186 protein-coding genes, 3 tRNA genes and 2 pseudogenes (2 of these 191 running past the window's edge) are annotated in these 230,686 nt (G+C 70.8%); 104 read left to right on the top strand and 87 right to left on the bottom strand.

Annotation, left to right across the window (positions count from 1 at the left end):
• The 8 genes from VD659_RS04275 to VD659_RS04240 form a co-directional block, all read right to left on the bottom strand.
• Positions 1-2,205, bottom strand: partial view of a cell wall-binding repeat-containing protein gene (locus tag VD659_RS04275; RefSeq protein ID WP_423259877.1) — the 5' portion only. 36 nt of this gene lie to the left of the window's left edge; the window shows 2,205 of its 2,241 coding nt (coding positions 1-2,205); it begins with the start codon at positions 2,203-2,205; its stop codon lies beyond the left edge, outside the window.
• A 113-nt stretch (positions 2,206-2,318) separates the two neighbouring features.
• On the bottom strand, positions 2,319-5,411 hold the full coding sequence (locus VD659_RS04270) for a fibronectin type III domain-containing protein (protein ID WP_423259876.1): 3,093 nt from the start codon (positions 5,409-5,411) through the stop codon (positions 2,319-2,321).
• A gap of 67 nt (positions 5,412-5,478) precedes the next feature.
• The gene (locus tag VD659_RS04265; protein WP_423259875.1) at positions 5,479-6,426 is read right to left on the bottom strand and encodes a hypothetical protein; all 948 of its coding nucleotides are present in this window, start codon (positions 6,424-6,426) and stop codon (positions 5,479-5,481) included.
• Positions 6,423-7,370 carry a heme ABC transporter ATP-binding protein gene (locus VD659_RS04260; protein WP_423259874.1) on the bottom strand — a complete coding sequence of 316 codons (948 nt, stop codon included), beginning with the start codon at positions 7,368-7,370 and terminating at the stop codon, positions 6,423-6,425. Before VD659_RS04260 ends, VD659_RS04265 begins: the two co-directional genes overlap by 4 nt.
• On the bottom strand, positions 7,367-8,362 hold the full coding sequence (locus VD659_RS04255; protein WP_423259873.1) for a FecCD family ABC transporter permease: 996 nt from the start codon (positions 8,360-8,362) through the stop codon (positions 7,367-7,369). Before VD659_RS04255 ends, VD659_RS04260 begins: the two co-directional genes overlap by 4 nt.
• A 218-nt stretch (positions 8,363-8,580) precedes the next feature.
• Complete coding sequence (locus VD659_RS04250) at positions 8,581-9,759, bottom strand: heme/hemin ABC transporter substrate-binding protein (RefSeq protein ID WP_423259872.1); 1,179 nt, start codon at positions 9,757-9,759, stop codon at positions 8,581-8,583.
• 127 nt (positions 9,760-9,886) lie between these two features.
• Entirely contained in the window at positions 9,887-10,807 is a 921-nt protein-coding gene (locus VD659_RS04245) for a DsbA family protein (RefSeq protein WP_423259871.1), read from the bottom strand.
• A gap of 132 nt (positions 10,808-10,939) precedes the next feature.
• Positions 10,940-11,800 carry a class I SAM-dependent methyltransferase gene (locus VD659_RS04240; protein ID WP_423259870.1) on the bottom strand — a complete coding sequence of 287 codons (861 nt, stop codon included), beginning with the start codon at positions 11,798-11,800 and terminating at the stop codon, positions 10,940-10,942.
• A gap of 125 nt (positions 11,801-11,925) precedes the next feature.
• Here VD659_RS04240 and lipB point away from each other — a divergent pair.
• From lipB to VD659_RS04225, 3 genes and pseudogenes are all read left to right on the top strand, one after another.
• Positions 11,926-12,570 (top strand): annotated as a pseudogene (lipB, locus tag VD659_RS04235) (lipoyl(octanoyl) transferase LipB); the annotation flags it as partial.
• A 164-nt stretch (positions 12,571-12,734) separates the two neighbouring features.
• Positions 12,735-13,949, top strand: a complete 1,215-nt coding sequence (lipA, locus tag VD659_RS04230) for a lipoyl synthase (RefSeq protein WP_423259869.1) — start codon at positions 12,735-12,737, stop codon at positions 13,947-13,949.
• 101 nt (positions 13,950-14,050) lie between these two features.
• Entirely contained in the window at positions 14,051-14,494 is a 444-nt protein-coding gene (locus VD659_RS04225; protein ID WP_423259868.1) for a VOC family protein, read from the top strand.
• 204 nt (positions 14,495-14,698) lie between these two features.
• Here VD659_RS04225 and VD659_RS04220 read toward each other — a convergent pair whose 3' ends face one another.
• A complete protein-coding gene (locus VD659_RS04220; protein WP_423259867.1) occupies positions 14,699-15,121 on the bottom strand; it encodes a DUF1622 domain-containing protein in 423 nt (140 codons plus the stop codon).
• Between the two features lie 103 nt (positions 15,122-15,224).
• On the opposite strand from VD659_RS04220, the gene VD659_RS04215 reads away from it, so the two are divergent.
• The 4 genes from VD659_RS04215 (at position 15,225) to VD659_RS04200 (ending at position 20,256) form a co-directional block, all read left to right on the top strand.
• Positions 15,225-16,097 (top strand): aldo/keto reductase, encoded by an 873-nt coding sequence (locus tag VD659_RS04215; RefSeq protein WP_423259866.1) that lies wholly within the window; start codon positions 15,225-15,227, stop codon positions 16,095-16,097.
• A 105-nt stretch (positions 16,098-16,202) separates the two neighbouring features.
• On the top strand, positions 16,203-17,684 hold the full coding sequence (locus VD659_RS04210) for a glutathionylspermidine synthase family protein (RefSeq protein ID WP_423259865.1): 1,482 nt from the start codon (positions 16,203-16,205) through the stop codon (positions 17,682-17,684).
• Positions 17,681-18,262 carry a hypothetical protein gene (locus VD659_RS04205; RefSeq protein WP_423259864.1) on the top strand — a complete coding sequence of 194 codons (582 nt, stop codon included), beginning with the start codon at positions 17,681-17,683 and terminating at the stop codon, positions 18,260-18,262. Before VD659_RS04210 ends, VD659_RS04205 begins: the two co-directional genes overlap by 4 nt.
• A 98-nt stretch (positions 18,263-18,360) precedes the next feature.
• Positions 18,361-20,256 carry a cell wall-binding repeat-containing protein gene (locus tag VD659_RS04200; protein WP_423259863.1) on the top strand — a complete coding sequence of 632 codons (1,896 nt, stop codon included), beginning with the start codon at positions 18,361-18,363 and terminating at the stop codon, positions 20,254-20,256.
• Positions 20,257-20,380: 124 nt separating this feature from the next.
• On the opposite strand, the gene VD659_RS04195 is transcribed toward VD659_RS04200, so the two are convergent.
• Positions 20,381-24,931 carry a glycoside hydrolase family 97 N-terminal domain-containing protein gene (locus VD659_RS04195; RefSeq protein WP_423259862.1) on the bottom strand — a complete coding sequence of 1,517 codons (4,551 nt, stop codon included), beginning with the start codon at positions 24,929-24,931 and terminating at the stop codon, positions 20,381-20,383.
• Positions 24,932-25,195: 264 nt separating this feature from the next.
• On the opposite strand from VD659_RS04195, the gene VD659_RS04190 reads away from it, so the two are divergent.
• From VD659_RS04190 to VD659_RS04170, 5 genes are all read left to right on the top strand, one after another.
• Positions 25,196-25,771 carry a DNA-3-methyladenine glycosylase I gene (locus tag VD659_RS04190; protein WP_423259861.1) on the top strand — a complete coding sequence of 192 codons (576 nt, stop codon included), beginning with the start codon at positions 25,196-25,198 and terminating at the stop codon, positions 25,769-25,771.
• Positions 25,772-25,817: 46 nt separating this feature from the next.
• Entirely contained in the window at positions 25,818-26,846 is a 1,029-nt protein-coding gene (locus VD659_RS04185; protein ID WP_423259860.1) for a cell wall-binding repeat-containing protein, read from the top strand.
• Between the two features lie 52 nt (positions 26,847-26,898).
• Complete coding sequence (locus VD659_RS04180; RefSeq protein WP_137836563.1) at positions 26,899-28,284, top strand: aminotransferase class III-fold pyridoxal phosphate-dependent enzyme; 1,386 nt, start codon at positions 26,899-26,901, stop codon at positions 28,282-28,284.
• Entirely contained in the window at positions 28,281-29,384 is a 1,104-nt protein-coding gene (locus VD659_RS04175) for an SMP-30/gluconolactonase/LRE family protein (RefSeq protein ID WP_423259859.1), read from the top strand. Before VD659_RS04180 ends, VD659_RS04175 begins: the two co-directional genes overlap by 4 nt.
• A gap of 99 nt (positions 29,385-29,483) precedes the next feature.
• Positions 29,484-30,164: a hypothetical protein gene (locus tag VD659_RS04170; protein ID WP_423259858.1), complete on the top strand. Its 681-nt coding sequence runs from the start codon at positions 29,484-29,486 to the stop codon at positions 30,162-30,164.
• Positions 30,165-30,217: 53 nt separating this feature from the next.
• Here the strand turns inward: VD659_RS04170 and VD659_RS04165 are convergent, their stop codons facing one another.
• Positions 30,218-32,563: a transglycosylase domain-containing protein gene (locus VD659_RS04165; protein WP_423259857.1), complete on the bottom strand. Its 2,346-nt coding sequence runs from the start codon at positions 32,561-32,563 to the stop codon at positions 30,218-30,220.
• Positions 32,564-32,666: 103 nt separating this feature from the next.
• On the opposite strand from VD659_RS04165, the gene VD659_RS04160 reads away from it, so the two are divergent.
• Both VD659_RS04160 and VD659_RS04155 read left to right on the top strand, forming a co-directional pair.
• The gene (locus VD659_RS04160; RefSeq protein ID WP_423259856.1) at positions 32,667-33,740 is read left to right on the top strand and encodes a cell wall-binding repeat-containing protein; all 1,074 of its coding nucleotides are present in this window, start codon (positions 32,667-32,669) and stop codon (positions 33,738-33,740) included.
• 53 nt (positions 33,741-33,793) lie between these two features.
• Entirely contained in the window at positions 33,794-34,315 is a 522-nt protein-coding gene (locus tag VD659_RS04155; RefSeq protein WP_423259855.1) for a mycothiol transferase, read from the top strand.
• 11 nt (positions 34,316-34,326) lie between these two features.
• Here VD659_RS04155 and VD659_RS04150 read toward each other — a convergent pair whose 3' ends face one another.
• Both VD659_RS04150 and purF read right to left on the bottom strand, forming a co-directional pair.
• Positions 34,327-34,794 (bottom strand): NUDIX hydrolase, encoded by a 468-nt coding sequence (locus tag VD659_RS04150; protein WP_423259854.1) that lies wholly within the window; start codon positions 34,792-34,794, stop codon positions 34,327-34,329.
• 16 nt (positions 34,795-34,810) lie between these two features.
• Positions 34,811-36,271 carry an amidophosphoribosyltransferase gene (gene purF / locus VD659_RS04145; RefSeq protein WP_137836570.1) on the bottom strand — a complete coding sequence of 487 codons (1,461 nt, stop codon included), beginning with the start codon at positions 36,269-36,271 and terminating at the stop codon, positions 34,811-34,813.
• Positions 36,272-36,450: 179 nt separating this feature from the next.
• On the opposite strand from purF, the gene VD659_RS04140 reads away from it, so the two are divergent.
• From VD659_RS04140 to VD659_RS04085, 12 genes are all read left to right on the top strand, one after another.
• A complete protein-coding gene (locus VD659_RS04140; protein WP_423259853.1) occupies positions 36,451-38,850 on the top strand; it encodes a cell wall-binding repeat-containing protein in 2,400 nt (799 codons plus the stop codon).
• 165 nt (positions 38,851-39,015) lie between these two features.
• Entirely contained in the window at positions 39,016-40,317 is a 1,302-nt protein-coding gene (locus tag VD659_RS04135) for an efflux RND transporter periplasmic adaptor subunit (protein ID WP_423259852.1), read from the top strand.
• Between the two features lie 61 nt (positions 40,318-40,378).
• The gene (locus tag VD659_RS04130) at positions 40,379-41,119 is read left to right on the top strand and encodes an ABC transporter ATP-binding protein (protein WP_423260046.1); all 741 of its coding nucleotides are present in this window, start codon (positions 40,379-40,381) and stop codon (positions 41,117-41,119) included.
• Positions 41,116-42,348, top strand: coding sequence for an ABC transporter permease (locus tag VD659_RS04125; protein ID WP_423259851.1), 1,233 nt, complete (start codon positions 41,116-41,118; stop codon positions 42,346-42,348). Before VD659_RS04130 ends, VD659_RS04125 begins: the two co-directional genes overlap by 4 nt.
• Positions 42,349-42,451: 103 nt before the next feature.
• Positions 42,452-43,360: a DUF5666 domain-containing protein gene (locus tag VD659_RS04120; RefSeq protein ID WP_423259850.1), complete on the top strand. Its 909-nt coding sequence runs from the start codon at positions 42,452-42,454 to the stop codon at positions 43,358-43,360.
• 1 nt (position 43,361) lies between these two features.
• Entirely contained in the window at positions 43,362-45,599 is a 2,238-nt protein-coding gene (locus VD659_RS04115) for an HlyD family efflux transporter periplasmic adaptor subunit (RefSeq protein WP_423259849.1), read from the top strand.
• 89 nt (positions 45,600-45,688) lie between these two features.
• On the top strand, positions 45,689-48,220 hold the full coding sequence (locus VD659_RS04110; protein WP_423259848.1) for a cell wall-binding repeat-containing protein: 2,532 nt from the start codon (positions 45,689-45,691) through the stop codon (positions 48,218-48,220).
• A gap of 94 nt (positions 48,221-48,314) precedes the next feature.
• Positions 48,315-49,433 (top strand): phosphoribosylformylglycinamidine cyclo-ligase, encoded by a 1,119-nt coding sequence (gene purM, locus VD659_RS04105; protein WP_423259847.1) that lies wholly within the window; start codon positions 48,315-48,317, stop codon positions 49,431-49,433.
• A gap of 143 nt (positions 49,434-49,576) precedes the next feature.
• The gene (locus VD659_RS04100; RefSeq protein WP_423259846.1) at positions 49,577-51,082 is read left to right on the top strand and encodes an amidase family protein; all 1,506 of its coding nucleotides are present in this window, start codon (positions 49,577-49,579) and stop codon (positions 51,080-51,082) included.
• Between the two features lie 404 nt (positions 51,083-51,486).
• Positions 51,487-51,828: a TfoX/Sxy family protein gene (locus VD659_RS04095; RefSeq protein WP_137836579.1), complete on the top strand. Its 342-nt coding sequence runs from the start codon at positions 51,487-51,489 to the stop codon at positions 51,826-51,828.
• 82 nt (positions 51,829-51,910) lie between these two features.
• Positions 51,911-52,366, top strand: coding sequence for a hypothetical protein (locus VD659_RS04090; protein ID WP_423259845.1), 456 nt, complete (start codon positions 51,911-51,913; stop codon positions 52,364-52,366).
• A complete protein-coding gene (locus VD659_RS04085; RefSeq protein ID WP_423259844.1) occupies positions 52,363-52,830 on the top strand; it encodes a winged helix-turn-helix domain-containing protein in 468 nt (155 codons plus the stop codon). The genes VD659_RS04090 and VD659_RS04085 overlap by 4 nt, the downstream gene beginning before the upstream one ends.
• Positions 52,831-53,122: 292 nt before the next feature.
• On the opposite strand, the gene VD659_RS04080 is transcribed toward VD659_RS04085, so the two are convergent.
• On the bottom strand, positions 53,123-54,127 hold the full coding sequence (locus VD659_RS04080) for a DNA-3-methyladenine glycosylase 2 (RefSeq protein WP_423259843.1): 1,005 nt from the start codon (positions 54,125-54,127) through the stop codon (positions 53,123-53,125).
• 184 nt (positions 54,128-54,311) lie between these two features.
• Between VD659_RS04080 and VD659_RS04075 the strand changes: the two genes are divergently transcribed.
• Entirely contained in the window at positions 54,312-54,536 is a 225-nt protein-coding gene (locus VD659_RS04075; RefSeq protein WP_137836583.1) for a response regulator, read from the top strand.
• An 84-nt stretch (positions 54,537-54,620) separates the two neighbouring features.
• Here the strand turns inward: VD659_RS04075 and VD659_RS04070 are convergent, their stop codons facing one another.
• Complete coding sequence (locus tag VD659_RS04070; protein ID WP_423259842.1) at positions 54,621-55,469, bottom strand: helix-turn-helix domain-containing protein; 849 nt, start codon at positions 55,467-55,469, stop codon at positions 54,621-54,623.
• Positions 55,470-55,544: 75 nt separating this feature from the next.
• On the opposite strand from VD659_RS04070, the gene VD659_RS04065 reads away from it, so the two are divergent.
• Entirely contained in the window at positions 55,545-56,102 is a 558-nt protein-coding gene (locus VD659_RS04065; protein ID WP_423259841.1) for a VOC family protein, read from the top strand.
• 60 nt (positions 56,103-56,162) lie between these two features.
• A complete protein-coding gene (locus VD659_RS04060) occupies positions 56,163-57,041 on the top strand; it encodes an alpha/beta fold hydrolase (RefSeq protein ID WP_423259840.1) in 879 nt (292 codons plus the stop codon).
• 36 nt (positions 57,042-57,077) lie between these two features.
• Here VD659_RS04060 and VD659_RS04055 read toward each other — a convergent pair whose 3' ends face one another.
• The gene (locus VD659_RS04055) at positions 57,078-60,761 is read right to left on the bottom strand and encodes a glycoside hydrolase family 2 TIM barrel-domain containing protein (protein WP_423259839.1); all 3,684 of its coding nucleotides are present in this window, start codon (positions 60,759-60,761) and stop codon (positions 57,078-57,080) included.
• 114 nt (positions 60,762-60,875) lie between these two features.
• Between VD659_RS04055 and VD659_RS04050 the strand changes: the two genes are divergently transcribed.
• Entirely contained in the window at positions 60,876-61,511 is a 636-nt protein-coding gene (locus VD659_RS04050; protein WP_423259838.1) for a TetR/AcrR family transcriptional regulator, read from the top strand.
• On the opposite strand, the gene VD659_RS04045 is transcribed toward VD659_RS04050, so the two are convergent.
• The 3 genes from VD659_RS04045 to purD form a co-directional block, all read right to left on the bottom strand.
• Complete coding sequence (locus VD659_RS04045) at positions 61,491-62,756, bottom strand: MFS transporter (protein WP_423259837.1); 1,266 nt, start codon at positions 62,754-62,756, stop codon at positions 61,491-61,493. The two genes, VD659_RS04050 and VD659_RS04045, sit on opposite strands and share 21 nt — an antisense overlap.
• 74 nt (positions 62,757-62,830) lie before the next feature.
• The gene (locus VD659_RS04040) at positions 62,831-63,484 is read right to left on the bottom strand and encodes an ArsR/SmtB family transcription factor (protein ID WP_423259836.1); all 654 of its coding nucleotides are present in this window, start codon (positions 63,482-63,484) and stop codon (positions 62,831-62,833) included.
• Between the two features lie 52 nt (positions 63,485-63,536).
• A complete protein-coding gene (gene purD, locus VD659_RS04035) occupies positions 63,537-65,750 on the bottom strand; it encodes a phosphoribosylamine--glycine ligase (RefSeq protein ID WP_423259835.1) in 2,214 nt (737 codons plus the stop codon).
• A 72-nt stretch (positions 65,751-65,822) separates the two neighbouring features.
• On the opposite strand from purD, the gene VD659_RS04030 reads away from it, so the two are divergent.
• Positions 65,823-66,185: a sterol carrier family protein gene (locus VD659_RS04030; protein WP_423259834.1), complete on the top strand. Its 363-nt coding sequence runs from the start codon at positions 65,823-65,825 to the stop codon at positions 66,183-66,185.
• Between the two features lie 95 nt (positions 66,186-66,280).
• On the top strand, positions 66,281-66,688 hold the full coding sequence (locus tag VD659_RS04025; RefSeq protein ID WP_423259833.1) for a hypothetical protein: 408 nt from the start codon (positions 66,281-66,283) through the stop codon (positions 66,686-66,688).
• Positions 66,689-66,718: 30 nt separating this feature from the next.
• Here the strand turns inward: VD659_RS04025 and VD659_RS04020 are convergent, their stop codons facing one another.
• From VD659_RS04020 to VD659_RS04005, 4 genes are all read right to left on the bottom strand, one after another.
• Entirely contained in the window at positions 66,719-66,913 is a 195-nt protein-coding gene (locus VD659_RS04020) for a DUF3073 domain-containing protein (protein ID WP_137836591.1), read from the bottom strand.
• A 156-nt stretch (positions 66,914-67,069) separates the two neighbouring features.
• Positions 67,070-69,103 carry an APC family permease gene (locus VD659_RS04015; RefSeq protein WP_423259832.1) on the bottom strand — a complete coding sequence of 678 codons (2,034 nt, stop codon included), beginning with the start codon at positions 69,101-69,103 and terminating at the stop codon, positions 67,070-67,072.
• 174 nt (positions 69,104-69,277) lie between these two features.
• Positions 69,278-69,403 (bottom strand): hypothetical protein, encoded by a 126-nt coding sequence (locus tag VD659_RS04010; RefSeq protein WP_423259831.1) that lies wholly within the window; start codon positions 69,401-69,403, stop codon positions 69,278-69,280.
• A 104-nt stretch (positions 69,404-69,507) separates the two neighbouring features.
• Positions 69,508-72,132: an ATP-dependent DNA ligase gene (locus tag VD659_RS04005; RefSeq protein WP_423259830.1), complete on the bottom strand. Its 2,625-nt coding sequence runs from the start codon at positions 72,130-72,132 to the stop codon at positions 69,508-69,510.
• 66 nt (positions 72,133-72,198) lie between these two features.
• Between VD659_RS04005 and VD659_RS04000 the strand changes: the two genes are divergently transcribed.
• Entirely contained in the window at positions 72,199-73,062 is an 864-nt protein-coding gene (locus tag VD659_RS04000; RefSeq protein ID WP_423259829.1) for a Ku protein, read from the top strand.
• A gap of 133 nt (positions 73,063-73,195) precedes the next feature.
• Here the strand turns inward: VD659_RS04000 and VD659_RS03995 are convergent, their stop codons facing one another.
• Complete coding sequence (locus VD659_RS03995) at positions 73,196-74,143, bottom strand: multidrug DMT transporter permease (RefSeq protein WP_423259828.1); 948 nt, start codon at positions 74,141-74,143, stop codon at positions 73,196-73,198.
• A gap of 179 nt (positions 74,144-74,322) precedes the next feature.
• Between VD659_RS03995 and VD659_RS03990 the strand changes: the two genes are divergently transcribed.
• A complete protein-coding gene (locus tag VD659_RS03990) occupies positions 74,323-75,705 on the top strand; it encodes a glycine--tRNA ligase (RefSeq protein WP_423259827.1) in 1,383 nt (460 codons plus the stop codon).
• 103 nt (positions 75,706-75,808) lie between these two features.
• On the opposite strand, the gene VD659_RS03985 is transcribed toward VD659_RS03990, so the two are convergent.
• Complete coding sequence (locus tag VD659_RS03985; RefSeq protein ID WP_423259826.1) at positions 75,809-76,792, bottom strand: NAD-dependent epimerase/dehydratase family protein; 984 nt, start codon at positions 76,790-76,792, stop codon at positions 75,809-75,811.
• 91 nt (positions 76,793-76,883) lie between these two features.
• A complete protein-coding gene (locus tag VD659_RS03980) occupies positions 76,884-78,404 on the bottom strand; it encodes a fibronectin type III domain-containing protein (protein ID WP_423259825.1) in 1,521 nt (506 codons plus the stop codon).
• A gap of 212 nt (positions 78,405-78,616) precedes the next feature.
• Between VD659_RS03980 and VD659_RS03975 the strand changes: the two genes are divergently transcribed.
• The 5 genes from VD659_RS03975 (at position 78,617) to VD659_RS03955 (ending at position 83,678) form a co-directional block, all read left to right on the top strand.
• Positions 78,617-79,432: an ATP-binding cassette domain-containing protein gene (locus VD659_RS03975; protein ID WP_423259824.1), complete on the top strand. Its 816-nt coding sequence runs from the start codon at positions 78,617-78,619 to the stop codon at positions 79,430-79,432.
• Between the two features lie 90 nt (positions 79,433-79,522).
• Complete coding sequence (locus VD659_RS03970) at positions 79,523-80,611, top strand: sugar ABC transporter substrate-binding protein (protein ID WP_423259823.1); 1,089 nt, start codon at positions 79,523-79,525, stop codon at positions 80,609-80,611.
• 78 nt (positions 80,612-80,689) lie between these two features.
• The gene (locus tag VD659_RS03965) at positions 80,690-81,712 is read left to right on the top strand and encodes an ABC transporter permease (RefSeq protein ID WP_423259822.1); all 1,023 of its coding nucleotides are present in this window, start codon (positions 80,690-80,692) and stop codon (positions 81,710-81,712) included.
• Positions 81,709-82,710: an ABC transporter permease gene (locus VD659_RS03960; RefSeq protein ID WP_423259821.1), complete on the top strand. Its 1,002-nt coding sequence runs from the start codon at positions 81,709-81,711 to the stop codon at positions 82,708-82,710. Before VD659_RS03965 ends, VD659_RS03960 begins: the two co-directional genes overlap by 4 nt.
• A complete protein-coding gene (locus VD659_RS03955; RefSeq protein ID WP_423259820.1) occupies positions 82,707-83,678 on the top strand; it encodes an aldo/keto reductase in 972 nt (323 codons plus the stop codon). Before VD659_RS03960 ends, VD659_RS03955 begins: the two co-directional genes overlap by 4 nt.
• Positions 83,679-83,756: 78 nt before the next feature.
• Here VD659_RS03955 and VD659_RS03950 read toward each other — a convergent pair whose 3' ends face one another.
• Positions 83,757-84,515 (bottom strand): ThuA domain-containing protein, encoded by a 759-nt coding sequence (locus VD659_RS03950; protein ID WP_423259819.1) that lies wholly within the window; start codon positions 84,513-84,515, stop codon positions 83,757-83,759.
• 87 nt (positions 84,516-84,602) lie between these two features.
• Here VD659_RS03950 and VD659_RS03945 point away from each other — a divergent pair, with 87 nt between their 5' ends.
• The 5 genes from VD659_RS03945 to VD659_RS03925 all read left to right on the top strand — a co-directional run bounded on the left by VD659_RS03945 (position 84,603) and on the right by VD659_RS03925 (position 90,632).
• The gene (locus VD659_RS03945; RefSeq protein WP_423259818.1) at positions 84,603-85,130 is read left to right on the top strand and encodes a hypothetical protein; all 528 of its coding nucleotides are present in this window, start codon (positions 84,603-84,605) and stop codon (positions 85,128-85,130) included.
• Positions 85,123-86,124: a LacI family DNA-binding transcriptional regulator gene (locus tag VD659_RS03940; protein WP_137836606.1), complete on the top strand. Its 1,002-nt coding sequence runs from the start codon at positions 85,123-85,125 to the stop codon at positions 86,122-86,124. Before VD659_RS03945 ends, VD659_RS03940 begins: the two co-directional genes overlap by 8 nt.
• Positions 86,125-86,235: 111 nt before the next feature.
• A complete protein-coding gene (locus VD659_RS03935; protein ID WP_423259817.1) occupies positions 86,236-88,389 on the top strand; it encodes a beta-galactosidase in 2,154 nt (717 codons plus the stop codon).
• Positions 88,386-89,354, top strand: a complete 969-nt coding sequence (locus VD659_RS03930; RefSeq protein WP_423259816.1) for an aldo/keto reductase — start codon at positions 88,386-88,388, stop codon at positions 89,352-89,354. Before VD659_RS03935 ends, VD659_RS03930 begins: the two co-directional genes overlap by 4 nt.
• A gap of 33 nt (positions 89,355-89,387) precedes the next feature.
• Positions 89,388-90,632: a multidrug effflux MFS transporter gene (locus tag VD659_RS03925; RefSeq protein WP_423259815.1), complete on the top strand. Its 1,245-nt coding sequence runs from the start codon at positions 89,388-89,390 to the stop codon at positions 90,630-90,632.
• A gap of 108 nt (positions 90,633-90,740) precedes the next feature.
• On the opposite strand, the gene VD659_RS03920 is transcribed toward VD659_RS03925, so the two are convergent.
• Complete coding sequence (locus VD659_RS03920) at positions 90,741-91,694, bottom strand: aldo/keto reductase (protein WP_423259814.1); 954 nt, start codon at positions 91,692-91,694, stop codon at positions 90,741-90,743.
• Positions 91,695-91,824: 130 nt separating this feature from the next.
• Here VD659_RS03920 and VD659_RS03915 point away from each other — a divergent pair, with 130 nt between their 5' ends.
• The 3 genes from VD659_RS03915 to VD659_RS03905 all read left to right on the top strand — a co-directional run bounded on the left by VD659_RS03915 (position 91,825) and on the right by VD659_RS03905 (position 94,036).
• Positions 91,825-92,583 (top strand): MerR family transcriptional regulator, encoded by a 759-nt coding sequence (locus VD659_RS03915; RefSeq protein WP_423259813.1) that lies wholly within the window; start codon positions 91,825-91,827, stop codon positions 92,581-92,583.
• Positions 92,584-92,621: 38 nt separating this feature from the next.
• Entirely contained in the window at positions 92,622-93,521 is a 900-nt protein-coding gene (locus VD659_RS03910) for a MarR family winged helix-turn-helix transcriptional regulator (RefSeq protein WP_423259812.1), read from the top strand.
• 92 nt (positions 93,522-93,613) lie between these two features.
• Positions 93,614-94,036, top strand: coding sequence for an organic hydroperoxide resistance protein (locus tag VD659_RS03905; protein WP_423259811.1), 423 nt, complete (start codon positions 93,614-93,616; stop codon positions 94,034-94,036).
• 70 nt (positions 94,037-94,106) lie between these two features.
• Here VD659_RS03905 and VD659_RS03900 read toward each other — a convergent pair whose 3' ends face one another.
• The 4 genes from VD659_RS03900 to VD659_RS03885 form a co-directional block, all read right to left on the bottom strand.
• On the bottom strand, positions 94,107-94,634 hold the full coding sequence (locus tag VD659_RS03900; protein ID WP_423259810.1) for a GNAT family N-acetyltransferase: 528 nt from the start codon (positions 94,632-94,634) through the stop codon (positions 94,107-94,109).
• Between the two features lie 103 nt (positions 94,635-94,737).
• On the bottom strand, positions 94,738-95,517 hold the full coding sequence (locus VD659_RS03895) for a nucleoside/nucleotide kinase family protein (RefSeq protein ID WP_423259809.1): 780 nt from the start codon (positions 95,515-95,517) through the stop codon (positions 94,738-94,740).
• A 101-nt stretch (positions 95,518-95,618) separates the two neighbouring features.
• Positions 95,619-97,232, bottom strand: a complete 1,614-nt coding sequence (locus VD659_RS03890; protein ID WP_423259808.1) for an RNA polymerase sigma factor — start codon at positions 97,230-97,232, stop codon at positions 95,619-95,621.
• Entirely contained in the window at positions 97,229-97,606 is a 378-nt protein-coding gene (locus VD659_RS03885) for a YciI family protein (RefSeq protein ID WP_423259807.1), read from the bottom strand. The genes VD659_RS03890 and VD659_RS03885 overlap by 4 nt, the downstream gene beginning before the upstream one ends.
• A gap of 116 nt (positions 97,607-97,722) precedes the next feature.
• Here VD659_RS03885 and VD659_RS03880 point away from each other — a divergent pair, with 116 nt between their 5' ends.
• On the top strand, positions 97,723-98,304 hold the full coding sequence (locus VD659_RS03880; protein ID WP_423259806.1) for an HhH-GPD-type base excision DNA repair protein: 582 nt from the start codon (positions 97,723-97,725) through the stop codon (positions 98,302-98,304).
• Positions 98,305-98,322: 18 nt separating this feature from the next.
• Here VD659_RS03880 and VD659_RS03875 read toward each other — a convergent pair whose 3' ends face one another.
• Positions 98,323-98,991 carry a YczE/YyaS/YitT family protein gene (locus VD659_RS03875; RefSeq protein WP_423260045.1) on the bottom strand — a complete coding sequence of 223 codons (669 nt, stop codon included), beginning with the start codon at positions 98,989-98,991 and terminating at the stop codon, positions 98,323-98,325.
• Positions 98,992-99,145: 154 nt separating this feature from the next.
• Between VD659_RS03875 and VD659_RS03870 the strand changes: the two genes are divergently transcribed.
• The 4 genes from VD659_RS03870 to VD659_RS03855 all read left to right on the top strand — a co-directional run bounded on the left by VD659_RS03870 (position 99,146) and on the right by VD659_RS03855 (position 102,785).
• On the top strand, positions 99,146-100,615 hold the full coding sequence (locus VD659_RS03870) for a PLP-dependent aminotransferase family protein (RefSeq protein WP_423259805.1): 1,470 nt from the start codon (positions 99,146-99,148) through the stop codon (positions 100,613-100,615).
• 111 nt (positions 100,616-100,726) lie between these two features.
• The gene (locus VD659_RS03865) at positions 100,727-101,425 is read left to right on the top strand and encodes a hotdog fold thioesterase (RefSeq protein ID WP_423259804.1); all 699 of its coding nucleotides are present in this window, start codon (positions 100,727-100,729) and stop codon (positions 101,423-101,425) included.
• A 263-nt stretch (positions 101,426-101,688) separates the two neighbouring features.
• Entirely contained in the window at positions 101,689-101,901 is a 213-nt protein-coding gene (locus VD659_RS03860; protein ID WP_423259803.1) for a helix-turn-helix domain-containing protein, read from the top strand.
• Between the two features lie 296 nt (positions 101,902-102,197).
• On the top strand, positions 102,198-102,785 hold the full coding sequence (locus VD659_RS03855) for a hypothetical protein (protein ID WP_423259802.1): 588 nt from the start codon (positions 102,198-102,200) through the stop codon (positions 102,783-102,785).
• Positions 102,786-103,051: 266 nt separating this feature from the next.
• On the opposite strand, the gene VD659_RS03850 is transcribed toward VD659_RS03855, so the two are convergent.
• The 5 genes from VD659_RS03850 to VD659_RS03830 all read right to left on the bottom strand — a co-directional run bounded on the left by VD659_RS03850 (position 103,052) and on the right by VD659_RS03830 (position 116,708).
• Entirely contained in the window at positions 103,052-103,507 is a 456-nt protein-coding gene (locus VD659_RS03850; protein WP_423259801.1) for a hypothetical protein, read from the bottom strand.
• A gap of 1,188 nt (positions 103,508-104,695) precedes the next feature.
• On the bottom strand, positions 104,696-111,328 hold the full coding sequence (locus VD659_RS03845) for an RHS repeat-associated core domain-containing protein (RefSeq protein WP_423259800.1): 6,633 nt from the start codon (positions 111,326-111,328) through the stop codon (positions 104,696-104,698).
• A gap of 75 nt (positions 111,329-111,403) precedes the next feature.
• Positions 111,404-115,120, bottom strand: coding sequence for a LamG-like jellyroll fold domain-containing protein (locus VD659_RS03840; RefSeq protein ID WP_423259799.1), 3,717 nt, complete (start codon positions 115,118-115,120; stop codon positions 111,404-111,406).
• Between the two features lie 546 nt (positions 115,121-115,666).
• A complete protein-coding gene (locus tag VD659_RS03835; protein ID WP_423259798.1) occupies positions 115,667-116,380 on the bottom strand; it encodes an RES domain-containing protein in 714 nt (237 codons plus the stop codon).
• Complete coding sequence (locus VD659_RS03830) at positions 116,331-116,708, bottom strand: hypothetical protein (RefSeq protein ID WP_423259797.1); 378 nt, start codon at positions 116,706-116,708, stop codon at positions 116,331-116,333. The genes VD659_RS03835 and VD659_RS03830 overlap by 50 nt, the downstream gene beginning before the upstream one ends.
• A gap of 64 nt (positions 116,709-116,772) precedes the next feature.
• Here VD659_RS03830 and VD659_RS03825 point away from each other — a divergent pair, with 64 nt between their 5' ends.
• The 3 genes from VD659_RS03825 to VD659_RS03815 all read left to right on the top strand — a co-directional run bounded on the left by VD659_RS03825 (position 116,773) and on the right by VD659_RS03815 (position 118,105).
• Positions 116,773-117,174: a hypothetical protein gene (locus VD659_RS03825; RefSeq protein ID WP_423259796.1), complete on the top strand. Its 402-nt coding sequence runs from the start codon at positions 116,773-116,775 to the stop codon at positions 117,172-117,174.
• Between the two features lie 55 nt (positions 117,175-117,229).
• Positions 117,230-117,448, top strand: a complete 219-nt coding sequence (locus VD659_RS03820) for a hypothetical protein (protein ID WP_423259795.1) — start codon at positions 117,230-117,232, stop codon at positions 117,446-117,448.
• A 75-nt stretch (positions 117,449-117,523) separates the two neighbouring features.
• Positions 117,524-118,105, top strand: coding sequence for a hypothetical protein (locus VD659_RS03815; protein WP_423259794.1), 582 nt, complete (start codon positions 117,524-117,526; stop codon positions 118,103-118,105).
• Between the two features lie 32 nt (positions 118,106-118,137).
• On the opposite strand, the pseudogene VD659_RS03810 reads toward VD659_RS03815, so the two are convergent.
• The 6 genes and pseudogenes from VD659_RS03810 to VD659_RS03785 form a co-directional block, all read right to left on the bottom strand.
• Positions 118,138-119,365, bottom strand: a pseudogene (locus VD659_RS03810) (IS3 family transposase).
• 154 nt (positions 119,366-119,519) lie between these two features.
• Positions 119,520-121,649 carry an alpha-galactosidase gene (locus VD659_RS03805; protein WP_423259793.1) on the bottom strand — a complete coding sequence of 710 codons (2,130 nt, stop codon included), beginning with the start codon at positions 121,647-121,649 and terminating at the stop codon, positions 119,520-119,522.
• 65 nt (positions 121,650-121,714) lie between these two features.
• Positions 121,715-123,046, bottom strand: a complete 1,332-nt coding sequence (locus VD659_RS03800; RefSeq protein WP_423259792.1) for an extracellular solute-binding protein — start codon at positions 123,044-123,046, stop codon at positions 121,715-121,717.
• Between the two features lie 87 nt (positions 123,047-123,133).
• The gene (locus VD659_RS03795; protein WP_423259791.1) at positions 123,134-124,069 is read right to left on the bottom strand and encodes a carbohydrate ABC transporter permease; all 936 of its coding nucleotides are present in this window, start codon (positions 124,067-124,069) and stop codon (positions 123,134-123,136) included.
• Positions 124,066-124,965, bottom strand: coding sequence for a carbohydrate ABC transporter permease (locus VD659_RS03790; protein ID WP_423260044.1), 900 nt, complete (start codon positions 124,963-124,965; stop codon positions 124,066-124,068). The genes VD659_RS03795 and VD659_RS03790 overlap by 4 nt, the downstream gene beginning before the upstream one ends.
• A 32-nt stretch (positions 124,966-124,997) precedes the next feature.
• On the bottom strand, positions 124,998-127,094 hold the full coding sequence (locus tag VD659_RS03785) for a beta-galactosidase (RefSeq protein ID WP_423259790.1): 2,097 nt from the start codon (positions 127,092-127,094) through the stop codon (positions 124,998-125,000).
• A 251-nt stretch (positions 127,095-127,345) separates the two neighbouring features.
• Here VD659_RS03785 and VD659_RS03780 point away from each other — a divergent pair, with 251 nt between their 5' ends.
• Positions 127,346-128,368, top strand: a complete 1,023-nt coding sequence (locus VD659_RS03780; RefSeq protein WP_423259789.1) for a LacI family DNA-binding transcriptional regulator — start codon at positions 127,346-127,348, stop codon at positions 128,366-128,368.
• Between the two features lie 113 nt (positions 128,369-128,481).
• On the opposite strand, the gene VD659_RS03775 is transcribed toward VD659_RS03780, so the two are convergent.
• From VD659_RS03775 to VD659_RS03765, 3 genes are all read right to left on the bottom strand, one after another.
• Positions 128,482-129,084, bottom strand: a complete 603-nt coding sequence (locus VD659_RS03775; RefSeq protein WP_423259788.1) for a cysteine hydrolase family protein — start codon at positions 129,082-129,084, stop codon at positions 128,482-128,484.
• A 135-nt stretch (positions 129,085-129,219) separates the two neighbouring features.
• Positions 129,220-129,711 carry a pyridoxamine 5'-phosphate oxidase family protein gene (locus VD659_RS03770; RefSeq protein ID WP_423259787.1) on the bottom strand — a complete coding sequence of 164 codons (492 nt, stop codon included), beginning with the start codon at positions 129,709-129,711 and terminating at the stop codon, positions 129,220-129,222.
• 77 nt (positions 129,712-129,788) lie between these two features.
• Entirely contained in the window at positions 129,789-130,919 is a 1,131-nt protein-coding gene (locus VD659_RS03765; RefSeq protein ID WP_423259786.1) for an AI-2E family transporter, read from the bottom strand.
• Between the two features lie 74 nt (positions 130,920-130,993).
• Here VD659_RS03765 and VD659_RS03760 point away from each other — a divergent pair, with 74 nt between their 5' ends.
• On the top strand, positions 130,994-131,383 hold the full coding sequence (locus tag VD659_RS03760; RefSeq protein ID WP_423259785.1) for an ATP-dependent DNA ligase: 390 nt from the start codon (positions 130,994-130,996) through the stop codon (positions 131,381-131,383).
• Here the strand turns inward: VD659_RS03760 and VD659_RS03755 are convergent.
• The 8 genes from VD659_RS03755 to VD659_RS03720 all read right to left on the bottom strand — a co-directional run bounded on the left by VD659_RS03755 (position 131,380) and on the right by VD659_RS03720 (position 139,680).
• Positions 131,380-131,592, bottom strand: coding sequence for a hypothetical protein (locus VD659_RS03755; RefSeq protein WP_423259784.1), 213 nt, complete (start codon positions 131,590-131,592; stop codon positions 131,380-131,382). The two genes, VD659_RS03760 and VD659_RS03755, sit on opposite strands and share 4 nt — an antisense overlap.
• A gap of 97 nt (positions 131,593-131,689) precedes the next feature.
• Complete coding sequence (locus VD659_RS03750; RefSeq protein ID WP_423259783.1) at positions 131,690-132,391, bottom strand: response regulator; 702 nt, start codon at positions 132,389-132,391, stop codon at positions 131,690-131,692.
• The gene (locus VD659_RS03745; protein WP_423259782.1) at positions 132,388-134,955 is read right to left on the bottom strand and encodes a DUF4118 domain-containing protein; all 2,568 of its coding nucleotides are present in this window, start codon (positions 134,953-134,955) and stop codon (positions 132,388-132,390) included. Before VD659_RS03745 ends, VD659_RS03750 begins: the two co-directional genes overlap by 4 nt.
• Before the next feature lie 25 nt (positions 134,956-134,980).
• Positions 134,981-135,583: a potassium-transporting ATPase subunit KdpC gene (gene kdpC, locus VD659_RS03740; RefSeq protein ID WP_423259781.1), complete on the bottom strand. Its 603-nt coding sequence runs from the start codon at positions 135,581-135,583 to the stop codon at positions 134,981-134,983.
• 18 nt (positions 135,584-135,601) lie between these two features.
• Entirely contained in the window at positions 135,602-137,761 is a 2,160-nt protein-coding gene (gene kdpB, locus VD659_RS03735; RefSeq protein WP_423259780.1) for a potassium-transporting ATPase subunit KdpB, read from the bottom strand.
• A 17-nt stretch (positions 137,762-137,778) separates the two neighbouring features.
• Complete coding sequence (gene kdpA / locus VD659_RS03730) at positions 137,779-139,452, bottom strand: potassium-transporting ATPase subunit KdpA (RefSeq protein ID WP_423259779.1); 1,674 nt, start codon at positions 139,450-139,452, stop codon at positions 137,779-137,781.
• A gap of 1 nt (position 139,453) precedes the next feature.
• Positions 139,454-139,543 carry a potassium-transporting ATPase subunit F gene (locus VD659_RS03725; RefSeq protein WP_137836632.1) on the bottom strand — a complete coding sequence of 30 codons (90 nt, stop codon included), beginning with the start codon at positions 139,541-139,543 and terminating at the stop codon, positions 139,454-139,456.
• Positions 139,540-139,680 (bottom strand): hypothetical protein, encoded by a 141-nt coding sequence (locus VD659_RS03720; protein ID WP_171010723.1) that lies wholly within the window; start codon positions 139,678-139,680, stop codon positions 139,540-139,542. Before VD659_RS03720 ends, VD659_RS03725 begins: the two co-directional genes overlap by 4 nt.
• A gap of 203 nt (positions 139,681-139,883) precedes the next feature.
• On the opposite strand from VD659_RS03720, the gene VD659_RS03715 reads away from it, so the two are divergent.
• From VD659_RS03715 to VD659_RS03705, 3 genes are read left to right on the top strand one after another with little or no spacing between them, the layout of a single operon-like run.
• Positions 139,884-140,357 carry a hypothetical protein gene (locus tag VD659_RS03715; protein WP_423259778.1) on the top strand — a complete coding sequence of 158 codons (474 nt, stop codon included), beginning with the start codon at positions 139,884-139,886 and terminating at the stop codon, positions 140,355-140,357.
• The gene (locus VD659_RS03710) at positions 140,354-140,872 is read left to right on the top strand and encodes a hypothetical protein (RefSeq protein ID WP_423259777.1); all 519 of its coding nucleotides are present in this window, start codon (positions 140,354-140,356) and stop codon (positions 140,870-140,872) included. The genes VD659_RS03715 and VD659_RS03710 overlap by 4 nt, the downstream gene beginning before the upstream one ends.
• A 17-nt stretch (positions 140,873-140,889) precedes the next feature.
• A complete protein-coding gene (locus VD659_RS03705) occupies positions 140,890-141,906 on the top strand; it encodes a magnesium and cobalt transport protein CorA (protein ID WP_423259776.1) in 1,017 nt (338 codons plus the stop codon).
• Between the two features lie 52 nt (positions 141,907-141,958).
• Here the strand turns inward: VD659_RS03705 and VD659_RS03700 are convergent, their stop codons facing one another.
• Genes VD659_RS03700 through VD659_RS03685 form a run of 4 tightly spaced genes read right to left on the bottom strand, consistent with a single transcriptional unit; the run spans position 141,959 to position 144,308 of the window.
• Positions 141,959-142,723 (bottom strand): ABC transporter permease, encoded by a 765-nt coding sequence (locus VD659_RS03700; RefSeq protein ID WP_423259775.1) that lies wholly within the window; start codon positions 142,721-142,723, stop codon positions 141,959-141,961.
• Positions 142,720-143,556: an ABC transporter ATP-binding protein gene (locus tag VD659_RS03695; RefSeq protein ID WP_423259774.1), complete on the bottom strand. Its 837-nt coding sequence runs from the start codon at positions 143,554-143,556 to the stop codon at positions 142,720-142,722. Before VD659_RS03695 ends, VD659_RS03700 begins: the two co-directional genes overlap by 4 nt.
• A 28-nt stretch (positions 143,557-143,584) precedes the next feature.
• On the bottom strand, positions 143,585-143,947 hold the full coding sequence (locus VD659_RS03690) for a DUF1048 domain-containing protein (protein ID WP_423259773.1): 363 nt from the start codon (positions 143,945-143,947) through the stop codon (positions 143,585-143,587).
• A 1-nt stretch (position 143,948) separates the two neighbouring features.
• Complete coding sequence (locus VD659_RS03685) at positions 143,949-144,308, bottom strand: PadR family transcriptional regulator (RefSeq protein ID WP_137836638.1); 360 nt, start codon at positions 144,306-144,308, stop codon at positions 143,949-143,951.
• A 162-nt stretch (positions 144,309-144,470) separates the two neighbouring features.
• On the opposite strand from VD659_RS03685, the gene VD659_RS03680 reads away from it, so the two are divergent.
• Together VD659_RS03680 and VD659_RS03675 are read left to right on the top strand one after the other, a co-directional pair.
• Complete coding sequence (locus VD659_RS03680) at positions 144,471-147,572, top strand: ATP-binding protein (RefSeq protein WP_423259772.1); 3,102 nt, start codon at positions 144,471-144,473, stop codon at positions 147,570-147,572.
• Positions 147,569-148,264 (top strand): response regulator, encoded by a 696-nt coding sequence (locus VD659_RS03675; protein WP_423259771.1) that lies wholly within the window; start codon positions 147,569-147,571, stop codon positions 148,262-148,264. Before VD659_RS03680 ends, VD659_RS03675 begins: the two co-directional genes overlap by 4 nt.
• A 20-nt stretch (positions 148,265-148,284) precedes the next feature.
• Here the strand turns inward: VD659_RS03675 and VD659_RS03670 are convergent, their stop codons facing one another.
• Together VD659_RS03670 and VD659_RS03665 are read right to left on the bottom strand one after the other, a co-directional pair.
• On the bottom strand, positions 148,285-148,953 hold the full coding sequence (locus tag VD659_RS03670; protein ID WP_423259770.1) for a response regulator: 669 nt from the start codon (positions 148,951-148,953) through the stop codon (positions 148,285-148,287).
• A complete protein-coding gene (locus VD659_RS03665; protein WP_423259769.1) occupies positions 148,950-150,389 on the bottom strand; it encodes a sensor histidine kinase in 1,440 nt (479 codons plus the stop codon). Before VD659_RS03665 ends, VD659_RS03670 begins: the two co-directional genes overlap by 4 nt.
• Positions 150,390-150,743: 354 nt before the next feature.
• Here VD659_RS03665 and VD659_RS03660 point away from each other — a divergent pair, with 354 nt between their 5' ends.
• The 5 genes from VD659_RS03660 to VD659_RS03640 all read left to right on the top strand — a co-directional run bounded on the left by VD659_RS03660 (position 150,744) and on the right by VD659_RS03640 (position 160,427).
• Positions 150,744-151,499, top strand: a complete 756-nt coding sequence (locus VD659_RS03660) for an ABC transporter ATP-binding protein (protein ID WP_423259768.1) — start codon at positions 150,744-150,746, stop codon at positions 151,497-151,499.
• Positions 151,496-152,794 (top strand): ABC transporter permease, encoded by a 1,299-nt coding sequence (locus tag VD659_RS03655; RefSeq protein ID WP_423259767.1) that lies wholly within the window; start codon positions 151,496-151,498, stop codon positions 152,792-152,794. The genes VD659_RS03660 and VD659_RS03655 overlap by 4 nt, the downstream gene beginning before the upstream one ends.
• A 99-nt stretch (positions 152,795-152,893) precedes the next feature.
• The gene (locus VD659_RS03650; RefSeq protein ID WP_423259766.1) at positions 152,894-156,232 is read left to right on the top strand and encodes an efflux RND transporter permease subunit; all 3,339 of its coding nucleotides are present in this window, start codon (positions 152,894-152,896) and stop codon (positions 156,230-156,232) included.
• Between the two features lie 79 nt (positions 156,233-156,311).
• The gene (locus tag VD659_RS03645) at positions 156,312-158,606 is read left to right on the top strand and encodes a cell wall-binding repeat-containing protein (RefSeq protein ID WP_423259765.1); all 2,295 of its coding nucleotides are present in this window, start codon (positions 156,312-156,314) and stop codon (positions 158,604-158,606) included.
• A gap of 48 nt (positions 158,607-158,654) precedes the next feature.
• Positions 158,655-160,427, top strand: a complete 1,773-nt coding sequence (locus VD659_RS03640) for a DUF222 domain-containing protein (protein WP_423259764.1) — start codon at positions 158,655-158,657, stop codon at positions 160,425-160,427.
• 197 nt (positions 160,428-160,624) lie between these two features.
• Here VD659_RS03640 and VD659_RS03635 read toward each other — a convergent pair whose 3' ends face one another.
• Positions 160,625-161,014 carry a DUF1304 domain-containing protein gene (locus VD659_RS03635; RefSeq protein ID WP_423259763.1) on the bottom strand — a complete coding sequence of 130 codons (390 nt, stop codon included), beginning with the start codon at positions 161,012-161,014 and terminating at the stop codon, positions 160,625-160,627.
• 74 nt (positions 161,015-161,088) lie between these two features.
• Here VD659_RS03635 and VD659_RS03630 point away from each other — a divergent pair, with 74 nt between their 5' ends.
• Positions 161,089-162,042 carry an NAD-dependent epimerase/dehydratase family protein gene (locus VD659_RS03630; RefSeq protein WP_423259762.1) on the top strand — a complete coding sequence of 318 codons (954 nt, stop codon included), beginning with the start codon at positions 161,089-161,091 and terminating at the stop codon, positions 162,040-162,042.
• The gene (locus tag VD659_RS03625) at positions 162,039-163,013 is read left to right on the top strand and encodes an aldo/keto reductase (RefSeq protein WP_423259761.1); all 975 of its coding nucleotides are present in this window, start codon (positions 162,039-162,041) and stop codon (positions 163,011-163,013) included. The genes VD659_RS03630 and VD659_RS03625 overlap by 4 nt, the downstream gene beginning before the upstream one ends.
• A gap of 72 nt (positions 163,014-163,085) precedes the next feature.
• Here VD659_RS03625 and VD659_RS03620 read toward each other — a convergent pair whose 3' ends face one another.
• On the bottom strand, positions 163,086-164,354 hold the full coding sequence (locus VD659_RS03620) for an Ig-like domain-containing protein (RefSeq protein WP_423259760.1): 1,269 nt from the start codon (positions 164,352-164,354) through the stop codon (positions 163,086-163,088).
• 347 nt (positions 164,355-164,701) lie between these two features.
• On the bottom strand, positions 164,702-166,201 hold the full coding sequence (locus tag VD659_RS03615) for an amino acid permease (protein ID WP_423260043.1): 1,500 nt from the start codon (positions 166,199-166,201) through the stop codon (positions 164,702-164,704).
• A 194-nt stretch (positions 166,202-166,395) separates the two neighbouring features.
• Between VD659_RS03615 and VD659_RS03610 the strand changes: the two genes are divergently transcribed.
• Genes VD659_RS03610 through VD659_RS03600 form a run of 3 tightly spaced genes read left to right on the top strand, consistent with a single transcriptional unit; the run spans position 166,396 to position 171,997 of the window.
• Positions 166,396-166,980 (top strand): TetR/AcrR family transcriptional regulator, encoded by a 585-nt coding sequence (locus tag VD659_RS03610; RefSeq protein WP_423259759.1) that lies wholly within the window; start codon positions 166,396-166,398, stop codon positions 166,978-166,980.
• Between the two features lie 56 nt (positions 166,981-167,036).
• Entirely contained in the window at positions 167,037-169,991 is a 2,955-nt protein-coding gene (locus tag VD659_RS03605) for an MMPL family transporter (protein ID WP_423259758.1), read from the top strand.
• A complete protein-coding gene (locus VD659_RS03600; protein WP_423259757.1) occupies positions 169,988-171,997 on the top strand; it encodes a YhgE/Pip family protein in 2,010 nt (669 codons plus the stop codon). The genes VD659_RS03605 and VD659_RS03600 overlap by 4 nt, the downstream gene beginning before the upstream one ends.
• 91 nt (positions 171,998-172,088) lie before the next feature.
• On the opposite strand, the gene VD659_RS03595 is transcribed toward VD659_RS03600, so the two are convergent.
• Positions 172,089-173,084: a ketopantoate reductase family protein gene (locus tag VD659_RS03595; protein WP_423259756.1), complete on the bottom strand. Its 996-nt coding sequence runs from the start codon at positions 173,082-173,084 to the stop codon at positions 172,089-172,091.
• A gap of 105 nt (positions 173,085-173,189) precedes the next feature.
• Between VD659_RS03595 and VD659_RS03590 the strand changes: the two genes are divergently transcribed.
• From VD659_RS03590 to VD659_RS03580, 3 genes are all read left to right on the top strand, one after another.
• Positions 173,190-174,431: a CynX/NimT family MFS transporter gene (locus VD659_RS03590; protein ID WP_423259755.1), complete on the top strand. Its 1,242-nt coding sequence runs from the start codon at positions 173,190-173,192 to the stop codon at positions 174,429-174,431.
• A gap of 152 nt (positions 174,432-174,583) precedes the next feature.
• The gene (locus VD659_RS03585) at positions 174,584-175,510 is read left to right on the top strand and encodes an LLM class F420-dependent oxidoreductase (RefSeq protein ID WP_423259754.1); all 927 of its coding nucleotides are present in this window, start codon (positions 174,584-174,586) and stop codon (positions 175,508-175,510) included.
• 29 nt (positions 175,511-175,539) lie between these two features.
• Positions 175,540-175,833 (top strand): putative quinol monooxygenase, encoded by a 294-nt coding sequence (locus tag VD659_RS03580; RefSeq protein WP_423259753.1) that lies wholly within the window; start codon positions 175,540-175,542, stop codon positions 175,831-175,833.
• A 127-nt stretch (positions 175,834-175,960) separates the two neighbouring features.
• Here the strand turns inward: VD659_RS03580 and VD659_RS03575 are convergent, their stop codons facing one another.
• A complete protein-coding gene (locus VD659_RS03575; protein ID WP_423259752.1) occupies positions 175,961-177,436 on the bottom strand; it encodes a helix-turn-helix domain-containing protein in 1,476 nt (491 codons plus the stop codon).
• A gap of 121 nt (positions 177,437-177,557) precedes the next feature.
• Positions 177,558-178,526, bottom strand: coding sequence for an alpha/beta hydrolase (locus VD659_RS03570; protein WP_423259751.1), 969 nt, complete (start codon positions 178,524-178,526; stop codon positions 177,558-177,560).
• 396 nt (positions 178,527-178,922) lie between these two features.
• On the opposite strand from VD659_RS03570, the gene VD659_RS03565 reads away from it, so the two are divergent.
• Positions 178,923-181,427, top strand: coding sequence for a DEAD/DEAH box helicase (locus VD659_RS03565; protein ID WP_423259750.1), 2,505 nt, complete (start codon positions 178,923-178,925; stop codon positions 181,425-181,427).
• A gap of 62 nt (positions 181,428-181,489) precedes the next feature.
• On the opposite strand, the gene VD659_RS03560 is transcribed toward VD659_RS03565, so the two are convergent.
• A complete protein-coding gene (locus VD659_RS03560) occupies positions 181,490-183,700 on the bottom strand; it encodes a cell wall-binding repeat-containing protein (protein ID WP_423259749.1) in 2,211 nt (736 codons plus the stop codon).
• A 102-nt stretch (positions 183,701-183,802) separates the two neighbouring features.
• On the opposite strand from VD659_RS03560, the gene VD659_RS03555 reads away from it, so the two are divergent.
• The gene (locus VD659_RS03555; RefSeq protein WP_423259748.1) at positions 183,803-184,774 is read left to right on the top strand and encodes a DMT family transporter; all 972 of its coding nucleotides are present in this window, start codon (positions 183,803-183,805) and stop codon (positions 184,772-184,774) included.
• Positions 184,775-184,786: 12 nt separating this feature from the next.
• Here the strand turns inward: VD659_RS03555 and VD659_RS03550 are convergent, their stop codons facing one another.
• Both VD659_RS03550 and VD659_RS03545 read right to left on the bottom strand, forming a co-directional pair.
• Positions 184,787-185,623 carry an energy-coupling factor transporter transmembrane component T family protein gene (locus tag VD659_RS03550; RefSeq protein WP_423259747.1) on the bottom strand — a complete coding sequence of 279 codons (837 nt, stop codon included), beginning with the start codon at positions 185,621-185,623 and terminating at the stop codon, positions 184,787-184,789.
• Positions 185,620-187,515, bottom strand: coding sequence for an ABC transporter ATP-binding protein (locus VD659_RS03545; RefSeq protein ID WP_423259746.1), 1,896 nt, complete (start codon positions 187,513-187,515; stop codon positions 185,620-185,622). Before VD659_RS03545 ends, VD659_RS03550 begins: the two co-directional genes overlap by 4 nt.
• A 218-nt stretch (positions 187,516-187,733) precedes the next feature.
• On the opposite strand from VD659_RS03545, the gene VD659_RS03540 reads away from it, so the two are divergent.
• Complete coding sequence (locus VD659_RS03540; protein ID WP_423259745.1) at positions 187,734-189,833, top strand: hypothetical protein; 2,100 nt, start codon at positions 187,734-187,736, stop codon at positions 189,831-189,833.
• A 71-nt stretch (positions 189,834-189,904) separates the two neighbouring features.
• On the opposite strand, the gene VD659_RS03535 is transcribed toward VD659_RS03540, so the two are convergent.
• A complete protein-coding gene (locus VD659_RS03535; protein WP_423259744.1) occupies positions 189,905-190,447 on the bottom strand; it encodes an ECF transporter S component in 543 nt (180 codons plus the stop codon).
• A gap of 91 nt (positions 190,448-190,538) precedes the next feature.
• Positions 190,539-190,712, bottom strand: a complete 174-nt coding sequence (locus VD659_RS03530) for a CsbD family protein (protein ID WP_423259743.1) — start codon at positions 190,710-190,712, stop codon at positions 190,539-190,541.
• A 204-nt stretch (positions 190,713-190,916) separates the two neighbouring features.
• On the opposite strand from VD659_RS03530, the gene VD659_RS03525 reads away from it, so the two are divergent.
• Genes VD659_RS03525 through VD659_RS03510 form a run of 4 tightly spaced genes read left to right on the top strand, consistent with a single transcriptional unit; the run spans position 190,917 to position 193,216 of the window.
• On the top strand, positions 190,917-191,486 hold the full coding sequence (locus VD659_RS03525; protein WP_423259742.1) for an RNA polymerase sigma factor: 570 nt from the start codon (positions 190,917-190,919) through the stop codon (positions 191,484-191,486).
• Entirely contained in the window at positions 191,483-192,154 is a 672-nt protein-coding gene (locus tag VD659_RS03520; protein WP_423259741.1) for an Asp23/Gls24 family envelope stress response protein, read from the top strand. Before VD659_RS03525 ends, VD659_RS03520 begins: the two co-directional genes overlap by 4 nt.
• Positions 192,151-192,540 (top strand): hypothetical protein, encoded by a 390-nt coding sequence (locus VD659_RS03515; protein WP_423259740.1) that lies wholly within the window; start codon positions 192,151-192,153, stop codon positions 192,538-192,540. The genes VD659_RS03520 and VD659_RS03515 overlap by 4 nt, the downstream gene beginning before the upstream one ends.
• 19 nt (positions 192,541-192,559) lie before the next feature.
• Complete coding sequence (locus VD659_RS03510; RefSeq protein WP_423259739.1) at positions 192,560-193,216, top strand: DUF1345 domain-containing protein; 657 nt, start codon at positions 192,560-192,562, stop codon at positions 193,214-193,216.
• Here the strand turns inward: VD659_RS03510 and VD659_RS03505 are convergent.
• Both VD659_RS03505 and VD659_RS03500 read right to left on the bottom strand, forming a co-directional pair.
• A complete protein-coding gene (locus VD659_RS03505) occupies positions 193,206-193,520 on the bottom strand; it encodes a DUF202 domain-containing protein (RefSeq protein WP_423259738.1) in 315 nt (104 codons plus the stop codon). The two genes, VD659_RS03510 and VD659_RS03505, sit on opposite strands and share 11 nt — an antisense overlap.
• The gene (locus VD659_RS03500; protein ID WP_423259737.1) at positions 193,517-193,957 is read right to left on the bottom strand and encodes a YidH family protein; all 441 of its coding nucleotides are present in this window, start codon (positions 193,955-193,957) and stop codon (positions 193,517-193,519) included. Before VD659_RS03500 ends, VD659_RS03505 begins: the two co-directional genes overlap by 4 nt.
• A 94-nt stretch (positions 193,958-194,051) precedes the next feature.
• Here VD659_RS03500 and VD659_RS03495 point away from each other — a divergent pair, with 94 nt between their 5' ends.
• Positions 194,052-194,234 (top strand): LPXTG cell wall anchor domain-containing protein, encoded by a 183-nt coding sequence (locus VD659_RS03495; RefSeq protein ID WP_171010813.1) that lies wholly within the window; start codon positions 194,052-194,054, stop codon positions 194,232-194,234.
• A 40-nt stretch (positions 194,235-194,274) separates the two neighbouring features.
• On the opposite strand, the gene VD659_RS03490 is transcribed toward VD659_RS03495, so the two are convergent.
• Positions 194,275-195,525, bottom strand: coding sequence for an isochorismate synthase (locus VD659_RS03490; protein WP_423259736.1), 1,251 nt, complete (start codon positions 195,523-195,525; stop codon positions 194,275-194,277).
• A 162-nt stretch (positions 195,526-195,687) separates the two neighbouring features.
• Between VD659_RS03490 and VD659_RS03485 the strand changes: the two genes are divergently transcribed.
• From VD659_RS03485 to VD659_RS03470, 4 genes are read left to right on the top strand one after another with little or no spacing between them, the layout of a single operon-like run.
• Complete coding sequence (locus VD659_RS03485; RefSeq protein WP_423260042.1) at positions 195,688-196,371, top strand: class I SAM-dependent methyltransferase; 684 nt, start codon at positions 195,688-195,690, stop codon at positions 196,369-196,371.
• 10 nt (positions 196,372-196,381) lie between these two features.
• Positions 196,382-197,434, top strand: a complete 1,053-nt coding sequence (locus VD659_RS03480) for a polyprenyl synthetase family protein (RefSeq protein WP_423259735.1) — start codon at positions 196,382-196,384, stop codon at positions 197,432-197,434.
• Positions 197,435-197,493: 59 nt separating this feature from the next.
• On the top strand, positions 197,494-198,858 hold the full coding sequence (locus VD659_RS03475) for an FAD-dependent oxidoreductase (RefSeq protein ID WP_137837713.1): 1,365 nt from the start codon (positions 197,494-197,496) through the stop codon (positions 198,856-198,858).
• Between the two features lie 3 nt (positions 198,859-198,861).
• The gene (locus tag VD659_RS03470) at positions 198,862-199,104 is read left to right on the top strand and encodes a DUF1653 domain-containing protein (protein ID WP_423259734.1); all 243 of its coding nucleotides are present in this window, start codon (positions 198,862-198,864) and stop codon (positions 199,102-199,104) included.
• A 33-nt stretch (positions 199,105-199,137) separates the two neighbouring features.
• Here VD659_RS03470 and VD659_RS03465 read toward each other — a convergent pair whose 3' ends face one another.
• Positions 199,138-200,028 carry a DMT family transporter gene (locus VD659_RS03465; RefSeq protein WP_423259733.1) on the bottom strand — a complete coding sequence of 297 codons (891 nt, stop codon included), beginning with the start codon at positions 200,026-200,028 and terminating at the stop codon, positions 199,138-199,140.
• 94 nt (positions 200,029-200,122) lie between these two features.
• On the opposite strand from VD659_RS03465, the gene VD659_RS03460 reads away from it, so the two are divergent.
• The 3 genes from VD659_RS03460 to VD659_RS03450 all read left to right on the top strand — a co-directional run bounded on the left by VD659_RS03460 (position 200,123) and on the right by VD659_RS03450 (position 210,870).
• Positions 200,123-201,526, top strand: coding sequence for a PLP-dependent aminotransferase family protein (locus tag VD659_RS03460; protein WP_423259732.1), 1,404 nt, complete (start codon positions 200,123-200,125; stop codon positions 201,524-201,526).
• Between the two features lie 226 nt (positions 201,527-201,752).
• The gene (locus tag VD659_RS03455) at positions 201,753-209,423 is read left to right on the top strand and encodes a DUF5979 domain-containing protein (protein WP_423259731.1); all 7,671 of its coding nucleotides are present in this window, start codon (positions 201,753-201,755) and stop codon (positions 209,421-209,423) included.
• Positions 209,424-209,490: 67 nt separating this feature from the next.
• On the top strand, positions 209,491-210,870 hold the full coding sequence (locus tag VD659_RS03450) for an FAD-binding oxidoreductase (RefSeq protein WP_423259730.1): 1,380 nt from the start codon (positions 209,491-209,493) through the stop codon (positions 210,868-210,870).
• A gap of 49 nt (positions 210,871-210,919) precedes the next feature.
• Here VD659_RS03450 and VD659_RS03445 read toward each other — a convergent pair whose 3' ends face one another.
• Positions 210,920-211,609: an NUDIX domain-containing protein gene (locus tag VD659_RS03445; RefSeq protein ID WP_423259729.1), complete on the bottom strand. Its 690-nt coding sequence runs from the start codon at positions 211,607-211,609 to the stop codon at positions 210,920-210,922.
• Between the two features lie 2 nt (positions 211,610-211,611).
• Positions 211,612-212,100, bottom strand: a complete 489-nt coding sequence (locus tag VD659_RS03440) for a YajQ family cyclic di-GMP-binding protein (protein ID WP_137838092.1) — start codon at positions 212,098-212,100, stop codon at positions 211,612-211,614.
• A 79-nt stretch (positions 212,101-212,179) separates the two neighbouring features.
• Between VD659_RS03440 and VD659_RS03435 the strand changes: the two genes are divergently transcribed.
• From VD659_RS03435 to VD659_RS03410, 6 genes are all read left to right on the top strand, one after another.
• The gene (locus tag VD659_RS03435; RefSeq protein WP_423259728.1) at positions 212,180-212,434 is read left to right on the top strand and encodes a type II toxin-antitoxin system Phd/YefM family antitoxin; all 255 of its coding nucleotides are present in this window, start codon (positions 212,180-212,182) and stop codon (positions 212,432-212,434) included.
• The gene (locus tag VD659_RS03430) at positions 212,431-212,814 is read left to right on the top strand and encodes a type II toxin-antitoxin system VapC family toxin (protein WP_423259727.1); all 384 of its coding nucleotides are present in this window, start codon (positions 212,431-212,433) and stop codon (positions 212,812-212,814) included. Before VD659_RS03435 ends, VD659_RS03430 begins: the two co-directional genes overlap by 4 nt.
• 43 nt (positions 212,815-212,857) lie before the next feature.
• Complete coding sequence (locus tag VD659_RS03425) at positions 212,858-213,631, top strand: lytic transglycosylase domain-containing protein (protein WP_423259726.1); 774 nt, start codon at positions 212,858-212,860, stop codon at positions 213,629-213,631.
• An 82-nt stretch (positions 213,632-213,713) separates the two neighbouring features.
• Positions 213,714-213,795, top strand: a tRNA-Tyr gene (locus VD659_RS03420).
• 115 nt (positions 213,796-213,910) lie between these two features.
• A complete protein-coding gene (locus VD659_RS03415) occupies positions 213,911-214,726 on the top strand; it encodes an inositol monophosphatase family protein (RefSeq protein WP_423259725.1) in 816 nt (271 codons plus the stop codon).
• A gap of 144 nt (positions 214,727-214,870) precedes the next feature.
• A complete protein-coding gene (locus VD659_RS03410; protein ID WP_423259724.1) occupies positions 214,871-216,631 on the top strand; it encodes a M23 family metallopeptidase in 1,761 nt (586 codons plus the stop codon).
• A gap of 168 nt (positions 216,632-216,799) precedes the next feature.
• Here the strand turns inward: VD659_RS03410 and VD659_RS03405 are convergent, their stop codons facing one another.
• On the bottom strand, positions 216,800-218,587 hold the full coding sequence (locus VD659_RS03405) for an alpha-amylase family glycosyl hydrolase (protein WP_423259723.1): 1,788 nt from the start codon (positions 218,585-218,587) through the stop codon (positions 216,800-216,802).
• A gap of 153 nt (positions 218,588-218,740) precedes the next feature.
• Here VD659_RS03405 and VD659_RS03400 point away from each other — a divergent pair.
• From VD659_RS03400 to VD659_RS03390, 3 genes are all read left to right on the top strand, one after another.
• Positions 218,741-218,812 (top strand) — tRNA-Thr (locus VD659_RS03400).
• Positions 218,813-218,866: 54 nt separating this feature from the next.
• Positions 218,867-218,940 (top strand) — tRNA-Met (locus VD659_RS03395).
• Positions 218,941-219,205: 265 nt separating this feature from the next.
• Positions 219,206-220,114, top strand: coding sequence for an ABC transporter substrate-binding protein (locus VD659_RS03390; protein WP_423259722.1), 909 nt, complete (start codon positions 219,206-219,208; stop codon positions 220,112-220,114).
• Positions 220,115-220,233: 119 nt separating this feature from the next.
• On the opposite strand, the gene VD659_RS03385 is transcribed toward VD659_RS03390, so the two are convergent.
• From VD659_RS03385 to VD659_RS03365, 5 genes are read right to left on the bottom strand one after another with little or no spacing between them, the layout of a single operon-like run.
• A complete protein-coding gene (locus VD659_RS03385) occupies positions 220,234-221,277 on the bottom strand; it encodes a hypothetical protein (RefSeq protein ID WP_423259721.1) in 1,044 nt (347 codons plus the stop codon).
• Positions 221,274-221,681: a nuclear transport factor 2 family protein gene (locus VD659_RS03380; RefSeq protein WP_423259720.1), complete on the bottom strand. Its 408-nt coding sequence runs from the start codon at positions 221,679-221,681 to the stop codon at positions 221,274-221,276. The genes VD659_RS03385 and VD659_RS03380 overlap by 4 nt, the downstream gene beginning before the upstream one ends.
• Complete coding sequence (locus tag VD659_RS03375; protein WP_423259719.1) at positions 221,678-222,532, bottom strand: ABC transporter permease; 855 nt, start codon at positions 222,530-222,532, stop codon at positions 221,678-221,680. The genes VD659_RS03380 and VD659_RS03375 overlap by 4 nt, the downstream gene beginning before the upstream one ends.
• Positions 222,529-223,332 carry an ABC transporter ATP-binding protein gene (locus VD659_RS03370; protein ID WP_423259718.1) on the bottom strand — a complete coding sequence of 268 codons (804 nt, stop codon included), beginning with the start codon at positions 223,330-223,332 and terminating at the stop codon, positions 222,529-222,531. The genes VD659_RS03375 and VD659_RS03370 overlap by 4 nt, the downstream gene beginning before the upstream one ends.
• A gap of 3 nt (positions 223,333-223,335) precedes the next feature.
• The gene (locus VD659_RS03365) at positions 223,336-224,367 is read right to left on the bottom strand and encodes an ABC transporter substrate-binding protein (protein WP_423259717.1); all 1,032 of its coding nucleotides are present in this window, start codon (positions 224,365-224,367) and stop codon (positions 223,336-223,338) included.
• A 188-nt stretch (positions 224,368-224,555) separates the two neighbouring features.
• Here VD659_RS03365 and VD659_RS03360 point away from each other — a divergent pair, with 188 nt between their 5' ends.
• Positions 224,556-225,002, top strand: coding sequence for a MarR family winged helix-turn-helix transcriptional regulator (locus tag VD659_RS03360; protein WP_423259716.1), 447 nt, complete (start codon positions 224,556-224,558; stop codon positions 225,000-225,002).
• Between the two features lie 37 nt (positions 225,003-225,039).
• On the opposite strand, the gene VD659_RS03355 is transcribed toward VD659_RS03360, so the two are convergent.
• On the bottom strand, positions 225,040-225,654 hold the full coding sequence (locus VD659_RS03355) for a TetR/AcrR family transcriptional regulator (RefSeq protein ID WP_423259715.1): 615 nt from the start codon (positions 225,652-225,654) through the stop codon (positions 225,040-225,042).
• Between the two features lie 59 nt (positions 225,655-225,713).
• Between VD659_RS03355 and VD659_RS03350 the strand changes: the two genes are divergently transcribed.
• A complete protein-coding gene (locus VD659_RS03350; RefSeq protein ID WP_423259714.1) occupies positions 225,714-226,217 on the top strand; it encodes a GNAT family N-acetyltransferase in 504 nt (167 codons plus the stop codon).
• 37 nt (positions 226,218-226,254) lie between these two features.
• On the opposite strand, the gene VD659_RS03345 is transcribed toward VD659_RS03350, so the two are convergent.
• Positions 226,255-227,442, bottom strand: a complete 1,188-nt coding sequence (locus VD659_RS03345) for a 4-hydroxybenzoate 3-monooxygenase (protein ID WP_423259713.1) — start codon at positions 227,440-227,442, stop codon at positions 226,255-226,257.
• Positions 227,443-227,544: 102 nt separating this feature from the next.
• The gene (locus VD659_RS03340) at positions 227,545-228,297 is read right to left on the bottom strand and encodes an IclR family transcriptional regulator (RefSeq protein WP_423259712.1); all 753 of its coding nucleotides are present in this window, start codon (positions 228,295-228,297) and stop codon (positions 227,545-227,547) included.
• A 77-nt stretch (positions 228,298-228,374) separates the two neighbouring features.
• On the opposite strand from VD659_RS03340, the gene pcaH reads away from it, so the two are divergent.
• The 3 genes in view from pcaH to VD659_RS03325 are tightly spaced (at most 2 nt apart) and all read left to right on the top strand, a layout consistent with a single transcriptional unit that may run on beyond the window.
• A complete protein-coding gene (gene pcaH, locus VD659_RS03335; RefSeq protein WP_423259711.1) occupies positions 228,375-229,223 on the top strand; it encodes a protocatechuate 3,4-dioxygenase subunit beta in 849 nt (282 codons plus the stop codon).
• Between the two features lie 2 nt (positions 229,224-229,225).
• Positions 229,226-229,786 (top strand): protocatechuate 3,4-dioxygenase subunit alpha, encoded by a 561-nt coding sequence (gene pcaG, locus VD659_RS03330; RefSeq protein ID WP_423259710.1) that lies wholly within the window; start codon positions 229,226-229,228, stop codon positions 229,784-229,786.
• Positions 229,776-230,686, top strand: partial view of a lyase family protein gene (locus VD659_RS03325; protein WP_423259709.1) — the 5' portion only. It continues 466 nt past the right edge of the window; the window shows 911 of its 1,377 coding nt (coding positions 1-911); it begins with the start codon at positions 229,776-229,778; its stop codon lies off the right edge, out of view. The genes pcaG and VD659_RS03325 overlap by 11 nt, the downstream gene beginning before the upstream one ends.

Genomic DNA, 230,686 nt, shown 5'->3' with positions numbered 1-230,686 from the left:
GCTGAGCGAGTTCGGCCCGCCGAGCAGGGTGATGCGGTCGGCGTTGAACGACGCGATGTCGGCGAGCGCGGCCTGCGGCACGCAGTTCGACGGCACCACGTAGAGCGGAGCCTTCGCCCCGGCCGCGAGGGCCGCGCCCGCGAGGGCGTCGGGGAAGTTCAGTCCGGTCGCGATGAACACGTCCTTCGCCCGGGTGAAGGCGTCGGCGTTGATGTTCACCGAGGCCTCGAAGCGGTCGGCGCCGGAGAGGCGCGTGACCGGGGCGACCGTGTTCAGCGCCGCCTCCACGCCGGTCGACACCGAGTTCGGGCCGCCCGCGATCTTCAGCGAGGTCACGTGCAGGCCGGTGAGCGCCGCTTTCGTGGCGTCGTCAGCCGTCGCGGCCGGGCCGTTCACGAGCAGCACGGGGGCGCCGAACGATCCGCCGGCCGCGCTCGCGGAGAGAGCGTCGGGGAAGTTCGTGCCGGTCGCCACGTAGGCCGTGGTGGCACCCTCGCCGAAGGCGTAGTCCACGACGTTGCGCGAGACCTCGTAGCGGTCGGCTCCGGCCAGGCGCACGGTGCTCTCGCTCGCGATGCCCTGCAGCTCCGAGAACACGGCCGGGGAGACCGAGTTCGGTCCGCCCACGACGACGATCTTCTTCGGGGCGAGGCGGGTGATCTCGGCGGAGACGGCCGGCACCAGGCGGTCGGCCGGGGTCAGCAGCAGCGGGGCGTTCTCGCTCGCGGCGGCCGGAGCGGCGCTCAGGGCGTCGGAGAACACCGCGCCGTTCGCCACGTAGACGGTGTCGGAGGTGCCGGTGTGCGAGGTCTGCGAGATCTTCACGGCGACGTCGTAGCGGTCGGCGCCGTCGATGCGGGTGGCGTCGGGGAGCGCGAAGCTGAGGGGGGTGTAGGTCTCGAAGGGGGCGTACTTCGCGCCACTGCCCGAGTAGGTGTAGATGCCATAGTTGCCGTCTGCAAGGCCTGCCGCGGCCTTTGCGACCGGGATGTCCACCGTGAATGATCCGCTGGCATCGATGGCTATCGCGCCGGCGGCCGAACCGCCCACGCTGTTCACGTCTTCAGGCGCGACCGCCCATTTCTGCTGGAGGACCTTCCGCGTAGAACTGGCCGTATTCGCAGAGGGCTGCCACGAGTCCAGGAAGCTCCCGAACACCACGTACGATCCGCCGAACTTGCCGGCCAGCGGCTGGCGCGTGCCCGAGGTCGCCGGAGCGCTCGGCAGGAAGCCGGTTCCGGTCACCGTGACCGTCTCGCCATCCGGGTTCAGGCCCGTGGTCTTCGACACGGTCACCGTCGGCTTCGGGATGGTCACGCCGATCGGCAGAGCCACCTTGCGGGCGTCTGCCGATCCGCCGCTGGAGTACCAGTAGGAGGACTGTCCGGTCAGGCCCTGGAAGTCCACGAAGCTCTGGGGGAAGGAGCCCCAGTAGTCGCCCGTCTTCGCCTGAGGCGTCGCTCCGCCCGGCGCGGTGACCGAGACGCCGAGGTACTCGGGGTCGACGGTGAAGCCGCCGTCGGTGACGTCGACGCCGTTGAGGTCGGCAAGGGTCACGACCGTGTCGGGGAGCGCCACGAACTGGCTCGTGTCCTCCATGCTCGTGCCGTAGCCGCTCAGGGTGGCCGTGATCGAGCCCGAGCCGTTGTCGACGACGAGGTGCGGGTTGCTCACCGAGTACTGGGTCAGGCCGCCGTAGAAGGCGACGGTGAAATCGCCGGTCCAGGAGATGTCGGCGTCTTCTGCTGCCGGGTCGGCCGTTCCGGAGCCCGATCCGATCGACACCCGGTTGTCGCTGTACTTGCCGGCCGGCGCGGTGATCGCGGCGCCGCTCGCGTCGGTCGAGAGGCCGGCCCAGGTGGCGGTGGCGTAGCTGCCGTCGGCCTGCTTCTTCTGGATGGTCACGTTGCCCGAGGTGGCGAGCCAGTCCGAGGCGCTGACGGTGTCGGCGGCGTCGGACTTGGTGACCTTGCCGGCGCTCAGCAGGTTCATCTGGCCGTTGTAGCCCTTGGTTCCCGCCTCGTTGCTGAGCCCCCAGGTGAAGACGGCTCCCGAGACGGTGTTGGGCGTGACGACCGTGGGAACGGTCGCGGCCGGGGCGGCGGCGAAGGCGGGCGCGGCCGCCAGGGTGGACAGGGCGAGGGCGACGGTGATGCCGGTCGCCAGGGCTGCGCTGGCGCGCGCCCGGGTGCGTGTGTTGTTCACAGTGACTCCCAGTCGGGGAACGCGGCCGTCAGGAGTGGCGGCTCGCGGCGGATCCCGCGACGGAATGTGTTCACGGGATAAGGCAAGCCTATCCTTAACTAAGTAAGGGTTACCTAATTAACTCTCGCGGTCTTCCCGAGAGCCACGAGCCCTCCGCCCACGCCGGCGATCACCGTCACCAGCCCGAGCAGCGCCACGAGCGCGAACAGGAGCAGCAGCACCTCGCGGGCCGGCACCTCGGACGCGGGCGACTCGACGATGACGACCGAGGATGCGGCCGACACCGCGACCGGGGCGGCGTCCGCCAGCGCGGGCGCAGCCGGCAGAACAGCGGCGGCGGGAAGCTTCGGCGGGGGCAGCTTGCCCACCGGAACCCGCGCGCTCGCCTTCTCGGCCGTCTCCGCCGGTGCCACGGGCGCAGCGAAGCTCGCGGCGTCGTAGCCGATCGCGAACGGCAGGGCCACTTTCGCCGAGTCGGCCTGGCCGCCGCTGGAGTACCAGTAGGCCGCCTGACCCGACGCCCCATGGAAGTCGATGAAACTCTGCGGGAACGCTCCCCAGTCGGCACCGGATCGCGCCTGCGCGCTCTGGCCGGCGGGCACCGACACGGCGACCCCGCGGTAGTCGGGTGTGACCGTGAAGCCGTCGGCGCCCACCTGCACCCCGCTGAACACCGCGAGCGTCACCGAGCGTTCGGCCAGCGGCACCCAGGTGGAGGCGTCGTCCCGGTCGGAACCGAAGCCGCCGACCGTCGCGGTCAGCGTGCCGGCGCCGTTCTCCACCGTCAGCACCGGGTCGCTGAGGTACCAGAACGACAGGCCACCGTAGTAGACCACGGTGACGTCGGCGTCCCACCGGATGCTCGCGCTTCCCGTGGCGACGTCGACCTGCCCGGTGCCGCCGCTCATCACGAACTGGTTGCCGCCGAACGGCGTGGTCGTTCCCGATCCGAGGGGGGCGCCGGTGCGGTCGAGGCATTTCGTGTCCCAGGATGCGCGCACGTAGCGGCCCGAGGCATCCGGCTTCTCGATCACGACGTTCTGCGCATCGGCCGAGTACTGCGACGGCGCGAAGACGGCGGAGCCGCCCGGGTCGGGGGTGCGACCGGCCGAGAGGTAGTTGCAGCCGCCGAAGTAGGCGCCGTTGTTGGTCTCGTCGTTCAGGCCCCAGCGCAGCACGGCGTCGTCGAGCGTGAGTGTTCCGGCCGTGCTCGGCACGACGCGCACGAGCACGACGGTGGCGCCGCCCCCGGCGATCGCCGGGCCGCCGTTGAGCTCGCTGTCGCTGACGAAGAGCAGCCAGTGCTCGCCCACGGCGAGGCCCTTCGTCGAGACGGTGAGCTGCGGGCGGGCGGATGCGGCGGTGCCGGATGTCGCGGTCCCGGCGAAGACCGCGTCGCCGTACCACCAGGCCTCACCGGTTTGGGCGACGGTCCACGGCACGGTGACCGTCGCATCCTGCCCCTGTTCCACCGTGGTGGAGCCGCCGGGGCCCGCGCTCGCGTCGGCCACGGCGCCGGTGTCGATCGCAGCCTGCAACGCGGCCCGGTCGGCGAAGGCCGGCGCGCGGCTGCCCGGGGTCGAACCCTGGGGTGTCGTCACGAGCGGGCTGAAATCGGAGAACTCGCCCACCCCGGCGGAGTTGACGGCGGCGACGCGCACGGAATACGCGGTGCCGGGTGTGAGGCCGCCGAAGCGGGCCACCGGTGCCGCGGCCGGGTCGGTCACGGCCACGTCGGAACGCGCGACGAGACCGCTGCCCGCCGCGAAGAGCTCGACCCGGTAGCCCGTCACGGCCGCGCCCCCGGTGTAGCGGCCGGTCGTGGCGGGGCCCGTCCAGCTCACCGTGCGGGCGGACTCGGCGGTCGGTGCCGGCGGGATGCTCGACCACTCGCTCGCCGGCGCCCGGGTGCCGAGCGTCTGGGCGGCGAAGTCGCTCGACCACGCGGGCACGGCGCTCGTGGGCGAAGACCCGCGGAACTGCTTCACCCCGCCGACGAGGTCGTAGGCGACGACTCCCGCGAGGTAGCGGCTCGAGCCCTGGAGTCCCGTGACGACAGCGGAGGTGACGCTGCCGACGTCGAGCGTGGTGGCGATGAAGGAGTTGGCGCTCGTCGCCACCTGGTCGTGGCGCCGTTCCAGGATGCGCACGAGGTACCCGGCCGGAGCCGGGTCGCCGGCCGCCGCCTCCCATCGCACCGCGAATCCCTCGGCCGTGGGCGCGCTCAGCACGGGTGTGCCGGCCCGCGCGGTGGAGAGGGCTCCCGCGCTCGCCGCGGGCAGCGGCACGACGTCGCTCACGAGCGGGCCGGGCAGGGCGGAGGCGCCGTCGAGCAGGGTGACCCGGGCGATCACGCTGGTGCTGCCGAAGCCGACGCCCTCGACGCGGTAGCGGGTCGCGGCGGCGTCGAGCTCGACTCGCGCGACGAGGGCGTTGGAATTGGTGACCGAACGGCCGGTGAAGAGCTCCACCCGGTAGCCGAGCGGCGTGACGGCTGTGGGGGGCGCCCAGGAGATGTCGACCCCGAAGTCGACGCCGGCCGGGTCGGCCTGCACGAGCACCTGGCCCGGAGCCGGCGTGGCAGGCGCCACCCAGGTGGACGCGGGCAGCGGGGTGGGGGCCGTCGGGACGACGGCGGGGGCGGCCGCGACCGGGGCCGGGGTCGGGGTGGCGGGGGAGGTGGAGGTGAGGGAGGGGGTGCTTGCGGGGGTGGGAGCCGAAGTCGAGGTGCTCGTGGGTGCGGGGGTCTCGATCGCCGCCGGCTTCGGAGCCGGCAGGCTTGCGGAGTCGGAGGGCGCCGGTGAGGGCTCCGGCGTCGCTGTGGGTGACTCGGAAGGCGCGCTCGCTGGCGTCTCTTCGCCCTCGGAGGGAGCCGGGCTCGGCGTCGTCTCGCTCCCGATCCCGATCCCGCTGCCGGACCCGGCCGCGGTGGGGCTCTCCGGCCCGGACCCCATGGTGCTGTCGTCGGCTGCGGGAGAGCCCGGCGTGTCGCCGGCGCCGAACACCGCCGCGGTGCTCGCCATCGGCGCGGCCTCGGGGGCGGCCGCGAACGCAGCGGCGGGCGACGACGCGACGGTGAGGGCTATGGCGAGGGCGGCGATCGCGCCGACCGTGCGCATCCGGAGTCGCCAGCGGCGCGTGCGTGTCGGATGGCCGGTCGGGGCCGGTGCGGCGGTGCGGTCCGCGGTCGCGTCGGCCGCGTGCATCCGGAGCGGCGCTCTACGCCCACGGCCGGGCCGCTCCCCGGGTGCAGCGTTGACACGCGGACTCATCTCAGGCCCCGGACTTCGTGTCGGCTGCATCCGGGCCGGATTCGGATGCGGGCGGCGCCGCGCCCGCCGTCGCCGAGGCGACCGCGGAGCGCTTGCGCGAGGAGAGCACCGCCCACACCAGGAACCCGATCGCGGCCAGCGCGAGCACCCCGACGCCGCCCACGGCGGCCAGCAGGATCGGAACGAGGTCCGCGTCGTCGGAGGCGTCGGCCGGCGCGGCGATGATGGTGGTGGTGACGGGGGCGGGGGCCTCCGACGCCACCACCGGAGCGGGTGCGGCCGAAGCGGCGGCCGCGGCAGCAGCATCCGCCGCCGCCTTCTCGGCGGCAGCAGCGGCCTGGGCCGCCGCGTCGCCCGAGTAGAGGTCGGTGAACGAGATCGGTGTGAAGCTCTCGTTGCTGGGGTTCACCACGCCATGGGCGCCGATGGTGATGATGCCGCACTGCACCTGCAGGCAGTCGACCGTCGTGACGTCGCCGTTGCGGTCGTACGACTCGAACGACGACCCCGGGATCTTCAGCTGCCCCGACCACGACCCGTCGGCCGACACCTCGCCGCCGTTCGCCGACGACTCGGTCGACGAACCGGGGAACGACACGAAAAGCTGGTAGCCCACCGGGTTCGCCTCGTCGTCGTAGACGTACCGGTAGCTCGATCCGGTCGCGCCGCCCTGGCTGGGCGCCCAGGCGCCGCCCTCGACCCAGCCGAAGAACACGTAGATGCCGCCGAACCCGCTCGGGATCGACTGGAACCCGCGGCCCGTCACCGTGACGTCGGTCAGGTAGTTCGCGTCGGCCACGCCCACGAGCTCGGGCTGGCCGGTGACGGTCACGGTCACCGATCCGGCCGCGTGCGCCGCGGGAGCAGGTCCGGCGAGGGTCGCGGCGCCCGAGAACAGAGCGGTGGCGACGAGCGCGGCGGCGGCCGCGCGGGCGAGGCGGGTTCTCACGATGACTCCTTGGCGAGGTCGGGTTCGGTGGAAGAGGCGGGGGCGTGGGCCGGGGTGCCGGCACTGCGGTGATCCGGGCCGGCCGGGCCGCGCGCGTCCGCATCCCCGCCGGCGGACGCGCGCACCGGCAGGATCAGCGCCGTTCCGGTCACCGGATGCCGCATCACCTCGACCGGCAGCTCGTAGACGGCGCTGAGCAGCGGCGCGGTGAGCACCGCATCCGGGGCTCCGTCGGCCACCACCCGCCCGCCGGCGATCAGCACGATGCGGTCGGCGTACGCCGCCGCGAGGCTCAGGTCGTGCAGCACGACGACCACGCAGTCGCCGGCGCGGGCGCGGTCGCGCGCGATGCGCAGAACGTCTTCCTGGTGCCGCAGGTCGAGGGCGGCGGTGGGCTCGTCGAGCAGCAGGATGCCGGTCTCCTGCGCCAGGATGCGCGCGAGCGACGCCCGCGCCCGCTCCCCGCCCGAGAGCGAGGGCAGCGGTCGCTCGGTGAAGCGCCCGAGCTCGGTGAGCGCGATCGACTCGGCCACCACCCGGTCGTCGTCGGCGTCGCGCGGGGTGCCCTGCCAGGGTGCGCGGCCCATCTCCACGACCTCGCGCACGGTGAAGGGGAAGAACACCCCGTTCTGCTGCAGCAGCACCGCCCGGCGGCGTCCGAGCTCACGCAGGCTCCACTCGCCGAGCGCGCGGCCGGCGATCTCGACGCGCCCGGCCGTGGTGGCCTGGTCGCCGGTCACCACCGAGAGCAGGGTCGACTTGCCGGCGCCGTTCGGCCCGATGAGGGCCACGACCTCGCCGGGCGAGGCTTCGAACGAGACGTCGTCGAGGATGCTCGTCCCCCCGATCGACACACTCGCCCCCTGCACCCGCAGAGCGGGCGCGCCAGACCCGCGCGGCGCCTCCGCCCCCGCGATCGACCGGTCGCGTGAACGCGCGCTCATCCCCAACCTCCGGCCTTCTTGCGGGTGCGGCGGAGCAGCCAGAAGAAGAAGGGGCCGCCGATGAGCGAGGTGAGCAGCCCGATCGGCAGGTCGGCCATCGGCACGGCGGTGCGCGCCACGAGGTCGGCGAGCACGAGCAGCACCGAGCCGCCGAGGGTCGAGGCGATGAGCAGCGAGCGGTGCGCGGGCCCGATGATCATGCGCATGAGGTGCGGGATGACGAGCCCCACGAACGCGATGATGCCGCAGAACGCCACCGCCCCGCCCACGAGCAGCGCCACCAGCACGATGGACAGGATGCGCAGCCCCTCCACGTTCACGCCCAGGTGCCGCGCCGGCTTCTCGCCGAGCGAGAGCAGGTCGTAGCGGCGCGAGAGCAGGAAGGCCACGGCGATGCCGGCGAGCACGACCGGCACGACCACGAGCACGTCCTGCCAGCGCGAGCCGTTGAGGCTGCCGAGCTGCCAGAACACGATGGCCTCCCGCGACTGCTGGTCGGCCAGGAACATGAACAGCGCGAGCCCGGCCCCCGCGAAGGCGTTCACGGCGATGCCGGTGAGCACGAGCGTCACGACCTCGGTCTTGCCGTTCGCGCGCGAGACGCCGTAGACGAGGAAGGTGGCGGCGAGGCCGGCCGCGAAGGCGCAGAGCGCGATGCTCCAGTCGCCCGCGAAGTTCAGGCCGAAGGTGATGGCGGCGGCCGCGCCGAGTGCGGCGCCCGAGCTGACCCCCACCACGCCGGGCTCGGCGAGCGGGTTGCCGAAGATCGCCTGCATGATCATGCCGGCGGCCGCGAGGGCCGCGCCCACGAGCACGGCCATGGCCACGCGCGGGAAGCGGATGGTCCACAGCGCGCTGTCCCCGTTCGGATGCGCGGGCAGCGGCCACAGCTCGATGCCGACGCGGCGCATGATCGAGCCGAGCACCTCGTCGGGGGCGATCGCGAGCTGCCCGGTTCCGGCCGCCACGAGCGACACCGCCACGAGTGCCATGGCCAGGGTCGTGAACAGGATCGCTTTCCGCCCGGGCCGCACGCGCCGGGGTAGCGGGTCGACGCTCGCCTCGAGCCCAGGCTCGGGGAGGGACGGATCGGGGCGGGAAAGCCCGGGGCGGGTGGGCTCAGCGAGGGACGGCTCAGCGAGCGGCCGCCCGGCGAGGGCGGGCTCGACGGAGTCTTGCCCGGCGGGGGTCGGGCGGGTGCGCGGGGCGCTCACCGGGCGAAGCCCGAGGACTCGGGGGCGTAGATGGCGCGGGCCAGGGCATCGAGCACCCCGGCGGTGCGCGGGCCGAAGCTCAGCACCTCGTAGTCGCTCATGTCGACGATGCGCCGGTTCTGGCCGGCGGGCGTCTCGGCCACGGCCGGGATGCGCTCGAGCAGCCCGTCGACGCCACCCACCGACTCGAGGCCCTTCGTCATCATCAGCAGGATGTCGGGCTGCGCCTTCACGAGCGCCTCTGCGGTCATCGGCCGCATGCCCTGCCAGCCGATCTCGCCGGCCACGTCGACGCCCCCGAGCGCCCGGATGAGCGCATCCGCCCCCGATTCCTCGCCGAAGATGTAGTACACCCCGGCGTTGCCGCGCGCGTAGAGGAACAGGATGCGCGGCCGCTCGGCCGGGTCTGCCGGCGCCACCGCGGCGATCTGCGCGATCTCGTCGGCGGTCTCCTGATTCACCCGCTCGGTGAGCACGCGGCCCCGCTCGGGCACGCCCAGGGCCGAGGCCACGAGGTCCACGATCTGCCCCACGTTGTCGAGATTGCGCTCGGGTGTGGTCACGACCACCGGGATGCCCGCCTCGCGCACCTGCAGCACCACGTCCCACGGCCCGATCGAGGAGTCGGTGATGAGCACGCTGGGGTTCAGCGCCAGGATGGCCTCGGCGTTCAGCTCGTGCCCGTTCTGCGTGACCAGCGGCAGATCGGCTGCGCCGGCGAAGCTCGTGGAGGTGTCCCGGCCCACGACGCTGTCGCCGAGCCCGAGGCCGAACACGGTGGCGGCGAGGGTGCCGTAGATGTCGAGGGCGAGGATGCGGCTGGTGTCGGTGACCGTGACGGAGGTGCCCTGGTTGTCGGTGACGGTCGCGGGGAGCGCGGGAGGGGCATCCGTGCCGCTGCCCGTGCCGCCGGCGGAGGCGCTGGTGACCGGTTCGACGCCGGTGTCCTCCAGGCAGGCGGTGGACTCCCCGACGTGGGTCTTGGGGTCGGCCACGAGGGGGAGCTCGGCGAGCGGCGTGCCGCTCGACACGCACTGCGCGACCGCTGCCGAACCGCTGCCGGCGGAACCCGACGCCGAGCCGGAGCAGGCTCCGAGTCCGGCCGCCGTCGCGAGGGCGATCGCGATCGCGAGGGCGGCGCGAGCGCGGCGGTGCAGGGGTGTGGAGGCGGTCATGGATCCGGAATCGTCGATGCTCGGAGAGCGAGGCTCCGGGCGCGGGAAAGACGATCCCGATACTAGTTAGGTAAGGCTTACCTAGTCAAACGGTCCCGACGCTGCGGTCGGGGAGGCGGGGGGCCTCCTACGGCGTGGGCGTCGGGGTCGGCGTCGCCGTGCTGCCGGCGCCGGTCGCCTTGCCGAAGACGTCGGTGATGAAGGTGTTGAGGGCGGTCGTGTCGTCGAGCGCGCCGGTGTAGGCGGTGCCGTCCATGACGATGAGCGGAACGGTGGTGAGCGCCGTCACGTCGGAGTTCGGCACGTTCGCCTTGGCGCGGTCGGTGGCGCCCTTGACCCAGTCGTCGAACTCGTTGCCGGTGATGCACGAGGCGATCTTCGCGTCGGTGGCCCCGGCCGTGTTCACGAGGGAGACCAGCGCGTCGTTCGTGAGGCCGCCCTCCGGAAGCGTCGACTGCGCCTTGATCAGGGCGTTGTGCACGGCGAGCACCGCATCCGGCGTCGTGTTCGCCACGCAGGCCACCGCGTTCGCGGCGCGCGTGGAGTAACTGTTCGACGAGCCGTCGCCGTCGAGCGCCACCGGGTGCAGCTCGATGCTCGCGTAGCCCGGGGTCACGTAGCTCTGCAGGGCGGCCCCGTTGGCGGTCTCGAACTTCGCCGCGTCGGCGCTCGCGTAGTCGATGTACTCGGTGATGCGCAGAACCTTCGACACGTCGAGCGCCTGCGCCACCGGGGTCTCGCCGGGCTGCAGCGCGACGGTGGCGGTGGCCGTGGTGTTGGTGCCGTCGCCGGTGAAGAGGATGCCGTCGCTCAGCATGTTGGCCGGGCCCACGAAGGTCGCCCGGACGGTGTTGTAGATCGTCACGCCCGCCACGGCGAGCGCGGCGACGCCGACGACGATGAGGCTCGAGCGCAGGATGATGCGGTTGCGCCGTCTGCGCCGCCGCTCCTCCTCGCGCTGGATGCGGGCCAGTTCGCGGGCGAGCGCCTGCCGGTCCTTCTTCGGGAGCCCGTCGTAGATGCTCTTGTCGGACTTCGCGGGGCTCATGCCGGGGATTCTCCTGCTCCTGCTCGTGGGCTCGTGGGCTCGTGACGGTGCGGTGCCGCGCAGGGCGGTGCCGTGCAGGGCGACGGTAGGGGCGCCGGCTATGAGCTTGCCATGAGCCGGATGGGAGAACGGTCAGGCCCGCCGGGCCTCGATCAGGGCGCGTTCGCTGTGGCACACGAAGGAGCCGTCGGCGAGGATGCGCTCGTGCAGCGCGAGCAGGCGGTCGCGGTAGCGCTCGACGGTGAAGCCGGGCACGGTCCAGAGCACCTTGCGCAGAAAGTGGACAACCGCACCGATGTCGAAGAACTCCACTCGCGTGGACTCGTGCAGGGCCTCCACCACCCGGAGGCCCGCCGCCTGCGCCCCGCGCACGAGGCTCTCGAGGCTGCGCTCGTGGTTCTCGCCCAGCGGCTGCGGTCCCATCAGGAACTCGTAGAGCCCGCGGTTCGACCCCGCCGCGACCTGCTGAGAGAGGAAGGCGCCCCCGGGCCGCAGCACCCGCGCGACCTCCGGCCAGTCGGTGCGCACCGGATGCCGGCTGGTCACGAGGTCGAAGCGGCCCTCCGCGAACGGCAGCGGCGCATCCGGTGACACCTGCACCACCTCGCCGCGGAACAGCTCGAGCCGCTCGCGGGCGAGCGCGAGGTTCGGCGCCCAGCCCTCGGTGGCCCAGACCGTGCGCGGGATGCGCCCCGCGCGACCCGCCGCCGCGAGGGACACGGCGAACACCTCGCCTCCGCCGGTCTGCAGGTCGAGCACGCTGTCGACCGGATGAGCGGGCGCGGTGCGGTCGTGCGTGGGCGTCACTGCGCCGGTGGCGTCCGCGATGCGCTCCGCCACGAGTTGCGCGTAGCCCCAGCTGGGCCGCTCCTCGGTGGCGCGGATGCGTCCGCCCGGCCCGGTCGCCTCGCCGAACCACGAGAAGTCCCACCCCTCCACGGGAACCGCCTCGCCCTCGGCGATCAGCTCCTCGAACCCGCGCTGCGCATCCATGCCACCATCCTGCCCCGGCTGCAGTTCGGCCAGGTGATGACGGAGGCGATGACTCGCTTGGGAGGCACGGTCGAATCGTGCCGGACTGATTATTGGACTCGGTACAGATAACGTACGATGGCCGCATGACAGACTTCGTCGTCGAAGGCGTGGGGCGGCGGCTCGTCCCCTACGCCGAAGGGCTCGCGCTGCAAGCGGCGCTGCACGACCGCGTTCTCGCGGGGGAGGCGCCCGACACGGTGATCCTGCTCGAGCACGAGGCGGTCTACACCGCCGGCAAGCGCACCGAGCCCTCCGAACGGCCCGTCGACGACACCCCCGTCATCGACGTCGACCGCGGCGGCAAGATCACCTGGCACGGCCCCGGCCAGCTCGTCGGCTACCCGATCGTGCGCCTGCCCGACCCCATCGACGTCGTGGCCTACGTGCGTTCGCTCGAGTCGCTGCTGCTCGACATCGTGCACGAGCTCGGGGTTCCCGCCCACCGCGTCGAGGGCCGCTCCGGCATCTGGCTCACCCGCCCCGACGGCAGCACCGCCAAGCTCGGCGCCATCGGCATCCGAGTGGCCGGGGGCGTAACGACGCACGGCTTCGCGCTCAACTGCAGCAACAGCCTCGAGGCCTACGAGAAGATCGTGGCCTGCGGCATCCGGGATGCCGGGGTCACCACGATCTCCGAGGTGCTCGGCCGCACGGTAGAGCCGGCCGACCTCGTCGCCGCCGTGCAGGCGCGCTTCGAGTCGCCGCGCGAGCAGGCGGAGCGGGTGGCCGCGGATGCCGCCGAGACCGCTCCGGAGCCGTCGCCGGGGGTGCACACGACGTCGGCGTCGCCCGTTCGCGCGTCGTCCGCGGATGCGCCGCTCGAACCCGCGACGGATGCCGCCCGGGCCGCCGTCGCCGAGCCCGCCCTGGTGGCCGCCCGATGAGCGCGAAGATGCTCGGATCCACCGGAGCGCCCGAGCCGGAGCAGCCGTCGTACGAGGGCCTCGGCCTCGGCATGCCCGCCGCCCGCACGGCCGTCGACGCGCACGCCGCGGTGCTGGCGGCGATCTCGAAGAGCGGCGGTGCGGCATCCGGAGCCGGGGCATCCGCCGCCCACGCGCCCGCCGCATCCGCCGCCCACGCCGGCGCGACCCTCGCCCCCGACCCGAACGCGGCCGCCGTGCCCGGCGCCCGCAAGCTGCTGCGCCTCGAGGCGCGCAACGCCGAGACGCCGATCGAGCGCAAGCCCGAGTGGATCAAGACGAAGGCCAAGTTCGGCCCCGAATACCGCACCCTGCAGGCCCTCGTGAAGACGCAGGACCTGCACACGGTGTGCCAGGAGGCCGGCTGCCCCAACATCTTCGAGTGCTGGGAGGACCGCGAGGCCACCTTCCTCATCGGCGGCTCGCAGTGCACCCGCCGCTGCGACTTCTGCCAGATCGACACCGGCAAGCCCGCCGACTACGACCGTGACGAGCCCCGCCGGGTGGCCGAGTCGGTCGTGTCGATGAACCTGCGCTACGCCACCGTCACCGGCGTGGCCCGCGACGACCTGCCCGACGAGGGCGCGTGGCTGCACGCCGAGACGGTGCGCAAGATCCACGAGCTCAACCCGGGCACGGGGGTCGAGATCCTGGCCACCGACTTCTCGGGCAACCCGGATCTCCTCGCCGAGGTCTTCTCGTCGCGGCCCGAAGTGTTCGCCCACAACGTCGAGACGGTGCCGCGCATCTTCAAGCGCATCCGGCCGGCGTTCCGCTACGAGCGCTCGCTCGACGTCATCACGCAGGCGCGGGATGCGCGGCTCATCACCAAGTCGAACCTCATCCTCGGCATGGGCGAGACCCGCGAGGAGATCTCGCAGGCGCTGCAGGATCTGCACGACGCCGGCACCGACATCATTACGGTCACGCAGTACCTGCGGCCCTCGCCCCGGCACCTGCCGGTGGCGTCGTGGGTGCGGCCGGAGGAGTTCGTCGAGATCAAGGAGGAAGCCGAGGAGATCGGCTTCCTCGGTGTGCTCGCCGGCCCGCTCGTGCGTTCCTCCTACCGGGCCGGCCGCCTGTGGGCGCAGTCGATGCGGCACAAGGGCTGGGACATCCCCGCCGCCCTGCAGCCCCTCGCCGACGCCGCCGCCACCCCCACGGGCTTCGCCCAGGCGGTCTAGCGCCCCCACACGCCCCTTCACAGGCATCGACCGGTCACGAATGGCCCCTATTCCCCGTGCAAAGGGGCCATTTGCGACTGCTCGATGGCAGGCTGGGGCGCATGGAGCAGCGAACGGACTTCATCACCCTCGCGACCGGCGATCTCGACGCGGCGCGGGCCTTCTATGTGGAGGGGCTCGGGTGGGAGCCGCTGCTCGACGTGCCGGGCGAGATCCTGTTCTTGCAGGTCGGGCACGGCCTCGTGCTCGGGCTCTTCGACGCGGAGGCCTTCGCGGCCGACCTCGACGCCGAGGCGCCGGGCCCGGCGCCGGTGGTGAGCGGCGTCACCCTCTCCCACAACGTGGGCTCGGCGGCCGAGGTCGACGCGGCGGTCGAGCGGATGCGTGCTGCCGGCGGCAGCATCCGGAAGCCCCCGCAGGCGGCTGCGTTCGGCGGCTACCACGGCCACGTCGCCGACCCGAACGGCGTCGTCTGGGAGGTGGCCTTCAACCCCGGCTGGAGCGTCGACGCCGAGGGCCGCGTGCGGCTGGTGCCGGTGGAGTAGTGGCGGGTGCGGGCTGCCGACTGCGGGCTGCGGGCTGCTTGCCTGCGGGCCGCGCGGCCAGGTCGCACGGGCGCCCGTGGGGCGGCCCGGTCAGCTTCCCCGCGGGGAGGAGCCGGCGACCCCGGACGGCGCTGCGGCCCCGGACGGCGCTGCGACTCCGGACGGCGCTGCGACTCCGGACGGCGCTGCGGCCCCGGATGGCCCTCAGGGATCGGCCGGCGCTGCGGGATCGGCCAGGGATGCGGCATCCGCCTGGCTCGCACCCTCCGCCGGGCCCGCACCATCCGTCGCCGGCGCCTTCTGCCACGGCCAGCGCCCGGTGATCTCGAGCTCGAGCGAGAAGCTGAGGAAGGTGCGGATGAGCACGATCGCGCCCAGCACCGCCACGCTCTCGAGCGTCGGGGTCACGGCGACCGTGCGGATGATGTCGGCGGCCACGAGCAGTTCGAGCCCGAGCAGGATGGCGCGCCCCAGCAGGCGGCGGAACTGGGTGTACACCGGATGCCGGTGCCGCACGGCGCGGGTGAGCGCGTTGACCGCCGCGAAGAGCGCTCCGACGACGATGGCGGCGACGCCCGCCACGTCGAGCACCTTGCCCACGAGCTCGATGACCCCGTTGAAGTCCATGAACGCCTCCGTCTGCGGCGCCGGCCGCCGCTGATGTCAGCGTGGCAGGTGCGGTCATCCGGAGCAACGGAATGGCCGGCACGCGTGGGGCGTTGGCATCTGCATGACCTCCACCGATCTCTCCAAGCCTGCCGCCGCATCCGGAACCTTCGCCATCGGCGGTGATCTCGTCGTCAACCGCCTCGGATTCGGCACCATGCAGCTCACCGGGCCCGGCGTCTGGGGTGAGCCCGCCGACCGCGCCGCCGCGATCGCCGTGCTCCGCCGGGCCGTCGAGCTCGGCGTGACCCTCATCGACACCGCGGATGCCTATGGCCCGTTCGTGACCGACGCCCTCATCCGCGAGGCGCTGTACCCCTACGCCGACGGCGTGGCGATCGCCACGAAGGTGGGCTTCACGCGCCAGGGGCCGAACCAGTGGATCCCGGTCGGCCGCCCCGAGTACCTCCGTCAGCAGACCGAGCTCAACCTGCGCCACCTCGGCGTCGACCGCATCGACCTGCTGCAGCTGCACCGCATCGACCCGAAGGTGCCGCTCGACGACCAGATCGGCGAGCTGGCGGCCCTGCAGAGCGAGGGCAAGGTGCGGCACATCGGGCTCTCCGAGGTGTCGGTGCAGGATGTCGAGGCGGCGCGGGCGATCGCGCCGATCGTCTCGGTGCAGAACCTGTTCAACCTCACGAACCGCTCGGCCGAGCCGCTGCTGGACTACTCCTCGGCGAACGGCATCGCGTTCATCCCGTGGTTCCCGCTCGCGACGGGCAAGCTCTCGGGCAGCGGCTCGCCGCTGGCAGAACTCGCGGCCTCGCACGGGGTGGCGCCGAGCCAGCTCGCGCTCGCCTGGCTGCTGCGCCGCTCGCCGGTGATGCTGCCGATTCCGGGCACCTCCTCGGTGGCGCACCTCGAGGAGAACGTGGCCGCCGCGGCCCTCGAGCTCTCGGCCGAGGAGTACGCGGCGCTCGACGCGCTCCGCTGAGGAGGCTTTCGAGCGACAACGGAGGAAATTCGGGGTGCTCGCGTGCACTACGTCGACGAACCCCCCGAATTTCCTCCGTTATCGCGGCCCCGCGATAATGGGGGCATGCGACGCATCGAGGTCACGCCGCGGCCCGACTGGCGTGAGCGCTGCGACGCGGTGGGCTTCAGCTTCTACGACCTCGAGTCGGAGGGCGGCCGCCCCTACTGGAGCGAAGGCGCCGCCTACGTGTTCACGAGCCCCGAGATCGAGCTGATCGAGGCTGCGACGAAGGAGCTCTTCGACCGCTGCATGGACGCGGTCGAGCACGTCGTGCGCCACCGCCGCTTCGACGAGTTCGGCATCCCGGGGCGGTTCCACGAGCTGGTGCGGGCGTCGTGGGACGACGACGACCCGACTGTCTACGGCCGCTTCGACCTCGCCTACGACGACGGCGCCGGCGCGCCGGGCCTCGCCGGCCGGCCCACGGCCCCGGGCAGTCGGCGCCCGCCGACCGTCAAGCTGCTCGAGTTCAACGCCGACACCCCCACCTCGCTCGTCGAAACGGCGGCCGCCCAGTGGCAGTGGCTCGAGGAGCAGACCGCCGCGGGCGTTCTGCCCGCCGGCGCCGACCAGTTCAACGGCCTGCACGAGCTGCTGATCGAGCAGTGGGAGCACGTGCGCACCGCCCGCTGGGGCCTCGCACCCGGCGCGCGCCTGCACCTCGCGAGCCTGCACGACACCGGCGACCCCGGCGCCGAGCTCATCGTCGAGGACTTCGACACCGTGGCCTACATGGCCGAGACCGCCGCGGCCGCGGGCTTCGATCCGAAGCTGATCTTCATGGAGGAGCTCAGCTTCAGCCTCGAGCGCGGCCTCTTCCTCGACGCCGACGGCGAGCCCGTGCGGCACATCTTCAAGCTCTACCCCTGGGAATGGATGATCGCCGAGCAGTTCGGCGGCTTCCTGCCGAACAGCCGCGGCGTGACGGCGTGGGTGGAGCCGGCCTGGAAGCTGCTGCTCAGCAACAAGCAGCTGCTCGTGGTGCTGTGGGAGCTGTTCCCCGGGCATCCCAACCTGCTGCCGGCGTTCGCGGAGCCGGAGAGTGGTGCGGATGCGACGGGTGCGGGCGCGACCGCCGGTGCGACCGCGGGTGCGACCGCGGGGACCGGCCCGGATGCGCTGTCCGCGCTGGCCGGACGCGCCACCGTGCGCAAGCCCCGCCTCGGCCGCGAGGGCGCGAACGTCACCGTGCTCGACGCCTCCGGAGCGGTGGTGGCCGAAGCCTCGGGCGCCTACGGCGACGAGGGCTTCATCGTGCAGGAGCGCGCCCGCTTCTCCGACATCCCCGGCAAGACCGCCGTGATCGGCAGCTGGATCGTGGGCGAGACCCCCGCGGGCATCGACCTGCGCGAGACGAGCGGCCCGATCACGGGCGACCTCGCCGAGTTCGTTGCGCACTACATCGAGCCGGATGACGGCGGGGCCGGCTCCCTGCAGACCGGCCGCGGTACCGCGCGAGCCGCCTCGGACACGCCGCCTGCCGCTCCGGCGAACCCGGCCGACGGCGGCGCGGGCCCGGGCATCCGGGGCAGGATGGAAGCGTGACCGCCGCCCGCACCTCCGCCCTCGCGCTCTCCGGCATCGCGGCGGCGAAGCGCGCGGCCGTGCGCCGGCCGGCCGTGTCACGCACGGCCGCCGTCGTGTCGATCGCCGGCGCGGTGCTCGCGCTCTCGGGCTGCGCGCCCACCGACGAGGGCATCGTGATCGAGGGCGCCGACGGCCAGAAGTACGTCATCCCCGACAACGCCGAGCGCCCGATGTACGACTCGAAGGAGGCCTGCATCGCCGACGTGACCGCGCAGATCCAGCAGCTCGAGGCCCAGGGCGAGACCATCGCCGACAAGCCCGAAGACCTGTGCGAGTCGTCGGAGGCCTATCCTCAGGCCCACTACGCGCATCCGTGGCTCGGCCCCATCATCTTCGCGGGCTCCCGCTGGAACTCGCCGAACGTGGCCGGCTGGTCGGGCGTGCCGACTGCGGGTTTCGCGGCCCCGGGCGCGAAGCTGCAACCGGATGTCGTCAGCCCGGCCCCCGCGGGCGCCGCGGCGGGCGAGCGGGCGCCCCTCAAGTCGGGCTTCGGCTCCTCGGGCAAGAGCGGCTTCGGGTCGAGCGTCGGCGGCTGAGACGCCGAGCGCCGGCGACGCCGACGAGATGGCTCCCCTTCGGCCGATCATGAGCTAAACTCATCGATGGGCCGGGAACCTGTCGATCGGAAATCAGCATGGTCACGCCATTCGGCACCCCTCGGTCCTCGCGCGCCAAGACGCGTTCGGGGGCCCTCGCAGCGTTCGCAGCGCTCGGTCTGCTCGCCGCGATGTTCTCCCAGCCCACGGCGGCGCAGGCGGCGCCGGCGCCGGTCGCGATCGACGACAACTACTCGGCTCTCCCCGGTGCCACTGTGGAGCCCACGGGCCTGGGTGTGTTCGCGAACGACACCGACGCCGACGGCGCGTCGATGACGATCAAGCTGCTCACGAACCCCACCCGGGGAACGGCCACGGTCACCGGCCCGGGCCTCTTCCGCTACGAGCCCGAAGAGCTCTTCACCGGCACCGACACCTTCACGTACTGCATCGTCTTCCGGGTCGACCCGTTGACCTGCCTCTCGGAGGCAGCCACGGTCACGATCGATTCCGCGTCGCCCACCGCTGTCGACGACGCCTACTCGACGCCGGTGAACACGGCACTGACGGTGTCGGCGCCCGGCGTGCTCGCGAACGACGCCCACGTGCTGGCCCCGATGACGGCGAAGTTCGACCCGGTCGCCTACGGCACTGTCACGGCGGGCAGCGGAGGGGCGTTCGGCTACGCCCCTCCGCCAGGCTTCCGCGGCACGCAGAGCTTCCGCTACTGCGTCGTGGCGAGCGCGGCATCCACCGTCTGCATCTCGGACTTCGCCACCGTGACGGTCCGCGTCGGCCTCGACGGCCTGGTCGCGGTGGGTGACCACTACGAGACCTCGGCGGGCTCGACCCTGACGGTTCCGGCGGCGACGGGGCTGCTGGCGAACGACCAGGGTGTGGTGGCCACCGACCGGATCCTGGCGGCCCAACCGCAGCACGGAACGGTCGAGGTGGGCGGCGATGGTCGTTTCACCTACACGCCGGCTGACGGTTTCGCGGGCAGTGACTCCTTCGACTACTGCATCTCCGCGGTCGCCAATACGAGGCCCTGCCTGTCGCTCCTCGCGACCGTCACGCTCACCGTGCAGCCGGTCGCGTTCCGCGTCGGCGGCGACGACCGCTTCGCCGTCTCCGCCGCGGTGTCCGCCCGCACCTTCGCGCCCGGTGTCGCGGTGGCCTATGTGGCCTCCGGAGCCGTGTTCGCCGACGCCCTCTCCGGTGCCGCCGCGGCCGGTGCCGCCCATGGGCCGGTACTGCTCACCACCCGCGACGCCGTGCCCCCGGTGGTGCTCGACGAGCTCCGCCGACTGAGGCCGGCGAAGATCGTCGTGCTCGGCGGCACCGCGAGCGTCGGCACGGCCGTCGAGGACGCACTGCGCCCGCTCGCCCCCTCGCTCGACCGCTACGCCGGCGCCGATCGCTACGCCGTCTCGGCCGAGGTGTCGAAGCATGCCTTCGCGAGCAACGCCCCCGTCGTCTACGTCGCCTCCGGGCAGAACTTCCCGGATGCGCTCGCCGGCTCTGCGGCGGCCGGTCACCTCGGTGGCCCGGTGCTGCTGGTGACCCGTGACTCCGTCTCGGCCGAGGTCGCCGCTGAACTCGCGCGCCTGAAGCCGGCGCGCATCGTCGTGCTCGGTGGCCCGAACTCGGTGTCCGCGGAGGTGCTCGGAACCCTCGCGGGGATCGCACCGGCCACCCGCATCGGGGGCGCCGACCGCTTCGAGGTCTCCGCGAATGTGTCGGCGAACACCTTCCCGGCGGGCGCACCGACCGTGTACATCGCCTCGGGCGCGGTCTTCCCCGACGCCCTCTCGGGCTCCTCGGCCGCGGTGGTGCACTCGGCTCCGGTGCTGCTCGTGACGGCCACCGGCATCCCGGCTGCCGTGGCTGCGGAGCTCGACCGCCTCAAGCCCGGTCGCATCATCGTGCTCGGCGGCACGAACACGGTCTCGGATGCGGTGCTCGCCGCGCTGCGCGAGCACCTCGTGGGCTGAACCCTTCATCGAGAAGTCGCATTGTGCCCCTATCCGGACGGGATAGCGGCACAATGCGACGTGTCGACGGGCTGAGGCGGTCGGGGGAGGAGCCCGGGGCGCGTGGCCCCGGCCCCTCCGGGCGCTACCCGAGCGCGGTCAGCGTCAGCGTCGCCTGGTAGGTGCCGTCCGACACGCTCACGGGGAAGCGCAGGTCGAGCGCGGCGCCGAGCTTCGCGGAGCCCGCCACGTGACCGGCCGCGCCGCTGCCGAGCGTCGACGCCGTCGAGAGGCCGGTGCCCGACTCGAAGCCCGACAGCACCGGAGCGCCGACGACCGCGCCGCCGCCCGCCTCCACGAGCGTCGGCGTCCACCCGAGGTACGTGCCCGAGAACGAGCGGCTGCCGTCGGCCGAGCGGAAGTCGCTCACCTGCGCCGAGAGCGACCACTGCGGCGCCGGCACCCGGGTGTCGGTGACCCGCACGGGGTTGATGCTGCCCACGGCGGCGAAGTGGTCGCCGCTCTGGGTGGCGGTGCCGAGGTCGACGAGCGTGTTGGTGCCATCGATGTTCCAGACGAACTCGCCGGGCTCGCCGGTGCCCGCCTTCGGAATGGCGACCTGCACCTGCTCGGTGCCCGTCGCATCCGGGTCGGACGGCGACGCGCTCTCCGGCACCGCGGTCAGCACGGGGCGGCCCCGACCGGCGTCGAAGGTCCAGACCGAGCCGAAGTCCCAGCCGATCGCCGCATAGGTCGACTGCAGCGCGAGCTCGGCCGCGGTGCGGTTCGCCCCGTTGAGGTTGGTCGCGGTGCCGGTCGTGATGGCAGCCCCGTTCACCGTTGCGCTGTCGAGCGAGAGGTTGCCGGTGTACGTCGGCGTGCCGTTCTCCCGGGCCAGGATGCGCGCCCGCGGTGAGTTGGCGGTCTGCACCGAGCCGCTCACCACGACGTTGCCCGTCACCTTGGTGCCCGCGTAGCCGTAGCCGGTGAGGATGCCGCCGTTCTGCACCTCGGCCTTCACGGTGGCGTTCACCACGTAGTCGTCCAGCAGCAGGCCGGAGGCCGAGTTCCACGCCGTGAGGCCGCCGGCCTCCCAGTTGGCCGTGACCCGGGCATCCACGGTGTAGCTGTTCTTCACCTGGCCGGTGTTCTCGGCCGCGATCGGCGCGGTGCGCCAACCGCCCGAGACCGTCGAGCCCGACACGAACACCTGGTCGATGAGGCCGTTGTTCGTGACGGCCACCACGGCGACCCGGGTCGACTGCACGTACGCCCCGGTGACCACCGAGGTGGCGTCGAGGAACCCGAGCTGGCGGATGGTGCCGGAGTTGTTCACGATGAACGCCTTCGACTCCGTGCCGGCGACCTCGAGGCCGATGATCTTGTGGCCCGCGCCCTCGAGGGTTCCGTCGAAGGAGGCGACGGGGGTCCAGGGCTTGGTGAGGGTGATGTCCTTCGTGAGGGTGAACGTGGCGGAGGGATGCTGCGCGAGGAGCGCGAGGTCGGCCTCGGTCGCGAGGGCGAACGGCCCGTTCGAGCCGTCGTTCAGCGGGTTGTCGATCGCCTGCGTCGTGATGCGGGCGAGGAAGCCGCCGCCCGACGCCACCGTGGGCGTGAGCACCGTCGACGAGTCCACCGTGGTGGTCGTGCGGTTCATCGTGGTGCCGACCGTTTTGTCGGTGTACACGTCGGCGTTGTAGCGGGTGCCGGCCGGCAGGAAGCCGAGCGGCAGCGAGAGCGTGCCCGGGGCGGTGGTGCCCGCGGTCACGGCGATCCAGTACTCGCCGTCGGATGTCTCGCGCACCACGCCGGCGAGGCCGCCGATGCTGCTCTGCGGCAGCACCCAGCTGCGCTTCCAGGTGGTGGGCAGGTTCTTCACGACGTCCCCGACCAGGGCGTTGTACTGCCCGCCCGGTGCGATGTTCGACGGCCGCTCCGAGAGCTGCAGGTAGGGCATCGAGTAGACCACGGTCGACGCGAGCTGGTGCGACCAGGTGACGTTGCCGCCCGATCCCGAGAGCAGGAACGGCGTGTAGTCGGCCGGCCCGGCCACGAGCCGGGTGAACGGCGCGAGCGTGTTCTGGTTCGCGTCGTAGCCCGACTGCAGGCCCTTGATGGCCTCGCGGCCGAGCTCGTTCGGGTAGGTGCGGTTGAGGCCCGTGGGCTCGAGGGGGTTGTGGTAGATCACCATGAGCTTGCGCGCAGCGGCATCCTTCGCCGTGTCACCGAAGAAGTTGACCTTGGTCTCGGTCTCGTCGAAGGTGTGGTCGATCTTGAGCCCCGCGATGCCGCTGGCCTTCGACAGGTCGAGGTAGGCGGCCCGGAAGTCGGGGTTCTGCAGGCTCTTCTGCGGGTAGCTGCTGCCGCTGCCGTAGCTGATGCCGCTCGTGAAGCTCGTGTCGGCGCCGGCCCCGTTGTCGTAGTCGGTCCACAGCCAGACGTCGACCGGGAAGGCCTTGGCCTTGCCGCGGGCGGCGAGCTCGGCGATCTTCGCGAAGCGCGCCGCCGTGTTCGAGCCCCACGAGGCATCCGTGAGGTTGCCTTCGATGAGCACGCCCGGGATGCCGGCCTCGGAGGCCGAGTCGATGAGCGACTGGATGCCGGTGAAGCTCTGGTCGTTCGTGGAGAGGGTTGACCAGGCGTTCGTGCCGGGGCGGATCCAGCTGGTGTCGCCGCCGGGGAACACCGACTGGTCGATCGGCGCGTTCACCGAGGTGACGATGTCGGAGTTCGTGAGGCCCGTGAGGTCGGCAGCGATCGTCACCACGCGGAACGGCGAGTGCAGCGTGGACGGCTTCACCGCGAAGGTGCCCTGCCCGTTGTCGGTGGCCCAGTAATAGGTCGACACGGAGCCGCCGCTCGTGGTGCGGAGGGCGATGGCGGGCCAGTCGCGCACATCCGCTTCGGTGATGTTGGCGAAGCCGGCGTAGCCGGGCAGCTCCACCGTGGGCAGCACCGTGATGCTCTGCGCACCCGCGTCGGCGAACGACTTGCGGGTGAAGCTGTTCTGCAGGTCGTCGATGGTGCTGGGGGTGGTGACCTGGTAGTCGAGCATCGAGGCCGGGTCGAACGAGAAGGTGGTCTTCTCGCTGTTCACGGTCTTGCCCGCGAGGCTCGGGTCGAGCACGTAGCGCACCGCGATGCCGGAGTCGAAGACGCGCAGCTCGACCGAGACGAGGCTCTGCGTGGCCGCGCCACCGCCGGTTCCGCCGGCGCTGCGCACGAGGGGCAGCACGCTCGCGTTGTGGTGGTCGCGCGCGGTGTCGTGGAAGCCCATCAGCGGATAGGACTCGTCGACGGATGCGGTGCTCGCGGTGCCGAGGGTGACGCCCGTTCCCCAATCGGTGCCGTCGACCACGAGGCCGAGGGCCGAGGGCTTCACCACGGTGACGCCGCGCTGGGTGACGGTGTAGCTGAGGGTGCCGGCGGCATCCGTGGAGACGGTGGCGACGGTCTGGCCGTCGGGGCTCGTGACGGTGCTCGAGGCGCTGAGGTCGGCGGGCGCCGTGGGGGTCGGCGTCGGGGTGGCCGTCGCCGTGGGGGTGGGCGTCGCGGTGGGAGTGGCCGTCGGCACGTCGGGGGTGGTCTTCTCGGTCACCGCGGCGAGCCGGGGGCGCCCGGTGGCGGCATCCATGGTCCAGATGCTCGTGAAGTCCCAGCCGATGGCGGCGAAGGTGGCCTGCTGGCCGAGCTCGGCGGCGGTCTTGTCCAGACCCTGGCGGTTGTCGGCGGCCCCGCCGGTGACGGTGGCCGTGCCGAGCTTGATGGTGTTGAGCGCGAGGTTGTTGGAGTACGTCGCGCCGCGGCCGCCCACGCTCGTGTTGTTCTGGCCGTTGATGCGGCCGATGTTGTTGGCCGACTGGCCCGAGCCCTGGGTCGCGGAGCCGCGGAGGGCCACGGCGCCCGAGATGGTGGCGGTGCTGTAGCTGTAGCCGCTAATCAGGCCGATGTTGCGGGTGTCGCTCGTGGCGGTGACGTCGGCGTAGACGTTCGTGATGCGCTCGGTGCCGACGTTGTCGTTGCGCGCGGTGATGCCGCCGGTCTCCCAGCTGGCGTGCACGGATCCGGCGAAATAGCTGTTCTGGATGGTGCCGCCGGAGAGGTTGTCGGCCACGATGCCGCCGCCACGCCAGCCGCCGTCGATGGAGCCCGTGACGTAGACCTGGTCGAGGAGGCCGTGGTTGTTCACCACGACGGAGGCCTTCTTGGTGGCGGTGACCGAGGTCTCGGCCGCGGCGTTGCCCGTGATGCTGACGCCGCTGAAGCCGATCTTCTGGATGGTGCCGCTGTTGGCGTTGATGAGGGCGGCCGACTTGTCGGCGCCGCTCGAGGCCGTGTAGGCCTTCGAGCCGGAGTAGTCGACGGTGAGCCCGAAGACGGTGTGGCCGGCACCGTCGAGGGTGCCGGAGAAGCTGTCGATCATCGTCACCGGGGCGGTGAGGGCGATGTCGGAGGTGAGCTGGTAGCGGGCCTTGCTGGCGCCCGTTCCGGCGGTGTCGGCGTTGGCCGCCGCGATGAAGGCGCCGAACTCGTCGGGCGTGCCGATGAGGAAGGGGTCGGCGGTGGTGCCGGCGCCCGGGAGGCTCGTTTCGGCGTGGGCGAGGTAGCCGGAGCCCACTCCGGCGGCGACGAGCGTGGCCGCCACGGCTGCAGCGGCGGCGGCGATGCCGAGCTGCAGTCCTCGTTTTCGGGTCATCGGGTGGGTAGTCACGGGGGAGGGTCCTCTCACTGGGCGCACGGGTGCGGTGCAGAACGACATTCGTCGGGCAGGGCGGCGCCCGGTGGTCGCGCGACTGAAGGGATGCTCTCGGGGCGGTGAATTGTGACCGACCGGCGGGCGCACTACAGGTGTCGGGTGCTGGGTGTCGGATGCGGGTGGCCGGATGTCGGACCCTGGGCGTCGGAAGCGGGGAGCCGGATGCCGGGCCCGCGCGTCGGTGGCGGGTGGGAGGATCGGGGCATGACCGATCCCGCCTCCGACGGCACCTGCCCCTGGGCCACCGGTTCGCCCGCGATGCGCGCCTACCACGACGCCGAGTGGGGTGTGCCCTCGCGAGACGACCACTACCTGTTCGAGTTCCTCGTGCTCGAGGGGGCGCAGGCCGGGCTCTCCTGGTCCACCATCCTCAACCGGCGGGCGGGCTACGCGCGGGCCTTCCACGACTTCGACGTGACGGCAGTCGCCACGATGGGCGACGACGAGCTTTCAGCCCTCATGCTCGATCCGGGCATCATCCGCAACCGCCTGAAGATCTTCGGCACCCGCAAGAACGCGCTCGCCTTCATCCGGGTTCAGGAGGAGTTCGGCAGCTTCGCCGACTACGTCTGGGGCTGGGTCGACGGCATGCCCGTGGTGCGGGCCCCGGATATCGCCGGCTTCCCGGCCACCACCGAGCTCTCCGACCGCCTCAGCAAAGACCTCAAGAAGCGCGGCTTCACCTTCGTGGGCTCCACCATCGTCTACGCCTATCTGCAGGCGGTCGGCGTGGTCGACGATCACGTGCCGAGCTGCCCGGCGAAAGCCTTGCAAAGCTGAGCATTACTCGGATATGATGAACGCTCCTCTTCGCGATCGGAGCGTCATGAAGTCCTTCGGTGCACTCGCTACGGCGACGGCTGTCCTCCTGGCCCTGGTGCTCGCTCCGGGAGGTGCGGCCGGAGCGGCGTCGGTGAAGCGCTGCCCACTCATGCAGAGAGTGTCACCCGGCGTCGAGCGCCTCGGCGGCGCGGACCGATACGAGGTCGCTGTTCATGCCTCACAGGCCGCATTCCCCGCCGGCGCCGATGTCGTCTACTTCGCCTCGGGGGCGACCTTCCCCGATGCTCTGTCGGGATCGGCGGTCGCCGGCGCACAGCGTGGCCCGGTCCTCCTCCTACCGAAAGACGAGGTGCCGCCGGCCGTCAAGGCCGAGTTGGCAAGGCTCGCGCCCGCGCGGATCGTCTTCCTCGGCGGCACACAGTCGATTTCGGCCGAGCTCGAGCAATCCCTCCGGTACTTCCCTGCCTCATTCGAGCGCGTGGCGGGCGCCGACCGCTACGAGGTGTCGGTGTCGCTCGCTCGCAAGGCTTTCAACGGTGCCAGCCGCAGGGTGTTCGTCGCGTCGGGGGAGGGCTTCCCGGATGCCCTGTCGGCCAGTGCCGCGGCCGGTGACGCTGGTGGCCCGGTGCTGCTGGTGACGAAGAACGCCGTTCCCGAGGTCGTGCTCGACCTGCTGCGCGAAGAGGTTCAGCTTCAGGACATCGTCGTGGTGGGCGGTCCGGCGACCATCAGCGATGCCGTCGTCGCCCAACTCGCGCCGTTCGCGCGGGTCAACCGCATCGGCGGTGTCGACCGCTTCGCAGCGTCGGCGGCCACGTCGGCCTACGAGTTCTGCGCCGACCGCTCGACCGTCTTCGTCGCGTCGGGAGCGGTCTTCCCCGATGCTCTCGCGGGATCGGCGGCGGCCATCGCGGCGGGTGGGCCGGTTCTCCTCGTGGGTCAGGACTCCGTGCCCGCCGACGTGGCAGCCGAACTGCGGCGATTGAACCCGATGCAGATCAAGGTTCTGGGTGGACCCAACACGGTCTCCGAACGTGTGGTCGCCGACCTGGCGCAGTACTTGCGGCCCTGAGCCGGGGGTGCCCGAAACGGGCGCGAAACACCCCACGGGTTAGGCTCGGGGCATGGCTTCCACGACTGAATTCTCTGTTCCGCAAGAGCGCAAGCTCGTCACCGAGCTGCCCGGCCCGAAGTCGCGAGCCATGCACGAGCGCCGCCGCAAGACCGTGAGCAAGGGCGCGGGAACCCTCGCCGACATCTACATGGACCACGGCGCCGGAGCCATCCTCGTCGACGTCGACGGCAACCAGATCATCGACCTCGGCTGCGGCATCGGCGTCACCACCATCGGCCACGCGCATCCGGAGGTCGCGGCCGCCGCCGCCGCCCAGGCGGGCAAGCTCACCCACACGCTGTTCACCGTCACCCCCTACGAGAACTACCTGCTCGTGGCCGAGAAGCTCGCCGAGATCACGCCCGGCGACTTCGAGAAGCGCTCGATCCTGGTGAACTCCGGCGCCGAAGCCGTCGAGAACGCGGTCAAGATCGCCCGCAAGTACACCGGTCGCCGCGTGATCGCCGCACTCGACCACGCCTTCCACGGCCGCACGAACCTCACCATGGCCATGACCTACCGCCCCTGGCCCGAGCGCGCCGGCATGGGCCCGATGCCGGGCGACATCTACAGCGTGCCGATCAGCTACCCCTTCCGCGACCCCGACGGGATGACGGGCGAAGAGGCTGCCGAGCGCACCATCGACTACATCAACACCCACATCGGCGCCACCGAACTGGCGGCCCTCTTCGTCGAGCCCATCCAGGGCGACGGCGGCATCGTCATCCCGGCCCCCGGCTTCTTCAAGCGGCTCAGCGAGTTCTGCACCGAGAACGGCATCGTGTTCGTGGCCGACGAGATCCAGGCCGGCATCGCGCGCTCCGGCGCCTGGTACTCCATCGAGCACCACGGTGTCGTGCCCGACCTCGTCACCAGCGCCAAGGGCATCGCGGGCGGCTTCCCGCTCGCCGCCGTCACCGGTCGCGCCGAGATCATGGATGCGGTTCAGCCCGGCGGCATCGGCGGCACCTTCGGCGGCAACCCGGTGTCGACCGCGGCGGCGCTCGCCGTGTTCGACATCATCGAGCGCGACGGCCTCATCGCCGAGGCGCAGCGGGTGGAGCGCGCGTTCTTCGCCCGCATCGGCGACTGGGCCGACCGCTTCAGCATCGTCGGCGAGGTACGCGGCAAGGGCGCCATGTTCGGCGTCGAGCTCGTGCATCCCGGCACCAAGAAGCCCAACCCCGAGGCCCTCAAGGCCGTCATCCAGCACGCCGCAGCGAACGGCGTGATCGTGCTGGATGCGGGCAGCTGGGACAGCGTGCTCCGCTTCCTCCCGAGCGTCGTCATCAGCGAGGAGCTCATCGACGACGCCGCCTCGGTGATCGAGGAGAAGCTCGCCGAGCTCTCCGTCTCCGCCGCAGCGGCGGTCGAGCTGGGCGAGCCGGCCGAGTGACGCTCGGCGCGCCGACGAGGTACACCGCGCATCCGCTCTCCGGCGAGGCCACGTGGTCGCTCGCCGAGGGGGTGCTGTGGGATGCGCGGGCCGGCCGGCTGCGCTGGGTCGACATCGAGACGGGCACCGTGCTCTCAGCGCCCTTCGACGGCACGACGCTCGGGCCGGTCGCAGCCGCGCAGGTCTCGCTCGCGGGGGTGCCCACGGCCGGGGCGCAGGCGCACGCGGCACGCGTCGAGGCTGCGCGGACCGCGCTGGAGCCGACGGCGTCCGCGGGCGCGGGCGAGCCCCGGCATCTCGCCGACGCCGCGCTTCCACCCCACAAGATCGGCGCCATCGGCCTCGGCGACGACGGGCGCCTCGTGGCGGCGGTCGACAGCTCTCTGGTGCTGATCGACCCGCCGGAGTCGCTCGATCCGCGCGAGGCGCAGGCGCTCGCATCCGGATTCCTGCTCGCGGCGCCCGGCCGTCGCCTCAATGACGGCGTCTGCGACCCCGCCGGCGGCTTCATCGTGGGCGCGCTGAGCGACGCGAGCGGCACCGGCGCGGCCGAAGAGCTCGTGGTGCGTGTGGTCGCGGACGGCCTGGATGGCGCGGGCGGCCCGGGCTCGGTCACCGTACTGCGCGACGACATCGAACAGTCGAACGGCATGGGCTTCTCGCCCGACGGCCGCACCTTCTACCTCATCGACACCGTGCCCGGCCGCATCTGGGCGGCCGACTTCGACGCCACCGGCGACCGCGGTGCGGCCGGCGACGCCGGCTCGCTGCCCACCACCGACTGGCGCGTCGCCTTCACCCTGCCGGGCGAATACCCCGACGGCATGCGCGTCGACGACGAGGGGATGCTCTGGATCGCCGTCTGGGGAGCCGGCGAGGTGCGCCGCTACCGCCCCGACGGCGAACTGCTCGCCGTGGTCGAGGTCGATGCGCCGTTCACCACCTGCGTGGCCTTCGCGGGCCCCGACCGCCGCAGCCTCGTGATCACCACCTCGAACCGCGACCACACGGCCGCCGAGCGCCTGGCCCGCCCGCACGCCGGTGGGCTCTTCGTCGCCCGGATCGACGTGGCCGGCCCGGAGCCCTACCGCTTCGGCTGAGGGACGCCGTCGCCACGGCACTGGCGCGACGGCCCTGATTTCGCCTACTGTTGTCGATGAACGGCATGGCTGATGAGGAGTCGTCGATCGGGGGACAGGATGCGCACACGGTCAGGAGTGACGGTCGTGGTCGCGATCGCGGTGGCCGCGATCCTCGCCGGGTGCGCATCCGCGCCGGCGGTGCCCGTCGGAGGCGAGGCGCCCGACGCGATTGTGGCGGCCCCTGCACCGACGCCGATCGTCGCCCCCTCGGCGCCCGTGGACCAGGCCGAGTTCGGCACCGGTGACGCGGCCACCGACATGACGCTGCTCAGCAGCGAGGTCGTGAACGGCCTGCTGGCCGTGCGCGACTACGCCCCCACCGCGCATCCGGATGTCTACACCGACATCGGCAGCGGCACACGGGGCGATCCCGACGTGCTGCGCATCTACCTCACCGAGCTCGACCCGGTGGTCGAAGCCGATCTCCTTCGCGTGGCGGGAACGCCGCCGGAGAAGGTGCTCTTCCTGCAGTCGGTGTACTCCGCCGCCGCGGCGAAGCCGGTCGCGGAGAAGGTGACCGCGTTGTCGGAGGATCTGCGCTCGGAGGGAATTCAGCTCACCTCCTGGGGCATGGACACAGACGGGTACGTCGACATCTCCATCGAGGGCCACGATCCGGCGCAGATCGACCGCCTGTTCACTCTCTTCGGCCCGGCGGTGAAGTTCACCACCGACACTCTGCCCGCGGTCGCGTTGGATGGCGGATCCGCCGCAGCGCCCGCGCCAGCAGTGCCCTGACCGGTTCGGTTCTCGCGAGCGACGGTTCCCCGTCGCCTGCCGCCGTGGACGGCTCAGCCGCCCGCGGTCCCCGACCCTCCACCGGTTCCTGAACCGCCGCCGGCGGCTCCGGCGCCGGCGGCCGGGGCCGTCGACGTCGGGGTGGGCACGGGCACGACCGGGTCGGTGGTCTGCGTGGGAACCGGCGCCGGCGCATCCGTCGCGGTCGGGGTGGGTGTCGGCGTGTCGGTCGGCGTCGGCGTCGGCGTCGACTGGTTGTTCAGCGTCGAGCCGTTCACGAGCGCTCGGTCGGGGTCGGGGAAGTCGCCGCCGCCGAGCACGTCGTCGTTGCCGGTCATGACCGACCTCCAGATGCGGTGCCGAACCGAAGCTCCGTCGTAGCCGTTCGAGGTGATGTCCGAGAGCGAGACGTTGCCGGTGACGTTGCCCACCCACACGGCCGTGGTGGCCTTGGTGGAGGAGCCGACCATCCAGGTGGCCTGCTCGTTGTCGGTGGTTCCGGTCTTGCCGATGTGGGTGATGCCGTCGTCGGGGTCGGATGCGGTGGCCGTTCCGCTCTGGATCGGCCCGAGCATCGCATACGCCACGGTCGCCGCGATGTTCGGTTGCAGGGCCTGCTGGCAGTTCGCCGACGGCGGGGTGATCTCGGCGCCGGTGGGGTCGACGATCTTGTCGATCGCGATCGGCGAGCAGTACAGGCCGTTCGCGGCGATGCCGGCGAAGGCCGCCGCCATGGTGACCGGCGCGATCTCGTTGGTGCCGAGGATGGCGGCGGGGTAGGTCTCGAGCGGGGCACCGTCGGCGCGGTGCACGCCGAGCGAGGTGGCGACGTCGCGGATCGCGCAGAGGTCCATCTTCTGCGCCATGGCCACGAAGGCGTTGTTCACCGAGTTGGTGAGCGCGCTCTGCACCGACATGGTGCCGGGGCGTTGGCTGCCGTCGTTCGCCGGGCTGTAGGGGCCGCTCGAAGCGCCGCCGCAGGTGTTGGTGAAGGTCGAGGTGTCCCAGGTCACGGCGTTCCCGCTCACGCGGTCGCTCAGGGTGTGGCCCTGCATCAGCCACTCGGCGAGCGTGAAGACCTTGTAGGTCGACCCCACCTGGAAGCCCGAGGAGCCGCCGTAGTCGATGTCGGTGCTGTAGTTCACCGCGGTGACACCGGGGGAGGTCACGGTGGAGTCCTCGTTGAAGGTGGTGTTCTGCGCCATCGAGAGGATGCGGCCCGTGCCGGGTTCGACGGTCACGATCGACGAGCCCAGGTCGAGCTCCTCGCTCGACGCCGGCACGTACTGCTTCATGGTGGAGTCGGCGTTGGCCTGCAGCTGCATGTTGAGCGTGGTGTAGAGCTTGTAGCCGCCCTGCTTGAAGTTCGACCAGCGCGCATCCGCGGTGTCGCCGAAGGTGGAGTCGTTCTTCACGATCCAGGTCACGTAGTCGCAGAAGTAGGTGGCCCCGATGGCGGCGGCCTGGCATCCGGTGGTCGGCTGCGTGATGTTGGGCGTCACCGGGGTGGCGACGGCTTCGTCGTACTGCGCTTGCGTGATGGCCTTCTGCTTGAGCATCGAGGCGAGCACGTCTTCGTTGCGCCGCGCCTCGTTGTCGGGGATGTTCTCGGCCTGGTCGATGCGCAGCGCGTTCGGGGCGTTGACGGTGGCCGCGAGGGTGGCGGCCTGCGCGAGGGTGAGGTTCGCGGCGCTCACGCCGTAGTAGTAGTTCGCGGCGGCCTCGATGCCGTAGACCGAGCCGCCGAAGTTCGCGATGTTGAGGTAGCCGAGCAGGATGTCCTCTTTGGAGTACTGCTTCTCGAGCGCGATCGCGAGGCGCATCTCGGTGAGCTTGCGGTCGAGCGACTCGGTGGTGGCGGCCGCATAGGCGGCGTCTCGCTCGGCCTGGGTGGGCAGCTGGGTGGCCTGTTGTACCAGGATGTTTCGCACGTACTGCATGGTGATGGTGGAGGCGCCGCTCGACACCCCGCCGGAGGCGACGTTGCCCACGGCCGCGCGCAGGCTCGACGCGATGTCGACGCCCGCGTGCTCGTAGAAGCGCGGGTCCTCGGTGGACACGACGGCGTCCTTGACGTACTGCGAGATCTGGTCCCAACCCACGTCCTGCCGGTTCTGGTCGAACACGGTCGCGAGGAGGGTGGTGCTGCCGTCGGTGTTCGTGCCGTAGATCTCCGATTTCTGCGCCAGCGTGGTGGGACGGATGTAATCGGGCAGCGTGTTGAGCACGTCGACCGAGCGCGAGGCGTAGACGCCGGTCACGGCCATGGCGGGAACGGCCAGCACCGTCACGAGTAGGGCGGCGATCACGCTGAGGAGGAGGATCAGGCCGGCGGGGCGCTGGGTGCCGTCGACGGTGCGCTGGAACGCGGCGACGAGGCGCTGGGGTCTTTCGGGCATATGCACGAGGGTAAGGGCTGCTGTTCCGAAGAACCTGGATGCGCGGCGTGCCGCAGGTGGAAGCCCGCTGAGTCACCCGTTCCAACATGAGATAAGATCAACTATGCCCCGTGCTGGTCTTCGTCTCCGCCTCCTCTCGCTATCTCTCGCCGCCGCGGCCGTCGCCTCGGCGCAGTTCGCTCTCGTCGGGTCGGCCGCCCCGCCGGCCCGGGCATCGAGTGCGGTGGGAGAAGTCGAAGAGGGGTGCCCCGGCCAGGTGCACGACTCGAAGACGGGAGTAGGGCGCATCGGGGGTGCGGATCGATACGACGTGGCCGCCGCCGTGTCGAGGGACGCGTTCGCGGGCGGCGCCGCCGGCGTCTTCATCGCTTCCGGCGAGACCTTCGCCGATGCCCTCTCCGCCTCGGCGGCGGCCGGCTCGATCCGTAAGCCGGTGCTGCTCGTGACCCGTGACGCGATCCCCCCGGTGATCGCCGCCGAGCTCACACGCCTCCACCCGACCGCGATTCAGATCGTCGGCGGCCCGAACTCCGTGAGCGCCGGCGTGGAGGCGGCGCTGAAGGCCTTCGCCCCCACCGTGGGCCGTTACGGTGGGGCCGATCGCTACGAGGTCGCGTCCACGGTCGCCACGCACACCTTCAACCTCGGAGCAGACTCCGTCTATGCCGCATCCGGCGCGGTGTTCGCCGACGCCCTGGCGGGCTCAGCGGCAGCCGCGGCCCGCGTCGGGCCGATGCTTCTCGTGGGGCGCGACCAACTGCCGCCCGGGGCGGCGGTCTATCTGAGCTCCAAGCCGGCCAAGAGCGTCTCGCTCCTCGGCGGCACGGCCACGGTCTCCGATTCGGTCGCGCTGCAGCTGGGCGAGCTGGCGCGCACGAACCGGGTCGCGGGTGCCGACCGGTTCGACGTGGCCGCCGCCGTCTCCAGACGACTGTTCTGCGTGGGAACCCACACCGTCTACGTGGCCTCGGGCATGACCTTTCCCGACGCGCTGTCCGGTGCGGCTGCCGCCGCGACCAACGGCGGGCCGATGCTGCTGGTGACCAGAGACACGATCCCTCCGTCGATCGCCGACGAGCTGCGCCGCCTCCAGCCGACGCGCATCGTCGTGCTGGGAGGCACGGCGAGCATCTCCGATGCCGTCGCGGACCAGCTGACGGGTTTCCTCGCGCCCTGATCGCGCGGCATCAGCAGTGTGCCGCTGTCGGCGGACAGCCGTAGGCTGCGAGCATGACCAGCAGCATCGATCTTCTCGAAGACGCCTTCACCCGCATCCGTGACACCGTGCGCCGGGCCGCGGGCGGCCTCGAGCCCGACCAGCTCTCGGCCCGGATCGACCCGGAGGCCAACTCGATCGCCTGGCTGGTGTGGCACCTCACCCGGGTGCAGGACGACCACATCGCCGGCGTCGCGGGCACTCCCCAGCGCTGGACGGACGGCGGCTGGGAGCAGCGCTTCGGCCTGCCCTTCGCTCCGGATGCCACGGGCTACGCCCAGTCCGCCGCCGAGGTCGGGCAGGTGGCCGGCCCCGGCGTCACCGCCGAGAACCTCGTCGGTTACCACGAAGACGTCTACACGGCCACGGTCGCCTACCTGCACTCGCTCGACGACGGCGACCTCGATCGCGTGGTCGACACATCCTGGAACCCGCCGGTCACCCTCGCGGTGCGGCTGGTGAGCGTGCTCTCCGACGACCTGCAGCACGCGGGCCAGGCCTCGTTCGTGCGCGGCGTGCTCGAGCGCCGCGCCTAGAGCGACACGCCTCAGAGTTCGAAGCGGGCCCGCTCCACGCCGTCGAGGGCGTGCCGGATGCGCGCGCGCATCTCGTCCGACATCTCCGGCAGCTCGTGGGCCGCGAACCAGCGCGCCTCGGTGTTCTCGCCGTCGGCCGGGAAGGGCTCGCCCGACTCGTAGCGCATGCGGAAGGTGATGTCGAGGTAGAGCGAGCGGTCGCCGTTCGGGTAGACCACCTCGGGGATGGTGTGCACCCAGGCCAGGTGTTCGGCGGTCGCCACCACGTCGGCCTCCTCGAGCACCTCGCGGGCGGCGGCGGTCGCCGGTTCCTCGCCGGGGTCGACGATGCCGGTCACCGGCGTCCAGGCGCCGTTGTCACTGCGGCGCACGAGCAGCAACTCCTCGCCGCGGGTCACCACGGCCGTGATACCGGTGAGCCAGAGCTGGTCGTTGCCGATCTTCTCGCGCAGCGCGAGCACGAAGTCAGGGGTGGCCATGCGTCGAGCCTAAGGGCTAGGAGAGCTGGTTCTTCTCGACCCAGGCGAGGTACTCGGGAGTGACGGTGCCCGTCACGTAGTCGCCGGTGAAGCAGCTCATCTCGAGGTCGTGCACGGTGCTGGAGCCCTGCGTGATGGCGGCCCGCATGTCCTCGACCTCCTGGTAGATCAGGTGGTCGGCGCCGATCGCGGCGGCGATCTCGGGGATCTTGCGGTCGTGGGCCACGAGCTCGTGTCGGGAGGGCATGTTGATGCCGTAGACGTGCGGGTAGCGCACGGGCGGCGCCGCCGACGCGAAGGTGACCTTGTTGGCTCCGGCCTGCCGGGCCATGTCGACGATCTCCTTCGAGGTCGTGCCGCGCACGATCGAGTCGTCGACGATCAGGATGTTCTTGCCCTTGAACTCGGTCGACATCGCGTTGAGCTTCTGCCGCACCGACTTCTTGCGCGCGGCCTGCCCGGGCATGATGAAGGTGCGCCCGACGTAGCGGTTCTTGTAGAAGCCCTCGCGATACTCGACGCCGAGCTTCTGGGCCACCTGCATCGCGGCGGGCCGCGACGAGTCGGGGATGGGCATGACCACGTCGATGTCGCCCATCGGGGTGTAGCGGGCCACGGTGTCGGCGAGGTAGTTGCCGAGCCGCAGACGCGCTTCGTAGACCGAGATGCCCGAGAGCACGGAGTCGGGGCGGGCGAGGTAGACGTACTCGAACGAGCACGGTACGAGCCGCGAGTGCGGCGCGCACTGCTTGGCGATGAGCTCGCCATCGAGCGTGATGAACACGGCCTCGCCGGGCGCGACATCCCGCACCACCGCGTAGCCGAGGCTCTCCATCACGAGCGACTCGGAGGCCACCACGTATTCCATCTGACCGCTCTCGAGCAGGCGCGAACCGATGGTGAGCGGGCGGATGCCGAACGGGTCGCGGAATGCGAGCAGGCCGTGCCCCGCGATCATCGCGATCGTGGCGTAGGAGCCCTCCACCCGCTCGTGCACGCGCTCGACGGCGGTGAAGATCTGGTCGGGGTCGAGCGAGAGGCCGGTGATCTGCGACTGCAGCTCGTTGGCGAAGACGTTGAGCAGCACCTCGGTGTCGGAGTTCGTGTTGAGGTGCCGGCGGTCGATGCTGTAGAGCTCGTCGGTGAGCTCGCGGGTGTTCGTGAGGTTGCCGTTGTGCACGAGGATGATGCCGTACGGCGCGTTCACGTAGAACGGCTGCGCCTCCTGCTCCGCGGATGCGGTGCCCTGCGTCGCGTAGCGCACGTGCCCGAGGCCCATGGTGCCGAGCAGCGAGCGCATGTCACGGGTGCGGAACGCCTCGCGGACCTGGCCCTTCGCCTTCACGATGTGGAAGACGCTGCCCTCGGCGGTGGCGATTCCGGTCGAGTCCTGCCCCCTGTGCTGGAGCAGCAGGAGGGAGTCGTACACGAGCTGGTTGACGGGGTCTGACGAAACGATGCCCACGATGCCGCACATTGCACCAATTCTATCGTGCGCGGCGCGGCCCATGTCGATTGCCCTATGCTGGTCCGCATCCGGGTGGGGGGAACCGCTTCGGCCGCTTGCAACAACGCCCGACCGAAGGACCCTGAATGGCCCGCTCTGCCGCCAGCTCTGGCCGTAGCGTCTCTCGTCCCGCCCGTTCTGTTTCTGCCGTGGTGATCGCGGCGCTCGCCGGGGTGGCCCTGCTTCCGGGCGCCGCGCCCGCGTGGGCGGATCCGGGTCCGGCCGCCGACTCCACGGCCGCCGCCTCGGAGTCGCCGGTGGGCGACGCCGGAGCGCCGCCGACGCGCACGTCGATGCCCGACTTCTCCCTCGACGCCTATGTGCAGCGGGCTGCTCAGCTGCCGTCGCCCCTCGTCGCCGCTCTCGATTCACAGCTCGGTGAGAGCCCCGAGGCCTATCTCGCGGGAGCGGATGCGGCGGCGGCCGCGGTCTCCGTCGTGACCTCGCTGACGGCATCCGGGGTCGACGTGCTCAGCTCGCGCCTCGAGGGCACCCGCCTCGTGGTGACGGTGCCCACCGAGACCGACGCCGCGCTCGCCGAGGCCGCCAATGCGACCGCCCAGGTCGACCCTTCCGGCAGCCGCGAGAGCCGCTCGGAGGCCGCCGGGCTCAGCCTCGATCCCATGATGGACCAGGTGGTGGGTGGCCAGGGCATCTTCTTCGGCAACTCGTCCGGCGACGCCGGGGTCTGCTCGGTCGCCTTCGTCGGCCGCGACCGGCGCTACTACAACGAGCAGTTCCTGACCGCGGGTCACTGCCAGATTCCCGGCGACAACGGCTTCATCCGCGCCCTCGAGCAAACCAGGCCTGGCGACCCGAACCCGAGCGACGGCGGAGAACTCGGCTATCGGCAGCCCGAGACCACCGCCATCGGCAACGAGATCGATGCGGCGCTCATCACGAGCCAGACCATGGGCGGAACCCTGCCGGCTGTCGGCACTTGGAACTCGGGGGCGAACGACGGCCCCGCCAGCGCGGGGACGATCCAGTCGATGCTCGACTACGGCGACGCCGTCGTGGGCCAGACGCTGTGCAAGTCCGGCAGCACCACGGGCTGGACCTGCGGAACGGTCGAGCACGTCGACCAGCTGGTCACGGTGGGCGCCGGTGGCCCGACGGTCAACCTCGACATCGTGCGCGGCATGTGCACCCAGCCGGGCGACAGCGGGGGATCCGTGATCGCCGGACCCTATGCGATGGGCCTCGTCTCGGCCGGATCGGTCGGGGCGTGCACGCCCACGAGCGTCACCGGTGTCTTCCCGATGACGGCCGCCAAGGTCAACGGCGAGCAGTACGGCTCGGTGCGCAGCTACGAGTCGAACTGGGAGATGACGGTGCACGCGCCGATCCCGACTATCACTCGGCCGAGCTACGGCGGCACCCTGCAGTGGGGGCAGCCCATCACCGGCACCTTCACGGACGGAACCCCGAACTACACGATCAGGGTGCGGATCGACGGCGGAGTGCAAGGGATGGAGCAGATCTACACGGCCAAGCTCGCCGCCGACCTGAGCTGGTCGGTCATCCCCACAGGGGTGACGAACGGCTTCCACCAGTTCACCGTCGGCTCGTACTTTGGTTCGGGCCAGGGCGTCACCTACTCCGGCGGTAATGGCGGCATGTTCACCATGCAGGGTGCCCCGACGGTGTCGCGCATCGCCGGCGGCGATCGGTTCTCCGGTTCGGTCGAGATCGCGAAGCGGGCATTTCCGGGCACAGCGCCGGTGGTCTACGTCGCCACAGGCGCTAACTACCCGGATGCGCTCAGTGCGGGCCCCGCGGCCGTCGCGCAGGGTGGTCCGCTCCTCCTCGTGACTCGCGACGACATCCCCGCCGCCGTGCTGCAGGAGATCCGCTCGCTCTCGCCGTCGAGGATCGTCATCGTCGGTGGTCCGAACTCGGTCGGGCCGGCCGTCGAGTCCGCGTTCCGCACTCTCATTCCCCAGGCCACGGTGGAGCGGTTGGCAGGCGCCGATCGCTACGAGGCCAGCCGCGCCGTGGTGTCTGCGGTGTTCCCGGAGTCCGGTCACGCCTTCGCGGCCACCGGCACCAATTTCCCTGACGCGCTCTCCGCCGGCGCTGCCGCCGGCACTGCGGGCGAGCCGGTCGTGCTCCTCAATGGTCCGCAGAGCGCAGCGGATGCCGCGTCCCTCGGGCTGTTCCGCGCGTTGAAGACCTCCGCCATCACGGTGGTGGGGGGACCGAACTCGGTGTCGCCGGGCGTCGTGACGTCGCTCGGAACTGTTCCGGCCGTGGTCGAGCGACTGTCGGGGGCGGACCGCTATGAGGCATCCATCGCCGTGAATCGATCGGCCTTCAGCGCGAGCAGCACCGTCTATCTGGCCACGGGCTCGAACTTTCCCGACGCGCTCGCCGGCGGAGTGCTCGCCGGCCTGAAGAGGGCGCCGTTATACGTAGTTCCCACCGATTGCGTTCCGCAGGGGGTGTTGCACGACATCGGGTCGCTGGGCGCCACGAGCGTCGTGCTGCTCGGCGGGCCGAACTCCTTGAGTCCCGCCGTCGCAAGCCTGACGCCCTGCGCATTCTGAGGTCGCCCTCCACCCGCTGACCCTTCGGGCGCGCGTCGACCCCGTCCGGAATCCGGGGCTTCATAGCCGGGCCCAAGGCTCGCGCAATGGCGCTGATAGATCGTCTCCCTACTGTCGCAGAGACCGACACCCGCCCGGAGCTCGTCCGAGCCGATGAGGGAGACCATGAAACTCGTCCAATTCTTCAAGCGCATCCGCCTGCGCACCTGGATCATCGCGGGCCTCGCCGCCGTGCTGGTGGTCGGGAGCGGCACCACCTGGGCGGTGCTCGCGCTCACCGCCGGCTCTGCCCGGGCGCAGTCCGCGCCCACCTCGATGAGTGTCGCCGCGAGCCTGCAGACCATGCAGAAGACCGTCGACGGCACCGGCACCCTCGCTCCGACGGTGAACGAGAGCGTCGACTTCGCCGTCGCGGGCACCGTCACCGCGGTGAACGTGACCGCGGGCCAGACCGTCGCCGCCGGCGACACGCTCGCCACCGTCGACACCCTCACCGTGCAGGCCGACGCCCTCTCGGCGCAGGCCACGCTGGCCTCGGCCGCCGCGAAGCTCGCGTCGGCCGAGGCCGCCGACGACGGAACGGATGCGTCGGCCACCACGATCGCCGCCGACGCGGCCGCCGTCGCCGTCGCGCAGGCCGCCGCCGACAAGGCCGCGGCCGCCGTGGCCGACGCCACGCTGACCGCTCCCGTCGCCGGGCTCGTCACCGCCGTGAACCTCGCCGTGGGCGACGCCGTGACGGGCTCTGCGAGCTCCAGCTCCGGGGGCAGCGGAACGGGGGCGGCGGCATCCGGAACCGGAACCGGCTCATCCAGTTCCAGCTCCACCTCCAGCTCACAGTTCACCATCGTCTCCACCGACTCCTGGACCGTGAGCCTCTCGGTGGGCGAGACCGACGTCGCCAACGTGAAGGCGGGCGACCAGGTGGAGCTCTCCACCACCGACAACACCTCCTTCTTCGGCACGGTGAGCACCGTGGGCCTGCTGCCCTCCACCACCTCCGGTGCGGCCACCTACCCCGTCACGATCGCGGTGACCGGCACTCCGACCGGGCTCTACGACGGGGTCTCGGTCACGGCATCAGTGGTGTACGAGAAGCGCACCGACGTGCTGACCGTGCCGAGCGCGGCCGTCACCACCGCCTCCGACGGCACCACCACCGTGACGAAGGTCGACTCGGCGGGCGCCGAGACCACGACCACGGTCACCGTGGGCGAGACGGTGGGCACGCTCACCGAGATCACGGCGGGGCTCGCCGAGGGCGACCTCGTGAAGGTCACCGTGTTCACGCCCGGCTCCGGCAACAGCGGCACGGGCACCGGTTCGGGTTCCGGCTTCCCGGGCGGCACGGGTGAGTTCCCGAGTGGCGGCACCTTCCCCGGTGGCACGTTCCCGGGCGGCACCGGCGGCACGGGCGGCACGGGCGCAGGCACCGGCACGACGCAGGGAACGTCGAGCCGTGGCTGACGCGCGCGCACTGCTCCCCGCATCCGGCGGCCGCCCCTCCCGGAGCGCCGACGCCGAGCCCGTGATCGCCCTGCACGGCGCCCGCAAGATCTACCGCAGCGGCACGATCGAGTTCGAGGCCCTGCGCGGAGTCGACCTCGAGATCACCGCCGGGGAATACGTGGCCATCATGGGGCCGTCCGGCTCGGGCAAGTCCACGCTCATGAACGTGCTCGGCTGCCTCGACACCCTCACCCACGGCAGCTACCGCCTGGCGGGAAACGACGTCGACGACCTCGACGAGGCCGAGCTCGCCGAGATCCGCAACCAGCAGATCGGCTTCGTGTTCCAGCAGTTCAACCTGCTGCCCTCGCTCGAGGCCTGGCGGAACGTCGAGCTGCCGCTCGTCTACGGCCGGGTGCCGGCGCACGAACGCCGCGCCCGCGCCGAACGCGCGCTGGAACGCGTGGGCCTCGGCTCCCGCTTCGCCAACAAGCCCGGCGAGCTCTCCGGCGGCCAGCAGCAACGCGTCGCCGTGGCGCGGGCGCTCGTGGGCGAGCCCACCATGATCCTCGCCGACGAGCCCACCGGCAACCTCGACTCGGTCTCCACCGAAGACGTGCTCGGCCTCTTCGACGAGCTGCACGCCCTCGGCCGCACCATCGTGCTCATCACCCACGAGCTCGAGGTGGCCCAGCGGGCCCGGCGCATCGTCCGGGTGCGCGACGGGCTGATCCAGGATGACGACGGGGCCGGCCCCGGCGCAGGCCCGGCGCGGGCGCGGGGCGCGCTCGGCGCATCCGGAACCGAGGTGGCCGCATGAACTGGGCCGAGACACTCCACACCAGCTGGGCAGCCGTGCGCTCGCACGCGCTGCGCTCGCTGCTCACCGTTCTGGGCATCCTGATCGGCATCGCGGCGGTGATCATGACCGTGGGCCTCGGCCTCGGCACGCAGAAGGACGTGAGTTCGCAGATCTCCTCGCTCGGCAGCAACCTGCTGATCGTGTCGCCGGGCTCGAGCACGAGCACCGCGGGGGTGCGCGGCGGCTTCGGCACCGGCACCACCCTCACCGCGGCGGATGCGACCGCGCTGGCCTCCACGGTGAACGCACCCGACATCGTCGGCGTCGCCGCCGAGAAGAGCACCTCACTCTCGCTCACCGCCAACAGCACGAACTGGACCACGACGGTCACCGGCACCACTCCCTCCTGGCTCGACGTGCGCTCGCGCACGATGCTCTCGGGCTCGTTCATCACCGACGCCCAGCAGGCCGCGGCCGACTCTGTGGTGGTGCTCGGCTCCGAGACGGCCACCGAGCTCTTCGGCACCACGCGGGTGGTGGGGCAGACCGTCACCATCGACTCGCGCAGCTTCCAGGTGGTGGGGGTGCTGGCCTCGGCGGGCTCGAACTCCTCGTCGAACCTCGACGACGTGGCGATCGTGCCGCTGTCGACGGCTGCCAGCCAGCTGATCGGGGGCACCGGGAGCAACTCGGTGTCGACCATCTACATCAAGGCGGCCTCCGACACCCAGCTCTCCGGCGCCTACCAGGAGGCGGAGTCGGTGCTGCTCAACCTGCACTCGATCAGCGACAGCTCCTCGGCCGACTTCACCATCAGCAGCCAGGATGCGCTGGTCGCCACGGCCACGTCGATCTACCAGACGCTGACGGTGCTGCTGACCGGCATCGCCGGGCTCTCCCTGCTCGTCGGCGGCATCGGCGTGATGAACATCATGCTGGTGTCGGTGACCGAGCGCACCCGCGAGATCGGCCTGCGCAAGGCGCTCGGGGCGCCGCCCTGGGCCATCCGGAGGCAGTTCCTCGTGGAGGCCGCCATCCTGGGCCTCAGCGGCGGCGTGCTCGGGGCCGTGCTCGGCATCGGGGCGGCGCTCGTGCTGCCCGGCGTGATCGGCTCCTCGGTGGTGATCTCGCCCGCCGCCGTGGGTCTGTCGATCGGTGTGGCCATCGCCATCGGCCTCGTGTTCGGCGTCTACCCCGCCACCCGGGCGGCCCGGCTCGCGCCGATCGACGCCCTGCGCAGCGAGTGATGCCGCTCCGCTCCCCGGTTGCGGCCGGGCTCCGGCCCACCCGGTCGCCCGGCTTCCCCTCCTTCCTCCGCTTCCCCTGAATCACCCGACAGAAATGACGCGAATGATCTCCTCACGCCTTCCCCGCTCCGTCCCCGCCCGGCTGGGCCTCGTGCTCGCCGCCGCCGGCGTGCTCGCCCTCTCGGCCTGCGCCTCCACCACCGACCAGGCGTCGGCCCCCGTCGCCTCGGCCGCGCCGAACGCCCAGCAGGGCGTGGCCGCGGGCGGAGGCACCTCGGGCACCATCGCCGCCATCTCGGGCACGACCCTGCAGGTGCAGGACTCCAGCTCGCAGACCGCCGTCAGCTACGACTCGAGCACCACCATCACGCAGAGCGTGGCCGCGGCACTCAGCGACGTGACGAACGGCGTCTGCATCACCGCCATCAGCGGGGGAGCCGGGATGCCCGGGGGCACCTCCACCGCCACGCCGACGCCCGCGGCGACGGACTCCTCGGGCACCTCGACGACGGCGGCCACCCGCGTGACCATCACGGCGGCCGAGAGCGGCGCCTGCACCACCGGCTTCGGCCAGGGAGCGGGCGGCGGCGCGGCCATGGGCGGCACGCCGCCGACGGATGCGCCCGCCGGCGTCATGCCGAGCGGCGCTCCCGCCGCGGGTGCGGCCGGCGGCTTCGGCGGGTTCACCGGCGGTCTCGTCACCGCGGTCTCCGGCAGCACCATCACGGTACAGACCACCGCGAGCGACGGCACCATCTCGAGCTCCGAGGTGACGGTCGACTCCTCGACGAGCTACACGAAGACCGAGACGGCCGACTCGACCGCCCTCGTGGTGGGCAAGTGCGTGACCGCGCGCGGCGAAGCCGACAGCAGCGGCGCGGTCGCGGCCACCTCGCTGACGGTGTCGACGGCGGGCGACTCCGGATGCTCGACCGGCGCCGGCCCCGGCGGCTTCGGCGGGCAGCGTCCGGGCTCGGGCTCGGCTTCCGGAACCACGACGAGCGGGAGCTGAGATGAGCCGCACGACCACTCCTGACCCCTCGCCGGACGGCGGCACCGGGGGCGCCGACGGCGGCGCCCTGAGCGGAACCGCCGCCGCGGGCACGGCTGTGCTCGCGCTCTCGCCCAAGGCGCTCAAGGCGCGCAAGCGGCGGCGCAAGCGCGTCATCGCGATCGTCGCCACCACCGCCGTGCTCTGCGCGGTCGGCGGCGGCACGGCGTTCGCCCTCACTCGCGGAACGGCGGCGTCGTACCGCACCACGACCGCCGAGCTCGGCACGGTCGACGAGACGCTCGCGCTGAGCGGCACCGTCGCCTCGGCCACGCGCAAGGATGCGGCCTTCCAGGTGGGCGGCACCGTCGGCTCGGTCTCGGTGAAGGTGGGCGACACCGTCACGGCGGGCCAACAGCTCGCCGCGCTGGACACCACCGATCTCGAGGCCGCCATCACCTCGGCGCAGGATGCGCTCACTCAGGCTAACGACCAGCTCACGAGCGATCTCACGGCGCAGTCCTCGACCTCGAGTTCGAGCTCGGCCTCGAGCGCTTCGGGGGCGGCATCCGGCACCACGGGCGCGGGGACGGGAGCCGGCGCCGGTGCGGGTGCATCGGGCGGCTCCGGGAGCTCCGGCTCCGGATCGGGCAGCGGGGCGGGCTCCGGGAGCGGATCAGGGTCGGGCTCGGGGTCGGGGTCCGGCTCCGGCTCCGGCAGCACGGTCGACCAGGCGGCGGTGACCGCTGCGGTCGCGGCCGTCACGGCGGCGCAGCAGGCTCTGCTCGCGCAGTACGCCACGGCGTCGGCGGCGCTCGCCACCACGCAGGAGACCATCACCAGCTCGGATGCCACCTGCCAGCCGTTCCTGCAGGCCACGCTCGACTCCCTCACGAGCGGGTCGGGCTCGACGGGAACAGACGGCTCGGGCACCACCGGCACCGACGGAACGGGCACCACCGGAACAGACGGCACGGGCACCGACGGCTCCGGCACGGGCTCGACCCCCGACGACGGCGGACTGCTCGACTCGATCAAGGCCGACCTCGCCGCCTGCCAGAGCGCGATCGCCGAGGTGCAGACCGAGCAGACCGCCGTGAACACCGCTCAGAGCGCCGTGCTCACACTCATGGATCAGCTCGACGCCGCCGTGGCCGCCCTGCAGACCGCGCTCGCCGGCACGACCGGCGCCGGCACGACCGGCTCCGGCTCGACCGGCTCCGGCTCGACCGGCTCGACCTCCACCCCGACCCCCAGCGCCACCCCCACCTCGGCCGCCGCCGCCTCGGCGATCAGCGGGGGCGGCGCGGGGAGCGCGACCATCCGGCTCGCCTCGGCCACGACCTCCGTGCCCGCCGCGGCGCAGACCGCGACCCTCGCCACCGCCCTCACGACCGCGCCGGCCGCGACCGACTCGAGCGGCGCATCCGGAACCGGTACGACCGGCGCGGGCACCGCATCCGGAACCGGCGGCAGCACCACCTCGGCCACGATCACGGCCGAGACCATCGTGGCCGACCAGGCGCAGATCGACCTCGCCACCGCGAACCTCGCCGTCGCCCAGCAGAAGCTCACCTTCGCGGCCCTCACGAGCCCCATCGCGGGCACCGTGGCCGGCGTCGCGATCGCCGCGGGCGACACCGTCAGTGCTGCGTCGACCACGGCGATCATCACGGTGATCGGCACCGACGGCTACGTGGTCGACGCCACGGTCACGCTCGCGAACGTGGGCAAGCTCGCCGTGGGGCAGACCTCCGCCATCACACTCACGACCAACGACACGCCCCTCACCGGCACGGTCAGTTCGATCGGTGTGCTGAACGTGTCGACCGATTCGTCGACGCAGTCCTACGAGGTCACCATCGCGATCGACCCCACCACGGTGTCGCTGCTCAACGGGGCCTCCGCGCAGGTGGCGGTATCGGTGGCGTCGCAGGATGCGGTGCTCACCGTTCCGACCTCGGCCGTGCACCGCTCGGGAACCGACTACGCGGTCGATCTGCTCGTCGACGGCGTCTCGACGGCCACTCCGGTGCAGATCGGGGCGATGGGCGCCGAACGAACCGAGATCACCTCGGGCGTCTCGGCCGGCGACACGGTGGTGCTCGCCGACCTGAACGCCGACGTGACCGGCACCAGCAGCTCCACCTCGAGCTCGAGCGGCGGGCTCACCGGCCTCAGCGGCTCCGGCACGACGGGAGGAGCGGGGAGCTTCGAAGGCCCGCCCTCCTTCCAGGGCGGGCCGCCCTCCGGGGGCTGACCCGGCGGCGTCGGGGAGAGCCGTTAGGCTGGGGCCGATCCGAGCCGGGGGACTCGCCGCCTCGATCACGCCGATCGAGAGGGATGCGCGTGCCACGCAGCGACGACCGCCACCGAATGCTCATCACCCGGCTCGCCCGGGGCTGCACCGCCGCCGCGCTCGGGCTCGCGCTGGCCGCCGCCGCGCTGGTGCCCGTGGCTGCGAACGCCGCGCCCGGGCCGTCAGCGCCCGGGCGGGTGAGCGCCCCGGTCGCGGACGCCGGCCGGGCCGGCGTCGCCACGGGCCCGACCGACCCGGATGCGGCGACCCCAGCGCCGTCTCCGGCCGGCGACCTGGCGACGCCCGACCCCGACCCCGCCTCCCCGTCGCGCATGGGTTCGTACCCGGCCGAGGCGTACGCGGCCGCAGCCGCCGCGCTGCCCGACGACCTCGCCGCCGCCATCCAGGCCGACCTCGGCAAGACCCCGGCCGACTACCTCGCCGGAGCCGACGCCGCGGCCGACGGGGTGGCCGTGGTCGACGGCTTGACGGCATCCGGAGTCGACGTGCTCGGCTCGCGCCTCGACGGCACCGCTCTCGTGGTGAACGTGGCGACGGCGGCCGACGCGGCGCCCGTGAAGGCCGCGAACGCGGTCGCCGAGATCGGCGAGCCCGCCGCCTTGGACGTCTCCGCTCACACCTTTCGGCCGCTCGGCGACCTCGTGGGCGGCCAGGGCTACTACTCGAAGAGCGGAACGGGGTCGTCGATCTACCTCTGCTCGGTCGCGTTCAACGGGTACGACATCGCCACGAAGGCCAACCAGTTCCTCACCGCCGGGCACTGCCGGGTCTCCGGCACGCTCGACAGCGGGCGGGTCTACGAGTCGAAGCAGAGCGCTCCCGGCCTGACGCCGATCCAGGCCGGTCCCGTGCTCGGCCAGCCCATCGACTCCACCGTCCACTTCGGCGACGAGCTCGACTACGGGCTCGTCGCCACCGACCCGGCCTGGAGCGCCGTTCCGCGCGTCGGCACCTGGAACTCGAACGCCGGGCCCGTGACCGCGGGAACGCAGCAGGTGCTCCGCGACTACACCCAGGCCATCGTGGGCCAGTCCATCTGCAAGTCGGGCCGCACCACCGGGTGGACCTGCGGCACCGTGCAAGCAGTCGACGAGCTCGTCGACGTGGAGGACCACTCCGGCCAGGGCGTGCAGGTGAACAGCGTCATCTCGTCGATGTGCGCACTGCCCGGTGACAGCGGCGGAGCGGTGCTCTCGGGCGCCTACGCCATCGGCTTGCTCTCGGCCGGCGACTTCGCGTCGAGCTGCAGCGAGTCGGGAAAGTTCACCGCCGCGTTCCCGCTCGTCTCGGCGCCCGGCTCCGGCTACGGCTCGGTGCTCGGCGCGCAGCCGGGCTGGGAGCCCGCGGTGTCGGTGTCGGCGCCGACGGTCTCGCAGCCCTCCTCGGGCGGCACCCTTGCCCTCGGCGCCGCCTTCACGGGCACTGCTCCGGATGCGGGCGGACACTTCACCGTGCGAGTGACGATCGACGGGTCATCCGTCTTCACCGCGTCGGTGGCGAGCGATCACACCTGGTCGGCCGACGTCTTCGGGCTCGCGTCCGGCCAGCACAGTTACAGCGTCGTGACCGTGTTCGGCTCCGGCACCTCGGTCTCGACTCCGGTGACCGGAACCTTCACCCTGACCGCCCCCACCACCACCCGCATCGCCGGCGCCGACCGCTTCGAGGTGGCCGTGAACGTCGCCGCCCAGGAGTTCCCGGGCTCGGCGACCGCCCCCGTCGTCTACATCGCGACCGGCGCGAACTACCCCGACGCGCTGAGCGCCGGGCCCGCCGCGACCGTGCAGGGCGGCCCGCTGCTGCTCGTCACCCGCGACGCCGTGCCCGCCTCGGTGGCGAGCACCATCCAGCGGCTCGCCCCGACGGCGCCGGCCGCACCGCTGCGGATCGTCATCGTCGGTGGGGTGAACTCCGTGTCCGAGGCGGTCGCCGCTCAGCTCGGCGCCCTCGTGCCCGGCGCGAGCGTGGAGCGCCTCGCCGGCGACGACCGCTACGCCGCCAGCCGTGCGGTGGTGGCCTCGGCCTTCCCCTCGGCCCCGAGCGCCTACGCGGCGACGGGGGCGAACTTCCCCGACGCGCTGTCGGCCGGCGGCGCGGCCGGTTCCGCCGCACGCCCGGTGCTCCTCGTGAACGGCGGCGCCGACTCGGCCGATGCGGCCACGATCGGTCTCTTCCGGAACCTCTCCACGACCAGCATCACGGTGGTCGGCGGTGTGAACTCGGTGCACGCGGGCGTACTGCAGTCGCTCACGACGGTGCCCGCATCCGTCACCCGCATCGACGGCGCCGACCGCTTCGCCGCGTCGATCAACCTCAACCACGCCGCTTTCACGCAGGCGTCGAAGGCCTACCTCGCCACCGGCTACAACTTTCCCGACGCCCTCTCGGGCGGGGTTCTCGCCGGCATGACGGATGCGCCGCTGTTCGTGGTGCCCACCGAGTGCGTTCCGCGCGGGGTGCTGCGCGAGTTCGCCCGCCTCGGAACCATGCAGGTGACGCTGCTCGGCGGGCCGAACTCGCTCTCCGCGGCCGTCGCGAACCTCACACCCTGCGGTTTCTGACGGCGGCGTCGGATGCGCGTGGCCCGAGCGCGCATCCGGCCGGCCCGCGGAGGCCGGGTCTGCGCATCCGGCCGGCGTCCGCGACAATAGAGGCATGAGCAACAGTTACGCCGCGGCCGGAGTCGACACGGAGGCGGGCGACCGCGCCGTCGAGCTGATGAAGGCGGCGGTGCAGCGCACGCACGGTCCCGAGGTGCTGGGCGGGGTGGGCGGCTTCGCCGGCCTGTTCGACGCCTCGGCGCTGAAGCAGTTCGCGCATCCGCTGCTCGCCACCTCCACCGACGGCGTCGGCACCAAGGTGGCCATCGCGCAGGCGCTCGACAAGCACGACACCATCGGGCAGGACCTCGTCGGCATGGTGGTCGACGACATCGTGGTGGTGGGCGCGCGGCCGCTGTTCATGACCGACTACATCGCCTGCGGACGGGTGGTGCCCGAGCGCATCGCCACGATCGTGGCGGGCATCGCGCGGGCGTGCTCCGAGACCGGGACCGCGCTCGTGGGCGGCGAGACGGCGGAGCATCCGGGCCTCATGGGCGTCGACGACTACGACGTCGCCGGTGCGGCCGTGGGTGCGGTCGAAGCGGATGCGGTGCTCGGCGCCGAGCGGGTGCGTGACGGCGACGTCGTGCTCGCGCTCGCCTCCTCGGGGCTGCACTCGAACGGCTACTCGCTGGTGCGCAAGATCCTCGCGGATGCGCAGCTCGGCTTCACCTCCTCCTCGGCCGAGTTCGGTGGCGTGGTGGGCGAGGTGCTCCTCGAGCCCACGCGGCTCTACACCGGGCCGCTCGTGCGCGTGCTGGCGACACCGGCGCTGGCGGGCGCCATCCACTCGCTCTCGCACGTCACCGGGGGCGGCATCGCGGCGAACCTCGCGCGGGTGCTGCCGCGCGGCTCGTGGGTGGAGGTCGACCGCTCGACCTGGTCGCCCTCGGCGGTGTTCCGGGTGCTCTCCTCGCTCGCGGGGTCGACGCTCGAGAGCGCCGAGGGCACGTGGAACCTCGGCATCGGGTTCTTCGCCGTGGTGTCGGCCGCTTCGGCTCCGGCCGTCACGGCGGCCATCGAGGCCGAGGGGATCGCCACCTGGCAGGTCGGCACGGTCTCGACGGCGGCGCGTTCGGCCGAGTCGCTGGCTGCCGAGGGCTTCGAGCAGGGCGCCAAGGGTGTCGACGGCGGCGCCGTGCGCCTCGTCGGCGCGTACGCCGCGGCCTGACCCCGCCCGCCTGCCCCGTCTCTCTCCCCACGTCCCTCCCCGGCGAGACGTCGATTCGACGCGCTTCCGGGCGCTCTTGGACGACTTCGTGACGTCTCGACCCACGAAACACGCGCGCAATGCGGGCGGGGGATGATCGGGGGATGCCCGACACCTCCGCAGCCGGTCCCCTTCGTGCCACCGCAGCGCTCGCCCACCTCGACGGCACGGCGATGCTCGCGGCCCTCGACGCGCGGGAGATCAGCGCTGCCGAGCTGCTCGAGCAGCACATCGCCCTCATCGAGGCGCGCAATCCCGAGCTGAACGCGGTGGTGAGCACCGACTACGCGGGAGCACGGGCCGCCGCGGCCGAGGTCGACCGGCGTCGCGCATCCGGAGCCCGCAGCGGCGGCGCGGGTGTCACCCCCGGAGAGCCTGGCCGGGCGGGGGCGGGGGCGGGGCTGGGCGGCGGCGCCGATGCGCTCGGGCCGCTCGCCGGCCTGCCCTTCACGGTCAAGGACTCCTTCGACGTGCGCGGGCTCCGCACCACGCAGGGGCGCCTGGTCGACTCCCGCATCGCCACCGTCGACGCGCCCGCCGTGGCCCGCCTGCGGGCGGCCGGCGCGATCCTGCTCGGCAAGACCAACTTGCCGCTCTTCCTCGCCGACTCCCAGTCGGTCAACGACGACTTCGGCCGCACCGGCAACCCCTGGGACCTCGCCCGCACCCCCGGCGGCTCCTCGGGCGGCTCGGCCGCCTCCGTCGCCGCGGGTTTTGCCGCGGGCGAGGTGGGCAGTGACCTGGCGGGGAGCATCCGGGTTCCCGCGTCGTGGTGCGGCGTCTTCGGCCACAAGCCGAGCACGGGAACCGTCTCGAAGCAGGGGCACATGCCCTGGCCCGACGGCGGCCTGCTCGAGCCGCCGCTCTCGGGCACCGGACCGATGGCGCGCTCGGCAGCCGATCTGCTGCTCTACGCCCGCACGATGTTCGGCGCGGCGCCGCAGGATGCGGTGGGCTGGCGCCTCGACCTCCCCCCGGCCCGCCGTTCCCGCATCGACGGCACCCGGGTGGGCCTGTGGTTCGACGACCCGGTGGCTCCGGTCGACGCCGAGACCCGCGCGGTGCTCGAGCGGTTCGCGCAGCGCCTCGAGGCGGCCGGATGCACGGTGACGCCGCTCGCGTGGCCTCCCGTCAGCGGGGCGGCCGGCATCGAGCTCTTCGAGCGCCTGCAGGAGGTCGAGCTCGCGCACGCGGCCGACCCCGACGCGCCGCCCGTGCTCGTCGACCTGCGCCGGGTGTGGGGCGACTGGCAGGAGCAGCGCCGCATCACCGCCGCCTGGACGCGCGTCTTCGACGAGGTCGACGTCGTGCTCGCGCCCACGGTTCCGACGGTCGCGCCGGCGCACTCGGCGGTGCCCGCCGGGGAGCGGATGCTGTCGCTCGACGGCGTGCCGCATCCGGCTGCGGACGTGGTCGGCGCGTGGAGCCGGCTCGCGAACGTGGGCCGTGGCCCGTCGACGGTGGTGCCGCTCGGGCGGGGTGGTGCATCCGGTCTGCCGGTGGGCGGGCAGCTGATCGGACCGTACCTCGAGGACTTCACGCCGCTGCAGTTCGCCGTGCTGCTCGAGCGTGAGGGACTTCTCGCGTTCGAGGCGCCGCCCGGCTGGTGAGAGGGGCGCGGGGTGCGTGGGTGCTCGCGCTGGGGTGGCGGACGCTTGCGCGGGAGGGCTCAGCGCATTCGAGTGCCCTCCTGCGTGCCGAGCCGCTGCTCCGGCCCGCGTGCGCGGGTGCGAGGGTGCTCGCGCTGGGGTGGCGGACGCTTGCGCGGGAGGGCTCAGCGCATTCGAGTGCCCTCCTGCGTGCCGGGCCGCCGCTCCGGCCCGCGTGCGAGGGTGCCTGCCCGAGCGCGGTGACCTGACCAGACCTGACCTGTGCGTGGGTGCGGGCGACCGCGTTCGAGGCGCCTGCCGGGGCGCTCGGCCCTCCGCGTGCACACGGTGGCGGGGCTACGCTGTGCGCAGCGGGAGGCGCCGACGCCCCGCGATGCCGTCGTCGTCACAGGGAGGAGTCGCCCGTGCCCGCACCCGTCAGCTCGGTCGAGGCCGTGGAGCACTTCGACGCGCTCGCCGCCGAACTCGGCGACCCGGCCATCGCCCGCGGCCGCATGATGGGCCGCCTCACGCTCACCCGGGCCGGCACGATGTTCGCGTGCCTGAACGGCGACGAGCTCGGACTCAAGCTCGGGGCGGGAACACCCGAGCATGCCGCCGCGCTCGCCGTGCCGGGCGCTGAGCTCTTCGATCCTTCGGGCAAGGGCCGCCCGTTCCGTGGCTGGGTCAGCCTGCCGCTGGATGCCGCCGAGCAGTGGCTGCTCGTGGCCGGCGACGCGCTCGCCTTCGTCGCGGCCGATGAGTGATGACCGGATGTCGAAAGTACTTTCCATGGTGGAAAGTTAATGCGAAGATGGAATCACAGACCGTCGAACGAAGGTGACCATCATGAACGAGACCGGCCACGGCATCCTCACCCCCGCATCCGCCCGTGAACTGCTCGGTGCCGCCGGCGCCGGGCGTGAGCACGGCGATGCCCTCGTCCGCCGCGCCTGGATCGGGCCCGCCGTGAGCGTGGTGATCGGCCTCCTGATGGGCGCGTTCCTGCTGGCGGCCGTCTACCTGTTCCCCACGGCGACGCCGCTCGAGGCGGCGGTGCTGAGCGGGGGATACGCGCTGGGCATCGTGGCGGCCGTGACGGCCTACAACCTCGGGCGCCGGGTGACGCCGGCGGGATGGCTCCGGCGCTACGAGAAGGGGCTCGCGATCTCGTGCGGGGTGTTCTTCGTGGCGCTCGCGCTGTCGTTCCTCGTGGGGGAGCGGTCGCCGGCGCTCTGGCTGCCGCTCGCCGTGGTGACGGCGCTGCCGATCGCGCTCGCCGGAACGCGGCGGGCCGCGCGATGACGGCGACGGAAGCGCCCGGCACCAGCCCCACCGGCTCCATCGCCCCCGCTGCCCCCGCCGCGGCGGCCCTGACCGCGGACGCCGGTGCGGCCTCCGGTACCGCCCCGGCCGTCGGCCCCACCCTCGCCGCCGGCGCCCCCAGCGCCGCCGGCGGTGATGGCTCCCGGCACTCCCACCCGCGTCACCGGGTCGACGAGCTGCTCACCTCGCCCGTGCGGCTCAGCCTGGTCGCGGCGCTCAGCCGGGCGGACGAGATCGAGTTCGGGGTGCTGCGCGATCGCATCGAGGTGAGCGACTCGGTGCTCAGCAAGCAGCTCGCACAGCTCGAGGCGGCCGGCTATGTCGCGGTACGCAAGGGCTATCTGGGGAAGCGCCCGCGCACCTGGCTCACGCTGAGCGCCGAGGGCCGTGTGGCGCTGAACCAGCACCTGGCCGCCCTCGAGGCCATCGTGGCGGGGGAGTAGCGCGCGCGACCCGCGTCAGAGGGCGGGGGCGCCGGGTCGCGCCAAGTGCTGCGAGAGCTCCTCCGCCGAGCCTCATGCGCGACCCGGCCCAGGCCGGCCGGAGTGGGCCGACCTGGGCCGGCCGGCCCGCCAGAGCCGCGCAACCGAAGGCGGGGCGCCGGGTCGCGCTAAGTGCTGCGAGAGCTCCTCCGCCGAGCCTCATGTGCGACCCGGGTGGGCCGGCCGGAGTCGGCCAACCTGGGCCGGCCGGCCCGCCAGAGCCGCGCAACCAAGGGCGGGGCGCCGGGCTGAGTCAGCTCGCGGCGCCCGGCGCACCGGCGCCGGCCGCCAGTTCCGCCGCGAGGTTCGCGCGCAGCAAGAGGGTCACCCAGGTGCGGTAGGGCGCCCAGCCCTCGCTCAGGGCGGCCAGCTCCGCCGCATCCGGAACCGCGTCGAGCCCGTAGGCGAGCGCCACCGCAGGCCCGAGCCGGCCCTCGTGCAGTGGCGCGTGGTCGGGATCCCCCGCTCCGCGCAGCAGGATCAGCTCGGCCGAGAAGGGCCCGATCCCGGGCATCGCCCGAAGCGTCTCGAGCGCCTGCTCGCGCGGCAGCGCCCTCAGCCGGGCGCTGTCGACCACGTTGCGCCGCGCGGCCTCGCCGAGCGCGCTCAGCCAGTCGATCTTGGGCCCGGTCAGCCCGCGGAACCGGCTCGAACCCACCCGCTGCGCGAGCCCCGCCAGCACGGCCGGCGCCGGGAACGCGTGGTGCTCCACCCCGTTGATCACCACCGTCTCACCGAGCTCCGCCGCGAGACGCGCCTTCGTGGCGGCGGCTTGCTCCATGCGCACCCGCTGCCCGATGATGGCCCAGGCCGCGGCTTCGTACCACGACCAGAAGCACACCGGCCGCAGCCCCGGGTAGCGCTGCTGCAGCCGGGCCACGACGGGGTCGTGGTCGCCGAGCGCCGAGAATGCGCTGCCGTCGACGTCGAGCGAGAGGATGCGCTCCACCTGCGCCCGAGCGGCCGAGAGCTCCGCCCGCTTGAGCGGGCGCGCCGAGTAGAGGCGGCCGCGCAGTTCCTGCCCGTGCTGCTCGAGGCTCACGCCCACGGTCTGCCATGAGCCCTCCAGCGCGAACGCGAAATCGAGGGTGCCGGGTGATTCGGCCTCGTAGGCCGCGGGGGCGAAGCCCTCGAGGAACCGGATGCTCGACTCGAGCGAGAACGGCCCCCGCGCGGTGATGGTGAAGGAGCCGCGCGCGACCGGGCGCGCCCCGCCGCTGTCGTGCGCATCCGCCATCTCGGCCTCCCGTGCACTCATCGTGCGTGCACTCATCATGAACGACGCCGCCGACATCCACCACCCCACCACCCCACCACCCCACAGCCTCACCACCGTGCGGCCGCGCCGTAGACCGCGCACCCCTGTCTCTCCCACCCCACAGCCCCACGCGGGATCCGGCCGGTGCGAGCGACGAGGCACCGCATCCGGGTAGCCTGGACCGATGACCACACCAGCTCTCGCCCACCTCTCCGGCGGCCCCCTCGACGGCCAGACCATCGCGCTCGACGACGGCGCCCCCGAGGAGCTCGTGCTGCCCTACAGCGAGGGCCAGCTCGTCTACCTCCTCGTCGCCGACTCCGACGGCGCCGAGGGCCCGGCCACGGCGCAGTACCGCTTCAACGAGGTCTCCGAGATCCTCGTCGAGGGCAAGTACGACGAGCACTGACGCCGCTCGCCCCGCGCGCTCTCCCTCCGGACGGAAGGAGATTCGAGGGGCCCATCGACGAAAAGCGCCCCTGAGCGCCGAATCTTATTCCGTTCGGCGGGCACTCCGCGGGGTCTGACCCAGGAACTGCGCGAAGCGGCGCGAGAAGTGGGCGTAGTCGGCGTAGCCGAGCTCGGCCGCGAGCGCGCTGAGCTCGGTCTCCGGGTGCGCGAACAGCGTCGTCGAGGCCTGCTGCAGCCGCCGGCACTCGATCAGCCACTTCGGCGTGACCCCCACTCGGGCGCGCACCAGCCGCTCGAGCGAGCGGGTGCTGAGCCCGAACCGCTCGGCGAGCTCGGCCGCGCGCAGGATGCCGGGGTCGTTCTCGGCGGCCGCGCACACCCGGTTGACGAGCACGCCGTCGGCGCCTACGTCCGTGGCGATCGGCAGGAGCCACGCCCGGAGCGCGAGCACCAGCGCCCGCCGCGCGGGTGCAGCCGCGCCGGCGACGTCTCGCGCGGAGGCCGCGGAGGCCACGGACGCCGCGGCGCCCGCCTCCTCCACCGCCTCTCCCATCGCGCGCGTGACCCCCACGAGCGGCGCGCCGGGCAGAGGCTCGGCGGCGCCCACGAGCTCCACCGGCGGCGTCGCGCTCAGCAGACGCCCCGCCGCCGGCCGGAACAGCACCCCCACCACCCAGGAGGCCCCACGCAGCTCCTCCACGAACAAGCGCGGATCGGGCCCCGCGAGCGTCGCTTCGCCGGGCCGGAGGATCGCATTGAACGCCGGATAGCCGAGCACCCGCTGCGGCCGCACCTCGCCGGCGGGCACATTCCAGCGCGCCACCCACACGTGCCGCACCAGCTGCTCGAGCCCGGCGCCGAGCTCGAAGCGGTCGAAGGCGACCTCGGCGTCGCCCGGGTTGAGGTGCCCGGTGGACTGGGGCTCGGGCATCCGTCTCTCCTTCCGCGCGTGCCGCTGTCGCATTTGTTCAAGACCGGCCGGGGCCGATGCTCCTAGCTTGGACGCATGAGCACAGAATCCACCACGCCCACGACACCGCCCACCCCCGCGAACGGCGAGCACACCACCAACGGGATGCCGCACGGCTCCACCTCGCTCACCCCGCACCTCGTGGTGACGCCGGCCGCCGCCGCGCTCGAGTTCTACCGCGACGTGTTCGGCGCCACGATCGTCGACGTCACCCGCTTTCCGGCGCCCGAGGGAGGAACGGATGCCGCAGGCGCGCCCGTCGAGATCGTCGCCCACGCGGTGCTCGACTTCGGCTCCGGGATGCTCACCCTGAGCGACCCCCTCGAGGCCTACGGTCTCGTGGCCGGCGACCCCGCCCGCGGTCACGACTTCTCGATGGCCCTCTACCTCCCCGACGTCGACGCGGTCACCGCCCGCGCCGCCGCGGCCGGCGCGACCGTGCGGGAGCCCGCCACCACCTTCGTGTCGGGCGACCGCTTCTCCTCGGTGCTCGATCCGTTCGGAATCCGCTGGTCGCTGATGACCCGCGTCGAGGACCTCTCGCCGGCGGAGAGCGCCCGCCGCGTCGCGGAGTGGGCGGCCACCCAGGGCTGAGACCGGCGGCTCGTGCCCGCCGCGCTTGCCGCGCGCGGTGTGACCCGGCAGAGTGGGGTGATGTCGAGGCTCGGAGACGCGATCGAGGGGCTCCGCGACCCCCATGCCCCCCTGCTGCACGTCGCGGCCGACACCGGGCAACCGGATGCCGGCGGCAGCGCCCACAGGCCCGGCGCCTCGGCCGCCAAGAAACCGGTCGCCGTGATGATCCACGGCATCGCCTCCTCCTCCGCCACCTTCGTGTACGTCATGCCGCTCGTCGAGGCCACCCACCGCGTGATCGCCATCGACCTGCTGGGATTCGGCGGCTCGCCCGTGCCCGAGCATGCGGAGTACACGCTTGAGGAGCACGTGGCGGCCATCGCGCGCACCATCCGCTCACTGCACCTCGATGAGCCCTTCGTGCTGGTGGGCCACTCGCTCGGCTGCCTCATCGCGGCCCGCTACGCGGCCACCCACGAGTCGCACGTGTCGAAGCTCGTGCTCGTGGCACCGCCCGTCTACCTCACGCCGCAGGAAATCGCCGACCCGCGCTCGCGCCTGCGCATGCAGGGCTACCTGCAGGCCTACCAGTACTTCCGCGAGAACAAGGACTTCACCATCGCCCGCGCCGCCGTGGTGTCTCGGATGCTGCCGGTCGCCCACGTCATGGAGATCACCGAGCAGAACTGGGTGCCCTTCGTGAAGTCGATGCAGCACTGCATCGAGCAGCAGACCGTCATCAGTGACCTCGCCCGGGTCGACCGCCCGGTGGAGGTGGTCTACGGCCGCTTCGACGAGTTCCTCGTGCCGGGCAACCTGACCATCATCGAGAAGATGCGCGGTGTCACCACGCACGTCGTCAACGCGAGCGACCACATGATCCGCAAGCCCATGGCGCGGGTGGTGGCGAAGGCGATCGAGTCGCCGAGTGCCGAGCCGCGCGGCTCGGGCGGGTAGCCCGGCGCCGGCGACGGCCCCGCCCGGCCCGCCCGCTCAGCGCAGGGGCGTGAAGCGCAGCGCGAGGGTGCGCGCCTGCGGGCGCAGGGCGTACTCGGGCCACACGTCGGGGCCGCAGGCGCGGGAGCCGAGGCCGTTCTGGGCGGCGTCGATCCAGAGGTAGACGTGCTCGGAGGCCGGCAGCTCGTGCGGGTGCCTCGCCGCGTCGACCTGCTCGGCCGTGTGCCGGCGGAGGGTGAATCCGGGGCGCCGGCCCAGCGCATCCGGAGCCGCGTCGATGCGCAGCCAGGGCTCGCCGCCCTCGAACAGAACGAGTTCGCGCAGCTCGCTGCGGTGACCGCTCTCCTGCGGGCGGGCGTACTCGACCACGAGGTCGTCGACCGCCGCCGAGTACCGCCCGACGAGCGCCGAACGCCGGCTGTCGGGGTAGGACTCGCGTTCACCCGCACCGAACCACTCCGCCCGGTCGACCGTCGACGGCAGCGCGAACCGCACGCCCAGGCGCGGCCAGCGGATGCGCCAGTCGCCCATCGGCTCGAGGTCGACGCGCAGCACTGCGGAGGCGCTCCCCGGCTGCGTGCTCCAGCGCTCCTCGGAGCGCAGCGCCTGGTGCGAGTCGGCGGCCGCATAGCGCACGCGCCGATGCGAGCCGTCGGGTGTGCTCAGCTCGGTGCGGGCCGCGAGCCGGTCGAGGCCGGCGCGCCGCCAGACGGAGGCGTCGGAGGGGGCGCGCTCGCCGCGCCAGGACTGCTGCGGATCGACCGTGTCGTAGGAGCCGAAGCCCTCGTCGCTGAACGGATCGCCGCCCTCGTCGTTGTCGGTGGGCGCCCGCCAGAGCTCGGCGCGGGGGCCCTCCACGGGGAGTCCGCCGAGCGCGGCCAGCCGGCCGCCGGTGAACGTGGCGGGTGCCGGTGCCGGTGCGGGTGCGGGTGCGGCGCCGAGCGCTTCCCCGGAGGCGGCCGGTGCGGGTGCTGCAGACCGCGCGCCGCCCTGGGCGGCGTCGGCATCGGTGTCGGCGTTCGCGGCGCGCACGGCCGTGGACTCGGCCACGCCCGCTGCGGCGGCGACCGATCCGGTCTCCGACGGCATACCCGCACCACCGCTGCGCGCCCACGAGGGCACGGCGGCGGCACCGGTCGGCGCTGCGAGCACTTGCTGCCCGGCCGAGACGAGGTGCCCGGCCGGGGCCCACGCGGTGTCGTGCGCGAGCACGGCCTCGACGGTGAGCCACACCTCGGCAGGAGTCGTGGCCGGGGCGGCGACGGCAGCCGCGGCGGCGGGTGCTCCGGTCTCGGCGCTCGACGCGGCACTGCGGCCGACCGCGTCGGCAACGGCGGCGGCGATCCTGGGCGGCACGGGCATCCGGATGCTCGACCCGGCCACCACGGAGACGCCCGGGTCGAGCGCGCCCGCGGCCACCTCGTGCCCGTCGTGGGTGACGCTCCAGCGGAGCGCGATGTCGCTCAGGTCTGCCGAGTGGCGGCGGTTCTCGACGACGATCGTGGGGCGTGCGTCCGAGGTCGGCGCCGACGGGATGCCCGCCACGGCGAGCCCGCCCGCCGCGCGCGATCCGCCCGCGACGTCCGCTGCGGCCGGAACAGCCGTATCCGGCGTCACTGCGGCCGCGGCATCCGTCGCCCGGCTCGAGGACCCGACCGACCCGACCGACCCGGCCCACCTGGCGAACCCAGCGGGCCCGCCGAAGCCGTCGAACCCGACCCGCACCGGCGCCACCACGTGCTTCCACTCGAAGAGCGCCGGCGAGGGGGTGCCGTCGCTCAGCACCATGCCGTCCATCACGAAATTGCCGTCGTGCACCAGCTCGCCGAAGTCGCCGCCGTAGGCGTAGAAGGGCGTGCCGGAGGCGTCGCGGTGGCGCAGGCCGTGGTCGCGCCACTCCCACACGAAGCCGCCGTGCAGGCGCGGGTGGGTGTCGACGAGCTCTTCGTACTGGTCGATCGCGCCCGGGCCGTTGCCCATCGCGTGCACGTACTCGCAGAGCAGGAACGGCTTCGACCGTTGCCGGGCCGACTCGGCGGCGGTACAGCCGAGCAGCAGGGCGGTGTCGTCGTCGCGCCCGATCGAGCGCGTCTCGGGAATCGCGCTGTACATGCGCGAGTAGACGTCGGTGTAGGCGCCGGTGTAGTCGCCCTCGTAGTGCACCGGGCGCTCGGGGTCGCGCGCGTGCACCCACGACGACATCGCGGCGAGGTTGCTGCCCGTGCCCGACTCGTTGCCGAGCGACCAGATGACGATGCTCGGATGGTTCTTGTCGCGCTCCACCGTGCGTTCGATGCGGTCGAGGTAGGCCTCGCGCCACTCCGGGTCGTCGCTCGGGTTGTGCAGCCACGACTCGTGGGTGCCGCGCTTGTCGAAGGCGTGCGTCTCGAGGTCGCACTCGAGGATCACCCAGAACCCGAGCTCGTCGGCGAGGTCGAGCAGGCGCGGATGCGGCGGGTAGTGGCTCGTGCGGATCGCGTTGACGTTGAACTGCTTCATCTGCGCGAGGTCTTCGCGCGCGAAGTCCTCGTCGAACACGCGGCCGCGCTCGGGGTGGGTCTCGTGGCGGTTCATTCCATGGAAGACCACACGGCGGCCGTTCACGAGGAAGCGGTCGCCGCGGATCTCGACCGTGCGGAATCCGAGACGCAGCTCGATGCTCTCGGCCGGCGTGGAGACGGTGGCGTCGTAGAGGCGGGGGAGCTCGGCCGACCACGGCTCGACGCCGGCGACCTCGATCGGGGCGACGGAATCCAGGGTCTGCCAGGTCTCGTCGATGTCGAGCTCGGGCACCCGCAGGGTGACGGGGAAAGTGGCGCCACGGAGTTCGACCTCGATGCGGCCGAGGCCACGGGTGGCGGGTGCGGGGGCGCCGGCGGTTCCGGATGCACGGGTCAGGGTGGGCGCATCCGGGTCGGTCGCGGACGCGGGGCCCGCCGAGGTGGGCACGGCGCTCGCCGAGTCGATTCCGGTGAAGCCGGTGCGCACCCAGACGTCGTCGATGCCCCCGATCGGCCGCAACTGCAGGGTGACGGAGCGGAAGATGCCGGGAAGCCACCACTGGTCCTGGTCTTCGACGTAGGTGGCGCCCGACCACTGGTGCACGCGCACGACGATGAGGTTCTCGCCCGGGCGGAGGGCTGCGGTGACGTCGAACTCCTGGGCGAGGCGGCTGCCGCTGCCGACGCCGATCTCGATGCCGTTGATCCAGACCTTGTAGCGCGATTCGACGCCGTCGAAGCGGAGGAGGACGGGGGCTTGCGGTTCGTCGGCGTCGGTGCCGGTGCCGGCATCGGCGGTGGTGTCGGCGACGGTACCCGCGGTGGCGCTTAGCCAACCGGCCGGCAGGTCGAAGGTGCGCCGATGGTCGCCGGTGGGGTTCGCATCCGGAACGAACGGCGGGTCGAGCGGGAACGGCAGCTGCACGTTCGTGTAGATCGGGTGTCCGTACCGGCCCTCGCCCTGCAGCACCCAGTGCGAGGGAACGGGAAGGAGATCCCAGCCCGAGTCGTCGAAATCGGTCGCGGCGACCCCCTCGACAGCTTCTCCCACGGGCAGCACGCCCTCGGATCCGGGCTGCCCGGGCGCAGCCGGCAGCAGACGGAAGCGCCAGTCTCCGTCGAGCGACAGGGTGGGCGCGTCGCTGTGGAGCCAGGAGCGGGCGGGGCGGCGGGCGCCGTGGCCGGGAGAGGTGTCGGTGAGGTAGCTGAGCTGGGGCACGGCAACACGCTAACAGCAAAATCGAGTGACTACTCGAAAGAATCCCCGATGCGCGTGCGTCGCTCTCGCGGGCGGCCGTCGGTGGGCTACTCTGACGGCCATGCGGGAAACCACGTGAGTACCGAGGCGGAGCGCAGCCCGAAACCGGCGGGCCGGCGTGGGCCCGGCGCGAAGTCGGCCGAGCGGCGCCAAGCGATCGTCGAGGCGGCGCACGAGGTCTTCGCCGAGCGCGGCTATCACGCGGGCTCGTTCCAGGAGATCGCCGACCGTGTCGGCATGAGCCAGACCGGGCTTCTCTACTACTTCCCGAGCAAGAGCGAACTCCTGCTCGAGGTGCTGCACCGGCGCGATGCGGTGTCGGCGGGGCGCGTGGAGGCGCGGTGGGGGGATGCGTCGAACTCCGCGATGTCGTCCGGTCTCGTAGACGGCATCCTCGCGAGAGCCGAAGCGAACAAGTCGATCCCCGGAGTCATCGAGCTCTACACCGTGCTCTGCGGTGAGTCGGCGACGGCCGGGCACCCCGCGCACCCCTATTTCGTCGACCGTTTCGAGAATCTGCGCACGCGCTACGCCGCCGAACTGCGCGAGCTCCAGGCGCAAGGACTGCTCCGCGCCGGAGTCGACCCCGACCGCGCCGCGGCATCGCTCATCGCTCTCTGGGACGGCATTCAGCTTCAATGGCTCCTCGCTCCGGATCGGGTCGACGTCGTGGCCTGCCTCCGTGACTACCTAGAGCAACTCTTCGAATAGCGAAGACGAAGACGCCCGCGCCCGCCGCTCCTGCCGTAGAGCCGGGAGGTAGAACAGGGCCCCCGCGATGCTCACCGCCCCCGCAACCGCCATCGCGAAGCCCGTACTCGCGAGCTCCGCGAGCGGCGTCAGCGCGAGCAGCCCCAGACTGTACGCACCGCCGGCGACCATCGAGTTCATCGAGAGCACGACCGTGCGGTTGCCGGCCGAAGCCTGCCGGTGCAGCAGGGTGCTGTGCATCGGTCCCGCAGCACCGTGCGTCACGTACGCGAGCCAATATGCGGCCACCAGGCCGACGGGTCCTGCGGCGAAGCCCATCGCCACGACGAACATCCCATTCAGGATGCGCGCGCCGATGGCGCACCACACCACACCGACTCGACGGCTCGCGAGACCGGCCAACGCGGCGCCGCCGGCGAACAGCGCCCACGCGGCAGCGGAAGCCGGCCCGAAGAGAGCGCCCGCCGCGCTGTCACTCCCGAGCTGTTCCGCGAGCTGCACCGGGGTCAGCGTCTCGAAGGCGATCATCGCGAGACTCCAGAACACCTCCACCAGCACGAGACCGCGCAACGCCGGTGAGCCGAGCAGCAGACGAAACCCGTCCGCGACGACAGAGCCGAGCCCGCCCACGTTCAGCCGGGGTGCCCGTGGCCTGCCCGACGAGCTCGCTCGGCCCAGCGATCGCCTCTCCTCCCGCGATAACCGTGGAGGGCGCCGGCGCGTCTCCCGCACGAGAGCCGCGACCAGCACGGTGTGCAGCATGTACAGCCCGACCGACACCACGAACGGCAGCACGAGCGCCGACGATCCGGCGATCGGATGCCACGCCACGAGCGCGCCGCCGGCGAGCGCCCCCACGGCGATCGCCATACCCAACACGGTGGCGGCCCGAGAGAGACCTCGCGCGACGGGAGCCTCGCCATCCGCCCCCTGTGCCGCATCCACGAACCAGGCCTCCAACGGGCCGGAATCCAAGGCGCGGAAGACGCCTTGAAGAATGAGTGCGAGTGCGAACACCCAGAACGAATCGGCGAGCACCATGAGTGCGGCGGATGCGACCGCCAACACGCCCGAGGCGACCAGCAGGGGGCGCCGACCCCAGGCATCCGCGATGCCACCCGTGGGTAGCTCGAGGGCGAGCACCACGAATCCCTGCAGGGAGAGCAGCACCCCGACCTGCGCGAGCGGGAGGCCCCGTTCCATCGGCAGCAGCACCGTCAGGCCGAAGACGAGCCCGACCGGCAACCACCGAGTGCCGGTGAGCAGGAGCAGGCGTCGTTCGGCCGCGCGGGCGCTCAGCGGTTCGGGGCGACGGGTGTTCAGTGCTCCGCCGAGGTGTCTGCGTCCGCGCCCTCGGCCTTCCCTCTCGAGCCCGGCGACACCGGCGGCGCTTCCCCGTCGATCGGACTCGAATGCACCGCGACCTGCACCCGCCGCGCGCGGGGGTCGCCTGCGCCCAGAGTGCGGAATCGGCTGAACACGGCGTCGAGCTCCTCTTTCAGGGCAACGGCTTGCTCGGGCGTCATCACCAGGATGGTGTCGCTCAGCCCCACGGCGTCGATCCATTCCGCCGGCCACGATTCCTGCGTATCGAGCCAGTGCTCCGCACGGGAGGCGAACTGCCGCACGTAGTCGCGCTGCAACCAGCCGAGTGCGGTGCGGGCGTCCTCATCGCCGGCGAAAGCCGAGTTCGTCCACGAGTGGAAGTCGGTACTGGCCCGCCAGAGCCGGCGCTTGCCGACACCCTCGCCGGTGTCGGCGACGAGGCCGACACCCTCGAGGGCCCGGAGGTGGTAGCTTGTCGCGCCGGTATTGGTGCTCAGTGCCGTGGCGAGCTCGGTCGAGGTCGCGGGGCCGTGCAGCCGCAGCCGGCCGAGGATGCGCGACCGCAGCGGGTGGGCGAGCACCCGCACGGCGCGTTCATCGAGTTCGATACCGACGTAGTCGTCGTGGCGGGTGCGGTGGGCTGTCATGACCCGATCTTCTCATGCACAGAATGTGTGCACAATAGTTGTGCACGAGATGTTACGCGCGGGTGCCCGTGAGCCGCTCGAGCAGTTCGCGGTAGCGCAGCACCGTCTGCTCGACGATCTCGGGCGGGAGGGTGGGCGGAACGCCCTCGCCGTCCCAGTTCGCCGCGAGCCAGTTGCGCACGATCTGCTTGTCGAAGCTCGCCGTGCGGTCGCCGGAGTCGTAGCCGGCGGCATCCCAGTAGCGGCTCGAGTCGCTGGTGAGCACCTCGTCGGCCAGCGTGATCTCGCCCGTCTCCGGGTCGCGTCCGAACTCGAACTTCGTGTCGGCCAGAATCACCCCGCGCGCCTCGGCGATCGCCGCCGCCCGCCGGTAGACCGCGAGCGACAGCTCGCGCAAGGCCTCCGCCACCTCGGGACCCACGAGCTCCACGGTCTTCTCGAAGCTGATGTTCTCGTCGTGCTCGCCCATCGGCGCCTTGTAGGCCGGGGTGTAGATCGGCTCGGGCAGACGGTCGCCGTCGGCGAGCCCCGCGGGCAGCGGCACGCCGCACACGCTCTGCGAGACCTGGTACTCCTTCCAGCCGCTCCCCGAGAGGTAGCCGCGCACCACGCACTCGATCGGGAACATCTCGAGCGACTTCACGACCATCGAGCGACCGGCGATCGCGGCAGGCACCGGGGGAACGGATGCGCCCACGTCGCCGGCATCACCCTCCTCGCCCTCCTCGACGAGGTGGTTCGGCACCTCCGCCAGCTGGTGGAACCACCAGCGGCTGAGCGTGGTGAGGAGTTCGCCCTTGCCTGGGATGCCCGGCTCGAGCACGTGGTCGAACGCGCTCACGCGGTCGCTGGCCACCACGAGCAGGGCGGCGGGTCGCGCATCCGGGGTCGCTGCATCCGGAGCCCCGTCGGCCGCCTCGGCGGGCACGTAGAGCTCGCGGACCTTGCCGCTGTAGAGGTGCCGCCAGCCGGGCACCGGGGTCGAGGCCTGCCCACCGCCCGGCACGACCCGGGCGGCGATGTCGCTGCGGTACTGCGCTCCCTCGAGGTGGATGCCCTCGAGCACCCCGTAGACCCGGTCGCGCGCGGTCGCGAAGTCGGGAGCCGTCGCCACCACGCTCAGCACGCGGCCGCCGGTGGCACGGATGTCGTCGCCGTCGCGATCGGTGGCGGCGTGCATCACGCTCACGCCCTCGGCGCCGACGGCGTTCTCGAGGCCCGTGATGATGCGGCCGGTGACGGGGGAGCCGGGGTAGTTCTCGCTCGCGAGCACCACGGTGACGGCGACCTCGTCGCGGAACGACGGCCGGGCGTGGTCGCCGAGCGTGCCGGTGGCCGCGGCGAACAGCAGGGCGCCGAGCGGGCTCTCGAGGCGCGGCAGCACCACCTGGGTCTCGGGGTCGCCGAAGCGTGCGTTGAACTCGATCACCCGCAGCCCTTTCGGCGTGAGGATGAGGCCGCAGTAGAGCAGTCCGATGAACGGGGTGCCCTCGGCGGCGAGCTGCCGCACGGTGGGCAGCGCCACGGTGTCGATCACCTCATCGACGAAGGCCTTCTCGCTGCCGAACTGCTCGTCGAGCCAGGGCAGCGGGGAGTAGGCGCCCATTCCGCCGGTGTTGGGGCCCTCGTCGCCGTCGAGCAGGCGCTTGTAGTCCTGCGCGGGGGAGAGCGGCGCCACGTCGTGGCCGTCGCTCACGAGGAAGAGCGAGATCTCCTGGCCGTCGAGGAACTCCTCGATCAGCACCTCGCCGTGCTCGAGCCAGTGCCGGGCGTGCGCGGTGGCCGCGTCGAGATCGGTGGTCACGAGCACGCCCTTGCCGGCGGCGAGCCCGTCGGCCTTCACCACGTAGGGGGCGCCGAACTCGGCCAGCACGGCCTCGGCCTCGGCGAGGGTGCCGGCGTTGCGGGCGCGGCCGGTGGGCACGCCCGCCGCATCCATGATTCGCTTCGCGAAGGCCTTGCTGCCCTCGAGCGCCGCGGCCTCCTTGCCGGGGCCGAACACCGGGATGCCGCGGGTGCGCAGGGCGTCGGCCACGCCGGCCACGAGGGGGGCCTCCGGGCCCACGATCACGAACTGCACGTCTTCGGCGATCGCGTACTCCGCCACCTCGTGGGGGCTCTCCGCGTCGAGCTGCACGGTCGGCACGTCGGCGGCGATGCCGGCGTTCCCGGGAGCGGCGATGATCTCGTGCCCGGCGTCGTCGCGGAGCAGAGCGGTGATGATGGCGTGCTCGCGCGCGCCCGAACCGAGGACCAGGATTTTCACCCTCCTAGCCTAGGCGTTCGCCCCCGGCCCGGCTCGATCCGCGAGACCGGGGCGCCGGGGTAGCGTGGAGGCATGGGCAAGGCACGAATCTCCGAGGCCGAGGGGGCTGCGGCGGTCGCGGTCGCGACGGGCGACTTCGAGACCGCGAGCCGCGACACCCGCGCCACGGCCGTGCGCTACCTGCTGCAGGTGCTCGCGGATGCGGCTGTCGGCAACTCCGTCGAGGTGCGGGTGCCGCCCTTCGGTGCCGTGCAGTGCATCGAGGGCCCCGGCCACACCCGCGGAACCCCGCCGAACGTCGTGGAGATGGATGCGCGCAGCTGGCTCGAGCTCGCCACCGGCACGTTGACGTGGGCCGACGGCATCGCGACGGCGCGCATCCACGCCTCGGGTCAGCGCGCCGACCTCACGGGCTACGTGCCGGTCGCGCTGTAGCCGCCCGGCGCCGGCCGGGGGTGCGTGCCGCGACGGCGCGGCCTCTCCTCCCGCATCCGCACGGGACGTCCAGCCGGGTGCGCGAGAATGGAAGGGTGAGTGACCAACCCGACCCCACCGCCGACCTCGACACCACGCCGGTCGCCGCGCCCACGGGAGCAGAGGCGGCCGAGTCGTCCGTGCCCGCAGCTTCGCCGGCCGTCGAGGTCGTCAGCTCCGAGACCTCCACCGTCACGGTGCGTCGCGCGCCGCGCTACTACCGCTTCATGATGGTCGGGCTCGGGGTGGGCCTCGTCATCACCGTCATCCTCGTGCTCAGCTTTCCCACGCAGAGCGACTACAGCGCGCTGCAGGTCATCGGCTTCGTCGGCCTGTTCATCGTGGCCATCTGCGTGGGGCTGGGTGCGCTCGTGGCGATCGCGCTCGATCGCGCCAGCCGCAAGCGTGCGCGCCCCGTCGAGGCGCAGCGGATCGAGGAGCACGACCCGACCGCTGCGGAGTAACCGGCCGCCCAAACCCTGAGCGTGCGGAACCTAGGCGCGTTTCTGCTCGTCGGTGGGCTCGAGGGTGTCGTCTTCGTCGTCGTCGTCGATCCACTTCGAGTAGTCGGGCTCACCCGACTGACCCGTGAGTTCGCGCTCGAGCGCCGAATAGTTCGTGTCAGGACTGAAGTACTTCAGCTCGCGCGCGACCTTCGTGTGCTTTGCCTTCTGACGGCCACGCCCCATGCGAGACCCCCTCACGATTCGGGCCGGGGGAACATGCCGCCCGGATGAGACGAATAACTACGAAAACTTGCGTCAGTTTAGCACGCAGGACCCTGGCGCCCCTCAGCGCACGGCCAGCCGAAGCGGCGGCCTCGGGCGGGCGCGCCGCCGTGCGACTCAGCCGCGGGCGCGGTCGCGGGCGGCGACGGCCTCGGCGTGCGGCTTGCGCTTCACCGGCCGCACGGGCTCGCCGCGTCGCTCCTGCCCGGGCAGGGGCCGGGAGCGCTTTCCGTAGAGGATCTCGGAGGAGTCGAGCAGCCACGGCACCAGCGCGATCGTCACGCCGTGCACGAGCATCAGCTTTTTGCGGATGCGCCGTGCCTTGTGGTTGTGCAGGATGGTCTCCCACCAGTGCCCCACGATGTAGATCGGCGTGTAGACCGTCACCACCTCGGAGCCGTGCTCGGCCCGGTGCTTCATGATGTACTTCGCGAGCGGCACGGCCACGTCGCGGTACGGCGACTCGATGATGTTGAGCGGCACCTCGATGTTCATCCGCTGCCAGTCCTCCTCGAGCTTCGCGGTCTGCTCCTCCTCGATCGAGAGGTGCACCGCCTCGATCGAGTCGTGCCGCGCCGCGATGGCGTAGTCGAGGGCCTTCAGCACCGGCTTCTGCATGCGGCCGACCAGCACGATGGCGTGGTCTCCGGAGGCGCCGAAGGTCGTCGTGGGGTCGACCTCCACCTCCTTGTTGACGTCGCGGTAGTAGCGGTTCACGCCCATCATCAAGAAGAACAGCACCGGCATGATGGCGAACACGAGCCAGGCGCCGTGGGTGAACTTGGTGATCGTCACCACGATCAGCACGACCGCCGTGAACACCGCCCCGACGCCGTTGATCGCGAGCGAGCGGATGACGGCGCCGCGCTCGGAGGTGCCCTCCCGCAGCACACCGAGCCAGTGCTTCACCATGCCGGTCTGGCCGAGCGTGAACGACACGAACACGCCGATGATGTAGAGCTGGATCAACTGGGTGAGGTTGGCCTGGTAGACGATCAGGATGGCGGTCGCGGCCAGCGCGAGCACGATCATCCCGTTCGAGAACACCAGCCGGTCGCCGCGGGTGAGCATCGCCTTGGGAGCGTAGGAATCCTTCGCGAGCACCGAGCCGAGCAGCGGGAAGCCGTTGAACGCCGTGTTCGCCGCGAGCAGCAGCACCGCGGCGGTGGCCGCCTGGATCACGAAGAACATGATGCTGTTGTTGCCGAACACGGATGCCGCCACCTGCGCCATCAGGCTGCGCTGCGGGGTCGTGGCGCAGTCGGCGAAACCGATCAGGTGGCAGGCGTCTTCGGCGTAGTGCACCTGCGAGATGAGCGCGAGCGCGGTGAGCCCGGCGAAGAGGCAGATGGCGATGCCGCCCATGAGCACGAGGGTGCGCTGGGCGTTCTGGATCTTCGGCGTGCGGAACGCGGGGACCCCGTTCGAGATGGCCTCGACGCCGGTCAGGGCGGAGCATCCGCTGGAGAAGGCACGCAACAGCAGGAGGATCATCGCCGCCTGCGTGAGCTGCTCGGCCTTCACGCCGAAGTCGGCCGACTCCGAGACCGGAGCGTCGCCGAACAGGGTGCGCACGAGACCGATGACGACCATGAGGGCGACGCTGCCCACGAACACATAGGTGGGGATCGCGAAGGCCTTGCTCGACTCGCGCACCCCGCGCAGGTTGACGGCCATGAGGATGACGACGAAGCCGACCGCGATCTCGACCCGCCACGGGTTCAGCATCGGCAGGGCGGAGATGATGTTGTCGACGCCCGAGGCGACCGACACGGCGACCGTGAGCACGTAGTCGACGAGCAGGGCGGATGCCACCACCAGCCCGGCCTTCTCGCCGAGGTTCTTGTGGGCGACCTCGTAGTCGCCGCCGCCGGAGGGGTAGGCCTTCACGAGCTGCCGGTAGGAGGCCACGACCACCACGAGCAGCAGCACGACGGCCGCCGCGACCCAGGGGGCGAAGGTGAGGAAGGAGAGCCCGCCGATGAGCAGGATCATGAGCAGCTCCTGCGGGGCGTAGGCCACCGAGGAGAGCGGATCGCTCGCGAAAATGGGTAGGGCGAGACGCTTCGGGAGGAGCTGACCCTCGAGCTTGTCACTCGGCAGCGGATCGCCGATCAACCAGCGTTTCGCTGAGCGGGTTTCATTAACCACGAGTGAGAACACTACTCCCGGCGAAGGCACTGTCAAGTTGAACCGTGCGCCGTTTATTCCCGCGGATTGTCGCGGTCACGGAAAACGCCGCACAGCGCGCTGTCGCGGTCTGTGCGGCGTTCTCCCAGCTGTGGTGCAGCCGGCTGGACGGCGGGCCGGAACGACCCGCGTCCGTCACTCGTCTTCGGGGATCTCGCTGTCGGTGTACTCGCCCGATTGGGGCTCGGGAACGTTGACGTCTTCCCCGGCGACGTCGGTGTATTCGCCGTCGCGCTCGCCGCGTTCTTTCTTCTCGGTCATGAGATCCTCCTCGATAGTCCTGGCCGGTGGTCCTGTGGGCGAAGCTACCACTCGCATCCCGCCCGGGCTAGGGCGTGAACGGATGTGCAGGGCGGCGGTGGAGGTCAGCTCTCCCGGCGCACCTCGGCGGCGGGCTTGTCGGGGCGCCAGCCGCGCCAGGAGGGCTGGCGGAGCCGCTCGGCGCCCGGCTGGCCGCTGCCGGTCCATTCGGCGAACTCGACCTCGCCCACCAGGCGCGGGGTGACCCAGACGGCGTCGCGGGCATCCGGGGCCGGAACCTCGTCGAAGGGCGAGGTCTTGCGCTCGAGCCTCGCGAGCCGGGCGGTGATGGCGTCGAGCTCGGCGTCGCTGAACCCCGTGCCGACGCGGCCGACGTAGTGGAGCCGGCCGTCGGCATCCGGAACCCCCATCAGCAACGAGCCCACCTGGCGCTCGCGGCGGGCCTTGCCGGGGCGCCAGCCGCCGATCACCACCTCCTGGGTGAGGTGGTGCTTGATCTTGAGCCAGGCGCGGGAGCGCCGGCCGGGGGAGTAGCTGCTGTCGTGGCGCTTGGCCATCACGCCCTCGAGGCCGAGCCGGCGGCTCGCCTCGATCGCGTGCCACAGGTCGCCGTCGAAGGCCGGCGGAACGTGCACCGGGCCTTCGCTCTCGGCGACGGTCTCGGCGAGCAGGCGGCGACGCTCGTCGTAGCTCTCGCCGAGGAGCGAGCGGCCGTCGAGCTCGAGCAGGTCGAAGACCATGAGCTCCACCGCCGTCTTCGCCCGGGCGGCTTCCACGTCGCGCGAGCGCGTCAGGCCCATGCGCTGCTGCAGGCGGCCGAAGCTCGGGCGGCCGCGGCTGTCGAGCGCCACCACCTCCGCGTCGAGCACGAGCGAGCGCTCGGGGAACGCGGCGGCGAGGGCCTCGACGAGTTCGGGGTAGGTGGCGGTGACGTCGTTGCCGTTGCGCGTGTGCAGCGTGACCGTGCCGCCGGAGATGCGCACCACGGCGCGGATGCCGTCCCACTTCATCTCGAAGGCGAAGTCCTTCTCCTCGTCGCCCGCGAAGTCGATGTCGGTCTCGGCGGCGAGGGTGGCGAGCATCGGCTTGAGGGCCTTGCCGATGCCCGGGCGCCGGGCGAGCGTGCTCGACGACGGAGTTTCTGGCCGATCATCCGGAACGACGGAGTCTGAGTCCGCGGCATCCGCTTTTCTCCGTCGATCTGAGACTGGTCGGGCGCCGGAGGCCGGCTTCTGCTCGGCGGGGAGCATGCGGTGGATGAGCCAGTTCTTCTCCGAACCCGTGTCGCCGCCCTTCCCGGTGTGGATGAGCACCACCCGCCGCGGCTCGCCGAGCCCGCCCGAGGGCTGCCCGTGGAGGGTGACGATGATCTCCTTGCCGTCGCGCCACTTCTCGAGCTCGTACTCCCCGAAGTCCCAGATGAGCACCTTCCCGGCGCCGTATTCCCCGGCGGGAATGTTCCCCTCGAAGGAGCCGTACTCCATCGGGTGGTCCTCGGTCTGAACCGCGAGGTGGTTCACCCCGGGGTCGTCGGGCACGCCCTTCGGCAGCGCCCACGACACGAGAACCCCGTCGTGCTCGAGCCGGAAGTCCCAGTGCAGCCGCCGGGCGTGGTGCTCCTGCACCACCCACGAGCGGCCTCCGGTGTCGCGCGGAGTCGCCGCCGGCACCGGCTCGGGGGTCTTCGCGGCGTCGCGCTTCGAGCGGTAGACCGTCAGGCGGTCGTGGCCGGCGGCGGCGGGCTCGCCCTCGGGGCCGGGATGCGCATCCGGCTGCTCGTCGGGCCCCCGGTCGGAGTGCCACACCCCGCCGGGCGCGTCGATCGACCCGGGCGCCTCGGCGCTCTCGGCGAGCGGGTCGGCGCGGGTCGCCATGCGCGAGAGCACCTCGTCGAACTCGAGCTGCCGCAGCTCCGGAGAGTCCAGCTCCTCCCAGGTGCGCGGCACCGCCGCGGTCGGCCGCAGCCGCCCGCGCAGCGAGTAGGGGCAGATCGTGGTCTTGTTGGCGCTGTTCTGGCTCCAGTCCACGAGCACCTTGCCCTGCCGCTTCGTCTTCTTCATGTCGCTCACGACGAGGGAGGGATGGTCCGCCTCGAGCGCCCGGGCCAGCTCGTGCGCCACCGCCGAGACCTGCTCGGAGCTCTGCTTTCCGTCGAGCGCCGCGTAGAGGTGGATGCCCTTGCTGCCGCTCGTGACCGGCACGGGCTCAAGCCCCATGTCGTTCAGGATGCGCTTGGCCAGCTTCGCGACCTCGACGCACTCGGTGAGGCCGGCGCCCTCGCCCGGGTCGAGGTCGATCACGAAGCGATCCGGATGTTTGGGGCGACCGTGCGCATCCACCCGCCACTGCGGCACGTGGATCTCGAGTGCGGCGATCTGCGCGAACCAGGCGAGAGTGGCGGCGTCGTTGACGAGCGGGTACACGTTCACGTGGTCGGAGTGCTGGATGCTCACCCGGCGCACCCAGTCGGGCGTGCCCTCGTCGAGGTTCTTCTGGAAGAACACGGGCGCGTGCCACTCGGGGGTGCCGACGCCGTGCACCCAGCGCTTGCGGGTGGCCGGGCGGTTGCGGGCGTGCGGGATGAGGAACGGGGCGATCTCGGCGTAGTAGCGGAAGACATCCGCCTTCGTGGTGCCGGTCGAGGGGTAGATGACCTTGTCGAGGTTCGAGATGCGCAGGCGGTGACCGCCGACCGTCACGGTCTGCTCGCCACTGCCTTTCGGGGCCATGGCACAATCCTCCACCCGAAACGCCCGCCTCTACCCGAAATGCCCGGTCGCGCGGTCTAATGGAGCATGAGATCGATCTGGAAGGGCGCCATCACCTTCGGGCTGGTCAACGTGCCCGTGAAGGTGTACAGCGCCACCGAGGACCACGACATCTCGCTGCACCAGGTGCACGACGCGGACGGCGGGCGCATCCGGTACCAGCGGCGGTGCGAGATCGACGGCAAGATCATCGACTACGCGAACATCGCACGGGCCTACGACGACGGGGAGCGCACGGTCATCCTCTCGAAGGACGACCTCGCCTCGCTGCCCGAGGAACGCAGCCGCGAGATCGAGGTGGTGGAGTTCGTGCCGAGCGAGCAGATCGACCCGATCATGCTCGACAAGAGCTACTACCTCGAGCCCGACTCGGCTTCGCCCAAGGCCTACGCGCTGCTGCGCAAGACGCTCGAGACCACCGACCGCACGGCCATCGTGCACTTCGCGCTGCGGCAGAAGACCCGGCTCGGCGCCTTGAGGGTGCGGGGCGACGTGCTCGTGCTGCAGTCGCTGCTCTGGGACGACGAGGTGCGCGAGGCCGCCTTCCCCGCGCTCGACGAGCCCACCCGGGTGTCGTCGCAGGAGCTCGACATGGCGATGTCGCTCGTCGACCAGTTCGCCTCCGACTTCGCGCCCGAGAAGTTCACCGACGACTACCAGGAGCAGCTGCGCACCCTCATCGAGGCGAAGCTCGCCCAGGGCGACGCGATGGACACCGACGAGACCTTCGGGCGCACCCCCGGCGAGAGCGAGGGCGGCGGTGAGGTGCTCGACCTGATGGAGGCGCTGCGGCGCTCGGTCGACAAGAGCCGGGGCGCATCCGGTGGCGACGCGGATGCCGGTGCGGCCCCAAAGAAGAAGGCTCACTCCGCGAAATCCAAGACCGGCTGAGGTCGCCGACGTAACAGGCCCTTATCGTCGACCCAAGGCGTCGCCGTCGCCGCGGACGCGACGGCGACGGCGCGTGTCGCCTGCGCCGGGTGGGGACCGGCGCAGACCGTAGGGTCCGCGCGCAGCACGGGCCCTACGGCAGGGACACAGCTTTCTCGCGCGCATCCTTCTCCTGGGCCGCGCTGAGGAGGAAGACGCCGCTCACGGCGACGGCACCGGCCACGACGAAGGCGAGCACCGCCCAGAGGGGCGCTCCGGCGGCCTCGCCGAGGATGGTGATGCCGAGCACCACGGCCACCACGGGGTCGATGACCGTGAGGCCCGCCACCACGACCTCCGGACGCGCCACGGTGTGGGCCACCTGCACGAAGTAGATGGAGAGCCCGCCGGCCACGGCGATGCCGAGCACGCAGAACAGCGTGAGCACGGTTGCCGCGTCGAACATGAACTCGGTGCTCAGAACCGTCTGCACGCGCCCGATCACCGTCTTGCCGAGCGTCGCCACGAAGCCGGTGAGGAGCCCGCCCGCGAGCACGTAGACCATCGGCGGGATGGGCCACTGCCGCAGCCGGGAGAACAGGAACACGCCCCCCAGGGCCACGAGCACCACGGCGAGCACGATGAGGATCGCGATGAGCTGCGTCTCCTCGATGGCGTGCTGCTGGGCGACCAGCGCGGCCACCGTGACGAACACGCCGACGCCGGCGATACAGATGAGGATCGACCGCGTCACCCGCCGCGAGGGCGCCTTGCGGGTGGTGACGACCGTGAGCAGTGCCGCGAAGACGAGGGCCGTGACGCCCACCGGCTGCACCACGATGAGCGGCGCGAGCGTGAGGCTCGCCAGCTGCACGATGATCGAGAGTCCGAACGCGACGCTGCCGAGGAGCCAGGTTCCGTTCCGCAGCAGCCGGGTGAACTGCTTGGCCCCGAGGGCGGAGTCCGCGGTGGAGCGGGCGGCCACGGCGGCGACGCCCCGCGACTGCAGTTCGTTGCCCACGGCGAGCAGCGCGGCGGCCACGATCGCCAGCCCGATGCCGGCGAGCGGCAGCGAGGTGAGGGTGACCGTGGCGGGTGTCATCCCGTGAACCGCCTGTTCCCGCGCATCCGCATGTGTCGACGTTACCCGATGCGCGGCGGTTCGGCCCGCCCCGGCCGACCGCGCCCCGGCGCTCCGTGGGCGCCATCGCGCTCACAGTAGAATTGTCGCTGATCCATGCGCGAGCAGCCTGCCGCGCGGAGAATACCGGAGCCTCTCACATGCCTGCATCCCGTCTTGATTCCGTCATCGCCCTGGCCAAGCGCCGCGGCTTCGTCTTCCCGACGGGAGAGATCTACGGCGGCACCAGGTCGGCCTGGGACTACGGTCCCCTCGGCGTGGAGCTCAAGGAGAACATCAAGCGCCAGTGGTGGAAGTTCATGGTGCAGGGCCGCGACAACGTCGTGGGCCTCGACTCCGCCGTCATCCTGCCCCGCCAGGTGTGGGAGGCCTCCGGCCACGTCGAGGTCTTCACCGACCCGCTGGTCGAGTCGCTGCACACCCACAAGCGCTACCGCGCCGACCACCTGCTCGAGCAGTACGAGGAGAAGCACGGCCACCCGCCCGTGAACGGGCTCGCCGACATCCGCGACCCCGACACCGGCCAGCCCGGTTCATGGACCGAGCCGAAGAACTTCTCCGGCCTCATGAAGACCTACCTCGGCGCCGTCGACGACGAGTCGGGCATGGCGTACCTGCGCCCCGAGACCGCCCAGGGCATCTTCGTCGATTTCAACGCGGTGCTGAACTCCAGCCGGCAGAAGCCGCCGTTCGGCATCGGCCAGATCGGCAAGAGCTTCCGCAACGAGATCACGCCCGGAAACTTCATCTTCCGCACCCGCGAGTTCGAGCAGATGGAGATGGAGTTCTTCGTCAAGCCCGGCGAAGACGAAGAGTGGCACCAGTACTGGATCGACCAGCGCTTCCAGTGGTACGTCGACCTCGGCATCGACCCCGAGAACCTGCGCCTGTTCGAGCACCCGCAGGAGAAGCTGTCGCACTACTCCAAGCGCACCGTCGACATCGAGTACAAGTTCGGGTTCACCGGATCGGCCTTCGGCGAGCTCGAGGGTGTGGCGAACCGCACCGACTACGACCTCTCGACGCACTCGAAGGCATCCGGAACCGACCTGTCGTACTTCGACCAGACCACCGGAGAGCGCTGGACGCCGTACGTCATCGAGCCGGCCGCGGGCCTCACACGCTCGCTGATGGCCTTCCTGGTCGACGCGTTCCACGAGGACGAGGCGCCCAACACCAAGGGCGGCGTCGACAAGCGCACCGTGCTGAAGCTCGACCCCCGGCTGGCGCCGGTGAAGGCCGCCGTGCTGCCGCTCTCGCGCAACGAGGCCCTCTCGCCGCTGGCCCGCACGCTGGCCGCCGACCTGCGCAAGAACTGGAACGTCGACTTCGACGACGCCGGCGCCATCGGCCGCCGCTACCGCCGTCAGGACGAGGTGGGAACGCCGTTCTGCATCACCGTCGACTTCGACTCGCTCGAGGACAACGCGGTGACCGTGCGCGAGCGCGACTCGATGGCTCAGGAGCGCGTCTCGCTCGACCGCGTGACGGGCTACCTCGCCGAGCGCCTCGTCGGCGCCTGAGGGCAGATCGACCAGTCGCGAATGGCCGCTATCCCGCTTGGGTAGCGGCCATTCGCGACTGGTCGATGCCATATGCCCCGTGGGGCATGCACGGGCTGGGAGTTCAGGATGCCGACGCGACGAGGCGGTCGAAGAGCGCCTCGAAGGCGGGGTCGGTGACCTGCAGCTCGGGGTGCGCGTCGTGGTGGTCGAGCATCTCCCGGGCCGCCGTGTGGAACGGGATGACGGGCGCGAAGTCGGGCACGAGCGCGCGGATCTTCGTGTTGTCGAAGATCACCGAGTGCGCGCGGTCGCCGAGGTGCTCGCCTGCCGTGTGCGGTGCGGCGGCCTCGATCGCGGCGCTCGTGACGTAGCGGATGCGCGGGGTCGCGCCCGCCGCCGCCCCCATGATCGCGAAGATCTCGTTCCAGGTGTAGACGAAGTCGGAGGTGATCTGGAACGCGTCGCCCAGCGCGAGCGGGTTTCCGAGCAGCCCGACGAAGCCCCGCGCGAAGTCGTCGGCGTGCGTCAGCGTCCAGAGCGAGGTGCCGTCGCCGTGCACCACCACCTCGGCCCCGCGGCGCATGCGGTCGACCACGGTCCAGCCGCCGAAGAAGGGCAGCGACCACTTGTCGTAGGTGTGTGAGGGCCGGATGATCGTGGCCGGGAACGCGCGGGAGCGGTAGGCCTCCACCAGCAGGTCTTCGCAGGCGATCTTGTCGCGCGAGTACTGCCAGAACGGGTTGCGCAACGGCGTCGACTCCGTGATCGGCAGGCGGGAGACCGGCTTCTGGTAGGCCGACGCCGAGCTGATGAACACGTACTGCCCGGTGCGCCCCTCGAAGCGGTCGATGTCGCGCTGCACCTGCTCGGGAGTGAAGGCCACCATATCGGCGACGACGTCGAACTCGCGCGAGCCGAGCACCGCATGCACGGCCTCCGCGTCGGCGATGTCGGCGGTGAGCACCTCGGCTCCGGGGTGCGGCGCGCGCCTGGAGGAGCCGCGGTTGAGGAGCGTCACCTCCACGCCGCGCTCGATCGCCAGCGCGCTCGCCGCCGCCGAGATGATGCCGGTACCGCCGATGAACAACACCCTTGTCGAAGTCATGGAGAGCACCCTAGCGCGCTCCGCGCGATGACGGCGCCGGGGGCGGGCGACATCCGCACCACCCCCGGCGCCGTCGGGCCGGCGGCTCGGCTCAGCTCAGGGCGGTCAGCGTGAGCGTCGCCTGGTAGGTGCCGTCGCTCACCTCGACCGGGAGCTTGAGCTCGAGCGCGGCGCCGAGCTTGGCCGAACCGGCAGCGTGGCCGGCGGCGGCGGAGCCGAGCGTGGCGGCGGCGGTGAGACCGGTACCGCTGTCGAAGCCCGAGGCGACCGGGGCGCCGGCGACGGCGTCGCCGCCGGCCTCCACCACCGCGGGGGTCCAGCCGAGGTACTTGCCCGAGAAGGACGTCGACGCCGAGGTGAAGTCGCCGACCTGGGCGCTGATCGACCACACCGGCGCGGCGCGGCGCGTGTCGGTGACGCGGACCGGGTTCATCGAGCCCGTCGCGGCGAAGTGGTCGCCGGTCTGCACGGCGGTGCCGAAGTCGACGAGCCCGTTGGTTCCGTCGATGCTCCAGACGAACTCGCCCGGTGCCGCCTGCGGAACGGTGACCTGCACCTGCTCGGTGTGCCCGTCGGCCGCCGGGGTGGTGAAGGTGCCCACCGCCGACCAGTTGCCGTCGACGCCCACCCGATAGGAGTAGGCGGTCTCCGGCGCGAGGCCGGTGAGGGTCGCGGTGCGGGTGAAGACGCCGCCCGTGGTCGAGCCGGTGGCGGCGATCAGGCCGGCGGTCGCCGGGAAGGTGTCTCCCGTGACCTCGGCCGAGGGGGCGAACTGCACCGACTGGGCGCGGTCGGCCGAGGTGGTCCAGCTGACGACCTGCTCGCTGCGGTCGGCGCCGGCCACGGCGGTGATGCCGGAGTAGTTCGCGGGCACCGCGATGACGGGCGTGAGCGACTTCAGCACCAGGTAGGCGTCGCTGCTGCTCGAGCGGTCCTGGTAGAGGGCGACGGCGAGGGTGTTGCTGCCGGCGTGAAGGGCGGAGGCGGGGATGGAGAACGTGGAGCTCACCGGGTCGCCGCCGCTGTTGCCCGCGTAGGTCAGGTTCTTCTGCGCATCCGGGACCGCTTCGACGCGGGAGTCGACGAAGCCCGCGACCTTGGTGCCGTTCACGAAGATCTGCACGGCGTCGTCGTAGGTGATGCTGCCGGTGAGGCTCTCGACCTGGCTGAGCTGGCCGGCCGTGATGTCGATCCCCGTGCGGAAGTGGAAGGTGGGGATGTCGACCTTGGTGGCGGCGGTCGGGTCGATGTACTGGGTGAGCACCGTCGTGACCGGGAACGCCGAGCCGAGGTTGGGTGTGGCGGAGCCGTTCTTCGCGCCGAACGGGCCGACGCCGGTCTTCCAGGCGGCGTCGGAGAAGGCGCCGGTGGTCCAGACCAGGCGGTCGGCGTTGCCGGCGGCCGGGTCGGTGTTGTTGTCGGAGTACTTCCAGCTGGTGCCGGAGCCGGCGAAGCTGCTCGGCAGCGTCTCCGCGGCGGAGGCGGAGCTCGCGGTGAGCGCGCCGGCGCCGATCGTGCCGGCGGCGACGGCGAGCACGGTGAGCGCCGCGGCGACGCGCGCGGAGCGGCGCCGGGCGGTCGCCACGGGGGTGAGTGATCTGGTTCTGGACATGGGGCGGCAGGCCTTTCGGGTCTGAAACGGGCGAGGGTTCGCCCCTCCACCCTCGGCGCGGGCCGTGAACGGATGTTGAATTGCGCGCGCTGGAGATGTTGCCGGGAAGCCTCGGAGAAGTTCGGCTTGACATCGTCGGAAATCGGAGGTTATGGTGTTGAAACGTTTTACATAGAACGTTTTAGATGACCACCAACAACGAGGTTGACCCGATGTCAGACACCCCTTCCTCCGCGAGCGAGTTCGCGTTGAGCGCCAGCCACATCACCCGCCGCTACGGCGCCGTCGTCGCCCTCGCCGACGCGTCCATGCAGCTGCGCCGCGGTGAGGTCATGGGCCTCGTGGGCGACAACGGAGCCGGCAAGTCCACGTTCCTCAAGGTGCTCTCGGGGGCGGTCGTGCCCGACGGCGGCGACATCGTCGTCGGCGGGAACCCGGTGAACTTCCGCCGCCCCTCGGATGCTCTCGAGGCCGGCATCGAGACGGTCTACCAGGACCTCGCGCTCGTCGACACCATGTCGGCCGTGCAGAACGTCTACCTCGGCCGCGAAGAGCTCTCGAAGAACCCCTTCCTGCGCCTGCTCAACGTCGTGAACGACGGCGGGATGCGCAAGCGCTCGCGCGAGGTGCTCAGCGAGCTCGGCGTCGGCATCCAGTCGGTCAACGTCTCCGTGAAGGGCATGTCGGGTGGCCAGCGCCAGTGCCTCGCCATCGCCCGCGCCCTGCTCTGGGGCCGCCAGATCGTCATCCTCGATGAGCCCACCGCGGCGCTCGGCGTGCGCGAGTCGGCCCAGGTGCTCGAACTCATCGGCCGCCTGCGCGACCACGGCGTGAGCGTCATCCTGGTCAGCCACAACATGCAGCAGCTCGTGCAGGTCGCCGACCGCGTCACGGTCATGCGGCTCGGCCGCACCATCGCCACCCGCGATGTGGCCGACATCACCCCCGAAGGCATCGTCGGTCTCATCACCGGCGCCATTCCTGCGGACGTCTCGACGCCCGAGGACAGCGCGACCGTCGTCCACTGAGTCTCCCGGCTCACCGACGACCCGCGCACCCACACCACCACCACCATCACCCAGCAATCCCCACCCATTCTCACTGAGGAGAACACTGCAATGACGCACTTCACCCGCGGGCGCCTCGCCCGCCTCGGCCTGGTGGCGGTCGCCGCCGCCAGCCTGATGCTGGCCGGCTGTTCGACGGTCGGCAGCACCTCGGGCGCGAGCACCGACAGCGCGACCGACGGCACCTTCACCGTCGGCTTCGCCGTGGGCGGTCAGCCCGACGCCGACTGGCAGGACCTCCAGGGCCAGGTCGCCCAGGGTCTCGCCGAGCAGCGCGGCTGGAACTTCGTGGAGCTGTCGAACGACAACAGCGAGGCCACGGCCACCAAGAACGCCGACATCTTCATCCAGAAGGGTGTCGACATGGTCATGATGTTCAACGGCCAGCCCTCCGCCAACCCGGTGATCGCCAAGAAGTACGCCGACGCGGGCATCCCCGTCGTCACCTTCGACATCGCGCAGCCCGGCTGGTACTTCGTGGGCGTCGACAACGCCGCCGCCGGCACCGACGGCGGAACCGCGCTCGGCAACCTCGCCAAGTCGAAGTGGAACTGCCAGGTCGACCTCGTGATCTCCGCCGAGGGCACCGCCGCCGGGCAGATCAACACCTGGCGCACCGGCAACGCCCGCGACGCCGTGAAGAAGGTCTGCCCCGACATCCCCGAGGCCAACTACGTCTCCTACGAGGCCGACGGCAACCTCACCACCTCGCTCGCGAACGCCCCCGGCGTCTTCGCCGCCCACCCGGATGCGAAGAACATCCTGGTCGTGGGCCTCAACGACCAGGCCGTGGTCGGCGCCCTCCAGGCCGCCACGCAGCTCGGCCGTGACGGCTCGATCATGGGCTGGGGCCAGGACGGCGGCCTGATCACGGGCCCGAACGTCGACCCGAACCTCGCCGGCAGCGTCATGTACTTCCTCGAGGGCTACCCTGCCGAGGCGTTCAAGATCGCCGACGAGATCGCCGCCGGCAAGGCCCCGGCCGTGAAGGACACCGGAACCGACCCGGCCGCCAGCGTGAAGCCGTGCCCCGTCACCGCAGCGCAGGCCGCGGCCATCCCGAACATCAACGACCGCGTGTCGCAGCTCGCCGCCGCCCCCAAGGGCACCACGGAGTACGACCTGTTCTGCAAGGCCTGATCGTTCGAGAACTGATCACCCCCTCCTGATCACCTGTTGAATCCCGCGCCCGGATCAGCCCGAAACGGTACTGGAAACATGACCACATCACTCATCACCCCGGCCGATCCGGCCGCGCCCCAGAGCCCGGGCGGCGCCAAGCTGCGCCGCCCGGACTCGCGGGGGCTCCCCGTCAGCGCCCGCGACGCCCTCAGCATCACCGGCGTCTGGGCCCTGCTCATCATCGCCACCACCATCGTGCGGCCCGACTTCCTCTCCACCCAGTCGCTGCTCGCCGTGACCTTCACGATGTCGATCTCGGGCATCCTCGCGGTGTCGCAGGCGATCATCGTGATCTCCGGTGGCCTGCTCGACCTGAGCCTGCCGGTGTCGCTCATCCTGAGCGCCTGGGCGACGGTGACCGCCCTCAACAACGGGCTGCCCACCGCCGTCGCCATCCCGATCGGCATCGTCACCGGCATGGCCTGGGGCGGCTTGAACGGCCTCATCGTGGTGTTCGGCAAGCTCAACCCGATCATCGTCACCCTCGCCACCGGCTTCGGTGGTCTCGCGGTGATGCTCATCTTCTTCAAGTCGGCCCAGATCCCGGCCGCGAGTGACCTGCGCCTCTACGGGCTCGGCCGCTTCCTCGGCCTGCCGAACATCTTCTGGCCGATGCTCATCGTCATCGTGCTCGGCGGCCTCGCCTTCGCCTACACCCGCTGGGGCCGCCGTCTCATCGCCGTCGGCGGCAACCCCTCCGCCGCCAAGGCGCGCGGCATCGACCTGCGCCGGATGCGCTTCGCCAGCTTCATCGGAGCCGGCGCGGTCGCGGGCCTCGCCGGGGTGATGTTCTCGGCGGTGACGCCGAGCTTCACGCCGGCCGCCGGCGCGAGCTTCCAGCTCATCGTGATCGGCGCCGTCATCCTCGCCGGCATCAGCCTCTCCGGAGGCAAGGGCAACCTGCTCGTGCTGGTGCTCTCGGTGGGCTTCCTCGCCACCATCCCCACCTCCATCGCCTTCTTCGGCCTCGCTCCCGCCTGGGCGCTCGTGTTCCAGGGCGCCCTGCTGATCATCGCCGTCGGCATCGACGGCTACCGACTGAAAAGGACGGCGCGATGACCGCCACCGCACCCACTCTGTTCGACGACCCGGTCGTCCCGCCGCTCCGGCGCATCCTGAACTCGTTCCGCGGCCCTGTGGGCAGCATCAGCGCCACCCTCGTGGTGACACTGCTGGTCGGCCTGATCTGGGTGGGGCCCTCGTTCTTCTCGCCCTCGAACATCCAGATCGTGGGCGTGAGCGTCGCCATCCCGCTGATCGTGGGCGTGATGGCCTCGTTCGCCCTGCTCGCCGGCGTGGTCGACCTCTCCATCGGCTCGATGGTGGGCTTCGGCGCGGTGGTGTTCAACCAGCTCGTGGCCACCGGCATGAACGCCTGGCTGGTGGCGCTCATCACCGTGGGTGTCGGCGTGGTCGTGGGCCTCACCAACGCCTTCGTGATCGTGCGCTTCGGCGCCGAGCCGCTCGCCGTGACCCTGGGCATGCTCACCCTGCTGCGCGGTCTCTCGCAGGTCGTCGTGGTGAGCGCCCCGCCGTCGACGCTGATCGAACCGCTCTACAACGTGACGCAGGGTGCCATCGCCGGGTTCCCGACCCTGCTGCTGATCGGCATCGGCGTGACCCTCGTCGCCGCCGGAATCGTGTCGAAGACGCGCATCGGCCGCAAGGTGCAGGCCGTGGGCGGCGACGACCGCGCGGCGGCCCGCGCCGGCATCTCGGTGTCGAAGGTGCGCGTCATCGCCCTCGTGGCGAGCTCGGTGGGCGCGGCCGTCGGCGGCATCCTCTACGTGGGCCAGCTCGGCTCCGCGTCGAACGTGCTCGGCACGGGGCTCGAGTTCCAGATCTACGCCGCACTCATGATCGGCGGCTACTCGATCACCCGCGGCGGCGTCGGCAACCCCATCGGCGGCCTGCTCGGCCTGCTCGTGGTGGCCGGAATCACGAACATCCTGAACGTCACCTTCACCGACCCGAACTACCTCGACCTCATCACGGCGATCATCCTGGTCGCGGCGGTGCTCGTCGACCGCTTCCGCGGCGGAGACGCGTTCGAATGACCCTCAGCAGCGTTCTGCCGGTGCGCGCGTTCGGCCGCACCGGCATCCCGGTCTCGGCGATCTGCGTCGGCACCGCGGCCTGGGGCACCTCCTCCCCGGTGCACGGCGTGACGGTGCCCGAGGCGGATGCCGTGGCCACCGCCCGGCACGCCTTCGCCGGCCCCGTGAGCATCCTCGACACCGCGAACAACTACGGCGACGGCGAGAGCGAGCGCCGCATCGGCCTCGCGGTGCGGCAGGCCGAGGCCGACGGCGAAGGGCCGCCCCGGGACTTCACCATCCAGACCAAGCTCGACCGCGACCCCGTGACGGGCTCCTTCGACCGCGACCGGATGCGCGCCTCGCTCGCCGAGAGCCTCGACCGGCTGGGCCTGGACTCGCTCCCTCTTCTCTACCTGCACGACCCTGAGCACATCGGCTTCGACGCCGCGATGGCGCCGGGCGGCCCGGTGGAGTCGCTGCGGATGCTGCGCGACGAGGGCTTCGCCCGGTTCATCGGCATCTCGGGCGGCCCCGCGAGCATGCTCGAGCAGTTCGTCGACACCGGGCTCTTCGACGCGCTCATCACGCACAACCGCTACACGCTCGTCGACCGCACCGCCGACCGGCTGCTCACCCGCGCGAGCGAGGCCGGGCTGGGCGTGCTCAACGCCGCCGTCTACGGCGGCGGGATGCTCGCGGCCTGGCCGCGCACCACCGACCGCTACCACTACGCGGCGGCTCCCGAGCAGCTGCTCGCCGCGGTCGACGCCATGGGCGCCGCCTGCGAGCGCCACGGCGTGCCGCTCATCGCGGCCGCGACGCAGTTCTCCACGCGCGACCCGCGCATCCACTCGACCGTCTGCGGGGTGGTCTCGCCCGCGCAGCTCGACGAGGCGGTGGCGAACGCCTCGCTCGCCATCCCCGAGGAGCTCTGGGACGAGCTCGAGAACCTGGTGCCGAGCGAGGGAACGTGGATCCGTGACTGAGGCCGCGTCTCCGCCCCGGCTCCGGCAGCCCGCCTCGCGTGCGGGCACGGGGCACTTGCCCGGCCCGGCCGGCCGCGTTCAGGCGGCCGTGGCGGCGCCTCCGGCCCCGAGGGCCCTGCCCGCCCGCCCGTCGTCCGCGCCGGCCGCCCACGACACCAGGCCGAGCAGCAGCCCGCATCGCGCGGCCGAGTCGTACGACTCGACGCCGTGGCCGAGGGCGTCGTACGCGACGCGCGCGCCGCTGGCCGTGCTGCGCCGCCAGACCAGCGGATGCGCGAGGCCGTCCTCGGTGTGGAAGGCCAGCACCTCGGTGGCGGGGTCGCGCTCGAGCGCGGTGTACCGCTCGTCGTACACGACGAAGTCGGTGAGGCCCGCGGCGGCCTCGCCGTCGGCGGCCTGCACGAGCGCGTGGCCGATCTGCGGGTGCATGGTGACCCCCGGCACCCAGCGGCCGCCGGCGAGCTCCGCCCAGCGCGGGTCGTCGCCGAAGGCCAGCGCCGAGGAGTGCAGCGCCACGACGCCTCCGCCGCGCCCGGTATGGGCGAGCAGCGCGTCGACGATGGCGGAGGAGTCCACCGGTTCGGTCGCGAGGTCTCCGCTGACGTTCACGATCACGAGTCCCGCGCCGTCGAGCGCCGCGGCCACGTCGTCGTCGGTCGTCACCGCGGTCACGCGTACCGTCGTGAGCTCGGCACCGTCGGTGTCGGTGTCGGTGTCGGTGTCGGCGTCGGCCCAGGCCTCGCCGAGCACTTCCGCCACCCGTTCGCTCGTCGCGTCGAGCGCGTGCCAGGGGTCGGTGTGCGCACCGGTTCCGGTGAGGATGACGATCTCGGTCATGCGGGCGGACTCCTTCGTTCGCGAGTCAGCATGCCGTGCCGCAGCGTTCGGCGCAAACCCGGCCGCGCCGAGCTCCGGAGGCCGGTCGTGAGAGCCACTTGGGAGGGACTGACCCTCGAAGCCATCGACCACGAACTCGTCTGGGCGGGCGCCGGGAACGCCGCCGCCGCGCGCGAGCCCCTCGGCTCCTTCTCCGACGCGCACCTCGTGCAGGAGCCGGTGCGTCGGCTCGTCTCGGGCTACCTGATGGTGGCGGCCGCCCCAGGGGCCGAGGGTTTCACGATCAGCAGCCACGGGCATCCGGTGGGCGTCATCTCGACGGATGTCGACTCCGCGAGCGGTACCGTGATCACGGTGGGACTGGCCGGAGACATCGAGCTCGAGGAGGGCGTGGTGCGATCGAGTGCGGGAATCGCCCTGGTGGCCGACGCGGGCACCCAGCTGCGGGCGGTGGCTGCCGCCGACCCGGCCGGGCGACCCGGCGCGGTCGTCGCGCGCGGAGCATCCGGAACCGGCTGCGGCCTCACCCTCGTGCACGGCCCGGCCGCCGTCAAGGTCGAGAACCGGATGCGGCTCCTCGCGAGCCTCGAACGCGTGGGAGGCCGGCATGGTTGACGTGGGCATCCGCGAGGTGGCGGCGCTCGCCGGCGTCTCGGTGAGCACCGTCTCGAACGCGCTCAACCGGCCCGAGCTCGTGTCGCGCAAGGCCGCGGCGCGCGTGACCGAGGCCATCGAGACCCTCGGCTACGTGCCGAACGTGGCCGCCCGGCAGCTGCGCGCCGGCCGGAGCAACGCCATCGGCATGGCCGTGCTCAACATCACCAACCCCTTCTTCTCCGACGTCGTGCTCGGCGCCGAGGAGGTGGCCGAGCTCGCCGGCTACTCGGTGATCGTGGGCAACAGCTACGACTCGGCGGAGCGCGAGGCCCGCTACCTCGATCTGTTCGAGCGGCAGCGGCTCGACGGCATCCTGATCGCGCCCGTCGGGGAGTCGCTCGAGATGCTCGACCGCTTCCGGCGGCGCGACGTGCCGGTGGTGCTCGTCGACCGGGTCGACCACGACGGCGTCTTCCCGTCGATCTCGCTCGACGACGTGCTCGGAGGGGTGCTCGCCACCACGCACCTGCTCGAGGGCGGCGCCCGGCACATCGCCTTCATCGGTGGGCCGATGCGCGTGTCGCAGATGAAGGAGCGTCTCGAGGGCGCCCGCCGCACGGTGGAGGCGGCCGGGGCCCGGTTCACCTTCATCGAGACCGAGACGCTCAACCCGCAGCTCGGCCGCGAGCTCGGCGACCGCATCGCGGCGCTGCCCCTCGAGGACCGGCCCGACGGCATCTTCGCCGGTAACGACCACCTGGCCCTCGGGATCCTGCAGCGGCTGATCGGGCACGGCATCTCGGTGCCCGGGGAGGTGTCGATCATCGGCTACGACGACATCGACTTCGCCGGAGCCGCGGTCGTTCCGCTGACCTCGGTGCGGCAGCCGAGCCACGACATCGGCGGCCACGCGGCGAAGCTGCTGCTGCAGCAGCTGGCGCCCGTGGAGGGCTTCAGCCTGCGCACGCGCTTCGAGCCCGTGCTCGTGCCGAGGCAGTCGACGCGGCACTGAAGGGTGGCGGGCCGTCGCGCCCGCCGGCGCCTCCTGTAGCCCAGAAGACCTGAAGACCTGAAGCCCGGAAGACCTGGCGACCGAACCCCGATCCCCTGAACGAGAGACAGCATGCACTACGGCGGAGACTACAACCCCGAGCAGTGGCCCGAGGAGGTCTGGCACGACGACGTGCGCCTCATGCGCGAGGCCGGCGTGACGATGGTGACCGTGGGGGTGTTCTCGTGGGCGCGCATCCAGCCGGATGAGCACAGCTTCGACTGGGGCTGGCTCGACCGGGTGCTCGACCTGCTGCACGAGAACGGCATCGCGGTCGACCTCGCCACCGCCACCGCCTCACCGCCGCCGTGGGCCTCCACCGCGTATCCCGAGATGCTGCCCCAGGACGAGAACGGCGCCGTCTACTGGCCGGGCAGCCGGCAGGCCTACGCGCCGAGCTCTCCCGTGTACCGGCGCCTCGCCGCGCGGCTCGTGACCGAGCTCGTGGGGCGCTACGCCGCGCATCCGGCGGTCGCGATGTGGCACGTCAACAACGAGTACGGCTGCCACCTGCACTACGACTACTCCGACAACGCGGCGGTGGCGTTCCGGCTCTGGCTGGCCGGGCGCTACGGCTCGGTCGAGGCGCTCAACGAGGCCTGGGGCACCCTGTTCTGGTCGCAGCGCTACGGCTCCTTCGACGAGATCGTGCCGCCGCGCAAGGCCCCCTACAGCCACAACCCCGCCGGCGTGCTCGACTTCAAGCGCTTCACCTCCGACACGCTGCTCGGGCTCTTCCGGATGGAGCGCGACATCATCAAGGCCTCGGGCGCCGCGCAGCCCGTCACCACGAACTTCATGGGCTTCTTCCCGCCCGCCGACTACTGGGCGTGGGCTCCCGAGCTCGACGTCATCAGCGACGACAACTACGCCGACCCGAACGACCCCGAATCCTTCCGCGGCGCCGCGTTCACGCGCGACCTGATGCGCTCGCTGAAGCCGGGCACGCCGTGGATCCTGATGGAGCAGGCCACGAACTCCGTGAACTGGCGGCCGAGCAACGCTCCGAAGGCGCCGGGCCAGATGGCGGCGCTCTCGATGCAGGCCGTCGGCCGCGGGGCGGACGGCATCAACTTCTTCCAGTGGCGGCAGTCCCGCCGAGGCAGCGAGAAGTTCCACTCCTCGATGGTGCCGCAGGCCGGGCTCGAGACCCGCACCTGGCGGGAGGTCGTGGCCCTCGGCGAGACGCTCGGCCGGCTGCCCGCGCTGCCGGCGGGCGCTGCGGGCGGGAGCGGGGCATCCGTGGCCCTCGTCATCGACTGGGAGAACCGCTGGGCGCTCGAGAACCCCGACCACCCCGTGGTGCTCGACTACGCGCAGCTCGTGCAGCGGTGGTACTCGGCGCTGCACCGGCAGAACGTCGCCGTCGACCTCGTGCACCCCACGAGTGCGCTCGACGGCTACGCCCTCGTCGTGGCGCCGCAGCTCTACCTGCTGGGCTCGGCGGGGGCCGCGAACCTCAGCGCCTTCGTGCGCGGGGGCGGGCACCTGCTCGTGTCGGCGTTCAGCGACGTGGTCGACGAGACGGATGCGTTCCGCGAGGGCGGGTTCCAAGTCGGGCTCCGCGAGGTGCTCGGCGTGGCGGTGGAGGACTTCGGGGCGCTCGTGCTGCCGGCCTCGGCCGGGCGGGCCGCGGGCGACTCGGCGGGGGACGCGGGAGTCGGTGGGGTCGCCGGCGCGTCGGCTCCCGGCAGCGCACCCGGCGAGAGCCGCGCGCCCATCGACACCCCGTTCGGCGCCCTCACCGGCGAGTACTTCGCCGAGGAGCTGCAGCTGCTGGCGCCCGGTGACTCCGGCGAGCCCGCCGAGGTGCTGGGCCGCTACTCCGGAGGCCGGCTCGCCGGGCTTCCCGCACTCACCTCGAAGGCCACCGGCGCCGGACGCGCACACTACCTCGCCACCATCCCCGACGACGACGGGATGCTCGCGGTCACCCGCTGGGCCGCCGGTCTCGCGGGTGTGCAGCCGGTTCTCGACACCCCCAACGAGTGGGTGGAGGCGGCCCGGCGCGGATCCCTGCTCACGATCATCAACCACGGCACGGAGCCGGTGGAGGTGGCGGTGACGGGCGTCGACGTCGTGAGCGGAGCATCCGTCACCGCGGTCTCGCTCGAGCGTTTCGGCTGGGCGCTCGTCGACACGGCGCCGGTCGCCGCCGCTCCCGTTTCCGCTGCCTCCGGGCCCGCCGCATCCACCTCCGTTCCCAGCACCCAGGAGCTCTCGTGAAGTACACCCGCCTCGGCCACTCCGGCGCCACCGTCAGCCGCATCGCGCTCGGCACCATGAACTTCGGGCCGGTCATCGGCCCGGAGGAGTCGTTCGGCATCCTCGATCTCGCCGTCGAGAACGGCGTGAACTTCATCGACACCGCCGATGTCTACGGCGGGGGCCCGTGGGGGCCGAACGAGGGGCAGAGCGAGGAGATCCTCGGCGACTGGATGCGCGAGCGCGGCAACCGCGACTCCCTCGTGGTGGCCACCAAGGTGCACGGGCCGATGGGCGACGGGCCGAACGACCGCGGGCTCTCGGCCGTGCACTTCCGGGCCGCGGTGGACGCCTCGCTGCGGCGCCTCGGCACCGACCGCATCGACCTCTACCAGATGCACCACATCGACCGGGAGGTGCCCGTCGACGAAGTGCTCGACGCCTTCACCACGCTCGCCGCACAGGGCAAGATCGTGTACCTCGGCTCGTCGAACTTCGCGGGCTGGAACATCGCGCAGTACCGCGAGCACGCCGAGAGCCGGCGGCAGCTGCCGATCGTGACCGAGCAGTCGGTGTACAACCTGGCGCAGCGCACACTCGAGCTCGAGGTGGTGCCGGCCGCACTGAACTACGGGATGGGCCTGCTGCCCTGGTCGCCGCTCGCGAGCGGCCAGCTCGGCGGGGTGCTCAGGAAGGCCGATCGCGCGCGCTCGAAGGACCTCTCGCACCTCGGTGCCCGCCGGCCGCAGATCGAGCGGTACGAGGCCTTCGCCGAGCAGAACGGCGTCGACCCGGCCGAGCTCGCGCTCGCCTGGCTGCTGCACCAGCCCGTGGTGACGGCGCCGGTCGTGGGGCCGCGCACGGCGGCGCAGCTCACCGGTGCGCTCGCGGCGCTCGAGCTCTCGCTCGATCAGGCGCAGCTCGACGAGCTCGACCGCATCTGGCCCGGGCCCGGCGGGCAGGCGCCGGAGGCGTACGCCTGGTGAGTGGTGTGAGCGGGTGCGGCGGCGGCCGGCGCTGTGAGCGCTGAGCTGCCGGGGGCGTCGGCGGGGCCATCGTCACGGCCGGGGCGACCCGGCCGGCTGCCCGCGGCCTTCTTCGTGACGCTCGGGTTCATCCAGGCGCTCTGGCCGCTGACGATGGACCTCTATCTGCCGTCGTTCCCGCAGATCCAGGCCGAGCTCGCGACGAGCCCCTCGCTCGTGCAGTTCACGCTCACCGGGGCGTTCGTGGGCATGGCCTGCGGGCAGCTCGTGGCGGGGCCGCTCTCGGATCGTGTGGGGCGCATCCGGCCGCTCGTCGTGGCGCTCGTCGTGTACACGGTGGCGAGCGTCGCGTGCGCGATGGCGCCGACGGTGGGCGTGCTGATCGGGTCGCGGCTCGTGCAGGGGGTGGGCGCGGCGGCGACCGCGGTGATCATCCTCGCCATCGTGCGCGACCGCGCCGAGGGGCCGCTGATGGTGAAGCTGCTCGCCCGGCTGCAGCTGATCAACGGGGTCTTCGTGGTGGCGTCGCCGGCGATCGGTGCGCAGCTGCTGCGGCTCACCGACTGGCGCGGGCTGTTCTGGCTGCTCGTGGTCTACGGCATCGTGCTGCTGCTCGCCGCCGTGGCCGTGCTCGCCCGGCACGAGACCAACCCGCTCGCCGTGCGGGCGCTGCGCACGGGAGCGCGGTTGCGCGACGACTACCTCGCCCTCGCGCGCGACCGGCAGTACCGGGCCGCGGTGGGGGCCGGGGCGCTGCAGTGGGCGGCGATGATGAGCTACATGGCGTCATCCGCCTTCCTGTTCCAGGGCATCTTCGGGCTCGACGCCACGGCCTACGCCATCGTGTTCGGCGGCCACGGAGCGCTCATGATCGCCGGCGCGCAGCTGAGCGCGCGGCTCGCCGGGCGGATGAACGTCACGGCCGTCGCCCGCGGGGGAGCGGTGGTGCTGTTCGGCTTCGCCGCCCTGCTGCTCGCCGGGCAGCTGTTCGCGCCGGGGCTGGGCCTGCTGGGCTTCGTGCTGCCGCTGTTCGCCTTCACCACGACCTTCGGCGTGATCTCGCCCACCCTGCAGAGCAGCGCCCTCGCCCACCACGGGCCGCGCGCCGGAGCCGCGGCCTCGCTCGTGGGCGCCACGAACATGGTGGCGGGCGCCGTGGGCGCGCCGATCGTGGGCCTGTTCGGCGTGACCTCCACGGTGCCGGCCGCCGCCGTCATGACCCTCTGCGCAGGCCTCTCGGCCGTCGTGCTCCTCGCCGGCTTCCGAGCCCCGCGCTAGCCCCCGCCAGCGCTGCCCCCTCCTCGCGAGTCGCCAAAAACCGCCCTATCCCGCGCGTCTTGGGGCGGTTTTTGGCGACTCGCGAGGAGGGGGTGCTCCCGGCGGGGGTCAGGATGCCGGGGGCGTCCAGGCGGAGACGGCGTCGAGACGGGCGACCTCCTCGGGGGAGAGGGTGACGCGCCCGACGGCGAGCAGGTCGGCGACCTGCTCGACCCGCGAGGCGCTGGCGATGGGCGCCACGATCGTGGGCTTCGCCAAGAGCCACGCGAGCGCCGTGGTGGCGATCGAGGCGTCGTGGGCGCGCCCGATCTCCTCCAGTGCATCCACGATGGCGAGGCCCTGCGGGGTCGCATAGCGCGCGGCGGCCTTCGAGCGCACCGCGCCCGCGTTGTCGGTGGTCGAGCGGTACTTGCCGGTGAGGAACCCGCTCGCCAGCGCGTAGTAGGGCATCACGCCCAGGTGCTCGCGCTCGGCGATCGGCGCCAGGTGGTCCTCGAAGTCGTTGCGGTGCACCAGGTTGTAGTGCGGCTGCAGGGCGACCGGCAAGGCGTATCCGTTGGCCGTGCAGATCGCGAGGTAGGCCTCGATGTTCGCGGGGCTGAAGTTCGACAGCGCCGTGTAGCGCACCTTGCCGGCCCTCACTACGGCGTCGAACGCCGCTGCGGTCTCTTCGAGCGGGGTCTCGGGGTCTTCGAAGTGCGCGTAGTAGAGGTCGATGCGGTCGGTCTGCAGGCGGGCGAGCGAGGCATCCGCCGCCGCCTGGATGTTCGCGGCAGAGAGTCCGGGGAACTCCGGATGCCGCGACACCTTCGTGGCGATGACGGTCGCGTCGCGCGAACCGCGGCTCGTGAACCACTCGCCGATCAGCGTCTCCGACTCGCCGCCCTTCTTGCCGGGCGCCGCCGCCATGTAGCTGTCGGAGGTGTCGATGAAGTTGCCGCCGCCGGCCGCGTGGGCGTCGAGGATGGCGAGGGAGGTGTCGTGGTCGGCGGTCCAGCCGAAGACGTTGCCGCCGAGCGAGAGAGGGAAGACGTCGAGGTCGCTGAGTCCGATACGTGACATGCCTCCGACGCTACTCCTCGAATCGGGCCTGTCGGGGCGGGTCGGCACGCGGAGCTTGACCTTGACGTAACGTCAACTTCTATCGTGTAGGGAACGGGGCGCTGACGCTCCCCGAGGGAAGGAGCATCCGATGGACTGGTCGATCCAGGAGGTCGCGCGCCTCGCCGGCACCACGAGCCGGACGCTGCGGCACTACGCCCAGCTCGGCATCGTGGAGCCCAGCCGGGTGGCCGCCAACGGCTACCGCTACTACGACGAACAGTCCCTCGTGCGACTGCAGCGGGTGCTACTGCTGCGCGAGCTCGGGCTCGGGCTGCCGGCGATCGCGCAGGTGCTCGAACGCGAGACGGATGCGCCCACCGCTCTCCGCGCGCACCTGGATTGGCTGAGAGCGGAACAGGGCCGGCTGAACCGGCAGATCGCCTCGGTGCGATCGACGATCGACACGATGGAGAAAGAAGGAGAACTCATGCCGGAGAACATGTTCGACGGTTTCGACCACACGGCCTACGAGGCCGAGGTCACCGAGCGCTGGGGCGCCGAGGCGTACCGGAGCGGTGACGAATGGTGGTCGGCCAAGACGCCCGCCGAGAAGAAGGAGTGGCAGGATGCGCAGGCCGGCCTGGCCGCCGACTGGCGCGCGGCCGCCGAGGCCGGGCTCGACCCGGCCGGTGCGGAGGGGCAGGCGCTCGCCCGGCGGCAGTACGACTGGCTGGCGGGTGTGCCGGGAACCCCGCGCGACGCATCCGGTGGTCTGGCGCGGGAGTACCTACTGGGGCTCGGCGAGCTGTACGTGGCCGACGAGCGCTTCGCCGCGAACTACGGCGGGGCTTCGGGCGCGGTGTTCGTGCGGGATGCGCTGGTCGCGTTCGCTGAGGCGTCGCTGTGAATTAGGTTGTGCGCAATTCGATTGCGTACAATCGAAGTATGACCGAGAGTGCGACCGACGGGGCGACCGACGCGAGGAGCGAAACGGCGAGCGAGGCGTTGCGCGACAACCCGATCGGCTCGACGGCGGCCGCCGGGGGGGCCCGCGTGGCGCCCTCGCCGCTCGACTCGATGCTGTGCTTCGCGCTGTACTCGGCGTCGAACGCCGTGGCGCAGGCGCACCGGGCAGCGCTCGCGCCCTGGAACCTCACCTACACGCAGTACGTGGCGCTCGTCGAGCTCGCGGTGTCGCCGTCGGGTCTGGCCGTGAGCGAGCTCGGCCGCCGCATGAGTCTCGACTCGGGTACCCTCTCGCCGCTGCTTCGCCGCCTCGAGCAGCGCGGGCTCGTGCGGCGGGAGCGGCGCTCGAGCGACGAGCGCGTGGTGATCGCCTCGGCCACGGAGGCGGGGCGGGCGACGGTCGACGAGCTGGCGGAGTCGATCCGCTGCCTCAACGCGGGCTACGGACTCGAGTCGATGGCCGACGCCGGCTCGCTCGTCGCAGCGCTGCACCGCATCGCCTCGGGCATGCACGAGGTCACGGCCGCCGCGACCGCGGGCGAGCTGCTCGCCGGGGCGGAGCCGCGCCGGTCCGCCCGCGCCGCCACCACCACTGCGACCGCCGGCGCGCCCGCGCCGGCCTCCGCCTCCGCCACCCCTGGGACCGCCGCCGCGCCCGCCGCCGCCGGCGCTCCCGCGCCGGCCTCCCCCGCCGTGCCCGCATCTGTCGCGCCCGAATCCGACGCCCTCGATTCCGGTGCCGCAGGCCACGCATCCGATACCGCGGCGCCCGCATCCGGTGCCACTGATTCCGGCACGGCCGCGCCGGCGCGCGGCGCTTCCGCGGCAGCCGGCGCTGTGCCCGCATCCGGGCCCGGCGCACCGCCCGCGCACCCCTGAGTTTCGGCGCATCCGACGCCGATCACCGATCGTGCGCACCACGGGCCGTCCGGCCCGCGCGGGCGCGCGGTCACGACCCGAAAGGCATTCCCATGGAAGCCCTCTACACCGCAGAAGCCCTCGCCACCGGAGCCGGACGAGACGGCCACGTGCGCACCTCCGACGGCCGCGTCGACCTCGACCTCGCTGTTCCGCAGAGCATGGGCGGCTCGGGGAACGGCTCGAACCCCGAGCAGCTCTTCGCCGCCGGCTACTCCGCGTGCTTCCACTCCGCGCTGCAGATGGTGGCCCGCGCGCGCAAGGTCGACATCAGCGACTCCGCCGTGGGGGGCCGCGTGCAGATCGGCTCGAACGGCCAGGGCGGCTTCCAGCTCGCCGTGCTGCTCGAGGTCGTGCTGCCCGGGATCGAGCACGACCTCGCCCAAGAGCTCGCCGACGCGGCGCACCAGGTGTGCCCCTACTCCAACGCCACCCGCGGCAACATCGAGGTCACCATCTCGGTCTCCGACGACTGAGCAGCGCCACCCCATCGCCATCCCGCCGCCCGATGTCTCGATTCGGCGGCTCGATGTCGTGCGGGGGCGCTCAGCGCAGGGGCTTGCGCATCTGCAGCTCGCGCTGGGCGCGGTTCAGCGGGTACGGGATGCTGACCCCCGTCTCCACGAAGCCGCGCTTCGCGTAGGCCGCGCGCGCTCGGGCGTTGAGTTCGTGCACGTCGAGGGTGAGGCTGTCGCCGCGCAGGGCGGCCCACTCCTCGATGCGGCCGAGCAGCGCATCCGTCACCCCGGCCTCGCGGCCACGGAATCCGGGCGCCACGTAGACGCCGTAGAGATACGCTCCGGATGCGCCGCGCGGCACCTTCGACATCATGGTCGCCACCCAGCGCCCGCCGTCGGCGATCGCCACGACCGTGATCGACGCGTGCGACGAGCCGTCGCGCGCCCACGCCCGCCACTCCGCCTCGCTGCGGCGGTGCCCCTGCGCGAGGGTCTCGAGGTAGGCGAGCGGGGTGTCGGCGAGCATCTCGAGCCGCAGCGCCCGCACCTCGCGCCAGTCGGCCTCCTCGGTGCGGCGCACGGTGAAGCCCGCGGTCGCCACCTCGTTGTCGCTCATGCTTTCGACCCTACTCACGCTCGTCGACGCACCGGGTGATTAGTTACTACCGAAATGAGGAGCACCGACCCGAATACGGCCTCGGTACTGCTTATTTCTGTAGTTACTCGCCGGCGACGACGCGTGCGGTCTCGCCCGAGACCACGAGGTCGGCGCGCGGCCTGGTCGACTCGATCAGGAGGGCGTTGCGCCCGTCGACCGATTCGGCCCAGTCCAGCGCGGCTTCGGGCGAGCGGCCGCCGAGTTCGTGCCGCGCCACGAGGCGCGACACCCGCACGGCATCGGGAGTTTCGCAGAACCAGGCCTCGGTGAGCAGCTCCGTGATGCCCGCCCAGGGCCCGTCGTCGACGAGCAGGTAGTTGCCCTCGACGATCACGAGCTGGGTCTCGGGCTCCACCGCGAGCTCGGCCGCGATCGGCTCCTCCACCCGGCGGTCGAAACTCGGCGTGAACACGGTGTGGTCGCGTTCGACCAGAATGCGCTGCAGCAGCGCCACGAAACCCCAGCCGTCGAAGGTGTCGATGGCGCCCTTGCGGTCGAGACGGCCGAGGCGGCGCAGTGTCGACTCCGCGAGGTGGTAGCCGTCCATCGGCAGGTGCATCGCGAACGGCGCACCGGGGCCGCCGGATGCCGCACTCAGCTCGTTCACGCGCGCCGCCAGCTGCACGGCGAGGGAGGTCTTGCCGGCGCCCGGACTTCCGGCGATGCCGAGGACGGCGCGGCGCCCCGGCACGACGAGCGCGAGCGCGCGCCGGGCGAGCGCGTCGAAGGCGTCGGCGTTGGGGCCTTCGGCGTCGGGCCCGGGGCGAGGGGAGTCTGGGCGGCCTAAGGGGTCGTGGCCGGGGCGTTCGGCGTCGGGGTCGGGCGTCTCGGAGAGCGGCACGGGTTCCCTCGATGATCATCGGATGGCGGGGCGGGAGCGCCGCCGGTGCAGACCTATCGTTCCAGACCGCGCCACGGATCGCTAGGCGGCTCGACGCGTGGCTATGCCGGCGGGCCGGCGGCGGCGCGGCGCTCGAGGAGTGCGCGGGAGCGGGCGTCGGTCGTGAGCGAGATCGCTTTGGCGAAGGCCGCATCCGCGTCGCCGGACCGGCCGGCGTGCTGCAGCAGGTGCGCCCGGGTGGCCCAGAGCGGCTGAAAGCGCGTGAAGGCCGCGAGTTCGGGGCCCTCCAGCGCTGCGGCGACCCGATCGAGGTGCTCGAGACCGGCCGACGGTCCGTCGACCTCAGCAATCGTCGCGGCGAGCGAGACCTGGGCGCCGAGTGTCGGCGCCACCTCCAGCAGGGCCTGGTTCAGGATGCGCTGAGCGGCCCAGTCGGTGCGCCCGGTCGTCCGCCGCGCGCAGTGCACCGACTGCATGGCGGCCTCGAGCTCGAAGCGGCCGGCCGGCACGCGGGCTGCCGCGGCTGCCGCGGGTGCGCCGGCGGCCAGGGCGGGCTCATGCGGCGAGCGCCGAGCGCGCCGGAGCGCGTGGGCCGCGAGGAGGTGGCGCTCGGCGCGGTCGATGAGGGCGGCATCCCAGCGGCGGGTGTCCTGCTCGTCGAGCGGCACGAGTGCGCCGTCGGCGCTGAACCGTGACGGCGTGCGCGCCACCGAGAACTCGATCAGGGCGGCGAGCCCCCGCACTTCGGGCTCCCCGGGCAGGAGCTCGGCCAGCGTCTCGGCGAGGAACAGTGCCTCGCCCGCCAGCGAGTCACGCACCGTGGGCCCGGCGACGCGCATCCAGTCGATGGCATAGGCGCCGTAGACCGCCTCGAGCACGGCCGGCAACCGGGCGGGCATCGCGGCGCGGTCGGGCACGGCGAACGGGATGCCCGCCGCCCGGATGCGCCGCTTCGCCCGCACGAGCCGCTGCGCCATCGCGGGGGCCGGCACCGCGAAGGCCTCGGCGATCTGCGCGGCCTCGAAGCCGAGCACCGTCTGCAGCATGAGCGGGGTACGCACGGCCGGGTCGATGGCCGGATGCGCGCACACGAACAACAGTTCGAGCCGCCTGTCGGGGATGGCGTCGAGGTCGATCGCCGCCGGGTCGAGTCCGGGGTGGGATGCGTACGCGGGGCCGGGGCGCCGCGATCCGTCGGCCAGCGGACCGTCGGGGTCGAGGAGCGCGTCCAGCGGAATCGAGGTGCGAACCGCCGCCGAGCCGAGCCGGTCGCGCTGGCGGTTGCGGGCGACGGTGAGGATCCACGCGGCCGGGTTCTGCGGCACCCCATCGCCGGGCCAGCGCCGAAGCGCCTGTTCGAAGGCATCGGCGAGCGCGTCTTCGGCGCCCGCGATGTCGCGCGTGGGCGCCGCGAGCAGCGCCAGCAGCCGGCCGTAGGTCTCCCGGGCGAGTCGCTCCGCGGTCGCGGCGGCCGCCGAAGGCGCTGCGGGTGGCGGGACGCCCGGCCCGGCGTCCGCCTCGACGTCTGGCCTGGCGTGCGGCCTGGCGTCTGCCTTGGCGTCTGGCGTGACGTGCGACCTGGCGTCTGCCTCGGCGGCGGCCGCGGCGTCCGACTCGCCGCTCGCTCCGGCGGCCGCCTCGCCCGCCGCCTGGCCCGCCGCCTGGCCGGCCGCCCAGCCGCCCGGCCGGCCCCCCGCCCCGGCGGCTCCGGTCACCCGACCGGCCGCCACTGGCCCTCCGCGAAGCTGATCGCCGAGGGCCTGATCTCGAGCACCCCGTACTGCGCGCCCGGGCACCGCTCGGCCCACGCGATCGCGGCGTCGAGGTCGGGCAGGTCGACCAGGAACACCCCTGCCAGCTTCTCCTTCGTGTCGGCGAACGGGCCGTCCTGCACCTGCAGGCTCCCGCCGCGCAGCGTCACGGTGGTCGTCGCGGCCGCCGGCTCGAGGATCTCGGCCGCCAGCAGCACGCCCGCCGCCTCGAGCGCCTTGCCGTACTCGTCGAAGGCCACGCGGAACGGGGCCATGTCTTCTTCGGTGACGCCCGCATCCTGGGCTTCCTGGTTGATGAGGAGGAGTGAGTAGCGCATGAGATGTCCTTCCGGTGATCGTCAGAGTAGTCACCGCGGTCGGCGACTTCTACAGTGATGACGATCGGGCGCCATCCCGATCGACACCGCGGATGCGCCGTGTCAGCATGGAGGGCATGACCGCAACGCTCCACATCACCGGCGACGACGCATCCGACGCCCTGCTCTCGGCCGATCCGCTGGCCCTGCTCGTGGGCATGCTGCTCGACCAGCAGGTGCCGATGGAGACCGCCTTCGCGGGGCCGAAGAAGATCGCCGACCGTCTCGGCTCGTTCGACGCGGCGACTCTCGCCCGCACCGACCCCGACGATCTGCTCGCCGTGTTCAAGCAGTCGCCCGCGGTGCACCGCTTTCCGGGCTCGATGGCGGGCCGGGTGCAGGCGCTCTGCGCGGCGATCGTGGAGGACTGGGGCGGCGACGCCTCCGCCCTCTGGACGCAGGGCGACCCCGACGGTCCGACCGTGCTCGCGCGGCTCGAGGCGCTGCCCGGCTTCGGCGAGCAGAAGGCGAAGATCTTCCTGGCGCTGCTCGGCAAGCAGTACGGCTTCACGGGCTCCGGATGGCGGGCCGCCGCGGGCCACTACGGCGACGAGGGCTCGTACCGCTCCGTCGCCGACATCGTCGACCCCGCCTCGCTCACGAAGGTGCGCGAGTTCAAGCGCGCCGCCAAGGCCGCCGCGAAGCCCGCGAAGGCCTGAGCCCGCGCCACCCCGCCCTCACGCCCTCCCCACTTCGCCCGTGATGGCGGCCCTCTGCGACTTCTCGATGGTGCCGGGCGCGCAGGAGCGGGCGTGGCCGGACGCGCGAGCGCGAGCGCGAGGCCGGAGGAGGCGCAGGCTGAGGCCGCAGAGGGGGCCGATGAGCGCGGCGAACACGAGCGTGCCCACGCCGACGTCGCCGCCGAGCAGCCAGCCCACGAGCAGCACGCTCCCCTCCACCAGGGTGCGCGCGAGCCACAGCGGCAGGCCGAACCGCGAGTGGATGCCCGTCATCAGCCCGTCGCGCGGCCCCGGTCCCAGCCCCGCGCCGATGTAGACGCCACTCGCGAAGGCCAGCAGCAGCATCCCGCCCGCGAAGTAGGCGATCTGGGCGAGAAGGCCCGCCGGCGCCGGCAGCAGCCACACGCCGAGCCCGATCACCGTTCCCACCACGAACACGTTGAGCACCGTGCCGAGGCCGGGGCGCTGGCGGAGCGGAATCCAGAGCAGCAGCACCGCGAGGCCGATGAGGTTCGTGAGCAGTCCGATGTTCCAGCCGCTCAGGCGGGTGACGCCCTGGGCGAAGACCGTCCACGGGTCCACTCCGACGGCCGCCCGGATCATCAGCGCGTCGGCCACCCCGTAGAGCACCAGGCCGATCAGCAGCCGCAGGATGCGCGCTGGCAGCCGGCCCGCGAAGGCCGGCACGCGTGCTGCCGCGTCCGCGGTCGACGCGGCAGCGCTCGTGCGCCGAGAAGAGGACGACAAGGAAAGAGCCACATCCGCATCCAATCCCACAATTGGCCTGCCCTCAAGACGCCAATATCGCTAAAGTGGATGCATGTCAGATGCCCGCATCGGAACCCGCGCCCTCATCGCCCTGCTCGGAGACTGGCGGCCCACCGCATCCGGGCCCTCGTATCTGGCCCTGTTCGACCGCATCCGCCTGCTCGTGCTCGACGGTCGCATCGCGGGCGACACCCGCCTGCCGGCCGAGCGCGACCTCGCACAGTCGCTCGGCGTGAGCCGCACCATGGTCTCGGCGGCCTACCGCGAGCTGCGCGACGCCGGCTACACGCACAGCGTGCGTGGCTCGGGCAGCGTCACGCGCCTGCCCGGGCGGGCGCCGGTGGGCGGGCAGGACGTCGGCGGCGACTTCATCGACTTCACGAAGGCCACGCTCATCGCCTACCCGGGGCTCGTCGCCGCCACCCAGCGGGTGATCGACGACTACGCCGTCGAGCTCGGCGGCACCGGCATCGACCCCTTCGGCTCGCTCGCCCTGCGCGAAGCCGTGGCCGCCCGCTACACGGCGAAGGGCCTGCCGACCTCGGTGGAGCAGGTGATGATCACCATCGGAGCCCAGCACGCGATCTTCCTGTTGGCCCGCACCCTGCTCGGCCGCGGCGACCGGGCGGTGGTGGAGCTGCCGAGCTACCCGCACGCCTACGAGGCGCTGCGGGCGAACGGCGCGCGGCTGGTGCCCGTCACCGTGACCGCGGCGGGCAGCGGCGCTGCGCCCGACGGCCTGCACGGCTGGGATGCGGCGGGCCTCGAGCAGGCCTTCGCGCGCACGAGCCCCGCGCTGGCCTATCTCATGCCCGACTTCCACAACCCCACGGGCGAGTCCATGCCGGCCGAGCTGCGCGCGCAGGTGCTGCGGGATGCCGCGCGCCAGGGCTCGCTCGTCATCGCCGACGAGACCACGAGCGAGCTCGACATCGACCGGCCTGAGAAGTCCCTGCCGTTCGCCGCCTACGGCGACCCGGGAACCGCGGAGTCGGCCATCCTGATCGGCTCGGTGGGCAAGACCGTGTGGGCGGGGATGCGGGTGGGCTGGATCCGGGCCGAGCCCGCCATCATCCGCAAGCTGGCCGGGGCGCGCTTCGCGGGCGACCTCGGAACCCCCGTGCTCGAGCAGCTCGTGGTGGCGGAACTGCTGCGCGACTTCGAGCCGGTGCTCGCGCTGCGCTCGCAGCAGCTGGCGGCCGGCCGCGACACGGTGCTGCGGGTGCTGGCTTCGCGTTTTCCCGACTGGCAGGCACCGCGGGTGCACGGCGGCCTCGCCACCTGGGTGAACCTCGGGGCGCCAGTGAGCTCGCAGCTCGCGCTCGGGGCGCGGTCGCACGGGCTCCTCGTGACGGCCGGGCCGCGCTTCGGGCTCGATGGGGCGTTCGAGCGGTTCCTGCGCATCCCGATCGGGCTCGCCGAGGCCGAGCTGGAGCGCGGTATCGAGGCGCTCGCGGCGGCCTGGGGCTCGCTGTCGCAGGGGCCGATCCCGCCGGCCGAGCTCTACGCTCAGGTGGTCTGAGGCTCCTGCTCGTCGGGTTCGCACAGCGCGGCGGGCTCCGGATGCGCCGGGCGTCGTCGGGCGCGCACAAACGGCGTGGGCGGGTGGCCGCCGCGAATCTAGGCTGACCGCATGAGCATCGACGACGAGCCCACAGCATCCGTACCGGTTGCAGCTGCACCCGCCGCATCCGGAACCGGCGAACCAGCCCCGAGCACCGCATCCGGCACCGCGGCCGACGCGCCCACCGCATCCGGAAGCCCGGCCTCCGCGGCCGGCGCGCCCACCGCATCCGGAACCCCGGCCTCCGCGGCCGGCGCGCCCACCGCATCCGGAACCCCGGCGCGCAGCCGCCTCGTGGAATGGGACGACCCCTTCATCGGCGTCGCCGTCGCCCCCACAATGTCGGGACTCGACTACCTGCGCGCGATGATGGCCGGCGAGCTGCCCCCGCCGCCCATCGGCAAGCTCATGGGCATGGACCTCGTCGCGGCCGAGGTCGGCTCCGCCACCTTCACCTGCGAGCCGAACGAGTCGCACTACAACCCCATCGGCATCGTGCACGGAGGCCTGGTGTGCACCCTCCTCGACTCGGCGGCCGGATGCGCCGTGCAGTCGACCCTGCCGGCCGGCATGGGCTACACCTCGATCGAGCTGAAGGTCAGCTACCTGCGCCCCCTGCGCCATGACAGCGGCCTGGTCACCTGCGTCGGCACGGTCGTGAAGCCCGGCAGCCGCGTGGCCTTCGCCGAGGCCGCGGTGACGGACGCCGCGGGCAAGCTCATCGCGACCGCCACGAGCTCGCTGCTCGTCTTCCCGCTCGAGCGCTGAGCGGGGCCGACGCGCGCACTGGGCGGAGGCCGCTGATGCCGCTCAATGGCGCTCGCGTTTGAGCCAGATCTCGTCGGCGCAGTCCTCGGAGCAGGCCAGATGTTTGTAGACCATCTCGTCGCGTGGAACGCGAATGCCGCAGTGCCGACAACGCCGAAGTCGTGGGATGAGTGTCATTGGGGCCTCTCTTCTTCGCTCGTGATCCAATAATGCTACTCATAAGTATGTAGACCGACAAGTAGCATCCGGCGACGATCGATCACGTGGAAGGTGAACTTCAGAAGGTGCTCGGCCGGAATCTGCGACGCCTGCGCGAGTCACGCGGGCTGAGTCAGGAGGAGTTCGCGATCGAGATGGGCTATCACCGCACGTACATGGGCGGCGTGGAGCGCGGCGAGCGCAACCTCACGCTGAGGTCGGTCGAGAGAATCGCAGCTCTGACGGGCGTCGGTGCCCTCGACCTGCTGACCGAGTAGGGGGCTGGCTGGGAGGCGGACTGGATCGCAAATCGCGACACGCTCGACAATCCCGGCGGATCGCGTCATACATGAGGCCCCGCAGTCAGTATGCCGCTCAGATGGGTTGCGGATCCACCTTGACGCGGTTTCGTGATGTGAGCCACACGGCGACAATCTTCGACGTGCCCGTGCCGCGATACGAACGAGGGAATTTCAATTCGACAATCGTCTGTCGCCTCCAGTAAGTCCTGTCTACGGCTCTCGGGGGAGAGCAGGGGGAGCGGGACCAACCTCGCGCATTGAGGTTCACTGTCTTGGCTCGTCTCAATCGTCGTTCTGCCCTGCTCAACACTGTTCTGGGTTCGATTCTCACCTTGACACTCGTCTTTGGTGTGGCGGTATCCGCATCGGCCGAATCGGCCACGCCTCCGGAGACGCCGGCTCCGACCTCGATCAGCGATGCGCCGGCGCCCCCGTTCTCTGACCAGCCCGCGGTCCCTGATGCGACGATGCCGGCCGGTGACTACTCAGACTTCGGTGATCCCGCCCCCGCCCAGATGCCCACCCCCGAAGAAGCATCGACAACGAAGATCGACCCCGCAACGTTGACCGATTCCCAGATCATCGATCGCACCGAATTCGATCAGACCTACCGGCTGCCGGATTGTTCGAACTACACCAAGATGTCGACGGATCCGCTGAACGTCTTGGATGACAACGGCACCTATGTGCCGATCGAGACGGCCGTGCAGACGACCGGACCGTGGGCGTGGCTGGGTATCGGCGGCGGTGAAGTGAAGCTGCACCCGCTGGAGCCGAAGTTCGCCGAGATCGCCCAGGTAGTCTTCACTGAGGCTGCCATAGTCAAGCACCGCCGACACAGGTCGACATCTCCGAAGTGACGGAAATCGGCTGGCTCGCTGTACGGTCCGCCCGTAGCTGCAGAACTCGCACCGGTAGGAACTCGCACGCACCAGCTGTCCTCACAATCTCGTACGGGGCAAGCTGGTCGACGGAGGCGATCGCCACCACCCGGTGCCCGCGGACACTCTCACAGGTCGCCGACTCCGCGAATCCTCTAATGTTGCCGCTTCGAGAAGGAACAAATTTCGCCTGAGAATCCGCTCGCCCCGTTTTGATCCAACAAAGCCGCGCGTCTCTCACTGGGTCATTGACTTCTTTCATGCTTGGTCAAGACCCCTCCGACGTACGCTTCTCCGTCGAAGCTCTGCGTGATGACCGCAATTACACTTGCCGCAAGTCGATGAGGATCAGGAGCGCCATGATGCAGGACGGTGGATAAGTCCAGAATCGAAATGAAGCCGTTCAGTGGATACATTGCTGTGCGAAGGAGCCTCTCTTGCTCTACACCAACGGAATCGAGAGAAATCCAACGCTCTACGCGGTTCCCAATCACGAAATAACTGTTTGACCATTCGTCGTCCACCATGTCGCCTTCCTCCTCGACATCGGCCTCGACTATCAGCGTTCTACCACCCAATTCCCTCAGGTGAATAAGGAATGACCTGAGAACGGATGAGTCGGCTGATTGGCCGATGCCAGCCCGACGCAGCGGAAGCCGATGCGGGTCGGTATTGGCAACTAGAAGGCGCGCTTCCGTCATGCCCTGGATTCGCATTCGAACGGCTAGGGAGAATTCCGAGCTCCACGGCCCGTCGCTTCGGTCTAGCGATTCTGCAAACCATTCTCGCGCTGAACCTATGTCAACGAGCCGCCCGAGCGAGCGAGTCATTCGTGCGCCACTTCTCGTAAGTCCACAATCTCGCGTCCTACATTTCGGAACAATTTGTGCCGTCTTCGTATAACCGATACCAGATGCCACCATCCTTCAGATCGAAGTGCGGCCCAATGGGCTCTGGATGCTCAGGATCCGGCCTCAGGACCTGCTTAGTTGCGGGACCGTACCACGATCCCTTATCGGAGGGGCCTCGCCATCCCAGCCTTCACCGGGTGACTGACTGGGATCCTTGAAGTTTGGCTTTCTACTCAGTTGAGGTTCGCCTGAAGCCGCGTTGCCCGAAGACGTCACGGAAAACACTACGAGCGTCACGATCAACCCCGTGATCCGCACCACCTCCAGCAAGCATGCACCTACGCACTCGGCGGGGCCGAGAAGACGATCGAGCTACAGAGCCCACTCGGAACACGAGCGTTGATCCCCGGCAACCAAAGCCAGTAGGCCCGCAGGCGGCCCCAGATCGTTCCTCACGCCCGTATTCCGAGATGCCCCAGAGCCACACCTCGTTCGAGCGCTTCGCCGTGACCCCGCCGCACGCAATTCACCGCCCGAATATGAGCGTTCGCCGCAGCCAACTTCGCTCGCGATGCCATCAGCCTCGAAAATCACGCGCGAGTTCCACAGAGACGGCAGCAAGCTGCGACACCCCGACCTCTCGCCAGATCCGCAGGAGATTCTCTCGAACAAGAGCAAGTCCCTGGACCTCGTCCATCCCTTCCATATCAGGCATCGACGCCCTCGGCCACTCAGTCGGAACGCCGTGCCCAACTCGCACTACTGCGGTAGCCCCGTCCGGAAGTAGAACCCGACGTTCTCCCCATAAGAACCGCGTGTCAGCAATCTCTTCGAACTGAATCCCACGCACACCAAACAACGCTCTTAGCCAGTCCATCCAGGCGGCAGGATCGTTGGTCGTTCCATCTCCCCACCCATCTGTTCCGATTGAATCAATTACTAGATCCAGAGACGCATCGTCAAATTGCGAATATTGCTCAAGGAGTCGGAGCCCTGCCTCTTGAATTTCATGTGGCGTATATGTGTGGATCACGGCGCTTATCTCTCCTTCGGAATGATATTAATCCCGCCATTTGAAATCGTGTTTCCGCCTCGCACCTCGACCCACGCCTGTGTTCCATCTGGTAGAACCTGAGCGTACTTCTCAATGAGTCCGCCGCCTGGCCCGCTTTGAGGGTAACTCCGTATGAAGTTGTTCGGCACTACGACGCTTTGAAGGAGATCGCGGCTCGCTTGAGTGTCCGCGATGTTGTGCTCCGGCCTAAACGTGTGGTCGGGATTTGCAAATTCAAATGTCGCTCCTTTTGTTCCGATCACGCTTTGCGGCAGCCCGGAATGTGCGGCACTCTCGGAACCGGCAACCTCAGCCGTCGCTCCTGCTGCCGACCCACCAGCTGCGATCACGCCGACAACAATTAGTGGCACAGCTCGATCATGCGCGGATTGAGTAAATAGGAGGTATTGCTGAATCCATGCGGGTTGACTAGCCAGATTATCGGCGGCCATCTGAGCCGCAATCGAATCCCAAACCGCCATCTCATCGCTGTCATAAATGGGCTGTCCCCAGTGGAGCTGAATGATGGGTTTTGGTGCAGCTGAAGGTGTGGGGATAGAGCACCGGTTATAGCTCGCGTTTCCGCCGCACCCGCCACCGTATGATTGTGCGGCTCCCGACGTAGCCGATCCGCCGCCCGCGGCTGGTGGGGTCCCGGCGACTGCGGCTGGGTCTGCGCTGGTTACGACGCCCAGACCGTTTCCGGGTGTTCCGTCTTTGCACGACGGGTTTGCCCAGGGCCCGGTCGGGCATAGGCCGGAGGGGTCGGTGAGCGTGACGGGGTTGTTGGACGCGTAGGCGTAGCCGTTGTTCTGTGCTGGATTGAAGGGCGCGAGGACGGGGTCGACAGTGAGGAATTTGCCGATCGTTGGGTCGTAGGCGCGCGCCCCGAGCTGCACAAGATTGCTGAGTTCGGAACTGGGTGCGTTCAGGAATGTGTGGCTACTTGACCAAGGCGCGGGCGTGCTTCGAGGGTTGCCGTATGGGTCAGTGAGGCGGTGAGTGACGGTGCCGTCGGTTGCCCCGATCTCAAGGTCGGCTGTGCCGTCGATGTCGGTGGACAGCCACCGGAGTACCCCGTTCAAGGTACCTGCTTTGGTCGTGCGTTCCGCGATCGGTGTCCCGTTCACGTTGTAGGTGCGCACAGCGGTCGCGGCGCCGGGGTTAGAGCCGGTGGCGACGTGTATTTCGGTGTCGCCGGCGAACACGGTGGTGCCGTGGGTCGGGTCGGTTTGAAGCAAGAGTGACCCATCGGCCGTGTACACGTTGGTTTGGGTGATGGCGCTACTACCAGCTCCGGCGGTGAGGGTTTGGATCTTGCCGGTCGGGCTGTAGGTGAGGGTCTGCCCTGGCCTGGTGAGGGTGTTCCCGGAGGCGTCGTAGGTGTAGTTGTCGGTCGTGAGGAGTACCGCGTCTGCGTTGTAGTGTTTCACTGATTGAACCGCGTGAGGCCGAGCAGCGGTGGCGGCGGGGTATGTGTAGTCATCCCACGGACCCTCGATGAGGGTGTCTCTCATTACGAAGCTTCTGTTCCCCGTGGCGGGGTCGTTGAAGTAGCCCTTCCAGTAGGGATTCGGCCCGGGGTCGGCCCCGGTAGACCACGGCTGACCGCTTGCACACGGGGTGGTGTTGGTCGTCCAGACGTATTGCAGCGTGCCGAGTAGATCGTTGGTGTAGCACTGCTTGTCGGAGAACCCGGAGCCGGTGTTGAAAGCGGAGGTGATGTTGCCGGCGTTGTCGCGGGTGTATTGACGGTCGGCGTAGGTGGTGGAGCCGGCGGTGTCGGTGATGCGGTCGAGAGCGAGGGTTGCCTGGTCGTAGTGGAAGGTGGTGATGTCGTCGTAGGTGTTGTCGCGCGTGTATTGGGAGGGGGCGCCGATGGGGGTGTATTGGGCGCCGGAGAGGACGTCGTCGGTGCCGTAGATTCCGGTGATGTGTCCGTACGCGCCGTAGGCGTAGGCAATGTTCTCGGCGGGCATTCCGCCTGAGGTTGCGCTGCCAATGGCGGGTTCAGCGACCGTCGCGAGAGACCCGTTGGGGTAGTAGGTGTAGCCGGTGCTGTACGTTTTCGCGGCGGTGAATCCGGGGGCGCCGGCGGGGATACTCAGGGTGGTTTGGAGTGGCCTGTATCCGTCGTCGTAGCTGATGATGCTCTGTTTGTATTCGCGACGTGTGCTCCCAGAGCCGGTGTAGGAGCTGGAGGAGGCGAGTTGGTTCTTGCCGTTGATCGCGGTGTCGTATGCCCAGGAGGCGAGGAGGTTCGCGGAGCTGCTGGTGTCGGTCACGTATTGGCCGGTCTTGCGGTTGAGGTTGTCGTAGGTGTAGGCGAGGGTGATGTTTCGGGCGTCGGTGCTGCTGGTGAGGTTGCCGGCGTCGTCGTAGGTGCTGGTAGTGGTTCCGGTGTCGGGGTCGGTGGCTTTGGTTTGCCGACCGAGGGTGTCGTATTCCCACAACCATGCAGTGGTGGCGGCGTCGGTCATTTTCGTCATCTTGCCCTGCACGTTGTATTCGTACGTGGAGCTGTAGGGGTTGGTGAACGGGGTTGCGGAGGATGAGGAGGTCGAGTAGCGGGTGAGCTTCGTTTCCTGACCGAGGGTGTTGGTGAACACCGAAGTGGGGGGAGCTCCTGCTGGCGGGAGGGTGTCGACACGGTCTGCGCCGGGGTAGGCGTAGGTGGTGTGGTAGCGCTCGGTGGCGAGGGACACGAGGGCGGTGACGAGTGGGCGGCCGGCTCCGTCGTAACTGGTGGTCTCCTTGGATTGGATGTTCTGCTCGGAGGTGGGTACGAACAGTCTCGGCCCGGCGTTTACGGAAAGGGTGAAGTAGGGGTTGTTCTTCATGACGACTCGTCCGGCTTTGTTGTAGCCCAGGTCGCTGATCGCGGTGCCGCCGCCTTCGGCAGTGGTTTGGGTTTGAACCTGCTGGCCGAGCCCGTCGTACAGGGTGTAACTGGTCACGGTGCTGCCGGGCACAAGGGTGGTGGTGGCGACCGCGAGAGGGTAGAGGGTGGTGTCGGCGTTGGTGGGGATGGTGTATCGGTAGCGGATTGAGGCTGTTGGGTTGCTGGCCTGGGGGCGGCCGGGGAGCCACACGTCGGTGCGGCGACCGAGGGCGTCGTACACGGCGGTGGTGACCTCGCCGTTTTCGTCGGTTGCGGAAGTTTCTGCTCCCCAGGCGGGGTTGAGGTTTGTGGTGGTCGTCCAGTTGTAGGGCGCCGTGTTCGTGGTGGTCACGGAGGTCAGGGCGCCACTGCCGGCGGCAGCCCCAGCGGCGGGCGTGTATGTGGTGGTCGTGGTGTGGTTTGCGACGTCCTTCTTGGTGAGGAGCCGGCCCATGGTGTCGTAGGTGTTGGTGGCGGTGATGAGCCACACCGCCGCGCCGCCGTTGTAGGAGCCGGCGACTTCAGCGAGGGTCGGGTCGCCTTTGGTGGGGGTGCCGTTGACGCCGACGGCGTCATAGGTGATGCGGTTCTGCGAGATCGCATCGGCAGGGTAGCTGGCGGCCGCAAGGTTGCTGCAGGCGACGCCGACCTTCAGGATCTCCTTGGGTAGTCCGATGATCCACGCGGCGGTATTCGGGGTGGCATAGTCCGTTTTCGTGCAGGTCGACTTTGTGAGGTCGGAGGCCGTCGTGTTGACGGTGAGTGGGTAGCCGTAAGTGTTGTCGTAGGTGGTCGTGGTGGTGATGGTACGGTTTCCGCCGGTGGAGAGGGGTTCTGTCGTGGTGACTGTTCCGTCGCCGGAGTGCCAGGCCGTGTTCGTTCCGTCGTTTGCGGTGATTGAGGACGCCCACGGGGAAGTGACGGAGTCCGAGACCGTTACGCTGCCGTTGAGCACTTTCACATCGCGGGTATGGCCGGCGAACCAGCGGGAATCCGTGACCCCGGGGAAGCCGGTGACGGCGACGGACTTAGTTCCGCCGGCAGTGGTGGCTTGGTCACCGTCCATGCCCTGGTAGAAGGTGTATTGCGTCTTCTCCGGAATGGCGGGAGCGATGACATTTCCGGTGCTGATTTGCACAGTGTTCACACCGGCATAGTCAGACCAGGTTCGCTTGTCTGACGGGGTCAGCGGGGACTTGTCGTACCGCCACGCTGGGGTGCCGTAGCTGTAGTCGGTTTGCTGAGCGGGGTCGTTTCCGCCTCCGGTGTTGGGGTTGCTGACAACGGAAGCGACCACGTACTTGTGGAAGAGGTCCTGTTTAGTTGGCAGGGTCGTGGTGCCCGTGAGCGTGGGAGTCCACCACTGCGGGAAGCAGAACAGTGTGTTCGACTCGGGATGAGCGAGGATGCTGGATGCGTTTGTCTGGTTGCAATTAGGGCCTTGGTAATTGACGGTGATGATCGCGCCGCTCGACGTGTGGATGCCGGACACCCGCCACTTGTCCAGGGGCAGGAGGCCATCTTTCACCCAGACGCGGTTCTGCATGGAGGCACCGTCGAAGGTGGTGTCGTGTTCGGTGATCGATGCACTGCCGCTGTACCCGGTGTGGCCGACTTTGGTGAGCCACAGGGCGGGGCTGGTGGTGTCGCCCGGGGCCGGAAAGGAGTGTCCGAGGGTCCATTCGTCGACCTTGCTGTAGGCGCCGGAGATCCGCGCCTGCGTGGTGATGGTGTTCAGCATCCCGGTGGTCCAGAACGAGGGCGATACCAGCGTGGTGCAGGCGGTGGTGCAGAACTGGTCGAAGGGGACGTCCGGGTACGCGGTCGGATGGGCGGCGTTCACAGCGGGGGACGTGATGGTTTCGGTGGTGCAGTTGGTGTGGCTGGTGTCGTTGCATCGACCGTAGCTGTCGTACCCGAAGAGCACTTTGTCGGTGGCGGCGTTCGCTGTGTAGACGGTTGTGGCGGTGAGGCCGTATTCAATGTGCTCGAGCTGGCCGCCCCGAATGTAGGAGGTGGGGGTGGTGTCACCCTTCTTGGTGTACGCGTTGGTTTCAGCGGCGTAATAGAGGGCTTCGGCGTTGTCGTGGGTGTCGACGATGTAGTCGAGATTCCACCGCCATCCCTGCATGCAGCTGGATGCTTCGAAGGTGGCTTGGTGGCAGGCTTCGCCTGCGTCGTTGCCAAACACCGGGACGGTCCAGGCGGAATTGGTGGAGGCTTTTCCGCTGCTCCAGCCGGGGAGATTGTTCAGGCCGAAATAGTACTGGGTGCCGTCGGTGGTGGTCAGCCGCCAGCAGTCGTTGTCCCAGGTTCCGTTGGAGGCGCAGTGCCCGGCCGCGGTGCCGGTGAGGTACTCGATTCGGGAGCCGTCGTCGTTCTGGAGCTTCCACACGCCGGTGGTGGCGTCCCTGACGAGCAGACCGGAGTGTCCGGCGAGGTTCAGTGTGGCGTTGTCCGTTTTCCAGCACAGGTCACCGGACGCGTAGACCGGTGTTGGGCCGTCGAGGGAACAGGAGACGTAGCTGCGTTCGATGAAACCGCCGCCGCCGAGGCTCCACCCTTCGCCGATCGCGGAGGGCTGATTGTTCGTTGACGCCGTCTCGCCGTCGACGGATTGAGAGTCGTAGTTCAGCGCGAGCGACGGTGAGGGGCCTGCTGCCGCCGGCGGAGTCCGTAGTGGAAGTGACCAGGAGAACCCGCCGGTCTGGGCGGACACGTCCCAGGATGAGGAGGGCTTGAGGGAGGTGGCTGCGAAGGATCCGGTGCCGGTCGAGGAGACGGGTGTGGCGGCGAGAGTGAGCAGCAGCGGTGCGGAGCTGATCTGTGGGGACACGGTGGTCGTGTCGGATACCTCGTCAGGGGTGGCGGCGACGATTTCGCTCGCGGCGGCAACCTTCTTGGCGGCGGTTTCGGCGGGGACTGTAACCCAGCGGGCGCGGCTGGCGAAGTCGGCGCCGTAGTACCCGTCGAGCAGGGTGTCGGGGATGGTCACGGCGATGTCGGCGGTTGCGGCGTGACCGTCGCTACGGGCGATCTGGAGGACAAGTCCGGTGAGGCCGTGTTTGGCTGCATCGGTTTCGCTGAGGACGTCGACGGTGACTGTTGTCGGGACGCTCGCAGCGTTGTCGGTGGGGGTGGCCTCGACGGTGATTCCGGTGCTGTTGACCGGTACGGGCTCCGCGGCGGGCACAGGCTGCGCGATGGGAGCAGGGTCTTCTTCATCGACGCCCGGTTCCGGAACGGTTCGGGTGAAGGTGGACGGGTCCGCTGCGTGACTCGAGCTGCCCGGATCGGGCACTGCGGTTGGGGTGGGTGTCTCGAAAGCAGAATTCGGGCCATCTGTTGGTAGAGGGGAGGTGGTCTCGCCGCCTGATTCGGGGTCGGGAGTCTGCGATGCCGTTGGCGCAGGATCTGCTGCCGGGGGAGCCGAGCTGGGTTCCGGGGCGACGGGATCGGCCGCTACAGGGTTCGTTCCATCGGGCGTGGTGGCGAGTTGCAGCTCGTTGTGGCTCGGTGCCAGGGGCGACACGGTGGGCAACGGCTCCGAGGTGCTGGATGCGAAACTCAGCGAATCGTCTACGCCCGCAGCAGTCGCGCCCTCGACGGGTTCCATCCGCGGAGGCTCAGGGACAGCAGGGTCGCCGTCCGCGAAGGCCGGCGCGGCCGGAATGATCGAGATGACCAGCAGCAGCGCTGCTGCGACCGCGACCTTACGCGAGGTTGCGGTTGTCAAGGGTCCGAGAATTCGACGACGCATGACTAGCTCCAGTCACAAAGTAGAGAACAAGAAACGTTCGGATTGTGGGGTCTAGCCGTTGGGTCGCTTGAGCTGAGCCAGCTTCGACAATTGGGAGCTGCTCGCCACACCGGGGAGGATCGTCACGTTGGCGATGTAACCGAGCCACATGTTCACTCGGCAAGAGTTGTAGAACCCAGAACCGATCGACAGGGCCCCGCCGCTGGTCTCTCCGCTCGGCACGACGTGCGTTGCGGAGCCGGCCAGTGACGGATTAGAACCAACCAGGATTCGCAGCTGCTGGTTCGACGCGTCCCAGATGCCCGTGACAAAGGTCCACTCGCCGTCGGTGGCAGCGGTGTTCTGCACTGCGCAGTCGGTGACCGCGGCACCGACCTGGTTTCGGATGCAGAACCGGAACTGTCGTCCTACTGAATCTGTTTTCGTCTTCTCCTGCAGAACGAAGGCCGAGTAGGGGCTCCCGCCTTGTTGCGACACGATCGTGTTGTACGAGTTCAACCCTTCGGGCTGTGTTGGTTTCACCCACGCTGACACCGTGAAACTCGTGCGCGTGTCCACTGCGGTGGCTGATGTCTTTATTGCTGTCAGGTCGCGGAGGTACCCGAGCGACGCACCGGTTCCGTATCCCTCGCAATTGGCGTCTCGAGAATCGAAGTGATCATTACCCACGGAGCACCGATAGATCCGGGAGTACTGCAGCGTCGCAACGTCACCGGACGCGATCGCCGGTGGGATCCCGTCCCAAGCCCAACCCAGTGTTGTCCTGACCGTGGTGGCGCCCTCGCAGTCTGACTGCGATGTGGTGAAGTTGTTGCCGTTGCTCTGCGTGCATTCATACAGCAGGTGCATTCCGGAGCGGGGCTTCGGTTGGCCGGTCGTGAGATCGGTCTCGACCGGCGCCATTTGGCCGAGCTGATCTTCCACGTAATAGCCGGCAGGGACCTGGCCTGCTGACACCGCCGCATGCTCGGGCCCGTTCACGCGATCGAACGCGATTCCACCGACGTCCTGCAGCACGGGTATCGCAGTCGTCTGCAAAGGAAGAGTCGCGGTTTGTGAACGCGGAAAACCAGCACCGATGGTCAGCGGCAACGGACTGGCTGCGGTCGCCGCATCAGGGAAGGTGGCCGGGATCGATGGCAGCGATGTCTCGTTTGTGTCCTTCAGCCCCGTACGCCACGCATGCCCAGGACCGGTGACCGCTGCGACGCCTGCTGAGGCCGGCTTACCGAACGAGACCTGGGTGGTGTCCGGCTGAACGTTCTGTGGTTGCCAGGATTGGGCCACGACGTACCGGTCCGTTCCTCCGCGGGCGACGTTGCCGGCCTTATCGAACACCGTGACCCAGAGGGTGGACGTTGTGTCGATCGGAGCCACGGTCACCGTCATCGACAAAGCTCCCTGCGGGAGGCACGACACATGGGCCAGCGCGGCGACCGCCGAACACCCCGGCAAAGCACTGTTCACAGGAACGTCATGGTTTGTGCCCGTGTACATGTAGCCGCCGGGAACCGGGAGCTCCGGTCCACTCGTGGCCGCGGTGCCTTGCCACCAGTACTCAAAGCCCATTACCGCGTCGGCGGCCGTCGTGGTGAACTTCACCGACATTGGTCGACCTACAACGGGCGCCGGGGAGCTCGGGTCCAGGGCAATCGTAGGCAGCGCCGGGGCCGTACTCTTCGTTTTGAAGAAGCACAGTGGCTCGCCGGTGGACCGATCGTGGCCTTGACCCCCCGTGGGGATGTCGTAGCTGTCCCAGGCGGTCGCACTCCATGCGTAGAAGCCATCCGGCAGCGCCCCAGCGGGTATTTGAACGGTTTGCACCGAACCCGGAGTGTGGCTTCCCCCGGAAAGATATCCGGCTGGGGCGCTGGCTGGGATCGCGTTGATCCCCCCGTTGTTGTAGGGCATGATGCGGAATCGGCCCTCCACTCCGTACCCGGTGGCGTCGGGGTCACTGATTGTGGCTGCGAGCGTGAAGGGCAGGGTCGGGTTGATGTATGCGGGATCGTTGAGGGTGCCGCAGGTGCGCGGAGGTGTCAGCATGCCCAAGTTGGTGGGGTCGGCCGGGTAGGAGTTGTAGGTGACCACTAGTTGCGCGTCGAGGTTGAACCGCTTCCATGACTCGTGGGTCTCGTCGCTGGCGGCCAACGCCAGAATGATTGCCTGTCCGGTCCCGTTGTCGGTCACCGCCTGGGTGGCGTCCATGCCTACCCAGCTTTCGCCCGAACAGCCTGGAAGACCAAAGTTCGTGCTCACCACATCGGATGGCCCGTTGTAGACAACTCCAACGGATTCATTCCACGAAGCACCGGCATAGGGAATGTTCGTCGCCCGGAACAACCGCACAGAGGTTGATGCGCACGATGAATTCCAGGACTGACGCACATTGAATCGCGCTTGGAGGATGTGTCTCCCGGAGGCGCCCGCGGTGCTCATCTGCCAGAAGGAGCGTCCCCACTGCTGGAGCCCGTCGCCAGGATAAGGCTGCGTCCATCCTGCCGGCAGGAAACCGACGATTTGGTTGCCTCGGCCGTCGCTATTGTCGGGCACGTTCCAGTAATGGGTATCAGGGTAGGTGGCGTTGATGCTCCATGCCTGGATGTTGCCGGTTCCCCAGTCCGGGTCGATGTACAACGGGTACGTGACATCCGTCGAGGTCGCGGACGCCACGTCGACCGCGACCGTGTCACCTCCGACGATCATTGTGTCCGCCGGAGTTGCTACAGAGTTGCCACCTGGTCCACCCGGTCCGGCATCAGGGTTAGTCGAATCCCAAACCTGGGGGTCGCTAGAGACCAGCATCGTGTCTGCATCGACCTCGCTGACGCTTGGTGCTTTCCCGCGCGCGAGAGCGATGGTGTTCGATCCTTCGGGCGCGGCAACAACAGCGCCGGTATCGCTCTTTGCAAGAGCAGCACCTGAGACGCTGAGTTTCAGCGTTTCCAGGCGCGGATCATTGGCCGCCTCCGCGGCGCGAACGACGATGACTTCCGTCATTCCGATTGCGGTCGCTGTGAGTCGCAGATCCACGTTCGGGAGCACATCAGCGTAAAGGGCCGTGGCGCCATCCAGTGACGGCGTTGGGAGGGTGCCCAGTTGCCAAGACTCGGAGAACCAGTCACCACCCGGCAGCTGAATCTGTGCGATGGGGCCACCTCCGCCGGCCGAGAACCGGACGGGCACCGACGTGGCCTGCGGGGCGACGTACCCGCCTGTGGAGCTGAGGGTTGTATCGACATCGACCCATGCATCGTTGCGCTCAACACGAGAGGGAACGGCGGAGGAGGTGAGTTGGAAGGTCCCGTCGGGCAGGGCCTCCACTAGAGAGGTTTCAGTTGTTTGGCTGTCGACCACCACAGTGTGGTCAAACTGCTGGGCGATCGCGGTGGCATCGGCTTCAGACGAAGCACTGTTGGCGTCGTTTTTGGGTGGGGGTGCCGGTGCATCCTGACCGGGATCTGAAGGAACACCGCCCGTACCTGGTGTGACCTGACCCGATGTGCCGTAAACATCCGAGCTCGTTACCGACGACCCGACATACGCGTCGTCGACTGGAGAATCCGCAACATCGGACAATCCAGCCTGGCCCCCACCTTCGGGCGTCGGACCGTCGTCCTGCGTAGTTCCATCAGTCTGAATATCAGTTGTAAATGAGGACTGTGTTTCGACAGGTTGCGCGAACGCCGGCGCAGAAAGCACCCCCACGAACAGAGCGACCATTACCAGTACAGCGGCAATGAGCCGACCGCGGAAAAACGAACGCACGCGCCAAATCCTTTGTCGCGAGTCAGGTCCCGCATCCCCCTTGCTCTCCCCAGAGCCACTAACTGCACACTAGATGAATAGACGAGTCTTCGGCAATACGCAGAATCTTCACAGTGGGTTCAAAAGATGCCGCTCGGAGTGAGTCGGGATCGGGCGCGAGACTTCGCCGCACGTGCCCGCGGGTATGAGCTCGCACCTTCATGACAAGCGCCGTGCTACTCGTGCTGTCCAACTCTTCCTTGCAGCGTCAATCACAATCTCGAGCTCGTCGCGGCGGCAGGGGAGCATGGGTAGATGGATTAGGTTGTGACCATCATCGGCGCCGTTGCCGAACTGTTCGGCGGGCTTTGGGTGCGTCCGCACAGCATGCCGCCTCTGCTGCAGCGCCGAGAAAGCGCGGAAACACCTCGCCGCCGAGCACTCCGGCTGGGCGATCGTCATGCAGTATCGCGCCTTACTCGAGTATGAACAACGCATCTCACTGTCTAGCCAGACCGAGACTGTCTAGCCAGACCGAGGAGGACCGGTGGATACCGCCCGCCGGGATCAGGCGAAGCTGAGGTGATACAGCTCAGCAATTTCACGGAGCGCCGGATCGACGTAGAGGATGTCACGGGTGTCGTCGAGCACCACGTGGGCGCCATCGAAGACCGCCCAACACTCAAAGTCACCGAGACGCGAGACGTAGCGAATGCCGGCATAGAGCGCATCGCCGTGCTCGTCGGTACGGGAATACACCCAGCCCGCGATGGCGCGCGTAAGCAGGCGATTGGGGCCCCGGACGTGGGCGACATCAAGGTTCTCGAGGTCGTGCTGCAGCAACAGCTCCGGAGCGTGCTCGGTAAGGAAGGTGTGGGTGGCAGGCGCTTCGACGTCGACAAAGGGCAACGACCCAGCGACACGGAATGTGCGGATCCGGCGAGTGGTGACCCAGTCCGCGGGGACCTCGCCTGGAGCTACGCGTCCGGGTTCGAGACCGTGCCTCGTAAGATTTCGCTGGGTGGACGCCTTGCGGCGGAATCCGGCGAGAGTTTCGGCGTAGGCGCCAGCTGCTGTGGTGGCGCCGTAGAGAACGCCCGCGCCAGGCACGTCGAAGCGGTTGCCCGCTCGAGCGTTGAGGGCGTCGACGGGGTTGAGGCGGGAGAAGCGCAGCGGCGGGTCGGCGCGCTCGACTCTGTGGAGCAGGTTAGGCGCTTCTACCGTCGCCGGACTAGCCGGCATTGATGAATGCGCGCGCGGCTGCGAGGACGTCTCGGACATGGCCGGCGGCGATCTCTTCTGCCGGCGACTCATCATCCAGCTGTGGATTCATGCCGATGAACCATGCCCGGGTGACTTCGGGTCCCTCGACCTCGGACAGAAGCTCCACGACCTGAAGGGTGTCGCGCAGCACCTGCTGGTCCTGGGCCGTGGGGCTGGCATCACCAGCGATCCACCGAGACACCGTGCGCGGCTGCTTGTCGGTGATCAACGAGACGACATCCCGCCCCAGCACCTCCTGCAGGCGGGCAACGACAACCGCGGCCGACGAGCGCACCGAGCGCGCATGCGCGACACGATCAACCGGTCGAACATCCAAATCTGTCATGCCGGAAGTCTACGCTTCTGACGCAGAATACGCATCATAGACGTCACCTTCTTTGACACCCGAAATGACCGATAAGAGCGATTGTGTCAATAGCAGGCTGTTGGAGGCATATTCCACTATCGTTACAGCAGGGCACAGATCCCCCCTGCTGCACACGAAGCTGATGAATGACGTGTGGGAACTGGCGAACCGGAAGGCCGCCCTGGCCGCACAGCTGGCCGAGGTCGACCAGCTGCACCGGCAAGCGATCGTCCTGGCACACACGTTCGGAATCAAGCAGCCAATCTTGGCCACGCTCAGCGACGTGACGCCGGGCCGGATCTCGCAGATCGTTCAGTCGACCGAGATGCCGGATGCCGGCCCTGACAAGTTCCACGCCGAGGTCTATCGGACACTCGAGGGGGCGACGACCACCGCGAGCGAATCGAACGCGCGATCGCGAAAGGGAACCCCGAAGCCGTCGTAGAGAAGTTCGAACTCGTGCACGGCCACTCCCCCACCTCGAGGCGGCCGGCACGCTCGTGAGACTATTCCTGGCGCGCGGCACCCAAGACGACCACTACTGGGTCGTCCAGGAACTCGACGGCACCCTTATCGAGACACCCTGGCGGATCGAACACGAGCCGGATGGGTACCGGCTCAGCAATGCCGACGACACCGAGCTCACAGTACAGGTGCACGCGCTCGGCTCCTTCGAAACGCCCGAACTCGCTATCGGCGCGCTCCGGAGCGTCCTGTAGCCACCGCACCTGTTATTGCTACTGCGCGCGGCATCGAGGTAGACGAGTGAGGTTCCAACCCGGTAAGCATGGTTCGTGACGACCCTTTGGACAGTGATAGTGGCGGCCGGCGGGATTGTCATGTTGTTCTGGGTCAAGGACCAGCCCTGGGCCAGCGAGAGCACGATCATCGGGTTCGCGATCATCACAGTTCTTGGAACCGTCGTGGGAAACAGAATTACCATCGCTCTCAGCAAACTGCCGAAGCCGTCCCAGAGGACTGCGATCCCGAGTGTGCCCGCATCATTCACACGGAGCACAACGAAACAGCACTTCGCGCCACCCCCGCCCGAAGCGGCGCCGCGATCATTTCTCGTGAAGGCCGGGGCTGTTCTCGCCATTCTCGGAACCTACATACTGCTGGCCGCTGTGTTCGGAGCCCTCGCCACAGGTTCAACCCTGTTTAACGGGGTCTATTGGGATGCCGACCTGAGACCCGGTATGTCATCGCCCCTGCTACCTGTTTTCGGTATCGCTTTGGTGCTCCTGTGGTGCCTTGGAAGCTTCGGAGCGGGCGCGCTGATAGGGCGTGTAACAGAAGCGGACGATGGCCTGCCCGGGACGGTGATCTGCGCGATCGCATTTTGGCCCGCCATGTTCCTGTCGGCATATACATGACGGCGCCGAATGAATCGGCCTGGCTTTCGTTCCTATAGGGAGCCTTGTCCGGCAGATACCGGACCAGCTGATTCGAGGTCAGCGTAGTACGCCGTCTCGACCTCGGCGGGGGTGCGCATATCGAGCTCGCCATGAAGGCGCTGGTTGTTCCACCACCACACCCGTTCGAGCGTCGCGAGTTCGACCTGCTCAACGGTCCGCCAGGGGCCGCGCTGGCGAATCAACTCGGTCTTGTAGAGGTTGTTCACGGCCTCGGCCATCGGGTTATCAAACGAGTCCGCGACCGTTCCGGTCGAGGGGACAACGCCGAGCTCGACGACCCGATCGGTGTAGACCATCGCCATATAGTTCGACCCGTGGTCGGAGTGGTGCGTGAGTCCCGCGAGGTCTCCGCCAGCGTTCCAGGCCGCCAAGTCGAGTGCCTGCCGCGGCAGAATCTCTGCGCGCAACGTCGATGCCACGTTCCACCCAACGATGCGGTGCGAGTGGACGTCTGTGACGAACGCGAACCCACTCCAGGTCGCGACGTAGGTCACGTCGCAGACCCAGAGCCGTCTGGGTGCCGGTGCTGTGAACGACGATTCACGAGATCGCTCGGCAGCACGGTCGTCTTGTCGGAGCGCGTCGTGAACACCCGTTTCGACTTGCGCACGCCGCGGACCCCGGCGATGCGCATGAGGCGTTCGGTCTGGTCGCGGCCGATGTCCCAGCCCTGCCGGCGCATCAGGGCGTGCATCTTCCTGCGCCCGTAGACGCCGTAGTTCTCCGCATGCAGCTGAGCGACCTCCGGCGCGAGTAGCTCGTCTTTCAACTGCCGTGCCGATGGCGCACGATCGGCGGCGGCACGGCAGTCGCGCGCGGTGAGGAAACCCTGGACTGCCGGTCGGAGGACCCGGCAGATGAGCTCGACCCCGAAACGATCCCGATGTTCGTTGATGAACCGGATCATCTCGGTCAAGGGCGGTCGAGCTCCTTGGCGAAAAACACGCTCGCGGCCTTGAGTATCTCGTTGGCTTTGCGCAGCTCAGCGTTCTCCTTCGGCAGCCGCTTGATCTTCGCCGCGCCATCGGTCGTGAGCCCGGGCTTCACCCCGGCGTCGACCTCGTAGCGGCGCTGCCACAACCGCAGCGTCTCTGGGCTCATCCCGAGCAGCCCGGCGACATGCCTGACGGCGCTCATCATCGTGGGGTGCGACGGCCGCGTCTCCGCGAGCATCCGCAACGCCCGCTCACGCATCTCCGGCGAATACTTCCTGTTCATCGTCTTCCATCCTTACTAAAAGAACGGAACGAAAGTCAGGCCGATTCAAAGAGCGCTGGGATTGCGACCGAGCGCAGGACGTCCCTGCATGGAATGGAGACGACCTGATCGTCAGCGAACGTCAGTGGATGAACGCGCTAGCGGTGCGCAGGGCTCAGACCGCCTCGACGTGCAGCACCAGGGCCTCCTCGGGGGCCAGGAGGGGCATCGGCAGGCCTGCCACGGCGAGCGACTGCCCCGACGCCACCACTGACCCAGCCGCAAACCACGGCGGCGGCGCATCCTGGACGAAGCGGGGCGCTGCGCCGAGGTCGACGGGAGTCACGCGGTAGTGGAGCGTAGGGTCGATCCCCGGGAAAACGGTCGGCGCAGGCACCGCGTCCCGCGTCGACCCCACCGAGACCACCGCGAACAGCGCGGATGCGCGGTCGGGCGCCACGACGCCGTGCACGAAGCGGGCGGAAGGCTCGGGGGAGTCGCCTCGCACCACGACGCCGCTGTGCAGCAGCCCGCGGAAGCGCTTGTAGGCCGCGATCCAGCGCGCCACGGCCGCGCGTTCGGCATCCGTCGCCCGGGTGAGGTCCCACTCGATGCCCGCGTGGCCGAACAGCGCCGTCGCGAATCGGAAGGCGAGCGAGTGCGTGCGCCCCGTGGTGTGCGCGGTGGCCGCCCCGAGGTGCGCGCCGAAGTACTCCGGCGGCACGAGCAGCGACGTCCAGCGGTAGATCGCCTGCCGCTCGAGCGGGTCGTTCGTGTCGCTCGGCCACACGCGGTCCACCCGCGCGAGCACGCCCAGATCGACCCGGCCGCCGCCCGAGGAGCACGACTCGATCTCCAGGCCCGGGAAGCGCGCCCGCAGCTCCTCCATCAGCCGGTAGGTGGCGAGCGTCTGCCGGTGCGCCGACCCGCCGAGCTGGTCGCGGTTCTGGTCCCACTTCAGGTACGCGATGTCGTACTCGTCGAGCAGCGCGGAGAGCTGCCCGAGCACGTGCGCGAACGCCGCCGGGTTCGCCAGGTCGAGCACGTGCTGATGGCGCCAGGTCAGCGAAGAGGCATCACCGAGCACCCACTCCGGATGCGCCCGCGCCGTCTCCGAGTCCAGGCTCACCATCTCGGGCTCCACCCACAGCCCGAAGTCCATGCCGAGCGCGTGCACGTGGTCGATGAGCGGATGCAGGCCTCGCGGCCACTTCACCGGATCGACCACCCAGTCACCCAGCGCCCGCCGGTCGTCGGTGCGTCCGAGCATCCAGCCGTCGTCGAGCACGAACCGCTCCACGCCCGCCGCCGCTGCGGTGTCGGCGAGCTCGATCAGGCGCGATTCCGAGTGGTCGAAGTACACGGCCTCCCAGGTGTTGAGCAGCACCTTGCGGGGAACGGCGGGGTCGGTGGGCGACAGCGACCGCGCGAAGGGATGCAGCCGGGCCGTCAGACCGTCGATGCCGGCCGACGACCACGCGGCCACGAGCCACGGCGACTCGTAGCTCTCGCCGGGCCCGAGCACGAGCTCGCCCGGTTCGAGCAGCTCGCCGCCGCCGAGGCGCTGCTGCCCGGTGGCCTGCGCCTCGGCGAAGAGCTGCTTGTCGCCGCTCCACGCGAGGTGCACGGCCCACACCTCGCCGCTGCGGAAACCGAAGCCGGGCGTGCCGGCCATCATCACGAACGGGTCGTCGTGGCCGGGGCGGCCGTGGCGCGTCTCGCGCAGCCAGGTTCCGTGGGTCAGCGCACGTCGTTGCGGCTGCCGCTCGCGGGGCCAGCGCCCGGAGAAGTCGAGGATCTCGCGAGCGCGGCCGGGGAGCGGCAACGCCAGATCGAGGGAGGCGAGCGGCGCGGGCGCGGCGCCGTCGTTGTGCACGGCGGCGCGCATCCGGAGCACGCCCTCGGCGGTGAGTTCGAGGTCGAGCGTGACGCGGAGGCCGCCGGATGCGCGGTCTGCCTCGGCAGTGAGGGCCTCGGATGCGCGGTCTGCCTCGGCAGTGAGGCCCACGGATGCGCGGTCTGCGGCGGCGAGGCCACCGGATGCGCGCCCCTGCGAGAGCGTGAACCGCACCGCGTTCGGCGACGGCTCCTCGACCTCGGCCAGCGCGAACACCGGCGCAGGGAAGGCCCCCGTGAGCGACGGCCGGCCCGACCAGCCCTCGGCGAGCCCGGCGAGCATCGATGGCCGCAGCGGCACGTCGATCGAGCTCGGCCCGACGGCGGGCACCTGCGACTCGGCGAAGGCCACAGCCTCCGCGGGGGTGAGGGCGCCGAGATCGGCGCCCCAGTGAAGAACGGCGGGCACCGCCGTGGGGGGGGSGTCCAGCAGAACGCTGGAACCCGCGSCACGGAGGTGGATGAGGCGAGAGGTCACTGCACCACGGGGATGCTCTGCGCCTTGAGGGCGGCGATCGTCTTGTCCTGACCGGTCTGCAGCGCATCGCTCAGCGTTCCCGTGCCACCCAGCACCTGGCCGAAGCCGTCGGCCACGTCGGCGTAGGTCTGCGTCATCGTCGGGCCCCAGGTGAAGTCGGGGTTGACCTGGCTGGAGGCCTCGGCGAACACGTCGTAGATCTTCTGGTCACCGTAGAACGGTACTCCGTCGGCCAGCACCGGCAGCGACAGGCCGGCCTTCGTGGCGGGGTAGAGGTTCGCCTCCTTGTTGAGGGCCGTGAGGGCCTCGTCGGAGGTGTTCAGCCAGAGAGCGAACTGCGCGGCCTCGTAGGGGTGCTTCGAGCCCTTGAGCACGGCGGTCGACGAACCGCCCCAGTTGCCGGCGGCCTTGTCGCCCGCCTTCCACTGCGGCATCGGTGCCACGGCCCAGTCGCCGGAGGTGTCGGGCGCGCCCGAGGAGATGGAGTTGGCGCCCCAGACGGCCGAGATCCAGGTCCAGTCCGAACCGGTGTTGTAGGCGTTGTTCCACTCGTCGGTCCACGCGGGCACCTTCGACACGAGGCCGCCGGAGATCAGGTTCTGCCAGTAGTCGGCGACCTTGGTGGACTCGGGGCTGGTCAGCGACACCTTCCACGAACCGGTGGAGCTGTCGAACCACTGGCCGTTCGCCTGCCAGACGAGACCGGCGAACCAGTTCACGTCGTTCTGCGGGAAGTTCGTGATGTAGCCACCCTGCTGACGGATGGCGGCGGCGGCGGTCGCGTACTCGTCCCAGGTGGTCGGCACGGGGATGCCGGCCTTCTCGAACAGGTCCTTGCGGTAGTACATCGCCATGGGGCCGGTGTCCTGCGGGATGCCGTAGACGGCGTCGTCCTCGCCGAAGGTGACCTGGTTCCAGGTCCAGTCGATGAATTTGCTCTTGCTGTCGAGCACGTTCGCGCAGGACGCGATGTTCTCGAGGCCGTCCTGCACCCGGAAGTTGGGGAGCGCGTCGTACTCGATCTGGCCGAGGTCGGGCGCGTTGCCGGCGGTGATCTGGTTGAAGAAGTTCTTGTACGTGCCGCCGTTGCCGTTCGGGCCGGTCTGCACGGTGACCTGGATGTCCGGGTTCTCGGCGTTCCAGAGGTCGACGACCTTGTCGATGCCGGGGATCCACGACGTGAAGCTCAGTTCGACCTTTCCGTCGGACGGAGCGCAGGCGGCGGCGCCCGAACCGGAGGTCGAGCCTCCGGAGGAGGCGCATCCGGTGAGGGCGATCGCCGAGGCGACACCCAGCGCGACGATGCGCATGCTGCGAGTGAGGTGCATTGCTTTCCTATCTCTCTTCGGTGATGGTGAGGGGATCGAGTGATGGTGTTCGGGTCTGGATGCGGCGAGCGAGTTGCTGCCGGCCGGCTACTTGAGGCTTCCGCTGCCGAGTCCCGACTGCCAGAAGCGCTGCAGGCTGAGGAACGCGATGACGAGCGGGATGATCGAGACGAAGGCGCCGATGATCACGTAGGTGCGGATCTCGGGGATCTGGTTGACCTGCGAGTTCCAGGTGTAGAGACCGAGGGTCACTGGGAACAGCGACTCGTCGCGCAGCATGATCAGCGGCAGGAAGAAGTTGTTCCAGATGGCCACGAACTGGAACAGGAAGATCGTCACGAGGGCGGGGGTCATCAGGCGGCGGGCGACCGTGAAGAAGGTGCGCACCTCGCCCGATCCGTCGATGCGGGCGGCCTCGAGCAGCTCGTCGGGCACGCTCGCCGAGGCGTAGATGCGGGCCAGGTACACGCCGAACGGGTTCACCAGGCTCGGCAGGAACACCGACCAGAAGGTGTTGGTGGCGCCCACCTGGCTGAAGATGAGGAACAGCGGCAGCGCGAGTGCGGTGGCGGGCACGAGCACGCCGCCGAGCACCACGTTGAAGATGAGCTCGCGGCCGGGGAAGCGGTACTTCGCCAGGGCGTAGCCGCACATCGCCGAGATGACGGTGCCGATGAGGGCGCCGGCGCCGGCGTAGAGAACGCTGTTGAGCATCCAGCGCAGGTAGATGCCGTCGTTGTAGGCGAACAGCTGGCCGATGTTCTGGAAGAGGTTGAAGTCTCCGAACACCAGGCCGTTGGTGTTGCCGAACTGCTCGCGGGTCTTCGACGCCGAGGTGAACAGCCACCACACCGGCAGCAGGAAGTACACCGTCGAGACGAGCATCACGATCATCGCGGCGGTGCGCGACATGAGCTTCTCGCGCGGGACCCGGGCTCGGCCTCGGCCGGTGTGCGGCGCGCTGGGGGTGCTCGATGCGCTCGGCGTGCCCGATGCGCTCGGGGACAGGACGGGGGCGCTCATGCGTCAGCCTTCCGCTGGGTGAACTTGAGGAACGCGAACGACATGGCGAAGGTGGCCAGGGCCAGCACCACCGACATGGCGGCCGCGAGGTTGACGTTCGGCACGGCCGAAGTGGCGTAGACGGCCATGTTCGGCGTGAAGGTGCTCGACACCGAGCTGGTGAAGCTCCGGAACACCTGCGGCTCCGCGAGCAACTGCAGCGTGCCGATGATCGAGAAGATGGCGGTGAGGGTGATGGCGGGCACCACGAGCGGGATCTTGATGCGCAGCGCGATCTGCAGCTGGCTCGCCCCGTCGAGCTTCGCGGCCTCGTAGATCTCGCTCGGGATCGCCAGCAGCGAGGAGTAGATGATGAGCATGTTGTAGCCCACATAGACCCAGGTCACGACGTTCGCGATGGCCCAGAGCACGAACTGCGGCGAGAGGAACTCGAACGAGCCGGTGAGCGCGGTGAACGGCGAGAGGTTGGGGGAGTAGAGGTAGCCCCACATGATGGCGGCGATCACGCCCGGCACGGCGTAGGGCACGAAGTACGCCAGCCGGAAGAACTTCTTGCCCTTCACGAGCGGCGAGTCCAGCAGCAGGGCGAGCACCAGGGCGAAGCCCAGCATCACCGGCACCTGCACGACACCGAACAGCAGCACACGGCCGACGGATGCCCAGAACGCCTCGTTCTGGAACACCGCGACATACTGCGTCAGCCCCCCGAACACCTCGACCGGCGGCCCGAAGGTGCCGTCGCGCTGCACCACGAGCAGCGACTGGTAGACGGCGTAGCCGATCGGCAGCAGGTAGAACAGCGCGAACAGCACGCCGAACGGCGCCAGGAAGAGCAGGATCGCCCGCTTGTGCTTGACGAGCGGGCGCGCCGATCGTGCGGGCTTCGCGGGTTTCAGGACGGGCCGTGATTCGGCCAGCTCGGCGGTCGTCACCGGAGTTCCCTCACTTCTTCTCGATCGGATTCGCGGATGGCATCGGGGGTCGACTCCGCCGTCGGCCGGGCGGGGGCCTGCGCACTCAGGCGCACCACGCGCACGGCGCCGGCCGGCACCACGAGCGTGCCCGCGATGTCGCCGCCCTCGATCAGCTCGGTTCCGGTGGCCGGGTGCAGCGCATCCGTGTCGCCGTGGTTGATGACGAAGAGGTAGGAGCGGCCGGATCCCTGCCGCACCACGACCTCGAGCTCCGAGCCGGCGAGGGCCGGATCGAGGGCGACCCCGGCGTCGGCGGCGGCGCGGGCCAGGGTGCGGGCGAGCGAGACCTCGTCGAGGTTGGTGGCGAGGTACCAGGCCGCTCCGGCTCCGAAGGCGTTGCGGGTGACGGCGGGCGTTCCCGGCAGCGGCCCGTCGAGGTACGAGGCCACGACCTCGGCGCCGCGGGCGTGCAGGCGCTCGGTCCAGATCGTCGCCGTAGCACCGTCGTCGAGCGCCACGGTCTCGCCGGGGTGCAGGGGGAAGAACTCCTCGGTGAGAACGCCGAGCAGCTCGCGGAACGCGCCGGGGTAGCCGCCGGTGCGAACCCGGTCGACGCCGTCGGTGATGCCGCTGAAGAAGGTGATGACCGCGTGGCCGCCGGCCGCGACGAAGTCGGAGACCGTGGCCGCCTGCTCGTCGGTGACGCTGTGCAGGGCCGCGACCACGACCATCCGGTAGCCGTCGAGCTCGGCGCCGGGCGCCACGATGTCGACGGTGACCCCGGATGCGCGGAGCGCGTTGTAGGCCCGGTGCACCTGCTCGAGGTAGCGCAGCTCGGTGGTCGGATGCGAGTCGAGGTCGGTGATCCACCACGGCTCCCAGCCGAAGACGAGGGCGACGTCGGCCACGACGCGGGTGCCGGCGACCTCGCGGAGCCGCTCGAGCGTGCGCCCGAGCTCGACGACGCTCTGCCACACGGCGCTGTCGGTTCCGGCGTGCGGGAGCATCGCCGAGTGGAAGCGCTCGCTGCCCTGCACCGAGGCGCGCCACTGGAAGAAGCTGATGCCGTCGGCGCCCCGGGCGACGTGGGTCAGGGTGTTGCGCAGCATCTCGCCCGGTGTCTTGGCGATGTTGTGGGGCTGCCAGTTGACGGCGCTCGTGGCCTGCTCCATCAGCATCCAGGGCTCGCCGCCCGCGAGGCCGCGGGTCACGTCGGCCGCGAAGGAGAGCTCGGCGGTGGGCTGCGCGAGGCGGTGGTCGAGGTAGTGGTCGTTGGCGATCACGTCCATCTCGGCGGCCCAGCCCCAGTAGTCGAGGGCCCGGATGTGCGCCGTCACCATGAAATTCGTGGTGACGGGCGCCGCGCTGTGGCGGCGCAGCACGGCGGCCTCGGCGCGGTACTGGTCGAGGATCTCGTCGGAGGAGAACCGCAGGTAGTCGACCGCCTGCGCCGGGTTCCCGGTGGAGAGGGTGAGCATCGGGGTCTGGATGTGCTCCCAGGCCGCGTAGCGCTGGCTCCAGAACGCCGTGCCCCAGGCCTCGTTGAGTGCGTCGAGGGTGCCGTAGCGCTGTTCGAGCCAGGCGCGGAAGGCGCTCGCCGACACCGGGCAGTAGCAGTGGGCGTTGTGGCAGCCGAGCTCGTTCGAGACGTGCCAGAGCTTGACGGCCGGGTGCCGGCCGTAGCGCGCGGCGACCTGCTCGACGAGCGCGAGCGAGTGCTCGCGGAACACCGGGGAGCTCGGGCAGTAGGCCTGGCGGCCGCCGAACGCGCGGCGGGTGCCGTCGGCCGTCATGGGCAGGGCATCCGGATGCTCCGCCGTGAGCCAGGGGGGAGGCGAGGAGGTGCCCGTTCCGAGGTTGATGCCGATGCCGTGCTCGTGCAGGATCTCGACCACCTGGTCGAGGCGGCGGAAGTCGTATTCGCCGGGCAGCGGCTCGAGCTGCGCCCAGCCGAAGATGTTGACCGCCACGAGGTTGACGCCGGCCTGCTGCATGAGGCGGGCGTCTTCGAGCCAGGTCTCCGGGTCCCACTGCTCCGGGTTGTAGTCGGCGCCGTAGGTGAAGCGAGGAAGCTCGGCATCCAGGAGTTCGGAGACGGGCGTCTTGCTCACGGGTGTCTGCTCCTCGGGGCGGTGGCGGGGCGGTGGCGGGCTGGGGTGCTCGGGGCCCTCGAGGCTGCCGCTCCGTGGCCGGGGCGCGATCTCTGTGAACGCTCCCAGTGCGGGCGTCGACAACTCCTCTTCGAGAGTCTGTGAACGCTCCCAGAGTAAACAGACGTGCTCGGCGCTGTCAACTCCGATGTCGTTCGGCTGTCGGCTCGGATGTCGGCATCGGGCATCCGGGGCGCCGGTAAGGTGGCCTCATGGCCGCCAGACGCACGCCGAGCACGAGGGCGACGATCAACGACGTCGCCGCCCGGGCGGGGGTGTCGCGCGGCACGGTGTCGCGGGTTCTGAACTCCGAGGTGTATGTCTCGGAGGCGGCGCGCACGGCGGTGGAGGCCGCCATCCACGAGGTGGGCTACGTGCGCAACGCCGCGGCCCGCAACCTGGTGACCCGGCGCTCCCAGGCCGTGGGATTGATCGTGCACGAGCCGCACTCGCTGTTCCTCGAAGACCCGAACATCGGCAGCATCCTGCTCGGCATCAACTCGGCGCTCTCCGAGGCCGACTACCAGCTGGTCTCGCTCGTCATCGATTCCGATCGCGACATCGCGCGGGTCGCCGAGTATCTCACCGGCGGCTTCGTCGACGGCGTGGTCATCATCTCGGCGCGCGCGGGCGACCCGATCGGGCAGGTTATCTCGGAGTCGGGCATCCCCGCGGCCTTCGTCGGGCATCCGATCGACATCGAGGGCATCCCCTACGTCGGCATCGACAACCGCTCTGCCGCGCGCGCGATCACGGAACGGCTGATGGCCACCGGCCGCCGCCGCATCGGCATGATCGCGGCGGGCCTGGACCGCGACTCCGGCCAGGACCGCCTGGCCGGCTTCACCGAGGCTCTCGGCGATCGCTTCGACGCCGAGCTCGTGGTGGAGGTGCCGCTGTACTCCTACGGGAGCGGGGTTGACGGCATGCGGGTGCTGCTCGAGACGCGGCCCGACCTCGACGGCGTGTTCGCGGCATCCGACGCTCTCGCGGCGGGAGCGCTCGACGTGCTGCGGGAGGCGGGACGCTCGGTGCCGGCGGACGTGGGGCTCGTCGGTTTCGACGACAGCGCCTGGGCGGTGCGCACACAGCCGCCGCTCTCCACCGTGCACCAGCCGGCGGGAGCGCTCGGGCGGCGCGCGGCCGAGCTCGTGCTCGCGCAGCTGCGCGGGGAGGATGTGGGGCTCGGCGGAACGTTCCTCGACACCGCGATCGTCTGGCGCGCCTCGGCGTAGCCCGCCGCCCGCCCGCCGGGACTACGGAGTTCCGGGCCGACACGCCGAGCCAAGTCCGTCGTTTCCGCTAATCGGGCAAAAACTCCGTCGTTCCGGTTGCCGGCAGGCGGGGGTCAGGCCGGCGTGAGCAATTCGGCCACCGGCACGACGGTGGCGTAGCTGTCGCTGAGGGCCGCGAGGAAGGCCGCGTGCACGAGAGCGCCGGGCACCGCCTGGCCGCCGAACTCGAGGTCGGGGGCCGCGCCGGCGTCGGCGCCGACCGTGACCGTGAAGCCGAGGTCGGAGGCGGCGCGCACGGTGGCGTCGACGCACATGCTCGTCATCATGCCGATCACCACGACGTCGAAGCCGCCGGATGCCGCGGCCGCCGCCTCGGCCTCGAGCACGCGCAGGCGCTCTTCGAGCCCGGTGCCGAGGAAGGAGTTCGGCGACTCCTTCTGCAGCACGGGCTCGTCGCCCACGGGCGCGGCCAGCGGATGGATCTCGACACCGGGGGTGCCCGGCCGGAAGAAGGTCGCATCCGGAGCATCCCACACGTGCTGGATGTGGATGACCGGCTCACCCGCCGCGCGGAACCCGGCGAGCAGCTCGGCGGCCCGCGAGGCCGCCGCCTCCGAGCCCACGAGCGGGAACGCCCCGCCCTCGAAGTAGTCGCGCTGGATGTCCACGACCACGAGCACCCGCGAACGGGGAGTCGGGTTCTCTGCTGAAGTCACCCCTCCACGCTACCGCGCCCGCACCTCCGGGCGCCTGGTCGCCAGAAACGACGGAGATCGGGCGCGGATCCCCGAAACGACGGAGTAAGGCACGGCGAGTCGGCCCGCACCTCCTTCGTTTTGGAGGGGGGTGGATCAGAGGGCGGTGGTGCGGTTCTCGCCGACGTCGGGCTGGTGGCCGGTCGCGGCGGCGGCCGCGATCTTGAGGGCCGTCACGAGGCGGGGCTGGCCGGTCGACCAGAACTCGGCCGACTCGGCGTCGACCCGCAGCAGTGCGACCGAGGGGTCGTCCTTGCCCTCGGGGAACCAGGCCTCGACGCCGGCCGACCACAGCTCGTCGATCGTGGCCCGGTCGTGCACCACGCTCGCCGTGCCCGAGATCGACAGGTAGCCCTTGCCCGACTCGAACGCCGCATTGACTTTCGGATGCGCCGCGATCTCCGCGGTCTTCTCGCTCGGGTCAGGGGTGAAGAACCACAGCACGCCGTCGAACTCCTTCTCCTGCACCGCGAGCGGCCGGGAGTGCAGCTCGCCGCTCGCCGTCTGGCTCGTCACGAGAGCCACTTTCGCTGCAGAGATGAGCTTCGCGATGGTCTGGATGTCGTCGTCGTGCGTGTTGTCCGTCATGCGGCCGACCCTACGCTCGCGCGCGCGGGGCGCAACGAGGTCGCAGGTGGCGTCCAGCATCCGGCTGCCGGGGTGGCTCAGACCTTGGCGTCCTGCTTCGGGAACACGACCTTCTGCACGATGATGATGGCCGACGCCGCGATCGGGATGGCGACCAGCGCGCCGAGCACGGAGCCGAGCGTCCCGCCCGCCACGGCCGCGATCACGACGATCGCTCCGGGCACCGACACCGCGCGGTTCATGATGCGGGGGCTCAGGAAGTAGGCCTCCACCTGCATGTAGACGACGTAGTAGATCGCGGCCACGAGCGCCGTGATCGGCGAGGCGAACAGGCACACGAGCACGATGATGATCGAGCCGGAGAGGGTGCCGACCAGCGGCACCAGAGACGCCAGGAAGGCCACGAAGGCGAGCAGCGCCGGCGCCGGCGCCCCGATGATCGACAAGAAGATGAGGCTCAGCACGCCGTTGATCGCGGCCAGGCCGATCTGCCCGACCACGTAGCGGCCCACGGCTCCCGTGATGTCGTCGGTGAGCGAGGCGAAGGAGGCGCGCTTGTTGGCCGGCACGAAACGGTAGGTGACCTTCTTCATGCTGCGGAGCGAGGCGAGGAAGTAGAGCGTGAGGATCAGCACGATCACGCCGCCGGTCGCCCCGCTGGCGATGCCGGTGCCCACGGCGAGCAGGCCGCCGCCGAGGGCGAGCAGGTTGTTCGGATCCTGGAAGAAGCTCCCGGCGTCCTGGATGGCCTTGTTGACGTCGACGAAGTTGCCGATGAGGCCCTGCAGCCCGGTCACGAAGTCGCTGTGCGTGACCTGGTCGACGATGTCGCTGAAGTTGGTGATGAAGTACGAGGCCTGGTTCACCACGATCGGGATGACGGCGAAGGCCAGCCCGACGAACACCAGGATGACCGCGGCGAAGACGATCACGATGGCCAGCGGGCGCGGCATCCGCTTCTCGAGCCACGACACCAGAGGGTCCAGGCCCAGGGCGAGGAAGAGCGCCACACCGATGTAGATCAGCACGGTGCTCAGCTGCGTGACGATGCCGCCGATGAGCAGCGAGAGCAGCACGCCGAGGCCTCCGACGAGCCCGATGCGGAAGGCGTTGACGTGCACGCCCGGGCCGACGGTGTCTTCGGTGAGAGCGAGATCGGCGCTCGGTGCGGCCACCGATTCCTGACGCTGGGGCTTCTTCTTGAACACGGCCGACCTCTCTCGTTGTGAACGCAACCCTAGCCGGAGGGGCGCGGAGGCGCTCGCCGTGCGTTAATGGGCAGATGGGAAAGCTGCTCTACGGCACCTCGGGCATCGAGATCGAGTTCGACGACCGCACTCTCACGCACTTGCAGATCGTCATCGCCGCGAAGCTGCGACGCAAGGAGAGCTTCTTCTTCTCCTGGAAGGACGACCCGGCCATCGGCGACGGCCGGTCGAGCATCTGGCTCGACTCGGCCATCCCGCTCTACTTCAAGTTCGCGGGTGGCCGCGTGCCGTCGATCAACCGCGAGTGGCTCGACGTGCTCACGGCGTCGTCGAACCGCAGTGGCGGCCTGCAGTTCACCGAGGAACCCGGCTCGCCCGCCGCGGGCAACGGCAACGGGCACAACGGTAACGGGCACAACGGCAACGGCCACGGCGGAGCATCCGGCCCCGCCACCGTGCGCTAACCGACGAGGGACTCCTCGAGCGCGGCCTCGGCCGCCTCGAGCGAGGGGAAGGTGCCGAGGTGGCGGCCCGTGCGGCCGGTCACGACGAAGCCGTGCACCCATTTCTCGGTGACGATGCCGAGCGGACGACCGGAGGAGTCGGATGCGACCCACAGCCCGGATTGTGCGGTGCGCCAGGCGATGGACGGCGCAGCCAGTGTTTCAGTCATGGTTCTCCCTTGAACTCGACTGACGGAAGCATACCTCCCGAACCCGACGACGGAACCCCTTGCGCACCGAGAGCCAGGGGCGGCGGCCCGGCCCGCGTCAGCGAGCGGCGCTCCCGGGCGGATCCGGTTCGAAGCGGTACCCCATGCCCGTCTCGGTGAGGATGTGCTGCGGTTTCGACGGGTTGGGTTCGAGCTTCTTGCGCAGCTGGCCGATGTAGAGCCGCAGATAGCCGGTCTCGTGCACGTTCGGTGTTCCCCAGATCTCGGTGAAGAGATCGGCGTGGGTCAGCAGGCGGTGCGGGTTGCGCACCAGCAGCTCGAGGATCTTCCACTCGGTGGGGGTGAGCCGGATGGCGTTGCGCTGGCCTTCGCGCGTGATGACGTGCGCGACCAGGTCGATGGTCACGCCGCTCAGGGTGACGACCGGCTGGCTGACCGCGACGGGGGAGCGTCGGGTGAGTGCCCGCACCCGGGCGAGGAGCTCGTCGATGGCGAAGGGCTTGGTGACGTAGTCGTCGGCGCCGGCGTCGAGGGCGTCGACCTTGTCGGCGGCGTCCGTGCGGCCGGAGACGACGAGGATGGGCAGCTGCGAGTAGCCGCGGACGGCGCGGATCACCTCCATCCCGTCGAGGCGGGGCATGCCCAGGTCGACGATCAGCAGGTCGGGCGGATGCGTGGACGCGGCGGCGATGGTGCGCATCCCGTCGTCGGCGGTGATGATCTCGTGCCCTTGCGAGCCGAGCGTGACCCGGAGGGCGCGCAGGATCTGCGGGTCGTCGTCGGCGATGAGGATCCTCACGCGGCGACCGCTTTCAGGGTGATCACCATCGTCGACCCGCCGAGAGGGGTCTCCTCGAACTCGAGGGTGCCGTTCATGCCTTCGATGAAGCCTTTCGAGAGGGCCAGCCCGAGTCCGAGGCCCGCGGTGTTGTCGGTGTCGCCCAGACGCTGGAAGGGCACGAAGATGTCTTCCCGGCGGTCCTCCGGAACGCCGGGGCCGCGGTCGATGACCCTGATCTGCACGGTGTCGTGGAAGGCGGATGCCGCGATCACGACCTTGTGATCGGCCGGCGTGTACTTGAGCGCGTTGGAGAGCACGTTCACGATGACCCGCTCGAGGAGCCCCGGATCGGCCTCCAGCTCGGGGAGGTCGTGCGGGATGTCGAGGTCGACCGTCTCCGGGCCGACGCCGAGCTCCTCGAGCGCCGTCGGCACGAGGTCGTCGAGGTCGACGGGCTGGAGGGTCACGGCGAGGACCCCCGCCTGAACCCGGCTGACGTCGAGCAGGTCGGTGAGCAGATCGGTGAGCTGCTTGAGCGAGGTCTCGGCGGTGTCGAGGAGTTCGTCGCGATCGGCCTCCGTCAGCGTCGACCCGGGAGTCCGCAGCCCGGTCACCGCGGCGGTGGCTCCGGCGAGCGGCCGGCGGAGGTCGTGCCCGACGGCGGCGAGGAGCGCGCTCCGCACCTTGTCGGCGGCCGCCAGGGGAGCCATCTCGCGGGCGGTCTCCTGGAGGTCGGCGTGCTCGAGCGCGGAGGCGAGCTGCGACACGATCACCCCGAGCAGCCGCCGGTCGGACGACTGCAGGGCCCGGCCGTGCAGCTCGAGCACCGCCTGGTCGTTGATCGGCACCCGGTCGACGGCGCCGTCGGTCGTGATGGGGCCTGTCGCGGTGGGGCCGGTCGTGGTGCCGCCCGTCGCGGTGCCGTCATCGGCGGGCCCGTCCGCTCCAGCGCCGTCCCCGGCGGGCTCGCCGTCGGTGGCGAGCACGCGGCCGCCGATCAGGATGCGCACCCCGGTCAGCCCGAAAGCCTCCCGGGTGCGCGTCACGAAGGCCTGGAAGGCATCCTGGCCGCGCAGCACCTCTCCGGCGACGCCGGCGATCAGCTCCGACTCGGCGGCGGATCGGCGGGCCGCCCGGCTGCGGCGCGCGGCCTGGTCGACGACGATCGAGACCAGCACGGCGATCACCACGTAGAGCACGAGGGCGAGCAGGTGCAGCGGTTCGTCGACCGTGACCGTGTAGAGCGGATCCACGAAGAAGAAGTCGAGGGTGAAGCCGCTGAGGATCGCGGCGAACAGGGCGGGCCAGATGCCGCCGACGAGCGCGACGATCACGACGAGCAGCTGGTAGCTGAGCACGTCGGAGGTGATGGAGTCGTCGTTGCGGAACGACGCGAGCAGCCAGGTGAGCAAGGGGCCGCCGACGAAGGCGAGCAGGAAGCCGTAGACCCGGCGTCGCAGGGTGAGGGAGCCGTGCGGGTGGGGGAGCGAGAAGCGGCTGCCGGCTGCCGCGTGGTTGACGATGTGCACGTCGATGTCGCCGGACTCACGGATGACCGTGGCTCCGATCCCGGGCCCGGTCGCCAGGGCGGCGATGCGGCTGCGCCGGCTCACCCCGATGACCAGCTGGGTGGCGTTGGAGGCCTTCGCGAACTCGACGAGCGCCACCGGGATGTCGCTGCCGACCACCTGATGGAAGCTCCCGCCGAGGCTCTCCACGAGGGAGCGCTGGGCGGCGAGGGCGCCGGGGTTCGCCTGCCGGAGGCCGTCCTGGCTGGTGACGTGCACGGCGAGCAGCTGGCCGCCGGCCGAGCGGGCGGCGATGCGCGAGCCGCGGCGCAGGAGCGTCTCGCCTTCGGGCCCGCCGGTGAGCGCGACGACGACGCGTTCGCGGGCCTCCCACTTCTGCCCGATGCCGTGCTCGGTGCGGTACTTCTGCAGCGAGGAGTCCACCTCGTCGGCGAGCCAGAGCAGGGCGAGCTCGCGCAGGGCGGTGAGGTTGCCGAGCCGGAAGTAGTTCGACAGTGCGGCGTCGATGCGCGCCTCCGGGTACACGACGCCCTCCGAGAGACGGTCGCGGAGCGCCTGCGGGGCCAGGTCGACGACCTCGATCTGGTCGGCCTCGCGCAGCACCGCATCCGGGATCGTCTCCCGCTGCGGCACGCCGGTGATGGCCTGCACCACATCGTTGAGCGACTCGATGTGCTGGATGTTCACGGTGGAGATCACGTTGATGCCGGCATCCAGCAGTGTCTCGACGTCGCGCCACCGCTTCTCGTGGGCCAGACCGGGGGCGTTGGTGTGGGCGAGTTCGTCGACGAGGGCGTATTCGGGCGCGCGGGCGATGACGGCGTCGAGGTCCATCTCCTCGAGCTGCACCCCGCGGTGGGAGACCAGGGTGCGCGGGATGATCTCGAACCCGAGGGTCATCGCCTTGGTGGCGGCGCGGCCGTGCGTCTCGACGACGGCCACCACCACGTCCCTGCCCAGGGAGCGCAGCCGCCGTCCTTCTTCGAGCATGGCGTAGGTCTTGCCGACGCCGGGGGCGGCTCCGAGAAGAACCCGGAGCCGCCCCTGCTTCATCGCGCCCTCCGGGCGGATCGCTGCGTCATCGGCCCAGCTGGCTCAGGGCCACGTTCAGCTGCAGCACGTTGACCGTCGGCTCGCCGAGGTAGCCGAGGTCGCGCCCCTGCACGAAGCGGTCGACCAGTCCCTGCACGGCTGCCTGGTCGAGACCCCGGGCCTGGGCCACGCGGGCGACCTGCTCGTCGGCGTACGCCGGGCTGATGTGCGGGTCGAGGCCCGAGCCCGAGGTGGTGAGCGCATCCACCGGGATGTCGGCCTCCGACACGCCGTCGCTCTCGGCGATGGCGGCCTTCCGGGCTTCGATCTCGGCGATGAAGTCCTCGTTCTCGGGCCCGTAGTTCGAGCCGACCGAGGCGCCCCCGTCGTAGCCGGCCGCGGAGGGCCGGGACTGGAACCACTGGGGCAGCGCGTTGCCGTCGGCGTCGGTGAACGACTGGCCGATCAGCGACGAGCCGACGGGTGCGCCGTCGACGGTCACGACCGAGCCGTTCGCCTGAGCGGGCAGGGCGAGCTGTCCGACGCCCAGGATGGCGACGGGGTAGACGATGCCGAGCACGACGGTCGCGACGACCATGTACCGCAGCGCGACCCAGTAGGGGCGGGCGAACCCGCGATTGGTAGCCATTTCGTTGTCCTGTTCTTTCTAGAAACCGGGGATGAGGCTGACGACGAGGTCGATGATCTTGATCCCGATGAACGGGGCGATCACTCCGCCCAGCCCGTAGATGAGGATGTTGCGGTTGAGGATGCGCGAGGCCGACATCGGCCGGTACTTCACGCCTCGCAGGGCCAGCGGGATGAGCACGACGATCACGAGGGCGTTGAAGACCACCGCGGAGAGGATCGCCGACGAAGGCGAGTGCAGGCCCATGATGTTGAGCAGGCCGAGCCCGGGGAACACCGCGGCGAACATGGCCGGGATGATGGCGAAGTACTTCGCCACGTCGTTCGCGATCGAGAAAGTCGTCAACGCTCCGCGGGTGATCAGCAGCTGCTTGCCGATGGCCACGATGTCGATGAGCTTCGTGGGGTCGGAGTCGAGGTCGACCATGTTGCCGGCCTCCTTCGCGGCCGAGGTGCCCGTGTTCATGGCCACGCCGACATCCGCCTGCGCCAGGGCCGGGGCGTCGTTCGTGCCGTCGCCGGTCATGGCGACGAGGCGCCCGCCCTCCTGCTCCTTCTTGATCAGCGCCAGCTTGTCCTCCGGGGTGGCCTCGGCGAGGTAGTCGTCGACTCCGGCCTCGGCGGCGATCGCCTTGGCCGTGAGCGGGTTGTCGCCCGTGATCATGACCGTGCGGATGCCCATCGAGCGCAGCTCGGCGAAGCGGCTCGCCATGCCCTCCTTCACGATGTCCTTCAGGTAGACCACACCGAGGATCTCGGCGGGGCCGTCGGCCGACTTCACGGCGACGACGAGCGGGGTGCCGCCGAGCTCGCCGATCGCGTCGGTCTGCAGCTGCAGCTCGTCGAACAGCGAACTGCCCGCCGTGCCGGTCTCCCGGGCCCAGGCGGTGACGGCCGAGCCGGCGCCCTTGCGGATCTGGCGGCCGTCGGCGAAGTCGATGCCGCTCATGCGGGTCTGCGCGGTGAACGGCACGATCTCGCCGTCGACCGACGAGGGGCGGCGGAAGCCCTGTTCCTCAGCCAGATCTACGATTGACTTTCCCTCCGGCGTCGGGTCGGAGAGCGAGGAGAGGGCGGCCGCATCGCGGAGGGCGACGGCGTCGACCCCGGTGAGCGCCCGGAACTCCGAGGCGCGGCGGTTGCCGTAGGTGATCGTTCCGGTCTTGTCCATCAGCAGGGTGGTGACGTCGCCCGCCGCCTCGACGGCGCGGCCCGACATGGCCAGCACGTTGCGCTGCACCAGGCGGTCCATGCCGGCGATGCCGATGGCCGAGAGCAGGGCCCCGATGGTCGTCGGGATGAGGCACACCAGCAGCGCGACCATCACGGCGATCGAGGGGGCGGCATCCGAGTACCCGGCGATCGGGCCCAGGGTGAGCACCACGATCAGGAAGATGACCGACAGGCTGGCGAGCAGGATGTTGAGGGCGATCTCGTTCGGCGTCTTCTGCCTGGAGGCGCCCTCGACGAGGCGGATCATGCGGTCGACGAAGGTCTCGCCGGGCTTGGAGGTGATCTTCACCACGACCCGGTCGGAGAGCACGCGGGTGCCGCCGGTGACCGCGCTGCGGTCGCCGCCGGACTCGCGCACCACCGGGGCGGACTCGCCCGTGATGGCCGACTCGTCGATGGAGGCGATGCCGTCGATGATGTCGCCGTCACCGGGGACGAGCTCTCCGGCCACGACCACCACCACGTCGCCGAGCTTCAGGTCGGCCGAGGCCACCGGAGTCGTCGTGGCCCGCAGTGCAGCCGGGTCGCCGGCCGCGTCGTAGCCGACGACCCGGGCGGCCATCGTGCTCGTGCGAGTGGCTCGCAGGGTGGCGGCCTGGGCCTTGCCGCGGCCCTCGGCCACGGACTCGGCGAGGTTCGCGAACAGCACCGTCAGCCAGAGCCAGACCGCGATGGACCAGGTGAAGGCCAGCGAAGTGGCCTGCGGGCCGGTCTCGGCGGGCAGGAAGGGCTGGGCGATGGCGATGACCGTGGTGAGGGCGGCGCCGATCTCCACGAGGAACATGACGGGGTTGTGCCACATCTCGCGCGGATCGAGCTTGCGCAGGGCCCCGGGCAGCCCGTTCGCGAGCTGGCTGAGGCTGAAGGTGCGCGCACCGGGCGTGTGCTCGGCGGCGGCGGGTCGGGTCGACGGCTCGGGTGAGCTGGTCGGGGTGATGGTGGACATGCTGTCCTTCCTGGACATCAGACGAGCCCTTCGGCGAGCGGTCCGAGTGCGAGCACGGGGAAGTAGGTGAGAGCGACGACGATCACGATCACGCCGAGGAGGAGGCCCACGAACTGCGGGCGGTGGGTGGGCAGCGTGCCGGCGGTGACCGGCACCCGGCCCTGCGAGGCGAGGGAGCCGGCGAGGGCGAGCACGAACACGATCGGCACGAAGCGGCCCAGCAGCATCACCACGCCGAGTGCGGTGTTGAACCACGGCGTGTTGGCCGTGAGCCCGGCGAACGCCGAGCCGTTGTTGTTGGCCGCGCTCGTGAAGGCGTAGAGCACCTCGGTGAAGCCGTGCAGCCCGGGGTTCCAGATCGAGGTCGTGGTGACGTCGTCGCGGATGGCCGGGATGGCGAAGCTCAGGGCGGTGCCGACCAGCACGAGGGTGGGCGTGGCGAGGATGTAGAGGCTCGCCAGCTTGATCTCGCGCGGGCCGAGCTTCTTGCCCAGGTACTCCGGGGTGCGGCCGACGAGCAGCCCCGCGATGAACACGGTGATGATCGCGATGATCAGGATGCCGTACATGCCGGCCCCGATGCCGCCGGGCGCGATCTCGCCGAGCATCATGTTGAACAGGGTCATCATGCCGCCGAGCGAGGTGAAACTGTCGTGCATCGAGTTCACGGCACCGGTCGAGGTGATCGTCGACGTGGTGGCGAACAGCGTCGACGCGGCGATGCCGAATCTCTGCTCCTTGCCCTCCATCGCGCCGCCCGCGAGCTGCGTGCCGGTGCCCGACCCGATGATCTCGAACGTCGTCAGGGCCGCGACCGAGACGAGGAACAGCGTGCCCATCGCCGCGAGGATCGCGTAGCCCTGGCGGTTGTCGCCGACCATCTTGCCGAAGGCGCGCGGGAGCGAGAACGGGATGGCGAGCATCAGCACGATCTCGAACAGGTTCGTCCAGGGCGTCGGATTCTCGAACGGATGCGCGGAGTTGGTGTTGAAGAAGCCGCCGCCGTTGTTGCCGACCATCTTGATGGCCTCCTGAGAGGCCACGGGGCCGCCCGGGATGGTCGCGGTGCCGCCCGTGAGCGTCGTCACGTCGGTGAAACCGTTGAAGTTCTGGATGACGCCGCCGGCGATCAGCACGATCGACGAGATCACGGCGAGCGGCAGCAGGATGCGGAACGTGGCCCGGGTGAGGTCCACCCAGAAGTTGCCGAGCGTTCCCGTGCTGCGGCGCGAGAAGCCGCGGATCAGCGCGATCGCGACGGCGAGTCCCACGCCGGCCGAGACGAAGTTCTGCACGGCCAGGCCGGCGAGCTGCACCGTGTAGCCCATCGTCACCTCAGGTGAGTAGGACTGCCAGTTCGTGTTGGTCACGAAGGAGGCGGCGGTGTTGAACGACAGGCCTTCGGGCACCGCGGGCAGCCCGAGGGAGTAGGGCAGAACGGCCTGGAGCCGCTGGATGGCGTAGACGAAGAGCACCCCGAGGAGCGAGAACGCGAGCACGCTGCTGAGGTAGGCGCGCCAGCTCTGCTCCCGGGCCGGGTCGACCCCGACGACGCGGTAGAGGCCGCGTTCGAGCTTGAGGTCTTTCGTGGACGTGAAGGTCCACGCGATGAAGTCGCCCAGAGGGCGGTAGATCACCGCGAGGATGATCGCGAGGGTCGCCAGCTGGGCGACGAGAAGCCATGCTTCCATGTCAGAACTTCTCCGGCTTCACGAGGGCGACGATCAGGTAGGCCACTCCGGCCACACCGAGCACCGCGGCGACGAGTTCGAGAACGATCACAGCTTCCCGACCCCCCAGGCGACCAGAGCGATCACGCCGAAGACGGCGAGGATCGCGACGATGTAAACGACGTCGAGCACTGTGTTCTCCATCCGACAGGCGCCCAGGGTGGGCGCACGGGTACGGATGATGATCATGCTCGCCGGATCGGCGCCGATCCGGCGTCCTAACGACTTACTGACGCCCGACCGCCCGCACGGCCGGAAACCCATACAGAATCCTGTCGCCGCACCCGCGGGGCCGTGTCGGGATGAGGATTCCCGTCAGGATTCGGGGCGTCGGCGCTCGTATCCCGTTAGGAACCTCCACACGCTCCCGCGGGCGGCGTAGACCTTCTTCCGTGACTCTCACCAGCATCCTTCCCACCCTCCGCGCCAGCATCCCCGACCCCCTCGCCATCGACCGGTGGCCGGAGTGGACGCACCCGACCACGACCGATGTGATCGTTTCGGGCGTCTCGCTGCTGCGGCTCGTCGACATCTGCGACACGCCCTGCGTGCACAGCGCCGCCGCCGTCGTGCCCGGCACCCACGGGCGCCCCTCGGACACGGAGCAGGCCTCCGTCGTCGTGGCCCGTGTGACGTCGATCGAGCGCCCCGGGGTGCTGACGCTCGACGCCGATCTCGCCGCCGTCTCCGCGTGCCTCGAGGAGGTGCGGATGATCGGGCGGGTCTCGACCCGCCGCGGCCGCCCCTTCCAGCTCGGGAACGCCGTCGTGGCGCTGCCGGAGGACCTCGCCGTCGGCGACCTGATCGTGGTGCCCTGCGCCGGGTCGATCAGCTGCCGTCAGTTGCGGGCGGGGGTGGCGTCATGAGCATGGTCCACACCCTGAACTGGTACCGCCGTCACCACATCGAGCACCCCGACCTGGCGCTCTGGCCGCGGGCGGCCGCCGTGACCCGCGACGACGTCACGATCGCCGGCGAGTCGATGACGGGCATGGCCCGCGCCGCGGGCACCCCGTGCACGCGGGTCGCCGAATCCGCCGCGAGATCGTGGTCGGCGGCGGCCGGGGAGCGGCACTGCGCGGTCGTCGTCACGACCGTCGAGGCGGTGACCGTCTCGCCGGACGGCGACGGCTACGACCTGTGGGTCGACGCCGACCTCGACGGCTGCGAACCGCTGGAGAGCACCTTCCGGCTGATCGGCCGGCGCTCGCGGGCGCAGGAGGCCCTCTTCGTGGCGCGGCCCTGCCGGCGCTATGGTGACCTGCAGTGCGTGCTGCCCGTCGACGTGCAGGCCGGAGACCTCCTCGCCTTCGTCATCGCGAGGCCCGTGGCGCTGCACGACATCCGCCGCCGCCCCCTGCATCCGGAGCGGCTCCACTGACCTCGAACGGAGCGGCCATGGCCATCATCGACAACGCCATCTACGTCGACGGGCTCCGCACGCAGAGTCCGCGCAGTCTCGACGAGACCTACGAGCTGCTCCGCGAGCGGGACGGCATGGCATGGATCGGGCTGTACCGGCCGAGCCCCGAGGAGCTGCGCTCCGTCGCGGACGAGTTCGGCCTGCATCCGCTCGCCGTCGAAGACGCCCTGAAGGGCCACCAGCGGGCGAAGCTCGAGCGGTTCGGCGACACCCTGTTCGTCGTCATCCGGCCGGCCCGCTACCTCGACGCCTCCGAGACCGTCGAGTTCGGCGAGGTGCACGTGTTCGTCGGACCGGGGTTCGTGGTGACGGTGCGGCACGCCGAGAACCCCGACCTGCGCGTGGTGCGGCGCCGCATGGAGGCGGAGCCGGAGCTGCTGCGGCTCGGGCCGGAGGCGGTGCTCTACACGATCCTCGACGAGGTGGTCGACGGCTACGCCCCCGTCATCGCCGGGCTCGAGAACGACATCGACGAGATCCAGGACCAGCTGTTCGGCAACCAGCCCGACGTGTCGCGGCGCATCTACGAGCTGCTGCGCGAGGTCATCAGCTTCCAGCGCGCGATCGGCCCGCTGCCCGACATGCTCGACCGGCTGCTCCGCGGATCGGAGAAGTACCGGGTCGACCTCGAGCTGCAGCGCTCGCTGCGCGACGTGCTCGATCACGTGCATCGAGCGGTGGACAAGGCCGACGCGTTCCGGGCGCTGCTCGAGAACGCCCTCACCGTGCACTCGACGCTCGTGACGCAGCTGCAGAACGAGGAGACGCGCCGGCTCACCGAGACCGGGCTCGCCCAGAACGAGGAGATCAAGAAGATCTCGTCCTGGGCGGCCATCCTGTTCGCCCCGACCCTGATCGGCACGATCTACGGCATGAACTTCGATCAGATGCCCGAGCTGCACTGGCCGCTGGGCTACCCGCTCGCGGTGCTCGGCATGGTGGCCATGGGCGGCATCCTCTACACGGTCTTCAAGCGCAAGCACTGGCTCTGAGGGGGCAGAGGCTCCGGGGGGCACCGGCTCTGAGCTGCCGGCCCGGCCCGGCTCAGCTCAGCTTGCGGCGGTACAGCGCGACCGCGGCGAGGTAGGCGACCACCAGGATGCCCACCAGCCAGGCCAGGGCGACCCAGATGTCGGTGCCGACCGGCTGCTGGGCGAACAGCGCGCGGATGGTGTCGACGATGCTCGTCACCGGCTGGTTCTCGGCGAACCAGGCCACGGGCCCGGGCATCGAGTCGGTGGGCACGAAGGCCGAGCTGATGAAGGGCAGGAAGATCAGCGGGTAGCTGAAGCCGCTCGCCCCGTCGATCGACTTCGCCGACAGCCCCGCGATCACCGCGATCCAGGTGAGCGCGAGGGTGAACAGAATCAGGATGCCGGCCACCGCGAGCCACGCGCCGACGGATGCTCCGCTCCGGAACCCGAGGATCAGCGCGACCCCGGTGACGATCACCACCGACACGAGGTTCGCGGCCAGCGAGGTGAGCACGTGCGCCCAGAGCACGCTCGACCGGGCGATCGGCATCGACTGGAAGCGCTCGAAGATGCCGCCCTGGAGGTCGAGGAACAGCCGGTACGAGGTGTACGCCACACCCGAGGCGATCGTGATGAGCAGGATGCCGGGGAGCATGTAGTCGACGTAGGAGCCGTCGTAGCCGGTGGTGATCGCCCCACCCAGCACGAACACGAACAGCAGCATCAGGGCCACCGGGGTGACCGCGGTGGTGATGATCGTGTCGGGGCTGCGGAGGATGTGGCGCAGCGAGCGGCCGGTCAGAACACCGGTGTCGCCGAGGACGTGCGTGGTCATCGGGGTTCCTTTCGTGAGGGCGCCGCATCGACCGCGCCGGACGGGGCATCGGCGGGATCGGCTTCGGGGGCCTCGCCGACCAGGGCGAGGAAGACCTCCTCGAGGGAGGGCTGCTTCTCGACGTACTCGACCGTGGCCGGGGGCAGGAGCTGCTTCAGCTCGGCGAGCGTGCCGTTCTGGATGATGACGCCCCGGTGCAGGATGGCGATGCGGTCGGCGAGGTGCTCGGCCTCGTCGAGGTACTGCGTGGTGAGCAGCACGGTGGTGCCCTGCCCGGCGAGCTGTTTCACCGTCTGCCACACCTCGAGGCGCGCCTGCGGGTCGAGCCCCGTGGTGGGTTCGTCGAGGAAGATCACCGACGGGCTGCCGATGAGGCTCATCGCGATGTCGAGCCGGCGGCGCATGCCGCCCGAGTAGGTGGCGGCGCGACGGCCGCCGGCCTCGGTGAGTGAGAACCGGGCGAGCAGCTCGTCGGCGATCGCCCCCGGATTCTTCAGGTGGCGGAGCCGGGCGACGAGCACGAGGTTCTCCCGCCCGCTCAGCACCTCGTCGACCGCGGCGAACTGGCCGGTGAGGCTGATCGACTCGCGCACCTCGCCGGGCGACGCGGCGACGTCGAAGCCGTGCACGCTCGCGGCCCCGCCATCCGCTCGGAGCAGGGTCGACAGGATGCGCACGAGCGTGGTCTTGCCGGCCCCGTTCGAGCCGAGCAGCGCGAAGATCGTGCCGGGCGCCACGTCGAAGTCGACGCCGCGCAGCACGGGGACGTTCGAGAACGACTTGGTGACGCCCCGCACCCGGATGGCGGGTGCGGGGGACTGGTGGTCGGACATCTGCCTACTCCCTCTGCCTCGGTGACCGTCAGGCCTCGGGGGCCGCTTCGTCGATCGCGGCGGTGAGGCGCCGGCGCTCCTTGTCGATCCACTGGGCGCTCGAGTAGGCCCGGGCGAACTGCTCGGCGAACTCGACGGGGTCGTCGCCGACGATGTCGCGCACCGCGGTGCCGTCGAGGGCGGCCCGCTCCCAGAGGTCGGCGTGGTCGGCCACCATCGTGACGAGGGTGTCGCCGTCGGTGATGCCGCCGGAGTACATCAGGTAGCGGCTGATCGCCTTGGCGGCGGCCCGGTGGGGCTCGGGGAGCGCGTCGATGCGCGCCACCGCCTGGCGGTACTGCTTCTTCTGTTCGAGCGATCCGGTCAGGACCTCGATCCACTTCGCAGCCATGTCACTTCTCTCCTTCGTGAGTGTTCGGTGTGTTCTCGATCTGGTGGTGGAGCTGTTCGATCCGCTCTGCGAGGAAGCTCCAGCTCCTCCAGAACTCGTCCAGGTAGTCGCGCCCGGCCGCGTTGAGCGAGTAGACCTTGCGGGGCGGGCCCTTCTCCGACGCGACCTTCGTCACGTCGACGAGGCCGCGCTGCTCGATCCGCAGCAGGAGCGCGTACACGGTGCCCTCGACGATGTCGGAGAAGCCCTGGTCGCGCAGCCGCGCCGTGATCTCGTAGCCGTAGGCCGGCCGGCTGGCCAGGGTGGCCAGGACCACGCCCTCGAGCGTGCCTTTGAGCATCTCGGTCATCTGTTTGGCCATCGGCCCGCCTTACTACTCGGTGTTGCTGACTACCAGTAGATAGTAACGCCGACTACCGGTAGATAGCAAGACTGAATACCGGAGGGGGCGAACCGGCGGACGAACCGGCGGCTCGGCCCGCCGCTCGACCCGCCCACCGGCGCCGAATACGCTCTAGTGCAAGTGCCCCGCGTCGCGGCGGCACGCGGGCTGGAGGAGTCGCAGGGTGATGATCTCGTCGAGGCGCTCGTGCAGGGCCGCGACCGCGGGATTCCCGGGGAGGCGCGCGTGAAGCGCGGGCGGCTGCGCGTGCTGCTCGGGGCGGCGCCGGGCGTGGGCAAGACCTACGCGATGCTCGAAGAGGGGCGGCGGCTGCGCGCGGCCGGAAAGGACGTGGTGATCGCGGTCGTCGAGACCCATGGCCGGGCCGGCACCGCCTCGATGACCGCGGGGTTCGAGATCGTGCCGCGGCTGCGCATCCGGCACCGCGGTGTCGAGCTCGAGGAGATGGACCTCGGCGCCGTGCTCGCCCGGGCGCCGCAGATCGCGCTCGTCGACGAGCTGGCCCACACCAACGCCCCGGGCCTCGCCCACGAGAAGCGGTGGAGCGACGTCGAGGCGCTGCTCGACGCGGGCATCGACGTGCTGTCGACCGTGAACATCCAGCACATCGAGTCGCTGAACGACGTGGTGCAGGCCATCACGGGGGTGCCGCAACGGGAGACGATCCCGGATGCGGTGCTGCGTTCGGCCGACCAGATCGAGGTCGTCGACCTGGCCCCGCAGGCGCTCCGCGACCGGCTCGCCGAGGGGCAGGTCTACCCGGCGGCACGGGTGGATGCGGCCCTGTCGAACTACTTCCGGCTCGGCAACCTCACCGCCCTGCGCGAGCTCGCCCTGCTCTGGCTCGCCGACGAGGTGGACTCCTCGCTGCAGCGGTACCGCGCGGAGCACGGCATCGGCGACAAGTGGGAGGCGCGCGAACGCGTGGTGGTGGCGCTCACCGGCGGGCCCGAGGGCGAGACACTGCTGCGGCGGGGCGCCCGCATCGCGGCCCGCTCGGCCGGCGGGCGCCTGCTCGCCGTGCACGTGACCGCGCAGGACGGCCTGCGCGAGCCGAACCCGGGTGCCCTCGAGGCGCAGCGGATGCTCGTGGAGAGCCTCGGCGGGAGCTTCCATCAGGTGGTGGGTGACGACATCCCGTCGGCCCTCGTGGAGTTCGCGCGGAGCTCCGACGCCACGCAGCTCGTGATCGGGGTGAGCCGGCGCAGCCGCGTCGCGGCGCTCGTGACGGGTCCGGGGATCGGGGCGACCGTCATCCGGGAGTCGGGCGACATCGACGTGCACATCGTCACGCACGCGGCGGCGGGCGGGCGGCTGCGCGTGCCTCTGCCGGGCGTCGGCGGCTCGCTGAGCGTGCGCCGGCGCGTCTACGGCTTCGGGTTCGCGGTGGTGGCGGGGCCGCTGCTGACCTGGCTGCTGACGGCGCTGCGCAGCGAGCAGTCGATCACCACCGAGGTGCTGAGCTATCAGCTGCTCGTGGTGGTGGCCGCGCTCATCGGCGGCATCTGGCCGGCTCTGTTCGCGGCCGTGCTGAGTGGATTCACGCTCGACTTCTTCTTCGTCGCGCCGCTGTACACGGTGACCGTGGCCGATCCGCTGCACCTGGTGGCGCTGCTGCTCTACGTGGTGATCGCGGTGCTCGTGTCGATCGTGGTCGACCAGGCGGCGCGGCGCTCGCGGCGGGCCCGGCGCTCGGCCGCCGAGGCGGAGCTCGTGGCGACGGTGGCGGGCAGTGTGCTGCGGGGCGAGGACGCGCTGCAGGCGCTCGTCACGCAGACCCGGGAGGCCTTCGGGCTCGTCTCCGTGCGCCTCGTGCGCGCGGGACGGGTGCTCGCCGAGGCGGGAGCCGTGCCGGGCGCCCCCGCCTCCGCCCCGTCCTCCCCCCCGGCCCCCGCCCCGTCCTCGCCCCCCGAACTCCTCGCGAGTCGCCAGAAAGCGTCCCAAAATCGCGCCGAAAGGGCGGATTCTGGCGAGTCGCGAGGAGGGGGAGCAGGGGTGGTGAGCGTGGGGGTCGACGACGAGACCGCGCTGGAGCTGCGCGGGCGCGCGCTGCAGGCATCCGATCGGCGGTTGCTCGCGGTGATCGTCGTGCAGATCGCGGCCGCGCTCGAACACGCGAACCTCGAGGAGACCGCGCGGGAGATGGCGCCGCTCGCCGCCGCCGACCGGGTGCGCAGCGCCTTGCTCGCGGCCGTCGGGCACGACCTGCGCCGGCCGCTCGCCGCCGCGACCGCCGCGGTGACGGGCTTGCGCGCCGACTCCGCGTCGTCGACCGCCTCGCGGGGTCGCCCTGCTCCGCGGGGAACCGCCGCGAGCGACGGCCGGGCGACGGTCACCGGGGATGCGCCGGCGGCCGGCGGGCGCGGAGTGGGCGGGCCCGGTGCGGGCGGGCCCGGTGTGGGCGAGCCTGGCATGGGCGGGCCCGGTGCCGGCGGGCTCGGTGCGGGCGAACTCAGTGCCGGAGAGCTCAGTGCGGGCGGGCTCGGCGTGGGCGAGCCCGGTGCCGGCGGGCTCGGGGCGGGCGAACTCGGTGCGGGCGAACTCAGTGCCGGAGAGCTCAGTGCGGGCGAGCGCGACGAACTGCTCGCCACCGCCGAGGAGAGCCTCGCCACCCTGGCCCAGCTGCTCACCGACCTGCTCGACGTGAGCCGGCTGCAGGCGGGGGTGCTCGGCGTCTCGCTCGCACCGGTGGCCTTCGACGACGTGCTGCCGGCCGTGCTCGACGAGCTCGGCCTGGGGCCCGAACAGGTCGACCTCGACGTTCCGGGCGCACTGCCCGAGTTCCTCGCCGATCCCGTGCTCCTCGACCGTGTGCTCGTGAACCTGCTGTCGAACGCCCTGCGTTACACCCCCGAGGGCGAGCGCGTGCTCGTCACCGCCAGCGCCTTCGCCGGGAGCGTGCAGCTGCGTGTCGTCGACCGTGGCCCCGGCATCCCGCCAGAGCGGCGCGACGAGGTCTTCGTGCCGTTCCAGCGGCTCGGCGACACCGACAACCTCACCGGTCTCGGGCTCGGCCTCGCCCTCTCGAAGGGCTTCGTGGAGGGCATGGGCGGCACGCTCGACGCCGAGGACACCCCCGGCGGCGGGCTCACGATGGTGGTCACGCTGCCGGTCGCGGCGCCCGCCGCCCCGTCCGCGCCGGATGCGGCCACGCCGACCGCCCCCACCGCGCCCGCCTCCCCACCCGCCCCCACCCCGCCCCACGAAGGGACCGCTCCGTGAAGATCCTCATCGCCGACGACGACCCGCAGATCCTCCGCGCGCTCCGCATCACCCTCGGCTCGCAGGGCTACGACGTGGTCACGGCAGCCGACGGGGCGGAGGCCATCCGTCTCGCGGCGGCCGAGCATCCCGATCTGCTCATGCTCGATCTCGGCATGCCCGCGCTCGACGGCCTCGCCGTGATCGAGGCGGTGCGCGGCTGGTCGCCCGTGCCGATCCTCGTGGTGTCGGGCCGCACGGGTTCGGCCGACAAGGTCGACGCCCTCGACGCCGGCGCCGACGACTACGTCACGAAGCCCTTCGCGATGGACGAGCTGTTCGCCCGCATCCGCGCCCTCACCCGCCGCACCGCCACGGGCCCGGGCGGGGCCACGGATGCGCCGAGCGTGTCGTTCGGCGGCGTGACGGTCGACCTCGTGGCGCGGCAGGTGACCCGCGACGGCGACCGCAGCGCCGTGCGGCTGACGCCGACGGAGTGGAAGATCCTCGACCTGCTCGTGCGCAACCCCGGGAGACTCGTGACCCACCAGGAGCTGCTGACCGAGGTGTGGGGCACCGACCGCGTGAAGGAGACGGGCTACCTGCGCCTGTATCTCGGCCAGCTGCGCAAGAAGCTCGAGCCCGACCCCGCGCATCCGCACCACCTGCTCACCGAGGCCGGCATGGGCTACCGCTTCACCCCGGAGGCCTGACTCCCGCTGTCGCGAGGGGCCTACCCCTCGCCGGGCACGAGGAGGCCCGACTCGTAGGCCATGATCACGAGTTGGGCGCGGTCGTGTGCGGCGAGCTTGGGCATGATGCGGTTCACGTGCGTCTTCGCGGTCTGCGGCGAGATCACGAGCTGCCGGGCGATGTCGGCGTTCGAGAGCCCGCGCGCCACCAGCAGCAGGATCTCACGCTCCCGCTCGGTGAGCAGCGCGAGCTCGGCGGGCTCGGGCAGCGTGCGCGGCTCGGGCGGGGCCGTGTAGCGCCCGATCAGCGTCTTCGTGGCGCGCGGCGAGAGCAGCGCCTCGCCGTCGTGCACCACCCGGATGGCGTGCATGAGCTCGGCCGCATCCGTTCCCTTGCCGATGAAGCCCGAGGCGCCGGCGCGCAGGGCGAGCAGCACGTTCTCGTCCTCCTCGAAGGTCGTCAGCACGATGATGCGCGTGCCGGCGAGGGCCGGGTCGGCGCAGATCGCCTCGGTGGCCTGGATGCCGTCCATCACGGGCATCCGGATGTCCATGAGCACGACGTCCGGATGCAGCTCCGCCACGCGCTCGAGGGCCTCGCGCCCGTTCGCGGCCTCGCCCACCACCTCGAACCCGGGCTCGTTCGACACGAGCTCGGCCACGGCCGTGCGGATGAGGGACTGGTCGTCGGCGAGGAGCACGCGGATCATCGGCACGGTCTTTCTGCGCGGGGCGCGGGCACTGCGGCGGGCGGGGGCACGGGCGCGGTGGGGTCGGCGGGTGCGCCGGCTGTGGAGGCGGTCGGCGGCGCAGCGGATGCGGGCCTGGCGGCCGGCGTGCCGGGCGCGGCCGCAGCGCCGTCCAGCGGCAGCCGTGCCGTGAAGCGGAAGACGGGCCCCGGGCCCGCCGCGGTCTCGAGCGTGCCGTTCACCGAGGCCACGCGCTCGGCGGCGCCGAGGAGCCCGTGTCCCGAGCCCAGCGGCGCAGCACGCATCGACGGGCCCGCCGAGGCTCCGGCCGCGGCGGCGCCGCCCGCCGGAACGGCGACCGTCTCCACCACGTTGGTCACGATGATCTCGACGGCCTCCGGGGAGTAGTCGAGGCTCAACAGGGCCGAGCCGTCGCTGCCGTGCTTGTGGGCGTTGGTGAGGGCCTCCTGGATCACCCGGAACGCCACGATGTCCACGGGCGCCGGCAGCGGCATCCGCTCGCCCGCGGTGCGAACATCGACGCGGAAGCCGCTGCGCTCGAAGTCGGCGAGCAGCGCGTCGAGGTCGTCGAGCCCCGGAACCGGCACCACCGGTGCTCCGGCGCCGACTGCGCCGGCGCCGGCACCCCTGCCCGGACCCGCGAGCGTGCCGGCCCCCGCATCCGGCCCGTCGGCGGCCCGCAGCACCGTCAGCAGGCTCCCGATCTCGCCGAGCACCGTGCGCGCGGCCTCGCGGATGGTGCCGAGCGAGCGTTCGGCGTCGTCGGGCCGGGTGCGCAGCGAGGCGGTGGCCGCGTTCGCGTGCAGGCTGATCACCGCGATCTGGTGCGCCATCACGTCGTGCAGGTCGCGGGCGATGCGCAGGCGCTCCTCGGCCACCCGGCGCTGCGCCTCGGCCTCCTTCGTCTGCTCCGCGCGGAGGGCGCGCTCGGTGATCGACTCGATGAAGGCGCGGCGCGATCGCGTGGCGTCGCCCGCGGCCGACACGAAGCCCACGAACACCACGATCTGCACCACGGTGCGCGCGTCGCGCCAGGTCTCGGGCAGGAACACCCCGGCGGCGGTGCCGAGCACGGCGGCGGCGACCAGCGCGACGACGATCGTGGTGCGGCGGTCGGTGAGCGTGGCGGCCGTGAAGAGCACGACGAGCACGCCGAAGGCGATGCCGCCCGGCGGGGCGTCGACCGCGAAGCCGATCGCGCCGATCGCGATCGCCGAGATCGCGGCCGCGAGCGGGAAGCGATTGCGCAGCAGCACCGCGGCGAAGAGCGCCAGCAGCACGAGGGCGGAGGGGATGCTGCTCCAGCCCGCGCCGCCGAGCTCGCCGGGCGCGAAGGCCGAGCCCGCCACGAGCACGACGCTCACGACCGTGCCCACCACTCCGAGCACGCGCCGGCGTCGGCGGGCCGCGGCGCCGGGGTCGGACGAAGCGGTCATCGCGCACCTCCCTTCCGCTGCCGGTTCCGCAGGCGCTCGGGCTCTCGTCGCACGGGGTGCCGTGCGCCGTCGCCGAACGCCCAGGGCGCCACCGGCGGAGCATCAGCCCATCCTCGCAGCAACGCCCGCCCGCCCACATCCCTCCGCCGCCGTGACCCGGCATACCGCGATCGCGGTACGCCGACGGCCCGGCGGGCTCCCGCCGTCATCCCGGGAGACGACCCGGGCCGCCAGAAGTCACCGCGCCGGCGGGACGACGGATGCCGCACCGCGACGGGAGCATGGAGGAGTGCCGGCACCACGCATCCGGCCGCCCGGCATCCCCGCCCGAATCATCCCCCTCGAGGAGACCCCATGCCCGTGCCCGTTCTGGCCGCGCGAGACGTACGCAAGTCGTACGGCCGCGGCCCCACCAAGTTCGAGGCCCTCCGCGGCGTCTCGATCGACGTCGCCAAGGGCGAATCGGTCGCCATCGTCGGCAAGAGCGGCTCGGGCAAGTCGACGCTGATGCACCTGCTGGCGCTGCTCGACAAGCCCACGACGGGCGAGATCGAGCTGAGCGGGCGGGATGCCGCGGCGCTGAAGGGCTCCACCCTGAACAAGACCCGCAACGCCACCTTCGGCTTCGTGTTCCAGCAGTTCTTCCTCACGCCGGGCACGAGCGTGCTCGACAACGTCACGCTGCCGCTGAAGATCGCCGGGGTGCACGGAGCCGAGCGCAAGCGCCGGGGCATGGAGGCGCTCGCCCAGCTCGAGCTCGCCGACAAGGCCAAGAACAAGGCCACCGACCTCTCGGGCGGCCAGAAGCAGCGCGTGGTGATCGCCCGGGCGCTCGTGAACAACCCGAGCGTGATCTTCGCCGACGAGCCCACCGGCAACCTCGACTCGGCCACCGGGGCGGTGGTGGAGGACATCCTCTTCGACCTCAACCGGCGCACCGGCATCACCCTCATCGTCGTGACCCACGACGAAGACCTCGCGGCGCGCTGCGATCGCCGCGTGTACCTCCGCGACGGTCTCGTCGTCGACTCCCTCGCCACGACGGCGACCGCCGCGGGCTCCGCGCCGGGCACCGGCCCCGCCGCCTCGGCGACGGAGGTGGCGGCATGAACGGCCTCGACCTCATCCGCGCGGCCGTCAGCAACAGCCTGCGCAGCAAGACCCGCACCACCCTCACGGTGATCGCGATCTTCATCGGCGCCTTCACGCTGACCCTCACGAGCGCGGTCGGCACGGGCATCAACCAGTACATCACCACCACGGTGGCCTCGATCGGGGCGAACGACGTGATGACCGTCACGAAGACGCCGGCCGAGGCGGCGTCATCCGGGCCCCAGGTCTACGACCCGAACTCCACCACCGTGAGGTCGGGGGGCATCGGCCCGGCCGCGCGCACCGAGGTGACCGCCATCACCGACGCCGACCTCACCACCCTCGCCGCCGTTCCGGGCGTCACGAGCGTCACCCCGACGCTGACGGTGAAGCCCGACTACGTGGTGGCCGGCGACGGCACGAAGTACCAGGCCACGCTCGGCAGCTTCGTATCGGGCATGAAGCTCGACCTGGCGGCCGGCGCGCAGCCGCAGTTCGACGCCACGGGCTTCCAGGTCGCCATCCCCGAGTCCTACGTGACGCCGCTCGGCTTCGCCGACGACGCGGCGGCGGTGGGCAAGACCCTGACCATCGCGGTGACGGATGCGAAGGGCGTGCAGTCGACGGCCGACGCCACCATCGTGGGGGTCGCGCATCCGGGTCTCATCGCCGGCAGCGCGATCACGCCGAACGACGCCCTCATGCGCTCGCTCTACAACACGCAGAGCACCGGCCTCACGGCGGCCAGCACCGCGAGCTACGCCTCCGCCACCGTGCGCTTCGACCCCTCGGCGTCGCAGACCCAGATCGACACCCTGAAAGCCGACCTCAAGACCGCCGGCTTCACCGGAACCACGGTGAACGACACCCTGGGCGCGTTCAAGACGGTGATCGACGGCATCATCCTGGTGCTCAACGGCTTCGCGATCATCGCGCTGCTCGCCGCCGGCTTCGGCATCGTGAACACGCTCCTCATGAGCGTGCAGGAGCGCACCCGCGAGATCGGCCTGATGAAGGCCATGGGCATGTCGGGCGGCAAGGTGTTCGGGCTGTTCAGCCTCGAGGCGGTGTTCATCGGGTTCCTCGGCTCCGCCATCGGGGTGGGCGTCGGGATGCTCGTGGGCTCGCTCGCGAACCGCGTGCTGTCGCACGGGCTGCTGTCCGGCCTCCCGGGGCTGACGCTGATCGCCTTCGACCCCGTGGCCCTGCTCACGATCGTGGTCACCGTGATGGGGATCGCCTTCCTGGCCGGCACCATCCCGGCTCTGCGCGCCGCGCGGCAGGACCCGATCTCCTCGCTGCGCTACGAGTAGGACCACCCGGGGGGAGCAGGGAAAGGTGAGATAGTTGAGCGAGTTAGCTTTCGCTTCCATCTGACCTGCTCCTCCTCGGATCGACAGAGAGACGACCCCGTGCATTTCCTCGCCGTTCTCAGCATGAAGAACCGGGCGCTGATCGCCCTCGTCACGATCGTGGTGGCCGTCTTCGGCAGCCTCGCGCTCACGAGCCTCAAGCAGGAGCTCATCCCCTCGATCGAGTTCCCGCAGCTCGCGGTGCTCACGACCTACCCCGGGGCGAGCCCCGAGGTGGTGAACGACGACGTCTCGACGCCGATCGAGACGGCCATCCAGGGCGTCGAGGGCATCCAGACCACGAGTGCGACCAGCAGCACCAACCTCTCGCTCATCTCCGCGACCTTCGACTACGGCACCAACCTCGCCACGGCCGAGCAGAAGATGACGCAGGCCATCAACCGCATCAAGTCGCAGCTGCCCGCCGACCTCGACCCGCAGGTGCTCTCGGCGAGCATCAGCGACTTCCCGGTCATCTCGATCGCCGTCTCGGGCACCGACCAGAAGACCCTCGCGCAGCAGCTCGCCACGACGGCCGTGCCCGACATCGAGGCCGTGAAGGGCGTGCGCGCCGCCCAGGTGCTCGGCCAGATCGGGCAGCGCGTCACCATCACGCCCTCCCCGCAGTCGCTCGCGACCGCCGGCGTCACCACGAAGCAGATCAGCGACGCCGTCGCGGGCAACGGCCAGCTGATCCCCGCCGGCACCCTGAACGAGAACGGCCAGAGCTACGCCGTGCAGGCCGGCTCGAAGCTCACCTCCACGAACGACATCGCGGCCATCCCGCTCCCGGCCCTCAACGCCGACGGCACGCCGGTCACCATCGGGCAGGTCGCCACGGTGGCCCTCGTCGACGACCCGGTCACCTCCATCTCGCGGGTGAACGGGCAGGATGCGCTCACCATCTCGATCACGAAGATCCCGTCGGCGAACACCGTCGAGGTGTCGAAGGGCGTGCGCGCGCTGCTGCCGCAGCTCGAGAGCGCGCTGCCCGGAGCCACCTTCACCGTGGTGTTCGACCAGGCCCCGTTCATCCAGCAGTCGATCGAGTCGCTCGCCACCGAGGGCCTGCTCGGCCTCTTCTTCGCCGTGGTCGTGGTGTTCGTGTTCCTGCTGTCGATCCGGTCGACGCTCGTCACGGCCATCTCGATCCCCACCTCGGTGCTGATCACCTTCATCGGGCTGCAGGCCTCGGGCTACACGCTCAACATCATCACGCTCGGCGCGCTCACGATCGCGATCGGGCGCGTGGTCGACGACTCCATCGTGGTCATCGAGAACATCAAGAGACACCTGTCCTCGCTGCGGGCCGAGGGTCTCACGCCGAAGGAGGCCGGCGAAGCACGAGCGGCCCTCATCGTCGACGCCGTTCGCGAGGTCGCGGGCGCCATCACGGCCTCCACCATCACCACGGTCGCGGTCTTCCTGCCGCTCGCCTTCGTGGGCGGGTCGACGGGGGAGCTGTTCCGGCCCTTCGCGCTCACCGTGACCATCGCGTTGCTCGCCTCGCTGCTCGTGGCGCTCACCATCGTGCCGGTGCTGGCCTATTGGTTCGTGCGGCCGCCCAAGGCGAAGAAGGACGCGGGCACTGCGGTGGCTGGTGCTGCGGCGACGGATGCTGCTGCCGCCGGTCCGGATGCTGCGGTGGCGGATGCTGCTGCGTCGGATGCCGCGGCCGCCGGCCCGGATGCGCTCGCCACACCCGCTGCCCACGCGCCCGTCGTCGCGGCCGCGCCCGTCGCATCCGAAGCCCTCGTGCCCACGCGGCGTGCCCGCAACCACCGCGTCGAGGTCGAGGACGAGCCGCCCACCGCGCTGCAGCGCCGCTACCTGCCGATCATCGGCTGGACGCTGAAGCACTCGGTGGTCACCATCGTGATCGCCGCGTTCATCCTGATCGGCACCGTGCCCCTGCTCGGCCTGATGAAGACGAACTTCCTCGGTGACAGCGGCCAGAACACCTTCACCGTCACGCAGACCGTGCCCGTGGGCGCGAGTCTCGACGCGCAGTCGGCCACGGCGCTCGAGGTGGAGAAGGCGCTCAAGGGCGTCGACGGCATCGACACCGTGCAGCTCACCATCGGCTCCTCGGGCAGCTCGCTGCGCGACGCCTTCTCGGGCGGCGGCGACTCGGCCATCACCTACAACATCACCACGGCGTCCGGTGCGGACCAGACCGCTCTGCAGGACACCGTGCGCACCACGCTCGAGGCGCTGCCGGATGCCGGCGACATCACGGTCTCGTCAGGCGCCGGCTTCGGCGGCAGCTCCGACATCGCCATCGACGTGTCGGCCACCAACCAGACCGACCTGCAGACCGCATCCGATGCCGTGCTCAGCTCGGTGCAGGGGCTCTCGGGCGTGAAGCAGGCCACCAGCAACCTCAGCGCCTCGCGGCCCTACGTGCAGGTGGCGGTCGACCGCACGAAGGCGGCCGAGGCCGGGCTCAACGAGGTGGCCGTGGGAGGGATCGTGTCGCAGGCGATGCAGCCCACGAACATCGGCTCGATCGTGATCGACGAGAAGAACTACACGATCTACCTCACCGCCGAGAACCCGCCCACCACGCAGGCGGAGCTCGCGGCGCTGCAGATCCCGACGGTGGTGGGCCCAGTGCGGCTCGACACCCTCGCGACCGTGTCGGTGGTGAACGGCCCGTCGACCATCACGACGGTCAAGGGCGTGCGCACCGCCACCGTGTCGGTCACGCCGAACAGCGCCGACCTCGGCACTGCGAGCACCGAGGTGCAGGGCGCGCTCGACAGCGTCTCGCTGCCGGCCGGCGCCACCGCGAAGGTGGGCGGCGTGGTGACCGACCAGTCGGATGCGTTCTCGCAGCTCGGCATCGCGCTGCTGATCGCCATCCTGATCGTCTACGTGGTGATGGTGGCGACGTTCAAGAGCCTCGTCCAGCCGCTGCTGCTGCTCGTCTCGGTGCCGTTCGCGGCCACCGGCGCCATCGCGCTGCAGGTGATCTCGGGCATCCCGCTCGGCGTTCCCTCGTTCATCGGGCTGCTGATGCTCGTGGGCATCGTGGTGACGAACGCGATCGTGCTCGTCGACCTCGTCAACCAGTACCGCGGGCGAGGGCTCACCGTGCGGGAGGCTCTCATCGAAGGGGCTTCGCGGCGTCTTCGGCCCATCCTGATGACGGCGCTCGCCACGATCTTCGCACTGCTGCCGATGGCCATCGGTCTCACCGGACACGGCGGCTTCATCTCGCAGCCGCTCGCGATCATCGTGATCGGCGGCCTCGTCTCGTCGACACTGCTGACGCTGATCGTGCTGCCGGTGCTCTACAACCTCTACGAGGGCGGCCGCGAACGGCGCCGCAACCGGCGCGAGCAGCGGGCGCTGGATGCGCGGGAGGCTGCTGGGGCTGGGGCTGGAATCTCCTGAGTAAGCGAGATATGCTCATGAACTGATATGGGCAAGCCTCATCTGGTGCGTGCTCATCGCCCCGAGTGAGGACCTGCCCATGACTGCCAGCCACCGTCGACGTGCCCTGACCGTTTTCGCGGTGGGCGTCGCGATCACTGTTTCGGCGGGTCTGCCTGCCGCCCACGCGGCGGGGGCGACGGCCGTGCCGGCGCCCGGTGAGACGCAATTGGTGAGTGTCAGTCCAGCAGGCGAGGCCGGCGATGCCGAGTCGATCCAGACCTCGGTGTCGGCCGATGGCAGGTTCGTGGCGTTCGTATCGAAAGCGCACAATCTCACCAGTATTCCGGTGCCGCCGGACAAGTCCCAGGTGTACGTGAGAGACACCACGAATGGGCGCACCGTGCTGGTGAGTGTCAATGCCTCCGGCGCGGATGGGGGCAATGGTCATGCGTACGACCCGTCGATCTCTGACGACGGCCGGTATGTGGCGTTCACGTCGTACGCCACCGATCTCGATACCTCGGTTGCCCTTGACGGTCACACGCAGATCTACCTCCGAGACCTGACGACCGGATCGACGCAGCTGGTCAGCCGGAACGAGGCAGGCACGGCCGCGGGCGTCAACAACTCGTTCGAGCCGTCGCTGTCCGGCGATGGATCGCGCTTGGCCTTCGCGTCCGTGGCGTCGAATCTGTTGCCGGGGACGTCTGCCTCCATTAGTCGGATCTTCGGGGCGGAGATGAGGAGCGGGGTGATGACCCTCGTCCGGCTGCTCAGCACGCGTGATGCGAGTTTGAGCTCGCCAGGAGAGAGCGGAAACCGCGATTCCTATACGCCGTCGTTGTCGCGAGATGGCTCGGTCGTGGCGTTCGTGTCGAATTCGACGAATCTCAGCAACAACGCCGTTTCGGGCGTGTACTTCCAGATCTTCCTGCATGCGATCGATTCGGGCAGCACGGGGTTGGTGAGCGTCTCCCCTGACGGGAGCAGTGGCGGAAACGGCCATTCGTTACGCCCTGTGGTGTCCGCGGACGGCCGGCGCATTGCCTACGACTCGAAGGCCGGCAATCTCTCGCCGAAGTCCGTCGGCACCGTCGACGAGCAGGTCTATCTGCGGGACACGTCGGCGCTCCCGTCCGAGTTGGTGAGCGTGAACGCGACTGGTGTGAAATCCGCCCAGGGTCGCTCGCTCGCCGCGACCATCTCCGATGACGGGCAGCGGGTGGCCTTCGTCTCCTCCGCGGACGACCTGGTTCGGGCTGATACGAGAGGCATAGGGCAGGTGTACTCGCGCGACCTCCGGCTGGGTGTCACGAACCTGGTCAGCGCCACCGCGGCCGATCCGTTGAGGGGGAGCGGAGGCTCGGGCGGTGACTATCCGAGCATCTCGGGTGACGGGAAATGGGTCGCGTTCAGTGCGTCGAGCGACCTGCTGGGCGGCACGGAGGCCGCGCCTGCGCAGATCTACCTCCGGGGCCTGGAGGGCCCGCGGGTCGAGCGGATCGGTGGGGTGGATCGGTTCGCGGTCTCGGCCGAGGTGTCTGCCGAGACCTTCCCGCCCGGGGTGCCTGTCGCGTATGTCGCTTCGGGCGCGGTGTTCAGTGACGCGCTCTCGGGATCGGCGATCGCGGGTGCGCAGGGCGGGCCGGTGCTGCTGGTCGGCAAGGACTCGGTGCCGGACGCGATCGCGGCCGAGCTGAAGAGACTCAAACCCGCGAAGGTCGTCGTGCTCGGCGGGCTCAATACCATCAGCGCCGGCGTCGAGACGGCTCTCGGTACGTTCGACGCGGGGGTGTCGCGAATCGCCGGCGCCGATCGATTCGCCGTGTCGGCGTCCATTTCGGCGAACGGATTCGCTCCCGGAGTCGGCACCGCCTACGTGGCATCCGGTGCTGTGTTCCCGGATGCCCTGTCGGGCTCCGCCGCTGCCGGTCTGCTTGGCGGACCCGTGCTGCTGGTCGAGAAAGACGCCGTTCCCGGCGCCATCGGCAGCGAACTCAGCCGACTGCAGCCCAAGAGCATCGTGGTGCTCGGCGGCACCAACACGATCTCCGAGGCCACCTTCGCGGCGCTGAAAGCCCTGGCGCCGACGGTGAAGAGAGTTGACGGTCTGGATCGCTTCGAGGTCTCCGCCAACGTGTCGCAAGACGCGTTCTCGGCTCGCGACGTGGTCTACGTGGCGTCGGGTGCGGTGTTCCCCGACGCGCTCTCCGGATCGGCCGCCGCGATCGCGGACCGGGGGCCGGTGCTCCTGGTCACGAAGGATTCGATCCCACCCTCCGTCGCGACGCAACTGGATCGCCTCGACCCGTATCGAATCGTGGTGCTCGGGGGCCCGAACACGATCTCCGACACGGTGAAGGAATCGCTCAAGAAGTACTTGCGACGGTGAATCCGGCCCGAGCGGCCAGTGTCGGTGGCGTGGTGTTGACTTATTCTCATGAGCAGCTCCTCTGTATTCTTCGTCTCGGCCTCCGCCGAGTCGATGGATGCTGCCCGGATGGCGGCGGCTTCGCTGCGCACCGCTGGTTCGCTGGGCACGGCAGGTTCGCTGGGCGCCGCTTGTTCGGACGGCGCCGCAGGCTCGTCGGGTGCGCTCGGTGACCGCTATGACGCGGCAGTAGCGGCGATCGCCGCCGAAGAGCGCCTCATCGCGGCGGCCGAAGCCCGCCGCACCCGGTGGCTCGCCGAGGCGGCCTCTCTGGCCGACCAGCTGGCGGTGGCCGGCGGGGCAGCGGCCACGGTCGCCGGCCAAGAGATGGCACGGCGTCGTCTGGCGGCCGAGATCGGATGCGCGACGCGGCGTTCCGAAGGCACGGTCACCCGGCTGGTCAACGAGGCAGAGCATCTCGTTCAGGGCCTTCCGGCCACGCTCGACGCTCTGGGGCGCGGCTCGATCTCCTACCTGCACGCGCGCTACCTGGTCTCCCACGCGGTGTCGCTGCCGCAGGAGCAGCGGGGTGCGTTCGAGCGCTCGCTGCTTCCGGTGGCGCTGGAGCTGACCGCGGCCCGCTTCGACGAGCGGGCACGGAGGGCGCGCGAGGCTGCGCATCCGGAGTCCATGGTGGCGCGCGCCGCCGCGGCCCGGCGCGAGCGTTCGGTGTGGTTCGAGGCGGGTGTCGACGGCATGGCGACGCTCCATCACCACCTGCCGGCGGCCGACGCGCTGGCGATCGACGACCTGATCGACCGGGTAGCCCGGTCTCTCCGCCCGACACCGGATGCTTCGCGCGCGGATGCCACCGGCGTGAGTCTCCGCGGCACGAGCGCTTCGGCCGAGAGTGAGTCTCTCGCGGGTGCGGCCACCGCGGGTGGGTCGCCTGGGTGTGAGCCTGTCGCAGGTGCGGCCGCCGTGGGTGGGTCGACGGAGTGTGAGTCTGCCGCGGGTGCGGCCGCCGTGGGTGGGTCGCCGGAGTGTGAGCCTGCCGCGGGTGATGACGCCGGCGGTGAGCCCGCCGCTCGCGCATCGACCGCGGGCGCGGCGGGTGCCGAGGGCGACGATCGCACGCACGGGCAGCGCCGCTGCGACGTCCTCACCGACATCATCCTCGGGCGGGGTGAGCGGCCGCGGGTCACTCCCACGGTGATCGTCACCGTTCCGGCCGCGACCGTCGCGGCGGTCTCCGACGAACCGGGCGACCTGCACGGCTATGGGCCGATCGACCCCGCGACCGCGCGGGCGATCGCGGCGACCGCCCCCACCTTCCTGCGTGCACTCCTTGCACCCGGTGAGCAGACCCCCGCCGAGGGTGTCGAAACACCCGACGCGGATGCCCGCCCGGCGACCGCCGCGATCCTGTCCGTCACCCGCCGCCGCTATCGCCCGACCACGGAACTGCGCACGGTGCTGCTGGTCGACGACGAGACCTGTCGCTTCCCCGGGTGCGGCCGTCGGGCATCCCGCTGCGAACTCGACCACACCACCGCGTGGGCCGAGGGCGGCGAGACGAGAGCGTCCAACCTGGCGCACCTGTGTGCTCGCCATCACCACCTGAAACACGAGGGCGGTTGGCGTGCCGAACAGCCCGAAAGCGGCGTCCGCGATCTTCTCTGGACGAGTCCGCGCGGCGCCCGCTACCTCACCCGCGCTCCCGGCTCACTCAGGCGCAGACGTCCGCCGAATCCGGGCGACGATCCTCCACGGGGTGACGACGCTCCACCACGGATCGTTCCGCGCCCCGCCTACCTCGACGCCCACTCCCCGCCGTTCTGACGCACGCGCAACCCCCTCGGCCTTCGCGCACCAACCGGCCGAGCCCTCGCGCGCGAACGGCCTAGCCCTCGCGAGTGAACTGTCCCGATCGTGCGAACGGCCCCGCTCGCGAGTGAACGGCCTAAACCCCGCGCACAGCCCCTCCCTCACGCCCGAACGGCCTAGATCGCGCGCACGTCCTAGATCCCGCGCACCGCCTAGACAGCCAGCGCGAACAAGAAGAAGAGCACGCCCAGCAGCGGCAGCGTGCCCTGCGTGGCGGCCGCGCGCAGCCGCGAACGGCCGGTCGAGAGCAGCACGAGTGACGCCGCGAACATCGAGCCCGCCGAGAACACCGCGAGGGCGAAGCCGGCCCCCTGCGCGTCGGTCCAGTAGAGGATGACGCCGAGCGCCGCCCCCACCGCGAGGAAGAGATTGTAGAAGCCCTGGTTGTAGGCGAGCGGGGCGGTGGTGTCGGCATCCGCCTGGTTGGCCAGGCCGAAGCGCTTCCAGACCACGGGAGTGCGCCAGCGCACGCTCTCCATGTACCAGATGTAGACATGGAGCAGGGCGGCGAGCCCCACCAGGACGGATGCGACGATGGCCATGCGGTCAGCTTAGCGACAGCATCCGTTCACCCGGACGGCACGATACTGGAAGCACAACGAAGTCAGGAGAACGCATGACGCGGGTCGTGGTCACCGGAGGAAGCGGAAAGCTGGGGCGCGCCGTCGTGCGCGAACTGCTCGAGAACGGCTACGAGGTGGTGAACCTCGACCGGGCGCCGTCGCCCGATGCCGAGGCCGCCGCCCGCACGTCGTTCGTGCGGGTCGATCTCACCGACTACGGCCAGGTGGCCGAAGCGCTCACGAGCGTCGACGATCGCTACAGCCAGGTCGACGCCGTGGTGCACCTCGCGGCGATCCCGGCCCCGGGCATCCTCACCAACTCGGCCACCTTCGCCAACAACGTGCCGAGCAGCTACAACGTCTTCGCCGCAGCGGCGAAGGCCGGCATCGACAACGTGGTGTGGGCCTCGAGCGAGACCGTGCTCGGCCTGCCGTTCGCCGATTCGCCGCCCCCGTTCTTTCCGGTGAGCGAGGACTACCCGGTGCGCCCGCAGTCGACGTACTCCCTCGGCAAGGCCGTCGAGGAGGAGATGGCCCGCCACTTCACCCGCTGGAACCCCGACCTCAAGCTCATCGGCCTGCGCTTCTCGAACGTCATGGACGAGGCCGACTACGCGGCCTTCCCCGCCTTCGACGAGAACCCCGAGAGCCGCTCCTGGAACGCCTGGGGCTACATCGACGCCCGCGACGGCGCCCAGGCGGTGCGCCTCGCCCTCGAGAGCACCATCACGGGCTTCGAGGCCTTCGTCATCGCCGCCGCCGACACCGTGATGTCGACCCCCTCGGCCGAGCTCGCCGCCCGCTACTTTCCGGAGGTGCCGTTCACCCGCCCGGTGGAGGGCGTCGAGACGCTGCTCTCGATCGACAAGGCGAAGCGGATGCTGTGGTTCAGTCCGCAGCACAGCTGGCGCGACCACGCGACGCCGGCCGCCGCCTCCGTCCCATCCGAGTCGGCGTCCACGCCCGTCGGCGCTGAAGCCGGCACCGGCGGTGGAGCCTCCGCATGAAGTACACCAAGCTCGGCTCCACCGGCCTCGACGTCTCGGCCATCGCCCTCGGTTGCATGACCTACGGCGACCCGGCTCGCGGCAACCACGCCTGGACGCTGCCCGAGGAGGCCAGCCGTCCCCTGCTCCGCCAGGCCGTGGAGGCCGGCATCACCTTCTTCGACACTGCGAACGTCTACTCCGACGGGTCGAGCGAGGAGATCGTGGGCCGCGCGCTCGCCGAGTTCGCCGACCGCGACGAGATCGTGATCGCCACCAAGGTGCACGGCCGCATGCGCCCCGGCCCGAACGGTGCCGGACTCTCGCGCAAGGCGATCATGACCGAGATCGACGCGAGCCTCGCCCGCCTCGGAACCGACTACGTCGACCTCTACCAGATCCACCGCTGGGACCCGCTCACCCCGATCGAGGAGACCCTCGAAGCCCTCCACGACGTGGTGAAGGCCGGCAAGGCCCGTTACCTCGGCGCCTCCTCGATGTGGGCGTGGCAGTTCGCCAAGGCCCTGCACCTGCAGGAGGCCAACGGATGGTCGCGCTTCGTGACCATGCAGGACCACTACAACCTGCTGAACCGCGAGGAGGAGCGGGAGATGCATCCGCTCTGCGCCGACGCCGGCATCGGCGTCATCCCGTGGAGCCCGCTCGCGCGCGGCCGCCTCACCCGCGACTGGAGCGCGACGACGAACCGCTCCGAGACCGACGAGTTCGGCAAGACGCTCTACGACGCCGAGCTCGGCGACCGCGAGATCGTGGATGCGGTGGCCGAGATCGCCGCCGAACGCGGGGTGCCGCGCGCCCAGGTTGCGCTGGCCTGGGTGTCGGCGAGCCCGGTGGTCTCGGCTCCGATCGTGGGCGCCTCGAAGGCGCGGCACCTCGACGACGCCGTGGCCTCGCTCGAGCTGGAGCTCACGCCCGCGGAGCTCGCCCGTCTCGCGGCGCCATACCGCCCGCATCCGGTCGCCGGCTTCTAGCCGGAGCGCGCCAGGGCGTCAGCCCAGCCGCGCCAGGCGTCCTTGCTGGCGCGATCACGTCTGCCCCCCAGCTCAGGGCACCACGACTTCGATGTTCACCGTCACGGCGTTCGACGCCGCGGAGTCGGGCCCTTCGACTCGATAGCGGAAACTGTCGGTGCCCGAGAATCCGTCGTCCGGGGTGTAGACGAAGGTGCCGTCGCGCTGGAGGACGACAGTGCCGTGCGCCGGGGGCGTCGTGCCCTGCTGGGCGTACCACCTGTCCGGCAGTGGGAGAGCCGCGGCCCCGAAGATCGAATCGTTCTCGAGAACGCTCGTGCCGGCCGTGAGCGGAGTCTCGAAGAAGGTGGTGTAGCTGTCGGCCTCGGCATGGGGTGGGTCGGCGACCGTCACGTCGATCGTGGTCGGCGCGCTCACTCGTCCGCGAGCACTGCTGGCTGTGACGGTGAGCGTATCCGTTCCGCGGTAGGCAGGATCCGCGGTGTAGCTGATCGCTCCGTAGGCAGTGATGCTGGCCGTGCCGTGCGCCGCGGTGACCGCCATCGGCCGCTCGCTGTGGCAGAACGTCGTGAGGGGGGTGAGGAGCCCCGCCACCACGGTCTGACGGCCCGCCGCGGGACACGCCGGGGGAGCCGGAACCGGGTCGGGGCGCGAGACGGAGTAGAACAGGCGACCCGTGCCCCCGGTCGTCGTCCGGTAGGCGAGGATGATCGGGATGTCGGCTTCTGCGGGAATTCCCGCGTGAGCGCGGAGCAGAAGGGTCATCGACTGCGACGCTCCCGGCGTGATGTCGTACACCGAGCACTTCTGAAGGCTCTTGGCAGCCGGCGGGCAGTCCACGCCGCCCGAGGTCGCGAGCACATTCTCGACATCGAAATCGTTCATGAGCAGGCTCACGGATGCCGGAGCGGGAGCCGCACCATTGTTGGTGACGTCGATGCGGAGGATGTACTCGTCGGTCGAGGGCACCTGGGCCAGGAGCCCGCGCGCCATGACCGGTTCGCCCGCCCCGGCTGCACTTCCGGGCGCCAGCAGCGGGGTCGGATTAGCCGGAGAGTCGCCGGGGACGAGGCTTTCGGACAGCTGATATGTGTATCCGTCCGAGCACGGCATCTTGGAGTCGTAGTAGGCCTCCTGGTAGAACGAACCCGCCCCGCCGCGGGAGAAGAGATAGCTGTAGAAGCTGATGTACGACCGGTCCAGGCCGTGCCGCACTCGCATCTCTCCGCCGAGGTACAGCCTGCCGTTCACGTCCCGCCGGTAGGCCCTCAGATAGGTGCTGACGCTGGTGGGACTGTTCACCGTGGCGTATTCCACGCTCTCGACATCGGTGTTGAACACGTCGAAGAACCCGATGGGAATCCGATCTGTCTTCGGGGCGCAGCCCGCCGACCCGCCGCCGGCTCCCGTGCTGCCGCTCCCTCCCGCGGATCCGCCGGCGCAACGCACTCCGAGGCTCTCGACATATCCGCCCAGAGCTCCGGGACCCCCGATCGTGCTGCAATCGATCTCCATGGCCGACGCCTGTTCGACCGCGAGAGGAGCCACGGCGAGAAAGGCGGCCACGAGGCTACCCGCGAGAAGGAGGGTCACAAGGCGCAGCATCTTCGACGAAGGTGATGAAAACTCACGAAATGTCATGGGCTGAACCCTATTGGCCGGGCTCGCCATAAATCAAGCGTCGGGCGCTAGGCGTCCTTCTCGGGTAGGGGCGTGGGGTTCGCCACGGTCGGGTACGCCCCGGTGAACCCCGAGCGCGCCGCCGCGATGGCCGTGATGCGGTCGCGGTAGACGTACCAGCCCACGATCAGCAACGGGATGATGATCACGAGCGAGGCGATCGTGAAGGTGCCCGCCGGGTAGTCGAACGCCATCAGTACGAGCACCGACACGAGGAAGGCCAGCGTGAGGTACGAGGTGAACGGTGCCGCGAACAGCCGGAACTTCGGCCGCACGTAGAGCCCCTGATCGGCGAGCTTCTTGAACTTCATCTGGCACAGGATGATGGTGCCCCAGCTCGAGATGATGCCGAGCGCCGAGACGTTCAGCACGATCTCGAAGGCCTGGGCCGGCACCACGAAGTTGAGTCCCACACCCAGCAGCGCCACCGCCGAGGTGAGCAGGATGCCGCCGAACGGCACCCCGCGCTTGTTGATCTTGCCGGTGAACCGAGGTGCCGCTCCGGCCGCCGAAAGGGAGTGCAGGATGCGCCCGGTCGAGTACAGCCCTGCGTTCAGGCTCGAGAGGGCCGCCGTGAGCACCACGAAGTTCATGGCCGAGCCGGCGATCGCCGCCACGGTCGGGTTGCCGATGTGGGAGAAGAAGGTCACGAAGGGACTCTCGGTGGCGGAGTACACCGACGAGGGCAGCAGGAGCGCGAGCAGCAGCACCGAGCCGCAGTAGAACACCGCGATGCGCAGCACCACACTGTTGATGGCGCGCGGCATGATCTTCTCCGGGTTCTCGGTCTCGCCGGCGGCCGTGCCGACCAGCTCGACGCCCGCGTAGGCGAACACCACGCCCTGGATCATCACCACGGCCACCACGAGCGTGTTGATGCCGTTCGGGAACAGGCCCCCCTCGGCGACGATCATCGGGATGCCGGTGATCCCCGCATCCGTCGGAAAGGCGAAGGCGAGGAAGACCACGCCGATGAGGAGGAAGGCCACGAGGGCCACCACCTTGATCAGCGCGAACCAGAACTCCATCTCGCCGAACACCTTCACCGAGATCATGTTGGCACTGAGCACCACCGCGAGCGCGATGAGGGCGAGCAGCCACTGCGGCACCGAGGTGAACAGGCTCCAGTACTGCACGTAGACGGCCACGGCGGTCGAGTCGACGATGGCGGTCATCGCCCAGTTGAGGAAGTAGAGCCAACCCGAGACGTAGGCGGCTTTCTCGCCGTAGAACTCGCGGGCGTAGGAGACGAAGGAGCCGGATGACGGCCGGTGCAGCACGAGCTCGCCGAGCGCCCGCAGGATGAGGAACGCGAAGAAACCGCAGACCGCGTAGTCGAACACGAGCAGCGGCCCGGCCTCGTGCAGACGGCCGCCCGCACCGAGGAAGAGCCCGGTGCCGATGGCGCCGCCGATGGCGATCATCTGCAGTTGCCGGGGCTTGAGCGACTTGTGGTAGCCCGACTGCTCGTCGGAGAAGTCCTGGACTGATTCTGCGCGGTCTCCCACGAGCTCCCTCTGCGTCTCGATCCCCTCGGCCACGTCCTTGCGAGCGTCGTCGGTCACTCGTGTCCCCCCTCTGCCCGATGCGTTCTCAAGGACGTTACTCCAGCGCGTGTTTCGTGGGGATCAATCCTGGCAGCTCGCCTGGAAACTGACCGATCGTGCAGTCGCTGACCGATCGGTCAGATTAGAGTCTGTGCGTGCCTTCCTCTCCCCCCGCCCCGCGCGTGCAGACCGATGCGAGTGCGGAACTGCGGGCGATCGCCCTGCGGATGTTCGCGGAGCACGGTTACACCGCCACCTCGCTGCAGCAGATCGCCGACGCCGCGGGCTACTCGAAGTCGAGCGTGCTGTACCACTTCCGCTCGAAGGAGGCGCTGCTCGAAGAGGCGCTCGCCCCGGCTGTCCAGACCTTGGGGGTCCTCCTCGACTCCACCGTGGCGCGCGCCTCCTCCGACGAGCTGCGCTCCGCCTTCGTGGTGGAGTTCGTCGACCTGCTGCTCGAGCACCGCCTCGCCGCGCACATCATCATCAACCAGGGCCAGACGCTCTCCGACATCCCGATGATGGACGAGGCCCGCCGCTACATCGACTGCATCGGCGAGTCCTTCATGTCGGAGCTGCCCACCACGAAACAGCGCGTCCGGCTCGGAATCGCGCTCGCGGGCGCCGCCTACGTGCTGGTGGCCTCGCGGCCGAGCGCCGCCGACATCGAATCCATCGACGAGGTCAGGGAAGCCCTCGTCGACGTCGTCTCCGAACTCATCGCCGGACTGAACCGCTGAACCGCTGAACCGCTGATCCCCCCTCACCCCAGCTCGCCCTACCCGAGGAGCCTCCCGTGGCCACACTGCTCTACCGAATCGGCCGATTCGCCTTCCGCAAGGCCTGGTACGTCGTCGCGGCCTGGGTGCTCGTGCTCGCCGCTCTGCTCGGCGGCGGCCTCGCGCTGGGCGGCCAGACCCAGGAGAGCTTCACGATCCCGGGCACCGAGTCGCAACAGACCATCGACAAGCTGACCAACCTGTTCCCCTCGGCAGCCGGCGCCGCCGCCACGATCGTGGTGCAGGCGCCCGACGGCCAGAACGTGAACGACGACCCGGCCAAGTCGCAGATCAGCGCGGTGGCCGACGACCTCGGAAAGATCGACGGCGTAGCCGCCGTCGTCTCGCCCTACTCGCAGTACGCCACCAACGCCATCTCGAAGGATGGCACCACCGCCCTCGTGAAGGTGCAGTTCGACGGGCCGGCCACCTCGGTGACGGATGCGACGCTCGAGCAGCTGCAGGCATCCGCTGACTCCCTGAAGGCCGACGGCATGGCCGTCTCCTACGGCGGAGAGGTGTTCACCAGCCAGACCTTCGGGCTCACCATCACTGAGGGCGTCGGCGTGCTCTTCGCCGGGGTGGTGCTCTTCATCACCTTCGGCTCCCTGCTAGCCGCCGGTCTGCCGCTGCTCACCGCGCTGATCGGCGTGGGGGTCTCCTTCGCGGGCATCACCACGGTCGCGGCCTTCACCACCGTGTCGAGCACCGCCCCGATGCTCGCCATCATGATCGGGCTCGCGGTGGGCATCGACTACGCCCTCTTCATTCTCTCGAGGCACCGCTCGCAGCTCGCCCAGGGAATGGATGCGGAGGAGTCGGCCGCCCAATCGGTCGCCACTGCGGGCGCCGCCGTGGTGTTCGCAGGCCTCACCGTCATCATCGCGCTGCTCGGGCTGCTCGTGGTGGGCATCCCGTTCCTCTCGGTGATGGGCGTCGCGGCCGCCTTCGCGGTCTTCGCGGCGGTGAGCATCGCCATCACCCTGCTGCCGGCCATCATGGGCATCGCGAAGGGGCGGCTCGCGCCGAAGCCGGGCTCGCGCGCGGCCCGGCGGGCCATCGCGGCGGCCTCGCACGACGACGCGGATGCGGTGGTGGAGGGCAAGCCGGTCAAGCCCTCGCTCGGAGGGCGCTGGGTGCGCATCGTGATGAAGGCGCCGATCGTGTTCATCGTGCTCGTGATCGGCCTGCTCGGCGCGGCCTCCATCCCGGCGTTCGGCCTCGACCTCAACCTGCCGACGGCCGCCTCGCAGGCGCCCGGCACCTCGGCCCGCATCGCTTACGACACCATCGCCGACAAGTTCGGGCCCGGGTACAACGGCACGATCGTGGTGGTGGCCGACATCACGCAGACCACCGACATCCAGAACGTGCTGACCGGCATCCGCAGCGATCTCGAAGCCGTCGACGGCGTGGCCACCGTGGGTCCGGGCCTGCCCGACACCACCCTCGACACCGCCATCTTCCAGGTGGTGCCCACCACCGCGCCCGACGCCCCCGAGACGAAGGCGCTCGTCGAGCGGCTGCGCGAGATGAAGGGCGAGGTCCAGGCGCAGTACGGCACGCCGTTCACCGTGAGCGGGCAGACCGCCGTGGCCATCGACGTCTCGAACCAGCTCTCGAACGCGCTGATCCCGTTCGGCGTGCTCGTGATCGGGCTGTCCATCCTGCTGCTCGCGATGGTGTTCCGCTCCATCGCGGTGCCCGTCAAGGCGGCGCTCGGCTTCGCGCTCTCGGTCGGCGCCTCGTTCGGCGTGACCGTGGCCGTGTTCCAGAACGGGGTGTTCGCCGAGCAGCTCGGCGTGCACTCGGTGGGGCCGATCATCAGCTTCCTGCCGATCCTGTTGATGGCGATCCTGTTCGGTCTCGCGATGGACTACGAGGTGTTCCTCGTCTCGGGCATGCGCGAGGAGTACGTGAAGACGGGCGACGCCCGCCGCTCCGTGCGTGTGGGCTTCCAGCACGGCGCCCGGGTGGTCACCGCGGCCGCGCTCATCATGTTCTTCGTGTTCTTCGCCTTCGTGCCCGAGGGGGAGGGCGCCATCAAGGCCATCGCGCTGGCGCTCGCCGTCGGCGTGTTCGTCGACGCCTTCCTCGTGCGCATGACGCTCGTGCCGGCCATCATGACGCTGCTCGGCCGGCACGCCTGGTACCTGCCGAAGTGGCTCGCGCGCATCCTGCCGAACGTCGACGTGGAGGGCGAGAGCCTGCGAGGCCACATCGAGGAGCGCGAGTGGGCGGCGCTGCACCCGGGCGACGCCGTCACCGCCGAGGACCTCGTGGTGGAGGGCGCCGGCGAACCGGTGTCGTTCTCGGTCGCCGCCGGCTCGACCGCTGTCATCACGGGAGACACCGCCGCCCGCCGCCTCGTGGGCGCTGCGATCGCCGGCCGCATCGAGCTGTCGTCGGGCCATCTCCAGGTGCTCGGCCACAGCCTGCCCTCCGAGTCGGGCCGGGTGGCCAAGCGCGTGACCCTCGTCGATCTCGACTCGCGCCGGCTCGACGGCACCACCGCGGTGGGGGAGGCCCTGCTCGAGCGCCTGCGTCTCTCGGCGCCCCCGTTCCGGCGGGTTCCGCGGGACGCGGTCGACACGCTCGTGGCGCGCGTCAACGCGGCGCTCACCGGCGCCGGGGAACCGGCCATCGACATCCACCGCACCATCGGCGAGCTGTCGCCCCTGGCGCAGGCGCTGCTCGCGGTGGCGCTCGGCGTGGCCGACGGGTCGTCGATGCTGGTGATCGACGCGGGTGAGGGCGACTTCGCCCGGCCGGCCACGCCGGAGTTCGCGGCCGCGGTCGTCAGCATCCCGGATGCGGGCTCCACCGTGGTGCTCGGGGTCGAGGCCGAACCCGCCAGTCACGCCGCGACCCTCGGCGGAAGGCCGCTCACCCGCATCGCGCTCCACCGTTCCGATTCCGCCGGTGCGCCCGGCTCCACCGAACTCTCCGTCCCGAAGGGAGGCCTCCGATGAGCTCGACCTCCACGCCGACGCCGCGGGCGCGCCGCAGAACCAAGATCGCCCTCGTCGTGCTCGCCGCGCTCGGGGTGGCGCTCACGCCGCTCGCCGTCAACGCCATCTTCACGGGGGCGCTGTCGAACGTCGACACGAATCTCCAGCAGGTTCCGGCAGCCGTCGTGAACAACGACCAGATGACCACCAGCACGGCCGCCGACGGCACGAAGACCACCAACTTCGCCGGCCGCGGACTCGTCACGCAGCTCACCGGGCCGGGCTCGAACGGCTTCGCCTGGACGGCCACGAACTCCGACGACGCCGCAGCAGGCCTCGCCGACGGCCGCTACTACGCCGTGCTCACCATCCCCTCCGACTTCTCGGCGAGCCTCGACACCCTCGCCAGCACCACCCCGACCCAGGGGCTGCTCGACATCAAGACCGACGCGTCGCACGGCTACCTCTCGGGACTCGTCGCGAGCACCGTGGCCTCCTCGGTGCAGGCCGGTTTCGGTCAGCAGGTCACCGCACAGGTCGTCAACGGCATCTACACGAGCTTCGGCGGCGTCGGCAAGAGCCTCTCGGATGCCTCGGGCGGGGCCACGCAGCTCGCCACCGGCGCCGACGGCCTCGCCTCGGGCGCCTCGCAGCTCGCCTCGGGGCTCGACCAGCTCGGTTCGGGAGCGGCCACGGCGGCCTCGGGCGCCTCGAAGCTCTCCGACGGGGTGGCGGCGTACACGAACGGCGTCACCGGGCTCGCAGGCGGGCTCGATCAGTTGCGCACGGGGACGAGCGGGCTCGGCGGGCTGAACGAGCTCTACAGCAACTACTCGGGCAACGTCAGCGCAGCGAATGCCAGCCTCAATACGGCGCTCGCGCAACTGGCCACCGACCCTGCTGCCGCCCAGCAGTCTCTGGCCGCCGCCGCGAAGAGCCTTGGCACTGCGCAGTACATCGCCGACAACTTCCCACTCGGATCGAGCATCGCCGGCCTCGGCCAGCTCGAGTCGGGCATCGCCGATGCCGCCAACGGGGCCGATCAGCTCGCCGCGAACGGGCCGGACCTCGCCTCCGGGGCCTCCGGCCTCGCCTCGGGCGTCAGCCAGCTCGCCACGGGCGTGCAGCAGACCGTTCCGGGCGCGCAGCAGCTCGCCACGGGCGCCACGCAGCTCGGCGTCGGGGCGCGCACGCTCGCCTCGGGACTGCAGTCGGGCGCCGACCAGCTGCAGGCGAACTCCGGGGGAGACACCTCCGCCGCCGCGAAGGTGGTGGCGCAGCCCGTGAAGGTCGACGTCACCACGGTGAACGCGGTGTCGGGTGTGGGGCAGATCGTGACCACCGTGCTCCTGCCGGTGGCGCTCTGGCTCGGGGCGCTCGCGGTCTTCCTCTGGCTGCGCCCGTTCTCCCGCGCGGTGCTCGCGAGCTCGGCCACCACCGGCCGGCTCACGCTCCGCACCTTCGGGCGGGCGGCGGCCGTCGTGGGCGTGCAGGTGGTGCTGCTCGTGGCCTTCCTGCACCTGGTGCTCGGGGTGGCCTGGAGCTCGCTGCCGGCGACCCTCGGGTTCTCGTTGCTCGTGGCGTTCGCGTTCACCGCGTTCCATCAGCTCCTCGCCACGGCCTTCGGGCGGGTGGGCGCCGTCGTCTCGCTCGTGCTGCTCGCGCTGCAGCTCGCCGCGACGGGTGGGCTCTACCCGGTGGAGATCCTCTCGGGGCCGTTCCAGTTCATCAACTCGATCAGCCCGATGGCGTATGCCGTCACGGGAATACAGAACATCCTCACCGGCGGCGCGGCGGGCCCCGTGTGGACCGCGGCGGTCTTCCTCGCCGTCATGCTGCTCGTGAGCATCCTGCTCGCCGGAGTCGCCCTGGCGCGGCGACGGCGGCCGGTCGAGATCGGCTGGGCCCTGCCCCGCAAGGCCGGCACGCGCATCCGGCCGGCCCTCGCGCTCCCGCGGGCGGGCTCCGGCGCGGGCCCCGCGGCTCTCCCGTCCACCGGGCCCGGCTCGAGCCCCTCCCCGGCCTAGCTTCTCCAGCGGGGTCGCGCGAAGTGCTCTCGGGGAAGCCCGTGAGAGGTCTTCGCGCGACCTCGGGGGCCGGATGCTCGTGGTGCGGCGGTCAGGCGCGAGCCGCGGCGGCCAGGCCGAGGCGGGCGTAGGCCGCCGTGAGGAGCGGCACCGGCACGTCGAGGGCGCCCGCCCGGGCCACGAGGTCGCCCACGATCGCCTCGTGCTCGAGCCGGCGCCCCTGCACGAGGTCGCGGTAGAGCGAGGTCGTGAACGCGGAGCCGGGTTCCGTCAGCGTGGCCCGCAGGTTCTCGAGCGCCTTCGCCTGGGGCGGGAACCCGGCGGCGGTCGACACGGCCGCGCACTCGGCGATGACCGCGAGAGCGGTGTCGACGCCGCCGGGCGCCGCCACGATCTCACCCACCGGGCCGCCCACCAGCGTGGTCAGCACCCCGCCCGAGGCCAGGAACACCCACTTCGCCCAGAGGTCGGCGCGGATGTGCTCCGAGAGCCGGGCGCGCACACCGGGCGAGCCGGTCTGCAGGCCCGCGTCGAGCATCCGGATGCGCTCGGTCACCGAGCCGTCGAGCTCGCCGTAGCTGAGACTCGAGCCCGGCGCGAGCAGCCGCACGGTTCCGTCGTCGTCGAGCTGCGCGGCCACGACGCAGAGGCCGCCCACCACCCGGGAGTCGCCGAAGCGTCCGGCGAGCAGCTCGAGGTGGCGCAGGCCGTTGAGCAGCGGCACGATCGTGGTCGCCGGGCCCACGAAGCCCTCCAGATCGCGCATCGCCGCCTCGAGCGCGCAGCCCTTGACGGCGAGCAGCACGACGTCGAAATCGCTGTCGCTGTCGCTGTCGCCGTCGCTGTCGCCGGCGCCGGTCGCCCCGCCGAAACCTCCCTCGCCCGCCACGACCGTGCGCACCCCGGCGAACGTCTCGACCCCGTCACGAGTCGCCACCCGCAGCCCGTCGCGGGCCAGCGCATCCGCTCGCCCGGGGCGCACCAGAAAAGTCACGTCGCGCCCGGCCGCCAGCAGCCTCGAGCCGAACCAGCCGCCCACCGCACCGGCGCCCACCACGAGGATGCGCGCTGACCTGCCATCGTCCATGACACAACGCTACGCGTAGGATCGGTGGTTCACCCCGCACAACGAATCCGAAGACGGTCGCCGTCTGCGGTGGACGTCGGCGCACCGGGAACCAGGACCTTCCTCATGAACCGCACGACCCGCGCCGGCTTCCCCTGGATGCTCGTGGTGGGCGTGGTGTTCATCGGCTTCATCCTGCGCGGGCCGATCGTGGCCGTGGCGCCGATCACCGGGACCATCAGCGCCGACCTCTCGATGACGGCGGCCCAGGCCGGACTCCTCACGAGCCTGCCGGTGCTCTGCTTCGCGCTCATCACCCCGTTCGCCTCGCTGTTCGTGGGCCGGGCGGGCGCGAACTTCGCCACCACGATCGCCATCATCGGCGTAGGTATCGGCTCGATCGTGCGCTCGGCCGGCGGGGTCGAGGCCACCTTCGCGGGAACCATCATCATGGGGGCGTTCATCACCATCGGCAACGTGGTGATCCCGGTGATCATCCGGCGCGACGTGCCCGGCGCGCGGGTGGGCATCGTCACGGGCGCCTACACCTCGGCCATGAACGTGAGCTCGATGATCACCTCCCTCGCCACGGTGCCGCTCGCCGTGGTGTTCGGCTGGCGCGGCGCACTGCTCGCGTGGCTCGGCTTCGTGGTGCTCGCGGCGGTGGCGTGGCTCGTGGCGGTGGGTCCGCGTCGCGCGTTCGCCTGGGGGCCGGTGAAGCCCGCATTCGAGACCGGCGCCGTCGACACCGTGGCGATCGACACCCGGGGCATCCCGCTGGCCGCCCCCGAGCCGCGCACCTGGCGCAACCTCTCGGCGGTGCTGCTCTCGCTCGCCTTCGCCGGCCAGGCGTTCTCGTACTACGGGCTCACGGCCTGGTTCCCGACCATCCTCGAGCAGGAGGTCGGCTACACGGCGGCCGCCGCCGGCACGAGCTCGTCGATCTTCCAGATCGCCGCCGTGGTGGGCGCCCTCGGGGTGCCGCTGCTGTCGCAGCGCATCGGTATCCCGGTGGCCTTCGGCATCGTCTCGGCCCTCTGGATCAGCTTCCCGCTCGGCATGATGCTGGCGCCGGATGCCTGGCTCGCCTGGGGATTCCTCGGCGGCGTCGCGCAGGGCGGCGGCATCACCGTCGTGTTCATGCTCATCGTGCAGCTCGCGCTCACCGGCACCCACGCGCGCCGGCTCTCGGCCATGATCCAGGGCGTGGGCTACGCCCTCGGCGCCACCGCCCCCACCCTCATCGGCGCCGTGCACGACGCCACCGGCGCCTGGACGCTCCCCATCGGCGTGGTGCTCGTCTCCACCCTCGTCTTCACCGCGGCCGGCCTCACGGGCGCCCTCCGCGCTGTGCTGGTTGCCCGATAGAGCGTGCTTCGCGCGCCCTATCGGGTCCGCGCCGGTCCCAGCCCGGCGCGGGCGAGATGTTCCCGTGCGGTCGCTCCGCGGCCGCGCGCTCACCTTGGGTCGTCGAGTACGGCCCGCGGCTTTCATTTCCGCGGGCAGAATAGGCTGAGGCCATGGATTTCAGGATCTTCACCGAACCGCAGCAGGGCGCGAGCTACGACGAACTCCTCGCGGTGGCGCAGGCCTCCGAGAAGCTCGGGTTCGACGGCTTCTTCCGTTCCGACCACTACCTGCGCATGGGCGACGGCGACCCGGGCGCCGGGCCCACGGATGCCTGGACGACGCTGGCCGGCCTCGCCCGAGAGACCGAGCGCATCCGCCTCGGCACCCTGGTGTCGAGCGTGACCTACCGCTACCCGGGCATCCTCGCCATCCAGGTGGCGCAGGTCGACCAGATGTCGGGCGGCCGGGTCGAGCTCGGGCTCGGCACCGGCTGGTTCGAGGAGGAGCACAAGGCCTACGGCATCCCATTCCCCCCGAAGCGCTTCGACCTGCTCGAGGAGCAGCTCGAGATCGTCACCGGCCTCTGGGCCACCGAGCCCGGCGAGACCTACTCCTACTCGGGCAAGAACTACTCGCTCGAGAACGCGCCCGCCCTGCCGAAGCCGGTGCAGTCGCCCCTGCCCGTGATCGTGGGCGGCAAGGGCGCCAAGCGCACCCCGCTGCTGGCGGCCCGCTTCGCGAGCGAGTTCAACATCCCGTTCCCCGACCCGGGAACCGTGCCGGGGCTCGTGGAGAACGTTCGCCGAGCCTGCGTCGAGCTGGGGCGCGACCCCGACGCCATGGTCTACTCGGCGGCGCTGGTCGCGGTGGCCGGTGCCGACGAGGCCGAGTTCGCGCGCCGGGCGGCCGCGATCGGGCGCGAGCCCGCCGAGCTGAGGGCCAACGGCCTCGCGGGCACGGCCTCCGAGATCGTCGACAAGCTCGGCGCCCTGCGCGAGCAGGGGATCGAGCGGGTCTACCTGCAGATCCTCGACCTGGGCGACCTCGATCACCTCGACTTCCTGGCCCGCGAAGTCGTGCCGCAGCTGGCCGAGTGAGCGCACGCCATGGGGCGTAGCGTGGGGTCATGACTGTGATCTCGCTGCTCGACCTGCACCTCAAAGCCGACGCCCTCGAGGGCGCCCCGGCGCTCATCGCCTCGGTTCTCTCGGCAACCCGTGCCTTCGAGGGCAACCTCGGCGTCGACGTGATCGTCGACGTCGAAGACCCGGCTCACTACGTGGCCGTCGAGAAGTGGGAGTCGATCGAGGCCGACGACGCCTATCGCGCCTGGCGGGCCACGCCCGAGGGTGCGTCGGCGCTCGGTGAGATCCTGGCCGCGGCGCCCACGCTCACGCGCAGCACGGTCATCGACGCCTGACCGGATGTCGGTGCTCCGGCCACCCACCGGCGGATCGGGCGTGTGCCGGCGAGCGGGTGTAGTGCCGGCGGATCGGGCGCGGGCGCGTTAGCGGTGCCGGTGTCGGCGTGCGGCGGTGGACGCCGATTCAGTCGTCGAACCAGGCCGTCGCGAGGCGGTGGAGCCGAAGGGCGTCGCTGAGCCGCACCCTCCCGGCCGAGGTGCGCAGGTCGAAACCCAGCGCCTCGCTCAGCTCGGCCGTGCGCGCCTGAAGGGTCGAGTGGTGCACGCCGAGCAGCGCCGCGGCAGAACGCACGCTCTCGCTGTGCACGAGGGCGTCGAAGGCGTCGAGCGCCTTCGGGTCGCGTCCGATCGCGCGTCCGATCGCCGCGACGTCCGGATGCGCCGGCCGGCCCGGCTCCGCCGCCTCCGACATGCGGGCGGCCAGCAGCACCACCCCGAGCTCGTCGGCGCGCACGACGGGTTCGAGGGGGCCGGTCATCTTCAGGGCGATCAGGGCGGTCTGCCACGACTCGTCGAGGCCGACGGCCGTGGCGGCCACGCCGATGCCGGCGACTTCCGCAGCGCTCGCGCGGGCCGCCGAGGAGCGCACGCCGCTCGCCGCGGTGCGCGACGCGGGGGCCGCCCCGGCTGCGGTGCCGCTCGCAGTCGTGCGGTCCACGGTGGCCGTGCCACTTGACGCCAGGCGCTCCCCGGCGGCGGTGCCGCTTGCCGCGGTGCGCGACCCGGAGCCTGTCCCGGTGGCGCTGCCACTTGACGCCTGGCGCTCCCCGGCGGCGGTGCCGCTTGCCGCGGTGCGCGACCCGGAGCCTGTCCCGGTGGCGCTGCCACTTGACGCCAGGCGCTCCCCGGCGGCGGTGCCACTCGCCGCCGTGCGCGACGCGGAGCTCGCCCCAGCTGCGGTGCCGCTAGACGCCGGGCCGCTCGACGCAATGCCGTCGCCGTCGCGGTGAAGGGTGGCCCGCACGCGTCCGGCGGCCGTGACGATCACGGCGCTCCGCGGCTCGGGCCGGGAGTGCCCTGCCGGCCGCGCCACGATGCGCAACAGGCTGCGCTCGTCGAGCTGCAGACGGCGGGCGGCCGCCGCGCGGGACTCCACAGGCTCCGCGCCGTCGAGCAGCACCTCGAGCGCCCGCCGCTCCCCGGCCGCGGGGTCGCTGCGCTCGAGTGAGAGGCCGACGGCGATCGCCAGGCGCTCCAGCACCATCGCGTCGTTGGCGTGAGCCGCACCCTCGCGCTCGATCCACACGAAGCCGTCGCCGTAGCCGGAGGGACGCCGCGGCCATTCGACGGTGACGCCACCGGACGCTTCCGCCCCTTCCGTGTCGGCGGCCCCGGCGGCGGGCTCCTCGCCGTCGGGCCGCTCCGCCCAGACCGGGCGGGGCGAGCCCACATCCGTCGCCCTCAGCCCGCGTTCGTCCACGCGCATCCGCTTGCCGCCGGCCGCGAGACCGGCCGCGCATCCGGTGAGCACGGCGGCTCCGCGCAGCAGCACGTCGAGCGCCGCGTGCCCCTCGACGAGGGCGTCGAAATAGGCGATCACCTTCAGGTTCTCGCTCGCCTCGGGGTCGAGTGCCGTGAGGCGGCCCACCAGCTCCTGCATCGCCCACCGTTCGCCGTCGAATCGTTGCGCCCCACCTTAGGGCTTCGCCGGGATGGCGCGCCCGGATTCCCGGGAACCAAGGGGGGACCACCCGGTTCCGGAGCATCCGGGCGCGAGCCGGTCAGACCCCGAGAACCCGCGCGACCCAGGCGGTGCGCGTGGCGCGGGCGATCACCGAGAGCGTGGCCTGGGGCGCCATCAGGTCGGAGCCGTGGAAGGCGCCCGGCCAGACGTGGAGCTCGGCCTGGCCGCCTGAGGCCCAGATGGCGCTCGCGTAGGCCACATCCTCGTCGCGGAACACCTCCGCCGATCCGACGTCGATGAACGCGGGCGGGAGGCCCGAGAGGTCGGTGGCGCGCGAGGGCGCGGCGTAGATGGAGACCTCGTCGCCGTGGCGGCGCTCGCCGAGGAGGGCGTCCCACCCGGTGTCGTTGCTGCCGCGGTCCCAGACTCCGATGCCGACGTATTGGCGACTCGAGACGGTGGTGTTGCGGTCGTCGATCATGGGATACATCAGGCACTGCCCGACCAGCGCGGGACCACGGCGGTCGCGGGCGAGCAGGGCCGTTCCGGCCGCGAGGCCGCCGCCCGCGCTGCCGCCGGCGATGAGCAGGCGTGCGGGGTCGATGCCGAGTTCCTCGGCGTGCTCGGCGGTCCAGACGAGGGCGGCGTAGCAGTCCTCCACCGGGGCCGGGTCGGGGTTCTCGGGAGCGAGCCGGTACTCGACCGACACGGCCACGGCATCCATGCTCTCGACCCATTCGAGGAAGACGTCGGCGCCGGTGAAGCGGTCGCCGATGATCATCCCGCCGCCGTGGGTGTGGAAGATCCCCGGGCCGCCGGTGCTGTGGTCGGTGCGCCGGAAGATCGACACCGTGAGTTCGGGTGCGCCCACGGGGCCGGGGATGACGCGTTCGACGTGCTCGATCGGCCGGCCGGCCAGCAGCTCGTCGATCGGCGCGGTGATGCTGGCCGCGCGCATCGGAGCGATCATCTCCGGCGAGATGGTCGCGGGCAGTTGGTCGCCGATGACGGCGAGCACGGCCTGCAGCTCCACGTCGTAGGGAGGGCGGGAGTCGATGATGGTCATTAACTTCTCCAGTCGTCGGGCCACTCCGTCGTGGCCGTTGCATTCCATCGTGGGCCGTCGGGGCGCTGTTCCGCGACCGCCAGGTGCGCGGGATGAGGGCCGGGGGTTCCGCCGGTTGGCGGGATCCGCATCGACGGATGCCGCGGGTCGCGCGCATCCGTCGACAATCGGGTGCGCGTCGTGTAATGTTGGTCAGTCGGCTCTGGACACCGCGAGTTGCATCGCGGATGGGTTTGTAAGTCTGGTGGGCCGGTTTCCCAGTCAGTGCAATGGATGCGCTGGTCACTGGTGAATGTCGCGTACGACACGGCCCCCGCTACTCCCGGGGATCTAGTTAGCACTTCCAACGCATTCGGTGTTGAGGTGTGCGCATTTCGAGATAACCCGGAAAGAATCATGCCCAAATCCAACAAGTCCGGCGGCTTCAAGCCCGCCAAGAACTACGAGCCTCGCACCCCCGCCAAGGGCGGTCCGAAGGCCGGCAGCCGCAGCCCGGGTCACCGCGGCTACAAGGCCGTCGACGAAGGCGCTCCGCGCAAGCAGCGGTGGAATGCCGACGAGCGGGCTTCGCGCGGAGCCGCTCCCGCCAACCGTGGCGAGCGCCCCTCATACGGCGACCGCCCGGCACGCCCGGCCTACGAGGACCGTGGCGGCCGCGCGTCGTACAACGACCGCAGTGGCCGGGTCGAGCGCGATGGGCAGCGGACAGGCCGCCCCGAGCGTTCGGACGGCGCACGCGCCGGCGGCTATGACCGCTCCGAGCGCCCCGCCTACGGTGACCGTCCGGCCCGCGGCGGCTACGAGCGCCCGAACCGCGAGAACGGCTTCAACAAGTCGGGCACCGGCACCGGGCGCAGCGAGCGTCCGGCCTACGGCGACCGCGGCGACCGCCCCACGTACAACGACCGCGGCGACCGCCCGTCGTACCAGCGCTCCGAGCGCCCGGCCTACGGCGACCGCACCGAGCGTCCCGCTTATGGCGACCGCACCGAGGGTTCGGGTCCCGACCGCAACGGCCGCGCTCCGCAGCGCACCGACCGTCAGAAGTGGAACGACGCCCGCAACGAGGAGCGCCGTGCCGCGGCTGCCGCCGAGCGCGCCGACCGCCCCTCGACCGGCAAGCCGCCGCGCACCGACGAGCGCGGCTACAACCGCAGCGCCCGCCCGACGGCCGACTACCAGCCCGGGGAGCGCGCCGATCGCCCGAATCGCTCCTCCTACGACCGCAGCGACCGCGCTCCGCGCACCGGCGGCTACGAGCGCGCCGATCGCCCGAATCGCCCCTCCTACGACCGCAGCGACCGCGCTCCGCGCACCGGCGGCTACGAGCGCGCCGATCGCCCGTCCTACAAGTCTGATCGCCCGGCCTTCGGCGACCGCGCCGAGCGCAGCGAGCGTCCGTCGTACAAGTCCGATCGCCCCGCCCGCAGCTTCGACCGCACCGACCGTCCGGCGCGCTCGAACGACCGCGACGACCGTCCGGCGCGTTCCTCCGATCGCGACGCACGCACCGAGCGCCCCGCCTACGGCGACCGCCCGTCGTACGGCTCTGATCGCAGCGGCGGCCGCGCATCCGGTGGCTACGGCTCCGACCGCGCCGCCCGCACCGACCGCGGCAGCGACTTCTACCCGAACCGCGACTCCAAGCCCTCGTACGCCGGCCACGGCGACGACGACGTCGTGCTCGAGCGCCTCGAAGCGCAGGCCACGCTTGCCGAAGAGGTCGAGGGTGCGACCTTCGCGAGCCTCGGACTCGGCGGCAACATCGTGCGCGTGCTCGGTGAGCTCGGGGCGGCCAGCCCGTTCCCGATCCAGTCGGCCACCATCCCCGAGGTGTTGAAGGGCCGCGACGTGCTCGGCCGCGGCCGCACCGGCTCCGGCAAGACCATCGCCTTCGGCGCCCCCCTCGTGGAGCGCCTGATGGAGAACGGCGGCGGCGCGAACCGCAAGCCGGGTCGCAAGCCGCGCGCCCTCATCCTGGCCCCCACCCGCGAGCTGGCGCTGCAGATCGACCGCACCGTGCAGCCCATCGCGCGTGCCGTCGGCCTGTTCACCACGCAGATCTACGGCGGTGTGCCGCAGGGCCGCCAGGTGGGTGCGCTCCAGCGCGGTGTCGACATCATCGTCGGCACGCCGGGCCGCATCGAGGACCTGATCGAGCAGCGCCGCCTCGACCTCTCCGAGGTCACCATCACGGTGCTCGACGAGGCCGACCACATGTGCGACCTGGGCTTCCTCGAGCCGGTGCAGCGCATCCTGCGCCACACGAAGAACGGCGGCCAGAAACTGCTCTTCTCCGCCACCCTCGACAAGGGCGTGGCGAAGCTCGTCGACGAGTTCCTGGTGGACCCGAGCGTGCACGAGGTCGCCGGCGAAGACCAGGCCTCCTCCACGATCGACCACCGCGTGCTGATCGTCGAGAGCCGCGACAAGAGCGAGATCATCAAGCAGCTCGCCGACCGTGAGGGCAAGACGCTCATCTTCGCCCGCACCCGTGCCTACGCCGAGATGCTCGCCGAGCAGCTCGAGGACGCGGGCTTCCCGGCCACGAGCCTGCACGGCGACCTCAACCAGGCCCGCCGCACGCGCAACCTGGCGCAGCTGACCTCGGGCCGCGTGAGCGTGCTCGTGGCGACGGATGTGGCCGCGCGCGGCATCCACGTCGACGACATCGACCTGGTGATCCAGGCCGACGCGCCCGACGAGTACAAGACCTACCTGCACCGCGCCGGCCGCACCGGCCGCGCCGGCAAGCAGGGCACGGTCGTCACCCTCATCCCGCGCAGCCGCGGGCGCCGGATGCAGGAACTGCTCGGCCGCGCCGAGATCGACGCCGAGATGATCACCGTCGGCCCCGGCGACCGCCTCCTCGGCGAGATCTCGGCCGACCAGCCGGCCTAGGCCCGCTCGACACCCGACGCCGGCCGTCCTCCCCTCGGGGAAGGCGGCCGGCGTCTTTCGCGTCAGAGAAGCGGAACGGTGTACTTCTCGAGTTCGTGCAGCACCGCATCCGACAGGGTCGCGGTGCCTCCGAGCAGCACGATGCGAGTCGGCTTGAGCCGAGTCAGTTCGGCTTTCACCTGCTCGGGGATGCTCTCGCTCGTCACCAGGAGAACGGGCCCTCCGCGACGGATGGCCACGGCCGAGCCGGACAAGGCGTCGGGGAACACCGCACCCGACGCCACATAGACCGTTCGAGCGCCGGCGGAGAAGGTCTTGGCCGACACGCCTGCCGACACGGCGAAACGATCCGCGCCACCGACTCGGGACGTCGGTGCGATTTTCGACAAGGCCGCCACCACCGAGTCGTCGATGGTGTTGGTGCCTCCGAGCGCCACGATGGCTCCCGGGTGGAGCCGCGTCAGCTCGGCGGCCACGGGGGCGGGGATGCCGTCTTTCGTCACCAGCAGCACGGGGCCGTCGGAGTATCCCGCAGCGGCCGAGCCGGACAAGGCGTCGGGGAACACCGAGCCCGATGCGACGTAGGCGACGGGGGTGGTGGCGCCGGACTGCCCGAAGACGGCAGACGAGACCGAGGCGGACACCTCGAATCGATCCGCTCCCGCGATCCGTTCGACCGTGGGCGAATAGGCGGCGAGCGCCGTCTGGACCGTTGCGCTGATCGTGTTCGTGCCCCCGAGCACCACGATCTTCTTCGGCTTCAGCCGCGCGAGCTCCACGGCGACCGGGGCGGAGACGACGTCTTTGGACACGAGGAGCACCGGCGCGCCCTGGGCGCCCGCCGCCGCGGAACCCGACAAGGCGTCGGGGAACGTCTCGCCGCTGGCGACATAGGCCACCGGCACATCCGTGCCGAACGCGTCAGCCGACACCGCGGCCGACACGGCGAACCGATCGATTCCTCCGACACGCACCACCTCGGCGCTCCGCTTCGTGTTGCGCAGGAAGATCTGCTCGCTGCCCCCGACGCCGAGGCCCGGCACCAGGTTCTTCGCCGAGGAATCCCAGGCGACGAGCGTTCCGTCGCCCGAGAGCGCCAGCTCGGTGCTGCCGCCGCCGTCGGCGTCGTTGGCGCCGGTCGTCGGCCGGCTCACGAGCGAGGTGATTCCCGACGCGAGATTGAGCTTGTAGACCTGACTGGTCGACGCGTGGTCAGGGTGCCCGGGGACGAGGTCGGCATCGGAGACGAAGGCGATCGCCGCGCCGTTGGCCGAAATCGAGGGAAGCCCACTCGACATCAACGATCCGTCTTTCACATCGACGCTGGCCGGATGGTTCACTCCCTCCCTCACGTCGCGCCAATAGACGACCGGGTCGGATGTCGGCGGCAGACCTGTCAGGTCGGGCGCGTAGCTGGTGAACGCGATGATGTTGCCGTCGTGGGACATCGTGGGATACACGGACTTGTCCTGTCCGGCGGCCGTGCCGGAGGCGTTCATGCTCTCCAACGTGGTCGCGCCCTTCCGCATGTCGCGTCGGAACACTTGGAACTGCCCGTTGGTCGGCACTCCGGTCAGGGCTGCGGTGCTGACGAAAGCGACGACGCTGCCGTCCCTCGAAATCGCGGGGCCCGCCGCGTCGAGTGACGAAGGCTGCGACAGGGTATCGACACTGACCAGCGTGGTGGTGTGGTCGAGCAAGCTGCGCTCGTAGACCTGATACCGGCCGCTGCTCGCTCCCGCGACCAGGTTCGTCGCCGACGTCTCGAAGGCGAGGTGCTGGCCGTCTCCCGAGAGAGCAACGCTCTCGATGGCGGCATTCGCCGCAACCGGCACGGCGTCGTTGCTGACGCTCGCGATCGTCGTCGCCCTGGTCGCCCGTGTCCAGACGAAGACCTGCGCGACTCCGGCTGTCGCCGAACCGACGAGATTCGTCGCCTTCGAGATGTAGGCGACGACGCTGCCGTCGTCGGAGATCGAGGGACTCTCCGAGCGGGCGTTTCCGAGATTGCCCGCAGTCGCGCTGATCATCGTGGTGATCCCGGTCGCCACCTCGCGAACGAAGATCTGCTCGGATGCGCTGGTGGAGCCCTCCAGGTTCGTCGAGAACGACGCGAAAGTGACATAGCGTCCATCGGCAGAGATCGACGGCGACCACGATGGCCCGTCGCCGATCGCCCCCGCCGGTGAGATCGAGAGCATCTGCGTCTCGCCTTCCACCGGCACTGCGGCCTGCGCCGACAGGGGCGCCATCCCGGCGCCCATGACCAGCATTCCCCCGACGACTATCGCCACTGTGCTTCGAACACCGCGCATGATGACCTCTTCCAGAATCTGACAGAAACTCAGCTTAGCAAGGAGATAGTGTTTCGGACGATGACCTCCGAATCCCGCGTGCGCGCCCGCCGCCTGCCCCTCGGGGTGGCGGTCGTCGTAGCGGTGGGGTGCGGCATCCTGATGGCCACGCAGTCGCGCATCAACGGCGAGCTGGGGCACCGGCTGGGCGACGGCTTCACGGCCGCCGCCATCAGCTTCTCGATCGGCCTCGTGATCGTGGCCGTCATCGTGGCGTTGCTGCCCTCGGCTCGCCACGGGGCGCGACTGGCGATCGCCGAGGCCCGCACGGGGACACTGCCGGCCTGGATGCTGCTCGCCGGCTTCGGGGGCGCCGTGTTCGTGCTCACGCAAGGGCTGGCATCCGCTCTCGTCGGTGTCTCGCTGTTCACGGTGGCCTTCATCGGCGGGCAGACCGTGTCGGGGCTCGTCGTCGACCGCGTGGGCATCGGGCCCGGCGGGCGGCGGTACCTCACCTTCCGGCGGGTGTTCGGCGCAGCGATCGCGTTCGCCGTGGTGGTGTGGTCGGTGGCGGCCCACATCGACCCGCAGGTGCCGGTGTGGCTGCTCGTTCTGCCCTTCGTCGCCGGCGTGGTGCAGGCCGTGCAGCAGGCGGCGAACGGACGGGTCGCGGCGGCGGCCGGATCGGCGGTGAGCTCGACGCTGTTCAACTTCGTCTCGGGCACGGCGCTGCTCGTCGTGATCGCGCTCGTGCACGCGGCGCTCGCCGGCGGGCTGCCCGCGGCGACGGTGTATCCGGGCGACTGGTGGCTCTACCTGGGTGGCCCGATCGGCGTCGCCTTCATCTTCGGGCTGGCCACCGCGGTGCGCGTCACCGGCGTTCTCCTGCTCGGGCTCTGCTCCATCACGGGGCAGCTCGTCGGCTCGATCGTCATCGACCTCGTGGCCCCCGGCTCCGGCCACTCGGTCGACTGGACCACCCCGATCGCCGCCGTGCTCGTGGTGGTGGCGGTGCTCGTGGTGTCGCTTCCGCCGCGCCGCCGGCCTGGATGAGCGGGTGACGGGTCAGGCTCGGCCCAGCGCGGCGGCCGCCACGAGGATGCCCGCGGTCGCCGCCCAGAAGACACCCACGAACACCCAGTCCCGGGCCCGGAACGGCACCAGATGCCGCTCGGTGCGCGTGGTGTGCGCCCCGAAGGCGCGCGAGTCCATCGCGAGCGACACCCGCTCGGCGTGCCGGATGCCGCCCGCCAGGAGCGGCACCACGTAACCCAGGTGACGGCGAGCGGCGGCGATCGGCCCGCGGCCGTGCGCCATCCCGCGCACCCGGTGCGCCTGCCGGATGACGTCGAGCTCGTGCCCGAACCGCGGCACGAAGCGGTAGGCGGCGAGTGCCGTGTAGCCCAGGCGGTAGGGCACGCGCAGTTGCTGAACGAGCGCGCGCACGAGGTCGGGGCCCGTGGTGGTGAGCCCGGCGACCAGCGAGAGCGTGAGGATGCCCGCGAGCCGCAGCGCGGTCGCCCCGCCCACCGCGAGCGCGCCGGCGTGGAACCGGTAGTCCCCGATCTGGAGGAGCAGCTCGGTGTCCGAGACGCGGGAGGCATCCGTCCAGAGCGCGAAGCTCACCGTGAGTACCGCCATGGCCGCCGGCAGCACGACGAAGAGTCCGAGCAGCGCCCGCCCGCCGAGGTGCGCCCCCACCAGCAGCAGCGCGATCGTCACCAGCAGGAAGGCCAGCGGAACCGGGATGCCGTGCGAGAAGATCAGCGCGATCATCGCCGGCAGCGGCCCCGCGATCTTCGCCAGCGGGTTCAGCCGGTGCAGGAAGCGCAACGGACCCCAGTCGCGCGCGTCGGCGTAGGGGTCGGTGCCCCGGCCGGCCTGGGCGTCCGCGGCGATCATGCGCGGGCCCCGCCGGGCTCCGGGGCCGCCGGGCCGAGCATCCGCACCGCCGCCTCGAGCCCGTCGAGACCGGTCACCCCGTGCCAGCGCGGGTCAGCGGTCGCCCGCAGTGCCTGCACGAGCGCCGGCGCGCGCAGCCCCGCCGACTCGAGCGCATCCGATCGCAGGATCTCGTCCGTCGTGCCGTGCGCCGCCACTGCGCCGCCCGCGAGCACGAGCACGTGCGAGGCGTGGTCGGCCACGAGCTGCAGATCGTGCGTGGCCACGATCACGGTGGTGCCCTCGGCGTTCAGCGCGCTCAGGATGCCGAGGAGCTCGGCCGCGCGCGCACGGTCCTGCCCGAAGGTGGGCTCGTCGAGCACGAGCACGGGGGCGCCCGCGATGAGCGCCGTGCCCACCGAGAGGCGCCGCTTCTGCCCGCCGGAGAGGAGGAACGGATGCGCGTCGCGCAGCTCGGTGAGGCCGAAGCGGTCGAGCATCCGGTCCACGCGGTCGGCGATGGCCGATGCGTGCAGGCTCGGGTCGGCGGCGCTCTGCAGCTCGAGTCCGTGGGCGAGCTCCTCGGCCACGGTGGCGCGGATGAACTGGTGCTCGGGGTTCTGGAAGACGAAGCCCACCGTGCGCGCGAGCGCACGCACGTCGGCGCGCGCAGGGTCGAGCCCGAGCACGTCGACGGTGCCCTTCGGGGGCGGCACGACTCCGGCGATCGCCTGCAGCAGGGTGGTCTTGCCGGCGCCGTTCGTTCCCACCACGGCGAGGAAGTCGCCGCGCCCGACCTCGAGGTCGATGCCGTGCAGGATGCTCGTGCGCGATTTCGCGACGCGCAGTCCATGCACGCGAACGGCGGGGTCGGCGCCGTCGCGCGCGGATGCTTCGGGCAGGGTGGGCGTCGGGGCGTCGGACGGGGTGCGCGAGCGCGACGGTGGGGTGGGGCCGGATGTCGGAGCAGGGCGCGACGGCGAGGTGGGCGACGGCGAGGCGGGCCACGGCGAGTGGGAAAGCAGGGCGGCCGGAGGCGGGGCGTCCCCGGCCGTGCCCAGCGCGTCGAGGGCCGCCGTCAGCTCGGCCGGGGTGAGCGGCAGCTCGGGCAGGGGGATGCCGGCGGCGCGCATCCGGAGTCCGGCGAGGGTCGCGGTGGGCAGCCAGACGCCCAGCTCGAGCAGCTCCGGCGCGCGCGAGCGCAGCACCGCGCCGGCCGGCCCCTCGGCCACGGGCCGGCCGTGCCGGTCGAGCACCAGCACGCGATCCACGAGGCCCATCGCCGCGTCGAGGTCGTGCTCCACCAGCACGATCGCGTGGTCGCGTTCCCGAACCAGCGCGGAGAGCACCGCGTACACCTCCTCGATGCCGCGCGGGTCGAGGTTCGCCGTCGGCTCGTCGAGCACGATCACCGGGGAGCCGAGGGCGAGTGCGCACGCGATCGCGAGGCGCTGGCGACCGCCGCCCGACAGGCGGTCCGGGTTCTCGGCCCGCCGCTCCCACAGCCCCACCTGCCGCAGTGCCCGCTCGGCCCGGGCCAGCACCTCATCGACCGGCAGACGCAGATTCTCGGGGCCGAAGCACACCTCGTCGAGCACGGTGCCGGTGACGATCTGCGCGTCCGGATCCTGAAAGACCATCGCGACGTGCTCACTCAGCGCCGCCACGGTGCTCTCCGTGGTGGGCGCGCCGGCCACCCGCACCTCGCCCTCGAGGGTCGCGGCGACCGCGTGCGGAACGAGTCCGTCGAGCGCGAGCGCGAGCGTCGACTTGCCGCAGCCCGAGGGCCCCAGGATGAGCAACACCTCGCCCGGGTGCACCGTGAACGTCACGCCGTCCGGCGTCGCGGCGGTGCTCCCGAGGTGCCGGATGCGCGCATCCGTCACCGCGATGAGGGGCGTGGGCTCGGTCATGGGTCCTTCCGCGGCGGGGCCGGCGCCGGGATGGTGCTCCGGCGGGCGGTCATCGCCCAGCTTAGGTAACCCTGAGTTGCGAAGAAGATGCATCTCGATGGATTCGCCGGCGACACTGGGATTTTTCAGGTGCCTCCCGCTATCCTCGAGGGAGCCCGAGGTTCTGAATTCGCTGCCCGCGGAAGAACCGATTCAGAAAGACCCGAAAGCACCCACGTTTGAGTAATCCGGAATCGCGCACTGGCGGCCTGCCGCTGACGCCCGCGAACCCGGATGCGCTGAATGCGGCGGCAGACGAAGGCACCCTCTCCCGGCGCGAGCGTCGTGAACGAGCAGCCCGCGCCGAAGCGCAGCGCCTCGCCGAGGCGGCGTCGTCCGCGAGAGCGGCTGAGGCCCGGGACGCCGAGACGGTCGCCGCCGTCACCGCGGCGATCGAGGTCGTTCCGGTCGCGCCGACGTCCGTGAGCGCTGCGGATGCCGCCGTCGTGACCGCCGCTGCGCCACTGTCGCGCCGCGAACTGCGAGAGCTCGAAGACAGCCGCCGTCGCCGCGAGGTGCAGCTGCGCCGCGAGGAACTGGCCACGCTCGAGGTCGCCGAGATCGGCACCGCCCCGCTCGAACCACAGCTCGAACTCGAACTCGCTCCCGTGCAGCCCGAGCCGGCGAACGCCGAGTTCTTGCTTACCCCGGCCCCCGTTCGCGCGCTCTCCCGCCGCGAGGTGCGTGAGCGCGCCGCCGCAGAGGGCGATTCCGCAGCCGTGCCGCCGCGCGCCGCAGCCGGGGAGCACGAGCCCGTCGTGACGGTCGCGGTCGCCGAACCGAAGCCGACCTCTGATGCCACCGGGAGCGACCCGGTCGCCGAAGCCGCGTCTGCGCCGGTTGCCCAGAATGCTCCGGTCGAAGCGGTCGCTCAGACCGCAGCCGGCGCCGAGTCCGCGGCGGCCGCCCGCCTGGCACCGGCCGCGTCGGTGCCGTCCTCTCGCCGGGCGCTCCGGCAGAGAGCCGCCGTCGGCGACCCGGCTCAGCCGGAGGCGCTCCTCCCCACGGCCGAAGACCAGCCGGCCCCGACCGCCACCGGCGTGATCGAGGCGGAGCTGCTCGAGACCCCCGCGACCGGCATCCCGGTCGGCGCCGTCGTCTCCGCAGGCGCCGAGCCCATCACGGTCGAGTTCACCGAGGTCGCTGCCTCAGACGCCGAAGCCGCCGGCGCCTCCCGGGAGTTCCCGCCCACCTTCGTCTCGGCCGCCGTGGTCGCGGACAAGGCGACGGACACCTCGACCTCGACCTCGGCCGGGACCGAAATGGGCGATGCTGCCGGCCGCGCGCTCGATGCGCCGGCCGACGCCGAGCTGCCCGGCCTCGAGAGCGCCCCCGCGGCATCCGTCGCCACCCGCCGCGGCGCTCGCAGCTCCGCCGTCGAGCGCACCGGCCGCTCGGCCACCTCCCGCACCGTCGCCGTGCGTGCGCCCCGCGTTCCGCGCATCCGCGCCCCGAAGGCCCCCCGCACGCGCGGCGCCCTCCGGAGGGGCTGGGCGAAAGCCGGTCTCAGCGGCGTCGCCATGGCTTTCGTGCTCGGGATCGTCGCGGTCACCGCCATCCCGTCGACCGTCTCGGCGAGCCCGATCGACGCGAACGTGGTCAACCTCAGCCTCAACGCCAACAGCTCGGCGCAGACCCAGCAGCTCGTCACCGCGGGCTCCTCCTCGTCGACCGTCAACCGCGACGGCTACGCGGTCACGAGCGCCGGACAGCTGCAGGCGGCCGGGTACTCCACCGCTCAGCTGCTCGTGGGCCGTTCGCTCGCGCAGGAGCTCGTGAACGCGATGGACTCCGGCAAGCTCGTCGGCTCGGTGCCCGACCACATGAAGGAGATCCGCTGGATCGCCCAGGGCGTCACGGTGCCCGACTGCGGCGTCGACTACCGGGTGCTCGAGATCATCGCCATCGCGGTGCGCAACTTCGACCAGGTCGGCGTCAGCGACATCAACCGCAAGTGCACCGGCCAGATCGAGGGCGCCGGCACGAGCTCCTCGCACTACGTCGACGGCGGCGGCCACGCGGTCGACTTCTACCTGCTCGACAACAAGAGCCTCAACGGCACCGACGCGGGCACGCTCAAGCTCATCAGCCTGCTCGACCCCGTGATGCCGCTCGGCGCTCACGTGGGTCAGGCCCAGTGCCGCGCCTCGGCCGGCATCAGCCTGAAGCTCTCGAACTGGACCGAGTTCGACGACGCCTGCACGCACATGCACGTCGACGTCCCGGTGACCGACGCACCGCTGCTGCTGACCGACTCCTCGCTGCTCGCCGCCGGCTGACCCCGCCTCCACCCGCAGCGCGCGATCGACCGGCTCGGAGTGTCCGGGCCTCAACCCGGCGCATCCGGCTCTCAGGCCTTGCGTAGCCCCCGCGTGACGCCGGTCGCCTCGAGCGCCCGGCCCAGCACGATCGCGAGGCCCGTGAAGATGACGGGGGAGAGCACCGATCCGGCGACGAGCACGATGGCACCCACCGCGTCCAGGTCGCGCGAGCCCACGAGCCGGTACATGCCGATCGCCAGGATGACGCCCGAGAACACCGCCCCGGCGAAGAACAGCCAGAGCGGCCAGTGCCGGTAGCGCCCGATCAGGAACGGCAGCTCCTGCACGGCGCCGATGCCCAGCGCGATCAGCGCGGCCCCGAAGCCGAGCGGCTGGAACGCCGCCGAGACGAGCCCCGAGAGCACGGCGACGAGCAGCGCCACCCCGCCGCGCCGGAACAGGAACTGCGCCAGCGCGCCCGGCACGAAGTAGACACCGAGCGTGAGCCCGTAGAGCATCGGGATGACGGCGTTGACGGTTCCACCGATGTACGCGTTCACGATGAACAGGATGCCGCCGGCCACCCCGATGGCCGCGCAACTCAGGAGCAGTCTCGTGCTGGTGTTCTTCATGGAGGCCTCCGGCACAAGCTTACGGGCCCGGCGGAACGCCTCCGTCCGGGCCCGTGGCCCCCCGTAGGGCGGAGTCGGGCGGCGGGCGCGATCAGCCCTTGACGATGTCCTTCACGTTCTCGCCGGCCTTCTTGGCGCTCGCAGCGGTCTGGTCGGCCTTGCCCTCGGCCACCTTCGAGTCGTCGCCGGTGACCTTGCCGACGGCCTCCTCGACCTTGCCCTTGATGTCCTGGGCGGCGTTCTTGATCTTGTCGGATGCGCTCATGAGATTCTCTCCTTCGTGTGTTCTCGGTGGTGTTCGCTGGTTGCTGCGGCGAGCGTCCGGTTGCCCGGACGCCAGGAGGAATTCCTTCGTCCCAGTGGCCGCGCGAGGCGAGCTGTGGCAGGTTCACTAGTAAGACGCGCCGCAACGGGGATTCGTCACGCGAGATCCCCGATGTGTTTCGGCGCCCGGCCCAGAATGGTTTGTGTGAGCGCCTCGACCCCTCCGCCCGGCCCCCTCGCCGACGCGCCCGACCGCATCCTGGCCGGACGTGCGGCCGACGGGGACACGCGCGCCTTCGAGGTGCTCGTGCGGCGCCACGGCGGGCTCGTGCGCGCCTACGCCACACGCATCCTCGGCGGCGCGACCGACGCCGACGACGTGGTGCAGGAGACCTTCATCACCGCGTGGGACAAGCTGCCCGGGCTCGACGACCTCTCGGCCGTGCGCTCGTGGCTGATGCGCATCGCGAACCGCAAGGCGCTCGACCGCATCCGGTCGCGGCATCCGGACGTGCCGATCGAGGACTGGGAAGAGCCGGCGCCCGCCGAGGAGGCCCCCGACCGCCAGGCCGAGGCCGGCTCGCGCCGCGCGAGTCTCATCGCCGCGCTCGACCGCATGCCGGATGCGCAACGGCAGTGCTGGGTGATGAAGGAGGTGGGCGGGCTCGCCTACGACGAGATCGCCGAGGAACTGGGCGTTCCACCGTCGACCGTGCGAGGGTTGCTGGCCAGGGCGAGACGACGATTGATGACCGAGATGGAGGAGTGGCGATGAACGCGAATACTCCGGCCGACGAGCCGCACGGCGACATCGTCGACCTGCTCGGCGACTATCTCGACCGCGGGGAGCAGCCGCCGCGCGAGCTGCTCGAGAACTCCCCGGAGAACGACCTCGCCTTCGCGGCGCTCGTGCGCATGCGCGAGGTCGCGGCCACGCTCGTCGAGGTCGACGCGGAGGGCTCGGGCGAGCCGGAGGACGACGGATGGGTGCAGAACATCCTCGGGAGCATCCAGCGCGAGGTGCGCTCCGGCCGGTCCATCCCGCTCACCCACCCCTCGCCGCGGGCCTCGCTCAGCCTCACCGAGGGCGCTGTGCGCGGACTCGTGCGCGCCGCCGGAGACTCGGTCGACGGCGTGCTGATCGGCCGTTGCTCGATCGAGGGAGACGTCGAGACCCCGCACGCGCCCGTGGTGGTGCGGGTGGAGGCGAGCGTGTTCTGGGGGGAGCGCATCCCCGAGCTCGCCGAACGCCTGCGCGCCGCGATCGGCGCCGCACTCCTGCAGCACACCGAGCTCGCGGTGGAAGCGATCGACGTGATCGTCACCGACGTGCATCTACGGCGCAGCTCGCCGGCGGACGCCCCCGCGGCCACCGCGGAGTCCGAGACCGCCGTCGCCGACGAGAGACCGGTGGCGCCGCACGAGGAAGGGACCCCCGAATGAGCGAGCCCGAGGCCGAGACCGAGCTCGCCGCCGAGCTCGACGCCGTGGTGCGTGCGGTGCCCGGGGTGCTGCAGACCTATCCTGCCCAACCCGCGCTTCTCGCCGCCGTCACGCAGGCCGCTTCCGTGGTGCTGCGCACGCCGCTCGCACCGCCCGTGGGCGTCTCGCGCGACGCCGACGGCGTCTCGGTGCGGGTCACGATCGCGGTGAGCGATAAGCGGCCGGCCGCCGAGACGTGCCGCGCCGTGCACGATGCCGTGGTCGGTCACCTGGCGGAGTCGGCCGTGCGTGCCGGGCGCGCCGCGGCATCCGCCGTCGATCGCGACGTCGATCCCGGCGCCGACTCGGTCGCGCGTGTGACGGTGGAGGTCGCCCGCATCGGCTGAGCCGTGCGAGCATCGGACCATGGACCATCCGGAGATCCGCGCACGCCGCCTGCGCCGCGCCCGCCTGCGCTTCGGCGCCATGGGTGTCGTGGGAGTCATCGTCACCGTGGTGCTCATCGTGCTCGGCCACGCCGACATCAGCGCGATCGCGGGCTGGGCCGCCGCCTGCATCGTCTACCTGGTGTGGATCTGGCTGACGATCGGCCCCATGGATGCGCGCACCACCGCCCTGCACGCCCACCGCGAAGATCCGACGCGCACCACCAGCGACGTGCTGCTCGTGCTCGCAAGCACCGCGAGCCTCGTGGTGGTGGTGTTCCTGCTGGTGCTCTCCAACGGGGCGGCGGGCGTCACGCGAGACGTGCTGAGCGCGGTCGCCATCCTGAGCGTCGTGCTCTCGTGGCTGCTCATCCACACGCTCTTCACGCTGCGTTACGCGGTGCTCTACTACTCGGGCACGCGCGGCGGCGTGAGTTTCAACCAGGACGAGCCGCCGGCGTACGGCGACTTCGCCTATCTGGCCTTCACCCTCGGCATGACGTTCCAGGTCTCCGACACCAACATCACCTCGACGCCCATCCGGCGGGCCGTGCTGCGGCACGCACTGCTGTCGTACCTCTTCGGCGCCGTCATCCTCGCCACCCTGGTGAACCTGATCGCGGGCTTCACCTTCTGATCACGAAGACCGTGAACACGGCGGCCAGCACGGCCAGCACCCCGAGCAGCAGGCCGATGCGCACGAGTGCCGTCCAGGGCGAGATCCGGCGGTGACGCAGCGCCGCCCGGCGCGTGGCGAAGAGGGTCACACCGGCCGCGACGGCCACGCCCGCGGCGACGAGAGTGCCCAGGAGGAAGCCGCCGCGCAGGCACGCGAACGCCAGCACCACGGCGATCATCGAGGTGGAGAGAGCGGTGCGCTGCCAAGCGAGAGCCGTGCGCTCAGGCTGGAGGCCCGGGTCGCGCGGGTGCGGCTCGCTCACCCGGCGGCCCCCGCCGCGTGCAGGAGCTCGAAGACCGCGTAGCCGGCGAGCACGAGGGCGAGCACGAGCACCCCGCCCACCAGCCACGGCAGGGCGGCCGGAACAGGCAGGGGGCGGCCGAGGCGGATGGCCCGCTCGGCGCGCCGCCACGAGAACAGGGCCGACACGGCGAGCGCCCCGCCCGCGAGGCACGCCACGAGCGCGAGCAGGTCGACGGCCCAGGGCAGGTCGGCGATCGTGCCGAGCGTCGTGAGCGCCACCCCGCCGGCCACAAGCGAGAGCCCGGTGCGCACCCAGGCGAGGGCGGTGCGCTCGTTCGCGAGGCTGAAGCGGTAGTCGGGCTCCGAACCCACGCCGTAGACGGAGCGGGGGAGGCGATGGTCAGTCGGCTGAGCATCCGGCTCGGGCCGTTCGACGGACTCGCCGCGTTCATCCATACCCGAACTCTAACGCGGCCGCCCCCAGGCCTTCCTCGAGGCGGTCGGCTAGAGTGTGGTCAGATTCGAGCCGTTCTCGAGAAGGAGCCCCATCGTGACGTTGACATCGGCACTCCTCGCCTCTGCCCCGGCTGACGCGGGCCTGGCGGCGTCGAACCTCGCCCAGACGGGCGCGAGCGGCCAGCTGGCGCTCATCATCGGCGGCATCGCGGTGGCCGCACTCGTGGTGGGCGGCATCGTGCTGCTCATCCTGCGCCGCCGCCGCTCCGGCAGCTGAGCGCGGCACGCCCCGGGCGCGCGAGCGGCGGGCCCGCCTCCTAGCCGAAGGCCTCCACGATCGGGCGGAACTTCATCTTGGTCTCGAGGTACTCGCGCTCCGGATCGGAGTCGGTCACGATTCCGCAGCCGGCGTACGCCGTGATGTCTCCGGATGCATCCACCTGCGCCGAGCGCAGCGCCACGGCCCACTCGCCGTCGCCGTCGGCGCCCACCCAGCCCACCGGGCCGGCGTAGCGCCCGCGGTCGAAGGGCTCGAGCTCGTGGATGAGGGCGAGCGCCTCGGTGCGCGGGGTGCCGGCGACCGCGGCCGTGGGGTGCAGCGCGGCGATCAGGTCGAGCGAGGTCGAGCCGTCGCTCAGCGTTCCCTCGACGTCGCTCGCGAGGTGCCAGAGGTTCGGCAGCTTGAGCGTGAACGGGATGTCGCTGGCGATCAGATTGCGGCTGTGCGGGGCGAGCGCGGCCACCACGCTCGTCACGGCGTAGCCGTGCTCGTCGAGGTCCTTCGCCGAGGTGGCGAGGGCGACGGCCTTGTCGTGGTCGGCCTCCGCATCCGTTCCGCGTGAGGTGGTGCCGGCGAGCACGCGGGCGCTCACCGCGCCGTGGTCCACCCGCACGAGCGTCTCGGGGCTCGAACCGATGAAGCCGTCGACCGCGTAGGTCCAGCAGTCGGGGTAGCCGAGGGCGAGATCGGTGAGCGGGCGCCGCAGGTCGGACTCGCTCGGCAGGTGGCCCACCAGGTCGCGCGCGAGCACGACCTTCGAGAGGTCGCGGTCGTCGATGCGCTCCACGGCCTTCTCGACCGAGGCGCGGAAGGCATCGGGCGACATCGCACCGGGCAGCAGGCTGAGCCGGAATTCCGGCCCGAGCGCCCGCGGCGCCGGAACGGCGATCGTGGCGGCGTCTTCACCCTCCACCGTCACGCGGGTCACCCAGAAGCGCCCGTCCCGCTTGCCGAGCAGCAGGCGCGGCACGATCAGCACGCTCGTGGCCGCGGAGTCGTCGGCGAAGGCGAAGCTGCCGAAGGCCACGAGACCGGTGCCGGGGGCGCCGATCGGGTCGGTGACGGTGGCGGCGTCGGCCACGCTCTTCCACACGGCGCAGGCGTCGAGCATCCGGTCGGCTCCGCTGAACTCGAGCCGTAGCGCCTCGCCGACGCCCGCGATGCCCTGGCCCTTGCGCATCCAGATCAGCGGATGCCGCGGGTCGATCAACGGGATGAGCAGCTTCAGGTCGTCGACCCGGCTCGTCTCGACGCGAAGGCGAGGGATCGGATGCGGTGCTGTGCTCACAGAATCAGCCTACGCCGCGCGGGATGCGCCCTGTCGCGGGGGCCGGATGCTCACAGCGCTCACAGGGTTCGTTCGGCTCGCACGCCGCTGCCAGACAACGGAACGTAAACTGTGAGCGTGACGAAGGCAGACCTCAGCAAACGACCCGAGCAGGTGTCTGCGATGTTCGATCAGGTCGCCGCCGGCTACGACCGCACGAACACCGTCCTCTCGGTGGGCAACGCGACCCTGTGGCGCATCGCCACCACCCGGGCCGTCGGCCCGCGGCCGGGCGAGAAGATCCTCGACCTCGCCGCCGGAACCGGCACCTCGAGCGCCTCGCTCGCCCGCAGCGGCGCCCACGTCGTGGCCGCCGACTTCTCGCCGGGCATGATCGAGGTCGGCCGGCGGCAGCAGGCCGGCGTGCCCAACATCGAGTTCCTCGTGGCCGACGGCATGGACCTGCCCTTCGACGACGACTCCTTCGACGCCGTCACCATCTCCTTCGGCCTGCGCAACATCGTCGACCCGCGCAAGGCGCTCACCGAGCTCTACCGCGTGACGGCGCCCGGCGGCCGCATCGTGATCTGCGAGTTCAGCAAGCCGGCGAAGCCCATCCGCGCGGCCTACTACTGGTACCTCAAGCACGTGATGCCTCCGCTGGCCAAGGTCGTGAGCTCCAACGTGCCCGCCTACGACTACCTCTTCGAGTCGATCGAGTCCTGGCCCGACCAGAGGACCCTCGCCGGATGGCTGCGCGCCGCGGGCTTCCGCGACGTGCGTCACCGTGACCTCAGCGCGGGGATCGTGGCCCTGCACCGGGGAGTGAAGCCGTTGCCGTCCGCGGCGGAACCCGAGAAAAAGTAGGCTTGTGAACGTGACCCCCAGTCTTCGCCGCGCCACGGGCCGGTCGACCCCGCTGTCGCTCGCCGACCGGTTGTTCTCCACGGGAGAGGACCGGCGCACCGCGCGCCTGATCGAAGACTCCATCGGCGCCCTCGAGGCGCGCCTCTCGCTCGAGACCAAGTTCACCGGCGGCCTGGTCGACGTGGTGTCGCGCTACCTGCTCGAGGCGGGTGGCAAGCGGGTGCGGCCCATCCTGGCCTTCCTCACCGCGCAGCTCGGGCAGGGCGTCACCGACGAGGTCGTCACCGCGGCCACCTCCATCGAGCTCACCCATCTCGCCTCGCTCTACCACGACGACGTGATGGACGACGCCGACCAGCGCCGCGGCGTGCCCTCCGCCCAGTACGTGTGGGGCAACTCGGTGGCCATCCTCACCGGCGACCTGCTATTCGCGCGCGCCAGCGCCCTGCTCGCCCAGCTCGGCGAGCGGGCCATCCGCCTGCAGGCCGACACCTTCGAGCGGCTCTGCCTCGGCCAGCTGAACGAGACCATCGGCCCGCAGGACGGTGAGGACGAGGTGGAGCACTACCTCCGCGTGCTCGCCGACAAGACCGGATCGCTGATCTCGGCCTCGGCCCAGCTCGGCGTCATCTTCGGCGGCGGCGACCCCGCGTACGAGGAGCCCGTGCGCGAGTTCGGTGAGAAGGTGGGCATCGCCTTCCAGCTCGTCGACGACGTGCTCGACATCGCGCCGAACGCCGACGACACCGGCAAGACGCCGGGCACCGACATCCGGGCCGGCGTCGCCACGCTGCCCGTGCTCTTCCTGCGCCGCGAGGCCCTGGCCGACCCGGCCGCGGCCGCTCTGCTCGCCCGCCTCACCCCCGAGGCGCTGGCCGCGAGCTCCGACGGCGGCGACGACGCCATCCGGATGCTCCGCGAGCACCCGGTGACGCAGCGCACGGTCGACGAGGCCCGCCGCTTCGCCCGCGAGGCGACCGAGGCGATCGGCGTGCTGCCCGAGGGCACCGTCAAGAAGACCCTCGCGCGCTTCGCCGGCACCGTCGTCGAACGCACCAGCTGACCCCTCCGCGCGCACGCGCATCCCGGGCTCCTGCCCCTCACCCCACGTAAGGAATCACCGTGACCAAGCTCCGTTTGGCCATCGTCGGTGCCGGCCCCGCCGGAATCTACGCCGCAGATCTGCTCGTCAAGGCCGAGCGCCACTTCGACGTGTCGATCGACCTGTTCGAGCAGCTGCCCGCCCCCTACGGGCTCGTGCGCTACGGCGTCGCGCCCGACCACCCCCGCATCAAGGGCATCATCACCGCGCTGCGCGAGGTGCTCGACTCGGGCGTCATCCGCTTCTTCGGCAACGTGCGCTACGGCGTCGACATCACGCTCGACGACCTGAAGAAGCACTACAACGCCGTCATCTTCTCCACCGGCGCCATCCACGACGCAGCACTGAAGGTGCCCGGCATCGAGCTCGAGGGCTCCTACGGCGCCGCCGACTTCGTGAGCTGGTTCGACGGGCACCCGGATGTGCCCCGCACCTGGCCGCTCGACGCGCAGTCGGTCGCCGTGATCGGCAACGGCAACGTGGCGCTCGACGTCTCGCGCATCCTCGCGAAGCACGCGGACGACCTGCTCGTCACCGAGATCCCCGCGAACGTCTACGAGGGGCTGAAGGCCTCGCCCGTCACCGACGTGCACGTGTTCGGCCGCCGCGGACCCGCGCAGGTCAAGTTCACGCCGCTGGAGCTCCGCGAGCTCGGCGAGATGAACGACGTCGACATGATCGTGCACGACGAGGACTTCGAGCTCGACGAGGCCTCGAAGGCCGCGATCGAGTCGAACAAGCAGGTCTTCGTGATCAACAAGGTGCTGAACCAGTGGCGCGAGCGCCCGGTCGGCCAGGCCTCGCGCCGGCTGCACCTGCACTTCTACGCCAAGCCGCTCGAGATCGTGGGCGACGAGGCCGGGCACGTGTCGGCCATCCGCTGGGAGCGCACGAAGCCGGATGCGGCGGGCGGGGTGGTCGGAACCGGCGAGATCCGCGAGCTGCCCATCCAGGCGGTCTACCGCGCGGTCGGCTACTTCGGCTCGCCCGTCGACGGCATCCCCTTCGACGAGCACCACGGCGTCATCCCGAACCACGAGGGCCAGGTGCTCGACGACTCGAACAGCGTCATCCCCGGCGTCTACGCCACCGGCTGGATCAAGCGCGGGCCCGTGGGCCTCATCGGCCACACCAAGTCCGACGCCATGGAGACGCTCGAGCACCTGAAGCGCGACCAGGCCAACTGGTGGTCGCCCGAAGACCCGGCCGAGGAGTCGATCCCGGCGCTGCTCGAGGAGCGCGGTGTGCTCTACACCGACCTCGACGGCTGGCACAAGCTCGACGAGCACGAGCTCGCGCTGGGGGCCGCCGAGGGCCGGTTGCGCGTCAAGGTCGTGCCGCGCGACGAGATGATCGAGATCTCGCGGGCGCAGCCGGAGGCCTGAGCCATGGTTGACGGCGAGGCCGAGCGCCCGGTCGCACCGCAGGTCGCGCCGGGCCGCTACCGGCACTACAAGGGCAACGACTACGAGGTGATCGGCGTCGCCCGCCACAGCGAGACCGAGGAGCCGCTCGTCGTCTATCGCCCGCTCTACGGCGACGGCGGCCTCTGGGTGCGCCCGCTGGCGATGTTCACGGAGACGGTGGAGGTCTCGGGCGCCGTCGTCCCCCGCTTCGCCCGCCTGCCCTGAGTCACCTTCCCGCGAGGGTGCGGGAGGGTGGGGTCAGCGGGAGCGGACCCGGGAGCGGACGGCCAGGGCTGCGCAGGCGACCACGGCCAGGGCACCGAGGGCCGTGACGAGGGTGAGGGGCTCGCCGAGCAGCAGGGCGGCCCACACGATGGTGAGCACCGGCTGCACGAGCTGGATCTGGCTCACCGAGGCGATGGGCCCGATGGCGAGCCCGCGGTACCAGGCGAAGAAGCCGAGGAACATGCTCACGCCCGACACGTAGCCGAAGGCCAGCCAGCCGTCGATGCCGGCGGTGGGCGGATGCGCGGCCACGGAGACCCCGGTGAGCACGGCCACCACGGGTGCGGCCGCCACGAGCGCCCAGCAGATCACCTGCCACGAGCCGATCTCCCGCGCGAGCAGACCGCCCTCCGCGTAGCCGACGGCCGCCGCCACGACGGCGCCGAGCAGGAGCAGGTCAGAGAGCTGCAGACCGCCGAAGCCGCCGGAGGAGACCACGGTGAAGCCGATCACCGCGGCGGCGCCGGCCAGACTGGCCACCCAGAACAGCCGGCTCGGCCGTTCGCGGGCGCGCAGCACGGCCACCGCGGCGGTGGCGGCCGGCAGCAGCCCGATCACCACGGCGCCGTGGCTCGCCGGCGCCGTCTGCAGCGCGAAGGAGGTGAGGAACGGGAACCCCACCACGACTCCGGCAGCGACCACCAGGATGCGCGGCCAGAGTCGTCGCGCCGGCAGTCGCGTGCGCGTGACGAGCAGCACTGCCGTGGCGAGCAGTGCGGCCACGAGCGCGCGCCCGGCCCCGACGAAGAGCGGATCGAGCGTCGACACCGCGATGCGCGTGAAGGGGAGGGTGAACGAGAAGGCCAGCACGCCGAGGAATCCCCACAGCAGACCGGGGGAGAGGAGGCGGGCCGTGAGCGGCATCCCCGTCCGCGTCGCGCCTGTCCGTGTGGTCCCTGTCCGCGTCGTCACCGGTAGCGGGTCGGTCACCGATGCAGTAGCGCTATCATCAGGCTTCATGAACAACAGTAGCAGTTCTGCGCTCATCGCCGTCGAGCTCCGCACCATGGTGGCCGGGCTGCGCGCCGGGGCGCGACTGCCCTCGACCCGGTCGCTCACCGCCCGCTTCGGCGCGAGCCCGGTGACGGTGCAGCAGGCCGTGCGCGTGCTCGTGCGGGAGGGGCTCGTGGAATCCCGTCCGGGTGCGGGCAACTTCGTGCGCCACGCCCAGCCCGCCCCGCGAGCCGACTACGGCTGGCAGACGGCGGCGCTCGGCGCGGTCGCACCGCACGGCGCCCTCGTCGGCTCGACCATGCAGACCCCCGCCGACGACGTGATCGCGATGCACAGCGGCTACCCCAGCGACGACCTGCTGCCGGTGCGGGCCGTGCAGTCCGCGCTCGCGCGCGCGGCCCGCTCGCGCTCGGCGCTCGACCGCCCGCACGCCTCCGGGCTGCCTGAGCTGCGCTCGTGGTTCGCGCAGGAGGTGGCCGAGGCCACCGCCTCCGGAGGCTCGGCTCCGACGGCCGCCGACGTCGTGGTGATGCCGGGTGGGCAGAGCGCGCTCTCGTCGATCTTCCGCGCCCTCGCGCGCCCGGGCGAGTCGATCGTGATGGAGTCGCCCAGCTACTGGGGGGCGATCGCCGCAGCCCGCCAGGCCGGTCTCGTGGTGGTGCCGGTTCCGCGCGCCGGCGACGCGGTCGATCCGATCGTGCTCACCGAGGTGTTCGAGCGCACCCGTGCGCGGCTCTTCTACGCCATGCCGCACTTCGCGAACCCCACCGGATCCACCTGGTCGCCGGAGCAGGCCGCCGCCGTGCTCGACGTGGTGCGCGAGAATTCCGCCTTCCTCGTGGAGGACGACTGGGCGCACGACTTCGCGATCGACGCCGTGGTGCGGCCGGTCGTGGCGAACGACACCGACGGTCACGTGGTGTACCTGCGGTCCCTCACGAAGAGCATCTCCCCGGCGGTGCGCATCGCGGGCGTGATCGCGCGCGGACCGGCGCTCTCGCGCATCCGGGCCGACCGGGTCGTCGACGGCCTCTACGTCAGCGGCGTGCTGCAGACGGCAGCGCTCGACGTGGTGACGGCGCCGGGCTGGCAGCCGCACCTGCGGCGCATGCGCGAACAGCTGCGGGAGCGACGGGATGCGCTCACCGCACTGATCTCCGCGGGTCTGCCGGCGGGCGTCCTCACCGCCGTCCCCGCCGGTGGTCTCAACCTCTGGCTGCGCCTGCCCCCGGGCCTCACCGCGGCCGGAGTGGTGGCCGCCTGCGCGGCGGAGGGCCTCCTCATCTCCCCGGGCGAGGAGTGGTTCCCGGCGGAGGCCGTGGGCGAGTTCGTGCGGCTCAACTACTCGGGGCCGAACCCGGGCCGGTTCGGCGAGGCGGTCGGCATCCTGGCGGCACAGCTGAGCTGAGCAGGGGCAGGGGCAGGGGCAGCGGCAGGGCAGAGCCGCCGGAGCGGAGCATCCGGCCAGAGGGTGAATCCGTGGGTGAACCCGCCGCCCTCTTCGCGAAATCGCCCGCGGGCTTTCATACGCTGGTGCGAGCCCGCAGTGTGGCGCGACCACCCATCGCGCTGCGCGGGCGATCGATGCCCACCGGAAACCCACCGGGAGGCGACGCAGCAAAGGGGACCCGCACGTGAACTCTGTCCGTTCAACGACCAATTCCGCCGACGGCCGAGGCCGCCGCGCCGGCTCGGGACGACGCTGGTATCAGCGCCTCGGAGCCGTCGCCGCCATGCTCTCGATCGCGCTCGTCGGCGCGATGGCGGTGGCTGTGCCGGCGCAGGCCGCCCCGCCGCAGGGCGCCCTCTCGATCACGAAGCTGGTCAACGGGCAGGACGCGGTCACCCTCGCTCCCGGTGATGAGTTCGACTACGTGATCACCGTCGGCTGCGACGACAACGACTGCATCAACGCCACGATGACGGATGCGCTCCCCGCCGCCTTCGACGGCTTCCAGATCCTCGGCACCGCGGTGACGCCCACCAGTCAGCCCAGCACCGTGGCCTACACCGGATGCTCCGGCGCGGTCACGGCGAACTGCGCGCTCTCGGTGACGTTCCTCGAGGGCCTGCTCGGCGGTGGGGTCGGCATCATCGCCGGCCACACCTACCAGATCGCCGTCACGCTGAAGGCGCCGCAGAACCTCCCTGCCACCTGGCCGTCCAACGGCGTCGCCGTCACGAACACCGCGAGCGCCCAGGCCGACACGGCGGCCACCGTCACCGACTCCGCCGACGTCACCGTGAACATCCCGGTCACCGTCGACACGGTGCTCGGCAAGACCTGGCTGCCGGCCACGCAGCAGTACCTGCCCGGCGCCGCCTCCACCGTCACGCTCAGCTCGCAGAACACCTCGAACGTGCCGGCCTCCACCCTCACGGTGCAGGACCCAGTGTCGGCCGTCGACGGCGCCACCGCCCTCGGCACCGACAACCCCTTCCGGCTGGTGGACTTCGCCGGCTTCGGCGCCGTCGCACTGCCGGCGGGCGCCGACACCGTGCAGGTCGACGCCTACGTCTTCGACACGGTCTCGGGCACCTACCTCTGGCAGCCCGGCTCACCGCGCGCGCCGGCGGACATCCAGCTTCCGGCCGGCGTGACGAACGCCGATGTCGTCGGGCTCCGCTTCACCTACGCCGGGGCGGGCGCGGATGCGGCCATCACCCCGGGCGGTGCCGCCGGCTCGGTCGCCCTCGACGCCACCCTGCGCACCACGAACCGTCAGACGGGTGCCTCGCTGGTCGGCGGCGGCACGGTCACCAACCAGGCGCAGGGCACGGTCACGGTTCCCGGCCAGGACCCGGTGAGCAAGACCGCCTCGGCTCCGTACACGGTCGGCCCCCTCACGGTGGCCGTCAGCGCCGACAAGCAGATCTCGCCCGCGCGCATCCCCGCCGGCACGACCGCCAAGGCCACCATCGCGGCCAAGAACGACTCCAACGGCCCGCTCAGCTCGCTGAAGCTCGACGACCTGGACTTCTTCACCGACTCCGTCGCGTTCGACGGCTTCAGCGCGCCCCTCGCCTATCCCACCGGGGCGACCGCCGCCACCATCACCTGGCACTACAGCGACGGCAGCACCCAGAGCTCCGCTGTGCCGAACAGCTCCACGCCGGCGGCGCCCGCCGCCCCGGGCGGTCAGCACCTCACCGGCTTCTCGATCGAGTACACCGGAGCCATCGCGGCCGGAGCCCAGACCACGAGCCAGTTCGGCATCAAGGCCGGCGTGGGGCTCGTGCCCGACCCGGCGACCTCGGTCGACCTCACCAACACCCTCGGCGTCACGGGGACCAACGCGAAGGGCAGCGCCACCGCATCCGACACGGCTCCGCTCGAGGTGTTCTACCCCGACATCAAGCTCGGCATCGACAAGAAGATCTCCCCCTCCGGCGCCGTGTCGCCCGGTGCCACGGTGGTGGCTCAGCTGCCCACCACCACGAGCACCGACTCGGCCTACGTGAACCCCACCAGCATCGTGGTGGAGGACTCGCTGCGCCCGAGCGTGGCGAACGACTTCTGGAACGCGTTCCAGCCCATCGCCATCGCGCCCACGCAGGTTCTCGCGGGCTCGACGCTCACCATCGAGTACACCACCGACGGCGGCGCCACCTGGGTGACCTTCACCACGGTCGACGCCACGGGCGGCACCCAGGTCTACTCCGGCAACCTGCCCACGGCCGACGTGCCGAACATCACCGGGCTGCGCTACACCTTCGCGAACCCGGACGGCTTCCCGCAGGGAACCACCGTGAGCCCCAACGCCGTGTTCCAGGCCCTGCCGACCCTGCGGGGCACCAGCACCCCCACCTCGGTGCCGAACGCCGCGCCCACCGTCTACGAGAACCTCGGTCAGGCTCAGGCGCAGGGTTCCGTCGACGGCAAGCCCGTGGTGCAGAGCGACGTGGTCACGGATGTGGCGGACGCCAAGATCCAGACCGAGAGCGGCGTCGGCACCCTGATCGCGTCGAAGGCCTGGCGCACGCCGGACTTCTCGGGCGACCTCTCCCTGCTGAGCTCGCAGTCGGGCGCGAGCGCGGCGACGCTCCTGGGCTGGGGGGTCACCTCGACCGGATACTCCTCCGCGACGATCAGCGACCCCTCGGGCACCGAGGCGACGCCGGCCCAGTCGGTGTTCCAGGCCTTCGACCTGACCTCGATCGCCCCCGTCGGCTACGGCACCGACCCGCTGCTGAAGTGGGACACCGTCTCGCAGGTGCAGCTCTACATCGGCGGCAACTGGGTGACCGTGACGTCGCCGAGCGGCGGCTGGATGGGCTCGAACGGGTTCCGCGGCTACACGCTCACCGGCAGCGAGTCCCAGAACGCCACGGGCGTGCGGTTCGTCGTCACGCCGAACGACGCCGCGCGCGCCAGCTCCAGCGATCCCCTCGCTCCTCCGGTGGGCTCGGGCGTCGCCACGAGCGCCAATGGCTCGGCGCGCTCGCTCGGCCTGGTCTGGAAGCTGCGCAACGCCCTGCGCGTGCCGAGCGCGAACCCGTCCTACCCGTGGGTGACCGCGACGCAGGCCTTCAACGACCCGACGCCTGGAACCGTCATCAACACGGTCGGCGTCTCGGGCGTGCAGAACGGGACTCCCGTCGGGCCCCGGACGGCGCAGGACAACATCGCCCTGATCGACCAGCCGCCGGCGGTCGACGTGACGAAGTCGTCGCAGAAGTCCGAGATCGTGGTGCCGAACCCCGGCGACGTCCCGGCAGCCGGCTACCCCACGAACGACTTCACCGTCACGGCGAAGAACAACTCCTCCTCGCGCGCCTCCTACCTGCGCGTCACCGACCCGATGCCCTGCTCCGACGGCGCGGTCGGAGCCTGCGTGAGCGCCCCGGACGCCTGGGCGGCCAACCCGTACGCCGGCGCGGTCTACACGCCCGGCACGAACCCGTTCGAGCGTTTCGACCTCACCGGCCTGTCGTTCAGCTACGACGCCACGCAGATCGACCCGCTCGCCTCGACGGTGTTCCTCTGGGAGCGCGCGGCCGACGGCACCTTGTCGACCCGCACGACCACCCTCGCCACCGCCCCCACCCTCACCGACCTCGGGAACGTCGTCGGTGTGAGCGTGGTGTACCAGGGCACGAACCCCGCGGCGAACGGCGGCTCGATCGCCACCGGATCGACGGCGGTACTGACACTGCACACGAAGCTGCGCATCACCCTCCGCAGCGACACCGCGGTGAACGTCACCCCGTTCCACGTGGAGAACTACGCCTTCGCCCAGAGCTACGACCCGGTGCTCTACCCCTCCGGACCGCAGAGCACCCCGAGCGACAGCGCGAACGCGGACATCACGATCGTCGGCGGCAAGCTCGGCGTCACGGCGCAGAAGGTGTTCTCGCCCGACTCGCTGCTCGAGCGCGACCGCACCACCCCGGTGACCGCCACGCTCACCGCCACGCAGGGCGACGCCACGGTGCCGACCAACCAGGTGACCGTCACCGACACGGATGCGGAGTTCTGGAACGAGTTCCGTCTCACCGGTCTCACCGGCGCCGACGTGACGCTCCCGGCCGGCTCCGACCGGGTGCAGGTCGACGTGCAGCTGAACGGCAGCGCGAGCTGGACCACGGGCACGCCGGCCGCGACCGCGGCGTTGCCCACGCTGCCCTCCGGCATCACCGTGGCCGACGTCACGGGCATCCGCTTCGTGTTCACCCGCGCAGACGGCGGCCTGTTCTCGCACACCATGCTCCCCGAGAACTGGACCGCCACCGCGCTGCTGCACGTGACGCTGCTCGACGTGGCGCGCTCGGGCGACCCCATCCTGTTCCCGAGCAGCATCGACAACGTGGTGACGAGCAACTCGCACCGCACCGACGACCCCGCCGTCTATCCGGATGCGAACGCCGACGCGCAGGACACCGTCACCCTCGAGCCGGGCAGCTACGCGCTGGACGTGTCGAAGACGCCGCAGGGCAACATCCACTCCGTCACGCCCGGCGATCCCAACGAGTGGACGATGACCTTCTCGAACACCGGCACCGGGTACCTCACGATCGCCGAGCTCGTCGACCAGCTGCCGACGTCGCTGGAGTGGGACGGCGCCACCCCCGCCTACGCCACGAGCGCCGGTGGCCTGCTGTCGACCGACGTGGCCGTGGCCTACGACGACGCGACCCGGGCGATGACCTTCACCTGGCCCAGCGCCGGACAGCGGATGGCGCCGGGTGAGACCTTCACCGTCACGCTCGGCATCGTGCTGCAGCCCGGCCTCGCCGCCGGCCAGCGCGCCACGAACCAGATGGTGGTGACGACCGGCCAGACCCTCGCGGCCTGCACCAACACCTCCGGCAACGGGCAAGGCACCCTCGCGGGCGTCGGCCCGGCCCAGTGCGGCACCACCAACTACGTGCAGCCCATCCCGGGCGCCTCGCTCATGACCACCAAGTCGGTGAAGGGCGCCGTCGCCGGCGGCCAGAACCTGAGCACCCCCGGCGGCCCCTGCCTCTCGGAGCTCGGCGGCTACTACCGCTACCCCTGCGCCGCGAACACGGTCGTGGGCGGTGTCGACGAGTGGAAGCTCGCCGCGGTGAACAGCGGAACGGTGGCCTACACCAAGCTCACGCTCGTCGACCCGCTGCCCTTCCCGGGCGACCGCCTGCTCGCCACCGGCGGCTCGCGCGGCTCGACCTTCCGTCCGCAGCTCGACAACTCCTACCAGCCGGCCTTCACGGCTCCGGCGGGGACCACCGTCACCTGGCAGGTCACCACGGCCGCCGACGTCTGCGTGGGCTCGGGGGCGACCGCGTGGCCGAGCGATCCGACCTGCTCCACGCATCCGGTGGCCTCCGACTGGTCCGACGGAGCCACCTACACGGGTGACTTCGCGGCGGTCACGGGCATCCGCTACGTGTTCGACTTCACCACCACCGCGGCGCACCTGCTGGCGCCCGGCGGCGGAGTGCAGGTGCTCTACCACACGGTGAACCACCCGGCCACGACCGCGAACCCCGAGCAGGCGCCCGTGTCGGTGCCGGTGACGGATGCGGTGGCCTGGAACCAGTTCGGCGCCTCGGCCGTGCTCTCGGTCGGCGGAGTGCTCTCGCGCGCCCCGATCAAGGCCGGCGTGGTGCTCACCGGCGGTCCGCTGCAGATCACCAAGGCGGTCACCGGAGCCGGCGCGGCCACCGCCCCGACCTCCTTCGGAGCGACGGCGGCCTGCATGGTCGACGGTCAGCCGGTCGACTTCCAGGGCGCCGGCCACGTCACCCTCGACGCGGCGAACTCCTACACGGCCCGGATCGACGGCATCCCGCTCGGCGCGGCCTGCACGGTGACCGAGGACGGCACGGAGGGGTCCTACGGCGAGACCACCCGCACGGTGTCGCCCGCCTCGGTGACGATCGCCTCGCCGGCCGCGAACACCGCGCCGGTGCCGGCCGCTCAGCAGGTGACCGTCACCAACGACTACGCGCTCACCTCGCTCACCGTCACCAAGACGGTGTCGACGCTCGCGACCGTCGGCGACTTCGGTCCCTTCACCTACACGGCCACCTGCACCACGGCGCTCGGCGCCCCGATCGCGCTCGCGCCGGAGGACGCCACCTTCACGCTCAGCGACGGCGGCTCGCACACCATCGGCGACCTGCCGGTGCGCGCCGACTGCACCGTGGTGGAGAGCGACACCGATCACGCCACCGACGCCGGCAACACGGTGACGGTCAGCGTGAACGGCGGGCCGGCCACCGCCGGGACCACCGCCGACGTCACCCTCGCCGACGGCGCCAACACCGCCGCCTACACGAACACCTACGGGGCCGGCACGCTGGCGGTCACGAAGACCCTCGCGGGCGGCGCGGCGGGCGACGGATCGGGCACCCCCGGTCCCGACGACGGCTACGGCCAGGGTCCGTTCACGGTGGCCATCACGTGCACCTACGACGGCCAGACGCTCTACGACGACAGCATCCAGCTTGTCGGCGGCCAGACCACGACCCTGCCCGAGCAGTTCCCGGTGGGCACCTCGTGCGCCGTGTCGGAGACGGTGACCGGCGGCGCGAACAGCAGCGTCGTCGACCTGCCGACCGTGCTCATCCCGGCCGCGGTCAGCCCCGCGACGGTGGGAGCCGTCACGGTCGACGTGACCAACACCTTCACCCCCGGCAGCGTGCACATCACGAAGGTGCGCGACGGAGCGGGCGCGGACGTCTACGGCGCAGGCCCCTTCACCGCCCAGGTCACCTGCACCTGGCAGAAGGACGGCCAGACGCTCACCATTCCGCTGCCGAACGGCGGCATCGTGGTGCTCGACTCGTCGAACTCCTACGAGGCGACCGTCGACGGGCTCATCGCGGGTGCGGACTGCGCGGTCGTCGAGACCGTGCAGGGCGGGGCCACGAGCGTCACGTACTCGCCCGCCGGCCCGGCCGACGGTGCGCTGGTCACGGTGCCCGACAGCGCCCCGGCCGAGGTCACCGTCACCAACACCTTCGACACCGGCAGCCTGGCCGTGGTGAAGAACCGGGTGGGCAGCGGCGTGGAGGCGTTCGGCGCCGGTCCCTTCACGGTGCAGGTGGTCTGCACCTGGCTGAAGGACGGCGTGGTCACCCCGATCGACCTCGGCGACGCGTCGACGCTCGTGCTCTCGGCCGACAACGCGTATCGGGCGAGTGTCGACGGCCTGATCGCGGGCGCCGACTGCGCGGTGACCGAGACCGACCGCGGCCTCGCCACGGCATCCGTCACCGACCCCGCCGACGGCCACATCACGATCCTGGCCGACGGCGTTCCGTCCGGACCCGCGACCGTGACGGTGACCAACACCTTCGACGTCGGTCAGCTCTCGCTCGAGAAGACGGTCGACAAGAAGGCCGTCTCGGTGGGCGACACCGTGGTTTACACGATCACGCTGAAGAACGTCGGCGAGATCGACGCCACCGGCATCACGGTGACCGACGAGTTCCCGAAGCAGCTCACGATCGTGTCGACCAGTCCGGCCGCCACGAGCACCACGGGCAACACCCTGAGCTGGCAGGTGGCCTCGCTGCCGGTCGGCGCGACGCAGAAGTTCACGGTGACCGCGGTGGTCAACTCCGCGGGCACGATCGCGAACCTGGCGAACGTCACGAACCCCGTTGGGCCCTGGGGTGAGGTCGACCACACGGGCGACGTCGCTCCCGACGGCGAGTCGCAGGCGCAGCTCGTGGCCACCGTGCCGGTGCTGCCGGGCGACGGCGGACTCGCGAGCACCGGGTTCGCAGCCGCGGCCGGGCTGATCCTCGGCACCGGGGTGATCGCGCTCGGTCTCGCACTGTTCGTGTTCGTGCGGCGTCGCCGCCGGGCGTGACGACCGGGCTGCGGCGGCCGGCAGCGGGGACTACCCCCTGTCGGCGGCCGCCGCTACAGTCTCTGGCATGAGCTACAGCGCAGAAGACTTCAGCGAGCTGGCCCGTGCCCTGACCGGCCCGTTCTTCCGCCGCGGTGACGAGGGGATGGCGGGCGAGGTCGCCGCTCAGAACACGCTCGTGCAGCATGACCCCGAGGTGGCCGTGGGCGCCGAGACGGAGGCCGATGTCGTCGCCGCCGTGCGTTTCGCGACGGCAGCCGGGATGCCCGTGCACGTGCTGGCCACCGGGCACGGCGGGTGGAGCGCCGTGACGAGCGGCGTGCTCATCACCACGGCGCGGCTCTCCGGCCTGCAGATCGACCCGGATGCACGGATCGCCGCGATCGGCGCCGGCAACCGGTGGAGCGCGGTCGTGGCTGCGGCGGCGGAGTCCGGTCTCGCGCCCGTGACGGGCGCCTCCGGTCACGTCGGCACCATCGGCTACACGCTCGGGGGTGGCCTCGGCCCGCTCGCGCGCACCTTCGGCTTCTCCTCCGACTACGTGCGCTCGTTCCGGCTGGTGACGGCGGCGGGCGAGGCGATCACGGTGAGCGGCACCGAGCATCCGGAGCTCTTCTGGGCGCTGCGCGGAGGCAAGGGCGGCTTCGGGGTCGTGACCTCGATGGAGTTCGCGCTCGTGCCGCTGCGCTCGCTCTACGCCGGCTCGCTGTTCTTCGACGCCGAGCACATCGCCGCGGTGCTGCGCGGCTGGGCGGAGTTCACCTCCACGGCGCCCGAGAGCGTCACCACCTCGGTGGCGGTGCTGCGCTTTCCGCCGCTCGAGGTCGTCCCCGAGCCGCTCCGGGGCACGACGGCGGTGTCGTTGCGCTTCGCGTTCGTGGGGCCGGCGGAGGAGGGGGAGCGGATGTTCGCCCCGCTGCGCGCGCTCGCCCCGTCGTTCCTCGGGGGCGTCGGCGAGCTCCCGGCGGCCGACGTCGCGCTCATCCACAACGACCCCACCGACCCGGTGCCGATGTGGGACAGAGGGATGCTGCTCGACCGCCTCGACGCGGGCTTCGCGGAGGCGCTGCTCGAGGTGGTGGGGCCTGACGCCCCGCTGCCGATGGTGGCGGTGGAGGTGCGGCACCTCGGTGGCGCCGCCTCGCGTGACGTGGCCGGGGGGAGCGCGGTCGGCGGCCGCTCGGCGGCGGGCTCCCTCGTCATGATCGGGGCGCCCGACCCGGCGCTCTTCGACACCGTGCTGCCCGCAGCGGCCGACGCCGTCACGGCGCGCCTGGCCCCCTGGATCTCGGCGTCGAACAACATCAACTTCGCCGGCGATCTCTCGGCCCCCGGCTCCTACGAATCCTGTTGGCCCCCCGAAGCCTTCGCCCGCCTCGCCGCCATCCGCGCCACTTACGACCCCACCGGCACCTTCCCCTACCCGCCCACCCGCCTTCTCCCCTAAGCGAGGCGCAGCCTCCCCGAAGCGAGGCGCAGCCGAAGCGCCCCCGACCTCACCGGCCGAACGGCCCCCCGAGCACCGCCCACTGGAGCAGCATGATCGTCTTGGCATCGATGATGTCCCGCCCGATGCGCGTCAGTGCCTCGTCGATGCCCAGCTCGACCAGCTCGATGTCCTCGCCCTCCTCGGCGAGCCCGCCGCCGGCATCCGCCCGCACCGCGCGGTCATAGGGCGCGGCGAAGAAGAAAAGCTTCTCGGTGATCGACCCCGGGCTCATGTACGCGTCGAACACGTGGCTCACCTCGCCGACGGCGAACCCGGTCTCCTCGCGGGCCTCCCGGCGGATGGCGGTCTCGGGGTCGTCTTCGTCGAGCAGGCCTGCGGGGGCTTCCAGCAGCATCCCGTCGGGGTGGCCGTTGACGTAGGCGGGGTAGCGGAACTGCCGGATGAGCAGAACCGTTCGCCGGCCGGCGTCATAGAGCAGGATGGTGGCGCCGTTGCCGCGGTCGTAGGTCTCGCGTTCCTCGGTCGACCCGTGGCCGTCGCTGTGCTGGAACTCGAAGCGGGTGGTGCGGGTGATGTACCAGTTCGAGGTGAGCAGCTGTACGTCGGTGACGCGCACGCGGGGATTGCCCGTGAGGTCGCGGCCGGTCTGGTCGAGGCCCGTGCGGCCGCGGCGATCGGGCACGTCGATGCCAGGGATGCCTGCGCCCGCGCGTTCGTCCGGCAGCGGCTCGCTCACGCTCAGCGGAAGTTGATGAACTGGAGAGCGACGTCGAGGTCGGCGCCCTTGAGCAGCGCCATGGTGGCCTGCAGGTCGTCGCGGCTCTTCGAGGAGACGCGCAGCTCGTCGCCCTGGATCTGCGACTTCACGCTCTTCGGAGCCTCGTCGCGGATGAGCTTGTTGATCTTCTTCGCCGCGTCCTGCTCGATGCCGTTCTTCATCGACGCCTCGATGCGGAACTCCTTGCCGGAGGCGAAGGGCTCGCCCGCGTCGAGCGAGCGCAGCGAGATGCCGCGCTTGATGAGCTTCGACTCGAAGACCTCGAGGATCGCCTTCACGCGCTCCTCGGAGTTGGCCTTCATGAGCACCTTCTCGCCGCTCCACTCGATGGAGGCGCCGACGTTCTTGAAGTCGTAACGCTGCTCCACCTCTTTGTGCGCCTGGTTGAGGGCGTTGTCCGCCTCCATCTTGTCGACCTTGCTGACCACGTCAAACGATGAATCTGCCATGCGCCCATTTTACGGGGCACGGCGCTTGTGACGATGTCTCATGCTGGCTAGCATTGCTGGCTAGGAGGTCGGGGAGACCATGGAGACGTACGACGTGTTGTATACACGAAACAATCTGTCGAAGCTCATTGCTCGCGCGGAGGCCGGGGAAGAAGTGCAGATCTCGCGACGGGGCAAGCCCGTCGCGAAGATCGTGCCGATCGTCGAGCGCACCTTCTGGACCGGGAAAGACCTGGTCGAGTGGATCGAGGCGAACCCCATCCCGGAATCGCAACGCAAGACCGCGGCGGAGATCGACGCGTGGATCGACGAGCTGCGCGGAGACGACGAGTGATCTACGTCGATTCGAATGTGCTCATCTACGCACTCGAGGACGCCACTCCGAGAGGGGATGCCATCCGCCGGCGTTTCGTCGAGATGGGCGGCCAGCTCGCCTACAGCCCTCTGGTGCGCATGGAGTGCCGGGTCAAACCGCTTCGAGACGAGCACAGCCTCACTTTGCGCCGGTTCGATCGGGTCTTCGCCGAGATGAAGCTGTTCGACATTCCTCCGGCCGTCTACGACCTGGCTGCGACCGCGCGAGCAACCCACCAGCTGAAGGCGATGGATGCCATCCATCTGGCAACCGCACAATTCCACCTCTGCACAGGGTTCTGGACCCATGATGACAGGCTTCGTGCCGCGGCGGGGGGCCTTGCCATCGAGACGTTCTGAGTTCGCTCAGAGGACGGTCGGGCCTGTCTGCTTGAGTAGAAGCATGCGTTCGCGATACTCCGTTCTGGCCGGCGCGGGCGCGGGGGCGCTCGCCGCCGTGCTGCTGCTGAGCGGATGCACGGGGGGTGCCGGTGCCGGTGGCGGTGGCGGAGGCGGGGCGGATGCGACGTTCGCGGTGTTCGCGGAGGCTCCGCGCGCATCCGGAGTCGGGGCCTTCCTCGATGCCGACGGTGTGGTGGCGACGCCGAGCTCGCAACTGGCCGACCCGGCCTGGCTCGATCGGGCGGCCGCGGCCACGGGCATCCCGCGGCGTGCGCTGCAGGGCTACGCGGGAGCGGCTCTCGCCATCGCGGAAGAGCAGCCCGGCTGCCACCTCGGCTGGAACACGCTCGCCGGGATCGGCTGGGTGGAGTCGCACCACGGCACCATCTTCGGCGGGTCGATCCTCGACAACGGGGTGACGAGTGCGCCGATCATCGGGGTGGCGCTCGACGGGAACGGCTTCCAGGAGATCCCCGATTCCGACAAGGGCGCGGTCGACGGCGACACCGAGTGGGACCGCGCGGTCGGCCCGATGCAGATCGTTCCGACCACCTGGGCGGCCTGGGCCACCGAGGCCAACGGCGACGGCGTGCCCGACATCCACAACATCGACGACGCCTCGCTCTCGGCCGCCGAGTACCTCTGCTACTCCGGCGGCGACCTCGGCACCGAGAGCGGCTGGCGCGCAGCCATCGCGGCCTACAACGAGTCGCCCTCCTACCTCACCGAAGTGCTCGACCACGCCGACCGCTACGCGAGCGACGCGGCAGCCTGAAGCCGATTTCGCTCGGGCGACTCCGCCGGGTATCCTTGGTCAGCGCCTTCGGTTGTGTGTTGAACGTGGTCGGGTGCGCCCTGGCGGGTTACCCAAGTGGCCAAAGGGATCTGACTGTAAATCAGACTGCTTCGCATTCGGGGGTTCGAATCCCTCACCCGCCACTGTATTTTTGCCACCCAGCCGGTGGCGCCCCCGATTTTTGCCACCCAGCCGGTGGCGCCCCCGGCACTGAACGAGCGGCGCCGGACGATGCGGCGCCGATTCTGAGGAGCCCCAGTGTCTACCGAATTCCTCGAGATCGCCCGGGCCATCGGGGTCGAAGCCGGTGCCCTCATCAAGAAGCGTCGCGCCGAAGGCGTCACCGTGGCCGCGAGCAAGTCGGCTCCCGAAGACGTCGTGACCTTCGCCGACCGGGAGTCCGAGGACTTCATCCGCGCCCGCCTCGCCGAACTGCGCCCGGATGACGGCTTCTTCGGTGAGGAGTCGGCCGCGACTCCCGGCTCGAGCGGCATCACCTGGGTGGTCGACCCCATCGACGGCACCGTCAACTACCTCTACGACATCCCGGCCTACGCCGTCAGCATCGCCGCCGTCGAGGGCGACCCCGATCCGGCATCCTGGACCGCACTGGCCGGCTGCGTCGTGAACCCCGCCATCGGCGAGATCTTCACCGCGAGCGCCGGCGGCGGAGCCTTCCTGGGCGACCGCCGCCTGGCCGTCAACTCCGGCGTGGAGCTCTCGCAGGCGCTCGTCGGCACCGGCTTCTCCTACAGCGCCGAGATGCGGCTGCGGCAGGGCGAGTTCGTCACCGGCCTGCTCGGACAGGTGCGCGACATCCGCCGGATCGGCTCGGCCGCCCTCGACCTCTGCTCGGTGGCCGCCGGCCGGCTGGATGCCTATGCCGAGCGGGGCCTGAACCCCTGGGACCACGCCGCCGGTGCCCTGATCGCCCGCGAAGCCGGCGCCCAGGTGGGCGGTTTCGGCAGCGCGGCCGAGAGCACCGTGATGACCTTCGCGGCCCACCCGGCCCTGCGCGCTGAACTCGAGCCGATTCTGTTCGAGTTGCACCGCGGCGCGGGTCTTCCGCTCTGACGCCACGATCCTGCGCGACACTCGGGGGCCGCGCAGGAAACGTGCACCAGGTGGAGATCCCCAGGTGCCCTGGGTACCCTTGACGGGACCGTGAACCCGCTTACCCCGGGTTCAACCCGACGATCGACGGAAGTTCCCAGCCCCTTGCCACCCACGACTTCACGCCCGGACGACGAGTCGTCCAAACGCGAGGCCCCCGGTTCGCCGGTGCACCCCGGCATCTCCACTCCCTCGCGCCGCAGCCTGCGCGCGGCCGTCGCGGCGACGCCGCCGGCCGCCGGCGATGGCGCAGCGGCCCCGGCCGCGCGAGCCGGCGATGGCGCCACGGCCCCCGCCACGGTGGCGTCGGGAGCGGCCGCGCGAGCCCGCGATGGCGCGAAAGCCTCGGCCTCGGCGGGCTCGGCTGCGGCGGCGCGAGCCGGCGAGGGAGTGACGCCTTCGGCCGTGGTTCCGGATGCGCCGCGCCGCCGTCGTGAGGTGCGTGCGCTCATGGTGCAGGATGCGCCCGACGACGGCGTCGTGTCGACCCGGAAGGGTCGCCGGGCGAGCTCCGACACAATCTCGGCACCGGTCGGCCCGGGCGATGCCGCCGAGTCCGCCGCCCAGGCGCCCCATCGGCCTGCCGGTCGTCGTGCGGGTCGCCTCGCCGACGAGACCGGAGTGGTCTCAACCGACGGCGCCGCTCCTGCTGCCGCTGCCGCCGCGCCACCGGTGCAGGCCGCCGCGAGCACGGTCGCCGCGCCGCGTCCGCACCTGCAGAGGGGCGGCCGCCGCGCCGCGGAGTCCTTCACCGATGCCATCGAGCGCCCGGCCGGCGGTCGCCGCGCCCGCGTCGCGGTTCCCACGACGGCCGAGGCGGCCACGGTGGCCGCCGCCGCGCCCGTGGTCGCTCGCGAGGCAGGCGAGATCGAGATCGCGATCGAGATCGTCCCGGCCGGGGGCGCTGGGGCCGCTGAGGCCGCGGGAGCTGCCACGACCGCGGGAGCTGCCGCGGCGGTCGCCGGCGCCGATCGCGTCGTCGCGCAGCCCGTCCCCGCCGCGCGCGCGGTGTCGCGGCGCACCCTGCGCACGACCTCGTTCGGGGCCGAGGCGAGCGAGCCCGGTTCCTCCGCACCCGACTCTTCCGATGCGTCCGCACCCGACGCCTCCGCCGCCGGGCCGTCGAGGCCGAACAGCACCGGTCGCCGCAGCCGGCGCGGCGACATCGCGAAGGGCGGCCTCAGCGCCCTCGCCCTGATCTTCGCCACCGGCATCGCCGTGGCGACCACGATGCCGGCCTCGGCCTGGCATGCGGCATCCGACACCTCGAGCGTCGCCTTCCTCGCCGACGTCGCCCCGCAGGCGCCCGGCCAGCAGCTCACCACGAGCGCCGAGGCCGCCGGATCGAGCATCGCCCGCGACGGCTTCGGCGTGCGCGACGTCGCGGCGCTGAAGGCCGCCGGCCTGCACATCGCCGACACCTTCACGAACAATCCGAACGGCGCCGTCCAATGGCCGTTCCCGGTCGGCGTGCCGATCAGCGACGGCTTCGGCGCGCGGGAGTCGCCGGGCGGCATCGGCAGCACCGATCACAAGGGCGTCGACTTCGCGCCCGGCCAGGGCACCGCGATCCAGGCCGTCGCCGACGGTGTGGTGAGCCTGGTGCAGTCCACGGACAACGGCGGACTGGGCGTCTACGTGATCATCGACCACGTCATCGACGGCCAGAAGGTCTCCAGCGTCTACGGCCACATGCTCTCCGGCTCGATCCAGCTGAGCGAGGGCCAGGTCGTCAAGGTGGCGCAGACCGTCGGACGGGTCGGCAACACCGGCACCTCCACGGGCCCGCACCTGCATCTCGAGATCCGTCTCGACGGCGTCACCCCCGTCGATCCCTTCGCCTGGCTGCAGACCCACGCGGTCTGAGCCGCCGTCTCGAGGGCGCCGGATGCCGGCACTCCGGATGCTCGCCCGTCGGACGCCCGGCCACTGGATGCTCGCCCGCCGTCGGGTGTTCGCCTCCGGTTCGGTGGCATTCAGGGCCTGAGCGGCTGAATACCGCCGAGCCGGAGAAGCGGCGAGTGGGCGGCGCGGCTAGGAGCGGAGCCAGACCGCGGTGTCGGCCGGGAGCGCCGCCTCGGTGAGGGGCTCGGTGGCCAGCAGCACGTCGTCGGCGCTGCGCTCCACCGGGAGTTCGACCGGGGTCGACCCGGTGTTCGCGATCACCGTGACGTCGCCGTTGCGGAAGGCCACCACCTCGGGTCCGTAGCCCCCGAGCCACTCGAGGGTGCCGGTGCCCAGTGCGTGCGCGGCCCGCAGTCGCAGCGCGAGCTTGTAGAGCTCGAGCGTCGAGCCGGCCACGCCCTGTTGCGCGGAGCGGGCGTAGACGTCCCAGTCGGCGGGCTGCGGGAGCCAGCTGGCCGCCCCGTCGGCCGGACCGAAGCCGTAGGTGGGTGCGCCGGCCTCCCAGGGGATCGGCACGCGGCATCCGTCGCGCCCGTACTTCTCGTGGTTCGTGCGGAACCAGGTCGGGTCCTGACGGGCCTCGTCGGGCAGGTAGATGTCTTCGGGGAGGCCCAGCTCTTCGCCTTGGTAGATGTAGGCGCTGCCGGGCAGCGCGAGCATCACGGCGGTCGCGGCGCGCGCGCGGCGCAGGCCCACCGCCGTGTCGGGGAGGCCGGGGGAGTTCGGGCCGATGCCGGCACCCTGCAGGTTCTCGGCCGTGAGCGCGAGGCGCGAGGCGTGGCGCACCACGTCGTGGTTCGAGAGCACCCAGGTGGAGGGGGCGCCGACCGTGGCGAAGGCCGCGATCGAACCGTCGATCACCGCGCGCAGCTCGGGCGCCGACCAACCGGCCGACAGGTAGGTGAAGTTGAAGGCCTGCTGCATCTCGTCGGGCCGCACCCAGCGGGCGAGCTTGGTGAGCGGCTCCACCCAGGCCTCGGCGCAGAGCACGCGCTCGCCGTCGTACTCCTCGAGCACGGCGTGCCAGCCGCGGTAGATCTCGTGCACGCCGTCCTGCGCCCAGTAGGGCGGAGTGGCCGGGTCGGCGTCCGCATCGGCGTCGATGCCGGGCTCCAGGCCCACGAGGGCGTCGGCGGCGCCACCGCCCATGCTGCCGGCGTCCTCCGGCGGCGTGTAGTCGGGCAGCCCGGCCTCTTTGATCAGGCCGTGGGCGACATCGACCCGGAACCCGTCGACGCCGCGGTCGAGCCAGAACCGCAGGATGCCGTGGAACTGCTCGCGCACCCACGGGTTCTCCCAGTTGAGGTCGGGCTGCGACTTGTCGAAGATGTGCAGGTACCACTGGCCGGGCGTGCCGTCGGGGTTCGTGGTGCGCTCCCACATCGGGCCGCCGAACACGCTCTCCCAGTTGTTGGGCATCTCGTCGCCGTTCGGGCCCTTGCCGTCGCGGAACATGTAGCGGTCGCGCTCGGGGCTGCCCTCGGGCGCCGCGAGGGCCTCCTGGAACCAGGCGTGGTCCCAGCTCGTGTGGTTGGGCACGAGGTCGACGATGAGCCGGATGCCCAGGGCGTGGGCCTTCTCCAGCATCGCGTCGAAGTCGGCGAGGGTTCCGAACAGCGGGTCGACGTCGCAGTAGTCGGCCACGTCGTATCCGGCGTCGTGCTGAGGGGAGGTCATGAAGGGGGAGAGCCAGATGGCGTCGACGCCCAGCTCGGCCAGCGCATCCAGCCGCTTCGTGATGCCCACGAGATCGCCGATGCCGTCGCCGTCGTCGTCGGCGAAGGAGCGCGGGTAGATCTGGTAGATGACGGCGGAGCGCCACCATTCGCCACCGGTGGCGATCAGGGTCTCCGTGGGCTGGGCATCCGTGACGGCGGTGTCGGGGAGGCCGGGCTCGGGGGAGGTCTCGATAGTCATGCCGAGAACTCTAACGGCAGTGCCCTTCGCTCTGGAAACGTGTGCAGAGAGCTCCGGATGCGCGGGCGCGGGTGGGTGGGCGCCGCCGTGCTGAACCGGCCCCCGAGTGATGCTATTCTCTACTGGTGCCAAAAGCCGCTCGCGGCTGTGCGCGCCCCCTTAGCTCATTGGTAGAGCACTTCCTTGGTAAGGAAGAGGTAGTGGGTCCGATTCCCACAGGGGGCTCCGGCTTCCGGCCGGCCCCGGCCCTCGCGGGCCGCGGCCGTCGTCAGGAGTCAGGGCGGGGTAGCTCAGGTGGTTAGAGCACACGGCTCATAATCGTGGTGTCGCGGGTTCAAGTCCCGCTCCCGCTACGAAAACCCCCAAGATCTCGCCATCTTGGGGGTTTTTGCTTGCCCCGAAATCGGGCGACCCCGCATCGACCCCGCACGCTGTGTGTGACCGCCATTCCCGCAGCCCGGGCAGCCATTCGTGAGGGACTTAGATTCTCAGGAATATACTTCTTGGTAATCGGATTGACTCGTCTGTGAACGGAACCCCACGAGCGCGGAAAACGGCCTCTTCGCCCACCTCGTGTCGACCGACCCCTGCCCACCACTCCTTCACGAAAGCATCGACATGACCTCACTCCGCCCCGCCGCCGCGTTCGCGCTCGGCCTCTCCGCCCTCGTCCTGGCCGGCTGCGCGTCGCCCTCGACCGACCCGCTCGCCGCACCGAGTGCCTCGTCCGACGCGATCGTCGTCGGGTCGCAGGCCTACTACTCCAACGAGATCGTGGCCGAGATCTACTCCCAGGCGCTCGAGAAGGCCGGCCTCCCGGTCGAGCGTGCCTTCAACATCGGTCAGCGCGAGGCGTACGTGCCCTCGCTCGAAGCGGGTGAGATCGACCTCTTCCCGGAATACACCGGGCCTCTGCTGCAGTTCTGGGACCCGTCGACCACCCTCACCAAGAGCGACGAGGTCTACGACGCGCTGGTGAAGGCCGCTCCGGCAGGTCTCCGTGTGCTCGATCAGTCCCCGGCAACTGATCAGGACTCGTACGTGGTCACCAAGGAGTTCTCGGAGAAATACGGGGTCACGAGCATCGCCGACCTCGCGTCGGTTCCCGTTCCACTGGTGCTGGCCGGCAACTCGGAGGGAGCGACCCGGCCGAACGGGCCCAAGGGCCTTCTCGAGCACTACGGCGTGACGGTGTCGTTCACCCCGATCGAAGACGGCGGTGGTCCGCTCACCATCCAGGCCCTCGACGACGGAGCGGTGCAGTTGGCGATCGTGTACACGGCGAGCCCGGCCATCAAGACCGACGACCTCGTGGTGCTGGATGATCCCCAGGGGCTCTTCACCGCATCCCATCTCGTGCCGATCGCGAGCGATCGCCTCCCCGACGAAGCCGTCGACATCGTGAACGCGATCAGCGCCGCACTGACGCCGGACGACCTCGTCGCGCTCAACGTGCGAAGCGTCGACGAGCAGCTCGGTTCAGCGCAGATCGCCTCGGACTGGCTGGCCCAGCATCCGGTCGACTGACCTGTGCCGGGGGCCGGCGTGTCACGGGGGACGGCCGCGCGTGATGCGTCCTCGGCGTGTTGCCGGATGCGTGGTGCGCGTCATCGCCGAAAAGTCCGGAATCGCGTAGATCTCCCCGGTCAGCGGCCCTGATGCTCGGGGAGGGAACTGGCAGCCGATTGGACGACGGCCGCCCGGAGAGCGCCTCCGACGTCGTGGAGGGCGTCGAGAGCCAGTCGCGTCTCGTCCGCTCCGGCCGCCGCGGACAGGTCGATGCCGTCGGCTCCGGCCGAGAGCAGGCCGATCGCGTGATCGTGCGCGCGTTCTGCGGCACCCACGTTCCCGGACTCGAGGGTGCCACCTCCGAAGGCCGCCAGTCGCCGCCTGCCCTCCGCGGAGAGCACGACGGGGACCGACGCGATCACGACGAGCAGAGGGAATGCCTGCTTCGCCGATCGGATGAACTCCGCCGCCTGCTCGGCCGGCGCATGGTTGAGGATCACCATGTCGGCTCCCGCCGCCACCTTCGCTCGCAGCCGGTCCAGTCGATGCGGCCATTCCCGGGTCGGCCGCTCGGCGACCGCCACGAGACTCGAACGTCTGGTGGCCAGCGCCGCGAGCCGGGTCGAGTCGAGGTCGAAGACGGGCTGCGCGTCGGGCCGGGACCCGAGCGCCGTATGGTCGCCCGTGAGGCAGAGCACAGCGGATGCGTGCACGGCGTCGAGGGCGTGCAGTTCGGCCTCGAGAGCGACCCGATTGCGGTCGCGACAGGTGAGGCCCGGAACCGTGAGCAGTCCCGATTCCGCCGCGATTCCCGCCCTCAGCGAGGGCGGAAGCTGTACCCGCGCCCAGGGCGCATCGCCGAGGACAATGCCGTCGACGCGCGTCGAGAGCCTTTCCGACGAGGCACGGGCGCGAGCGGGATCGGGCCCGTCGGAGGGCACCTCGGTCAGGATGACCGGCCGCTCGGCGAGCAGCCCAACCAGACGTTCCGCTCCGGGATTGAGCTGCCGGGGCGCTGACGGCAGGGCCGAGTACGGCACCGCCCCGCGGGCGAAGAACGGGCAGCTGCGACCGTCGACCTCGCACCCGCCCTCCGCGGTGACACCCTGGCATGGGCCGTAGACCATCTGCTTGGGGCATCCGGTGTCTGCGGCGACGGAGGTGCGGGATCGGACCCTCACCGGCGTTCCACCCGGAACTCCTCCGCCGCCGGGGTCTGACCGTGCTCGACCGAGGAGGAGAGATCGAAGTACTCCCGCCACGACATGATCAGGCCGTCGCGCAGCTCGACGATGATGGCATCCGGCGTCGAACTCCGAGCGCCGTCGGATCGACGCGTCGACGCGTACGTCCACTCGAGGGCGATGTGGCGGCCGTCGGCCGACCCGAAGACCGTGCCGACGTCGATCTGGATGTCGGCGTACGAATTGTCGAGATCGGCCATGATCGTCGCCATCGCCCGTGCGGGCCAGATGCCGCCGGGCGACACCAGCTCGGCTTCAGGGTGCCAGTAAGGGGCGACCGCCTGCCAGTCGCAGGCGGCGAACGCGCGTGCATGGAGGTCGATCAGTTCGTGGGGGGTCATCGGGGGCCTTTCGTGACAGTGTCTGCGCGACTGTTCCAGGGGAGGACCAGTCGCTCGATGAGGGAGACGAGCCCGAACAGGGCGACGCCGATCACGCTGAGCACGATCACCACGCCGAGCATGTCGGCCGTGCGCAACTGCGAGTTGAACGCGATGATGAGGTATCCGAGCCCGGAGTTCGCGCCGACCCACTCGCCGAAGACCGCACCGAGCACCGCGAAGGCGGCGGCGATCCGGAGACCGGAGAAGGTCAACGGCAGTGCGGCCGGGAACTGCGCCATGAAGAAGCGCTGGCGGCGGGTGGCGCGCATGGTGCGCAGCACATCCACCAGGGCGGGATCGACCGTCCGCAGCCCGTCGATCATGTTCACGGCGATCGGGAAGAAGCAGACGAGCGCGATCAGCATCAGCCGGGGCCGGATGTCGAATCCGGTCCAGAGCACGAAGAGAGGTGCGATCGCCGGCAGTGGGATCATCTGCGACACGATCAGCCACGGCACGAGCGCCTTCTCGGCGATCTTCGACGCGTTGATGAGGGCGGCGACGCCGATGCCGAGAACCACGGCCAGCAGGTAGCCGAGGAACACCGACTGCAGGGTGGGCCAGGCGTTCTGCAGGAGGAGCGGGATGTTCGCGATCAGCCGCTCACCCACCTCCGCGGGAGAGGGCAACGAGAGTGAACTGACGCCCGAGACGTTCACGTACGCGGCCCAGCCGATCACGACCACGACGGCGAAGGCGATCGGGAGCGTCACGGTGGCGACGCGATCGCCGATCGCACCGCTTCGGCGGAGCCCCTGTGCGGCCGCGCGGGTGCGGGCGATCGGGCGGGAACGCTGTTCGGCGGTCATCGGATGACCCCCGCGGGCTCGGAGGCGGAGGCATCCGATCGCGAAGAAGTCTCGAGCGGGCGCAGCAGCCTCCGCTTGTACTCGAGGAACTGAGGATTGAGGTCGAGCGACGCGAGGCGCGGACGCGGCAGGTCGATGGTGCAGTCGTCGGCGATCGTGCCGGGCCGACCCGTCATGACCAGAACCCGGTCCGAGAGCAGGATGGCCTCGTCGACGTCGTGGGTGATGAACAGGATGGTGCGGCGGTGCCGCTCCCACACATCGAGTAGCCAGGCTTGCATGGCGCGGCGCGTCAGAGCGTCCAGCGCCCCAAAGGGCTCATCCAGCAACAGGATCTCCTGGCCGCCGAGGAAGGTGCGGAGCAGAGCGGCCCGTTGCCGCATTCCGCCGGAGAGCTCGGACGGCCAGCGATTCTGGAATCCCGAGAGGCCGAACTCCTCGAAGTAGGAGTCCGCCTCAGCGCGTGCCTTCTGGCGCGAGGCGCCGCGCAGCCGCGGTCCGATCGCAGTGTTGTCGAGCACCGTCTTCCAGGGCATCAGCAGGTCGCGCTGAGGCATGAGACCGACGGATCCGAGAAGGTCGTCCCCCCGTCCGTCGAGCGCCACGGTTCCGCTCGTGGCGCGGGAGAGGCCTGCGACGATGGAGAACAGAGTCGACTTACCGCATCCGCTCGGACCGACGATGGAGACGAACTCCCCGTCGTCGATCCGGAGCGAGATGTCGGCGATGGCGGTCACGACGTCATCGCCGGGATTGCGTTGGAAGGTCTTCGTGACGTTCTCGACCACCAGTTCCGCCATGACTCAGCCGGCCTCGACGACGTCCGTGTCGACGAATGTCGTGGCGTCGACCTTGTGGCTGATGAAGTTGTTCTCGAACATGAAGTCGGCGAGATCCTGCAGCTTCTCGCGGTCGAGCACGCCGAACGAGGCGTTCGGGCCGATGAACGCATCGCCGATGCCCTCGACCTGCTCCACCATCGGCTCGAGCTCGAGGCCGACGTTCTGGTCCACGGTCGCCTGGGCGGCGGCCTCGGGGTCGGCGATCATGTCGTTGTACCCCTTGACGGTCGCGGCGGTGAAGGCGCGGATCATGGCGCTGTCGTCCTGGACCGTCGAGCTGGCCGCATAGGCCACGATGCTCGGGAAGGCGAGGCCGCCCTCGCTGCCCATCGGCAGGAACTCCACGTCCTCGCCCGCGGCCTCGGCGGCGGCGACGTCGGGCTTGAACGCGGCGACGGCATCGACCTGGCCGTTGGCCAGGTACTGCATGAAGCCCGAGCCCACGGTCACGAACTCCACCGCGGAGGTGTCGCCGCCGGCGCCCTCGATTTCGGCACGGGTGATCGCGTCGTGCGACACGCTGCCGCTGGTGCCGACCTTCTTGCCCTCGAGCTCGGCGGCGGAGGTGATGCCCGAGCTCTTGAGTACGGCGAGCCCCTCCAGATTTCCTCCCACGAGCGACATGAAGGCGTCGTAGGGCGTGTCGTCCGAGACCGAGGAGATGAGATCCAGCGGGCTCGCGATGCCGATGTCGGCCTGGCCTGCATCGACGAACTTGAGCGACGCCACCGGATCGTTCGGCACGATGACGTTGAGGTCGATGTTGTTGTCGGTGTAGTAGCCCTTCTGGATCGCCTCGTAGATCCCCGCGTGGGCGCCGTAGACGAAGTAGTCCAGCAGGAGGTTGACCTTGGTCATCTCGGGGAGGCGGTCGGAGCTGTCGCTCGCCGCGGTGCCCGAGCTCGCCGGCGCGGCAGTGGTGGAGCAGCCGGCGAGCGCGATGAGGGTCGTGGCCGCAAGCGCGGCGAACGTGATTCTGTGTCTGTGAAGCATGGGTCGTCCGATCTTCGAGAATGAGTGCCTGCGGAATGGCGAGGTCTGATTCCGACCTGCTGGGGCTTCACGCTAGAAGGCCGTCGTTTCGCGTTCGAGTCGCGAAGATTTCCATTACGTTTAACTATGTTCCGAGGAATAATGTTCAGAGTCATGAATCTCTTCCGATCGCCTACGCTGGTGCCGAGATGACATACACAGAATTCTTCCGATCGCTCGTCGTGCTCCAGACCGAGCTCTGGTATCACGTCGACGGCCTCGTGCGGGAGGCCCTCTCGCTGGACCTGGCGAACCTGGAGAGCCTCTCCGTGCTGGGCGCGCTCGAGGGCCGGGGGCGTGTGCAGGACCTTGCCGACACGATCGGCATCACACCCGGGGCTGCAAGCAAGCTTGTCGACAGGCTGGAGACCCGCGGGCTCGTCGCTCGGCAGTCGAATCCGGCCGATCGGCGCTCGTCGGTGCTCGCCCTCACGGCAGAAGGGCAGGCGCTTCTGGCCGAGTTCTCTCCGCTCCTCGAGACGATCCTTCGGGACAGGCTGGCACCGGATCTGGATGAGGAGCAGCGCTCGCGGTTCATTGAGTCGATCCTCGTGCTGCGCCAGTCGGGGAAGGGCGGCGACCTCCGCCGCCAATAACGGGACGGAGTCGCGGATCACGGAGATGATCGGGAGATCATGGGCGAGCAGCCGCCGTCCGGCATCGGACGGCGCTCCCGGGCCTTGTGATCAGCGCGATGAAGTGCAGCACCGCGGCGGACGATCGTTCTCGGTCCGAGGTGGCGAGCAGGTCGAGGAGGGCGCCCCGGAGCACGGCGAGGGCGAGGGTGCGCTCGACCAGGCCGGACCGGCTCGTCCGCTCCTCGTCGGGCTGGTATCGCTCGAGCAGGCCCAGCCAGCTCGTCACCGTCTCTTCCGCGAAGTCCGCCCACGGTCCCTCGTTGTCGAGTAGGGAGCGGGTGTAGCACTCGACCCACAGCAGCAGCAGAGGCCGGTGACTGTCGGACGAGAGCCAGCTCCAGAGCGTCTCGATGCCCGCCGCCAGGCCCGTGCTCGTCGGTGCGAGAGTCTCCAGGGCGTCGATCTCATCGGCGCGGGCCCGCTCGAGCAGGGCTCGGATGAGCCCGTCCTTCGTGCCGAAGAGGAACATCAGCACGCGGGTGCTCGAGCCGATCGCCTCCGCGAGCGGACGGAGGGACGTGCCGGTGATGCCGTGCTGCAGCACGTACCCGTAGGCGGCTTCCAGGAGTTCGGTCTGCCGAGGTGATGGGGTTGCTCGCCGCTTGTCCATGCCGGTAGCCTACCGATTCACTGACACAAGTGTGTCAGTGGTGGTCGAAGGAGGAACTCGTGACGCCGAAGTACCAGACGGTCGTGCTCCGATTCGCGGACCGCCCCGGCGACCTGGGCTGGATCGTCAAGACCCACGGCGAGAGCTACGCCCAGCAGCTGTCGTGGGGCATCGAGTTCGAGGGCATGGTGGCTCGCATCGTCGGCGCCTACGCCGAGCATCCCGATGACGGCCGGCGGGCCGCCTGGATCGCCGAGGTCGACGGCGAGCGGGCCGGCTGCATCATGCTCGTGCCCGACGACGATGACGAGCGCACCGCCAAGCTCCGCGTGCTGCTCGTGGCGCCGTGCGCGCGAGGGCTCGGTGTCGGCTCGCGGCTCATCGACGAGCACCTGCGTCTCGCCCGTGCTGCCGGATACCACCGCGTGTCACTCTGGACGCTGAGCACTCTCGCGGCCGCTCGTCGTCTCTACGAGCGAGCGGGGTTCGAGCTCGCCGCGGAGTCATCCGGGCGCCTCTTCGGTCGCGACCACGTCGAACAGACCTGGGTGCTCGAGCTGTGACCGCGGCGGCCCGCGGCGAGCCCCGGCTCGGCTGCGGTCACGGCCGGGCCGGCCACCCGGTGTACGCCTCGGCGAGGTACGCTCGCCCGGCCTCCGACTCCACCACGCTGCGCAGCTCGCCGAGCTGCCGGCGCCGGTCGAAGTCGGTGGCGTCGGGGGCCACATGCAGCATGCTCGTCATCCACCAGGAGAAGTGCTGCGCCTTCCAGATGCGGTCGAGCGCCCGCTCGGCGTAGCTGTCGATGAGGCGTTCGTCACGGGTGCCCTCGCCGAGCAGCGCACGCAGCGCCTCGGCGAGCAGCACCACGTCGGCGACGGCGAGGTTCATTCCCTTCGCCCCGGTCGGCGGCACGGTGTGCGCGGCGTCGCCGACGAGGGCGACCCGGCCCCGGCGCAGCTCGTGGGCCACGAAGCTGCGGAAGCGCAGCACGTCGCGCTGGATGATTCGGCCCTCGTGGAGGGTGGTGCCCGGCACGCGCGCCTGCAGCGTGTCCCAGATCTCGGCCTCGCTCGGCGCGGTGGCGTCGGCGTCGGGATCGCACTGGAAGTACATCCGCTGCACCTCGGGGCTGCGCTGACTGATCAGCGCGAAGCCCTGATCCGAGTTGCTGTAGATCAGCTCCTGCGCACTCGGCGGCGCCTCGCAGAGGATGCCGAACCAGGCGAACGGGTACTCCCGGAAGTAGCCGCCCGAGCGCGAGCCGGTCACCGTCGCCCGCACCGCGCTGCGCGAGCCGTCGGCGCCCACCACGAAATCGGCCTCGATGCGCACGACCTCGCCCTGCGCATCCGTGCCGACGACCGCCGGATGCTCGGGGTCGCCCTCGTCGACACCCGCGACGGTGACGCCGAATCGCAGATCCTGGCCCGCGCCGAGCCGGAGCGCCAGCAGATCTTTCAGCACCTCGTGCTGGGGGTAGAGCCAGACGCTCCGGCCCACCAGCGCGGGGAAGTCGATGCGGTGGGCCTCGTCGCCGAAGCGCAGCTCGATGCCGTCGTGCCGGTGGCCCACGGTGTCGACACGGGTGCCGGGGTCGATCGCGCGCAGCAGCTCGACGGTGTTCTGCTCGAGGATGCCGGCACGGATGGTGGACTCGATCTCGCCGCGCGAGCGGGAGTCGACGACGATCGACTCGATGCCGGCGTCGGCCAGCAGCTGCGAGAGCACGAGCCCGGCGGGGCCGGCGCCTACGACGGCGACGCGGGTGCGGACGGTGGTGGGCATGGCGTCTCCTTCGACGGGGTGACGCCATTGTGGGAGCCCGGCGTGCATCCGGTGCTCACGATTCCCGATCAACGAGAATCTGCGTCGGCGTCGAACCTGGGTTCAGGAGCGGTAGCCCAGTGACCGGGCGATGTCCCGCGCGGCCCGGTGCAGTTCCACCACCGCGAAGTCCGCCTCCGCGTCGCGCGGAAGCACCACGGACAGCGCGGCGACCACCTGCCCGGTTTCGTCGCGCACCGGCACGGCGATCCCCGTGGCCACCTCCTCGATGTAGCCCGGGGCGATCGCGTGCCCCAGCTGGCGCACCTCGGCGAGCTTGCGGCGCACCGCATCCGGGTCGGAGAGGGTCGCGCGGGTGAGGGGGGCGAGCGTCGACGAGAGCACCCGCTCCTGCAGCTCGGCCGGCCCGAACGCGAGCAGCACGAGGCCCGAGCTCGAGGCGTGCAGCGGCAGGCGTCCCGCCACGCGGGTGATGTTCGAGCCCGAGTCGGGGCTGCTCAGCCGCTCGAGGAAGAGCGCCTCGTCTTGTTCGAGGATGGCGAGCTGGGTGTGCTCCCGCACCCGCGCCTGCACCCGCTCCATGAACGGCATCGCGGCCTGCCGCAGCCGGAGTGCGTGCGAGGAGCGGGTCGACAGCTCCCAGAGTCGCATGCCGATGCGCACCCGGCGCTCCTCGTCGCGCTCGAGCAGCCCGGCCGTGACCAGCTCGTTCACGATCCGGTGGGCGGTGGAGCTCGGCAGTCCCGCGCGGCGGCCGATCTCGGTGGCGGTCTGCACGGTGCGAGTGGGGGTGAAGGTGTCCAGGATGCGCACCAGTCGGTCGGTCGCGGAATCGCCGGTGGGGGAGTTGGCCATGCCCCATGATGGCACTCGTGCAGCAGGCTTCCCATTCATCGGGAAGGCTGTGCACCGGATGCGGTCGGTGCCCCAGCATGGATGCACCCCGTTCCCGAGGAGTCGAAGGAGACGCCGTGACACCCCCCACCTCCGTGGCGCCGGAGAGCCTGCTGGCGGCGCCCGACCAGGCTTCGCAGTCGCAGATCACCCAGGAGATCGGCGAGCTGCACGCCGAGCTGGAGCGGCGCGAACGGGCGGGGGAGCGCCTCCGTCCGACCGTCCACGACTTTCCGCCCTACCGCTCGAGCGTGCTGCGGCACCCCACCAAGAACCTCAAGCTCGTCGACCCCGAGACCGTCGAGCTGCTGTCGCCGGCGTTCGGGCAGCGCGACGTGGCCGCGGTGGAGAGCGACCTCACCGTTCAGCACGCCGGAGCGCCGCTCGGCGAGCGGATGACGGTGCGCGGACGGCTCACCGACTCGTGGGGCCGGCCGGTGGCGAACCAGCTGATCGAGATCTGGCAGGCCAACTCGGCGGGCCGTTACATCCACCAGCGTGACCAGCATCCCGCACCACTCGACCCCAACTTCAGCGGAGCGGGGCGGGCCATCACGAACGACGCGGGCGAGTACGTCTTCACCACCATCAAGCCGGGCCCCTACCCGTGGAAGAACCACGTCAACGCCTGGCGGCCGGCGCACATCCACTTCTCGATCTTCGGCAGCTCGTTCACGCAGCGGCTGGTCACGCAGATGTACTTTCCGGGAGACCCGCTGTTCGCGCTCGACCCGATCTTCAACACCATCTGGCGGCCGAAAGACCGGGAGAGCCTGATCGGCGTGTACGAGCACGACCTCACCTCTCCGGAGTGGGCGACCGGCTACCGTTTCGACATCGTGGTCGACGGACCGGATGCCACCTGGTTCGAGAACGAGAGCGAGTGACGATGAGTGTTCCGGCGCGCACCCTGCGGCCCACCCCCGGCCAGACCGTGGGGCCGTTCTTCGCCTACGGCGTTGAGTACGACCGGATGCACCAGGTCGTCGCTCCTTACGCATCCGGTGCCGTGCTGCTCGAGGGCGCGGTCTACGACGGTGCGGGGGCGCCAGTTCCCGACGCCTTCGTGGAGATCTTCGGAGCCGGCCCCGACGGGCGGGTGCCCCGTGACCGCGGTGCGTTCCGGCGTGACGACCACACCTTCACCGGCTTCGGGCGCGCGTTCACGAACGACGACGGCCACTACGAGTTCTTCACCCGCAATCCGGGGGCAGCTCCGGGCCGGCCCGCGTTCTTCGCCGCCATCGTCTTCGCCCGGGGGCTGCCCGACAAGCTGCACACCCGCATCTACCTGCCCGATGACGAGGCGGCGCTGACGGCGGATGCGTTCCTGGCCTCGCTCGACCCGGAGGAGCGCGCCTCGCTCATCGCCCGGCGCACCGATGAAGGCGGGCTGCACCACGACATCCGCCTGCAGGGCGAGGGGGAGACGGTGTTCCTTGCCTTCTGACGCGGTGCCCGCAACCTCGCCCGCCGCTCCGCCCGGCGCGTTCGACCGCGGGCTCCTCGCCCCGGTGGCCGTGGGTCACGACGAGCTCGTCTCCGACGACGCCGTGCTGGCCGCCCTCGTGCGCGCCGAGCTCGGCCTGGTGCGCGCCTGGGAAGCGCTCGGAGCCGTGCCCGCTGACGCGGCTGACGCGATCGCTGCGGCCTGGGGCGCGGATGCGGGGCCGGAGCAGCCTGGTCCGCTCGCGATCGAGGGTGCCGAGCTCGCCGCGGCCTCGGTCGGCGGGGGCAACCCGGTCATCCCGCTCGTGTCCTTGCTCAGGCTGGCCCTGGTGCCGGGCCTCCGCGCGTGGGTGCACCGCGGCGCGACCAGCCAGGACATCCTCGACACCGCCCTCATGCTCGTCTCCCGCCAGGCGGTCGACGCCGTGCTCGCCGATCTCGCCGAAGCCGAGGCGGCGCTCGCCGCGTTCGCCCAGGAGCACCGCGACGTGGTCGCCGCCGGCCGCACCCTGGCGCAGCAGGCGGTGCCGACCACCGTCGGGCGGCGAGCCGCGGGCTGGCTCGGCGGCATCCGCCGGGCGCGCATCCGGCTGCAGCAGCTGGCGCTGCCCGCTCAGCTCGGCGGTGCGGCCGGCACCCGGGCCTCGTTCCTCGAGCTCGGCGGACCCGCCGCCGCGGAGCTGCCGGCCCGCTACGCCGAGGAGCTCGGCCTCGACGACGCCGGCGCGGTCTGGCACACCAGTCGCTGGCCGGTCACCGAGCTGGCCGACGCGCTCGCCCAGACCACGGATGCGCTGGGCAAGCTGGCCGGCGACGTCGTCACCCTCTCGCGCACCGAGATCGCCGAGCTCTCGGCGGGTGCTGGCGGCGGCTCGTCGGCCATGCCGCAGAAGAGCAACCC

Origin of the sequence: Herbiconiux sp. 11R-BC, assembly GCF_049472555.1 — a bacterium.
GTDB lineage: Bacteria > Actinomycetota > Actinomycetes > Actinomycetales > Microbacteriaceae > Herbiconiux.
The sequence above is the reverse complement of the archived record's forward strand: the minus strand, read 5'-3'. Positions and strand labels throughout refer to the sequence as shown.

Excerpts from the sequence above, each read along its gene's own strand:
- VD659_RS03920 (WP_423259814.1), bottom strand. The coding sequence starts at position 91,694 with ATGTCACGTATCGGACTCAGCGACCTCGACGTCTTCCCTCTCTCGCTC.
- VD659_RS03705 (WP_423259776.1), top strand. The coding sequence starts at position 140,890 with ATGGCCATCATCGACAACGCCATCTACGTCGACGGGCTCCGCACGCAG.
- VD659_RS04010 (WP_423259831.1), bottom strand. The coding sequence starts at position 69,403 with ATGACCGAGAAGAAAGAACGCGGCGAGCGCGACGGCGAATACACCGAC.
- VD659_RS04090 (WP_423259845.1), top strand. The coding sequence starts at position 51,911 with ATGAACGAGACCGGCCACGGCATCCTCACCCCCGCATCCGCCCGTGAA.
- VD659_RS04240 (WP_423259870.1), bottom strand. The coding sequence starts at position 11,800 with ATGGATGCGCAGCGCGGGTTCGAGGAGCTGATCGCCGAGGGCGAGGCG.
- VD659_RS03655 (WP_423259767.1), top strand. The coding sequence starts at position 151,496 with ATGAACGGCCTCGACCTCATCCGCGCGGCCGTCAGCAACAGCCTGCGC.
- VD659_RS03360 (WP_423259716.1), top strand. The coding sequence starts at position 224,556 with ATGACATACACAGAATTCTTCCGATCGCTCGTCGTGCTCCAGACCGAG.
- VD659_RS04190 (WP_423259861.1), top strand. The coding sequence starts at position 25,196 with ATGACCGATCCCGCCTCCGACGGCACCTGCCCCTGGGCCACCGGTTCG.
- VD659_RS03660 (WP_423259768.1), top strand. The coding sequence starts at position 150,744 with ATGCCCGTGCCCGTTCTGGCCGCGCGAGACGTACGCAAGTCGTACGGC.
- VD659_RS03435 (WP_423259728.1), top strand. The coding sequence starts at position 212,180 with ATGGAGACGTACGACGTGTTGTATACACGAAACAATCTGTCGAAGCTC.
- VD659_RS03990 (WP_423259827.1), top strand. The coding sequence starts at position 74,323 with ATGCCTGCATCCCGTCTTGATTCCGTCATCGCCCTGGCCAAGCGCCGC.
- VD659_RS03770 (WP_423259787.1), bottom strand. The coding sequence starts at position 129,711 with ATGACGGACAACACGCACGACGACGACATCCAGACCATCGCGAAGCTC.
- VD659_RS04165 (WP_423259857.1), bottom strand. The coding sequence starts at position 32,563 with ATGCCCGAAAGACCCCAGCGCCTCGTCGCCGCGTTCCAGCGCACCGTC.
- VD659_RS03955 (WP_423259820.1), top strand. The coding sequence starts at position 82,707 with ATGACCCTCAGCAGCGTTCTGCCGGTGCGCGCGTTCGGCCGCACCGGC.
- VD659_RS03965 (WP_423259822.1), top strand. The coding sequence starts at position 80,690 with ATGACCACATCACTCATCACCCCGGCCGATCCGGCCGCGCCCCAGAGC.
- VD659_RS03555 (WP_423259748.1), top strand. The coding sequence starts at position 183,803 with ATGACCTCCGAATCCCGCGTGCGCGCCCGCCGCCTGCCCCTCGGGGTG.
- VD659_RS04185 (WP_423259860.1), top strand. The coding sequence starts at position 25,818 with ATGAAGTCCTTCGGTGCACTCGCTACGGCGACGGCTGTCCTCCTGGCC.
- VD659_RS03780 (WP_423259789.1), top strand. The coding sequence starts at position 127,346 with ATGGCCGCCAGACGCACGCCGAGCACGAGGGCGACGATCAACGACGTC.
- VD659_RS04080 (WP_423259843.1), bottom strand. The coding sequence starts at position 54,127 with ATGAGTGCACGGGAGGCCGAGATGGCGGATGCGCACGACAGCGGCGGG.
- VD659_RS03565 (WP_423259750.1), top strand. The coding sequence starts at position 178,923 with ATGCCCAAATCCAACAAGTCCGGCGGCTTCAAGCCCGCCAAGAACTAC.
- VD659_RS03470 (WP_423259734.1), top strand. The coding sequence starts at position 198,862 with ATGGTTGACGGCGAGGCCGAGCGCCCGGTCGCACCGCAGGTCGCGCCG.
- VD659_RS03710 (WP_423259777.1), top strand. The coding sequence starts at position 140,354 with ATGAGCATGGTCCACACCCTGAACTGGTACCGCCGTCACCACATCGAG.
- VD659_RS04270 (WP_423259876.1), bottom strand. The coding sequence starts at position 5,411 with ATGCACGCGGCCGACGCGACCGCGGACCGCACCGCCGCACCGGCCCCG.
- VD659_RS03465 (WP_423259733.1), bottom strand. The coding sequence starts at position 200,028 with ATGCCGCTCACGGCCCGCCTCCTCTCCCCCGGTCTGCTGTGGGGATTC.
- VD659_RS03970 (WP_423259823.1), top strand. The coding sequence starts at position 79,523 with ATGACGCACTTCACCCGCGGGCGCCTCGCCCGCCTCGGCCTGGTGGCG.
- VD659_RS04180 (WP_137836563.1), top strand. The coding sequence starts at position 26,899 with ATGGCTTCCACGACTGAATTCTCTGTTCCGCAAGAGCGCAAGCTCGTC.
- VD659_RS04155 (WP_423259855.1), top strand. The coding sequence starts at position 33,794 with ATGACCAGCAGCATCGATCTTCTCGAAGACGCCTTCACCCGCATCCGT.
- VD659_RS03570 (WP_423259751.1), bottom strand. The coding sequence starts at position 178,526 with ATGACCATCATCGACTCCCGCCCTCCCTACGACGTGGAGCTGCAGGCC.
- VD659_RS03530 (WP_423259743.1), bottom strand. The coding sequence starts at position 190,712 with ATGAGCGCATCCGACAAGATCAAGAACGCCGCCCAGGACATCAAGGGC.
- purM (WP_423259847.1), top strand. The coding sequence starts at position 48,315 with ATGAGCAACAGTTACGCCGCGGCCGGAGTCGACACGGAGGCGGGCGAC.
- VD659_RS03670 (WP_423259770.1), bottom strand. The coding sequence starts at position 148,953 with ATGATCCGCGTGCTCCTCGCCGACGACCAGTCCCTCATCCGCACGGCC.
- VD659_RS04030 (WP_423259834.1), top strand. The coding sequence starts at position 65,823 with ATGGGCAAGGCACGAATCTCCGAGGCCGAGGGGGCTGCGGCGGTCGCG.
- VD659_RS03585 (WP_423259754.1), top strand. The coding sequence starts at position 174,584 with ATGGATTTCAGGATCTTCACCGAACCGCAGCAGGGCGCGAGCTACGAC.
- VD659_RS04005 (WP_423259830.1), bottom strand. The coding sequence starts at position 72,132 with ATGGCCCCGAAAGGCAGTGGCGAGCAGACCGTGACGGTCGGCGGTCAC.
- VD659_RS03510 (WP_423259739.1), top strand. The coding sequence starts at position 192,560 with ATGGACCATCCGGAGATCCGCGCACGCCGCCTGCGCCGCGCCCGCCTG.
- VD659_RS03800 (WP_423259792.1), bottom strand. The coding sequence starts at position 123,046 with ATGCACCTCACTCGCAGCATGCGCATCGTCGCGCTGGGTGTCGCCTCG.
- VD659_RS03905 (WP_423259811.1), top strand. The coding sequence starts at position 93,614 with ATGGAAGCCCTCTACACCGCAGAAGCCCTCGCCACCGGAGCCGGACGA.
- VD659_RS04125 (WP_423259851.1), top strand. The coding sequence starts at position 41,116 with ATGAACTGGGCCGAGACACTCCACACCAGCTGGGCAGCCGTGCGCTCG.
- VD659_RS03355 (WP_423259715.1), bottom strand. The coding sequence starts at position 225,654 with ATGGACAAGCGGCGAGCAACCCCATCACCTCGGCAGACCGAACTCCTG.
- VD659_RS04115 (WP_423259849.1), top strand. The coding sequence starts at position 43,362 with ATGAGCCGCACGACCACTCCTGACCCCTCGCCGGACGGCGGCACCGGG.
- VD659_RS04245 (WP_423259871.1), bottom strand. The coding sequence starts at position 10,807 with ATGAGCCCCGCGAAGTCCGACAAGAGCATCTACGACGGGCTCCCGAAG.
- VD659_RS03595 (WP_423259756.1), bottom strand. The coding sequence starts at position 173,084 with ATGGACGATGGCAGGTCAGCGCGCATCCTCGTGGTGGGCGCCGGTGCG.
- VD659_RS03985 (WP_423259826.1), bottom strand. The coding sequence starts at position 76,792 with ATGACTTCGACAAGGGTGTTGTTCATCGGCGGTACCGGCATCATCTCG.
- VD659_RS03580 (WP_423259753.1), top strand. The coding sequence starts at position 175,540 with ATGACTGTGATCTCGCTGCTCGACCTGCACCTCAAAGCCGACGCCCTC.
- VD659_RS03665 (WP_423259769.1), bottom strand. The coding sequence starts at position 150,389 with ATGACCGCTTCGTCCGACCCCGGCGCCGCGGCCCGCCGACGCCGGCGC.
- VD659_RS03960 (WP_423259821.1), top strand. The coding sequence starts at position 81,709 with ATGACCGCCACCGCACCCACTCTGTTCGACGACCCGGTCGTCCCGCCG.
- VD659_RS03690 (WP_423259773.1), bottom strand. The coding sequence starts at position 143,947 with ATGGCTGCGAAGTGGATCGAGGTCCTGACCGGATCGCTCGAACAGAAG.
- VD659_RS03850 (WP_423259801.1), bottom strand. The coding sequence starts at position 103,507 with ATGACGGAAGCGCGCCTTCTAGTTGCCAATACCGACCCGCATCGGCTT.
- VD659_RS03910 (WP_423259812.1), top strand. The coding sequence starts at position 92,622 with ATGACCGAGAGTGCGACCGACGGGGCGACCGACGCGAGGAGCGAAACG.
- VD659_RS03935 (WP_423259817.1), top strand. The coding sequence starts at position 86,236 with ATGCACTACGGCGGAGACTACAACCCCGAGCAGTGGCCCGAGGAGGTC.
- VD659_RS03450 (WP_423259730.1), top strand. The coding sequence starts at position 209,491 with ATGAGCTACAGCGCAGAAGACTTCAGCGAGCTGGCCCGTGCCCTGACC.
- VD659_RS03550 (WP_423259747.1), bottom strand. The coding sequence starts at position 185,623 with ATGATCGCCGCGGACGCCCAGGCCGGCCGGGGCACCGACCCCTACGCC.
- VD659_RS03390 (WP_423259722.1), top strand. The coding sequence starts at position 219,206 with ATGACCTCACTCCGCCCCGCCGCCGCGTTCGCGCTCGGCCTCTCCGCC.
- pcaG (WP_423259710.1), top strand. The coding sequence starts at position 229,226 with ATGAGTGTTCCGGCGCGCACCCTGCGGCCCACCCCCGGCCAGACCGTG.
- VD659_RS04260 (WP_423259874.1), bottom strand. The coding sequence starts at position 7,370 with ATGAGCGCGCGTTCACGCGACCGGTCGATCGCGGGGGCGGAGGCGCCG.
- VD659_RS03560 (WP_423259749.1), bottom strand. The coding sequence starts at position 183,700 with ATGCTGGTCATGGGCGCCGGGATGGCGCCCCTGTCGGCGCAGGCCGCA.
- VD659_RS03795 (WP_423259791.1), bottom strand. The coding sequence starts at position 124,069 with ATGAGCGCCCCCGTCCTGTCCCCGAGCGCATCGGGCACGCCGAGCGCA.
- VD659_RS04000 (WP_423259829.1), top strand. The coding sequence starts at position 72,199 with ATGAGATCGATCTGGAAGGGCGCCATCACCTTCGGGCTGGTCAACGTG.
- VD659_RS03755 (WP_423259784.1), bottom strand. The coding sequence starts at position 131,592 with ATGACTGAAACACTGGCTGCGCCGTCCATCGCCTGGCGCACCGCACAA.
- VD659_RS03545 (WP_423259746.1), bottom strand. The coding sequence starts at position 187,515 with ATGACCGAGCCCACGCCCCTCATCGCGGTGACGGATGCGCGCATCCGG.
- VD659_RS04135 (WP_423259852.1), top strand. The coding sequence starts at position 39,016 with ATGAAACTCGTCCAATTCTTCAAGCGCATCCGCCTGCGCACCTGGATC.
- purF (WP_137836570.1), bottom strand. The coding sequence starts at position 36,271 with ATGTGCGGCATCGTGGGCATCGTTTCGTCAGACCCCGTCAACCAGCTC.
- VD659_RS03440 (WP_137838092.1), bottom strand. The coding sequence starts at position 212,100 with ATGGCAGATTCATCGTTTGACGTGGTCAGCAAGGTCGACAAGATGGAG.
- VD659_RS04020 (WP_137836591.1), bottom strand. The coding sequence starts at position 66,913 with ATGGGGCGTGGCCGTCAGAAGGCAAAGCACACGAAGGTCGCGCGCGAG.
- lipA (WP_423259869.1), top strand. The coding sequence starts at position 12,735 with ATGCTCGGATCCACCGGAGCGCCCGAGCCGGAGCAGCCGTCGTACGAG.
- VD659_RS04040 (WP_423259836.1), bottom strand. The coding sequence starts at position 63,484 with ATGACAGCCCACCGCACCCGCCACGACGACTACGTCGGTATCGAACTC.
- VD659_RS03720 (WP_171010723.1), bottom strand. The coding sequence starts at position 139,680 with ATGATCATCATCCGTACCCGTGCGCCCACCCTGGGCGCCTGTCGGATG.
- VD659_RS03575 (WP_423259752.1), bottom strand. The coding sequence starts at position 177,436 with ATGCAGGAGCTGGTGGGCCGCCTCACGGCACTCGACCCCGAGGCGAGC.
- VD659_RS04120 (WP_423259850.1), top strand. The coding sequence starts at position 42,452 with ATGATCTCCTCACGCCTTCCCCGCTCCGTCCCCGCCCGGCTGGGCCTC.
- VD659_RS03405 (WP_423259723.1), bottom strand. The coding sequence starts at position 218,587 with ATGACTATCGAGACCTCCCCCGAGCCCGGCCTCCCCGACACCGCCGTC.
- VD659_RS03380 (WP_423259720.1), bottom strand. The coding sequence starts at position 221,681 with ATGACCCCCCACGAACTGATCGACCTCCATGCACGCGCGTTCGCCGCC.
- VD659_RS03870 (WP_423259805.1), top strand. The coding sequence starts at position 99,146 with ATGTCAGATGCCCGCATCGGAACCCGCGCCCTCATCGCCCTGCTCGGA.
- kdpA (WP_423259779.1), bottom strand. The coding sequence starts at position 139,452 with ATGGAAGCATGGCTTCTCGTCGCCCAGCTGGCGACCCTCGCGATCATC.
- VD659_RS04200 (WP_423259863.1), top strand. The coding sequence starts at position 18,361 with ATGGTCACGCCATTCGGCACCCCTCGGTCCTCGCGCGCCAAGACGCGT.
- VD659_RS03535 (WP_423259744.1), bottom strand. The coding sequence starts at position 190,447 with ATGAAGAACACCAGCACGAGACTGCTCCTGAGTTGCGCGGCCATCGGG.
- kdpC (WP_423259781.1), bottom strand. The coding sequence starts at position 135,583 with ATGGCTACCAATCGCGGGTTCGCCCGCCCCTACTGGGTCGCGCTGCGG.
- VD659_RS03995 (WP_423259828.1), bottom strand. The coding sequence starts at position 74,143 with ATGACACCCGCCACGGTCACCCTCACCTCGCTGCCGCTCGCCGGCATC.
- pcaH (WP_423259711.1), top strand. The coding sequence starts at position 228,375 with ATGGATGCACCCCGTTCCCGAGGAGTCGAAGGAGACGCCGTGACACCC.
- VD659_RS03340 (WP_423259712.1), bottom strand. The coding sequence starts at position 228,297 with ATGGCCAACTCCCCCACCGGCGATTCCGCGACCGACCGACTGGTGCGC.
- VD659_RS03630 (WP_423259762.1), top strand. The coding sequence starts at position 161,089 with ATGACGCGGGTCGTGGTCACCGGAGGAAGCGGAAAGCTGGGGCGCGCC.
- VD659_RS04255 (WP_423259873.1), bottom strand. The coding sequence starts at position 8,362 with ATGGCACTCGTGGCGGTGTCGCTCGTGGCGGCCGGAACCGGGCAGCTC.
- VD659_RS03590 (WP_423259755.1), top strand. The coding sequence starts at position 173,190 with ATGAACCGCACGACCCGCGCCGGCTTCCCCTGGATGCTCGTGGTGGGC.
- VD659_RS04210 (WP_423259865.1), top strand. The coding sequence starts at position 16,203 with ATGCGACGCATCGAGGTCACGCCGCGGCCCGACTGGCGTGAGCGCTGC.
- VD659_RS03635 (WP_423259763.1), bottom strand. The coding sequence starts at position 161,014 with ATGGCCATCGTCGCATCCGTCCTGGTGGGGCTCGCCGCCCTGCTCCAT.
- VD659_RS04215 (WP_423259866.1), top strand. The coding sequence starts at position 15,225 with ATGACCTCCACCGATCTCTCCAAGCCTGCCGCCGCATCCGGAACCTTC.
- VD659_RS03880 (WP_423259806.1), top strand. The coding sequence starts at position 97,723 with ATGACCGCAACGCTCCACATCACCGGCGACGACGCATCCGACGCCCTG.
- VD659_RS03760 (WP_423259785.1), top strand. The coding sequence starts at position 130,994 with ATGGGAAAGCTGCTCTACGGCACCTCGGGCATCGAGATCGAGTTCGAC.
- VD659_RS04150 (WP_423259854.1), bottom strand. The coding sequence starts at position 34,794 with ATGGCCACCCCTGACTTCGTGCTCGCGCTGCGCGAGAAGATCGGCAAC.
- VD659_RS03520 (WP_423259741.1), top strand. The coding sequence starts at position 191,483 with ATGAACGCGAATACTCCGGCCGACGAGCCGCACGGCGACATCGTCGAC.
- VD659_RS03375 (WP_423259719.1), bottom strand. The coding sequence starts at position 222,532 with ATGACCGCCGAACAGCGTTCCCGCCCGATCGCCCGCACCCGCGCGGCC.
- VD659_RS03500 (WP_423259737.1), bottom strand. The coding sequence starts at position 193,957 with ATGGATGAACGCGGCGAGTCCGTCGAACGGCCCGAGCCGGATGCTCAG.
- VD659_RS04225 (WP_423259868.1), top strand. The coding sequence starts at position 14,051 with ATGGAGCAGCGAACGGACTTCATCACCCTCGCGACCGGCGATCTCGAC.
- VD659_RS03865 (WP_423259804.1), top strand. The coding sequence starts at position 100,727 with ATGAGCATCGACGACGAGCCCACAGCATCCGTACCGGTTGCAGCTGCA.
- VD659_RS03745 (WP_423259782.1), bottom strand. The coding sequence starts at position 134,955 with ATGAAGCAGGGGCGGCTCCGGGTTCTTCTCGGAGCCGCCCCCGGCGTC.
- VD659_RS03345 (WP_423259713.1), bottom strand. The coding sequence starts at position 227,442 with ATGCCCACCACCGTCCGCACCCGCGTCGCCGTCGTAGGCGCCGGCCCC.
- VD659_RS03885 (WP_423259807.1), bottom strand. The coding sequence starts at position 97,606 with ATGCGCTACTCACTCCTCCTCATCAACCAGGAAGCCCAGGATGCGGGC.
- VD659_RS03645 (WP_423259765.1), top strand. The coding sequence starts at position 156,312 with ATGACTGCCAGCCACCGTCGACGTGCCCTGACCGTTTTCGCGGTGGGC.
- VD659_RS04060 (WP_423259840.1), top strand. The coding sequence starts at position 56,163 with ATGTCGAGGCTCGGAGACGCGATCGAGGGGCTCCGCGACCCCCATGCC.
- VD659_RS03685 (WP_137836638.1), bottom strand. The coding sequence starts at position 144,308 with ATGGCCAAACAGATGACCGAGATGCTCAAAGGCACGCTCGAGGGCGTG.
- VD659_RS04085 (WP_423259844.1), top strand. The coding sequence starts at position 52,363 with ATGACGGCGACGGAAGCGCCCGGCACCAGCCCCACCGGCTCCATCGCC.
- VD659_RS04160 (WP_423259856.1), top strand. The coding sequence starts at position 32,667 with ATGCCCCGTGCTGGTCTTCGTCTCCGCCTCCTCTCGCTATCTCTCGCC.
- VD659_RS04070 (WP_423259842.1), bottom strand. The coding sequence starts at position 55,469 with ATGCCCGAGCCCCAGTCCACCGGGCACCTCAACCCGGGCGACGCCGAG.
- VD659_RS04100 (WP_423259846.1), top strand. The coding sequence starts at position 49,577 with ATGCCCGACACCTCCGCAGCCGGTCCCCTTCGTGCCACCGCAGCGCTC.
- VD659_RS03975 (WP_423259824.1), top strand. The coding sequence starts at position 78,617 with ATGTCAGACACCCCTTCCTCCGCGAGCGAGTTCGCGTTGAGCGCCAGC.
- VD659_RS04170 (WP_423259858.1), top strand. The coding sequence starts at position 29,484 with ATGCGCACACGGTCAGGAGTGACGGTCGTGGTCGCGATCGCGGTGGCC.
- VD659_RS03700 (WP_423259775.1), bottom strand. The coding sequence starts at position 142,723 with ATGACCACGCACGTCCTCGGCGACACCGGTGTTCTGACCGGCCGCTCG.
- VD659_RS03365 (WP_423259717.1), bottom strand. The coding sequence starts at position 224,367 with ATGCTTCACAGACACAGAATCACGTTCGCCGCGCTTGCGGCCACGACC.
- VD659_RS03640 (WP_423259764.1), top strand. The coding sequence starts at position 158,655 with ATGAGCAGCTCCTCTGTATTCTTCGTCTCGGCCTCCGCCGAGTCGATG.
- kdpB (WP_423259780.1), bottom strand. The coding sequence starts at position 137,761 with ATGTCCACCATCACCCCGACCAGCTCACCCGAGCCGTCGACCCGACCC.
- VD659_RS03825 (WP_423259796.1), top strand. The coding sequence starts at position 116,773 with ATGACCGATAAGAGCGATTGTGTCAATAGCAGGCTGTTGGAGGCATAT.
- VD659_RS03485 (WP_423260042.1), top strand. The coding sequence starts at position 195,688 with ATGTTCGATCAGGTCGCCGCCGGCTACGACCGCACGAACACCGTCCTC.
- VD659_RS03695 (WP_423259774.1), bottom strand. The coding sequence starts at position 143,556 with ATGTCCGACCACCAGTCCCCCGCACCCGCCATCCGGGTGCGGGGCGTC.
- VD659_RS03940 (WP_137836606.1), top strand. The coding sequence starts at position 85,123 with ATGGTTGACGTGGGCATCCGCGAGGTGGCGGCGCTCGCCGGCGTCTCG.
- VD659_RS04065 (WP_423259841.1), top strand. The coding sequence starts at position 55,545 with ATGAGCACAGAATCCACCACGCCCACGACACCGCCCACCCCCGCGAAC.
- VD659_RS03980 (WP_423259825.1), bottom strand. The coding sequence starts at position 78,404 with ATGTCCAGAACCAGATCACTCACCCCCGTGGCGACCGCCCGGCGCCGC.
- VD659_RS03830 (WP_423259797.1), bottom strand. The coding sequence starts at position 116,708 with ATGACAGATTTGGATGTTCGACCGGTTGATCGTGTCGCGCATGCGCGC.
- VD659_RS03900 (WP_423259810.1), bottom strand. The coding sequence starts at position 94,634 with ATGAGCGACAACGAGGTGGCGACCGCGGGCTTCACCGTGCGCCGCACC.
- VD659_RS03515 (WP_423259740.1), top strand. The coding sequence starts at position 192,151 with ATGAGCGAGCCCGAGGCCGAGACCGAGCTCGCCGCCGAGCTCGACGCC.
- VD659_RS04250 (WP_423259872.1), bottom strand. The coding sequence starts at position 9,759 with ATGACCGCCTCCACACCCCTGCACCGCCGCGCTCGCGCCGCCCTCGCG.
- VD659_RS03915 (WP_423259813.1), top strand. The coding sequence starts at position 91,825 with ATGGACTGGTCGATCCAGGAGGTCGCGCGCCTCGCCGGCACCACGAGC.
- VD659_RS04220 (WP_423259867.1), bottom strand. The coding sequence starts at position 15,121 with ATGGACTTCAACGGGGTCATCGAGCTCGTGGGCAAGGTGCTCGACGTG.
- VD659_RS03425 (WP_423259726.1), top strand. The coding sequence starts at position 212,858 with ATGCGTTCGCGATACTCCGTTCTGGCCGGCGCGGGCGCGGGGGCGCTC.
- VD659_RS03600 (WP_423259757.1), top strand. The coding sequence starts at position 169,988 with ATGAGCTCGACCTCCACGCCGACGCCGCGGGCGCGCCGCAGAACCAAG.
- VD659_RS03950 (WP_423259819.1), bottom strand. The coding sequence starts at position 84,515 with ATGACCGAGATCGTCATCCTCACCGGAACCGGTGCGCACACCGACCCC.
- VD659_RS04195 (WP_423259862.1), bottom strand. The coding sequence starts at position 24,931 with ATGACCCGAAAACGAGGACTGCAGCTCGGCATCGCCGCCGCCGCTGCA.
- VD659_RS03835 (WP_423259798.1), bottom strand. The coding sequence starts at position 116,380 with ATGTCCGAGACGTCCTCGCAGCCGCGCGCGCATTCATCAATGCCGGCT.
- VD659_RS03460 (WP_423259732.1), top strand. The coding sequence starts at position 200,123 with ATGAACAACAGTAGCAGTTCTGCGCTCATCGCCGTCGAGCTCCGCACC.
- VD659_RS03370 (WP_423259718.1), bottom strand. The coding sequence starts at position 223,332 with ATGGCGGAACTGGTGGTCGAGAACGTCACGAAGACCTTCCAACGCAAT.
- VD659_RS04075 (WP_137836583.1), top strand. The coding sequence starts at position 54,312 with ATGACCACACCAGCTCTCGCCCACCTCTCCGGCGGCCCCCTCGACGGC.
- VD659_RS03625 (WP_423259761.1), top strand. The coding sequence starts at position 162,039 with ATGAAGTACACCAAGCTCGGCTCCACCGGCCTCGACGTCTCGGCCATC.